Raw genomic sequence first — 230,686 nt, forward strand, 5'->3', positions numbered from 1 at the left:
AACTCGCACAGTTTCACATTTGCAGCCCGTTGAGCTGGGCGTGGACCCCGCCTTTCCACACTGTTGGTTGTTGATTTCCATCGCGACGAAGCCCCGCGTGCACGGACTCCGTCGCTTCCTGTTACTCTCCGGCGAATGTCTCCAACTGCCGAATAGCGCCGGAGACAATCAACAGGTCACCTGCGGAAATGCGGTCGTCGGCAAGCGCAGGGCGGAAGCGCTGACCGCGCTTTTGTACGGCGACAACCGTAATCGGTGCGCTCTGGTTAATCTCCGCCACCGTCTTATCCAGGCAGTGGATTGGCGGCGCGACCTTGCCTACTGCGTAATCGCGGTCGAACTCCAGGAAGTCCTGGACCTTGCCGCCGATGAGGTGCGCAATACGACGACCGGTGTCGGCCTCCGGGCGAATGACGTGGTGGACACCAATCTGGCCCAGGATTTTGGCGTGGGCCTGGTTGTCGGCCTTTGCCCAAATCATGGGCACGCCCATGTCTACCAGCGCGGATGCAGTTAGCAGCGATGCCTCGATGTCACTGCCGATGGCGATAACAACACGTTCGGCTTCATCGACACCGAGCTGCTTCAGTACCTCCGGCATGGTGGTGTCGGCGGTGACCACATGGTCGAAGGTCGAAGACAGCTCCTGGACTACCTTTTCGCGATGGTCTACGCAGAGAACCTCGATACCGCCAGCGACCAGCTCCTCGCCGAGTGCCTGTCCGAAACGTCCCATACCGAGGATGACAACAGGCGAAGAGCTGGCTTGGTTGGAGAAATGCTCCGCGAAACCTGCGAACGGATTGAATTTCGAGTTAGCCAATGAAGGGCCTTTCTTCCGGATATTCATAGACGCGCTGGCGTGGGCGGGCGGCCAAGGCCGTCGCCAAGGCGATTGGGCCAACACGACCGGTGAACATCAGCACGATGAAGATTGCCTGTGCCGCCACCGGCAGGTCAGCGGTGATACCTGTGGAAAGGCCCACCGTGGCGAAAGCACTGACTACTTCAAAAAGGATTTGGTCAGTAGAAAACTGTGGCGCTAGGAAACTGACGGCGATTACTGCCAGGAATACCTGGCCAATACCGAAGGCCAGGACGACGAGGGCCTGGCGCAGCACCTTTGGGTTGAGGCGCCGCCTAGCCACGGACACGGAGGTGTCACCGCGAATCTCCGCGAGAACAGCGGCGAGAATGACTGCCGACGTCGTGATTTTCACGCCACCTGCGGTACCACCGGTGCCGCCACCAATGAACATGAGGAAGTCAGTGCCCAGCAGTGTGGACGGGTGGAAATCCGCGTAATCGAGCGCGTTGAACCCCGCGGTACGCGGGCTCACACCAGCGAAGAATGAGTTGAGTATCTTCTCCCCCGTAGTGAATCCAGACATGGCATTGGACCACTCCCCAAAAGCCACCATAAGCGTACCCAAAGCAATCAGCAGAATCGTGCCTTTAATGGTGAAGCGAGTAGTCAGCGACCAGCGTTTAGGCAGCTGTCCTCGAGTGCAGACACTAAGCCACGCTTTGCCGTGCCGCCAGGCCTCGAGCAAAACAGGAAAACCCAGACCACCCACGATGAGGGCGAAGGCCAGTGGCAAAAGCACCCAGGCATCGCTATAGAACCCGATGACATTGTCGGTATACAGAGCGAAGCCGGCGTTGTTAAAGCCGGAGATGGCATGGAACAAGCCTTCCCACACAGCTCTTCCCCAGCTGTACTCATAACCGAAGTGGAACCGCAGCGTTAGTGCCACTGCGACCACAAACTCCACCAACAGAGTGAAGCTAACAGCAGCACGGACAACCCATGAGATTTCCCCCATGTCCATACCGCGGCCTTCAACGCGGGCACCGGCACGGCGGTTAAGGCCGAGCCTTCCTGCTACGAAGAGGCCGAAAAGTGAAGCCAAGGTCATGAACCCGAGACCACCCAGCTGAATCAACAACATGATGACGACCTTGCCGAAGGTTGACCAATGGGTGGCCGTATCTACGGTGATCAGGCCGGTCAGGCTTGTTGCTGAGGTGGCTGTGAACAGCGCATCAGACAGCGCCGTGGGCAAACACATATCCCCAGGGCTCGGGGCACACTGCCCCGTGGGATGGCTATTGGCCGCCGAAATCGGCAGCATTAACAAAACCGTGCCAGCGGTTATCAGGGCGACATAACACCACACCACCAACGTCGTGGGACGAACTCCCCGACGTGATTTAGTGGCGTGCCGCGACAGCGTAATCACCATCGGAACGTTAGTCCTCGTGGCCAGCGATGTCGAGGGGAATGCTGATATTCCGCCTCTGCATATGCCGGGACTTAGCGGGGAGCTGCTTTACGACCCCAGACACCGTTGCAATATCCCGTACACATTTCGCGCCCCATCCCCGCCCCCACACCCCACCCCGCTTTGGCTACTGCGGAAACCTTGAGTTATGGTCAGATTCATGATGACACCCCTGATGAACACACCCGCGCCGTGCGGCGCACAGTGGTGGTGGCTCGCTTAAGTCCGCGAGCAACGTCACGTCATCTCATTAATGTCGACGGCAAACCCGTCAAGTACGAGCTCGCAAGAAGATAAATCTGGCGGGCTCTTTTCTTTTATCGGTTCGGCGAAGAGAACCAGGGCCCGCTGAAATAAACAACAGCAACGAAAGGCTCTCTTCAATGACTGATTACAACCCCAGCGCGGATGCCATCGCCAAGGCTTCAGCACCGACTGCAACCAGGGTGCCGTCGGCAAGCGTTAACGGCGCGGGCGAGGTGCGCGAAACCCTCTTGCCTGCATTTTTCGGTCGCTTCGGTGGACAGGAAGTGCCGGAGTTCCTGCTGCCAGCACTCGATGAGCTGGAAGCGGCTTACATCGAGGCGATGAGCGATCCGGAGTTCCAGCGCGAGCTGGAAGAACTGCGCCACGATTTCCTCGGCCGCGCAACCCCGCTGTTCGAATGCCGACGTCTATCCACGCCGAACACGACGATTGTGCTCAAGCGCGAGGACTTGAACCACGGCGGCGCGCACAAGGGCAACAACGTGGTCGGCCAGGCGCTGCTGGCAAAGCGCATGGGAAAAACCCGTCTCATTGCTGAGACGGGTGCAGGCCAGCACGGCACGGCCACCGCGATGGCCGCAGCGCTGCTGGGACTTGAGTGCGAGATTTACATGGGCGCACACGATGTCGCCCGCCAGCACCCCAATGTCGAGCGCATGGAGCTCATGGGCGCGAAGGTCGTTCCCGTCACCACCGGCGAGGCCGGTTTGAAGGATGCTATTGACGAGGCACTGGTCGAGTGGAGCAAGACTCTCGACTCCACTTTCTACCTGCTAGGCACAGCCGCTGGCCCGCACCCATTCCCCACTATCGTGCGTGAATTCCAGCAGGTTATTTCAAAGGAATCGCGCAGTCAGATGGTCGAGCGTTACGGCAAGCTTCCCGACGCTGTCATCGCAGCCGTCGGTGGCGGCTCCAACGCCATTGGCGCATTTGCTAACTACATCGACGACTCCGATGTCGCCCTCATTGGCGTCGAGCCTGCAGGTGAGGGACTCGACACCGACCGCCATGGCGCGCCCATCAATGGGGGCAAGACTGGTGTCCTTCACGGCATGCGCTCATTTGTCATGCTTTCCGACGACGGCGAGGTGTTGCCATCGCACTCCATCTCGGCGGGCTTGGATTACCCGTCCGTTGGCCCGGAGCAAGGCATGCTGAAGGAGAATGGCCGCGCCAGCTATGTCGGAATTACCGACGAGGAGGCGCTGGAAGCGTTCCAGCTGCTCAGCCGCATGGAGGGCATTATTCCGGCGATGGAATCCTCGCATGCGCTGGCGCAGGCCATTAAGATTGCGCGGCTCCGTGAAACCAACCCTGCCGCTGGTAGCGAGCTCGGGCTGCCGGTTCACGAAGGCGATGAGCCTTTGCTGTTGCTCGTGAACCTGTCGGGTCGCGGTGATAAGGATATGGAGCAGGTCCGGGAGTTCCTAAACCAGTAGGGATTGCTTCCCCACTAGCTGCCTAGCAGGAATCGGACCAAAGCTAATTCTTGTTAGGCAGCACGGCGATCGTCGGCGGCGATGCCCTGCTTCGGGTTCGCCTCCACGATGGCTTCGGCAAGCAGCGATGCCAGCGCATCCTGCTTGGATTCCTTGCCGTCCTGGAAAATCGGGGACACAGTATCCATAATCTCGTTGAATGCGTTCATCAGAGGTCACCTCTCTTAAGATCTCTTTGATCTTTATTGTTGGACTTATCCAACCGATTCTTTGCGATTCCGCAGTTGAAACAATGTTTCATCGAACCGTTTGGAACTTATGACTTGCAACCGTAGACGACAACACAAGACCTGGCAAGCACTAAACTTTATTTTTAGTTAACCTTTTGTTAACTTTTGGACGCTTTTTAGCTCAGGCACTGAGCCACAAACAGCGCCCCCAACGCCACCCCATGCCTCGCTTTACCGCCGTTGATAACGGCTTCAAAATCACGCTTTTTACACAGCCGAAAGCCAGGCGCGAAAGTCTCTTTTGGTCGAACATAAACTATCCCCACTGAAAGCGCTTGTAGCCATCGTTGAATGTGGGTTACATACCGCACTCAATCGTCACCCCGCACACGAATAGCCACCAGCTTCCCAGGGGCCTACCCCAGCGTCCGTTAAAGAAAAAGAACCCCCTGCCAGCATAAATAGTCCACCGACAGAGCTGCCGACCGCCGAAACCACTACCGTGAAGGCCATCCCACCCCTCTATCAACTCACCCCTAGCCTCGCTGGATGTGACCGCAGCCACGAAGCCTTCAACCTGAGGCAGTTTTCCGCCTTTACAGCGAACGAGCAGTCAGGGAAACAGAGCCCCAACGCCTCCCTCCCAAAACTGCCCCAACATCAGCCCAGCAAGCGGTTACCGACACAGGATTTAAAGCAGCGATTCGTCCACCGAGCCCCTATCCCAACCGACCTCAAAAACACCCCTGAAAGGGTGAGGTAAATCACATCACAAACGTCGCTAACGGCCGCTTAACCACGACCAGTGAACACCCCAATACGCCGAATAGCCTCTTCCATCTCGGAAGTCTCACCGGCGAAGCAGAGGCGAACCCACTCATGGCCGTTCTCTGTGTCGAAGTCGATTCCAGGGGCAACGGCCACGCCCGTTGCAGCCAACAGTTCCCGAGCCCATGTCATGGAGTCGACGGAGTTCGGGTCGTCGTAAAGCCCTGCAATATTGGCATAGATATAGAAACCGCCGTCGGGCGGGGCGATATTACCGAGACCGACGCGGGGCAGCCCCTCGAGCAAAACGTCGCGGTTGCGCGCGTAACGCGTCACGTGCGAATTGAGCTCGGCAATGGACTCGGCGCTGAACGCCTCTACCGCGGCTTCCTGCGAAATTGCCGGTGGGCAGACAGTGAGGTTGGCTTCGAGACGATCCAGGGGCGCACGCAGCCACTCTGGAACGATGAGCCAGCCGACGCGCCAGCCGGTCATCGAGAAGTACTTACTGACACTGCCGACTACGACCGCCGCATCAGAAAACTCGCGTGCTGACGCACACTGTCGACCATAGGTAATGCCGTGATAAATCTCGTCGGAGATGAGCAGGCAATCGTGCTGCTCGCACCACTTCGCAATGGCTCGCAGCTCGTTGGCATCGATAATGGTGCCAGTGGGATTGTCCGGACTGGTGACGATCACGGCCTTGGGCACGCGCGGAAGTTCCTGCAGGTGCTGGGCGGTGAGCTGAAAGCGGGTCTCGGGACCACAGTCAATCTCGACAATGTTGGCGCCGAGCGCCTGCAGAGTATTGCGGTATGCGGGATAGCCCGGGCGCGCGAGCACAATATCGTCGCCGACGTCGAGCGCTGCGAGGAAAAGTGCCACGAAACCGCCGGAAGAACCGGTGGTGATGACAACATCAGCAGCCTCCGTGGCCGTGCCATAGTTTTCACGATGCCAGGCGGCGATGGTTTCGCGCAGCTCAGGCGTACCGACGGCCGCTGTGTAGCCCAGAACCTGATTTTCTAAATCAGCACGAGCACGGGCAATCGCGGCAGCCGGGGCCGCAGTCGCGGGCTGCCCCACACAGAGGAATAGAGCGTCACCGTGAGTACGCTGACGCTCCTGTGCGAGCGCGAGAACATCCATCACATGGAAGGGTGCGACTTCACTGCGGCGGGATGCTAGATCGCGCTCGGGCTGGGATGCCTGCAGAGGCCCCGAGGGGTTTAACGGCTGCGGTGACTGCGACGACTTTGGCGACTGCGGAGATTCGGCGTGCATACCTTCATCTTTGCAGCCACCGAGGCCACCCGGGAAATCCAGTTCAGTCCGGGTGGGTGCACCAGTGAGGTATCCGAGTGCAGCCTGACCGCCTCGAGCATTATTTAAATGGAAATGCGGCCCTCAACTGCAGGTAGTGCAATGTCGGTGCGGTAGTGCGAGCCCTCGAGCTTAATGGTCTTGATGGTCTCGTACGCCTTGTCGCGAGCCTCTTCCAGCGTGTCACCAACGCCGATCACGTTGAGCACACGGCCACCAGCGGAGACCAGCTCACCTGCAGCATTGCGGGCAGTACCTGCGTGGAGAATGCCATCTGCCTCGCGACCAGGCTCTGCACCTTCAATGACATCGCCCGTGCGCGTCGACACCGGGTAGCCTTCAGCTGCCAGCACAACAGTCAGAGCGTACCCATCACGCCAAGACAGCGGACCGAAGTCCGCCAATGTGCCGGTAGCAGCGGCGTTGAGCAGCTGCGCCACCGGGGACTCCAGCAGCGCCAGCACGGCCTGGGTCTCCGGGTCACCAAAACGGCAGTTGAACTCAATGACAGCCGGGCCGTCCTCGCCCCAGGCCAGCCCCGCGTACAACAGCCCCTGGAAAGGGCAGCCGCGAGCGGCCATCTCACGAGCGACCGGCTCGCAGACCTCGGTAACAATGCGCTCAGTTGCGCCTTCTGGCAGCCAGGACAGCGGGCTGTAAGCGCCCATGCCACCGGTGTTCGGCCCCTCGTCGTTATTACCGACGCGCTTGTGGTCCTGAGCCGGCAACAGCGGAACGACGGTTTCGCCGTCGACCAAGCAGAACAGGGAAACTTCCGGGCCATCCAGGAAGGACTCCAGCAGCACCGGGTTACCGGCTGCCAGCACCGCCTTTGCGTGTTCAAGAGCTTCAGCGCGGTCCTTAGTGACCACAACGCCCTTGCCAGCAGCCAGACCGTCATCCTTCACGACCCAGTTCGGGCCAAAGCGGTCAATGGTGGCCTCGATGTCTTCGTCGGAAGCCTCCGGCTGAATAGCCTCTGCCGAGGCGGTCTTTACTCCAGCCGCCTTCATGACGTCCTTAGCGAAAGCCTTCGACCCCTCAATCCGAGCCGCGTCCGCGTTCGGGCCGAAAACTGCAAAGCCAGCGTCGCGCAGCGCGTCTGCCACACCCGCGACCAGCGGAACCTCCGGGCCAATAACAACCAAATCGGCCCCGATTTCCTTGGCCAGCGCAACAGCGCCAGCGGGGTCATCCACGACCAGTGGATGCATGGTGGCAATTTCACTCATACCCGCATTACCAGGGGCTACGTGAAGATCAGTAGCCTGCGGGTCCTTACTCATTGCGTACAACAGGGCGTGCTCACGGGCACCGGAGCCAATTACGAGGATGCGCATAGCAATCATCTTACTAATCAGCCCGGATAACTCTCATCGCACCCAACCCCTCAATCCGCTATTCGGGTTACCCTTGGCACATGAGCACAGTATTTACCAAGATCATCAACGGTGAACTCCCCGGTCGTTTTGTCTACCGCGATGACAAGGTCGTCGCATTTTTGACCATCGAGCCAATCGCACCTGGTCACACTCTGGTTGTCCCTGTTGAAGAGGTGGACAAGTGGACAGACGCCTCGCCTGAGCTGTGGGCTCATCTCAATGAGGTTGCCCAGAAGGTTGGTCAGGCTGTTGTCTCCGCTTTTGACGCTCCACGTGCTGGCTACCTCATCGCCGGCTTCGAGGTTCCGCACACCCACATCCATATCTTCCCTGCCCACGACATGTCCGGCTACAACCTCCAGTCGGTCGATCGCAATCCTTCCGCAGAGTCCATGGATGAGGCCGCCGCTAAGCTACGGGAGGCGCTCGGGACTGACGAAGACGGAAAGTTGGTGCGCTAATCGCCGCTTCAAACGAGGATTTTCGGGAAGAACAACTTCCGGTAGTCCCTGCCCCTGAAGCGCAGGAACCGGAGGCGCAAAAACCGGCTGCAGCTGAAGGATCAGCATCGCTCCCCTATGCCATCTTCCGTCCGCTGCGCGGTGTTTTCGAAGATAACTGGGGAGCCAAAGTGTCCAAATCCCGGCCGTGGCCGGTCATCCTCCTGCATGGAACAGGCCAGGTCAAGGGCATTTGGGAGACCCTCGGCGGTCAGTTACGGGAGGATGGCTGGGCTGTCTTCGCGCCAGATTTTGGGCACCGTGCAACAGACCCCATCAATCAGTCCATCGACATGCTCGTGCCTTACATCAAGGCTGTCCTGCACGCCACTGACGCAAAGCACGCCGTTATCGTGGGGCACTCGCAAGGCGGCTTAATTGCCACCCTGCTTTCTCTGCGCATTTCCAAGGACATCAAGCATGTTGTCTGCCTTGCCGCGCCCAATCACGGCACCAATCTGGGCGGCATCGCTTCCGGCATCACTAAGATTCCCGGCACAAAGTCGCTGATGAGCAACTTTGTGCAGAGCTACTGGGGCGTTTCCGGTTTGGAACAGCTCACGGGTTCAAAGATGGTTTTGAACTCCAATTCCCACGATATCCTCGGTCCCGGTGTTACTTACACCTGCATTGCCACCAAGTATGACCAGCTCATTTCCCCGCCACAGTCCTGTTTCTTGGATGATGGTGACACAGGCATGGTCACCAATCTCTATGTGCAGGACACGTTCCCTCAAGCCATCGTTTTGCACGAGCAAATGGCGCACGATTGGCGTCCCCGCGCGCTTACTCGCGAGGCACTATTCAAGCTGGTAGGCGAGGATTTTGACCCAATCGAGCATGCGGAATAGACCGCTCCTAACGCGGATTTTCCCACCGACAGCCGCACATCCGTCCTCACCAAATCCGAGTCCAGCGTCGGGGGACCTCAGAGACCCCGTTCCGGTTATCGCACTACATGGCACGCTCGATAGTCCCGGCGCGTGGGCACCGCTTGCCGACGGACTCCGCTCCCGCGGCCGCCGAGTCTATGTACCGGCCTACGGAGACCGTGGCACTGCTGCCCTCGTAGATTCTGTCGCCGAAGTCGAGTCCTATATCAACGGAGTCTGCACTGAAACGAACTCGGACACGGTCGATATTGTGGCTCACTCGCAGGGTGGGCTACTGGCTTTCCTGCTGTTTACGCGTCTTGCAAACCATGAATGCGAGCGTTTTTCGTTTCGACGTGTCATCAGTGTGTCGGGCTCTGTCGGCGGTGTAAATCTGACTGAGATCTCCCGCATTTTGGGCTGGTGGAATGGGGCTCCTGCCCGCTGGCTAATGGGACCGGCTTTAGCCGATCAAATTGCGGTAGCGGCAGGACAATATGAACTTCCTGCAGCCAACACCGCCCCACACCTCCGAGGGCGCAAGGCAGCCACACCTGACTGGATTAATGTCATCAGCCACCATGACAACCTGGTCATTCCATGGTCCGATACCGCGCAGAGCTTCCTGCCGGACAGCCAAACTGTTTTGCTCGAAACCGAGCTGAAGGGCAGGTCTGTTGCGCATTGGAAGCAGCAAACAGACTCCGAGGTGATCGACCTAATCACTCGGCTATTGGCGTAGGGCTTCGACCTAGAACTTGGTCAGCGACTCGCGCGCGGTGACGACATCCGCAAGCAGCTGCTGCGCGGCTGGCGAGGGGTTATCGGAGGTGAGGGCCTCGATGACGACGTCGGGAAGCCCTGCGGCGCGGTAGTCGTCGACAGTGACATCGCCGTACTCGAGGACCCCGTGGAGCCATGCGACTGCACGCGACTCTGGCGAAATGCAGCGTCGTGCGGTGCGTTCCTGCTGGACGAGCACATCACGGTTTTCCACCCCGCGCATCCCCAGCCGCGCAAGAGTGCGAGCAGCAGAGATGAGGTTCTCACCGGCAACACGATCCTGCTGATTCGGATTGGCCGGCGGCTTCTTACGACCACGACGGCGCACGTAGAGCTCCTGCTGACCAATACCGACCAGGGAACCATCGCGGTTTCGGATTACAGAGGTGTATGGAACGACCGTCGAATAGCCACCTTCGGTTTCGGCCTTAAGCTTTTCGACCATCTCATCCGGCACCTCTACCTCAAGGTACGCACCATTCTTACCCGGCCGGATAAATTCAAACGACCCAGTTCGCGTCCACGCCTCGTACTTCTTGACATCCAGACGCTGCATAACCAGCGTGCCAAACAGCACATCCGTCATCGAAAACAGTGCACCGCCAAATGCCGCGCCATGCATATTCGCAGTCAGAGCGTTTAGGCGCAGCTCCAATCGCCCCTCAGACCAGTCATCCGCAATCTCGGTGATACGGATGCCGGTGCCAAACAGCGGCGGCCAAATGTTCAGCAAGAACTTTGCCTTAGCCGGGGACATCTCTTTCTCAGCAAGTTTGTACAGGGTGCGTCGCAGCGATGGACCAATAGACATAACTACTTACATTAGGTGTTGACCGGACGAACGCGGGCATTATTGTCAGAAAACAAAAGTGTGTCAGCTTCAACACATGCTTTACGACGGTTCCCGCGCCCCACCTTTTATTAAGACAGCGACTATTTCAGCGACTATTTAGGCAGCAAACCGTTCCGCCAGCGTATTGACGCGCAGAGTGAAGAAATCCCGCAATTCCGCGTAGCGGGAATAACCATAAATCCCGCGGTCAGCTGGGTCATCATATTCCCAGCGCTCAGTCTCTACATCTGGCGCGATGTAGTCCGAAACGTCGATTTTCCCCACAACAATGACCACATCCGCACTGTCTGCGAGAGACGGCGTGAGTTGATGAGGATCGCCATCGCACCGTGCCCCCACCTCACAGAGCGCACGCCGCGCGTCTTCATCCAGACCGCGGTCATCATCATCGATGCTGATACCTGCTGACAAAACTGTCAGGCCTGGGGCAGCTTGCCGCAGCAGCCCTTCTAGTACGCGTGAGAGTCCCATGTTTGAACTACTGACAAAGAGCACCTCTGACATGGCTCTATCGTAGAATATTTTTCTCGGAGAAATCACCCCAGCTTGTGGGGTTTTCTGGAAGGTTTTGCAGAAAAATGCCAAAAGCGCCCATAGCGCAGGCCCTTCCCCGAGACCAGCCCTATCGACGCTTATGACTTAAAAACAAAGTCCACTTTACATGCGCATGTAACCCCTGTGAAGCATGGGGCTAGAGTTGCAGATGTGAACGCTCCGTGGCCTGTGATTTTCCGGCTGTCGGCGTTGCGTTACCCTGCTGTCGGTGTTGCGCTGTCCTGCTGTCGGTGTTGCGCTGTCCTGCTGTCGGTGTTGCGCTGTTCTGCTGCCGGTGTTGAGTTGTCCTATCGATGCAATATTCACCTATCGATACGCAGCAGCGTGGCCATAAGTGAATAGCTCATCCATATGTTGACCGGGACTTCCGACAACGTGCGCATAAGTGACAGAAATTTCCCCGACACCCCGCCCCGCCCGACAGGCATTTGCCCTTTAATCCGCCTTCAAAAGAATCCTTTGCTCCCCGCCCGACCTCATTAAACCGGATAAAATTGGCGGGGCCGATCGCTCGCGAATAGGAGAATCACCGTGACCGACTCTCGCGATATTAAACCTTTTGCATCCAACCGCGGCCCCAAAGTGACCTCCATCGGTGCCATCATCGGCGCAGCAGCAGTGGGCGGCCTGCTTCTCGGAGGTGTCGGTGCGGGCACCTGCTTGGCGGTCTTTGATTCGCCCGAGCGCTCTGACTACGTCATGCAGCCCGCGCAGCGTGAGGTGCAGGCTGACATCATGGACTCAGACGATGTGCTCACCCCGGAGGAAGAACAGCGCATGCTTCGCGATGTCTCCCGGATCGCCGCCCCTGACGTGGTCCAAGGGCTGCACTACATGGTCTTTGCCGAGAACAAGGAAAACGTTAATGACTCCGTAGAGGAGTACCTGCGCGATAACCACCAGGAGCTCATCGGCAAGGATAAGTTTGCTGATGGCCAGGTCTTCGTCGGCGTGGGCCTTGATCCGCGCCAAGCCTTCGTCTTCGCGGGTGAGGACGTGGCTGCTCAAATGAAGCTACGCAAGAATGACAGCCATCTGAAACAGTCCATCGAAGCAATTAAGCCGGGCGTGCGGGATGACAACATTCCTGCTGGCCTCTTTGCTGGCGCAGCGGCTGCAATCGACGTAGACCGTGCTGCGGATACTCAGTACGAGGGCGCAAAAGAGGACCGGATGGCGGCGGCCGTTGGCCTCGGGGTGGCGGGCCTGAGCGTTGGCGGCGCTGGTGTCGGCCTCGCCGGCGGTGTACGCCGCAGCCGGCAGAAGAAGACACAGCAGGCACGCGAGGACTGGGACTACGTGTCGCAGACCTACACCGATGTGGCGCAACGGCTAAGGGAGATTGATATTCGAGCGCACTCGCTCCAATCAGGGCTGGTGGATGAGCGCCTGCGCCAGGACTGGGAGGGTTTGCGCGATGACTTCCTAGCAATCGATAGCCAGGTTGGTTCCCTCATGTCGATTCCGGCGGATGCGCCAGATGAGCAATTCCGCTCACACTCCGAGCTCATCGCCAACGCGCGCCAACTGTGCGAGCGCGTGGAAACCGCTGAGGCCAATATTGAAAAGCTGCACCGCATTGAGAACGCTGATGCGGATGCTCGCCGCTATGAACTCTACGAGCTGGAGAAGGATCTGGCACAGGCAGGCTACTTGGCCGCAAGCATCGACTCGGCGCTTGAGCGCCACGCGAAGGAGTTGGAAGATGCCGCCACTGAATTATCCAAGGAACCACACCATCCGCAGTTCATGGAGCGCTACCTAGAACTCTTGGATCGCTCCGCGCTCTTGTCGGAGCACGTGCAGTCCCAGCTACAGAAGCGCAATGAGGCCGACGAGCGCCCCGAGCGCACGCGCATCTACGACTCTGATTTCTTCGCTGGCTCTGGCTACCACGGCTACGTGCCCTTCTATGTCGTGAGCACCTGGGATAGCGATGCCACCACTGCCCGCGACAGCTCTTCCAGTAGCGGTGGCGTCAACAGCGGGTTTAGCTCGGGGTTTTCCGGTTCAGGCGGTTCTTCCAGCTTCTAAGCCGACTTACGGGACAGAAGGGATGCGGACGTTCTGTTAGACGATTTCACCCCTCACGCTACTTACCCCCTACATTTTCCCCTTTAAACCAAAGAACCCCAGGCCGGAAAACTTCCTGACCTGGGGTTTTGGAGCCGGAAACGGGACTCGAACCCGTAACCTACTGATTACAAATCAGTTGCGCTACCAATTGCGCCATCCCGGCAACTTTAAAGCGACCCGTTTGGCGTTAGCCGTCGCTGGCTCGAAAGAATCAGAGTCAACCTGAGAATCGAACTCAGCTGTGCCGCTGACAGGCGATTGTACAGGTTGGCAAGCAGAAGTTAAAAACGACACCACAGGAATACTGCAACCGTACTTCTTGAACACTTTTCTGCACACTAAAAGCCCCGCTCAGATAAGTAAATTCGCCGCCTCAAAAACGAATTGAGATTCTCGGTCGTTGACGGGGTAGTGTGACTATCGCTAAAGCACTGGGGCTATGTTTCTGCAACGTCTCCGCATCGCGTCTTTGCAGCATCACTGCAACGCACCCCAGGCAGTATCGGGGAAAGGAAGTGTCGACATGCCATTCGATGGTGGCAACAACTCCAACGCCGAAGAAAACTCCGCCGCGAAGGATGATGCCTACGATGCCGAAGCCACTATCGCTTACGACACTGAAGCCACTGTCGCTTACGACGACACTCCACAGACCCAGTTTCCTGCAATCGAAGATCAGTCCACCTTCAAGCAGCGCGTGATTGATTTCGTTTCCGGCCCAACGGCAACTGTCGACCTAGTGCACTCGACCACTACCCCACTGCCGCTGGCACCGATTGATTATTCCGACCCCAGCCAGGTCACGGCCGTACTCGATCTCGCTGCTCGCATCGGCGGGCTGCTGCTGGCATGTGGCTCGGGCAACCGCGACACCGAGCTGCAGATTAAGGCCGTGACCTCAGCCTATGGTCTCACCCAGATTCAGGTTGACATCACGTTGACCTCCGTGACCGTCTACCACCTCATCGGCGCACGCCGTACCCCTATCACGGCCATGCGCGTTGTCACCTCACCAGTGCCCGACTTCGAGCGCTTACGTCACACCGATCGTGTCATCCGCCGAATCCGCGCGGGCCATCTGAGCCTGGAGGAGGCTATTGAGGCTATCGACAAAGTCGAGCGTGAGCCCGCAAAATACCGCCTCCGCGTCATCTACGCTGGCTGGGCATTGCTGGCTTCATCTGTGACAGTGCTGCTCGGCTCGAGTTTCGAGGTTGCCCTTATCGCAGCTGCGGTCACACTGGCCATCGTCATCGTGATTGGCGAACTCGCCGCCCGCGAGTTGCCCACATTCTTCCAGAACGCAGTCGGTGGTCTCATCGCCACACTCTCCGCTGCTGTACTCAATGCGGCGCAGGCGTATCTCCCCTTTGAAATGCAGCCATCCAGGCTAATCGCTTCGGGAATTATCGTGATGCTCGCCGGCCTAACCCTCGTGCAAGCACTGCAAGACGGCATCACCGGCGCACCTGTGACTGGCTCGGCGCGCTTCTTCGACACCATGTTGTTGACCGGCGGCATCGTCGCTGGCATCGCAATGGGCATCGAGTTTTCCGGAATGCTGGGCATTCCGCTTCCCGACGTCATCGCGGGCTCCGACCTCAACCTTGCACAGGCAACAGTGCGGGTGATAGCGGGAACTACCGCCTCAATCGCATTTGCGTTGGCCTCGAATGCTGGGTTCACCGCGTTGGCAGTGTCCGGAACGGTCGCCCTGCTGGGGTCAATGACCTACTACTACGTGTTGACTCCACTGGGAATTCATCCGGTGACCAGCGCCGGCGCGGCAGCAACGCTGATTGGTCTCATCGGCGGCCTGCTGGCACGACGTTGGTCCATCCCACCGCTGATTACGGCAGTGGCAGGCGTCACCCCGCTGCTTCCGGGTATGACAATCTACCGCGGTATGCACGCACTGCTGCACGACCACCCGACCAAGGGGTTTACGGCGCTGGCCTCAGCGCTGGGCATTGCGACGGCACTAGCTGCGGGCATTGTCCTCGGTGAATGGATGGCGCGTAGGCTCCGTCGCCCTCGCGCACTGCGCGAAGACAGTGGCCTGACCCGTCCAATCCGAGCCGGTATGCGTCGCATCCGTCCTGTGAATCCGCGGAACAAGCCTCGCCGTCCACGCAACTACCGCTTCAAGGGCGGTATGAACCCGCGCCTGGACTAGTCGCTGCGTGAACTGGTCGCTTCCGGAACCAGGTTGTCCACACCGCGCGACCTATCAACAACGTGGTAGAATTAGGTTTTTGAATTGTAAGTAGCGCTTAAAGCCGAAACTGCGTCATCACAATCCCATTCCTTCTCCGCTGAACTCGGTTGAGCTCAGTGACGGGAGCATATGGCTAGATGGCTGGCAGAAGTAGGTGTATTGGGCGCAATTAAGGCCATGCTTGCCAGGAGGATTCGTGCCACCGAAGGTCACAGACACTCGCACTGCTCAGAACGAGGCTCTTCACAAGGTCGAAGAAAAGACCGCTGCTGGCGCACGGCGAATTGTGGCTACCTTCGCCGAGGACTTCTACGATGCCGTCACTCTGATGTGCATGCTCGGAGTGGAGAAGGAAGGCCTGAGCTTCAAGAAGGTTCACGAGGAGTACGAGAAGGAAAACGCTCCGAAGACCGCAAAGCGCACACGCAAGTCCACTAAGAAGACCGCAAAGAAGACTGCAAAGAAGCCGGCCAAGAAGGCAGCAAAGAAGACCACTCGTAAGACGGCGAAGAAGGCTACAAAGAAGGCCGCCAAGAAGACGACGAAGAAGGCTGCTAAGAAGAGCACCAAGAAGGCAGCTAACTAACGGGGTCACGCAGCATGGGGCGGAGCGGGAAAAAGGCGGTTGCCACAGTAGCTGTCGTTGCGGCGGTGTCCATGACGGCTACCGCATGCCAGGCAAAGCCGGCAGCGGAGATCGTCGGCAAGCAATGGCAGATAACCGCGATTTTTGATGACCCAAACCTGCCCCACGGTGTGCCGGACGGAACTCAGGCGCCAACTATTACGCTGGGGCAGACAACATATACTTTTGCTGATTCCTGTGGCAACGGCTCTGGTTCGCTGCAGTGGAAGGGCGAGGCGGTCGAATTCGGCACCCCGGAGCAGACTCGCAGTTTGGACTGCTCAGACCAGGCGCAGACCTATTCGGAGCGCTTCCACAAGATTGTTGCGGGCGAATTCGCCTACAAGCAGGACAACAACGGTCTGCGCATGCGAGAGATGAAAGACACCAAGCCAGGCGAGGATCGCCGTGGCTGGACTGCGACAACCTCGGGTTACACCGAGGGGCGCTGACGCCACTTTTGATCAACAGGCGCATCGATGCCGGGGTGAGAAACCCGTGCGTAAGAACCGCGGTGGTAAATGAGCGGATTGATTTCTTCACGCTTGCCGATGGCCACAATATCCGCCGTCACGATCCAGTGATCGCCGCCTTCGTAAACATCAACTACCGTGCAATCGATCCACACGGAGCAGCCGTGCAATAACGGATTTCCCAGCTCAGAGCGGGTCCACTTCCCCGTCTTGAACTTTTCGCCATTACTGCGACCGAAGGCTGCCGAGATATCCTCCTGATCCTCAGCCAACACATTGACGGAGAAACGTCCAGCGTTCCGTATGTGCGGCCACGACCGCGAGGTCTTCATGACAGTAAACAGAACCATCGGTGGAGTGAGGCTGAGAGAGGAAAAAGACTGGCAGGCAAAACCGTACGGCTCACCTTCGTCCTCGGTGGCGATAATGGTCACGCCAGTGGTGAACTCACTCATCGCGCCACGGATAGACATTTCATCTAATTCGACGGGGCCGCCAAGTTCGACATGGTCGTGGCCGGTGGCTTCCAGATTATTGAAAGCCGCGGCTGATCGGTCGGTGCTCGAATTTGTTGAATCTGTCATGTAATAGACCTTAATCTGAATCCGAACACAGTAAAGACGAGGTGGGGTTTACCACCCCAGGAACCTCCGATAGCGCCACGATGTTGTTACCTCGTCGGCCCGCTACCCGGCTGACAGTGCCGACGGCGCTGCAGTCGTCGCTCCAACGACAAACTCAGTCTCCAACAAGACGCGAGGAGCGCGACCGCCGTCCTCGTGTGCGACCTCAAGCTCCTCGGCCAGCGCGCGGCCGACGGCAATGCCCTTCTGCCTATTCGGCTGAATCACAGTGGTCAGCTTGTGGAAGAGGGCGCGCTCAATTCCATCAAAGCCGGTGATGGACAGATCCTCCGGAACACGAATTCCGTTCTCCTCGGCATATTCCAAGACCGCAATTGCCTGAGTATCGGTAGTGCAGACCACTGCCGTGAGATCCGGGTTATCGGTCAGCAGCTGGCGAGCCGCATCGCGGTTGTTCTCGCGGTCATTGAGGTGACGCTCGATGATAGGCACATCTGCCTGCTGAATACCGCCCTCAGCAAGCGCTTCCAGCGCACCTTCGACACGATTCTTCTGCACCTGGTGATGAGCTTCTGCCAGCCGCTTCTCCGTGACATATCCCGAGTTCGGGGTACGCGACAAGCGCACCGAAAGGATTCCCACCTTGCGATGCCCCAACTCAGTCAGGTGTCGCACCGCGGGCTTGATGGCCTCACGGTCGTCGATGCCCACAAACGGTAGAGCCGTCGCATCTGCAGGCTGGTCGCACACGACCGTCGGCAAGCCGCGAGCGCGCACCGCAGCGAGGAACGGATCGTTGTCCGCGACGGAGTAGACCACGAAGCCGTCGACCACCGCCTGCCGAATCAGATTGAGATCTACGTCCCCGCCCTCCTCGGAGGAAGCTGGGATGACCAACATGGAGTCGCCCATTTCGCCGAGCTCTTCTGCAAGGCCGGCGAGAAAATCCACCGACGCAGGGTCTTCAAAAGCGAATGGGAGGTGCTCGGTGAACAGCACGCCGATGGCGCCAACCCGGCGCATGCGCAGACCCCGAGCCATTGGGTCCGGCCCCGGATAGCCAAGCCGCTCCGCAGTTTCCAGGATGTGCTCGCGCAACTTCTCTGAGAGCTGGTCAGGGCGGTTGTAAGCATTGGACACAGTCGTGCGCGAGACCCCAAGTTCTGCTGCGATGGAAGCCAAGGTGCCACGACGACGCCGACTTTGCACGGAATACCGACCCTTCTTGAAAAACCAACAGTGACTGCCCGCTCAGCTATCTTCACTCAGCTATCTCAGGTAGAAAAACCTCAGTTTCATGGAAAAGAACTGCAACGAGCATTACACGCATCTAATCGCGGACAACTTTACCCAACGAATGTGCGCGACTGTCATTTCTGCCACTCCGGCAGCAATCCGCCTTGTGACTGGGTCTCCGCAGCCCCTACTATATTCTTTGAACTAAAAGACAACTGTTTTCAATAGCGGTTAATGCTCAGAAGCTGAATAGAGGAAATAATTCAGCTCGCAACAGGATTGGATACAAATATGAAGGCACGCTTTTCCACGCGCATCGCGGCGCTAGTCGCCAGCGCCGGCCTCGTCGCAGGTCTCGGCGCATGCTCCAGCAATGATGACAGCACCACGTCCGCGGGCAAGTCCGAAGACACCATCAAGGTGGTCACCTCCACCAAGGTCTGGGCGGACGTCGCCGACGCAGTCACCGACGACGAGAAGGTCGCCATCGACCCGATTATCGCGTCCAACGACATCGATCCTCACTCCTACGAACCGGCCGCAGCCGACATGGCAAAGGTAGAGGACGCCGATATTCTCGTCGCAGGTGGCGGGCATTACGACGCATGGCTGACCTCCTCTCTGCGTGACGCAAAGGATAAGGTCATCATCTCTGCGCTGCCGCAGGAAGAGGGCCACAACCACAATCACGATCACGAGGGCCATAACCATGATCACGAGGGCCACGATCACGATCACGAGGGCCATGACCACGACCATGGCGACCACGACGGCCACGAGCACCACCACCACGATGGCGAGGCCAACGAGCACGTCTGGTACAACACCGATGCGGTTGAAGAAACTGCAGAGCAGCTCGCCGAAGCTCTGACCAAGATGGGCGCCAAGGCCGACACCAAGGCTGTCGATAAGGAAATCAAGGACATCGAAGAGGCCAAGAGCAAGCTCAAGGCCGCTAAGGTTGCTCAGGTTCACCCGCTGGCCGATGACATCCTGAAAGACACGAAGGTTAAGGACATCACCCCGAAGGGGTACCGTCAGTCCACGCTGAATGAGTCCGAGCCGTCGGCAAGAGATGTCAATGAAATGCTGAAGCTGATCGAGTCCGGAGAGCTGGACTACCTCATCGACTCGCCGCAGACCCACGACCAGGTCTCGCAGCGACTCGTCGAGGCAGCCAAGGCAAAGGGCGTTAAAATCGTCGATGTTTTTGAGTCGCCGAGCGCTGACCAGTCGTTCTTTGACCTCTACAAGCAAACCCTTTCCGATATGGAGTCCGCATAACTTTGCCCTCACTGACTTTTACTGACGCAGCCGTCGAACCGCTGTGGTCCGGTCTGAATTTGGATATCGAGCCCGGCGAGTTCTTGGCCATCCTGGGTCCGAACGGCGTCGGCAAATCCACGCTGCTGACCACCGCCCTTGGCATGCGGCGGCTGACTCACGGTTCAGTAAAAGTCGACGGGAATCTGGGATACATTCCGCAGCAGCGGATGTTCGAGCCCTCGCTGCCCATTCGGGTTCGCGACCTCGTCGAGCTGGCAGCTGGCAAGAACCGCTCCGCCACCGACGAGATGCTGGAGTTTGTCGGCGCAACGGGTATTGCGGACCGTCGTGTCGGCACGCTCTCTGGCGGTCAGCAACAGCTTGTGCGTCAGGCGCAGGCGCTCGTTTCGGCACCGGATTTTTTGCTTTGCGACGAGCCTCTGCTCTCCCTCGACCCTGCGGCACAACGGACCACGGTCGAGCGCCTGGACCGGCATCGCCGGGAAAATGACACGGCAGTCGTCTTTGTCACCCACGACATCAATCCCATCCTGGGTGTCTGTGACCGGGTGCTCTACCTGACGCCGCATGGACATGCGGTCGGATCGGTCGAGGAAATCATCACCTCAGAGACGCTCTCGGAGCTCTACCAAACCAAAATTGTGGTTGCCCGTGTCGAGGGAAAGTTGGTTATCGCCTAATGACCCTACTGGCTCAGTATTTCTCCGACACCGCCGCTCTACTCCAGGTCGGCTTCGTCCACAATGCCCTCATTGCAGCGGCACTGCTTGGGCTGATTTCCGGCATCATCTCGCCACTAATCGTCATGCGGCAGATGAGCTTCACTGTCCACGGCACCAGTGAGCTGGCACTCATGGGCGCATCCGCGGCTCTACTACTTGGTGTCAGTGTCAGCAGCGGTGCCATTATCGGCTCGGTGCTCATCGCAATAGTCCTGGCGGCGCTGTCGCTTCGAGGGCGCCAAGATGCGGTTGTGGGCGTGGTTTTGAGCTTCGGCATGGGCTTATCGGTGCTATTTATCCACCTCTACCCTGGCCGGACAAGTACCGCGTTTTCACTTCTCACCGGCCAGATCATTGGTCTGACTGACACTTCTCTATGGACGATGGCCATCGTCGCGGTCATCGTCGTCGGCGGCGTTGCCTGGAAATGGCGGCCGCTGCTATTCGCCTCCGCTGACCCCATCATGGCCGCCGCCTGTGGTGTCAACGTCAAGGCGCTATCGATCTACTTCGCGATTCTCACCGGTCTCGTCGCCGCCCAAGGCGTGCAGATTGTCGGCTCCCTGCTCGTCATCGCCCTGATTATCACCCCGGGTGCCGCAGCCGCATTCGTTACTGCCTCGCCGGTGAAGGCCATCATCCTCTCGACCATCTTCGCTGAGGTCGCGGCTGTCGGCGGCATCGTTCTCTCGCTCGCACCGGGTATCCCGGTCAGCGTTCTAGTGACGACAATCGCGTTTGTCATCTACCTGATTTGCTACGCCATCGGAACGGTGCAGTCGCGTAAGGCAACGCGTGACGACGTTCAGGCTGCCAAGTGGAGAAAATAGACACATACGCTTTTCGGAGTAGCTGTTAAAACAACAAAAACATCGGGCAGCTCCTCGAGTGACGATCGCGGAGAAGGTGCGTCCACCTTCCCTCTCGCCACCGAGGGGCTGCCCGTATTTTTGCTGGATTCTCTAAAAGCAGACTCCAATACCCCCAGCTTTTTAAGACTGCGAGACTGCCGAAATAGGGTGACCCGGCAGACAGAAAAACTAACGCTGAGGATGTCGTGGTCTGACATCTCAGTGACCCAAAAGCTAGCTGTACAAGCCACCGCTAGGTCCGTGAGCATCCCTAAATTACGGCCAATTACGCCCCCATTTCTAGGAGCATGATGTGCCCGCCCTCCCCTTCAGGAAACTACGGATAATTTTCTGTTGGAAGTGATAATAACGCCGTTATTTCTGCAGCGCACGCCGGAAATAGAATTATCTTTAAAGCACTGAGCTACTGGGGGTAGCCATAAGTACCGGACGCCATTTAGAACGCAAAATACCCCACGTAAACGCCATTACTATAACGAATTGATAATGGCGCCTACGGGGGTATCAAATGCGCTACTGACTACTCTTTGCCCGGCGCTGGCGGGCAAACTCACTCAGAGTCACGCCGGCAGCAACGGAAGCGTTGAGCGACTCAACCCAACCGGTCATCGGAATGGACATGATGGTGTCACAGGTATCGCGCACCAGGCGCGAAAGCCCCTTGCCCTCAGAGCCGACAACCACCACCACCGGGGTGGTGCCGTCGTAAGTATCCAGAGTGTGGTCGCCACCGGCATCCAGTCCAACGACCTGGTAACCAGCCTTCTGGAACTGCTTGAGCGAGCGCACCATGTTGGTCGCCCGCGCAACCGGCAGACGCGCAGCAGTACCAGCAGAGGTACGCCAGGCGACGCCCGTAATGGCAGCCGAGCGACGCTCCGGAATCACCACACCGTGACCGCCAAAGGCCGCCACCGAGCGAATGACCGCGCCCAGATTACGGGGGTCGGTGATGTTATCCAGGCAGACGATAAGGCCCGGCTCCCCGGTCTTGGCCACCGAATCAATCAGATCTTCGACAGATGCGTACTTGTACGGCGGAATCTGCAGGCCGATACCCTGGTGCATAGTGTTGCCGGTCATGGTGTCCAACTCGTGGCGGGGCACCTCGCGAATCGGGATACCACGGGAGTTAGCGATACGCACTGACTCCTGCAGGCGCTCGTCATTGTCGGTACCCAGCGCCACAATCAGCGCTGCCGCTGGCACCTTTGCATGCAGGCACTCCACGACCGGGTTACGGCCAACTACCAGCTCGGTGCCATCCCCCTTGCGCTCATGACGCCCGGAGTCACGGCGGCGCTTCTCTTTCGCCCGCTTATGAGCTGCGTGATAAACGCGGTCCTCTGCTTTCGGGGTCGGCCCCTTGCCACGCAAGCCACGCTTTTGGCCACCGGAGCCGCCAACGTTCTTCTTGCTTGCCTTGCGCACTGCACCACGACGACCGTTGCCTGCCATAGCTACCTGCTTCCTGTTGTTAATAGTTTTCTTTAGCTTTAGTCAGCGACAGACCATGCCGGACCATCCGCGGTATCAGTTACCTCGATACCCGCTTCCTTCAGACGGTCGCGTACAGCATCAGCCGTAGCCCAGTCCTTCTCTGCACGAGCCCGGGTGCGCTCCTCCAACTGGTGCTCAACCAGCACACCGAGCGCATGCATTGCTGCATCAGAACCAGAATCGGAGGTTGCCCACTGCTCATTCAGCGGATCGAATCCAAGGACTGCGGCCATAGCGCGGACAGCACCGGCAATCTCCTTGGCCTTGGTCTCGTCGCCGTCGGCAAGCGCCTGATTGCCTCCACGGACAGCGTTGTGGATTTCCGCGAGCGCGCGTGGGACGGCGAGGTCGTCGTCGAGCGCTGCTTCGAACGCCGGCGTCCACTCACCGATTTCGATATCGCCGAGCTTATCGACGGCACGGTGCATAAACGCCTCGATACGACGGTAGCCCGCTGCCGCTTCCTGCAGAGCCTCCTCGGAGTACTCCAGCACGGAGCGGTAGTGCGCACTGCCGAGGTAGTAACGCAGCTCAACCGGACGAACCATGGTCAGGATATGCGGCACGGACAACACGTTGCCGAGCGACTTCGACATCTTTTCGCCGGCCATTGTGACCCAGTGATTGTGCATCCAGTAGCGAGCAAAGCCGTCGCCGGCTGCGTGCGACTGCGCAATCTCGTTTTCATGGTGCGGGAACTGCAGGTCGAGACCGCCACAGTGGATGTCGAACTCCGAGCCCAAGTAGTAGGTGGCCATGGCGGAGCACTCCAGGTGCCAGCCCGGACGGCCATTACCCCACGGCGTCGGCCACGAGGGCTCGCCCGGCTTGGCCGCCTTCCACAGCGCGAAATCGTGCGCACCGCGCTTGCCCGGAGTGTTGGTCTCGCCCTGCTCCATCTCGTCAACGCGGTTGCCGGACAGGCTACCGTAGTCGCTGCCTTCAGCCTTGGACCAGGCGTCCACGTCAAAATAGACGCTGCCATCGACAGCGTAGGCGAAGCCGTTATCCATCAGACGCTGCATATACTCCACCATCTGAGTGACATGTCCGGTGGCACGCGGCTCAACGCTCGGCGGAAGAACACCGAGCTGGTTGTAGGCCCAGGTAAATTCGCGCTCAAAGCGGGAGACCCACTCCCACCAAGGGCGGCCGTGCTCGGCGGCCTTATTCAAGATCTTGTCATCGATATCGGTGACGTTACGCACAAACGCGACGTCATACCCCTTGGCGATCAGCCAACGGCGCAAGATATCAAAGGCCACGCCAGAGCGAACATGGCCAATGTGCGGCTGAGCCTGCGGAGTCGCACCGCACAGGTAAATGGAGGCATGCCCCTCGCGGAGAGGCTCAAAATCCTTCAGTTGGCGGGTTGCGGTATCGAAGATTTGAAAAGTCACAGCCCCGAGCATAGCGGGGAAATAGATACGGGTGAAAAAGAGAAAACGGCTAGCGCACACGGACAATGTGTGTGCGCTAGCCGTTACCCGGAAAAGTGCAGAAAATCCCTACTGGAAGGAACCGGGGAAGGGAGACGACTTATGCGTCTGCGTCCAGGTCCACCGGCTTATCGTCGGCTTCATCCTTCTTCTCACCAGCGGCACCTTCCTGTGCCAGCGCGCGGTGACGCTCGATAGTGGCATCGACGCGGGCAAAAACTTCCTCGACCTTGGCCTCATCAACGCCGTCGGCAAGCGCGAGCTCACCGACGAGAACCTGGCGAGCCTTGCTCAACATACGCTTTTCGCCGGCGGACAGACCGCGGTCCTGATCGCGGCGCCACAGGTCACGAACTACCTCAGCGACCTTGTTAATGTCGCCCGAACCCAGGCGCTCCTGGTTGGCCTTGTAGCGACGAGACCAGTTGCCGGCCTCTTCCACGTCGGTCTCACGTAGCACGGAGAAGACCTTCAGCAGTCCCTCTTCACCGACAACATCGCGGACACCGACCAGCTCGGCATTCTTGGCGGGCACCTGGATATTCAGATCACTCTGCAGAATCTGCAGTACAAGGTACTGAACGGTCTCACCGTTAAGCTCTCGTTCAATGATGTTTTCGATTTTCGCAGCTCCGTGGTGCGGATAAACTACGGTATCGCCAATGCTGAATTCCATGTAATGCACACGCCCTTTCCAACGGCCTTCCACCCTATCATGTCCCCCCATGATTTTACGGGTAGTATGAGAACATCTTAGGAAGACACTAAGGTGTTCTTTAAATACTGAAAATCCTATCGCCCATCCTCAAGCTACTGGAGGAAATCTAGTCATGGCCTTCAAGTCCGTACTTCGCCGCAGCGCTCTCATCACCGTCTCCGCAGCATCTGCAGTTGCACTTGCTGCTTGTGGCGCCGGTCAGATTTCGCAGACCGCAAATCAGCACCCGGCTGTCGACGGTGCGATGAACGGCGGCGAAGATGCTGCCGGCAAGGGTGCTGAGAACACCAACTCGGCTCTTGGCTTCGTCAACATCCGCGACGCTCACATCCTGGTTGACCCGGAGGCTGGTACCGCTGGTCTGAAGTTCTCCGCCAGCAACCAGCAGCGCGCTACCGAGTCGGTCTACACGCTGAAGTCCGTCACCGTTGAAGGTATCGGCGAGGTTGAGCTGAAGAAGGTCGCTGAGACTCCTTCCTTCGCTAAGGCTGCCAAGGGCGAGAACTCCCTGCCGCGTGAGTGCCAGATTGTTGCCGGCCCGAAGTCCGTCATCGATCCGCTGGCTAAGACCGCTAAGGACAACACCGGCTGCATCGCGTACTACACCAATGAGCTGGACCCGAGCACCCTGGTTGGCGACAAGAGCAGCGCTGCCGGCCAGAACCGCGAGGCCACCTTCGAGTTCACTGACCCACAGGGCCAGACCAACACCTACGACCTGGACATCACCGTCTCCGCTGACATTCTGGAAGCTGGCGCACCGAACCGCGGTGCTGACGGCATGATTGAATCCAAGTAAGCGCAGCACGGCGCGGTTCCTGCGCTGTTCACGCGCAGCGCACTATTAGCGCTGGTACAGCGCAGTCCTGTCCCGCAAATAACGCGAGGAGCTTCATCGAGCGGGCATGGGCGATTGGTCGCTTGATACGGGCCACGGCGGTACAGTCAGTCCTTGACACATGTCATTGACTCTGCCCTGGCCCGTTCTCGCGTATCTGGGGCAATTTTTTTAGCGACATTTCCCGCACATCCCGCACCCAACGTTGTCGGGTCTGTCGCCCCCTCGTTTGAAGCAAAGGCGGTTGCACCGTGGCCAAGACCAAAGACGAAGCCTACGAATGCTCGGCATGCGGTTGGCAGGTGTCGAAATGGGTTGGTCAATGTCCCAACTGCAAAGAGTGGGGCACGCTGGAGAAGGTCACTATCCGCTCCAGCAGCGGGAAGTCCGGCTCCACCCTTGAGGACAAAATCGCCGCCCGGGCAGCCAAGCAACGTCGCCGGAGTACTGCCACAACGGAGCCCGGCACGCGAGGTGACCGTCGTAAAGCATCTTCCACTTCCGTCGCGGCTAAGAGCCAGCGTTTAGCACAGCGCGCGCTTGACGACGAGGCGGAGGAACGTTTCCTCGCCGAGACATCCGCAACAGATCGAATCCCCACTTCTTCTTCTGAACTGACGGCCATTACCGGGATTTCCGCCAAGGCTGCGCACGCGGTGCGCACGGGCATCGATGAGCTGGATCGGGTGCTCGGTTCGGGTATTGTGCCGGGTTCGTTGGTGCTCTTGGCCGGCGAGCCGGGGGTTGGTAAGTCGACGTTGCTGCTTGAAGTGGCCTATCGCTGCGCGGACGGCGATTTGGGGCCGACACTTTACGTCACAGGTGAGGAGTCGGTCGGTCAGGTGCGACTGCGTGCTGAGCGCACTGGCGCGCTGTCGGACTCGCTGTACCTGTCGGCGGTGTCGAATATCGAGGACGTCATCGATCTGACACTAGAGCTCTCCCCCGGTCTGCTCATTGTGGACTCCGTGCAGACGATGCGTGCCGACGTCGAAGGTGCTCGCGGTGGCGTTGCTCAGGCCCGCGCCGTAACCTCTGCCCTGGCGGCGTTGGCAAAGGAGACCGGGACTGCGATTTTCTTGGTAGGGCACGTGACCAAGGACGGCAATGTGGCCGGCCCGCGCACGATGGAGCACCTCGTTGATGTGGTGCTCAACTTCGAAGGCGATAGACACTCGGGGCTACGCTTCTTGCGGGGTCTGAAAAACCGCTTCGGCAGCACCGATGAGGTGGGCTGCTTCGAGCAGACCGCGGGCGGTATTGCGGAAGTTGAGGATCCCTCGGGGCTGTTTTTGCATCACCGAACGCCGACCTCGGGAACTGCAATTACCGTGGCCATGGATGGCCGCAGACCGCTGCTGGCGGAGGTGCAGGGCCTGGTAATCAACACCGAGGCACATAATCCACGACGCAATGTCTCTGGTCTCGACCCGAGGCGCGTGCCGATGGTCGCGGCCGTGCTGACTGAACACGGTAACTTCAAGCAGTTGGCCCGCATGGAGATGTACGTGTCCACCGTCGGCGGAATGACGCTGTCGGAGCCTGCCGCAGACCTGGCGATTGCGCTGGCACTGGCCTCATCCATGACTAAGCGGACCTTCCAGGACAAAACCATTGCACTCGGCGAACTGGGGTTGGCCGGCGAAGTGCGGCGAGTGACCGATTTGGAGTGGCGCCTTAAGGAAGCTCATCGAATGGGCTTCGACACGGCAATTGTGCCCAGAGGCGCAAAAGGCCCGGCAGGGATGCGGCTGCTGGAAGCAGGCACCGTTGCCGAGGCCATTGAGCTTGGGTTAGGAGCTAAGCGCTAGCGCATGTTGAACGTGTAGGCGTCAGAGTTGTTGTCACCAATCACGCCGTAGAAGATGTACGACCCGGAGGGAACTGGGACCCGGTCTTCCTCGGAGCACTTGTTCGGCGCCGAGGTCAGACGCGACCAGGTGGCGGCATAGTTGACTTCCTCGCCCGGTGCCAATACCAGTTCACCGTGGCCTTCGGAGTCATTGCAGTCCACATCCGACCAGACTCGCTCATACGTTGCCAGGTCGTACACCTCGAAGCGCAACTGCTGCTCATCAAGGTTCACGCGGCATTCGCCACCGGTGGGATTGTGGACGGTAATCGCCAGAGTCGGCTGCTCATCGCCGTAGTTCGGCTGATCCGAGGTGGCTGTCACCTGTAGATCTGCAAGGGTACAGTCCTTTTTGTTCGCAAGCGCCGCCTGAGCGTCATCCTTCGAGGAGTCTTCGCCTTCCTTGTCGCCCTTCTTGGCGTCCTTGTCAGACTTGTCAGACTTGTCGTTCTTCGAGTCCTTGTCAGACTTAGGCGCGTAAGGTTCCTTAGGCTGTTCCGGAGGGGTCACCTCTTTCCCGTCATCCCTGGTGACATTCACCGGTTCAGAATCCTCGCTGTCCCGGTTTACCAGTGCGGAAATACCCCAGCCCAGGAGAACGAGGATGATAACGAGCAACACCGCCGCGGCGATACGCCGACGCCGGTAGATTTCTGGAGGCAGCTTATTGGTCACACATTTAGGTTAGCGGGTTCTCGCTGACTCCATGGGTAACGACGGTCTCAGCGCGTCCGTCCTCCAAGCGGTACCGCATACCGACAACGCCTACCTCGCCGGTCTCCAGTCGTGACGAAATCTCCGGGGAGCGATCAATAATGTGATTAACAATCTCGCGCACGTGGCGACGCTCAAATTCGTCGATTTCAGTCTCACCATCCTTGCGAGCCGCCAGCAGCGACGGGGTGACCTTTTCAATCAGCACACGCTGGAAACCACCCGGCAGTTCGCCACCGTCCAGTGCATTCTTCGCCGCAGCCACAGCGCCGCAAGACTCGTGACCGAGAACAATCACCAGCGAAACTCCAAGACCATCAACTGCGAATTCCAGCGAAGCCAGCACCGACAAGTCGGTGATCTCACCGGCGGTACGGATCACAAATACATCGCCCAAGCCCTGATCGAAAATAATCTCCACCGGAGCGCGGGAATCCGAGCAAGCCAGCACAACGGCCTTCGGCTTCTGCCCCTGCGTCAGCTGCTTACGACGAACCAAGTCCTGGCGAGGATGTGCAGTCTTGCTCTCGCAGAAGCGGAGGTTTCCGCGCACCATCGATTGCCATACACTCTCAGGAGTCCTCTCAGAATTGCTCATAGCTATATTGTGCAACGACTCTGCTGTTTATGGGAAAGCGAGAATGTAGATTGACCTCTGCAATTAACCAATCCGACGACTTCGACGAACACGTCGATGCCGCCTTACGTGATTGGTATCGCACCAACATGCGGCCACTTCCCTGGCGCGAAGAAGGCACTTCACCATGGGCTGTGCTCGTCAGCGAAGTGATGAGTCAACAGACTCCCGTCGCCCGGGTGATCCCCTCGTGGCACGCCTGGCTGGAAAAATGGCCCACCCCAGCCGATTTGGCAGTCGCGCCCAAGGATGAAGTCCTGCGTATGTGGGGAAAACTCGGCTATCCCCGACGTGCACTCCGGCTGCGTGAATGCGCAGAAAAGATCGTCGAAAAGCACGACGGCGAAGTGCCTAGCGACGTGGACACACTGTTAGCCCTTCCGGGGGTAGGGGACTACACCGCTCGGGCGGTAGCGGCGTTTGCTTTTGGCGCGCGCACGCCGGTGGTGGACATCAACGTGCGCCGCGTACTCCGGCGACACCGTCAGGGCACGTACCTACCCGGCATCGCCAAACGCGCCGACATGGCGCTCGTCGAAGAGTTCCTACCACTCGACCCCACGACTGCGGCCGAGACTTCCGTCGCACTCATGGAACTCGGCGCTACTGTCTGTCGAACGACACCCGAGTGCGAGGTCTGCCCCATCGCCACCAGTTGCGCCTGGGTTGCCGCCGGTCGCCCCGAACCCGAAGACCACGAAATCGCCGCTGCTAAACGGCGTGTGCAGAAGTTCGAAGGCACCGACCGCCAAGTCCGGGGCTTGCTTCTCGACGTGCTCCGCGCCGCCAACTCCCCCGTCGAACAGGCCGCTCTCGATGCGGTTTGGGATGATGCGCATCAGCGTTCCCGCGCACTGTTTTCCCTGCTTGACGACGGCCTTGCGGAGCAAACTCCCGATGGCCGCTTCCAGTTGCCCCGTTAAAGCCGAGGCAATGCTCCGGTAAAGACCAGATTCGACCAAGTGCGTTGCCTAGAATTGGGAACATGAATGCCTCGTCCCATCGATTTCAGCGCCAGCGCTGTCTCTTTGGGGCTAGTAAGCGTGGAACCGGTAGCCACGGAACTCGTAGGCGTGCAATTCCACTGAGCGCGGTGCTTGGAGTTGCTCTTCTTGGTGTCAGCACGGGTGCGCTCGGCGGCTGCTCAGCAGTGGATGAATTAGATGCGATTGGCTTCGGTTCCTCGGACTCTGACTCTTCTACGGTGAAGCGGTTGCCTCCAGGACAGGTAATTACGCGGACGCCATTTCCGGTCAATGCGCCCGCACGAGCACAGCGGGTTGTGTTTTCCTCCACAGGTGCACGCGACCACCGCCAAACAGCGGTGTCCGGTACGATTTTGCAGCCCTATGCCCACTGGTCGGAGAAGTCCCCACGTCCCCTGGCGGTGATTGCGCCAGGAACTCTCGGGATGGCCGATAACTGTGCCAGTTCGGTTGCGCTGCGCTACGAGGCACCTCCGACACCCCCGGCACCGCAGCTGCTGGCACAGGGGTGGAATGTCGCCATTGTGGATTACCAGGGGCTCGGCACGCCTGGGGTACATCCGTATCTCAACCGTGAGATTGCCGGGAATAACACGCTCGATATGGCACGAGCGGCTATTGAAACTTTGCAACTACCTGTAGATACTCCCATTGCGCTCTTCGGCTACTCACAGGGTGGAGGTGCCACCGCTGCAGCGGCGGAGCTAGCTGCGGAATACTCCTCCGAGCTAAATATTCGCGCGGTCTACGCCGGCGCGATTCCCGCCGATCTCACCGACACCGCACTGCATATTCGCGGCTCGGCGCTGGCGGGGCTCGTCGGATACTTTACGAACGGATTAATTGCTGAGTACCCAGAGACCAAAGAACCAATCGAGCGCATGCTGAGCCCTCTGGGGCAGGACTTCCTGAAGCTCACCGCCGATGAATGCGTTGGCGCTACTGTCGAACGCTGGCCCCGCAATGACACTAAGGCATTTACAGCCAATGATTTAGGGATAGCGGAGAATCTGCGCTCGTCGGAGCTCTCCCCCGCCGTTCGCCGCCACGTGGACGAACAGGCCCTGGGGGCAAAGACGCCCAGTATGCCCGTATTCGTCACACATAACGCATTGGATGATGTGTTACCGGTGACGTCGGCACGCGAACTTGTGCAGAAATGGCAAAAGGCCGGCGCCGACATCACCTACGTGGAGGTCGATACTGACCTCGGTGATGGGACGCACGGCCTTGCCTACGTGCTCACCCACGAAGAGATGCTTGCGTGGGTGAATCAGAAAATGGGGTACTAGCGGCGACAACCGCCGCTTTCCTCCATCTAGCAAGTACAGCTACTTTTTCTTCCAGCGACCACGGAAGGTCAAGCCCTTGCCCAGTCGGACGGTGTAACCGCCACGGCTGTTAAAGGTCACCGGACCGATACGCTTAGAACCAGAGACTCCCGAACCCGAGTAGTTCAGCCACGTGTCCTTGTCCAGGTTCTGCTTCTTGCGAAATTGGATCCCCATTTAGTTCTCTCCCTCGGAGTTATCAGATTCGGACTCTGCCTCGGCAGTGGCCTGATCGACAGTAGCTTTGATGTCGCCAGATACAAACGCTCAGGATACCGTCAGCACTGCCGAGAACGCCCGTCATCTTCCTCAGAATCGGCCAAGGCACCGCCCATCGGCATCAACGTTACCGACCTTGCCCCATATTGGTGAAGGTAACTTCGCCTTGCAGATGCCCTTGAACTCGCCGTTCCTGCGCCATAGATTCCTCAATCCGTTATTTGTGACCGATTCTAATGAGCTCATGAAACCGGCCGCTGCCACGGCATCCCGAACAATGACGACAGCTAGTTAGTGCAGACCGCCCAAGGAGGAAAAGGGCTCCTCCACCTCGATGTCATGCAGGGGCACGCGTACCCAAGGCGAATCACTGTGTGCGAGCAACTCGGTGAGCCGTTGCGATTGATCCTTCATCGCAGCGGCGACGTCGGGCTCACCGTCACTTGCCCAGATCATTCGACCCCACCAGAAGCTTGCGGCTACGTCAGCCCACGACACGAAGTAGCGCTGCAACGCCGCCACGGCCTTATCGGAAATCTGAAGGAACTCTTCTGGAGAGATCCATCCCAGCTCCGTTGCCGGACCACCAACGCTGTGAATTCGGATTATGTCCCATGCGCGAGTAGTGGCGGGCAATGCCGGGGCTGCTGCTTTGGCAAAGTTTTCGGAGCGCAGCATCCGTACGAGGTAGCGGAACTTATGTTCCCCACGACGCGGATCCGCACCTTGGACAACAAAGAAGTCTTTGAGGAACTCGACCTTTTCCTCCACTTCCGCATCTAGCTCGCGCTCGGGGACGTCTTTCATGGCGTATGCGAGCGGTAAAATAAAGTCATTTTCCACGTGCTGGCTGCCTTCGAGCAAGACGTCAATAGCCTGGTGCGCTTCCTGTGCACCAGTGACCCCCCAGTTTTGCTCGAGAGATGTTTTGTAGTACTTGGCCGCCCTTGCGTTGATGTTCTCAACCCCTAGCGGGGTCGCAAACGCCTTATTGCTCTTGTACGTCATTCCCCACGAGTGGCGGCGCACTTCATCTTTGCTCGGCGCCGGTTCCGGCCACGGGAACTTGGCAAACCTGTAGAGCGAAGAGTCATCAAACTTTGCTGGGGTGAATGTAAGGCTCATATCCTCACAAAGTACCGAGGTTTCGGGGTTGAGTCAGTGTAACTTCACACACCACCCCACACCTGGGGTGAGTTATGTCATAGCACCGAACCTCAGGCGCGGTTTTAATTGTGTTGCTAGTCTCGTGTGCATGACAGGATCCCAGATTGCATTGACCGACCGGCCAGATCTCGGTGCCGCACTTGAACGTGCCGGTAATTCCGGGATTGTGCGCACTGCCGCCGTCGCTGTTGTAGAAGGTCTTGGTGTCGACGAGATTGTGCTCGAGGCCGCCGCTACAAAAACCAGTGGAGTCGATGGCGCAGCGTTCGTCACCAACCGAAGAATTCTCGTGACCGCCAACAAGAAAGATCCGTCTCAATTCGAGTTCCTTGAACTCGACAACCTCGCCAATGTAATCGTTCTGCCTTACAAGGGCGGCTGGGCCGTCGTGGCCCAGCTCTACAACACATATAAAGTGTGGAGCGGTTTCACAGAAAAAGCTGCGAAACGTGTGCAATTTGCTGCCCAGTGGGCCCTGACCGCAGGCCGAGAGGCACGAACGGAGGCCTCGCGTGCAGTGTCGTCGACGGAGCTTTTTGAGCGATGGAAAGAAAACAAGCACCGTCTCAATCGCAATAGTTTAGAAGAGCTTGCAGAGTCGATGCGCTCCCTGTATTCCGACATTGATTCACGGTGGTGGACTGAATAATGATTCGACTTGCATACCCGGGTTCGCCCGACCGCTTTAATGGGGCAGAAGACACATCACACATCGAGCAAAACCTGCCTATTGCGGAAAATGGCTATCGCCATTACATCAAGCATGGCTCATTACTAGAAACCGGAGCATCTCCGGCAAATACGACTGCTACCTCCAGGTCAAACTCCAGCGCGGGCACGACAGGTGCTCAGACCAGCGGCGCATCGAAAGGTCTCAGTGTAAAGAAGCAGCTATTACTCCTCCCCTTAGTGATAGCGGGCATCGTGGTGCTAGCGATTGCCTACGTTGCAGCTAAAGACGCGCTCTTTAGTGACAAGTCAGACGAGTCCGCTGCTCCCGCACAGTCCGCCGCTGAAGCACCTGCCAATCCCGGCGCTTCCAACGGTGGCGCTACCGGCGCCACTGGTGGGGATACCACCAGCGGCCTCACCCCTGCCGACCACGCACCTGAACCGATTGCTAACTTCGTGCGGGCCTGCACAGACTATGAAGTGGTGTTTAGCTACTATGGTCCGGATAGTGCCCCTGCCCCACAGGCAATGGGTACCAACTGTTCCGTGGATACTACGAAGGCACCCGACGTTGGTTACGTAGTCTTCACCGATGACCCTGCCGCCACCGCCGCCGTTCGTGACGGCAAGCCCGTCTTGGATGCCGTTGAGATTCCGGCAGAATCAACGCGCGGTTCCACATTCAAGGCGCAGCGAGTGGAGTCCCTCATCACAGTTGCGGAAATCCTCCCAGAGGACCAGGGAATCGTTGAGTACATGATCAAAAATGATGACCCTGAAGCAGCAAAGAAAGCATTGGTCGACCTCGGCGTGGCCAAGTAGAACTACAACTCTCCGCGCTTTTAGGAAAGACCGCATATAGACACACTGCCGCCCCAGTTCCTCCCATAATGGAGTCGGAACTGGGGCGGCAGTGTTCGTTGGTACTGCTAGCGGCTAAACCTCTTAGAGCGGCTGGCCAGCACCCGCACCAGCCGGTGGCGGGTTGTGGCCGTCGTCATCGGAGTCGGAACCGGACTCTAGGTCGGTTCCAGCGGCGGTGGAACCGCCGTCACCCGGTACATCCGGGGTGATGATATCGGACTCGCTGGTACCAGCGCTGCCGAGAATGTCCTTGTCTTCCTCAGACTCCCCCAGAGCACCGCCGTCGGCATCAACGTTACCGGCCTTGCCCTTGTTGGTGAAGGTGAACTTCGCCTTGTCGACGTCCTTGGACTCGCCATCCCAGCCTTCGACATCGATGAAGACGGTCTCGCCGAGACCAACCTCACCGTAGAGAATCTTCTCGGAGAGCTGATCCTCAATCTCGCGCTGGATGGTGCGACGCAGCGGACGGGCACCGAGCACCGGATCAAAGCCACGCTTGGCCAGCAGGTTCTTGGCGCGGTCGGAAATCTCCATGGTGATGCGCTTCTCGCCGAGCTGGTCGCTGACGCGGGCCAGCATGAGGTCGACCATCTGAACAATCTCGGCCTGGCTCAGCTGCTTGAAGACCACAATCTCGTCGATACGGTTCAGGAACTCCGGACGGAAGTGCTTCTTCAGCTCGTCGTGGACCTTGTCCTTCATCCGCTCGTACTTGCCGTCTTCATCGGCCTCGCCGACGCCCGAGAAGCCCATACCAACAGCCTTGGAAATGTCGCTGGTGCCCAGGTTCGAGGTGAAGATCAGAACCGTGTTCTTGAAGTCCACCACTCGCCCCTGCGAGTCAGTAAGACGACCGTCTTCCAGGACCTGCAGCAAGGTGTTGTAAATCTCCTTGTGGGCCTTCTCAATCTCGTCGAAAAGCACGACGGAGAACGGCTTGCGGCGCACCTTCTCGGTGAGCTGGCCGCCCTCTTCGTAGCCGACGTATCCGGGAGGAGCACCGAAGAGGCGCGAAGCGGTGAAGCGGTCGTGGAACTCACCCATGTCGATCTGAATGAGTGCGTCTTCCTCGCCAAAGAGGAACTCGGCCAGGGCCTTCGACAACTCGGTCTTACCAACACCGGACGGGCCGGCGAAGATAAACGAACCGGACGGACGCTTCGGGTCCTTCAGACCAGCGCGGGTACGACGAATAGCGCGGGAGACAGCACTGACGGCCTCTTCCTGACCGATGATGCGCTTGTGCAGCTCATCCTCCATGCGCAGCAGACGTGAGGACTCTTCCTCGGTGAGCTTGAACACCGGAATGCCAGTCCACGAAGCCAGGACCTCCGCAATCTGTTCCTCGCCAATCTCAGCGATGGTGTCGGACTCGCCCGCACGCCACTTCTTCTCGCGCTCGCGGCGCTCTTCGCCCAGCTTGCGCTCCTTGTCGCGCAGACCAGCTGCCTTCTCAAAGTCCTGCTCGTCGATGGCGGCTTCCTTCTGGCGACGCACATCGGCAATCTTGGAGTCAATCTCCTGCAGGTCGGCCGGGGCAGTCATGCGCTTGATGCGCATACGAGCACCGGCCTCATCGATCAGGTCAACAGCCTTATCCGGAAGGAAGCGGTCGTTGATGTAGCGATCCGAGAGGGTAGCTGCGGCAACCAGTGCCTTATCCGAGATGGAGACACGGTGGTGAGCCTCGTACTTATCTCGGACACCGCGCAGAATATCGATAGTGAGATCCACGCTCGGCTCCGGCACGTTCACCGGCTGGAAACGACGCTCAAGAGCGGCGTCCTTCTCGATGTGCTTACGGTACTCATCCAAAGTGGTAGCACCGATGGTCTGCAGCTCACCGCGAGCCAGCTTCGGCTTCAGAATCGAGGCCGCGTCAATTGCGCCCTCTGCAGCACCGGCACCGACCAGCGTGTGAATCTCGTCAATAAACAGGATGATGTCACCGCGCTGGTTAATCTCCTTGAGCACCTTCTTCAGACGCTCCTCGAAGTCACCGCGGTAACGGGAGCCCGCAACCAGCGAGCCCAGGTCGAGGGAGTAAAGCTGCTTATCCTTCAGCGTTTCCGGCACGCGGCCGTTGACAATGTCCAGAGCGAGACCCTCCACAACGGCGGTCTTACCGACACCCGGCTCACCAATCAGCACAGGGTTGTTCTTGGTACGGCGAGAAAGGACCTGCATAATGCGCTCGATTTCCTTCTCACGGCCAATAACCGGATCCAGCTTGCCCTCGCGTGCAGCCACGGTCAGGTTACGACCGAACTGATCGAGCACCAGCGAACCGGACTGGTGGTTGCCTTCCTGCACACGAGCGCCGGAGGTGGCGCCGACCGGGCGCTGCTCCGGAGAACCATCGGACTCATCGCCCTGGAAACCGCTGAGCAGCTGAATAACCTGCTGACGTACGCGCGGCAGGTCAGCGCCGAGCTTAACCAGGACCTGAGCAGCAACACCTTCGCCCTCACGAATCAGGCCGAGCAGCAGGTGCTCCGTACCGATGTACTTGTGACCCAGCTGCAGAGCCTCGCGCAGAGAGTACTCCAGCACCTTCTTTGCACGCGGGGTAAACGGCACGTGACCGCTCGGCGGCTGGGAGCCACGACCAATAATGTCGACCACCTCAGAGCGCACAGCGTCCAGGGAAATACCCATGGACTCCAGCGCCTTGGCAGCCACACCGTCGCCTTCACTAATCAGGCCGAGCAGGATGTGCTCCGTGCCGATGTAATTGTGATTGAGCTCGCGTGCCTCATCCTGTGCCAGGACGACAACGCGACGTGCTCGGTCCGTAAACCTCTCGAACATCACTGCCCTTTCAAGTGTCTATTTTTGCCGTAATTCAATAAAGGTTGTTTCACCTAGCTTAAACGCGACGCGACACAGATTAATCCCTATAGCCGTACGCCAGTAGCGAACAGCCTGGTCGAGAGAGGTACAACGGCAGTTTCATCCTGGAACGGACGCCTAGTTGTTCACGCAATCGTCGTGGCCATCATCCCGGTCGCCATCATCGCGATTGTCACGATCGTCATCCCATTCGTCGTCATCATCGTCGTCATCGTGGACGTCACGATCATCACCCCGGTCGTCATCATCGCGATCATTGCGATTGTCGTCCACGCTCTCGGTCGAAGTCACCGTAGTGGTCTCGACAGGTGCCGGATCGACGTCATCACTATCGCCACAAGCTGCAAGACCGAAGGCCGCACCGGTTGCGACTGCTCCGACTACGGCGACTCGGGTCGCCGAAATACGTAGGAAAGTTTGATGCTTGAGACTGGACTTCATGGGTTCCCCTAAGTCATATCGGATGGCCTCACCCTCCACTACTGCGACGAGAGCGCAGTTGGATTGGAACATCTTTCAAGAACTTTTCCTAGAGAAATTACCTCAAAACGGAGACCCTAAGTGCGGCGACAACATTTCTCGAGACAGAAAAAGCCCCGCACTTTTGAACGTACTCCCTGGTCACGCCTCAGGTCTTCACAACTATTCGTTTCTGATAAAAAAATTTTGCAAAAAGCTACACAAAAGTGACCTAGGACACTTATTCTTACTGTAAAAGAAACTAAATCGGCGGTCCTACCGATGAGGTTTCGCCTGATTAGGCCTCTCCGAAGACCGCAGGACATGAACCACGGAAGATGAGTGACTATGACATCTAATCCACAGACCTCGATTTTCAATAAGGTGCGCAAAGCTTCGCGAGCTACCTCGGACCTCGTTCTCGGACTCGCACCGGTGACGCAGGCTGGCGTCCTCGGCTCGATGGGACCTGGCGCTGCTGGAAAGGCATTGAATTCCATCTACCGTTGGGACTTCCTGCCAGCTGGTCTCCTCGGCATTGCAGCCGGCCGCGACCCGCACCACACCGCGATTATTGATGACGGCGGCTCGCTGACCTACGAAGAACTGCACGAGCGCTCCACTGCCCTGGCTCGAGCACTCCGCCACGGTGATATTCAGCAGCGCGACCGCATCGGCGTGCTGTCTCGCAACCACCGCGGTTTCATTATGGCGCTGTGTGCCCACGGTCGCCTCGGCACCGACCTGGTACTGCTCAACACCGGCGCCTCTGCCGAGCAGACTCTGGCCGTGATTCGTGAGCAGAAGATTGACTTCCTGTTCATTGATGAGGAATTCACTCACATGTTGCCGGAGGACTTCGATGAGTGCCCGGTCGCAGTGTCGTGGTTCGAAAACTACGGTGACACCTCCTGTGTTCGCGAGGGCTGGACCTCCATGCAGGAGATGCTGAAGACGGCACCGCCGGCAAAGTGGCCAACCGCCGAGCTGCCAAGCCGTCCACGCCGTGGCCGCGTTATTATTCTGACTTCCGGAACCACCGGCACGCCAAAGGGTGCCAAGCGTCCGGAGCCGCGCAGCTGGATGCCGGCATCGTCCATCATGAGCCGCATTCCGCTGCGCCAGCGTCGCCCGGCTTACCTTGCGGCTCCGCTGTTCCACACCTGGGGATTCGCAACTGCACAGCTGTGCATCGCACTGCGTTCCACCATGATCATGCGCCGCAAGTTCGATCCGGCCGACAGTCTCCGCATTATCGAGCAGCACTCTCCGCACACCATCTTCCTGGTGCCGACCATGCTGCAGCGCATGATTGAGATTCTCCCGGAGAACTACGACATCGGCGCGACATCGCTGAAGGTCATCGCATCCTGTGGCTCGGCCATTCCGGAGGGAATTGTCACTAAGACCCTCGAGCGTTTCGGGCCGGTTCTCTACAACCAGTACGGCTCCACCGAGGTCAGCTGGGCAACTATTGCTACCCCGGATGAGCTCAAGGCAAACCCGACCACGGCAGGTCGCGCACCGCTGGGCACTCGTGTCCAGATTCTCGACGAAGACGGCAACCGCGTTGCCGACGGCGAGACCGGTCGAATCTTCGTGGGCAACAACATGTTGTACGAGGGCTACACCCGCCCCGGCGCGGACAAGCAGGTCATTGACGGCATGGTCTGTACCGGTGACCTGGGTCGCATGGAAAATGGCCTGCTCTACATCTCCGGTCGCGAGGACGACATGATTGTCTCCGGTGGCGAGAACGTCTTCCCACGTCAGACCGAAGATGCACTCAGCCAGCTCGAGGGTGTCCGCGAGTGCGCAGTCGCAGGTGTTCCGGATGAGCGCTTCGGTCAGGCCCTGGTCGCCTGGGTTGTCCGCGACGACTCCCCTGAGGGCCGTGCCCTGACTAATGAGCAGATTCGCACATATGTCAAGCAGCACCTCAGCCGATTCGCCGTGCCGCGCGAGACCGTGTTCCTCGATGAACTGCCACGCAATGCAGTCGGCAAGGTGGTTCCTCGCCACCTGCCGAAACCGTGGGAGAATGCCGCCGAGGAGAAGGTGGCTTAGGGCGCAGGGACCGTCGTAAAGCGAACGGCAGACACGAAAAGGACGCGGTAAAAACTTCCATTGTGGAAGTTACCGCGTCCTTTTTGCGTGTCCTAGGAAGAACTAGAGCTGATTAGCCAGCGTTCAAAACACCGTAGTCCGTGACAGGCTCACGGAAAATCTCTTCGCCGTCCTGGGTCACGGTTACCGCATTCGGAGTGACGGTATACGTGTAGCCACCATTTTTCGCGACAGCACGGTTCCCGGAGAAACTATCTACTGTGTACGCATCCGGGGTATCCGAAATCTCACCGAAGTCACCAATGTAATGGCGCTGCTGGCGGTTATTGGAATTCTCACAAATCACGGCCTTACCCGAAGAAGTCTCCGCCAACACACGCGCGTAATACCCACCCGAGCAGCGGGCGGTACTGCCAACCCAACCTTTGGCATCGATATCATCGCGATTCATACCGAACGCGCGAAGACCAAAATTTCCCCGCTGCGTAGTGGTAGGAGCGCTGCTCTCCGGCTGCTTCGTCGTTTCCGGCTCGACGGTCTGGGTATAGGTTTCCGTGTACGTCTCCACCGGCGCCGGGGACGCAGTGCTTGACGACGAGTCCCCTGCCGCAACCGTATCGGGAGACTGCGGGGAATGATCGGAGGAATTATTCAGGTAGTACGCGCCACCGATACCGGCGACCGCTGCAAGTGCGACACCGACGATGCCCAAAACCACGTACAGACCGTTGTTGCTCTTCTGCTCAGGTACCGGAGCCTGCTGATAAGCCGGATATTGCTGGGGTGAACCTCCCTGGTTCGGCCCCTGCGACTGGTACTGGTACTGAGGCTGGTACTGGCCTTGAGCCCCACCCTGCGGCTGCTCCCAGGCAGATGTTGCATAACCGTCCTGCTCCCAATCCTGCGGGGAGGACGAACGCGGGTTGTACTGGTCGGTCATCGCTAAATTCCTTATTACTTCAGAGCCACACTTGTACTCGGCCAATAACGTGGCGGCTTGCGACTTCGCCCACAGCGGAACTTGCCACTACGTATTTTCCATTAACACTATGCGTTGCCCAGCGTACCCTGCTAGAAGCTAGCACTAGCTCAGAGCGGCACTTTGTTCTTGAAGAAATTGACGTAGTTCCGATCGGAGATCTTTCCCAGCATAAACTCTGGCTCCAACCCGAACATCGACCAACGAGTCTTCGTTGACCAGGCCAGCGACTGCGGTGTTGTGGTGCGGTGGTAGCTGATCTGGTAACCGTCAGTGTGGACTCGAATCTGCGTGTATCCACCCGGATAGCCAAGTGCAGCACCCCGCTCACAGAAGTCCGTATCCCCATAGTCAGCGATACCACGACGGCTGCGGTGCGTATGACCAGCGAACACACCTTTGGCACCCGGCGTGGCAGCCAGGATCTCCTGGAAAATCTTGGCCTGCTGAGCCTCGACCATGAATGCCTCACCACCGAAATGCGAACGCACCGCATCCTGAGTAAACGGGTGGTGCGCAAACAAAATTGTCGGACGCTCTGGATCCTCTGCTAGTTCAGCACGCAATGCACGCATCTGGCGCTCATTAATACGCCCACCTGCATAACCAAATTCGGCAGTATCAACACCGATGAGACGCACTTCGCCGACGCGAGTCGACCAGTGCTGCTGCGTCGGCACAAGACGCTGGCTGAAGTAATCTGGAACCGCGGTCTTGCCCTTGCGGATTCCGCGTCCCCGGAAACCATTGATATTGGGCAGTCCGGGCGGGTGCACATCGTGATTACCACGGGTGACAAACCAGTTTTTCCCAAACTCACCGAAAGTATCCAAAACCCTGATGAGCTCGTCATACTCCTCAGGACGGTTGCTATCCGTGCAATCGCCATTGACGACGAGAGTGTCTAACCCGGCAGCCTTTACCGTGTCCACCAGACCCTGCAATTGCATAGAGGCGAAAGGCTGCTCTCCCGGATCGGAGGAAAGACCGAGGTTGCCAATGCGAATGCCGTCATGATTGGGCTTACCAATGTGTGTGTCATTCGTCAGCGCGAACGTCGCCAAATGTGCACCCGCCAACGCTGGCAGAGTACTTACGACGCCTGTCTTCTCCGGCGCCGTCTTGCTCATGGTGATATTCAGCGACGGGACCGCGCGGCAGTTGTGGGACCAGCACTCAAAGCGGTATTCCCGTCCCGGCTCCAGCCCATCAATGACCACATGGTGGTAGCCCGACTCTGAGTACCCCTCGTGCACGAGCTCTAGCTGCGTTGAATCCGCTGGAGCAAGCAGCACCCGCTCATCCGAAGGAACGGTCGGCTTAATAAAGCCATACGCTGTCTGCACTCCCGGAGCATATGTTGCCCATGTAAATGCCACTGACGTATCTGTAACAGTAATGACCTCCAAGTCGCTAGCCAGTACCTGCCACGACTTGGAATCCGACTGGGTAAGCCCCAGCCCCGACGTGACGTACTCCAGGCCGTACGCTCCCGAGGTTTTCGCGACGGCCATTGAACTTGCAGCAAGAGTTGCAACAGAGAGGTAGGCCCGGCGGGAAATGCTCATGGCCAATAAGCCTAGAACCTAAAGATGAAAAATAGATGAACTCTTCCTCTAATCTCGGAAAAATAGGAGCACAACAACAAAAGACACACGACTAAAACAGCGCAAAAATAAAACACCGCCCTACCAGGTCATGGAAGGACGGTGTTTTAAGAAATGTGGCTTGAGCATCTAAGTGAACTTTTATCGGCTCACCAGTATGTAGATTGCTCTGAAGCTGTAATTACTTCAGTTCCTTGGAGGACAGCCCCAGGGTGCGGCGAGCAACAACTAGCTGCTGAATCTGCTGGGTGCCTTCGAAGATATCCAGGATCTTGACGTCGCGGGACCACTTCTCCAGCAGGTTACGCTCGGAGTAACCGAAGGTGCCTGCCAGCTGAACGGCACGCAAGCAGATCTCAGTGCCTGCGCGGCCGGCCTTGGCCTTACACTCAGAAGCCTCCAGGGTGTTCGGCTGCTTGTTGTCAGCCATCCACGCAGCGCGCAGAGCCAGGAGGTACGCAGCCTCCCAATCGGACTCCAGCTTCAGGTACTCAGCTGCAGCAGCGCTCTGGGTGTGTGCCGGTGCATCGTAGTCAATCTCGATGCCGGCCTCTTCCAGAATGCGACGCAGCTCTTCCAGCGAAGCACGGGAGACACCGATGGCCATACCGGCAACCAGCGGACGAGTGTTGTCGAAGGTCGCCATTGCGCCGGCGAAGGACTTCTTAACATCAATGTCCGGGGAACCCAGCAGATTCTCCTTCGGGACGCGGACGTTGTCCAGGCGGAGCACTGCAGTATCCGAGGAACGAATACCCAGCTTCTCTTCCAGGCGCTCCACGGTGAAGCCCGGGGTGCCCTTCTTCACCAGGAAGGACTTGATGGCAGCGCGGCCCTTGGACTTGTCCAGGGTCGCCCACACAACGACGGAATCGGAACGCTCACCAGCAGTAACGAAGATCTTCTCACCGTTGATGACGTACTCGTCACCATCGAGCTTGGCAGTGGTGGAAACAGCGGAGGAGTCAGAACCGAAGGACGGCTCGGTAATTGCCATGGAAGCCCAGGTCTTACCGAAAGCCTCCAGCTGCTCATCAGTAGCAACAGCTGCGATAGCTGCGTTACCCAGACCCTGGTACGGCAGGGACAGGGTCAGACCCACGTCACCCCAGCAGGTCTCAATAACGTTGAGCAGCGAAGCCATGTTGCCACCGTTTTTTACACCGGTACGCTTCTTTTTCTTGTCATCGCCACGTCCGCCGGAAGCACCGGAGAAGCCGCGGCCACCATCTGCCATGCCGTCCATCATGGAGGCAAGGGTGTCGAGTTCCTTCGGGTACTCGTGCTCAGCGAGATCGTACTTACGGGAAATCGGTCGGAAGATCTCAGCGGCGGCCTGATGCGACTGGGACGCGCCCGCCTTGAGGAACTTCGGCAGTTCGAGGTTAATCATTTTCTTTCCTCTTAATTCTTTTCGGCTGAAGTATCTAGCGGTTTACAGAACGACGATGCCTTCGGCGACACCAATTGCGCGGAGGTCACGGTACCAACGCTCAACCGGGTGCTCCTTGGTGAAGCCGTGTCCACCGAGCAGCTGCACACCGTCGGAACCAATCTTCATGCCCTTTTCCGTGGCGAAAGTCTTAGCCAGAGCTGCCTCGCGAGCGAAGCCGCGACCCTGGTCAGCGCGGGAAGCACCGCGGAGGGTGATCATACGGAGACCATCGAGCTCAATCTTGATGTCGGCGACCATGAATGCCACTGCCTGGCGGTGGGAAATCGGCTCGCCGAATGCCTGACGCTCGTTGACGTAAGGAATGACGTAGTCGAGAACTGCCTGAGAAGTACCCATTGCAAGCGCGGCCCAGCCGAGGCGGGAACGACGCAGAATGTCGAGGTATGCCTCTTCACGATTCTCAGCAGAGGTGCTAGCACCGCCGAGAATGTTCTCAGCCGGAACCTTGACATCCTTCAGAATGACACGGCCCATTGCGGCACCGCGCAGACCCATGGACGGATCAGCCTCAACGTGGAGGCCCTCAGTGTCGGACTCAACGATAACCAGAGCTGGCTTACCCTCGAGCTCAACACCGATGATGAACAGCTCAGCTGCGCCGGCGTTCGGAACAAAGGACTTCACACCGTTGAGTACCAGCGAATCGCCTTCGCGCTTCGCGGTGGTTTCAGGCTTGCGCGCGTCGAAAAGCGGACGCGGCTCTGCGAGAACAACAGCGGCAGCCGGGACGTTCTCGCCAGCGAATGCCGGCAGGTAGGTCTTCTGCTGCGAGTCAGAGCCGTGAGCGGTCAGGGTGGCAGCGACACCGGCCGGAGCCAGCACAGCCAGAGCCAGACCCATGTCTCCGTAGGACAGAGCCTCTGCGACCAGCGCGTTGGTGGTGACGTCCTCACCCGTAGCGATGCCCTCGAAAGCCTCCGGGACGTTGATCATGGTGACGCCCAGCTCAGAAGCCTCAGAGACGAGGTTCTCCGGCGGAGTTGCCTCGTGGTCGGACTTGTAAGCAGCCTCGCGCAGACGAGACTCAGCGAACTCCTTCACCGTCTCGACGATCATTTGCTGATCCTCGGTCGGGGTGAGGTCGAAGAGCTTCTTTGCCTTCTCCTCGGCTGCGGCCTCCTGTGCAGCCTGGGCTTCCTCAGCCGGACGCTCCGGCTTACCGGAACCGGAAATCTTCTTAAACTGACGATTCGCGGCACCAAGGGTCTTGAAACCGGACTTGGTGGACTGGTACACCACGCGGTCGATCTTTGGCTGAAGGTCGTACTTCTGGGCGAAGTCCGAACCAGTAATCGACGTGATGAACCGCATTGCCGCTCCGATAGCGTCGCGACCAGGGTTATTGCGGCCGACAGTCGAATCTTCGCGGTTCTTCTTCTCGCTCATGTGATCATGGCCTTTCGAGTCAGAACTATTACTGGCATAACAATAAATGAATCACGTGACCGTTGTCACAGGAATTGAAAAAACATTGCCAAGTAACAGAAAACTTTCAGGTTTCTAACTTGTCAGGCGATAACACGGTTAACAACGTAGTTGCGATCAGCGAGCTCACCAAGCAGCGCCTCAGGCTCGAAGCCGTACATCGCCCAACGGGCACGCGCAGTCCATGCAAGCGCATCTTCGCTGCTCAAACGATGGAAATTAACCTGGTAACCACCGGAATAGACATGCAGCAGCGTGTAGCCACCGGGGTATGCCTTGCACGCGCCGGTCTCCAAATAATCAACGCCGGCACCAGAATCACCGCGAGTACGCTTTGCACGGTGGGTGTGACCTGCTCCCGCGAAGAATACACCCGGAGCGTCGTTAAGCAGCTGCTGCAAACGTCGTGCATCAGCGCTATTGAGAATGAATATGGGGCCGGCAGCATTTGTCCAGCCAGCCTCGGAAGTAATTGGGTGATGAGCCAGCACAACCGTCGGCTTATTGGGGTCACGCTGCAATTCCCGCTCCAGTGCATCGAACTGTTCCGGACTAATTTCGCCGCCGGACTCATCCAACTTCGATGAATCCAGACCGATGACGCGGACCGGCCCCTGCTGAGTGACCCACAGTTCCTGTCGCGGACGCCCCAGTAGGACTCCGAAGGGATCGCGATGATCTTCGGTGCCCTCCAAAACCGGGAATTCGTCGTAGCCAGCAGACGGATCGGCATCTGGCTTATGCGGACGATCGTGATTTCCGCGGGTGACAAACCACTGCTGCCCCTGAGCGCCAAAAGTATTCATAATCTCGGCAAATCGACGTACCTCCGCCGGACGTGCTTCCGACGTGGCATCACCGTTGATAAAAACCTTTTCAATACCCATCCCCCGAAGCTCAGCGAGGGCAGCCGTCAACATGACCTCGGGGTACGGTGCGGCACCGGCTTCAGGGAAAATAGGCGCAGGCAAATTGCCGACAACAATACCGTGCCCGTTTTCGCCGATATGCGTGTCGTTGAGGATGGCAATCGTGGTCTGATACTCCCCTTCCGGAGCGAACAGCGTCGTGAACCGTCCAGTTTGTTCAGGCGTATTGGGGAGGTTTCGGGTAATCAATCCCGGCTCGGCGACCAGCCCATTCGATCGACATTCGAAACGGTACGTGGTTCCAGGCCGCAGCTTATCGACGGTCACAAAGTGGTAGCCAACCTGCGCCTCGTCCTTATGCACCACGGGCAGCTCGCCGCCCTCATCAGCGTCGACTGGCACGAGCGCAACTTCAGTGTCGGCCGGTGCCAGCGGGGCCAGCTTCCCCCACGCTGGATGTGGGCCTGCATACGTCGCCCACGAAAATGTCACCGACGTATCGGTCATAGTCACGACTTCCAGGTCCGTTACCACAAGACCGCTGGTCAAACCTGTGAATGGAAACGGCGCCTGGTTCGGAGCCGCCGATGCAACTGCTCGCGTCCCGACGCTATTGACGGCCACCTCTACGGCACCCGCACTCGCTACTGCTCCCGCTACTGCTCCCAAGCGCAATATGGATCGCCGATTAATTCTCTTATTTCCATTTACCGAAGTCATGGGTGAAGAAATTACGGGATAAAAATAATCCCGGTGATAACACCGGGATAACTACACATGAATTCGGCGGCCAGCCGTGGTTTTCCGGCTGGCCGCTGCAGACTACATGCTAAAAAGAAACGTCGCTTACGCTTCCGGCTTCACAATCGGGAACAGCACGGTTTCGCGAATACCGAGACCGGTCAAGGCCATCAGCAGGCGGTCAATGCCCATACCCACACCGGTCGTCGGCGGCATGCCCTGTTCCATTGCGTGCAGGAAGTCCTCATCCAAAACCATGGCCTCGTCGTCGCCACCGGCGGCCAAACGTGCCTGGTCCTCGAAGCGCTCACGCTGGACAACCGGGTCAACCAGCTCGGAGTAGCCGGTAGCCAGCTCGAAGCCACGGACGTAAAGATCCCACTTCTCGGTCACACCCGGCTTGGAGCGGTGCTGACGAGTCAGCGGAGAGGTCTCGACCGGGAAGTCGCGGACGAAAATAGGACCGTCGAGCTGATCTTCACAGAGCAGCTCCCAGATTTCCTCGACCAGCTTGCCGTGGCCCCAGCCGCCCTTCTCCGGAACCTCAAGTCCAATCACGTCGGCGATTGCTTTTAGCTCCTCGACGGTCGAATCGATGGTGACTTCCGGCTGACCAGGGAACTTGCGAGCAAGTGCCTCGTTCAGCGAAGGGTACATCTCAATCTGCTTCCACTCGCCGCCGAAGTCGAACTCCGTGCCGTCGGCAAGCGTAACGGTCGTCGAACCGAAGACCGCGACGCAGATTTCCTGAATGACCTCGCGGACGGTGCGGGCGGAGTCATCGTAGGTGCCGAAGGCCTCGTAGTACTCCAGCATCGCGAACTCCGGGCTGTGCGAGGAGTCGATGCCCTCGTTACGGAAGTTACGGTTGATCTCAAAGACTCGCTCCATACCGCCGACGACGCAGCGCTTGAGGAAAAGCTCCGGCGCGATGCGCAGGTAGAGATCGATGTCCAAAGCGTTGGAATGAGTCACGAATGGACGTGCAGCTGCACCGCCGTGCAGCGTCTGCAGCATCGGGGTTTCGACCTCGAGGAAACCGCGACGTTCAAGGGCGTGGCGCAGCTCGCGGATGACCTTGATGCGAGTCAGTGCGTTAGTACGAGCCTGCTCACGCATAATCAGGTCCGTGTAACGGTGACGCACACGGCTGTCCTCGGACAGATCAGCGAACGACACCGGCAATGGACGCAGAGCCTTCGAGGCCATCTGCCACTTGGTAGCCATTACGGACAACTCGCCGCGGCGCGAAGAAATTACGCGGCCAGTAATGAGGACGAAGTCGCCCATATCTACGTCCGACTTCCAAGCAGCCAGGGCGTCCTCGCCGACCTCAGCCTTGGAAAGCATGGCCTGCAGGGTCGTGCCGTCGCCCTCCTGCAGAGCGGCAAAGCAGAGCTTGCCGGTATTACGGATAAACATGACACGACCAATGACGGTCACGACATCCTGAGTCTCCTCGCCGGCCTCGAGGTGGCCCCACTCTTCGCGGACATCCTTGAGAGAGTGAGTACGGGGAACCTCGACCGGGTACGGCTGAATTCCAGCCTCGAGCAGGCGGTCACGCTTCTCGCGGCGAATGCGCAGCTGCTCAGGAACGGTGGCGGTGTTTTCAGGGGTCTTCTTCGCGTCAGTCACGGCTATAAAGGTTAGCCGACTACACCGCCGACCTGCTACTCGCCCGGCTCTTTGCGAAATACGCGGCGGGCTACTCCCCCGCCTGCCGCCAACCCCGACGAATATCCTCCACAATTTGAGGATGAGCGAGTGTCGACGGTTCCAATTGTTGCGGACCGTTATCAGCACCGAACACGGTTGCAGCCCGAGCCACGTCAGGAGTGAGGAATTTCAGCGGCGGGGCGCCGTCGTAAAGCTCGAGCGTAGGAGGCTCAGGCTCGGCCTGCGCGAGTACAAACCCCCAGTCCCCGAAGGTGGGAACATGCACATGGTACGGAGTGGTCGACCAGCCTGCGGCGCGAATCGAGCTATCGGTGCGCCAGAAGGCCTGCGGCGTCGAAAATGGCGAACCCGACTGCACCACCAGCTTCGCGCCCGGCGCGGCCACCGTGCGGATTAACCCGTAAAACTCCTGAGAGTAAAGCTTGGCTAGCACTGCGTTGTCGGGATCGGGAAGATCTGCGTAGATGACGTCGAATTTTTGCGTCTGGGTCTTGCCACGTACCTGATCGTGGAGCCATGCGAAAGCATCCGCAGTAACCTTCTCCACTCGGGGATTGTCCAGGCTACCGCGGTTGTCTTCCCGCAGCACAGTGCGGGCAACCTCGATGACCTCCGGATCCAGCTCAACCTGAACAATGCGCTCGATGTTGGGCATCCGCAGCAGCTCCCGGGCAGCCAGCCCATCTCCCCCGCCAAGAATCAACGCCGACTTCGTGTCTTTATCCACCGCCGGGTAGACCAGCGACTCGGTGTAGCGGTACTCGTCACGACTGGAGTACTGCAGTCCTCCGTCGAGATAAAGCCGCCGGTCCCCGCCAAATCGGGTGACGACAATGTCCTGGTACTTCGAGTGCTTGGCAAAAACAATGGGTTGGGCGTAGAGCGACTGCCGGGCGGTCGCCTCGATGTCCCGGATTCCGGCCAGCAACGCAACCAACCCAACCAGCGCCGCGACGAGGGCGGCGACAGCTGCGACAAGTGCCCGGCGGGACAACATCTGCTTCAGTAGCAGCGCGGCAATTACCAATGCCGCGGTGACGTTGATTAGTCCGGCGATGGCAGTGGCCTTCAGCATTCCCACTGTAGGCAGGAGCACAAACGGCCAGATTAAACCGCCGACCAAGGCTCCGAAGTAGTCCGCGGCGTTGAGATTCGCCAGCACGCGACCGGTGTCCTCTGCGGAGGACGTCCGACCGGTCTGCAGAAGTGTCATGAGTAACGGCACCTCGGCGCCAACCAGCGTTCCGATTATGAAAGTGGCAGCGACCAATGCTCCGAGGCTCTCACCTGTAACCGAAAACACCCAGTACAGGGCGGTTGCGGAAACACCACCGAGCAAACCCAAAGCGCACTCGATACCGAGGAAAGACACCGCGGCACGGCGCACAAACGGTTTCGCCGCGACGGCACCAAAACCCAGTGCTGCGACATAACCGGCCACAATCAGGGAATTCGCAACGACGTCACCGCGGCCAAGAGAAGCCGACAGCGCCAGTAGCGCCAGCTCATAGACCAGGCCGCAGGCAGCGCAGGCCGCCACAGAGCCCAGCAGGAGAGCCCGCCAGCGCCGGGAAGTCGTGGTGGTCTCCATCTATGACAGCGCCACCGCGTTAATCACACCGATAACGATGAAGGTGGTCGCCGCCAACGCCGCTCGGGGGCGTACTTTCGCGTCCATCACGACATCACGGAAGCGCCCCGGAATCAGGGCTTCCAGCACCAGCAGCGATGCTGCCTGCAGCACAATGCCGAGGGCACCGTAGACGAGGGTCTCCCCCAAGCCAATCATCAGGGCGTCGTCGGATGCGCGGATTACCGAAACGACAATGCAGGCCAGCGCAATCTGCTGCGAGCCCGCTATCATCGCGGCGCCCGCACGGTTTTCGAGAAACACCAGGTCGCGCAGTTTCCCAGGGGTAATCAGATCAAGGACAATGAATCCGACTACAAGCACTAGGGCACCCGCAAGGAAGTAACCGATGGCGGCCGGTACTCCGACGGCCAGATGCTCGCCCACTGTTGACTGCGCTGTCTCTGATGTCTCCGACTGCGCCGTGAGGATAGCCGTCCCGGTGGTGGCCATGTACGTTACTGGTCCCATGTTTATTTCGCTCCTCCGAATGATCCGGCCGATCCACCCGAACCGCCAGAGGGGGCGGAGGGACCGAAACCGGGGCCGAGATAGATGAAGTGCCCACCCGAATAGCGGCCACTAAGTGATTCTCTGGTTATCAGGCACGTGTCCTTCGACCCTGCCTCAGGGGTCTGACGCGAAACGATGAACAAGTGCTTCTTCGTCCTCAGGTACGCCGCCCCGCCATCTTCGTTGTAAGCCTGTGGCTTGATCTCTTCTTTCAGCTCACGCCCCACCTCAATGGGGTCGCGGTCGCCACAGGTCCAACGTCGATCAATTCCGCTGCTGACCTGCGTCGCAGATGCTGCGCCGGGCGCGGACTGATAGCGCTCGCTAATCCTCTCTTCCGCAGATTTCCCGCCGACGAAGAAACCGGCCAGCGTGACCATAATGCCGACAACGATCAGTGCGTAACCAATACTTCCGCGTCCCATAGACTCAGGAACCTCCCTTTACGCGGTCTGCCTCAGCCCCATGGTTACCAGCAACGGCAGTCCAAGTATTCGACGTCCACACGAGCTGCCCCGGCGGGTAGCCGTGCCACGTATCCCAGCGATACCCCTGCTCAATCGGCTCAGCAGACAACACAGTCAGCGCGCCGGGAGAACCGGGAAACTCTGCGACGACCGAATAGGGATGCCCCGCTCCGAACTCACGCCGTAAAGCATTTGCGCGCTGAGCGAAGGCTTCTGGCGAGAGGTTCTCCACACGAGCTTTCACCATCACGCCCGCCCCACTCAGGGGCACACCGTGTGTCGCAGTACAGGAAATCTCCTCGGTAAAGCACGGGTTCTCCCGCTTACCGACGAAAACCACATGCGACGCTCCGAGGACACCGAGCGTCAGCGGCGGTGTTTTGCCGTCGGGGTGTGAGATAACCGCCTCGCAGAGGGTGTCCGGGACTTGGCCGTCAAAAGCAACGCGGAGTTGCTCCGCAGCGGTGTCTTTGAACGGCACATCTAGAATTGCCAGCGACATAGCGACCGTCACTAGCGATTGTCCGTGTCCGGATTATGGTCCGGCGCTGCCATAACATCAATCTCACCGGGAAGAATCCTAATACCGGTGGATGCCTCCCACATCGAGTCACCGTAGCGTTCCAGTCCGAGCAAGCGACCGTCACCGGACTTGTAGTCGACGAAGTCCGTAGCCCCCTCGGGCGGCAGCCCAGTGGTGCCAATCGCGGTGTAGCGGGCGGCCCCCCGCTCTTCCTCCCAGTACTCCACACCGTCGACAACGATGGGATTAGCTGGTTCGAAGCTACCTGGAAGCTTGCGCCACCAGGTGAGGATGACTTCACCCTCATCTTCCTCAACGCCGAACCAAGAACCATCTGCCCCACCGTCGACGAGATGTTCCCACCAGCGGAACGGTCCCTGAGAGAGCTCAAGTGATCCGCGCACAACATGGGAGGCACCACCGTAGTTCAGGATTGCGCCCGGTGCGACAGAGGTTGGGCCGTACTTGCGGTACTCATCGGTCATCAGTGGATCGACGAAGCGCTCCCGATCAGACCCCGGAACCTGAGTATTCCGACGCGCTACAACAACGACGATGACTCCGATGACAACGAGGATGATGCCGATTATGACAATGCTGTTCACTAGGATTAATCCCATCGATAGTGTGGTGGCGCTGAGAAAACGCCCGATTACTAACTTTTTACCGAATACAGTCGCGGCGCGTCGTCGAACATTATTTTCGTTCGAGACGCGCCGCGATAGGTCTACGCGCTAATCCGCGCGTTTTTGCTTAGCTCCTTGCCAAGGGCAACCTACACACCAATCTTCTTGCCATCAGTGCGTACAACCTGAACGACTGCCGGGCGTGGCTGCTCCTTGCCACCGTCCGGCCAGTGCGAGGTCGGGTTGGTGGTCGGGTCCGGGTTGTCGCCGACCGGGTGCCCCTGATCCGTCTCGATTTCGCCCGGGTGCTGGACGTTGACCATAACGCGGTTGGAGAACACCTGCGGACCACAGGTCTCAGCAGCGACCGGAACAGTCAGGAAGCACTTGGTCTCACCACGACGCTCGCCTTCGACAGCAACGGCGAACAGGCCGTCGTTGGAGTCCAGGGCGTTGCCGTCTGTGGAAACCCACAGGTTGCCGTACTCGTCGAAGGTGACGTTGTCCGGGCAGGAAATTGGAGAGACCGATTCCTTGTCGAAGCCACCGAAGTAGGTGTAAGCCTCGTTCGGGTCACCGCAGACCAGCAGAAGGTTCCACTTGCCCTTGGTACCAGCATGGTCATCTTCCATCTCCAGAACAAGGCCATTCTTGTTCTCGGTGATTGGTGCAACCTCAGTCGCCCCCTCATAGGGGCGCCCTGCGCCATCAGTCTTCTTGGCGGCCTTGTTGTCCTGGGTCTTGCCAGAGCTATCCGGGCTCGCCTTGCCCCGGTACTTGTTGTTGGTCAGCGCCGCGTAGACCTTACCGGTCTTCGGGGACGGCTCGATATCCTCCGGGCGATCCATGCGAGTCGCACCGACCTTATCACCGGCGATGCGGGTGTAAATGCAGACCTCTTCGGCGGTCATGCCATCAACGTGGGACTCGTGCTTGCCGTCTGCCTTGGCGGTCATCAGCGGAAGCCACTCAATGTCACCGTCGAAACGGCCGTCCTTCGGCAGCTCACCGGAGCCATCAATCTCGGACTCGGAATTACCGTTGAACTTACCGACGTAGAGCGTGCCCTCGGACAGAATGCCCATGTTGTGCTTGAGGTCGCCTTCCTTAACCTTGCGGGAAGAGACGAACTTGTAGATGTACTCGAAACGCTCGTCGTCGCCGGAGTAGCACACAACCGTGCCGTCGTCGGTGACGTAAATCTGACCGGCTTCATGCTTGAAACGGCCCAGTGCGGTGTGCTTGACCGGGGTGGAGTTCGGGTCAGATGGGTCAATCTCTACCAGCCAGAAGAAGCGGTTCGGCTCATTCGGCTCCTTGGAGACATCGAAGCGGTCGTAGTACTTCTCCCACGCGCGATCGGACAGCTCTTCATTCTTGACCGAGTAGCGCTTGAGCTTCTTAACTGTGTCCTCGTCCTTGAGCTTGCCAACGTTGCCGAAGTACTGGTCGACGTTCTCCTCGCCGGACAGGTAGGTACCCCACGGAGTAACACCACCGGAGCAGTTGTTCAAAGTTCCCTCGACCTTCATACCGCTCGGGTCAGCCTTGGTCTTCAGCAGATCGTGACCAGCAGCCGGGCCGTCAACTGTGAACTCGGTGAAGCCAGTGATGCGACGGTTACGCTTGTCGCTCAGGATTGGCTTCAGGAATCCCTTGTCATCCTCTTCCACAGCAAGGATGGTCTGACCGTGGGCAGCCAGTCCGATGTCGACCTGCTCCTTAGTGGCATCTTCCTTCTTGTAGGCACGGAACATCATCGGCTCGGTGGTGTACTCGTGCGAGCAGACGTACAGCAGTGTGCCGTCTTCAGCCTTAATCAGGCCAGCGAAGTCATTGTTGAAGCCGAACTGCTTCAGCTGGTTTTCCGGAGTCTGCTTGTCAAAGTCGAACTCCGGGCCACCTTCGTGGATTGGGTCGCCCCAGCGAATCAGAACATTCTGCTCGTAGCCGTCCGGGATAACGACTGCGTCTTCCGTGTTCGGCTTAACGGCGTCGAAACGCATACCCTCCGGCGATTCGCCCTTGCTACCGTCACCGGCAGCAGTGGTACCGGAGGCATCGGAGCCACCTGCGGCACTGCCCGAATCATCAGAGGAGCAAGCGGCCAGCACGGCGCCACCGCCGACCGCAAGAGCACTAGCACCAGTGACCTTCAGTGCAGCACGACGGGAGAATGCGCGCTGGGAGAATGCCTGCTTCGCAACATCACCGAAGTACTGGTTGTCAGAGAACTCATTCGGAGCATCGTCAGCACAAGCATTACCACACTTGTAAGTGCAGGTCAGGGAGCTGCGAGAGGTAGCAAAAGGATTTGTCAGCAGATTCTTGCCAATACGAACCACGGGGGAGACCGCCTTTGTATAGCTTCGACTAGATGAGGAAATGGAAAACTAAAACTTTTAGATCCTCTAAGAAGCTAAGGACGTTGCGTTACCTTTCGGTTTCTAAAGATCAACTCGCCAATGAGCTTTAGCTGACGGTCTAATGGCTTACAATTTAACGCAAAGTAAACACCCTGGTGTCGCGGTTTTCCGGCTCGACTTTTCTCTCCACCCACGCAGTCGAAACCCAGCTCTGCGGGCTGCGTGGACTAGCCCTAGTTCTCCGGACTGCGCGGATTCTTCAAATCAGACCCCTCCGGAACATCCGCCGGGTCATTGCCACTTTCCAGGATCTTGTTGTCTTCATCGACGAAGATGACATTCGGCTTGTAAGTACGCGCCTCAGCGTCATCCATCATGCCGTAGCCGATGATAATAACCAGGTCACCCGGAGAAATCAGACGAGCGGCGGCACCATTGATAGAAATGATGCCCGAGCCGCGCTCTCCGGTAATGCAGTAAGTGGTAAGACGGTTGCCATTATTGATATCGACAATGTCGACGGCCTCGCCTTCAAGCAGGTCGGCCGCTTCCATCAAATCAGCGTCAATCGTGCACGATCCAACGTAGTGAAGATCAGCCTGAGTCACCGTGGCACGGTGAATCTTGGACTTCAACATAGTGCGAAACATGAAAAAGGTAGGTCCCTTCCTGGATTCGTCCCCTGGATGCTTGCCTACCGCGGCACCCCTTAGCGTGGCAGGTTGTCAGTCGGCACACTATAATACGACAACTTCCCAGCCACGAAAAACTACTTCGAAAAGCCGTCCTACTCGCTGTCCTGCTCAACGTCAAAGCCGGCGTTCTTCAGGTTTTCTTTGCTGGACTCATCTTTCAGGCGGGCATCTCGAGCAGCGCGGACCTTTTCCTGCAGCTCAGCCAACTCAGCGGCCTCTTGCTCAGTCAGCTCGCCGTCCAGCCCCGCAGCCGACAGAGCCGCTGACGCAATTTCGGCGTCCTTCTGCCCGAGCTGACCGAAACCGTTTGCCGAATCCGGGCGCGGCGCACCCAGAATCAAGCCAACATTATCAATGAGACGAGTAGTGCCGACCTTCGCAGCAACCAGTAGGCGAGCTTCGGTCTCCTGGCCGTCGCCGCGCAACGCCTCGTCGGAAAGCGGGGCGAGCGCAGCGTCACGCAGCTCCAAGTAATCCAACTCGACCTCAGGCTGGCTGGCGAGCACACCACGCGCGGTTTCCAGCACAGCATCCGCACCACGGTCCGCGACAAAAGCACCGGCAGTCAGCGCAGCGGACAGGGTTACTGCGAGATTGCGCTGCTCCTCGGACAGGTAGCGGTTGCGGGAGCTCATAGCCAGCCCATCGGCCTCGCGGATCACTGGCACACCGTGCAGCTGCACCGGCATATTCAGATCAGTGACCATCTGCTGCATCAGACACAGCTGCTGGTAGTCCTTCTCACCAAAAACGGCGTCAGTGCAGTTGGTAATGTTGAAAAGCTTGTTAACCACTGTCAACGCACCGGCAAAGTGCCCCGGGCGAGTAGCACCTTCGAGCTCCGAAGCCAGCGGCCCCGGCTGCACCGTCGTGCGGAAACCGTTGGGGTACATCTCCTTCGCGTTCGGCGCAAAGACCAGCTCAGCACCGACAGCGCGGAGCTTCTCCACGTCTTCATCCAGAGTCCGCGGGTAGGCGTCAAAGTCCTCCCCCTCACCGAACTGCAGCGGATTGACGAAAATCGACACCACCACAACAGCGCGCGGCAGTGTCTTCGCGGCCTGTACTAGTTCAAGGTGCCCCTGGTGTAGCGCACCCATCGTAGGTACGAGCACCACCGGCCGTCCGGTCTTCCGCAACGCACGGGTGACCTGCGCGATTCCCGCAATAGTCCTGTGAACAGTTGTCTCTCCGGCGGTATACCCCGTCATGTTTCCTCCGCGTTCAGATCTACCGGACCAAACTTTTCGTCCGACGGCAATACCTTACGCCACATCCCGGATGACCAGAACAACCAGTCCGCTCAGCTCATCGGCGTAGGTACCGCAAAACCTCGTTGGCACCGCGCAGCTCGGCGATACGCTCGGCAAGGGCCAGGTAGGCGGCTCCCATTTCCGGCGCCACCGCTTCAATTTCACGTTCGTGCTTGACGACGGTCCCAAGGTCGTCCCGCGTCACCGGGCCAGTCAGCCCCCGGGAACCCCACCTCAAGGCATTGTCCAATGAAGCTTCCAGTAGTGGGCGGAGCAGCTCGGCGGCCTGACCTCGACGCAGCTCAGCTAGGTCGGTGTCTTCGGCTGCCGCATCTCCGCCGATAGTGGTTGCCAACATTTCTACCGCATCGACCACGACGGCGCCGAGACCGTTTGAGCCGTGGGCCATAGCCGCGTGATAGAGGCCGCGGTGCCGTTCGTTGATGAACACCGGACGACCACCGAGTTCACCAATGAGCAGTTCACTGACTGTTTTCGCGAGCTCATCCCCGACCGTGATGCCCCATGGGCAACCGGTCAGGAGCTCGGAGTCGTCGTCAAGTCCTGCGAACGTCATTGCGGGATGGGCGGCGATGGTCAGCGCGCCGGTGAGCGCGACCGGATCGAGCACGGCACGCCCGAGGGGTCCTGAAGTATGCATGACGATACGTCCGGGGCCGACGTAGCGGGCAACTTCCTCGGCGACCTCTGCGATGGCGCGATCCGGCACAGCGATGACGATGAGCTCGCAGGTGGAAGCTGTGTCGGCAATGCTACTGACCTGGGCGTTCGGGAGGCGTAGATGCGCTCGTGTGACAGATTCCGGTGAGCGCGCGACCACGTGAGTGACACGATGCCCACAGCGCTCTAACGCCTGGCCGAGCGCGATCCCGACTTTTCCGGCAGAAATAATCCCCACCGTCAACCGCGGAGCGGTTGTCCGATGGGGATGGGAATCATGCTGGTTTTGCGTCATGACTGACTAGGTTAGACCAAACCAGCTATGTGCGGTGAGTAGGCCGCGCATACGCAGCCGGCGGCTAGGCTTCTTCGTCCTCGCGCTGCTCCCTCTTCTTGCGCATCTGCGCCATCAGCTCGGCAACCGTCAGGCTGCCCTTGTTGTCCTCAGCACGGCGCCGACCGTGGCTTGCAGGCTCCTGCGCAGGCTCTTGCGCCGTTTTTTGAGCTGACTCTTCTGCGAGGTCCTCATCGCGAATGGCCTGCAGCTGGCGAGTCGGAGAGTCCGAGGCGTCGTCCGATTCCGGTGCAGCGAATGGGTGGCGTGCACCGTGTGCCTCGTGAGCGCCGCCCTGAGATTCATCCTCTGCGGCATCCTCGGCCGGAGTTTCCTGCCAGTTGATGGCGCGGAAAGAGTTAGTGGAGAACTTCTCCTTGGAAACGGTTTCGTCATCCTTGGAATCGGCGACTTCGTGGACGTCAACCGGCTGGCCAGACGGCGAGAATGTACGGCGCATGTCGGTGGCCTCGGCATCTTCAACCGGCGAAGCGGAGGAAGTGGAGCCAGTGCCGCCGTGCTGAGTATGAGCGCCGACAGTGCCGTTAGCGGTCATCTCAGCGCGGTGAGAAGTCGCGCGTGGTGTCGGCCGGTCGTGGCCGGTTGGATTCTTCATCGGCGAGGCCTGCTGTGGCGAGTCGAGCTCACGCAGACGCTCGGCCTGGGCGCGAAGAGCAACTTGCTCGTCGTCGAAATCCTCCCCCATGAACTCAGCAAGCTGGGCGCGCAGTGCAAAGACCTCAGCGCGTAGCGCCGCAATGTTGTCATCATTGTTGCCCTCAAGCGAGTCCAGGTAGTTCTGCTCGAGAATCAGTTCCTGCTCGCGGTGAGTGGCCAGCTCGCGGTCAAGCTCTACCTTGTGCAGCTCCTCGATGGTCTCCAACCGCTTGCGCTCCAGCGCAATGGTCTTGCGGTATCGAGTCACCAGCACAGCCCCGATAACTGCCGACCACAACGCCAGCAGCACGGCAACCTTCATCCAGCCGGCAGAGCTGGCAAAGAGCATGACGATACTGGCAATCACCGCGAGCACCAGCAGCACAACCATGAGAATGACGGCGGTTTTCTCCGTCGTACCATCGGAAGAACTAAATTTCGTCACATCATTGCTCTGCTCATCTGCATATGCCACATCAGCCCCGAAGTTAGCCCCAGCGGAGTAGCTTTCGAAAGCTGAAGAAGGCGACGGGGACGGAGACTCAGCCATATCCGACGAAGTAGCTGCCGCGTCGCTCTGAAAATATGCGGCATCACCCGAGCGCTTCGGGTCATTACCGGCGTTGGAGAGGTCAGTCATAACTCCCACCCTACCGAGTTGGTTCCCATTTCCCCGCTAGGAGGCGAAGAATTTTCGCCATCAGTTGGCAATTGGCAAACTTTTTCCAGCCACAGCCCCGCCGCAGCGAGCAAAATGCTGGATACTGTGCCGACAATCATGATCGGCCCGTCGGCCTGTGCGGCCGCAAGCTCCGTCCACTTCGGCACAGCCCACAGCACGCCACCGGCGTACAGTCCTCCGAGAATCGCACCCAACCACGCGGATGCCGTACCGACCACCAACCATCGCGACAACGTTAACGGCTGCACCTGGCTGCGATCCTGCCCGACCTTCGCCTCTTTCAGTACCGACTTAATCCACCGCGCTGCCGCCACACAGACGGCTGTGAGCAGCCAGGGAAACCCCAGGTCCCACCAACTTCGCGGCCCGAGCGCACCGAAAAACTGTGCCAGGATCATCCATGACGCCAGCGCGAGAACCAGCGCAGATGCTGCCAACGTAATCGGTGAGGTCGGTTTCATCTCTAGGCCCCTTCTCCATCCGCGCTGTCTGCTAGGCGCACCGCGTTTACGTCTTCAGGTGCCAGCTTATCGACGAGTTCCGCGACCCGAACTCCCTCCAATTCGGCATCCGGGTCGGCGTCGAGCCATGGCACCAGCACAAAGGCACGCTCGGTTGCCCACGGGTGCGGCAGGGTCAGAGTCGAATCGTCAGAAATAATCTCCTCGCCGGATTCCTTGTCGATGACCTGCACAATGTCCACGTCGAGCGCCCGCGGCCCCCAGTGAATTTCACGCACTCGACCAGCGTCATTTTCCAGTTTCCAACCAGCTTCCAGTAGCTCCATTGGTGTCCGGCGCGTGTCAACAATGAGTACGGCGTTGAGGAAGTCGCCCTGCTCTACCCCACCCCAAGGCGGGGTGGCATAAATTTTTGAGGCTGCGACCAATTCATCGGCGAAGAAGTCCTGCACACCTGTTAGGTTTTCTCGCGCGCGATCCATGTTCGCGCCGATAGAAAGAACTGCGCGAATCATGCCAACCGCTTCTTCCGCGAACGGCGGGCTGTCACCGCAGCGTCATCGAAGTCGAGCGGAATGGGCGCATGTGGTTTGTGAATGGTCACTTCCACCGCATGCAACAGTGGGGACAATCCGCGTTCGGCGCGGGCGTCGTCGTCGGCAAGCACTGCTTCGGCGATCTCGGTCGCGACTGTTTCGATGAGGTTGCGAGGGGTGCCGGTTAAAACCCCATGCGCGGTGGCTGCGATGTCGGCGTAGTTGACCGTGTCGTCCAGCTCGTCGCTGGCAGCGGCACCGGAGAAATCCAGCCACAGGGTGACATCACAGATGAAGTCCTGACCATCGCGGCGCTCGAAGTCGAGACAACCGTGGTAGCCGTGGGCTTTCAGGCCTTTGAGTTCAATGCGATCAGCCACTGTGTTTACGCGTCTCCTTCCAGAGTCGACTCGGCTGGCGATTCCGCAGCCGACTCGTCGTGCTGCGCAGCGCGGTTAGACCCACCTTCCGGATAGTCGCCGGCCGCTGTGTAACCGGTCAGTGAACGTCCAAGGTTCCATGCCTGCGCCACACGCACTGCGTCGAGGTTGTCGGCCACATTGTGAACTCGAACCGCCCATGCGCCCGCCGCTGCGGACAGCGCGGAAATTGCGGTAGTCGCGGCATCAGCCTGCTTTGGTGCGCGTGCCTCACTGCCAACGGCGGCGACGAAACGCTTGCGGGAAGCACCGACCAACACGGGGAAACCGAGGTCAATAAGCTCCGGCAGGTCGTGGAGGAGCGCCCAATTGTCATTGGCGTTTTTGGCAAAGCCCAGGCCTGGGTCGAGGACAATATTTTCCTCGACGATTCCGGCGCCCATGGCACCGTCGACAAGCTGAAGCAGGTGCTCACGGACATCGGCGACAATGCCGTCCGGGTGAGTTTCGGCGCGCCCAGAAGCGGAGCCGAAGCGATCGGTCTTCCAGTGCATCAGACAGATGGGCACATCGGCATCGGCGCAGACTGCGTACATGTTGGGGTCTGCGAGACCGCCGGAGACATCGTTGATGAATACCGCACCCTCGGCGATTGCTGCCTCTGCGACACTTGCGCGCATTGTATCGACGCTGATCAGGTGCCCGTCTGCCGCGAGTTCGCGGACCACAGGCACGACCCGGGCAATTTCCTCATCCTCGGAAACGCGGTGTGCGCCGGGGCGAGTGGACTCGCCACCGATGTCGAGAATATGTGCGCCTTCAGCGAGCAGCTCGTGCGCATGGGCAATCGCCGCGTCGAAGGTCTTGTACAGGCCGCCATCGGAAAAGCTGTCCTCGGTGACGTTGACAATGCCCATCACCTTGCAGAGCTGATTCTCGACACCCATCTCCGCCTGCTGTCCTGCCTGCGCTTGCAAGGGGGATTCAGTCACCTTGTTGTCCAGCCTTTCCAATCGACCATTTAACTGTTGCGTTAGCTCTTGCGGATCAGCGCCATTGCCTCTGCGCGCGAACGGGCATCCGTCTTGAAGCCACCGCGAACGGCTGACGTCACCGTGCGCGCGCCCGGCTTGCGGATACCGCGCATGGCCATGCAGAGATGCTCCGCTTCAATAACGACAATCGCCGAGGCCGGATCCAGCCGCTCCACCAAGGCATCCGCAACCTGACTGGTCAGCCGCTCCTGCACCTGCGGGCGCTTCGCATAGCCATCGACCAGACGAGCGAGCTTGGACAGACCCGTCACACGACCGTCCTTGCCCGGAATGTAACCAATGTGGGCAACGCCGAAGAACGGCACCAAGTGATGCTCACAGGTGGAGTAAATCGGGATGTCCTTGACCAAAACGAGTTCCTGGTGATCCTCGTTGAAGGTCTTCGCCAGCACCTCAGACGGATCTTCAAACAGGCCCGCGAAAACCTCACGGTAGGCTCGCGCAACTCGCGCCGGCGTCTCCTTCAGACCTTCCCTGTCGGGATCCTCACCGACGGCAATCAACAGTTCACGAACCGCAGCCTCGGCTCGATCCTGATCGAATTCGCGCTCCATGATGTGTACTTATCGCTCCTCGTTGGTGTCCGGCTTGTCCTGCCAGGCGCTGTTGTCTTCGTTTCGCTTGACGACGCCGTCTTTATCCGAATCGTGCATCTGTGCACCCTTGTCATCGGAGTTGTCGGCGTTCTTCGCGTTTTCCGAACGCTCTGTGTGTTCCGGCTGCTCGTTATCCGGCAGGCGGAATCCGCGCAATTCCTGCTGCTGTCCCGCCGACGGCATCACCGTAGTCGGGGTGGCATCGCTGCCAGAGTTTTCCTGACGGTGACATCCCCCCTGCCTGTCCCACGGCATCTTCGGAGGGGCAGGGATATTCGCGGGGCCGTTGCCACCGTTGCTACCAATACCGGTTGCCTTCGAGCCGAAGTCCGGGGAGCCTGCCGGGTAGTTAGCAGTGCCCGGGTGCTGGCCACGCGCGTTGCCCTGGCCATCCTGCGAACCCGGCTGGCTCTGCCCCTCCGGGCGAGGAGCCGGCGCCGGAGCCGGTGCGGGAGCCGGTGCGGCAGCCGAACCGTGCGTGCTGCCGGTATCCTTCGGCGGCCAACCTGGTGCGGTCCAACCAGCCGGCGGTGGGGTGCCACCGTAAACCGGAACATTCGGTCGGTCCTGCTGGGCGCCCGGCAGACCCGGAGCACTAGCATTACCGGCACCAGCGGAGCCTGCTGGCCCCTGACCATTGCCGTTGTTGCCCGCGTCCTGGTTCTCCGGTTCGCGGCGACGCACCGGCACGAAGATGTTGACACGCTTCGGCGGTTCCTCACCGCGCTCGATTGCCAACTCAACCGGTGTCTTCACCGGCTCGCGGCCATCGGCCGGGTGTTTGGTGTCGCTATCGAAGAAGTTCAGACGCTCACGCGGAACGACATCGGTGAAGATAACTTCCAGATCCGGACGACGCAGGGTCTCCTTCTCCAGCAGTTTCTCAGCCAGAACATCGAGAGTGTCGCGGTTTTCCTTCAAGATGGCGTAGGCCTCGTCATGAGCCTTATTGATCAGCAAACGAACCTGCTGATCAATTTTCGCCGCCACATCTGGCGAGTAGTCCAGAGTGCCGCTGCCACCACGGCCTACGAACGGATCGCCCTGCTCCTCGCCGTACTTCACCGGGCCGAGCTCTGGCGACATGCCGTACTCGGTCACCATGGCGCGAGCAATTTTGGTGGCCTGTTCAATATCGGCAGAAGCACCGGTAGTCGGCAGCCCGAAGACCAGCTCCTCGGCAGCGCGACCGCCCATGGCGAAGACCAGGCGAGCGAAGAGCTCTGGCAAGTTGTACATGCCCTTGTCATCCTCGGGGACAGTCAGCGCATGACCGCCGGTGCGACCACGAGCGAGGATAGTGACCTTGTAAACACGCTCGATGTCCTTCAGCGCCCACGCAGCCAGGGTGTGGCCACCCTCGTGGTAGGCGGTGACCTTCTTCTCCTGCTCGGAAATCACCTTGGAGGTACGGCGCGGACCACCAATAACACGGTCGACCGCCTCTTCCAGCGCATCCGCAGTAATGATATTGCCGTTGACGCGAGCGGTCAGCAGCGCAGCTTCATTCAGCACGTTCTGCAGATCAGCACCGCTCATACCGGCGGTGCGCTTGGCCAGCGACGTCAGATCCGCATCCGGTCCCAGCGGCTTGTTCCGAGCGTGGACCTTCAGAATTGCCTCGCGGCCCTTCAGGTCTGGTGCACCCACCGGAATCTGTCGGTCAAAACGGCCCGGGCGCAGCAGCGCCGGGTCGAGAATATCCGGACGGTTGGTCGCAGCCATGATGATCACACCTTGACGATCACCAAAACCATCCATTTCCACCAGCAGCTGGTTCAGGGTTTGCTCACGCTCATCATGGCCGCCGCCCATACCGGCACCACGCTGGCGACCGACGGCGTCAATCTCATCGATGAAGATAATGCACGGGCTGTTTTCCTTGGCCTGATTAAACAAGTCACGGACACGGGAGGCACCGACACCGACGAACATTTCGACGAAGTCCGAACCCGAGATGGTGTAGAAAGGCACTCCTGCCTCACCAGCGACGGCGCGGGCCAGCAAGGTCTTACCGGTACCGGGAGGACCGTAGAGTAGAACACCACGCGGAATCTTCGCGCCGAGCTCCTCGTAGCGAGCTGGGTGCTGCAGGAAATCCCTAATCTCGTCGAGCTCCTGGACGGCCTCATCGGCACCAGCAACATCCTCGAACGTATTGGTCGGGGTCTCCTTGTTCAGCAGCTTGGCGCGATTGCCACCAAAGCCGAACATGCCGTTCTTGCCGCCTTGCATGCGGCTGAAGAAGTACATGATGACGAAGAAGAAGATCACCATCGGTAGCAGGAAGCCCAAGGTGGACATCAGGAAGGAATCCTGCGTGACCTTGGTATCGAACTTCTCCATGCCCTTGGCGGCAGCGACCTTGTCAAAGACCTGGTCGGTCGCACGCGCTGGATACTTGGTCATCACCTTCGTGACGTCCTCAGTACCCTCGACCTCCACGCCCTTCTTCAGGGTGAGGCGAATTCGCTGTTCGCGATCGTCAATCTGAGCTTCCGTGACATTGCTCTTATCCAATTGGGTCAGGGCAACGGACGTATCCACCTCGCGGTATTCCCGGGAATCATCCGCCAGCTGAGTAATAGCAAAGAGGATAATCAGGATGATGCCGGCAACGGTGGCAAACCGGAACACCTTTTTCTTGTCCATACAGTGGGTTCGCTTTTCGCTCTCTACATCTATTAGTTGCTTTTATTAATTGTACGCATCAACGAGTTCTTCTCGAAGACACATCAATGACACAACGTGGGGCCAGGGCTCATGGCACCTGACCCCACAGTAGGCATAACGCATCGCAACCGAAAAAAGTTTCCAACTCCTACTGTTCATAGCTAGAACACAGCTAGAACAGCGTGAGGGTGCGCGCGCAATGCCCGTCGTAAAGCATCGGCACTGTGCAATAAGCGCCGAAGACAGACCTAGCCCTGGTAAACGCGCGGGTGCAGCGTGCCGACATACGGCAGATCGCGGTAGCGCTCGGCGTAATCCAGGCCGTAACCGATGACGAACTCGTTCGGAATGTCGAAGCCAACATCCGCAACGTCTAGTTTGGTGCGCACAGCCTCCGGCTTACGCAGCAGCGTAATGACCTCCAGGGAGCGCGGATTACGGTTGCGCAGGTTCTTCATCAACCAGGACAGGGTCAGACCGGAGTCAATGATGTCCTCAACGATCACGACATCGCGTCCCTCAATATCGCGATCCAGATCCTTCAAAATACGCACCACGCCTGACGACGAGCTGGAGTTTCCGTAACTGGAAACCGCCATAAACTCCATCTGGCTGGGAATGCTGAGCTGACGGGCGAAGTCAGTCAGGAAGAACACCGCGCCCTTGAGCACTGCGACCAGAATCAGATCGCTGTCGGCATCCTTGTACTTCTCATTCACACGATGCGCCATCTCGGCAATGCGAGCATGCAGCTCCTCTTCGCCAATGAGAACTGCCTCTACCTCATCGCCGTAGGGGTTTGCGGGGACGTTGAAATCCTTCACATCATGCATCGCATTTCCTTTCCGCACTTCTATGGCGGCGTGTCGATGGAGCGTAACTGCCCCAGTGCAAGTTCAGGGTTAAGGCAACCGATAGTTCTCAGCCGCCGGAAGTTGGACTGCGGCACCTTTTCTTAAGACACCGCGGGACGATTCATTACCAATTGTAGAGTGCCATCTTTTCGCTCAACGACCAACCTGGCATTTCTGTCAGCACCATCGCGCCCGCGGGTCACTGGCACTTCCCCCTGGCCGTGATAGCGGTGCACGAGCGCCATAACCATGTCGATCTGTTTACTGCTGGGCTCGGCACCCGCTTGCCTCAACCAACGAGCGAGGACGCGCACCGCGATGGCGTCGTCAAGCTCAGCGACCCCTCGCACAGACAGGCTCCCGCTTGCCGACGCCACTTCCTCCCCCAGCAGCGAATCCAGAGCCGACTCGGCGTGAGCGTCCAAAAAGTCATTGTCGACTGCTGCAATCCCCGCAGTCTTAGCGAGATTTTCCGCAACTCCCGGACCCAGCTCCTGCTCCAGCAGCGGCAAAATCGTCTTTCGAACCCGAACGCGGGCGTAATGGTCGTCCTGGTTGTGTGGGTCATGCCAGACTTTTAGGCCCAGCTCTTCACAGCAGCGCTGAGTGTCGGTGCGTCGCACACCGAGCAGCGGACGCAGAATCCGAGTCCCGTCCGACCACGTGAGATTGTCTCGGATAGCGGACAGCGCCTGCGGGCCGCCCCCTCTGGCCAGTCGCAGCAAAACTGTTTCCGCCTGGTCGTCCAAGGTGTGGGCGAGCATCAGTGCCGCACCTCGAGATTGGGCAATCTGCCGTAGGACTCGGTGTCGAGCCAAACGCGCCTCGTATTCGGGACCGCGGTCGGAATCGTTATTGATATCGACCGCGATAACCTCGGCCGTAGCCCCCATCCCTCGAGCTATGTGGGCGGCGCGCTCAGCGACTTCTGCAGAGCCCTGCTGAAGCTGATGATCAACGACGACGGCGTGAACGTTGCGGCCGGCCAGTGCCCCCTTGGACCCGAAAGCTTCCGCACAGGCCCCGGCGGTCAGGGCGAGCGAATCCGCACCGCCGGAAAGCCCAATGACGATACCGCCGCCCAACTCCTGCCCCACCTGCGGCACTATCGCGCGGACAGCTTGCCGAATGATGAGGAAATGAGGGCTGCGGTCCGGCCAAAAAGGTCTAGCCAACGTGGAAGGTTTAGCCAACGCGTCCACCACTTGCGATGGTCTCCATCGCCGTGAGCAGAATTCGCTCCTGAGTCGGGCGCGCAATCAGCTGCACCGGCAATCCAGAAGTCGGCTCCACAACGATGCCGGCCGGGAATCCCAGGTAATTCCACGTCGAAACGTAAGGGGTGAAGCGCAGATTGGACAACAGGTTCACAATCCAGGGCATGCGATGCCATGCGCGGATCCGCGGTGGATTCTTGGCCAGAGCCGGAGTAATCAAGATGGTGTCACCCGGCAGCTCACGCTCGATGCGGGCGCCATCGCGTGCCACTTGGCGGCCATTGATTGTGAAACGCAGCAAGCGCCCAATGCCAGCGTGGACTCGGTTGCGCCACTCCAGGTGATCAGGGCGCGGCTCGTCGCGCAGCTGATCCGCCACCCCCGCAGTCCAGCGCGCGAGCATCGGCAGTGGGTTCAGCGGGTACGGCATGTTCTTTTCCGTGACGGCAAAGCCCTTGTCCGCGAATACTCTCGCCGCCTGTTGTGCCGCATCGACGTACTCCGGTGCACCCTTTAAACCGAATACGGGCGCAGTGGTGTCCACGCTGACGGCGAAGTTTTCAGGCAGGGTCTTCGCCGGATCCTCCGCATCCACCATGCCATTTGTGAGGATCTTCGTAATCAGGCGCAAGTCCTCGTTGTTGACTGTGAGCACCCCCTGGACAGACATTCCGTACCAGTCATTGCCGCCCACGCGCCCCGGCATTGTTCCCGGGGTCGCCTTCAGGGTCGAAAGCCCGCAGCACGCTGCAGGGATACGCAGTGACCCCATGCCGTCGTTGCCCTGCGCAAACGGAACCATCCCAGCGGCGACAGCCGCTGCGGATCCGCCGGAGGACCCACCCGGAGTGCGCCCCGGCAGAATCGGATTGTCGACGGCCAGCCCCGGCAGCGTCGTCGTCCCCCACGTACAGAACTGCGGATTCACCGTAGTTCCCACCGCGATTGCACCGGCGCTAGTCAACTGCTGGACAAACGGGTTCTCCAGAGCAGTGTTTTCCTTCAGCGCGAATGGCACACCTGCGAGCGGCAACTCCGAGAGGTTCTCGCTGTGCTCGAGTTCCCGCGCAGCCTGCAGAGCCCTATCCGCCCACACTTCACGGAAGGCATGAATCCCTCCATCCAATCTGGCGATAGCGTCGAGACTGCGCTGCACGCTGTCCACCGGGCTTAGCTTTCCCTCGCGAACCTGTGCGGCAATCTCGTGAACGGTGGGCAAGTTCCTAATCGCGGAAGTGTGAGAGGCCATTGCGGATTCATCTCCTCAAATTATTTTCAGTGGTAAATGAATCTCAGTTTAGATATCTGCCAGGGTGCTCGCTGCCTTATCGGACGCAGCTCTTGCCGGCAACAGGCTCGCCTCGTTGGAAATCAGTGCGAATGTCAGCACCTGTCCCGACTTCGTCACCACATACCCCGCCAACGCCGAGGCTTTATTCAGCGTGCCAGTCTTCGCACGGACGATGCCCGCCCCGGACTGGCCGGCAAAGCGCGTCGCCAGAGTGCCGGACACCGCCGCCACCGGCAGGCTATCCAACAGTGGGCGCAAGGACGTGCTTTCCGACGACTCCTGTGACTCCCCCAGTCCCCCCTGCTCGGCCGATTCCACCGGACCCGCGGCGGAATTGAGCACCTCGGAAAGATGCTGCGGAGAAATACGGTTATCCGTGCTCAGGCCGCTGGAGTCCGACAGCACCGCACCATCGAGAGGAAAACCGTGCTCCGCGAGAGTGTCACGCACGGCACGTGCGGCCCCCTCAAAGGTCGGCGGCAGACCGCGAGAGATAGCCACCTCACGGGCAATGGACTCGGCGAGCACGTTGTCGCTGTAGTTCATCATCTCGTGCACACGGGTAACTAGCGGAGCCGACTGCACGAGCGCAACAATGTCTGGGTCCAGAGGTAGTGACTGACCATCCTTGGCTGCATCCCTCAGGCTGCCTCCGTTTTCCGCACCAAGCGCCTTGGCCAGCGCATCAGCTGCATCCGCAGCGGGCGTGGCGCTGCGCTGCGATTCTTCATTCGTCGGATCGATACGACCGGCGTCCATCATCACCGACTCCACCGGTGCGATGTAGCCGTCCTCCAGCCCCGCACGCTCCCAGGTCTCGTGGAAACTCTCGGTGAATAGAGAGTTGTCGAGATAAACCTTGCCGACCCCCTCCGGAATGACCACGGAAATCTTTTTCGCCAACTCAGCGATTGAAGCCGAGTCCTGGAAGAACCCTTCCCCGTCCTTGCTTAAGGTAGGGTCGCCCCCGCCGTGCAAAACGATGTCATTAGTCCCCGTCACCCGGGAGACGCGAGTGGAAACCCGATGATCTTCACCTAAGTCCAACAGTGCGGCAGACGCGGTGAGAATCTTCATGCTGGACGCCGGCAAGGCCACCGCGGTGTCATTGATCCCCCACAGTTTCTGGCCGGTCGAAGCATCGCTGACAATTCCATGCAGCTCACCGAAGGCTGGATCAGCCGCAGCAGCGTCCATGATGGCGCTGACTTTTTGGGCCAGAGTGCCGTCGTCAAGCGAAGACTGCGCAGCCGTCACGGGAACAGAAGCATGACTGACGGCGGGCGGCGCATCGACCACAATCTGACGATTGTTATTGACGACAACCGCTACGCCGCTGCCCGCTGCGATAACGAGAACACCGGCGATGGCACCGCCGATTTTCAGTCCACGCGACTTCTTGGACTTGCCGGATTTTACGGAACTGGGCGATTTTTGCGTGCCCTTAGCGGCGGTTTTGGAGCTGTCAGAGTCGGTACTACCCACGGTCACAAACACCTTCTTCCTGGAAACAAAACCTCACTTAAGGTGCACAAATAAACGGTTTTGAGCGGGTTTCGCATAAGATAGCCGTCAGAGAAGTGTACACCGATTATAAGGAGTCATCGCCGTGAGCGTTGAGGTCACTATTGAGATCCCGAAGGGTCAGCGCAACAAGTACGAAGTCGACCACGAGACCGGCAAGGTCTACCTCGACCGCTACCTGTTCACCCCAATGGCCTACCCGGCCGACTACGGCTTCATCGATGAAACCCTCGGCGAGGATGGCGATCCGTTGGACGCTCTCGTGATTCTGCCGGAGCCGGTTTTCCCGGGCGTTATTGTCAAGGCTCGTCCGCTCGGCGTTTTCAAGATGACCGACGAGGCCGGCGGCGACGACAAGCTGCTGTGCGTCCTGGATGATGTCCGCTTCGACCACTACCAGGACATCGATGATGTCTCCCAGTTCACCAAGGACGAGATTGAGCACTTCTTCGTCCACTACAAGGACCTGGAGCCGGGCAAGGAAGTTTCCGGTTCGGGCTGGGGCGACAAGGCTGAGGCTGAGCGCATCCTGGCTGAGGCTATCGAACGCCACAAGTAAGAGCCGCAGTTAAGAATTGCGCTGACCAACCCCCTTCCTGGGGTTTCGCCCCTTTGACGCAGTTCCTGTGATTCAACGCTACGGCCGTCGGAGTTTTCCTCCGGCGGCCTTTGCGCTTCCGGCGATAAGGCCAGATTGCGTATAGTGCGCACTATGGAAACCGTAAACGTATCTGAAGTACCCGAAGACGCACAGATCATTGATGTCCGCTCACAGATGGAGTGGGATGACGGCCACGCCACCGGCGCCATTCACATCCCCATGGAAGAGATTCCGTCCCGCTACGGCGAGCTGGATCTGGATTCCGACATTTACCTGATGTGCCGCTCCGGTGGACGTGCCGCTCAGGTTTCTTCCTGGTTGGAGAAGAACGGTATCGACACCATCGTCATCACCGGTGGCATGATCGACTGGGAGCACTTCGGCCGCCCGATGGAGAAGGCCAACTAAATCAACTACAACTGCCCGGCCTACCTGCAGGGCAGTTTTTCATTTATTTACCCACCCCAAAGCACCGACCTTCTAACAATCCGCAGGCAAACAGGGGCATTATTAGTTGGCCATGTCCCATTATTGATGGTTCCCCAGATTGTTTAGTATGGGAAGTATGTCTGATTCATCCGTACTTTCCTCGGCGGACTCCGCCGACGCCAGCGGTGGTGTGGCAGCCGACGTAGGCGCGAAGGTGCCTGCTGTCGACGCACAGAGCGGCACCAAGACGAAGAAGGCTCGCAAGGGGGCGAAAGCCAAAAACAAGGCCAGTGCTAAGGCCAGAACTAAGTCCAAGTGCAAGCCCGGCTCCGCAAGCGAACCCGCCGTCGCACCGGCGGCCCTGCGCAAATCCGCGTCCTGGTGTCTAGCACAGCTCGACGCGGCTGTCCGTACCAGTGTCAACGCGGCTCTTGGCCGCACTCAGATTGAGTCGATTTCCATCCGCGGGTATTGGGTTCTGGAGGCCATCGCCGATGGCGGCGACATGGCTCAAACCGAGCTGAGCGCACTGCTCGGCATGGATCGCTCTGACATGGTTCGCCTAATCGACTCTCTGGAGTCGGCAAATCTAGTCGAGCGCACCCGGGACTCCAAAGATCGTCGCCGCCAGCTCATCGCGCTGACAGAAACGGGCAACACCACCCGCGCATCTCTGCGACGCTCACTCCGCAGAGCCGAGCGCGCCGCCGTCGCCGAATGCGCACCCGAGGTACGTGCGCTGCTCGCATCGCTTGCCGACGACTCCGCTGCAAGCCCCGAAACTGACTCCGGTACTCCGCTTTCTGACAATGCCGGCGCGAAGAATCCTGAGACCGCTACCCCAGGGGCCACGGCCACTGAGACAGACACCAAGGGCATGGCGGAGAATAAGACGCAGGCGACGTCGTCAAGCGATGCCCAGCGTCCTAAACGGAAGAAGTCGAAGAAGAAGAAAAAGCGCAAGAAGAATAAGAAGGGGGCTCTCAAGTGACAACCACTGAAGCGAAGTTCCTACGTGCTACGGAACAGCCGCTTGAGCGCACACTCATTGACATTGTCCGGGCGACCGCGCGAAGGTTCCCTGAGGCTGAGGCCATCGATGACGGCGAGGTTGTCGTCACGTATGCGGAATTGATCAACGAGATTGATTCCACAGCTACGTGGCTCTACGAACAGGGCATCCGTCGCGGCGACCGCATTGGTGTGCGGATGCCGTCGGGAAGCCGCGAGCTCTACCTGGCAATTTTGTCCATCATGGCTGCCGGTGCCGCCTACGTTCCGGTGGATGCGGACGACCCCGACGAGCGTGCCGAAATGGTCTTCGGCGAGGCCGGTATCGCCGGTTACTTCGATGCTGAAGGCCTACATTTGGCTGGCTCTACGGCGCGTAACCGCCCCCGCCCGCTGGACTCCGACGCCGACTCCGACGAGGAAGAGACGGAACCGACGCCGCCGAGCGCACGCGAGATCATCTCGCAGGAGCCCACTCCTGACGATGACTGCTGGATTATTTTCACCTCTGGCTCCACCGGTAAGCCCAAGGGCGTGGCGGTCACCCACCGCAGCGCCGCCGCTTTTGTCGATGCGGAGGCCCGCTGGTTCTTGGCCAACCATCCGGAAGGGCCGCTCGGCCCGGACGACCGCGTTCTCGCCGGCCTGTCCGTCGCCTTCGACGCCTCCTGTGAGGAAATGTGGCTGGCCTGGCGAAATGGCGCCTGCCTGGTGCCGGCCCCACGTTCGCTGGTGCGCTCCGGTGTAGACCTGGGCCCATGGCTGATTTCCCGCCACATCACGGCCGTTTCCACGGTCCCAACACTGGCCGGCCTGTGGCCCGCTGAAGCACTCGACAGCGTGCGCCTACTCATCGTCGGTGGCGAAGCCTGCCCGCAAGAGCTGGTCGAGCGCCTGTCCACCCCTGAGCGCGAGATGTGGAACACCTACGGCCCCACCGAGGCCACCGTCGTGGCCTCCGGCATCGAGCTGAAGCCTGGCAATCCCGTGACCATTGGTTTTCCTCTGGACGGCTGGGACCTCACCGTTATCGACGAGGAGGGCAACCCCGTCCCACCGGGCACGAAGGGTGAGCTAGTCATCGGCGGTGTGGGACTCGCGCGCTACTTGGATCCGGAGAAGGACGCCGAGAAGTACGCGCCGCTGCCAGCCCTGGGCTGGGAGCGCGCGTACCGCACCGGCGACCACGTCATCATGGATGAGGGCGGACTGTACTTCACCGGCCGCGTCGACGATCAGGTGAAAATCGGCGGGCGCCGTATTGAGCTCGGCGAGGTCGAGGCGCACCTGGCTGCCCTCCCCGGCGCTACTCAGGCGACTGTCGTGGTGCAGAAGACCGGTGCTGGCGACTCCATCCTGGTCGGCTACGTCGGCGCCGGTGGCGACGCCGCAGCCATGGACTACGACAAGTGCATGGACACCCTCCGCGATGCCATGCCAGCCGCGATGGTGCCACGCCTGCACATCATGGATGAGCTGCCGGTTCGTACCTCCGGCAAGGTCGACAAGGCGGCGTTGCCGTGGCCACTGCCTGCGCGTGCGGGTGAGGGCGACGTCGACAAGCTGAGCCCTGTGGAGAAGTGGCTGTCCGATATCTGGGCGGACGTGCTGTCCGTACCTGCGCCCGGCGCGGCCTCGGACTTCTTTGCCCTGGGCGGCACGTCCCTGGCGGCGGCGAGCGTCATCGCGCGCATTCGTCAGCGCGCCCCGCAAGTCGCCGTGCGTGACCTCTACGACCACCCGCGCCTGGGCAATCTCGCCGAAGAGCTAGTCGCGCGCGGTTTCATCAGCGACGACATGCTTGCCGACGACGCCAGCGACCCCACCGCCCACCTGGAAGAGGTGCCCGAGCCGACGCCTGTCTCCCGCAAGACCCGTTGGGCGCAGGTCGGCCTCATGGTGCCGCTGCAGTGGGCACGTGGTATGCGCTGGGTAACGTGGCTTGCGATTATCAACTGGGTTATCGGCGGGCCGCTGGCACTACCAGGCTGGTTGGTGGCTGTACTGGCCGTGTTGTTCCTGACCCCACTGGGGGTTATGCCCATCAACGCGGCGACGACACGCCTGCTCACGCGCAACATCACCCCGGGCGACTACCCGCGTGGCGGTTCGGTGCATCTGCGCCTATGGGCGGCTGAACGCCTGGCAGAGAGCTCCGGCGCCCACTCAGTGGCGGGCGCTCCGTTCGTGCTGTGGTACGCCCGCATGCTGGGTGCCCGCATTGGTAAGGGCGTGAATCTGCACGCGCTGCCGCCGGTGACGGGTCTGGTCAAACTGGATGATTACTGCTCGATCGAGCCGGAGGTAGACCTGTCCGGATACTGGGTCGATGGTGATGTCGTCCACGTCGGCGAGGTCACTATTGGCAAGCACGCCCGCATCGGTGCCCGTTCAACGCTGCTGCCCGGCGCGCGTATTGGCAATGACGCTCACATCGAGGCGGGTTCCACCGTCACCGGCGAAAAGAAGGTCAAGGCTGGTGCGCGCTGGTCGGGTTCCCCGGCTCGCAAGGTCGGCCGGTCCAAGCACCGCTTCCCGGAGGAAGTCCCGCCGGCGCGTCGCCACTGGGTGGCTATCTACGGTCTTACCGCTGTCTTGCTGACGCTGGTGCCGCTGTCCGCTGCGGTCGCGATGGCTGCTGTCATCGGTTGGGGCACGGGACTTATCGACGGCACCACCGAGCTAACCACCTCGAATCTCTGGCCAACGCTGGGCAGCGCCGTACTGTGGGCTATTCCCGCCACCTTCGTCGGTGTTGCGGTGTATGCCCTGCTGACGCTGATTCTCGTGCGCCTGTTCAGCATCGGCCTGAAACCGGGAGTGTTCCCGGTGCGTTCGCGCGTGGGTTGGCAGTCCTGGGCGACAATTCGCCTGATGGATGCTGCTCGTCACGATCTGTTCTTCATCTACGCTTCCATGCTGACCCCGCTGTGGCTGCGTGCGCTGGGTGCCCAGATTGGTCGCGACAGCGAGGTCTCCACCGCGATTGGTATTCCGAAGTTCTTGCACGTCAAGGACGAGTCCTTCTTGGCTGACGACACCATGGTCGGCAGCTACGAGCTCGGCGGCGGTTGGCTGCTGGTGGGCGACTCCCGCATCGGCAAGCGCGCCTTCCTGGGCAACTCCGGCATCACGCTTCCGGAACGCAAGCTGGCGAAGAACTCACTGGTGGCCGTGCTGTCCTCTACTCCGAAGAAGACCAAGTCCGGTTCCAACTGGTGGGGTTCGCCACCAGAGCGCATGCGCCGTGTGGGCACTGTCTCCAGCGATGAGTCGGCGCAGACCTACCGTCCGACTACGGGATTGAAGGTCGCCCGCGGCATCGTCGAGACACTGCGCGTCCTGGCACCGATGGTCTCTCTCATGCTGGCGACGATCACGCTGTTTAGCCTGCAGGGAATTGGTATGTTCACTGCGGAGTTGGTCACTGCAGGTGGCGTTGGCACTGCTCTGCTCGGCCTGGTGGTCGCGTGGCTGCTCTCCCCTGCCGTGCTACTGATTGTTGGTGTGCTGGGGCTGCTCATCACGGTCGTGGCCAAGTGGGTGTGCGTCGGCAAGCACAAGCCGGGTGACCACCCGCTGTGGAGTAAGTTCGTCTGGCTCAATGAGCTGCAGGATACGTTCGTCGAAATGGTCGCCGCGCCGTGGTACCTGAACCCGGCGATGGCCACCGGCGGTATCGCACGCGCGATGCGGCTGCTCGGCGCGAACGTTGGCCACGGCGTGTGGCTGGAGACGTACTGGCTGCCCGAGACCGACCTTGTCAAAATCGAGCGGGGCGCTTCTGTCGGCCGTGGTTGCGTCGTTCAGACGCACCTGTTCACCGACCGCGTGATGACGCTCGACACCGTCCACATCGGACACGGCTCCGTCCTAGGACCGCACTCAGTCGCACTGCCGGCATCTGTGCTTGACGACGGCTGCCGCGTCGAACCCGGTTCTCTCGTCATGCGCGGTGACCATGTTCCTGCGCACACCTCCTGGCGAGGTAACCCAATTGAGCCAGTGGTGGCCAAGAAGTAGCCCGGATTGAGCGGGGCTTAGGTAGGAGCCTGGTAGGCACAACGGGCTGCAAATGTGAAACTGTGAGAGTTTATGACACTTTCAAGCCATTTTTCGGACAATTTTTGCTATAAACGCGGTCAGTAACTCCATTGGCCCGCTGCCAGCCATAACCGAGGTCACTAACTCGCATTGGGGCTAAGTAGGGCTAAGTAGCAAAAGGTGCCCACCCGGCGACACGCCGAGCGGACACACTTTTTGCTACTTAACCCACTATTTATTTTGCGGCTATGCAGTTCGCGACTTACTCTGCTAGCTGCAACCGAGCCTGCTGAGCTGCGGCTACCAATACTTTCAGTGAAGCCGTAACCTCTTCCCAACCTCGGGTCTTTAGACCACAGTCCGGATTAATCCACAGCAGGTTGGGGTCAACGCTTTCAAGCGCATCTTCCACGAGCTGGTTGACTTCTCCGTCCGTCGGCACGCGAGGCGAGTGGATGTCCCAGACACCTGGACCAATCCCGCGAACGTATCCCTCATCTTTCAGCGCTGCGAGCACCTGCATACCGTTGCGAGCTGCTTCGATGGACGTGACATCGGCGTTGAGATCATCGACGGTGTCGATAAGCTCATTGAAGTCCGAGTAGCACATATGCGTGTGAATCTGAATGTCGTCAGCCACACCAGAGGTAGCCAGACGGAAGGAACCTACGGCCCACTTTAGGTAGGCGGGCTGGTCCGCTTCATTCAGGGGCAGCAACTCGCGAATGGCTGGCTCATCGACCTGCACGATTTGCGCTCCAGCGGCCACGAGATCTGCAATCTCATCGCGCAAAACCAGCGCAACGTTATCCGCAGTGTCACCGATGGGCTGGTCATCACGGACAAACGACCATGCCAACATGGTCACCGGCCCGGTGAGCATTCCCTTGACGGGAAGGTCAGTCATGTCTGCCGCTGCCTTGTACCACTGCACCGTCATCGGCTCTGGCCTGGTGATATCACCGTAGAGAATTGGCGGGCGCACACAGCGGGAACCATAGCTTTGGACCCAGCCATTGGTGGTGGCAAGGTAGCCGTCCAGCTGCTCCGAGAAGTATTGCACCATGTCGTTGCGCTCAGGTTCACCGTGAACCAGCACATCGAGCCCCAGTTCTTCCTGCTGTTCAATGGCAGATCGAATTTCAGCGAGCATTGCCGACTCGTAGTCAGCTGGGGTGAGCTCTCCCGTGCGCAGCTGCGCACGTGCACGACGAATGCTATTGGTCTGCGGGAAGGAACCGATTGTGGTGGTCGGCAGCGGAGGCAGATCGAGGGTCTCAGCCTGAGCCGCCTGGCGAGCCGCAAACGGGGAACGGTTACGGTCGCTATCCTCGATTGCCGCCAAAGCTTCACGAACTTCAGGCTTAACAATCCGCTTCGACTCTGCCCTCGATGCCAGTGCTGCCCGGGACTCCCTCAACACCTTCAAATCCGCGGCATCGAGTTGGCGGTCATTCAACTTGGCATCAAGCGCCCTCGCCAAAAGGGTCACCTCGGCAATTTTCTCATCGCCGAAGGCCAGCCACTGCAGCACCTCGGCATCTTCTTCGCTCGGGTTTTCCGAGGTCAGGGAGTACGGGACATGTAGCAGCGAACAGCTAGTCGACACCGCGATGGGGCCTCGGGCTGCCAGCTTCTCCAGCGTCGCCAGAGCTGCATCCAAGTCGGTGCGCCACACATTACGACCATCGACAATGCCCGCAACCAGCAGTTCCTTGCCGGTCCAACGCGGCAACTCGGAGCTACCTGCTACCAGGTCGCAACCAATGGCCTGCACGCCTGTGCCAGAAAGGGTTTCCAGCGCCTGATCACCATCACCAAAGTAGGTCTGCACCCACAACTTGGTATTCGCAGACTCCGCCACGCCGGCCAACTTCTCGTAGACCTGGCGAGTCCTAGCAAGAGTCACTTCATCGAGGTCAGTGACCAATACTGGCTCATCGAGCTGAATCCACTCAAAGCCCTTATCCCCCAGTTGAGCGATGATTTCCGCGTACGCATCGGTCAACTTTTCCAAAAGGCCAAGTGGGTTCGAATCATCGTCGGTACGCGACAGGCTCAAGTAGGTCACAGGACCAATCAAATGAGGGCGCAGCATGGTGGTGGCGCCATTGTTTAAGCTGCAGGAATCATCCAACCAGTCAGTGAGGTCAGAGGTAAATTCAGTATCGGCTGACAGCTCCGGAACAATGTAGTGGTAATTAGTGTCGAACCACTTGGTCATTGCGGATGCCGGTTGCGTCTTCGTACCGCGAGCGGCGGCGAAGTAGTGGTTGATCCATTCCGGTAGGTTGGAACCGTCCGTTTTCGGGACATTCTGGAAGCGGGCTGGAAGCACTCCGAGCAGCGCCGATGTATCCAGCATAGAGTCGTAGAACGAGCGCCCAATTGTCGGAACCGAGTCGATTCCTGCCTTCAGCGCTGCGCCAATGTAGCTATTGACAGTGTTGCGCGCCGTCGCGGCCAGCAGGCCGCCGGTCGCCGGGTCGCGCCAGTAGTTTTCCAGAGCTCTTTTGAGCTCACGATTACGCCCTATCCGCGGAATGCCCGCGAGGGTTGCGTGAATTGCCATGATCTCGTGATTTCCTCGTCAGTCGTGATCAGCATCGGATATGAAATTGCACAACCGGCAGGCATTCGGACTTGTCATCACTGCAAGATTGGTTATCAACGCGTCGGATAAACCAAAGCTCTGGCAGTGATGCTTACCGTTGCGGGACAGTTCCGGACTTGCACCGGGATTCCCCTGCATAACTCGAAGGCCTTATGCGCGCTAGGCTCAAAACACACCTTGCGCGGAAAACGTGCGATATGCAGCACTTTCCTTAATGAACACCTTCGAGGCGGCTGTGGATGTGAAGTATATCGCAATATACAAATATCTCATTCACTTAGCCCCCTCCCCGAGCCTTTGCTTTGATGCTCTCCTGCTGGGACCAAAGTGATTAAGCTCGTAGTCATAAAAGCTATTTATTCTACCTCTTTTCAAGGAGTGACCTCGAGTGACACAGGCTTCCGGACCTTCCCTGAGGGGCGCCAAGATTCCGTTCGATGGCCCGGTCCAGTCAGGCGTTGAACAGCCCGGCCAAGCACATCTCCGCCTCGTCGCATTCGATTTGAAGGACGGCATCGACGCAGCAGATCTGAAGGAACTGTTCTCCTCGCTTACCGACGTTGCCCGCCGCCTCACCCAAGGCCAGGACATCGAGGGGTATCTGGAACCGGAAATGGTCGCAGCCACTGCAAACCTGACTATCACAGCCGGTTTCGGTGAGCGCATCTTCGACGTCCTCGGCAAACCAGAGCGCAAGCCGGCTGGTCTGCACGATATCCCGTCATTCCAGCATGACATGCTCCGCCCTGAGTGGGGTCAGTCTGACTTCGCCCTGCAGTTGTGCGGTGATGACCTCGTCACCGTTACGGCCGCGTCCCGTCTACTGGAAAAGAAGGCGGCTCCGTGGGCTCGCGTGAAGTGGTTCCAGAAAGGCTTTTCCTACGCCTGGGGTTCGCAGCCTCACGGCGCTACCCCACGCAACCCGCTGGGTCAGCTCGACGGCACCGTCAACCCGTCCACTCCAGATGAATGGTCCGAACAGGTGTGGATCGACTCCAAGGACAAGGCGATTAACAACTCCTGCGTGATGGTTGTTCGCCGTATTGCGCTCGACTTGAACAATTGGGAGGAGCTCAGCACCGACGAACGCTCCATCGTTATCGGTCGTGACTTCCACACCGGCGCTCCTCTTTCCGGCGGCAACGACGAGTTCGATGAAGAGGACATGGACGCCGTCGATGACCAGGGCGAGTACCTCATCCACCGCCAGTCTCACTTGGCACTGTCCCGTGAGCAGGATGGCCAGCCTGACGACGCCCTGCGTCGCCGCGCCTATGCATACGAAGACCAGCCCGGTGAGCCAGCTTTCCCATTCGAAGGACCGAACGTTGGCCTGGTCTGGGTTGCATTCCAGAAGAACCCGGACAACCAGTTCAGCGCAATCCAGGCCCGTTTGGATCGCGGCGATTTGCTCAATGAGTGGAACCGCCATATCGGCTCCGCTGTGTACTGGATCGCCCCTGGCACCACCCCAGATTCCTACTGGGGTCAGGAGTTGATTGAGGGGTAAAGGCTGCAAGCTGGCAGGCTAAAGTCTGACGGACTAAAAAGCTGGCGGGCTGCAAATGTGAAACTGACCCAGTTTATGACACTTTCGAGCAAAATTTCTGGCCGTTTTTGTCATAAACTCAGTCACTAACTCGCGGTGGTCCCGGGTCCCCAGCCACAGGAGGATTGGCCCGCCGCCGCCCGCCATAAGAAAACGCCCGCCGAGTGCCTGAGCACTCATGCGGGCGTTACCTCTAGACAAGAATTTTGTCAGTTACGAGCCACCGAATTAGTCACCAATCTGGTCGCGGCCACGCTTAACAATCTTCGGATCCGGAGTACCGACCAGCTCGTGGTCCTTCTCCGTGTACTCAAACTTGCTCAGCACATAACGCATCGCGTTGATGCGGGCACGCTTCTTGTCGTTGGACTTAATGGTAATCCACGGGGACTCATCGGTATCCGTGTAACGGAACTGCTCTTCCTTCGCGCGGGTGTAGTCACCCCAACGGTCCAGCGATGCGAGGTCCATCGGAGAGAGCTTCCACTGACGTACCGGGTCGACCTGGCGAATAGCGAAGCGAGTGCGCTGCTCCTTCTGGGTCACCGAGAACCACAGCTTGGTCAGCGAAATACCGGAGCCCAGAATCATGTTCTCCAGCATCGGAACCTCACGCAGGAACTCTGCATGCTGAGACTCAGTACAGAAACCCATCACGCGCTCAACGCCCGAACGGTTGTACCAAGAACGGTCGAAGAAGACGATTTCGCCAGCGCACGGAAAATGCTCAATATAGCGCTGGAAGTACCACGAGGTGGACTCACGCGGCGACGGCTTTTCCAGAGCCACAGTTCGAGCACCACGCGGATTCAGGTGCTCGTTAAAGCGCTTAATGGTACCGCCCTTACCAGCGGCGTCACGGCCTTCGAAGAGGATGATGTGCTTCTGACCAGTTTCCTTGGTCCAGTTCTGCCACTTCAGAAGCTCAATCTGCAGCTTCCTCTTAATAGACTCGTATTCCTTGCGCGTCATGCGCTCCTCGTACGGGTAGCCATCGCGCCAGGTATCAACCCGCTCACCGTCTGGAGTGACCAGTACCGGATCGTCCTCATCAGAATCATCGACGACGTAACCTTCGGTCTTCGCCAAATCGACGATGTGGAATTCCTCTTCATTCTTGTCAGCCATACCCCTTATCCTACTGAATTTCTCTACCACACGTCCCCCATGCGGGTGCCCTTACCTGCAATTTCCCAGCAGTTAACGTTCCGTCTTACCGAAATTGAGGGGGTGGGACTGCACGCAGCGACCGTCGATAAGCACTGCGCGTACAATAAATGCCATGTTGTTATCCGAGGCTCTTGCCGCACGATCCGAAGTTTCCGACCGGCTGGCTGAGATTAATCGCCGTCTCGCGCTGGTGGCGCAGGTGCAGGAAGGCGATACGCCTGATGAAGATCCGCAAGCGCTTATTGCCGAAGCCGAGCGTCTGATGGCGCGCTTCGAATGGCTGGTGCGCTCGATTAACGCAACGAATTCCGCTACTGCCTTCGAGGACGGAACGCTTAGCGACGCACTTGCGAAGCGCGACCACCTGCTAACACGGCGGCGGTTCTACACCTCCGCAGCCGATCAGGGCTCGGGTCGGCGGGATCGATACTCAGCTTCGGAGATTCGCTATGTCGCCACTGTGGATATCCGGTCGCTGCGCCAGAAAGCCGACAAGGCGGCGAAGGAATACCGGGACTTGGATACCCGTATTCAGCAGGCGAACTGGTCAACCGAGCTTATCGAGGCCGCGAATAAGCCGGCCGAATAGCAAAGTGGCAGGGTTCGGTAGCGAAACCAGAAGAATTTCACATTTTGATAAGTCGGTAGTTGCATCCAGATTGTCGGCGAGCGCGACGGCCCGTCTCTGGCCTTAAAGGGACACCTAAAGATCTCACCTGTACTGAGGCAGCAGGATTAATAACAGACAGTCCTCGGCATTGCGTACATGGGTACAGATCATCGGTTATTTTTCACTACCAAGCGCTGAGGCGTCTGATGCAACGAGGGTGGGTTCGGGGACTTAAAACTTTCTCAAGTTACACAGCAAAAAGCGCCGCTGAGGATTTCCCTCAGCGGCGCTTTTTAGGCTAACTCAAGCAGTCGGGACCTCTTTTAGAAGCCCATGCCGCCCATCTCGTCGCCACCCGGCATTGCCGGCATAGCCGGTTCCGGCTTGTCAGCGACAACAGCCTCGGTGGTCAGGAACAGAGCCGCAATGGAAGCGGCATTCTGCAGTGCGGAGCGGGTAACCTTCACCGGGTCGTTGATGCCAGCTTCCATCAGGTCGATGTACTCGCCGGTAGCAGCGTTCAGGCCTTCACCCTGCGGCAGGGAAGCAACCTTCTCGGTAACGACGCCGGCCTCGAAACCAGCGTTCAGAGCAATCTGGCGCAGCGGAGCTGCGAGAGCCGCACGCACGATGCGGACACCGGTTGCCTCGTCGCCGGTCAGACCCAGCTCGTCGTCAAGCACGTGCGAGACCTGCAGCAGTGCGGAACCGCCACCTGCGACGATGCCCTCTTCCACAGCAGCCTTTGCGTTACGGACGGCATCCTCAATGCGGTGCTTGCGCTCCTTGAGCTCGACCTCAGTTGCGGCGCCAGCCTTGATAACTGCAACACCGCCGGCGAGCTTAGCCAGGCGCTCCTGCAGCTTCTCCTTGTCGTAGTCGGAGTCGGAGTTCTCGATCTCAGCGCGGATCTGGTTGACGCGGCCCTCGATAGCGGACTGCTCGCCAGCGCCCTCGACGATAGTGGTCTCGTCCTTGGTGACGACCACCTTGCGAGCGCGACCCAGCAGCGGCAGGTCAGCGGTCTCGAGCGACAGGCCGACCTCCTCGGAGATGACCTGGCCATCGGTCAGGATAGCCATGTCCTGCAGCATTGCCTTACGACGGTCGCCGAAGCCCGGAGCCTTGACAGCGACAGACTTGAAGGTACCGCGGATCTTGTTGACGACCAGGGTGGACAGAGCCTCGCCCTCGACGTCCTCAGCAATGATCAGCAGCGGCTTGCCGGACTGCATGACCTTCTCCAGCAGCGGCAGCAGGTCCTTGATGTTGGAAATCTTGCCGGAAACCAGGAGGATGTACGGATCCTCCAGAACGGCCTCCTGGCGCTCCATGTCAGTGGCGAAGTAACCGGAGATGTAGCCCTTGTCGAAGCGCATACCCTCGGTCAGCTCCAGGTCGAGACCAAAGGTGTTGGCCTCTTCCACGGTAATGACGCCTTCCTTGCCGACCTTGTCCATAGCGGTGGCAATCAGCTCACCGATAGCCGGGTCAGCAGCGGAGATACCAGCGGTAGCAGCAATCTGCTCCTTGGTCTCAATGTCCTTAGCGGACTCCAGGAGCTTCTCGGTAACAGCCGTGACAGCCTTCTCGATGCCGCGCTTGATGCCCATCGGGTTGGAGCCAGCAGCAACGTTGCGCAGACCCTCGGAAACCAGAGCCTGAGCCAGAACGGTAGCGGTAGTAGTACCGTCACCAGCGACATCGTCGGTCTTCTTGGCAACTTCCTTGACCAGCTCAGCGCCGATCTTCTCGTAAGGATCCTCAAGTTCGATTTCACGTGCAATGGAGACACCGTCGTTGGTGATCAGCGGTGCGCCCCACTTGCGCTCGAGGACTACGTTGCGACCCTTCGGGCCCAGCGTAACCTTGACAGCGTCTGCCAGGGTGTTCAGACCCGTTTCGAGACCGCGGCGGGCCTCCTCGTCAAATGCAATCATCTTAGCCATGAGGTTTGAAGAATCCTCCGTCTATTTATGTGGCACTTACATTGGAAGTTGACCCAGGCGCCCGCGACGGCATGTGATTCGAGGGAAGCGCCGCCCTCTCCATCACCGGAGTCAACACTGTACTTTTTAACGACTTTGCAACACTTGTTTCAGCCTGCGCTGCAGTATGTGCTGCAGTTTGCTGCAACTCGCATACAACGCACACATACACAAGGTGTGAAGTTGTTTTTATTAGCACTCAATTAGAGCAAGTGCTAATTCACTTTTTAGCACTCAACCCCATCGAGTGCAAGGTTAAGCGCCGCAACTCCCAACGCCAATACCACTCCCGACGTCACTCCCAACGCCATCATGCCTGTGCGCCTACACTGTCGCACATGAGCATTATTGATAAGGAACTCACGGGCACCCTGCGAGACCACATCTCCAGCCAACGCGAGACCATCCGCACTCAGCTGACCGAGCTGGTCGCTTTCCCATCCGTACACGGCACCGAAGAAACCAAGCAGGCCTGCATCGACGCAGCCCAGGCGGTTACTGACATGTACGCAGAGCTGGGTATCGAGCTAGAGGCGCATCACACCATCGACGGTTCGATTGCACTGTCGGGTTTCATCCCCGGGTCGTCGGAAAGCGCGAAGACCGTACTGCTCTACTCCCATTACGACGTCCAGCCGGCGGGCGACGAATCCGCTTGGACCGCGGATCCGTGGACGCTCGATGAGCGCGACGGTCGCTGGTACGGACGCGGTACTGCCGACTGCAAGGGCAACGTGGTCATGCACCTGGCTGCGCTGCGCGCGCTGCGCGACGACGCTCTTGCGGGCCACGTCGACATGCCAAACATCAAACTCATCGTGGAGGGCTCCGAGGAGCGCGGGTCGGCGGGCCTGAACAACCTCATCGCCACACAGCCAGAGCTTTTCGACGCCGACGTCATCCTCATTGCGGATGTCGGCAATGCCGAGGTTGGCCAGCCGACGCTCGTGACCACTCTGCGCGGCACCGCCGATGTGGAAGTACGCGTCGATGCGCTGGAGCAGCCGGTTCACTCGGGCATGTTCGGCGGCGCAGCCCCGGATGCGCTGGCGGCACTGATTCGCATGCTCGACAGCCTGCGCGATGAAAATGGCTTTACTTCTATTGATGGACTGGACTGCTCGCAGCGGTGGGAGGGCCTGGACTACTCGCCAGAGACTTTCCGCGCTGACGCCGGCGTGCTCAATGGAGTGGGCCTGATTAGCAACGAGGACACTTCCGTCTCCGATCTGACCTGGGCGCGCCCGTCGGTGATTGTGACCGGCATCGACTGCCCACCGGCAACCAATGCTGTCAACGCGATTTCGTCGACCGCCATGGCGCACATTAACTTCCGCATCCCAGGCGGCGTTGATCCGGCTGAGGCGCAGGACGCGCTGGAAAATCACCTGCGCGCACATGCTCCGTGGGGCGTGAAGGTGACGGTCGAACGCGACGAGCTGGCTAACCCGTTCCGGGCCAACGTTGAGGGCAAGGTTGTGCAACTGGTCGCTGACAGCCTGTCGGCCGCCTATGGCAAGGAGACCGCAAGCATGGGCGAGGGCGCCTCAATTCCGCTGTGCGCCACCCTGCTGGACGCCGTACCAGGTGCTGACATCGCGCTTTACGGCGTGGAGGAGCCACAGGCTCGCATCCACTCGGCTGATGAATCGGTCGACCCGAACGAGATTCGCGACATCGCTATTGGCGAGGCGGTTTTCCTGGCCTCTGTCAACGGAATTTAACGGGGACAGCAAAGAATCCACCAAAGATATTGATTGAATGACTTGTGTCACATCTTTTACCTGTAGTAAGGTTCCACCCATGCAGCAGAACATTCTTATTCGAGTAGCGAAGGCTACGAACCCCGGTGGAGGCCGACAGGACTGACCCCTCCACACGGGGTCTCTGGCCGCAACTTCTCAAAGCACTTGGTTGGTCCGCCACTCACAGCAAAAGCAACTAAGCAAAGGACCAGAAAAGAATGTTTCCCACTCGCACCCAGAAGAACATGTCCACTTCGACGACGTTCACGGGCAAGCGCCCTTCGTTGGAGCACCAGGACGACGGCAATGTGCGAACTTATTCCGACGATCCATTTAGGGCTCGATTCGGACATCGCCTGCCTCGAGGCTTAAGGCAAGAAGCTCGTGGCATGAACTGGCAGAAGTTCAAGGACACCTACTCCCCCACGAGCGGCCCGGTTCAGATCAAGAATTTCGAGGCAACCCGCGGCACCCTGGGGCGCTGGATTTTCAACGCTGACTTAACACTGACCGACAAGGACGACCACACCCACACCTTCACCCAGGAGATTACCGCTATGGGGCCGGTGTCGGCTTGCACTAATCTGCTGGCTGATGCAGGTTACCGCGTGGAAATCGTGGAATTCCACCAGTTCGAAATCTTCGAAGCTACCGCTACCTTTGTCTATGCAGGTCACAACAATGACCATGTGTGGACCATGGGCTTCGGCCAGACTCCGGAGGCTTCCGTGCTCTCCGCTTTGGTCTGCGCTGCTAACCGCCTGCATGGGTAGGACGCGGATGCTGCTCGTTTAGTAAACGGGGGGTGTCCCTATGTTTTTGTCAAGTGCCAGACCGATGTTGACGAGCACAGTCTTGGGAGTAGTTTCTTAGGCGTGCCTAGGAGCCGGCCAGCGTGTGCTGGTCGGCTTCGTCTTTGGGGCTTTATGCGGCGACGGGGCGTGGCGGGATTTCGCGGAAGAACTCCTTGTTTTTCAGCATCGCGTAGATGACATTGCATCGCCGTCGTGCCAGGCATATGACTGCTGCGTTGTGGCGTTTTCCTTCAGCGCGTTTGCGTTCGTAATACCGCCGTGACGGTTCGTGGCTGCGGATAACCGCGAATGCCGAGTAGAACAAGGCGTTTTTCAGTCGTTTATTGCCTGACCGTGCCGGGAACTCACCTCTGATCGACGAACCGGATCGTCTAGTCACGGGCGCTATTCCAGCATAAGCAGCTAAGTGGCCAGCACTATCGAAGTCGGAGCCATCACCGATCGCAAGAAGGATCTGCGCTGCGGTCTTGATGCCGACTCCGGGCATACTCATCAAGACCTCACAAAGAGGGAAATCAGCGAGCATCTCTTCAACCTGCTCAGCAATGGTGTTTCGTTGCTCTTTGAGGGCCTGGATGTTTGCAGCCAGTTGAGGAATTACTAACTCGGCGGCATCGCTTCCAGGCACGGTGACTGTTTGAGCTTTCAGCGCTGTAAAAATGTCGTCTACCAGCGGGGTGGGGTCTTTACGTGTGCGCTTGATCATCCAGTTCAACACTCGTTGGTATCCGGCTCTTTTTAGCCCCTGCGGTCCCTTGTAATGGATCAATAATTCCAGGATCGGCGTGCGAGTCAGGGTGCTACCAGCAAAAACTCGTTCCAGGCTGGGGTAGATCTGGGTGAGGACACTGCGAAGCCGATTGACAGTGCGAGTGCAATCGCGGGCGATGTCATCATCGAAGCCGGACAGCATCTTTAGGGCGGAGAGTACCTCATCATTGCGGTCGACGGCACGTAGCGTGTGGGGCATTGTGCGGGCGGTGTCGGCGATGATGAATGCGTCGCGTTTGTCTGTTTTTGCACGTCCCGGATAGAGATCTGCAGCTTTGCGCATCGCAAGACCTGGCAGGTATCCGACTTCGCAACCGCAGTCCCGGGCTACAGCAATCGGTAGTGCGCCGATGGTGTTGGGTTGGTCGACGATCACGAGCACGGTGCCAAGCTTCTGAAGCTGGTGAAAAACGCCTGCTAGTTCGGATTCGAGTTGAGGCAACGGTTTGTCGAAGACCTTGTTGCCATCACGGTCTAAGGCGCAGGCGTGGTGTTCAGATTTGCCGACGTCTAGACCAAGGAATATGTCGATGGAATGCTCCGGAGACATGATGAGCTCCTAGAAAACGAGATGGGTATGGCGTTGTTCCAGTCGCTGGTGTCATGACCTTCGTTGCAAGCACCCACGTTACAAAGAGACCTAGTTTAAAACTGGCCGTGTCCCTATCAGCTGTCATCGAAAGTCCTGGCACCCGGCGGCAACACCCCCCCCGGATTATGGAAACTACAGGGCAGGTAAGCCATACCGGGACCAGCGACTATCCCCATTATCGGGGACACTCACAAGGTAACGGGAATGCGACCGGGGAAGCCCAACGCATGTGGGCCTCGAGCATTCGCGTTTTAGCGCTTCAGCCCCGCGATCATGGTCTTCAAGTTGCTGCGCAGGAAATCCTCGTAGGTTCCCGCGACCGTGCCCGGCTTGCCGAGCTCATCGGAGTGCAGTGGCTCGTCGAAGATCGGAATCCCGGCCTCCTTCGAGACGGTCTTCATGGGGCGCGTATCCACGTTCGACTCCACGAACAGGTGCTTCGGGCGCTTGTCCTTCAGCTGGCGCACGAGGTGTCCGATCTGCGCGGGGGAGCCGTTTTCATCCGTGTCGATCTGCCAGATATACAGCTGCTCCATGCCGTAGGTGTCGACCATGTATTGGAAGGCATGTTCACTGGCCACGAGCACACGATCCTCCTTCGGCAGCGCACCGATCTGCTCGCGGTAGTCGGCGTCGATGCTCTCCAGCATGGCCTTGTACTCCGCCCCCTTCTCCTCGATGTGCTCGGCACGCTCGGGCAGGGCCTCGGCCAGCGCCGCGGTCACGTTCTCGGCCATCGCGATGCCGACGGTCGGGTCCAGGAAGGCGTGCGGGTTGATCTCCTGATTGCCCTTTTCGTCCTTGAGGTACTTCGGTTCCACGCCCTTGGTGGCCTCGACCATCTGGGAATCGTCCAGGCCCGCGGTGTTTTTCAGTTTCGCGAGCCAGCCGTGCTCACCGCCCTCGAGGTTCAGCCCGTTGTAGAACAGCAGGTCGGCGTCGCTCGTCGCATCCAGGTCCGCGGGCAGGGGGTCGTAGTCGTGCGGGTCCGTGCCGGTCGGCACGAGGTTATGGACGTCCACCGCCTCGCCGCCGATCTCCTCCACCAGGTCCGCCAGCAGCGTGAAGGTGGTGACGACGTTCAGCTGCTCACCGTCTGCCTTCTCCTCCGTCGAGAAGGTCACGGCCCCGAACACGAGGGCACCGCCCACCAGGAGGGCCAACAGCGCGGCCAGTGGCTTATTGCCCAGCGAGCGAGCAATCAGTCCCTTGCCTGGCGCGAAGAGGAAAGCCAGCAGGAACAGCGCGCTGGCGGTCAGCACGATCGTCACGCCGGAGGACACGTTGTAGCTATAGCTCAGGAACAGCCCCACTACGGAGCTGAGCGCCGAGATCGCCACTGAAAGCCCGATCATCACTCCCAGCCGGTTCGTCAGCAGGTACGCCGCCGACGCCGGAGTGATCAGCAGGGAGACCACCAGGATCACGCCCACCGTCTGCAGGGAAATGACCGTCACCAGCGTGAGCACCACCATCAGCCCGTAGTGGATTGCCCGCACGGGCACGCCAGCCGACTGCGCCATGACGGGGTCGAAGGTGCTGAGCTTGAGCTCCTTGTAAAAGACCAGCGTGAGAATCAGCACGGCAGCGGCAATACCGATCGAGAGGTTGCGGTCGGCGTCCTGAACGGTCAGGACGTTGCCGAAGAGGATCTCCGTCAGATCCGTCGCCGTCTGCGCTTTCGCCATGAGCAGCACGCCGATCGCGAAGAAGGTGGAAAAGACGATGCCGATCGCCGAATCGTTCTTCACAGTGGAGCGTTCGCTGATCAGCCCGATCGCCAGTGTGGCGAGTAGACCCGCGACCACCGCCCCGAGGAAGAGGTTCGTGCCGAGCAGGTAGGAGGCCGCGACCCCCGGTAGTACGGCGTGCGAGATGGCGTCGCCGATCAGGGCCATGCCGCGCAGCACGATGAAGCTGCCGACGATGCCGCAGGCCACGCCCACGATCACCGAGGTGATCAGCGCTTTTTGCAGGTAGCCGTGGCTGAGTAGTGAGTCGAGGAACTCCGCGATCATGCTGTCTCCTCCTGGAGGGCTGCCTGCCGTGGCGTGGGGTGGGCTGGTGCTGACGGCTCGCGGATGACGAGCGCGCCGAAGGCCTTCTGCAGCACGTCGGGGACGAAGACCTCCTCGGTGGGACCCGCCGCGACGAGCTCGCCGTTGAGGACGATGAGGTCGTTGTAGTAGCCGCGCACCGTGTTCATGTCGTGGTGCACGACGACGACGTGCTTGCCCGCGTCCGCCATCTGCCGCAGCAGGGTCACGATCGTCTTCTCGCTGGGGACGTCGATGCCGACGAAGGGCTCGTCCAGGAAGATGTACTCCGCGTCCTGGACGATGGCGCGGGCAAAGAGGACGCGCTGGAACTGTCCGCCCGAGAGTTCGCTGATGTGGCGGTGGCGAAAGTCCCACATGTCGACGTCCTTGAGAGCCTGGGTGGCTGCTTCGCGTTCGGCCTTGCCGGGGCGGTGGAAAAGACCCAGGCGCGGGTAAGTGCCCATCAGGACGGTGTCGAAGACGCTGGTGGGGAAGTTGCGGTCGAGGTCAGAGCGCTGCTCGATATAAGCGATTGCGCGGCGCTGCTCGGCGGGGGCCTTGCCGTCGAGGGTGACGGGGTAGCCGGCAGGGGCGCCGGTGGGGCCTGTGCCGTGGACGTTGTGTTTGTCCAGGATCTGGAGCATCGCCTTCATGAGGGTGGATTTGCCTGAGCCGTTGGGGCCGATGATGCCGTGCATGCCGGGGGAGTCGAGGGTGAAGCTGATGTTCCGAATCGCGGTGTTCGCGCCGTAGCTCACGCTCAAGTTCTGGACGCTAATACTCATGGCAGCCAAGAATAGTGGTCAGTTCAATGAATCACCAAGTTCAATGTATTGACCTTTGGGGTGGGGTGGTGTTGGGGGGGGCAGTAATGGCACTGATTTGGGGCTTGAGCAGTCAGCCGCTCAAGCCCCAAAAAATGCCCAACTTCCGCCCCCCCCACAACTCACCCCCAAATTTTCACTTTCCCAGAAACAATTGACCGTTTTCACACACTCGGTTAACACCGCTTCAAATGCTTAAGTCCCTAAAACGGGGTTGCATGAACTGGCGTGTTCCAATCATTATGGAATAGTGACTTCTCTCCTGTGCATCCTGTTCGTTACGGCAGCGCTTGCACCATGGACGATTAAGTGGCTCGGAACCCGCGGGTTCCTCGTACTCAGCCTCCCGCTGGCAGGCGGTGCCATCTACACCGGCACCCATCTCGTTCGCTTAGCTCTAGACAATGGCAACGGGGAAACTTCCGCAATCACGCAACCCGCCGTCACGCATTTTTCGTGGATGCCCATTATCCACTTGGATGTAAACCTGCGATTAGGCCCTATTGAATCGCTCTTCGGCACACTGGTTTTGACCATCGGCTTTCTCGTACTGGTGTATTGCTCCGGATACTTCGTCAATCCGCCGCCCGGAAAACGCCGTCGCATAGGCTCCTTCGCAGCCCAGATGGTTGCCTTCGCCGCGGCTATGTACGGCCTGGTCATCAGCGACAGCATCATGCTGATGTTTGTCTTCTGGGAAATTACCTCGGTTCTTTCCTTCCTCCTGGTGGGCTACTATGCCGAGCGAGCTTCCTCCCGTCGCGCAGCAGGCCAGGCACTCCTGGTCACGACACTTGGCGGGCTAATCATGCTGGTCGGTATCGTCCTAATGGGAGTGACCACAGGCTTCTGGAACTTCTCTGAACTCACCTCGCCTGGTGCTCTGACCGTGTCGCAGTTGAACTCCACGGCAGTCTCCACAGCCGCAATCCTGCTGGTCATTGGTGCACTGTCGAAGTCCGCTATCGCGCCCTTCCACTTCTGGCTGCCCGGCGCAATGGCCGCTCCAACTCCGGTTTCTTCCTTCCTGCATTCCGCAGCGATGGTCAAAGCCGGTGTGTTCCTGGTCGCCCGACTCGCGCCAACTTTCAATGCCACCAACGCCTGGCAACCAATCATCATCCCGCTCGGCCTCTTGACCATGATTATGGGTGGCTGGATGGCCCTGCGCCAGAAGGATCTCAAGCTAATCATGGCGTATGGCACCCTCAGCCAGTTGGGCTTCATTATCACGGTGGCGTCGATAGGCACCCATGCGACGATGCTGGCAGCCCTGGCGCTGACGCTCGGCCACGCCATGTTCAAGGCCACGCTGTTTATGGTCGCGGGCACAATTGACAGGCTGACTGGTACGCGCGATATCCGTGAGCTCTCTGGGCTCGGTAGAAAGTCGCCGCAGTTGCTGGTGATTTCGGTTCTCGCGGCCGCCTCGATGATGGGTGTGCCGCCGTTCTTCGGCTTTGTCGCGAAGGAAGCGGCGCTGGAGGCCACGCTCAATGCTGAGCCGCTGCACGGAATGCCGTCGGTGTTCACCACCATTGGCCTGGTCGTGGGATCGATTCTGACCGTGGCGTACTCTCTGTACCTGCTGCGTGCCGCTTTTGCGACCAAGTCCAGCACGCACGCCAGCGGTGGTGGCACTTCCCCTGCCGTGGCAGAGATGGATTCCCCGACATGGGATCAGATTGGCCCGGCTTGGCTGCTCGCGCTGGCAGGTTTGGTTTTCGGTCTGATTCCGCGCGTCCTCGACTCGATTATCTCGCCCTACCTCACCAGCGCATTCCCGAATACGGAAGCAGAAACGCACCTGGCTCTCTGGCACGGCTTCACCCTCCCCCTGGCGCTGACAGCCACGATTCTGGTCACAGGCGGCATCATGCACTGGCAGCGCAAACTGGTGCGTCAGCTGCAGTTTGATCAACCGGCTCTCGGTAGTGCCGATGCGCTTTACGACGGAATCCTGGACTTGGCCCGCCGTCTTTCTCTCCGTGTCACTGCTGCGACCCAGCGTGGTTCCCTCCCGTTAAATGAAGCGGTCATTTTGCTGACCCTCATCGTGCTGTCCATCGGTGCGTTGTTGCTCGGCGAGCGCGATGAGCTACGAATGGAACTGTGGGACTCAGCTCCGCAGGGTGCAGTTGCGCTCATCATGATTATCGCGGCGCTGGCCGCTACCCGGCAGAAGAACAGACTTTCCGGAGTCATCCTGGTAGGCGTGACCGGCTACGGCTTGGCCATTATCTTCGCCATGTTCGGCGCACCTGACTTGGCTCTGACGCAGCTGCTGGTTGAGACGGTCTCAATGATTATTTTCGTGTTGGTGTTGCGTACGCTCTCCCCGCGGGCACCGGCATCGAACCCGAGGTGGACACGACACCGTGCTTGGTTGGCCATTGCAGTCGGTGTCACGGTTCCCGTGTTGGCCGCCTACGCCATGGGCTCCCGTCGTACTGAGCCAATCTCGGGCGACATTCCGCCGCTGGCGCACGATATTGGACACGGCCAGAATGCAGTCAACGTACTGCTTGTCGACATCCGCGCCTGGGACACCTTCGGTGAAATCACCGTGCTGGTGATGGTGGCTCTGGGGATTACCTCACTGGTCTTCCGCACGCATACCATGCATATGCGTTCAAAGATTAAGCCGCAGCGGAATCGAGCTCGCCGCACCAACCGTTGGTTGAACACTCTCGATGAGTCCGGTGAAGCCGAGCGGTTGCGCTACCCGATCATGGTGCTGGTGGCATCGCGCGTGCTCTTCCCCGCCATGATGGTGGTTTCCTTCTATCTCTTTTTTGCCGGCCATAACGATGTCGGCGGTGGCTTCGCCGGTGGTCTCGTGGCTGCGCTGGCACTGACCATGCGTTATCTCATCGGTGGTCGTCGTGAGTTGGCGGCAACTCTGCCGATTCCTAACGAGATGCTTCTCGGCGGCGGTTTGCTGGTGTCGGCACTCAGCGCGTTGTGGCCACTGTTTGTGGGGTGGGCACCGCTAACTTCTACGTATGGCTCGCGGGAAATTCCGCTGCTCGGAGATGTCACTGTTGTCTCCCCCATGCTCTTTGATCTGGGTGTGTACATGATTGTGGTTAGCACGATTGTCTACATCCTGCGCAGTTTGGGCGGTGGCATCGATGCTCAGATAAACCTTCGCGCTGAGCGTGATCGTTCACGTCGTGTGAATCGAGCCGCACTCGGCCAGTCCCGCCAGCTGCGCAGCAAGTTGGCGGCGGCTAAGCCCGCAGGTGTTAAGTCCGCAGGCGCTAATCCCGCAAGCGTTAAACCTGCCGGCACTAAACCCGCAGACTCTGCCAACACAGCCACCTCAGAGGCTTCAGAACCGACAGCCCCAGCTAGGACCGAAGGAAAGGACACACACCCGTGATTCTCAATTTTGTTCTGCTAGCAACTGTCGGCACGCTGATTGCTACAGGGGTGTACCTGTTCCTCGATCGTTCGTTGACCAGGATGCTCATGGGACTGTTGCTGATGGGCAACGGTATCAACCTGCTCATCCTGCTTGGCTCTGGTTCGCCGGGACGGCCACCAATTTGGGATAGGGAATCGCTGGTCAGCGATGCTCAGGCAGACTCACTGCCCCAGGCCTTTATCCTCACCGCAATTGTTATTTCCATGGGCATGACCGCATTCCTGTTGGCTCTGCTCTATCGCCAGCACCGCTACCGCATCGGCGATCACGTGCAAGATGACCACGAGGACCGCAGCCTGGCAATGCGTCGGGCCAGCGACCCATCAGCTGCTCCGGACCACGACAAGTCCGACGATCCCACCACCGGTCGTCCCACAGAGGCCGGCGATAGCTTCGGTCCGGCCAGTTTCGAAAAGCCCGTGACCCCGCCATCAAACTCCCCAGGAGGTGACGACGATGACGACTGAGCAAATAATTCTGGCACTAATTCCGCTGCCTATCATCGTCCCCGCCGCCACCGCCGCAATTGCTCTGCTGCTGGCACGTTTTCCCAAAGCACAGCAGGCGATCGCGCTAATCTCGCTCGGCAGCCTGCTGGGAGTCGCCAGCGCCTTGGTGTATCTCATCTACGCGCACGGCGTCCACACGGTCCAGGTGGGCGGCTGGGACGCACCAATCGGCATCACGCTCGTAGCCGACAACCTCGCAGTGTTGATGATCACCGTCTCTCAGCTGGTCCTCTTTGCCGTGATGTGGTTCGGCATCGGCCAGGGTATTAGCGATGGTGACGAAGATGAGCCGATCTCCGTCTTCGTTCCGACGTACATGCTGCTCAACATGGGCGTCTCCATGGCCTTCCTGGCCGGCGATCTGTTCAACATGTACGTCGGCTTCGAGGTTCTGCTCGTAGCCTCCTACGTGTTGCTCACGCTGGGGGCATCGTCGTCACGCATTCGCGCAGGCGTGTCGTATGTGATGGTCAACATGTTGTCCTCGATGGTGTTCCTGCTGGCGATTGGCCTGGTTTATCAAGCGGTCGGCACGGTGAACTTCGCGCATATTTCTCTGCGTATGGAGGACATCCCCGATGGCACCCGCACCGCGATTTTCGCAGTGCTGCTCGTTGCCTTCGCAGTGAAGGCAGCAGTGTTCCCGCTGTCGGCGTGGTTGCCAGACTCCTACCCCACCGCACCGTCGATGGTTACCGCGGTCTTCGCAGGGCTGCTGACGAAGGTGGGTGTCTACGCGATCATCCGCACGCGCAGTGTCGTTTTCCCAGACGGCAGGCTTGACGACGTCCTGATGTGGGCCGGCCTAGCGACAATGCTCATGGGCATTCTCGGTGCCATGGCCCAAAATGACATCAAACGTCTCTTGTCATTTACGCTGGTATCCCACATCGGATACATGATCTTCGGCATTGCCGTCGGCAATACGCTGGGGCTCAGTGGCGCGATCTTCTACATCGTGCACCACATTCTGGTGCAGACGGCATTGTTCCTGGTGGTCGGGCTTATCGAGCGCCAGGCGGGCTCGTCCTCCCTGCGCAGCCTCGGTGGCCTGGCCAAGACGTCGCCGCTGCTGGCGCTGCTATACCTCGTGCCCGCGCTCAACCTCGGTGGTATCCCGCCGTTCTCAGGCTTCCTGGGCAAGGTCATGCTGATCGAGGCCGGTGCCCAAGACGGTTCCGCCACCGCGTGGATTCTGGTTGCGGGTTCGATTATCACCAGCCTGCTGACCCTCTACACCATGATTCTCGTCTGGTCGAAGGCCTTCTGGCGCGACCGTTCCGACGCCCCCGAGGGCGACACTGTGCTTGCGCAGCCAGCCGCGCTCCGGGAAAGGACTCAGATGGTTGCTATCGCAGAGCGTGACGACGTCGGCAAGATGCCACTCGGCATGGTGATGCCGACGGCTCTGCTGGTGATTGCTTCTGTGGGGGTTACCGTTCTGGCCGGGCCACTGTCCAATGTGGCTACCGAAGCGGCAAGCAACGTCGCGAATGTTGATGAGTACCGCGCAGCGGTCCTCGGTATCGACTCGGCCGATGACAAGGGCCTGGAGCAGCTGGAAAACCCAGGCCGCACCAAGAGCCCATGGAAGTCGGATTCGGCGACCGAACGTGCCACCAGCACGCTGGAAGGAGCAGGTGAAAGCTGATGAGTAAAGCGCGCGCCAAGGTGGCTGCAAAGCGACCACCACGTATTTCAATCCTGCTCTTCTTATTCACAGTGATTATTTGGGTCATGCTGTGGGGCGAGGTGACATTTGCCAATGTGCTCTCGGGAATCCTTGTAGCCACGTTGCTGAACCTCGCCATGCCTATCCCGCCAAACAGCGCGCTGGATATCAACTTCGGTGGCATGGTGCGACTGTTCGGTTCTTGGACAATCGACTTCGTGAAGGCCTCTATCAGTGTCGCCTGGCTGGCCATCCGACGAGATGATCCGCCACCGACTGCCATTATCAAGGTCCCCATGCGGACCAATGACGATATTTCGCTCACGACTGCAATGGCACTAATTAATCTGCAGCCGGGCGGCATCATCGTGGACATCGATAAGCGAAAAAAGACGCTGACCATGCATCTTCTCGACGCTTCGTCGACAGGCAAGGTAGCTGAACAAATCAACCAGTTGACCCGAATCGAGCGACGGGTGATTCGCGCGTTTGAGAACCGCGATGTCAACGAGCATCCTACCAAGTCGGACGCAAGTGACGACCAGGTGAGCAGCGAGAAGAGCAGCCGGAAAGGCGAAAATAGCAGCGAAAGGAGTAGCCGATGAACCCGGAAGTTTTTAACATTCTGCTCGGAGTGGCTGCCGCAGGCTATTTCATTGCGGTGATGATTACCCTCGGGCACATGATTGCAGGTCCAAACTCGCTGGACCGCCTGGTGGCGCTGGAGTCCATGACTGCAATGTTGCAGGGCATGCTCGCTGCGTTCATGGCCTGGAGCTTGGACACTTCGGTGGTCTACCCAATGCTCATCGTTGCGCTGCTCGGTTTCCTGTCTTCGCTGGCAGTCGCCAAGTTCCGTGTCCCAGACGAAGGAAAGAAACCCGCGAAGAGCGCTCGGAAGGGCACGGGGAAAGCTGCAAGCAAGGTCGCCACAAAGAAAACCGCACAGAAAGCAGCGCCTAAGGCAACACCGACAGCAGCTCCGAAAACAGTGAAGGGAGAGCCCAAATGATTCTCGTGGCAGACATTATCGCCATCGCACTCATTATCACCGGAATGCTACTGTGCGTTGCAGCGTCCGTGGGATTAATACGCTTCCGCGACACCATCAGTCGCATGCATGCATCCTCCAAGCCACAAACGCTGGGGCTAATTCTGACGCTGTCGGGTTCGCTTTTGCACGTCGCCACGCACGCGTCAGCTCACACAACTACTAGTAGTGACTTGGCTCTGTTGACCCTGATTATCCTGTTTGCTCTGGGTACATCGCCAATTGTTAGTAACCGCGTTGGCCACGAGGCGTTCAAAGAGAGGCTCGTCGACGAGGACAGCCTCGCCCGCGATGACAGCCGGGAATAACGAGAGGACACTCCCCGTCAAGATTGGACCCCGACCTGGAGCGGAACCGGGTTCGACCGGGGCCGCCCAGGGGGGCGCCTTTCTTCAGTTAGTGGCTAGGTTTATGCACCCCAAAAGTGCTATAGGCCTAGTCACTAATTTTTGTCTGGGCACACACCGCTTAACGACGGCTAGTCGTCTACTTGCTCGTGGAAATCTGCAGGCGCTATCGGATGCCCGGCGCGCAGTTCCTGCACCGCAAGATCCACGGCGGCACGCCACGGGGTGTGGCCAATGCGCTCTTCGTTCGCCCGTACGTCGTCCTCGGTAGCCATGGAAGGCAGCGCCCCGGCCGCATCCGCCACAGTGCGCTGCCGCTCGTATGCCGCGCCCATTTCCACGATGTTGTTGACGAATTCCAGTTCGGCTCGGCAACCCAGTTCGTCGGCAAGCGGGGCGAGTTGAACCACAAGTTCACGGAGTTCGTCGCGAACCCACCGCTCGTCGGTATCGCGATTGACGATGACCAGCGCGTCCATGCCGTAGCGGGCGGCGCGCCACTTGTTTTCGGCGATGTGCCAGGACTGCAGCGACGGTAGCTCCTCGCCAGCCTCCCACATGCGGTCGTAGTAAACCGTCAGACAGTGCGTCAATGCCACGATAGCGGCGAGTTCCTGCAGGTTAGAGGTAGCGTCAGCGACACGAATCTCAATGGTGCCGTACTTTGATGCCGGGCGAATGTCCAAGTGCATCGAGCCGGTGTGATTGATGACGCCGGAGCGGGACTGGTCGTGCATGTAGGACTCCCACTCGGGCCACGTGTAAATCGCCGGCGGCTGACCAGCGGTGGGAAGCTGCTGGTAGAGCAGGCTTCGGTTGGAAGCGTAACCCATGTCCTCACCGTTCCAGGCCGGTGAGGAGGCAGACAGCGCCAACATGTGCGGCAGCTTCGTTGCCAGGGCCTGAATGATCGGCCAAACGCGTTCGGAGTCCTTAATGCCAACATGGACGTGGACTCCCCAGATGATCATCTGGTTACCCCACCACTGAGTGCGGTTGATGATTTCGGAGTAGTGCCCCTTAGCGCTGACCTGCTGAGCAGTACCGCGGGCGAACGGATGCGAGCCCGATGACCACACATCCACCCCAACGCGATCAGCGGCCTCGAGAACCATGTCCAGCTGGCTTTGGAGCTCCGCTACGGCACCGGGCACGTTCGTGTGCACACCGGTGACGAGCTCTACGGTGTTGGCGAGGAACTCTCGCTGGAGCCCATGTCCGGGATGCTCCGCATCGATGATGTCGAGCACCTCGGCGGCAGCGGGGGCGGTGTCGCGCGTTCGTCGGTCAACGAACGCCACTTCCCATTCCACTCCCAGTGATGGCTGCGCCGATCCGGAAAATTGCTCAGTCATACCGCTATTTTTTCACACTAGGAGTCGTTTTCCTCAGTTGGCTCCGTCCAGGTGACGGTTTTTGCGCAGGAGGCAAGGTCACCGTTGGAATCGACAAGCGCAACTGTGGTGAAACTGTCTTCATCCACCTTGGACGGAACGTTCCAGACATCTGCATTCCGTTTGTCATCGACGTGCACTTCGCCGATGACACCCAACCCTTCGGTTGCGGGGCTGCCGATGCCACTGCAGCCAGATGCACCGCGCGCCTGCACTGTGTACTTGCCCTTATCCAAGGTAGTGAACTGACCTTTTTCGTCGGAAAGGCCCATCCATCCCTTGGCGCTCATGACCTGTACAGTTGCCAGCATTTTCATTGATCCGTCGTCGTTTGTTCGGATGAAGTTATAGGCGCTGACTCGCTCGGTCAGCTTCGGTGCAGCCGGATCTACGCTCACTGGCGCAGTGCTTGTCGACGCGCCTGCGTTCCCGTCCTTGTCGCTGCTGGATTCAACCCCCGAGCAGGACACCAACAGTGTTGCAGCACAACCCAACGCGGTGGCGACAGCAACACGACGACGCTTTACGGCGAACATAAAAACCTCACAGACCTCACTGGCTACTAGCAGAATACTAGTACCCCTTTTTCAGCCGTGATCTGTTTGAGACTGCAAAATATGCAAAAGCCCCGCGTAAGCCATGAAATGTGTGGCTTACGCGGGACTTGGAAAGCTATGGGGCTTCGCACCACGGCGGCAGGTTTTGACGCTTAGGCCGCAAACCTTAGTGAGAGACCAAAGCCTGGTGGGCCGGGAGTCTAGTGAGCCGGGTCAGTGGCGACCACGACGATTCCCGCCGGAGCGTCCCGGAGGCGGTCATCGCGAGGTGCGGCTTCCCAACCGTTGTCATGCGCGATCTGCTCAGCGGCGGCCTTTTCCTCTTCGTTCCTCGGGTCGAAGTAGACGGTGGTCTTCTCCCACACACCCATCTTCTCTTCAGGAGCATTGCCGGTCTCGCCGGCGCCCCAGCCCTGCTCGCCCATCTGCTTGGACAGGTCATCGGCGAGGCCCACGACCTCAGAGTTATTCAGGACACTGACCTTGACAGTCTTGCGGTCAATCTGGGGCGCTTCGTTGGCCTCATCCTGTGCCGGCGGATTCTCAGCGGGAGGAACCGGTTTGCCTGGCTCATTTGCCGGTGGCGGCGGCGGAACCTCGCCGTCACCATCTCCAACAGCACCATCCTTTGCCGGATCACTGCCGTTGGCCGAGTCAGCAGGCGCACCAGAGTCAACCGGAGCGGATGCCGAGGTGTCATTCTGGCCGGTGTTCTCGGCATCGTCGCCACGTGTGCTGAGTGCATAGGCACCGTAGGCGACCAGGCACACGCCGATAGCGAGCAGCACGATAGCGAGAACGCGCATGTAGCGGCCATCACCGGCACCGTCGCCGATGTCGCCGTCATCAACACCATCAGCAGCTGCGGAATTGCTAGCAGCCCCAGCGCTGGCACCGGTCGAGGCGGCGGTGGCACCAGCAGCAGCTGCACCAGCGGCGGGAGCCGCAGATTTTGGCGCTGTGTGTTGAGCATCCGACGGCTCGGAGTACGCATGGGCGCCGCCAGCGGCGGGAGCCTCCGCGTAATCGCTGTACTCATCGAAGTCGTCGAAGTCGTCATCGAGTCGATGACGGCCCGGACGCGGCGAATTCTGAGGGTTTAGTTGGTCAGACACATCCCACATCCTATATGTTCTGCTGCCGAACCGTGAAGTGAAACTTGAACCTTATGCGTCTTGGTTGTCTCGCACGGCGCGCAGCCGATGAACCAACACGGGTTCGGCCGCTTCGGCTGCCGGAGAATCGAGAAGTCGCGAAAGTACCTGGTGGTAACGGATTGTGTTGTTGCCGAAGTCCTCGGCAAAGCGACGCCGAATTGCCTCCTGCCGCGCACCGGCCATACGCGGCCCACGGCGGGCAACTTTCAGCCATTCCTTCTCAAAATCCAGCATTTTCTGCGCCAAAATGGGCTCAATGCCGCCGGTATCGCCCGCGAGTCCGGGATGCTCGGATGAGTCAGGCCGCAGCTCAGTCTCAGGTTCGTGGCTGCCGCCTATGGGCTTCTTGCTCATCATTTTCTGCACCCCGCTTTCCTTCTCATTCGCCCTGATTTTCTATTCTGCACGACACTGCTTATGCAGATACTTAGTGAAGATACATAGTAAGGCTCAGCCACCCAGCCCTACATACCACTTCCGACATCGCCCAACGTCTCCAAGACCCCTGACATCACCAGGCGATATAGAAAACATGGACGCCGAGTAGAATCAGCGACATGACTATCCGTCCCATTGTGATTGCCGGAGACCCCGTTCTCCACACTCCTACCCAGCCGGTAACCGAGGACATCTCCGAGCTGCGTGAGCTCATCGAGGACATGTACGAAACCATGGACCGCGCCCACGGTGTGGGGCTGGCTGCCAACCAGGTGGGCGTCGGCAAGCGTCTGTTCGTCTACAACTGCCCCGATGATGACGACGTCTGGCACCGCGGCTGCGTCATCAATCCGGTGCTGACCACCAGTGAAATCCCGAAGACCATGCCTAATGACGACGGTTCCGATGACGAAGGCTGCCTCTCTGTACCCGGCCTGTCCTTCCCCACCAACCGCGCGGAGAAGGCTGTCGTCACCGGCCTGGATGAAAACGGCGAAGAGGTCCGCATCGAGGCCACCGGTTTCCTCGCCCGATGCATGCAGCACGAGGTCGGCCATCTAGATGGGTTCCTCTATACCGATTGCCTCACCGGTCGTTGGAAGCGCATGGCCAAGAAGGAAATCAAGCGCGCCGGTTGGACCGAGGGCGGCCTGACCTGGATGCCGGGCGTGGATCCGGATCCGTTCGGCCACGAGGATTAGATCGTGGCGGATAGGCAATTGGAGTCGTCGGCAAGCGAAAATGCAGCACAGAAGCTACCGATTTCCCGCTGGGGCGTCGGTGAAGTGGCGGTGGGACGTCGTGTCATTGTGCGGCGCGCGCTGACCGATAAAGAAGCATTGGCCAGCGGCAAGAAGACTACGGACGTCATTGGGCATGTGCTCAGCATGGATCCGTTCGTCGTGCGTCCGCAGGTTCGTGCTGGCGTGCGTGCCGACGAATCCGTGGCAGCGGTGGACTTTAGCGATAAGCACATTTTGATTGTGAAGGCCCTGCCGGATCATCCGGTGCGCAATTCGGATATTCGCGCCGTGGAAACTGCGACAGCGAAGGCCTTCCCGGGTATCGCGCATGTGGTGGAGTCGGGCTGGCTGCTGCGAGCCGGCGATGGCATTACGGAGCGTTCCAACTCCGCGCTGCCGCTCGAACCCGGAGCCAGCACTCAGCCGGTGCCGTTGGAGAAGATTAAGTCGTTTTACGATTCCCACGATTTGCCGGTGCGGATTGCGATTCCGGATAGAATCGCCAAACCTGCACAGGCGCTGGTCGCGGGGCAGGAGTGGACGGTCGGGCCGGACATTGTGGTTATGACGCGCTCACTCGATGGGGATTTGCCGCCTGCTGAATTGGCAGCTGAATCGCACAGCGCCGTACAGGTGCTTGATGAGCACAGCGCCGAACAGGTGCTCGATGAGCACAGCGTCGAGCTTGCAGACGTGCAGGTGGATATCGCTGATCAACCTGACGACGACTGGCTGGGGCTCTACCATTTCCGCGGTACCACGCTGCCCGAGCATGCACTACAGCTTCTGCGCAATGAAATTGATGGCCGCATGTGCTTCGGACGCCTGCAAGTGCCTGACAACAATGCGCCTGAAGGCATACGCACGGTAGCCATTACGCGCGGCACGCTGACCGAATCGGACGACGGCCGTGTGTGGCTCGGGTTCTCCGCTGTGGAAGTCGCAGCCGATATGCGCCGCCGAGGACTTGGCACCCTACTGGGAATTCACATGATGCACTGGGGCGCACAACACGGGGCAGATTCTGCATATCTGCAGGTATTGGGCTCAAATGAGGCTGGCATTGCGCTATACCGGACACTCGGTTTTACCGAGCACCACCGGCACCGCTACGCGGAGCTGACAGGGGCTTAGGGGCCGGGGGTTACGTTTCGGCCCTGCGCTGCTCGCCCTGATCGCCCTACTTCCCGCGCTTAACCCTTTTAATCCGCTTCAGCTGCTTGCCCTGCTGCTCTTTGCTACCCATGCGATTGTCCATGCGGCGCTGCCCGCGCGGCAGCTCGCGCGTCTCCGGCTTTTCCACCACACGGGTGTGGACCGAGAGTTCATGACGACCTCTCCCCAGCGGATTGCGGGACGCACCCATCGCAATCCAGCCAGCCAGGCCCGCAGAGACAAACCAACCGGCGACCGGAATCATCGACGGCAGAATCCAGGCATTGCGCACAAAACCATCGCGGGCTGAGACTGGCATCCCGTGTGCACCTTCGATTTTCATGCCCATGGCGTGTTTACCCGGCGACCCGTCGAAGATGGAGTCCCCCGCCACGCGGTAGAGGTAAAAACCACCGGGACCGAGGAAGAGGCTGATCAGCATCACCATTACGCCGCTGTCCGATGTCCCCACGATGCTAGTGAGAACTGCAATGGAGGCAATCAATGCAGTGTAGATGACAGAATCCACCAACAGCGCACCACCACGACGTGCCACTGAGCCATTGGCCAGATTGGGGTCAAAGCCCAGGTGTACTGCCATTTGAGCGGTCAGCGGCGCGACTTTGGGATTAGCACTGAGCTCACCGAAGGAAGACACCCCATAGCTAGCGGGGTACCCGCTTTCATAGCCGACCGGAATGTTTGCTACCGGATATGGCACTTCCTGATACGGCATTGCCGCATCGTACGCCGCATATGCGTCGTGTTCCCGATAAGCGTTCCTGCCACTACTACCCAGGTAATCCGTCGGACTGTACTCGCCGCCGTAACGGCGATCGTCCCAGTTAGCCAACCTCGAAACTCCCTTTCCTACCGGGCTTCCGCCCACCTTATCCGTTTTTGTCCGCCTATTTTGTCACTGCTTTGTTCAACGCATGAGGCCGCCGTTTCGTTCCCCTTTTACAATCGTTGATATGCGAATCTGTGTCTGGAACGTCAATTCGGCTCGAACTCGCCTCGACCGAATGGTGGAAATGCTGCGCCGGAATGACATTGATGTCCTGGCCGTCCAGGAAACCAAGTGCAAGGACGACCAATTCCCCACCGCTGCTTTTGAAGAGCTGGGATACCAAGTCGCCCACCACGGCCTGAATCAGTGGAATGGCGTTGCCATCATCTCCCGCGTCGGCCTTGAGGACATCCAGGCAGAGTTCCCCGGTCAGCCCGGTTTCAACAAGGACCCCGACGCAACTCCCGCATTGGAGGCCCGCCATATCGCCGCTACCTGCGGTGGCGTGCGCGTCCATAGCCTCTACATCCCGAACGGCCGCGACATCACCGACCCGCACTTCGAGTACAAGCTCGAATTTCTGGAGCGGCTCCGTCAGCACATCATCGCCACGCTTGACGACGACCCGGAGGCCACCTTCATGATGGGCGGCGACTTCAACATTGCCCCGACCGACGGCGATGTCTGGTCAATGGCAGCCTTCGCAGGGAAAACACACGTCACACCGCCTGAACGCGCAGCTTTCTATGCGCTGGAGCAGGCGGGCATGAAGGAAGTAACTCGCCAATTCACCCCAAACCAGTGGACCTACTGGGATTACAAGGCTGGCCGCTTTTTCAAGGATGAGGGCATGCGCATCGACTTCCAGCTCGCCTCCCCCGCCCTCGCGGCAAAGGCGTCCGCCGGATTCATCGACATCGAAGAGCGTCAGGGCAAAGGCGCATCCGACCATGCTCCGGTGATTGTGGATTACGAAGTGTAGATAAACGGGCGGAAAAGCGCGTAGGCCTAGTTCCTACTAGGGGGTGTCGCTGGGGCCGTCGTAAAGCGGAGTCTTTGCTGCCAGCCCCTAAAATCAGGGGCAGAAATGGGCGATAAAGCACCCGCACAACACTTATGAGTCTAACTTTTTGTTCAATCTACAAATTTTCACCACAGAAAGTTATTTCGACGATATAAGGTGTTTATTCAGAACATCAATTCATTACGTCGGGAAGGAAGATCATGACTTCTGCACGCTCCCCTCAGCGCACCACTACCCCGGAGCCAGCGAGCGGCTTCCCCACCGCGGATGACTCGACTGAGTCCGATGAATCCCTGCGCGAAAGCGTGCAGAAGATTTCCATCGGCCTGTATGACTTCCTTGCATCGACTCGCCGCCTCGGTGAGCGCCCGAATGCCAGGATGGACATTTCCCAGTCGGAAATGGAAGTACTGCACTTTATTTCAACCCACCCGGGCTGCGGCGTATCCGACATTGCACGCCTGCGTTTCCTGCGCCCGTCCAACGTTTCGGCAACAGTTCGCCGTCTACTCGACAACGGACTGATTGAACGCGAGAACAATGCAAAGGATCGCCGTGCGCAGAACCTCTATGTCTCCAGCGATGGCGAGACGCTGCTGGAGCAACTTATCGACCACTGGGGTGCGCTGGTGTACGAAATTGTGCGGACAATGTCGCAAAAGGACGTTCGTGCGCTCATTAAGGCACTGCCCTCGCTACTGAAGCTGGCGGAGCACTCGGAAAGCTATGTTGAGGAGCACCAGCGCCGCCAGGAGCCGTTCTAAAAGCGTGCCGCCAAGCCCTTCTTACTAGGTACGATGATGCTTATGGCTATTACTTTGAAGAAGGCAAAAGACGTAAAGACCGCTCCGCTCGTGGCCACTGGCCTCATCGGCGGCTGGCTCACCGCTCGCGAAACAGGCATTCGCCCGCTCGGTGGCGTCATCTTGGGTGCCGCCGGCGCATACGCAGCACGCACCTGGAACGCAAAGACCGGCGCCCTGGGTGCCGCCGGCCTAGTGGCCGCCTACCTCGGCGCTTTCGGCCTCTCACACCCGCTGGCTAAGAAGATTGGCGCATGGCCGTCTGTCCTGACCGTCACCGCGCTGGCCGCTGGCGCGGCAGCAGTTGCCGACTCCAAGTAGTCGACGCAGAGAGCGCCGGTAGGTGCGAAGCCGACACCTAGTCAAGGGCCTCCAGCAGTTTCTCGAGGTGCGCGCGTACCCGGGGCCACGATTCCACAAAAGGCGGCAGCAGATCGAGGCTGTCGACGTCGTCAAGCGGAACCCAGCGCAACTCTAGGGACTCCTCGTTCGGATTCGTCTCCAGCTCTTCGGCAGCTAGTGCGTAGACCGTGTGGTATTTCCAGCCGCCGGCGAGCTCGGGGCGATCCGGATCGGCCGGGAAGGGACCGGTGGTGACCTGCGTGTCGAGGATGCGAAGCTGATGCTCCAGCAGCCCAGTTTCCTCAGCCGTTTCACGCAGCGCGGTCGCCTCAGGAGTCTCATGAGAATCACAAGCCCCACCAGGAACACCCCACGTTAGGGGGAACGATGTCCAGTCAGCTCGATACTGCATAAGCACAGTGCGCTGAGGGCTCACAATCAGCAGCCCTGCAGCTCCGAAGCGTCCCCAGCAGCGCGTACCGTTGGGGCCGGCTGCCCAACCATTTCCATCCTGAAGCATGTCTCCACCCTACGCCAGATACCCTTGTGTTTTCCGTCACAAGCCCGAGCGACTAAGATTTGCAAGGAACTAACGTTGCTCTGAGCGGAGAGATCGTCGCGGGCGACTTCGGTCACGTCGGAAGGACACGTGCACATGGGTGAAACCACTTCAAGTGCGCCTCATTCCCGTGCCCACGACAAAAACCGAAACCCATTCCACCGCAAGAATCGTGCTCCACGCCGAACTCGTTTCAGCGGTCGCACCACTCCTGGTGGCGAAAGCTTAGACACACACACTGCGGCTCAGGCGGCAAAGGAATCGAAAGATACTCCCGACACCACCCCGGCTACCGAGAGTGCGGCACCATCAACTGCTCTGGAAACTACAGAGTCCTCGGCTAATGCCCCAGCAACGGCCACAACCCCAACAGTCCTAACAGACTCTCCGCGTGATACCGACCTGCGCGTGGATGCCCTGGAAATTGGCCCGCGCAACCGGAGATTGACACGTTTTCTCGGTGAGCGTCTCTACGACAAGCTCGGCCCGTCGGCCACGTATGTGCGCCGGTCAGCGTCATTTTTGATGACGTCACCGGGCCGATTGACCACAGTCGCCCTCATCCTCATCGTCGCTATTCTGGCCGCCGGCCTATCCATGTGGCAAACAACCTCGCAACGCCAGCAGCAGCTCACCCGAATTTCGCAGCTGAGCGAGCCGATGGCCAATGCCTCGCAGAATCTCTATGCCTCGCTGACGATTGCCGATGCGTCGGCCAACACCGCCTTTTCCCGCGGCACACTCAACAGCAGCCAGGACTTGGTCAGCAACTTCGACGATGTCATCGCACAAGCATCCATGTCCGCTACCCGCGCAGCTACGGGCATTGAAAACGTCGATGCCCCAGAGATGAAGAATATCGCGACTGTACAGCGGCTGTTGCCGGTCTACACCGGCATGGTCGAGACAGCTCGCGCGAATGCGCGCCAGGGCAATCCCGTCAGTGTCGCGTACCTCGCCTCTGCCTCAAACTTGATGCAGGTCCAGATTCTGCCAGCTGCAAAATCGCTCTACGAACGCACCAGTACCACCACTAATGATGAGCAGCGCCAACTATCGAAGCCACCTCTTTTTCCGATGTCAGGCCTGGCAGCGGCAATTTTGATGCTGCTAGTCACGCAGTGGTGGCTGACTCGCCGCACCGGTCGACTATTCAACGTCGGCCTGTTTGGTGCAACCATGCTGATGGCCATCGCGCTTGTCGGTGTGGGAATTGCCACCACTCAGCCGTGGCAGTCCAACTCTCTCTTCGGAGAGCAGCGCCCGGATGTTCATGCCCTAACCGAAGTGCGCATTGATGCCCAGCAGCTACGCGCCAGCGAAACCCTCGGCTTAGTGCGCCGTCAGCCCGCGGATGCGGAGTCCTTCTCGCAGTCGGTGCGCACCCTGGTCGGCGAGCTGGAAAGAGTGGACGCCAATGCGCCGGACGACGATGTCAGAGCCGCCATCCACGGTATCTACAGCTGGGAGTCCGGTCACAACCTGATGATGGAGCACTTGAGTTCAGGCGACTACGCCGGTGCGGTTCGCATCGCGACCGATGTGGATAATGCCAGCTCGTCGGCGGCTGCGTTCAACCAGGTCGATGAGTCGCTACAGAATTCCATCGCCGAATCTCGCTTGACCGCCCGTGAGAACCTCGACCGATCCCGTCGCGCTATCGCGGCACTGTCCCTCGCCACGGTTACACTGACCGTCATCGCGGCAGTTCTGGTTGTTTTCGGCTTCCGACACCGGCTTCTGGAGTACCTATGATCGTTCCGTTCTCCCCATCGCTCCGCGGTCTCGCCGGCTGGCGGCGCAGAGCCATCCTTGGTGCACTCACCGTCGCGGGCCTCACCGTCAGTGCCTGCGCGACCGATTCGCTTGCCGACGATCCCTACTCGCGCACAATCCTGGAGGCCACCGGTGACTTTCCCCTGCCACCGGGCGCGTTCTACGACAAAGCCTCCTCGAGGAAGCCTGCGACAGAAGCCAACACGCCAGATCTGTCCACACTCGCTCCCGATGACCAAACGCCGGAAGAGCGAATCCCGGAGATTTACCAGCGCGGTCGCATCATCGTCGGTGTTGACCAATCATTGAACCTGCTCAGCTTCCGCGACTTCAGCACCGGAGAGCTTTCGGGGTTTGAGGTATCCCTGGCACAGGAGATTGCCCGGGACATCTTTGACAATCCCGATGCTGTCGAGTTTCGGTTCGTCGACAGCAACGAACGCACCGCCGCACTCGAAGACGGCACCGTCGATGTCGTGTTGCGCACTATGACGGTCACCGATGCCCGGCGCGAAAAGGTGCTGTTCTCCGCACCGTATTTGACAGCACGAGCTGGAGTTCTCGTCTCTTCACCGGGTGGCGATGCTTCCCCCGAGGACGTCGAGGACGGTCGCATCTGTGTCTCCCGGGGATCTACTACCGAGGATTTGATTCGACGGCTCTCGCCGAACAATACGCTGCTGTTGGTCGGCAACTGGTCGGATTGCCTCATTTCACTTCAAAACAGCCAGGCAGAGATTGTCGTTGCCGATGACACCATCCTCGCTGGTATCAACGACCAAGATCCGGCCACCGCCATTGTCCAGCGGGGCTTGAACGAGGAAAGCTACGCGGCCGGTGTATCCAAGGGGAACCCAGGCCTAGTTCGCCAAATCAACGCGACCCTGGAACGTATGGCAACCGATGGCACCTGGCAGTCCCTCTACGACACCTGGTTCGGCCCCTTCCTGCCAAGTGGTACACAGCCATCGCCACAGTACGGCGACGACGAAGACATACTTGGAATCTCCCCCACACCGGAAGCTGCTCCAGAAGGCGAGGTGGATAACCGATGAGCGACGAAAACCAGTACTCCGAGCAAGCCCAGCAAGCCCAGCATCCGCAGTACACGCCAGCGCCCCAGGAGGATGCTCACGCAGAGGCAGAGGCAGCTGCCACTCAGGCCGTCGCCTTCGACCCATTCGCCGATGAAGACGACGAACAAGCGCCCGGCACTGCCGCTGTCGCCTTCGACCCTTTTGCGGACGATGATGACGATGACGAAGAGTTCGATATCGCCGAATTGTTGGGGCGCGGAGGCTCGTCGTCAAGCGTGACGACCCAACCCGGCACCCAGGCACCAGATCCGTCGATGGCCTCGCACCGGAAAGCGTTGGAGGACTTTCGCCGGAAGCGATCGACTGCGCACCGTGGACGCACCGTCGCCGACGGCATGGTGCACCTGCCGTACATCACAACGCAGGATCCGCGCGATGCAGTAATGAGTGATGAGAAGATTCGCGCGACGAATAAGCCGGCGCCGAGCCTGAAAGCCGGCGATATCGTGGCGGATCAGTACGAAATTGTGGGCCCGATTGCCCACGGCGGTCTCGGCTGGATTTATCTGGCGATTGACCACAATGTCTCGGATCGCTGGGTCGTGCTCAAGGGCATGATGGCAGCGAAAAACGAGAAGGATTTCGCCGTAGTCCAGGCAGAACGCGAGTTCCTCGCGGAAATCTCGCATCCGGGAATTGTGAAGATCATCAACTTCATCGATGAGACGGACGCCAACAGCGCCACCGGCTTCATTGTGATGGAGTACGTCGGCGGCCCGTCGTTACGCAAACAGCGACGGAGCTACCCTGACGGCGTCATGCCCTGTGACCTGGCGATTGGCTACATCCTGGAGCTACTACCCGCGCTGGATTACCTGCACTCGCGCGGCGTTGTCTATAACGATTTGAAGCCGGACAACGTGCTGCTCAGCGAAGACCACGTCACGCTTATCGACGTTGGCGCGGTCACCGGCATCGGCGCCTACGGCCATATCTACGGCACGCCCGGATTCCAGGCGCCGGAGATTGCTACGACGGGACCGACGATTGCCAGTGATATCTACACTGTCGGTCGCACGCTGGCCTCGCTGATTCTGAAGTTGCCGGCGACCAACGGCGTCTACGATCCGGGACTGCCCTCACCTGTCGAAGAGCCTCTGTTCCGCCGTTTTTACTCGCTCTACCGCTTTCTACTGCGCGCTTGCCACGAAGATCCGGAGGCTCGCTTCGGTTCTGCCGAAGAGATGAGTGTGCAGCTCATCGGCGTATTGCGCGAGATTCTGGCGGTGCGCGACGGCGTGCAATTCCCACAGGCGGTGTCGAATTTCTCGCCGCAGCGTTCCACGTACGGCACTAAGCACCTGGTGTTCCGCACCGACCAGCTTGTCGACGGCATCACCCGCGGCGTGGAAATCACTCCGCAAGAAGTGACCTTCGCGCTGCCTGTGCCACTGATTAACCCGACAGATCCGGGTGCGCGCATCCTGAGCGCCTCGTCGTTTACGGAACCCAACGAACTAATCGAAACACTGACCAACGCGCTGTCCGAACCCGAGTATGGTTCTTCGGTGGAAATTCCGCTGGGCATCGTGCGTGCGAAACTGGACCTCGGATTAATTGATGAGGCCCGCGACAGCCTCTGCGACGTCTCTGAACGCTTGCAGCGCGATTGGCGTTACCACTGGTACGAGGGCGTGACTTATTTGCTTCTCGACCAATTCAACGATGCCCTCACCTCGTTCCACCACGTGCTGACAATGCTTCCCGGCGAGCCCGCCCCGAAGTTGGCGCTGGCAGCGACTCTCGAGTTGATTCAACAGCGCTTGGGCATCGCCAACGCATCTCTCCTCGAGCCCTCTGTCGCCCGCGCCGCCGCGAACTTGAGCAGCGCGCTGGATAATGTCGCTGCCGATACGCCCGAAATCTTCTCCCCCGCCTGGGCCAGCGAGTCCCTGTCGCCTCAGACGATTCGTTTCAACACCCTGCGTCTCTACGCCGTCGTGTGGGCGGCCAACCCGACGACGGTATCCTCCGCCTTCGGGCTAGCTCGTCAGCTGGCCTCTGAGCGCCAACACGAAATGGCTATCTCCCAGCTTGACCGCGTTCCCGGTAACTCCCGCCACCATCGCATGGCACGTTTGACGACGATTCTGATGCTCACCTCCGGGATGCCCTCCGAGTTGACCGAATCGAGAATTCGCCGTGCTGCGCGTCGCCTGGTGGAGCTACCAACAAATGAACCGCGCATGCCGCAGCTGCGCATCGCCGTGATGGCGTCCGCGCTGAACTGGTTGCGCAGCTCGAACCTCGACCATGCAGCTAGCTCCAATGGTCTTTTCGATGCGCCCTTTACCGTGGCTGGCCTGCGTGAAGGACTGGAAAAAGACTTACGGATGCTGGCGCGCTCTTCACAGTTTCCGCGACACCGCTACAACTTGGTGGATATCGCAAATCTCATTCGGCCACGAACTTGGCGTTAGCTCTGTACCAGCTCTTTACTGAACCTGGTCAAACATGCGGTTGTGGGCGTGAGCGCCACCCCAGAATTGGTGAATAAAGAGAGAATTGCCGTTCGTGGTTTAAGATATCCTCTATGTTTGCCTCTTCGAAATCCTCTCTCCGCAGCGCTAAGCGTGTCATTATCAGCGCTGCAGCCGTCACCACCGCCTTTGGTATTGGGGCCGGCACTGCCGTTGCCCTGCCGGTTTCCCCGGACCTGCAGTCGCTCAGCCAGAGTGTTCGGGACCTCAAGCTGCCGGAGATCTCGACTCTGAACCCGGGCGACCTTGCTCCTGAGCTCTCTGAGGTTCTGGATTCCTCTTCGGTGAAGCTGCCGGATTCGGTCGTCGCCCTAATCAATGAAAACTTCAGGTTCGCTGAAAACAACAAGCAGGTGGCGGACAAGGTCAAAACTCAGCTGCTGAACGCCATCGACAGCCTGCCGCTGCCAGCTGCGCAGAAGGCCGAAGCCACCCGCGTCGTCAACGAGATTTTCGGTTTGCTGGAGGGCCAAGACAAGCCGTCGCAGCCTGAGCCGGCACCTGCCCCTGCCCCTGCTCCACAGCCAGAGCAGAAGCCACGCCCTGAACCACGTCCAGAGCCAAACAACCCGTGCCCGCCGAGCGCCCGCGCATGCGTTGACCTGGCTAACCAGAAGACCTGGCTGCAGGAAAACGGCAACATCACCTACGGCCCGGTGCCCATGTCCTCCGGTATGCCAGGTTACGAAACCACCCGTGGACACTTGAGCGTTACCCGCAAGGTCCGCGATGAGTGGTCGGTTCCTTACAACGGTCCGATGCCGTTCTCTGTGTACTTCACCAACGACGGTGAGGCTTTCCACGAGGGTTCGGTCAATCAGATGTCCCACGGCTGCATTCATCTGAATCACGATGATGCTGTGATGTACTTCAACACTCTGCAGGTCGGCGACGGCGTCTACATCTGGTAGTTACCTGCGCTGATGCGTTGAAATAATGACCAGGTGACTGAGCCTATTGAGGCATAGGCGCAGTTTTCCCTGGCGGTGAAAATGAGCTCGCCCCACTAGATTCTTCCAGTTTGGAAGGCAGTGGGGGCGAGCTCATTTTTTGTTGAGCTTTTGTTGAGTTACAGTCGCGGATTCAACAGGTGAGGTACACGGCAGCCGTCGATTACGGGTTACCGGAACCCTGCCTACTCGTCAGGGTTCCGGTCCAAAGAACTAGTCCACGAAGCTCATTGCGTAGCGGGCAATGGCCAGTTCCTCATTGGTCGGTACCACGAAGACCTTGACCTTCGAGTCATCCGCCGAAATCAGACGTGGGCCGTCATTCGGCTGGGAGTTGAGCTCGTCATCAATTTTGATACCGAAGTTCTCAAGCTCAGCCATCGAATCACGGCGGATACCGACGTGGTTCTCACCGACACCGGCGGTGAAGGTGATGGCATCGAGGCGACCGAGAATCAGCATGTACGAGCCGATGTAGCGGCGCAGCTGGTGAACATACATCTGGTATGCAGCCCAAGCATCCGGGTCGTGGTCATCCATGCGCTCCTGCAGGACTCGGAAGTCATTGACACCAGAGACGCCCTTCAAACCGGACTGGCGGTTGCACAGATTGTCGATCTCATCGATGCTCATGCCGTTGCGGTAGAGGTGGAAGATGACGCCCGGGTCAATGTCACCGGTACGAGTGCCCATCATCAGACCAGCCAGCGGAGTCAGCCCCATCGAGGTATCCACCGCCTGGCCACCTCGGATAGCCGCACACGACGCACCGTTACCCAGGTGCAGCGTAATCTGGTTGATTTCCTCTGCCGGCTTATTCAGAAGGTCCGGCACCTGCTTGGAAACAAACTCATGCGAGGTGCCGTGGAAGCCGTAACGACGGATATCAAACTTCGATGCGACCTCTGCATTTAGCGGGTACAGAGCAGCAGCTGGCGGCATGGTGTGGAAGAAACCAGTGTCGAAGACGGCGACGTGCGGCACGTCGGGAAGCAGCTTGCGAGACTCTTCGATACCTACGATATTGGCCGGGTTGTGCAGCGGCGCCAGCGGAATAAGGTCGCGGATCATGCCGACGATCTCGTCGGTAATCAGCTCCGGTCCAGAGAACAGGCGACCACCGTGAACGACGCGGTGACCGACGGCGGCAATATCCACCGACTCCGGACCAACACCGTGCTCATCCATCAGTTCGAACGCGCGGTCAAGGCCACTGGCGTGGTCAGCGATAGGCTCGGTGATTTCAATCTTCTGTCCGGAGAACTTCAGATTAATAATGCCGTCTTCTTCACCAATGCGCTCCACCAAACCGGAGACATACGGCGGCTGCGTTGAGTCCTTCTCCGGATCTACCAGCTGAAACTTGATAGAGGAGGAACCGGAGTTCAAAACAAGTACGTGACGGGACATAATAATTAGTTTCCTCCAGCCTGAATAGCGGTAATTGCAACCGTGTTGATGATGTCCGGCACCGTGGCGCCACGGGAAAGGTCGTTGACCGGCTTGTTCAAGCCCTGCAGAATCGGGCCGATTGCCAATGCACCACCACAGCGCTGGGCAATCTTGTACCCGATGTTACCGGCGTCCAAATCCGGGAACACGAAAACAGTTGCCTTACCCGCAACGGAGGAATCCGGCATCTTCTTCGCAGCCACAGACGGGTCAATAGCGGCATCGAACTGCAGCGGACCATCGACGGCGAGGTCCGGAGCCAGCTCCTTGGCCTTGGCCAAACCCGCCTTCACACGGTCAACATCCTCACCTGTGCCGGATGCCCCAGTGGAGTAGCTCAGCATGGCGACGCGGGCGTCGATACCGAAGGAAGCTGCAGTCTCGGCGGATACTACCGCGATTTCACCCAGCTGTTCCGGAGCCGGCTTCGGCAGCACCGCACAGTCCGCAAAACCCCACAGCGAGTTGTCCATAACCATGAGGAACAGCGACGACACCGTGGAAGCCGACGGCTTGGTCTTAATGATTTGCAAGGACGGACGAATGGTGTGCGCAGTTGTGTGGGCTGCACCGGACACCATGCCGTCGACAAGCCCGTTGTGAATCATCATCGTCGCAAAGTAGGAGATGTCCTGCATCGTCTCACGGGCCTGCTCCAGCGTGACCCCCTTGGCCTTGCGCATCTCTGCGAACTGTTCCGCGAACTGCTCAACATATTCGGAGGTCTGTGGGTTCCAGAGATGGGCGGCGTCGATGTCAAAACCAAGTTCGGCGGCGCGCGCCTTCATAGCATCCGGGTCACCGAGGATAGTAAGCTCACAGATGTCCTCGCGCAGGAGGTAATCAGCGGCCTCAAGAATGCGGTCATCATCCCCCTCTGGCAGCACAATGTGGCGCTTATCAGTCTTGGCGCGCTGCAACAGCCACCACTGGAAACGCTGTGGAGTCATCACTGCGGTGACCTCGCGGCTTACGACCTTGCGAAGCCCCTCAGCATCGTCAACGGCAACAACGGGAACGTCGAGATCGAGAGTCTTAGCAGCCTCGACTGCTTCCTCCCCTGTGAGAACAACAGCGAGTACCTCGCTGTGACGCTGAGCTGCACTGCTGAGCGCCAAACGAACGCGAGCCTTTGCGGCCTCTGTGTGACAGCCCTCGCCACCAGCGACAACGATGACACCGGCACCGGCGACGGTGGCGATGCGGAAGTCAAAATCGAGGTTGCCGGAGCCGGTCAGAACAGCCGCCCCCTCGTTAGCAGCGCGGTCGTCCTCAACAGCACTGACGATGGTGTCAAGCGCGGATTCCGGATCCACAACAACCTGATCCACAGTGGCGCCGTGAGCCCCACCGACAGTGTGGAGGCAACGTGCCCCACCCAGTGCCTCAGACAATGCCGTAATGACATCCTGTAGATCGTCTGCGCGGTCCACTGAAGTAATCAGGACTGCGGAGTTGTTGGTGGACGCTTGGGCGTTCTTATCGCTCACCGACGTTCCTTTCTCGCACTGCGCTTAATCGTTGACTTATTTGAACGTTGACTTGGCTCGAGCCATTGGACTGCCGGAGGCTCAAGATCATGCTGAGCTTCCAATCCCGCTGAGTCCCAAATCATTATTTTCATCTTATTGTGAGTCACCTTACATCTCACGACGGACTCAAACCTCTTTGGTTACCCCTGGTAGCCACACTTTTCCCCACAGATTCCAACAATTTTCCCGCACAATCGCGCCTTTTATGCGGTTTTTCTAGTGAACTATCCCAAATTCCCACATTGGACGTGACTAAGGTCACATTTAGTTTTGTACGCCTTCAAAAGCATCTCACCGATGATGTGATGCTCGCCTCTCGATTTTTCGTAAGTTATCGCTACGATTGGGGGCGCTACCATTGGGAATGTCGAATAAACCGATAGCTCACCAATAACTCCTTTCCCCACGAGGTCACCGCTGGCAGCTACTTACGCCGCGGTCTCGTGGCCGTCGTAAAGCATTAGAGAAAGAAGGACACGCTTCATGAATCGCCCGCTCCGCGTTGCCGTAATTGGCTCTGGCCCGGCCGGTGTTTATGCTTCCGATGCACTGATGAAATCCAGTACTGACGTGGAAGTCGATCTGTTTGAAAAGATGCCGGCTCCATTCGGTCTAATCCGCTACGGCGTCGCCCCTGACCACCCACGTATCAAGGGCATCATTATGGCCTTACACCGTGTGATGGAAAAGCCGGAGCTGCGCCTGTTTTCCAACGTTGAGTTCGGCAAGGACATCACGCTCGACGAATTAAAGGAGCATTACGACGCCGTCATCTTCGCCACCGGTGCCGTCGGCGACCGCGCGCTGCCAACGCCGGGTGCGGATCTGCCGGAGCACTTTGGTGCTGGTGAATTCGTGGGCTTCTACGACGGCAATCCGCTCTTTGAGCGCACCTGGGACCTCTCGGCGGAGTCCGTGGCCGTCGTCGGTGTCGGTAACGTCGCGCTGGACGTCTCCCGAATCCTGGCGAAGACCGGCGAGGAACTGCACGTCACGGAGATTCCGGACAATGTCTACGAGGTTCTGAAGACCAATAAGGCCAAGGAAGTCCACGTCTTCGGTCGACGTGGCCCGGCACAGGCAAAGTTCACTCCGCTGGAGCTCAAGGAACTCGACTACTCACCAAACGTCGAGGTCGTTGTCGATCCGCGCGACATTGACTACGACTCCGCATCCGAGATTATGCGTCGCAACTCCAAGATTACTGACCAGGTCTGCACCATCTTGGAGAACTACGCCATCCGTGAACCGAAGAACGCACCTCACAAGCTCTACATTCACTTCTTCGAGTCGCCAGTGGAAATCCTCAGCGAGGAGGGTGCCGACGGCCAGCAGCATGTGGTCGGCTTGCGCACTCAGCGCATGGAATACGACGGTGCTGGCGGACTGCGGCCGACCGGCGAGACTACCGACTGGAAGGTCGGCGCTGTTTACTCCGCCGTGGGCTACCGCTCTGATGCACTGCCGGGTATCCCGTTCGACAACGTAAAGAATGTCATTTCCAACGTCGGTGGTCGAGTCATCGAATCCGACAACACCGAGGATGAAGCAGCCGAGGCCATCACTGGCCTCTACACCACCGGTTGGGTTCGCCGCGGGCCGGTCGGCTTGATTGGTAATACCAAGGGCGATGCCAACGAGGCTGTGGCCAATCTGCTGGCCGATGCCGCAGAGGGCAAGAAATTCACCCCGTCGAAGCCGGAGTTGTCCGCTGTCAACGAGCTGCTGGAGTCAAAGGGCATCGACTACCTGGACTGGGAGGGCTGGCACAAGCTCGATGCTGCCGAACGCACCGCCGGCGAGGCCGAGGGCCGCGAACGCAAGAAGTATGTCGAATGGGATGAGATGGTCACCCACTCCAAGGGCGAGTAACGAGGGCGGATAGAAAGCGTCGGCTACGCCACTACCTGCACATCCGTGTACGCAGCGCGCGAGTCCCAGCGGCAGCACACAATCGGCGCCAACAGCTCGGCCAATGGCTCACCAAAAGCCACCTGGCCACCAGCACCGGCGGCAGCGCCCGCATCGAGGACTCGATCCCACAGTAGGCCCGGCGCGGTAAACAGCGGCACCACTACGAGTCCGCGACCGCGCTTGGCCGCGCGCTCCTGTGCCACGGCCACAGCATCGGATCCCTTGATCTTCTCAGGACCGACCACGAATGCCGCACTCACATGCCCCGGCAGCATCCCGTCTAGGCGGGCCGCAAACTGATGCACAGCCGCATTGGCATCCTCATCGGATGAGCCGACCCCCATCACCAGCGCATCGACCGGCCAGGAAAAAGACGCATTCTCCGCCGCTTCAATGATTCGCTTCACGACGGCGCGCTTCGTGCCGTCGCCAAGCCCGAGTCCTTCAGCCACTGTGATGTCAACACCATGCCGATCGCAGAGCCGAACCTGCTCGGGCACGTCGACTCGCGAGTGGAACGCATCAGTGAACAGCAGCGGTACGGCCAGTGCGCGAGTCTCGCCGGCGGCGGCGAGGTCGGCACAGACGGCGTCCAGCGAAGGCTCGTCGAGGTCCAGCCAGGCGAGGCGAATCTGAGAGGGCGCATCCAGACGGGTGAGCGGCATCTTCTCGCGCACGAGTGCGACCACCTCTCCGAGCACCGGTTTGGTCTCTGGGTGCCGGGAACCGTGCGCAAGCAGAATCAGTGCGGTCATCGATGGTCTCCTCAGGCTCGCTAGCTGTGCTTTCTGGTTTCTCTATCTGGCAGCTCTACTGAGCTGCGCCGCGCACGAGGCCAGCGGTGAGGCTGTCACCGGTGCCCGGCTCAATAAGCAGGAAGGCACCGACACGACCACCGACGCGGTAGGCATCGACCGGGAGCGGCTGCGCGACCTCGATGGTCACCTCAGCGACATCATTGACCGCGAGCTGGTCGGCAACGCCGGTGGGCTCGCCGGTCTCGATGTCGATAAGGGCATCGACGGAAGCGATACGCCCACGCACCAGCGCGGCACCGTAGCGCACCTCAACGACACGGCCGACTGCCAGCGGCTTGTCCGCAAGATGGACAGCCACGGCGGAGAAGCGGCGGACGTCCTCCGGACGGGTGCCACTGATGAGATCACCACGGGCGAGGTCGAACTCGGCATCCAAGCTGATGGCAACCGACTGACCGGCCACGGCCTCAGTGACATCCTCGGCTGCCACGGTGATCTTCGTGACCGTAGCCTGACGGTTGGCGTCTACGGAGACAGTGTCACCCACACGCACACTGCCTGCGGCGATACGGCCAGCGTAACCGCGGTATTCAGTGGCGTGATCACGAATGACGTAGTCGATGGGCAGGCGTAGGTCGGCCTCGGCATCGGTTTCCAGGTCGGCACCGATGTTGAGGTTTTCCAGCAGTTCCAACACAGTCGGCCCCTCGTACCACGGGGTGTGCTCAGACGGATCGACAATGTTGTCGCCGACCAAAGCCGACACTGGAACAACGAAGGTGTTCTGAAGACCCAAACGCTCTGCCAGCACTGCTACATCCGACTCAATCTTGCGGAAGGCTTCTTCGCTGTAGTCCAGCAGGTCGATCTTGTTGACGGCAAAGATTACGTGGCGAACACCCAGCAGACCGGCCACCGTTGCGTGTCGCTTGGTCTGCGTCACGACGCCGTTGCGTGCGTCGATAAGCAAAACGACGGCCTCAGCGGTGGACATACCAGTGATGGTGTTTCGGGTGTACTGCTCGTGACCAGGGCAGTCGGCGAGGATGAACGAGCGGACGTCGGTGGCGAAGTAGCGGTAGGCAACGTCGATCGTGATGCCCTGCTCACGCTCGGCCCGCAGACCATCAACCAGCAACGAGAGGTCAGGATTTTCCTGACCGCGCGCCTGCGAGGAGGCGACGACGGCCTCGTACTGGTCAGCGAGGATGTTCTTCGTGTCGTGCAGCAAGCGCCCGACAAAGGTCGACTTACCGTCGTCGACGGAGCCAGCGGTGCACAGGCGAAGAGTGCGACGAGCGCGAGTGGCGCGGTCGGCGGTAATCAGGGTAGCTGGGGAATTTGGCTGGCTCATCAGAAGTAACCTTCCTTCTTGCGGTCTTCCATGGAGGATTCGGACAACTTGTCATCTGCGCGGGTAGCGCCGCGCTCGGTGAGCTTGGATGTGCGAAGTTCCTCCATGACCTCCGCAATAGTGGTGGCAGTCGATTCGACAGCGCCGGTACAGCTCATGTCACCGACAGTGCGGTAGCGGACAGTGCGAACCTCTAGGGTCTCACCGTCGCGGGGTCCACCCCACTCGCCCGGTGCCAACCACATGCCGCCGCGGTTGAACACCTCACGCTCATGGGCAAAGTAGATGGGTGGCAGCTCGATGTCACGGGCTTCGATGTAGGCCCAGACGTCGGCCTCGGTCCAGTTCGAGATTGGGAAAACGCGAACGTTCTCTCCAGCGGCGTGGCGACCGTTGTAGAGCCCCCACAGCTCGGGGCGCTGACGGCGTGGATCCCAACCGCCGAAGGAGTCGCGGACGGAGAACACGCGCTCCTTGGCGCGGGCCTTCTCCTCATCGCGGCGGGCGCCACCGAGAACGGCGTCGTAACCACGGTTGGCAATGGTCTCCACCAGTGGCACGGTCTGCAAGGGGTTGCGGGTGCCGTCGGCACGCTCGGTGAGCACACCGCTGTCAATCCAGTCTTGGACCTTGGCTACGTGCAGCTTAATGCCCGGCTGAGCGGCAATCTTGTCGCGGAATTCAATAACTTCGGGGAAGTTGTGGCCGGTGTCGACGTGGAGCAGCTCTAGCGGGATACCCGCCGGTGCGAAGGCGCGCTTGGCCAGCTCGAGCACGACGACGGAGTCCTTTCCGCCGGAGAAAAGTAGTGCCGGACGGTCGAACTGACCGGCGGTCTGGCGAATAATGTCGATGGCCTCGGCTTCCAGCTCGGCAAGCCGCGGGTCGAGGCGGTTTTGTACGGAAACGGTGGTTGAGCTAGTCATGGGGGTTCTTTCTGTTGGGGCTGTGTTGGCTGTTGTAACTGCGCTGTTTTAGCTGATATCGGTTATCGGCGGGCGGCTAGTGGCTGGCGGCAAGTAGCTGTCTGCTAGCCGCTCGAACTAGAGGTGCAATCCGCACTCAGTCTTCTCGGAGCCCGCCCAGCGACCCGAGCGCGGATCCGCGCCCTCTGCCACTCGCGCGGTGCATGTCGCGCAGCCAATCGACGGGAACCCCTGTTGTGTCAGCGGATGCACAATGAGGTCGTTGTCCTCGATGTACTGGGCAACGTCCTCATCCGTCCAGGTGGCCAGCGGGTTGAGCTTGATGCGACCGGTCTTATCGATTTCCAGTACCGGCGTGTGTGCGCGGGTCGGCGCGTCGACGCGCTTCAGACCTGTGACCCAGCCCTCGTAGGGGCGCTTCACAGCTGACAGCGGCTCGACCTTCCGCAGTGCGCAGCATCGCGTCGGGTCGGTCTTGTACAGATCTACGCCCTCTTCGGCATCCTGCTCGGCGCGGGTGCGCTTCGGCTCAATCGACAGCAGTCGGTTGTCGTAGCGCTGTGCGACCTGTTCTGCCACGTCGAGGGTCTCCGGGAAGTGGTAACCCGTATCCAGGAAAACCAGGTCGGCTTCCGGCGCGTGCCGAGCAGCCAGCTCCGCCAATACCGTGTCCTGCATCGACAGGGTCACAGCCAGTGGCGTGTGCAGGTGCTCCGCACCCCATTCCAGTACTTCCCCGGCAGTGGCAGTCTCCAGCTTGGAGCCCCACTCCAGTGCAAGCTCAATCAGACGGCGAGCAGTTTCCGGGTTGTCCAGCACATCCTCACGCGCGAGTGCCTCCTGAGTCTTAATGACTTCAGCGGTTTTCAGTCCCGTGCTCATGACGCCACCTTCCTATCAATATGACCATGCAGTTTCACTGTGAATACCCGGCAACATTCGCGGCATTGCCAGGCGTAATCGGTTTCCACATCGGGCCACAGATCATCACCGCCGCAGTAAGGGCAATGCATCACCGCACCCCGGTTCGGATTGGGGTGTGCGCTTCGGCCACCGATCCCAAGTCGCGCTGGCGCCTCGTCTTTTTCACTTGCCGACGGCCCCTGCGACCGAACCCCATTGGGAGATTCACTCACTTCAGGTCCTCCTCATCAGCGCGGACAATCCACTCGCGGAACTGTTCACCCTCGTGGCGCTGCTCCTTGAAGTGAGTGACGACGCGCTCGATGTAGTCACCCAGTTCTGCCGAGGTGACCTTGTGTCCGCGAACCTTGCGGCCGAAGTTGGCATCGAGCCCCAGCGAACCACCGAGGTGAACCTGGAAACCCTCGACACGGTTGCCCTCATCGTCGGTGACAATCTGACCCTTGAGTCCAATATCGGCAATCTGTGTGCGGGCACAGGCATTCGGGCAGCCGTTGAGCGCAATGGTGATTGGGACATCGAGGTCGCCGAGACGTTCCTCCAAGTCGCCCACCAGATCGATTGCGCGCTGGCGCGTGGTGACAAGTGCGAGTTTGCAGAACTCCAGGCCGGTGCAGGCCAGGATGCCCCGCCGGAATGCGGAAGGCTTGGCAGACAGGCCAATTTCGTCGAGCTCAGCGAGCAGGGAGTCGACCTGGTCGTCGGCGACGTCGAGGAGAATGAGCTCCTTCATGACAGTGGTACGGACGCGGGAAACACCGTGGCGCTCGGCGATGTCGGCGAGCTTGACCAGGTCAGAGCCCGGAACACGGCCAACAGCGGGCTTCACACCGACGTAGTTGAGACCGTCGGCCTGCTTATGCACGCCGATGTGGTCACGGTCGCCCTCGAAAGGCTCGGGCGCGGGGCCGTCGATAAGCTTGCGGTTGAGGTAGTCGTCTTCGAGTACCTGGCGGAACTTCTCCGCACCCCACTCGGCAACGAGGAACTTCAGACGCGCGCGATTGCGCAGGCGACGGTAGCCGTAGTCACGGAAGATGCGGCACACGCCCGCCCATACCTCGGGAACCTCGTCCTCTGGGATCCAGGCGCCGAGACGCTGCGCGAGCATTGGGTTGGTGGAGAGACCGCCACCGACCCAAACGTCGAAACCGGGGCCGTGCTCTGGGTGATTGACACCGACAAAGGCGACGTCCTGGACCTCGTGGGTGACATCGAGACGCGGGGAACCGGAAACTGCGGACTTAAACTTGCGCGGTAGGTTGGAGAACTCGTCGCCGGAGAGGTACTCCTCCTTGATGCGGCGAATAGCATTGGTGCCGTCGACGATTTCATCGGCAGCAACGCCGGCAACCGGACTGCCTAGGATAACGCGGGGAACGTCGCCGCAGCCAAAGTTGGTGTCGAGACCAACCTGCTCAAGGCGGTCCCAAATCTCCGGCATGTCCTCGACGCGGATCCAGTGCAGCTGGACGTTCTGACGGTCGGAGAAGTCCGCGGTGTCACGAGCGAAGTCGCGGGAAATCTCGCCGATGGTGCGAATACCCTCGGTGGTGGTCTGGCCACCATCGAGACGAACGCGGAGCATAAAGTACTTGTCCTGCAACTCGGCGTTAGTCTTCACACCGGTGTGCTCACCGCTAAGCCCCTGCTTGCGCTGGGTGTAGAGGCCAATCCACTTAAAGCGCGGAGCTAGGTCTTCCGCAGGGATAGAGTCAAACCCCTGCTTGGAGTAGATGTCGATAACACGCTGCTTAACGGCAAAGCCAGCATCTTCTTTCTTGATGCGCTCGTCGTCGTTAAGTGGCTCGCGGCCGTCGATAAGCCACTGCCCCTGTGGCTTCGGTGCACGCTTCTTACGTCGGGTAGCCGCTGCGGAAGCCGGACGCTCGGCGGTTTTCGTAGGAGAGCTCATGGGGAATCTACCGAATCACTTTCGTTTTTGTTCTCGTTGACCGAATCAGAGTTGTTTGGATCAGCCCTGAACGAATTAGTTGCTAATTTTTATAGACCGGACGGTCTATGCAGTATTGCAGGCAACATTAGACCGACCAGTCTGGCTAGTGCAAGCCGGGGCATGCTCGGATACTTAGCGAACCCCCGCTTCGCCCATGTGGACACCGTTTTCTGCGCCCACTTTGACGCCTCCAGAAGCATCCCCAGCCCCGACATCAACCGAAGCCGGTGATGGAGATCCAGAACTAGACACATCAGCCGAGGAAGACCGAGAAGCCGGCTCGAGCTGCACACGCTGACGCAGACCCGGAAGTGTGTCGTGCGAACGCGCCCACAGCACCAGCACCACGACAGCAAAAGCCCACACGAGCAGCACTGTCGCCAGCACACCGCCGGAAACCAGCGGCGAGAACAGAGTGCGAATATTCAGCCCCACCAACACGCCGCCGATCACAATTCCAAGCAGGCGCGGATTAATGCGCCCCACCAGGTACGCAGCCAAAGGCGCGGCAATTACACCGCCGCACAGCAAACCAATTACCGGTGCGGCATGCTGAGTGAATTCCTCCCGCAGCTTGGGCAAAAAGCCCAGCACAGCAGCTGAAGCGACAAGAAATTCCGCCGCAGAGACAGTGCCGATAATCTTCCGCGGCTGATCAGCTTCAGCACCGAGCAACGTAGAGGTCGTAACAGGCCCCCAACCGCCGCCACCAGTGGAATCGAGCAGACCACCAAAGAGCCCCAGCGGAGCGAGCTTCTTCGCTCCCCAGGTCTTTTTCTTGCGCTTAACATTAGCCAGGAAGGCGAAGCGAACAATCACCCACAGGCCGAGAAAAAGCAAGATTGTCGAGGTCACAGGCGTCGCGGCATCACCATCCAGATTGGACAAAAAGGTCGCACCAACAAAGGCACCGATAGCGCCCGGCACACCAAGGCTCAGTGCGCGCCGCCAGTCGACATTGCCGAATCGCCAGTGCGAAATACCAGAGGCTAGCGTCGTGCCCACCTCCGCTACGTGAACTACCGCCGACGCAGTGGCAGCACTACTACCAGCAACAATAAAAAGTGAAGTGGCAGTGACACCGAATGCCATACCCAGAGTGCCATCGACTAATTGCGCGCCAAGGCCGATTAGCACGAAGACTATGAGTTTTTCCATGACAAGCCCTTCCCCGCTTACCCAACCAGAGCCTGCCGTTGCCACGACGTCCGCACGACAAGCTCTTTTAGACCTCGTTCAGCAGAAGCAATACGCAGCAAAACCCTCTCAAGCCAAAGCAGTGATTCTTGCGGTGTTTTGTGTTTGCTTTTTGTAGACCAGTTTGTCTATATTCTGTTTCAGCAAGCATAGACCGATTGGTCTACGATAAGCAATCGCGACAAAGAAAACGTAGAAAAAGGATTCCACCCAATGACCAACGACCAGACTGCAGCCCAGAACGCGGCCGCTTCCTCACTGCCCGATCTCGCCAACTCCACCACCCCACTGCGTGTAGCCGTGGTCGGCTCGGGCCCGGCCGGTATCTACGCCTCCGACGCGCTGATGAAGTCCGGCCGCGACGTCGCCATCGACCTCTACGAGCGCCTTCCAGTGCCGTTCGGTCTCATCCGCTACGGCGTTGCGCCAGACCACCCGCGAATCAAGGGCATCATTAAGTCCCTCCACCGAGTGCTGGACAAGCCGCAGGTCCGACTTCTGGGCAACGTGGACGTCGGTAAGCAGGTCAGCGTCGATGAACTGCGCCAGTTCTACGACGCCATCATCTTCGCCACTGGCGCGACCGGCGACCGCGATCTGAATATCCCGGGCGCCGACCTTCCGGAGCACTACGGCGCGGGTGAGTTCGTAGGTTTCTACGACTCCCACCCGGAGTTCGCCCGCGATTGGGAACTCTCCGCTGAGTCCGTGGCCGTGGTCGGTGTCGGCAACGTGGGCCTCGACGTCGCCCGTATTCTCGCCAAGACTGCCGATGAGCTGCACGTCACCGAAATTGCCGACAACGTCTACGATGGCCTGGCAAAGAATGCCGCCCGCGAAATTCACGTCTTCGGCCGCCGCGGTCCGGCTCAGGCAAAGTTCACTCCACTGGAGCTGAAGGAACTGGACCACTCCGACACCATTGAGGTTGTCGTGAATCCGGAGGACATCCAGTACGATGCCGCCTCCGAAACGTCCCGTCGTGAGTCCAAGATCACCGATCAGGTCTGTACGATTCTGGAAAACTACGCCATCCGCGAGCCAAAGGGCGCCCCACACAAGCTCTTCATCCACTTCTTCGAGTCCCCGGTCGAAATCATCGGCGAGACCGGTGAGGATGGAGTACAGCACGTCAGCGCTATCCGCACCGAACGCACTGAACTCGACGGCGAGGGTGGCGTCCGTGGCACCGGCAAGTTCACCGAATGGCCGGTCGGTGCGGTCTACCGTGCAGTCGGCTACCGCTCCGACGCAGTCACCGGCGTACCGTTCGACACCGGCACCCACACCATCCCAGATGCCGGCGGACGCGTGCTTGACGACGTCGACGGCAACCACATCCAGGGTCTGTACACCACCGGCTGGATTCGCCGTGGCCCGGTCGGGCTAATCGGTAACACCAAGGGCGACGCCAACGAAACTGTCGGCAACCTCATCGCCGACTGGGAGGCAGGCCGCCTGGTCGCACCTGCAAAGCCCACGCATAACGACGTCGACGAGTTCCTGGCCAACAAGGGCCTCCAGGTCACCACCTGGGAGGGCTGGCACGCACTCGACGCCGCCGAACGTGCAGCGGGCGAAGCCGAAGGCCGCGAGCGCAAGAAGCTGGTCGAGTGGGCCGACATGGTTGCGGCCTCCACGGTCGTCGCAAAGCAGCCAGATGCCGATGACGTGGCCGAAGCTGTACACGAAGCGGTTGTGGAGACTGTCGCCAGCTAGCGCATCGGGTCTAACCGGGCAGTTGATTGTGCACGTCAGTCGGTCTTCGGATTAGAGTTAATACATGGCTTATCATGCAGACTCATCCAACCTGGACGTCAAGGAAGTTCTGACCTGGGAAGGCTTCGGCGTCGCCTCCCGTGAACTGGCACAGCAGATTGTCGATTCGGGCTACGAGCCGGAGATCATTATCGCCGTGGCCCGCGGTGGTCTTCTACCTGCAGGTGCACTCAGCTACACCATGGGCGTCAAGCTCTCTGACGCCATTAACGTCGAGTTCTACACCGACGTGGCGGAGACCCTGCCGGATCCGGTTCTGCTGGAGCCGCTGCTGGACATCGAATCGATTTCTGAGCGCCGTCTGCTGGTCGTTGACGATGTCGCAGACTCCGGTCGCACGCTGCACCTGGTGCTCGATTTGCTTAAGACCCACGGTGCGGAAGTACGCTCCGCTGTGCTCTACGGCAAGTCCCGCTCGGAGATTGCACCGGACTATGTCTGGAAGCACACCGATGACTGGATCGTCTTCCCCTGGTCGGCCGAGCCACCGGTACAGAAGTCCAAGTAGATCAAGTAGCTTACGCACCATAGCGGGCAAACAAAAAGTGCGCTGCGGGGCCGGTTACGGCCGTACCGCAGCGCACACTACGTCGTCGAACTAGCCCAGTTCGACGACCTTAATCTTTGATGCCGCCTCCGATGCACGCTCACGGGCAGCATCGACAGAATCCGCGGTTGAAACAGCAACGCCCATGCGGCGACGCGGGCCAGCGACCGGCTTACCAAAGATACGAATATCAGTCTCCGGAATAGCCATGGCCTCCGTCAGCCCGGTGTAGCCCGGCTGCTCGATGTCAGCACCGCCGTAGACCACAGCGGAGGCTCCCGGGGACACCAGCGTGACGTCGATAGGCAGACCCAACACTGCACGCGCGTGCAGCTCGAACTCAGAGAAACGCTGGGTGCCCATGGTGACCATGCCGGTGTCGTGCGGACGCGGGCTGACCTCGGAGAACCACACCTCATCGCCGCGAACAAACAGCTCGACGCCGAAGATACCGCGACCGCCCAGCGCGTTGGTGATGCGCGCGGCGACAGAGCGCGCATTGTCCAGGGCGTTTTCACTCATGGCAGCCGGCTGCCATGACTCAACGTAGTCGCCGTCCTGCTGACGGTGCCCAATGGGCTCACAGAACCACGTTGCCCCCTCGCCGGTCTCCGGATCAACGGAGCGCACGGTCAGCAGCGTGATCTCGTAGTCGAAATCGACGAAGCCCTCCACGATGACGCGGCCGGACTCGACGCGGCCGCCACTCATGGCGTAATCCCACGCGGCCTGGACATCCTCCGGCGAACGCAGCGTGGACTGCCCCTTGCCCGAGGAACTCATGACCGGCTTGACCACACACGGGAAGCCAATCTCATCAACAGCTGCGGTGAACTCATCAAAGCTGGAGGCGAAGTGATAGCGGGAAGTCGGCAGCCCAACCTCTTCCGCAGCCAGACGGCGAATACCCTCTCGGTTCATGGTCAGCTGAGTCGCCCGTGCGGTTGGAATAACGGTGACGTCCAGCGTCTCGTCTTCCTCAACCTCTTCCAGCACCTCGGTTGCCAGGGCCTCGATCTCGGGGACGATGAAGTGGGGCTTGACCTCGAGAATCAGGTCCCGCAGTGCACTGGGGTCCGACATATTCAAGACGTAGGCGTGGTGAGCTACCTGGTGTGCCGGTGCATGCTCGTAGCGATCGGCAGCGTGCACCTCAACGCCAAGACGTTGGAAAGCAATGGTCACCTCCTTGCCGAGCTCGCCAGAGCCGAGCAGCAGAACTCGCGTCGCTCCCGGCTGGTACGGGGTTCCGGTGACTTCAGGGGTGAACATCGAGATAAACTCGCTTTCGTCTACGGCACGTACGCTGCACAACCAGCAGCTGTGAAATTGATTGTCTCCAGCATACGACAGCGAGCGTATTCACCGCGGCGGGCACGGGCGGGAACCTAGCGCGGGAACACCCGCTCAAACTCGACCAGCGCCGCACTCCGGTCAGCAGCCAAGACAACGTTCGCCTCAGCACCGGCAGAGTCTGCCACCACTTGACCGCGGCGTCCTGGCTCATCTGCAAAGGTTCGCTTATCGACGCCCACGAGACGCATCTTCTCCACTTCCCCTGTCACCGCACCGACGGCCACCATCGCAGCAAAGAGGTCATGGACCTGCGCCTTGTAACCGACCCCCACACCCTGGTGGAACTCAAAGTAGAACTTCAGCGAACGGCGCAGAACACGCAGCAGCTCCGGGTTCATACCGGCATCGCGCCAGGACTCAATTTCAACATCGCTGATAGTGATGGTCTCGGTGACATTGAGTGGAATCAACGTCGGCACCGGCGCACCTGCGGCGGTGGCGATACTGCGCACGGCATCCTCCGGGCGCTCGACTGCCACAGCGCCCGCGGTGCCGAAGACCTCGGTGACCGCGGTGGGGTCGACCCAGAAGTTCCATTCCGCAAACTCGGTAACGTTACCGTGGTACTCCACAGCACCGCCCATAATGGTTACGCCGTCGAGCTCCCGCATGAGTTCTGGGTACTTCTTCAAAGCGGCCACGTAGGTAGTCATAGGGCCAGTGACCAGCAGGTGCACCTTCTCCCCCGTCGACCGCGCCTGCTCGATGACCTGGCGCCACAGCGCCAGCGGATCCGTCGCTCCTCCGCGCCCCGGCTCGTAGATGACGGCCGGTGGCGCCAGGTTGTAGCCCAGCCCGTACGGGCCATGAGTCTCAGGCGTGGTAGTCAGCTCACGGTCAGCGGGCCCCTCGAAACCGCTGACAACCGGGACCTCCGGACAACCGCAGAGATTCAACATGTATTTTGTGTTGCGAGCGGACCATGCCGCAGTGGTGTTACCACCTGCGCAGGTCACACCCACCAGCTCAATCTCGCCTGCGGTATGCAACCCCGCGAGGTAGACGAGAGCAAGACTGTCATCGATACCCGTGTCAACGTCGGCAAGCACTTTCAAACGCGTCATAAGGTCAAGTGTGACACGAAACACGCTCGGCTCGCAGAGCTAAACCCGGGCAAAACAGGAATACAGACAAGTTTTCGCGGGTGCTAGCCGGATTTACTAGTTCGTCGCCATCCCTGCATCACCCACCGGAGCGGACTCCGGCAGCGGCATAGCCAGCTCGGTCAAGACCTCGCGCAGACGCGTCGGGTAGTCGGTAATGATGCCATCGACACCAGCGGCAATCTGCTCGCGCATGGTCTCCTTTTCATTCACCGTCCACGGCACCACCTTCATGCCAGCCTCGTGTGCGCGGGAAATCAGCTCCGGCGTGGCGACCGGGTGGTAGTAAGAATCCGACGGTGTCTTGCCGTAAGGAATGCTGTGCGTCGGTGAGAGCACCTGCACGCCGAGCTGCTTGGCGGCCTCGATAATGTCGCCATCGACCTCGTCGTAATTGACATCGCCGATCCAAGGAGAATCCTTCTTCCAGGTGGTCTCGTCCCACAGCATGACCAGTGGAATCTCCGGGTTCCGTTCCGCGACCAGCGGCAGCGAGCGCCAATCGAAGGACTGAATCATCACTCGATCAGCCACACCCGCGCGGTCAATCTCGTCGAGAATCACATCGACGAACTCCTGTGGTTCTGCCGAGTCAGCGCGCTTTTCGCCCTCAATCTTGGTCTCAATGTTGAAGTGGATGTCCTGGTTGTCCTTAGTTAGCTCGAACAGCTCCGGCAGGGTCATCATCCTGTTGCCCTTGATTGGCTCCGCATCCGGGAAGTCCTCGAGCTTCTTGTCGCAGACCAGGGTTTGTACCTGCTCATAAGTGAGGTCATGCACGAGCTTGCCGACGTACGGGTACTGCGGATCCCCCTCCGTCACTGGCTCGGTGTCCGAGCACTTATCGTCTTGGATCTCCGGATCGTGCCAGACCATAGGCACGCCATCCTTCGTCAGAACGATGTCCAGCTCCAACGTCGTAACGCCCAGCTCCAGCGAGTTGGCCATCGCCTGCTTGGACTCCTCCGTCCACTCACCACGACCACCACGGTGCGACTGCAGATCAAAACCCTCCGGCAACTTAGCCATCGCAGCCGGCCGCACATTCGCGGACGCATTCAGCTCAGCGACCTGCTGCTTTTCAAAGGTCTTCTCTTCGCTCGCCGTAGTGCTAACCGCGCTTGTACTGCTTGACGACGACACCGCGTCGTTGTCCGCATCATTGCTGCAGGCTGCAATAGGAGAAATAGCAAACGCACCCATAGCAATGGCCGCAATTGCGCGGCGTGTGCCGTGAGCACGTGAGTTCTGTGGCTGCTCTCTCTGCTCGGTCCGTTCGTCAAGGATGGAGTCAGATGAGTTGTGAGAAGACATGGCCGGTGATTTTCCTCTTTGGGCTTAGTATTAGCGACTTATGTTAGCGACTTCATAGCGACGGCATAGTACCGACAACAAAGTGTCGACAAACTACCGTCGGAGATTTTACGGAACACAGAAATCTACGTGAAATCTGTGTGTTGCGCCACTACTTTAAAACGGCTTGCCAGCACTCGCATCTGGAGAGAGCACGGGTTAGAGATTAATTTCCCTCTGCCTTTGGAATCTCACCTTCTTGAGCAACTTCTACCCCATCCCAGGAGTACGTAACGGGAGCGTTGTACTGGTCTTTAAAGGCGAAGGCACCGCCGTCTTCAATCATTTTATTGACATCGAAGAAATTGACGGTCACAGTTTTGCCATCGCCTTCGACCGAGTTGATTGTCTGCGGCCCACCGGCGGTACCCACGTACTCGCCCTTATGAAACAGCAGCACTGCACCAGAGGTAGTTGAGTGGGTAATTTCATTCTGTACTGCTGAGGCAAAGGTCAACTCGCTGGTGGTATCCCAGTTCGTATTGTCCGTGACTGTCCAACCGCTGCCATTGCCACCTTCCATTGAGTTCAGGTCGGCAACCGCTTCTTCGAAAGACTCTTCCTGGATTGGCGCAGAAGAACCCCCATCGGTGTCGTTATCATCGACATCCGGATTGGGGGTATCTGCACTTTCACTGTCATCCTCGACAGTGGTGGTCGTAGTGATGGTGGTCGTTTCTTCATCTACCTGAGGAGCAGAGGTCGGTGCTGCAGTCTCATCAGTGGAGCAACCGGACAAAGCCACTACACCTGCGACCGCCGCGCTAACCAGCATCGACCCGCGACGAACTGAACGACCACTCATGGCTGGAACCTCTTCTGTTCTCTCAAGTTTTCTCAAGCACCTAGCTACGGCGGAGCATTACTTTTCTCATGTCCGACTCTGAATTGAGTTTACTTGGAAAAATTCAAGAGTCCCCGAGAGTGCCCAAGAATTCTCGAAAGCTCTCGAGAGTTCTCGGGAGCCGTTAGGAAGCGGGCTTCGCGCCGCCGGGAATCTTCCCCTCGTGGACGACGTGATCGCCGTTCCAGAAGAAGTGAACATTAGAGGTGAACTCCGCCGCATCAGCGTTCGGCGCACCTGCGGCCTCCTGGGCCTCCCAGTCGTGGTAGATGACTGAAATGTTCTTACCATCAGGGGTCGGCGTCACCTTGTTGATGTGCTGAGGCCGGTCAGAGTCCGTACCAATGAACTCACCCTTGTGGAACATCAACAACACAGTGGAGGACTGAGCGTTGCCCTGCTTGGCCTGATCTGCGAGAGCAAAGCTCAAATCGCTACACGGGCTGAAGTTGGAGGTGCCAGTGTACTTCCACCCATCATGGTTGTTCGGACGCTCCCTGTTGACCTTATCCAGGGCCGCCTGGATTTCAGGTGCAGCCGGGTTCGGGGTACAGCTATCCGCCTGCGCCGGAGCTGGAGCCGGTGCTGGTGCCGGAGCCGGTTTCGCCTGAGCCGCAGGAGCTGCAACTGCTCCACCTACTGCGGAGAAAACCATCGCGCCGGAAAGCACGGCGGAACTTGCCAGTCGTTGTACTCGGTGTCCTGTGTTTTGCATGAAAACCACACGCCTTCTGTCGTTTGGACTTCTGTCGTTGGACCACGCGGTGAGGCCTACGATACAAAAATGACTCTGAGATGCCAGGGTCAACTGACAATTCCCAGAGCCTTCTCGTGGTTAGCAAATGTTCTTTTTTACAGCAGCCAGCAGTTTCGGCACCGAAGATTTTTTATCTAACAGTTCGATAAAGCCGGGTCGAAAGCGGGACTATTTTCCGGTTAGTTCGCCACTGCCTCCAGATTAAGTGTCCAGCGCTAGTTGTCCAGCACGTCGTGAACAACGATGGTCTGGTCACGACCCGGGCCAACACCGATGTAAGAAATGCGAGCGCCGGAGAGCTCCTCCAGGCGGTTCAGGTAATCCTTGGCCTTGTCCGGCAGCTCATCGAAGGTGCGGCAGCCAGTGATGTCTTCGTCCCACGCAGGCATGGTCTCGTAAATCGGGACAGCGTGGTGGAACTCCGACTGGGTGAGTGGCATTTCGTCGTGGCGCACGCCATCAACGTCGTAAGCGACACAAATCGGAATCTCGCCGATACCGGTCAGGACGTCCAGCTTGGTGATGAACAGATCCGTGAAACCGTTGACGCGCGCGGCGTAGCGAGCCAGCACCGAGTCGTACCAACCACAGCGGCGCTTACGGCCGGTGTTGACCCCGACCTCACCGCCGGTGGTCTGCAGGTACTCGCCCCACTTGTCGAACAGCTCCGTCGGGAACGGGCCAGCACCGACGCGGGTGGTGTAGGCCTTCATGATGCCCAGCACCGAAGTGATCTTCGTCGGGCCGATACCGGTGCCCACGCAGGCACCACCAGCGGTTGGGTTCGAGGAGGTCACGAACGGGTAGGTGCCGTGGTCGACGTCGAGCATGGTGGCCTGGCCGCCCTCCATGAGGACGTGCTTGCCGGCATCCAAAGCCTGATTGAGCTCAAACTCCGAGTCGATAATCATCGGACGCAGGCGGTCGGCGAAGCCCATGAAGTAATCAAAGACCTCATCCGGATCGATGGCGCGACGGTTGTACAGCTTGACCAGAATCTGGTTCTTCTGAGCCAGCGAAGACTCAATCTTCTGGCGCAGAATCGACTCATCCAGAATGTCCTGGACACGCAAGCCCGTACGGCCGACCTTGTCGGCGTACGTCGGGCCAATACCGCGGCCAGTGGTGCCGATAGCGCGCTTACCCAGGAAACGCTCGGTCACCCGGTCCAGCGTCTGGTGGTACGGAGCAACCATGTGGGCATTGCCGGAAACGCGCAGGCGGGAGGCCTTTGCACCGCGAGCTTCAAGGCCATCAATCTCGTCGAAAAGCGCCTCGAGGTTGACCACACAGCCATTACCGATAATCGGCACAGCGTTTTCCGACAGCACACCCGCCGGAAGCAGCTTCAGCTCATACTTCTCACCGCCGACGACAACGGTGTGGCCGGCGTTGTTGCCACCGTTGGGCTTGACGACGTAGTCGACGCGGCCACCGAGAATATCGGTTGCTTTGCCCTTGCCCTCGTCGCCCCACTGGGCACCGACGATAATGATTGCGGCCATAGTCCTACTTCAACTCCTGGGATTGCAGACGACGCATTAGAGTGTAGTCCTATGCGTATTGTTGTGCTGCAGTGTGGCCCCGATGTACCCGCGTTTTCCCAATTGCTCAGCCAATCATGGTCTACATCAGCACCGTCCACACCATCAGCACCAGCTACTCCGGCACCACCCGCCTATGCGCTTCACGACGTCGCGATGATCCCCGCCCGCAAGGAGCTGGCTTTCATCGACGACCTGGCCAAGGACGTACTGCCTATCGATACAGCACCGACGCCGGAGGAAATCTCCAAGCAGAAAAAGGTCGACCACTTAGGCGCTCCGCAACCCGCTCCGCAAAAGCCGAGCGAGCCGTTGCGAATTGTGGTCGTTGGCACCGACGCGGCACTGGCTGCCGTGGCAACCTACCTGATGCGCAAGAACCTCCTGTGGATTGAACTGGCACATGTCCCCACCGCACCCTCGACCGCGGCCAAAAACTGGGGCATCGAAGGAGGAGAAGGGCTCGATGCGGCGGCCGCGCTCACACGCCCGACGATGCCAGTGCCACTGATCCGCGATGACACCGGGCACGCAATTGTTGGTTACGTCCTACTGACAGAGCCAGGAATTACCGGAGTGTCCTCGGAAAACGGGTTTACTGGCGAGGTCTATGTCGACGAGCATCAGATGTTCTCCGGCACATCCACCGGTCTGCAGATTCGCCCTACCCCCGACGCCCCGGGCATCGTTGCGGCCGAAGTTCCGGCGCCGGACGCGGAAGTCGGTAACGAGGATGGAGGCAACAAAGGCCTGCTGAGCCGACTCGGATTGGGTCGCGGTGGCCGTCGTAAAGCGAAAGAAGCCCCGTCCCGCGAGCTGCACCGCCCGATGACGGGTCGGGCAGTTCAAGTTGGTGGCCTGGGCTTTCGATACGTACGCGATGGCGTGGAGTCGCGAAAGCCGCGCGAGAAAACAACTCTGTACCGACACCTTCGCGACTTGCAGATTGTGCACTAACTGCGTCGGGGCAATAGCCACGGTCTGCCCGTGAGAAAGTGGCTTGCGCGAAAGTGGCCTGCGCGATAGCTCGAGTACAGATAACATTTGGGTGTTAAAGCCCCTGCCCGCCACTGCCTCGATAGGACAGCATCATGACTGACAACACCCCACGGCTACGCGCTGGCGACCAAGCCCGCCACACTGCGCTGGAACGCTTGGAATGGGCATTCCGCGATGGCCAGATTGACTTTGCGGAACTGCAGGAGCGCACCGAGAAAGCCCAAAAGGCAACGTACATTGATGAGTTGCCCACATTGACACAGGACTTGTCGCTGCCCGCGAACCTGGCCGAGCCGACTCCACATGCGCACCCAAACCCTAACCTGCGCCCGAACCTGCACAGCGTCCCGGACGAGCACCATTCAGTGGCACCGAATGCAGCCAACAATCATCAGCCAGCTCGGATTGATAGCTCCGCCGCGGCAACTGGTTCGAAGCTCTCCATCGGTATCTTCGGCGGCACCGACAAGAGAGGCCCTTGGACGTGCGCTCCCACGCACACCACGGTGGCGGCCTTCGGCGGGACTGGCTTGGATTTCCGTGAGGCCATCCTGACCGCGGAAACCACTGTCGTCAACATTGGCTGCGCCTTCGGTGGAGTCGACGTCATCGTCCCCGACCACTACCAGGTTGATGTCGACGTGCTCCCCATCTTTGGCGGCACGGATGTTACTGGAAAACCGGGACGCAACCTACCCGCTCCTGGCGCCGGACAGGCTCCGAAGATTATTGTGCGCGGCTTTGTCGCTTTCGGCGGCGTCGAGGTCAAGCGCGTACCGCAGTAGAGCAGGTTGCAGTAGCACGGGGCAGTAGAGCGTACCGCAGTAACCGACTGACGCCTAGCGAGCCGCTACTCGCCCACTCCTCACCGGCTACTCGTCCCATACCTCCGGCGGCATTGCTGGGAACGGCGTCGTCGGCGGCAGCGTTGCCACAGCTGAACGTCTGGACAGGCCACACACCTGCAACAGGTCCACCACCAATGAGCGGGACTGCGCAAACACGACCTGCTCCGATAGCGTTGCGTCCTCGATGACGCGCGGGTGCATTTTCGCTGCTAGACGACGCAAGTACCGAACCACGTCTTCAAGCTTGACCTCTCCGGATCCCTCGGAAAGCTGGGCGATAGCGATGTCGCCGGATTCGAAAGGCAACTCGCCCCACTCTGGGATTCGGCGCACGGCGGCTTCGTCGTCAAGCACATGACTGACCAGGCGCGTGCCTTCAGATACGCCGAGAACAAGCCCACACAGTTCGGGCGAAAAGTCGATGTGATCCTCGCGGGCTGTGATAGCGCGACGCGCAAGCACACGGATGTTGCGCATGGCGTTGTCGACAGGATGAACCATGCGTGACAGCGAGTGGATTCGATCCCGGGAGCGCCAAAGCAACGGGGAGATGCGGACCTGCTCGCCCGCGTCAGCAACGGTGCGGTCCATCAGTGAGACCTGCGCCTGCATGGAGCGCACCACGCTCAGTGCGGTGCGGATGCGATCGGTGTCGCCCTCTTTCATGCCGATGCCGATGTCATAAAGTACGTCTGCACCCATGTCGAGGACCTTGGCCACCTTGCGGCGAGCACCCGCCAGCGGGCTTCGCGGCAATACCATGAGCACAATAATGCCCACCACACCACCGACGAGAGCATCAATCATTCGGTAATAAGAACCAGCGGTGCCCGGCGGAATAATGGTGGCGATGAGCACGGCTGAAGATGCCGCTTGGTTCACCACAAGCGGGCCTCGACCGACAAACACGCCGATGATCATGGCGACAAACACACCGACGGTCAGCTGCCAAATACCCGAGCCGAGGATGGAGATAATCACATCACCAATGCCGACTCCCAGCGAGGCACCGAGCACCAACTCAACAGAGTGCTTCAGGCGAGGACCTGCGGTCATCACATTGAGGCTGATGAAAGCGGCCATCGGCGCGAAGAACGGGTTGGGGTGCCCCAGTACCTCAAGCGCGAACCAGTAGGCCAACCCGGCGGCTAGCGTGGCCTGGACAATAAGCATCCAGCGGGAGCGCACACGGGCAACGGCATGGAGGAAACGCGTGCGGGGCCTCACTTTCTGACGCAGCTTGTTTGCTGCGCGGGAGGCCGGATGTAGGTACGTATTGCGAAAATCTTGGAAATCCGGGCGCGGATTATCCTCGACGAATTGCGTTTCCTTAGCTTCGACGAGATCGCCGACATGCGCGGGAGCAATGTCCTCAAGATCCCTGGCAGCTGCGGCATCCTTATCTTCCCCACCAGCGATGCCAGCCATGCCGAAGTCACCATCCTCATGTGAAAAACTGTGCACTTTTTATGTACCCGATGTGCTGTTGTGCACTTTTATGCGCTCGCTGAATCTCTGTGCACGATTAAAGACCCAACTCTGGCAGCGCGGATTCATCACTGTCACGCAGCAACGCCATCATGCGACCGAATTCATCATCCTCGCCGATAGCCTTAGCAGCCTTAGCCAACGCCGCGAAGGCGCGGAGCACACCACGATTGGGCTCGTGCTCCCATGGAATCGCTCCGAACCCCTTCCAGCCGTTTCCGCGCAGCAGGTCCAGACCACGGTGGTAACCAGTGCGGGCGAAGGCATAGGCCTGAATCTCCTGACCTTCGGACAAGGCACTTTCAGCCAAGTCTGCCCACGCCTGGGAATCGCGCGGGCATGCGCGAACCACGGCCTCCGGGCTTGCGCCACCGTTGCGGGCAGCAACGGCCTCGTCAAGAACGGGGAGCTTCACGGGAGCAGGAGCCATCATGTCATTGAGTTTCATGCGTCCTATTGTGCCAGGCATGACGTGCCGATGGCAGGGTCGAGGCATGCGACTCTCTGTTGGCGAGACTGGCCACAGCTCGGTGGCGCGGGCGTCGGCAAGCACCAGATGGCGACCAACTACGGTCTCGCGGCTACTCAGGGCAGCTCGGCTTTGGCGATTCCAGCGACTGACCGTTTTCCAGCTTGGTCGCAACAAAATCGGCCACTCGGGCACACGCTTCCATCAGCATCCATCCCGACAGCTGGACAGAGAGGTCACGCTCCTTGATCGCCGAACCGCGAACCGCGCCACCGACTGATTGCGCAACCGAGCCGCCCTGTGGGAACTGAGCATTGTCGTTCCAATCTGCGGGGAAAAGCGGCAGGCCATCGACCTCGAGGCGGTGGTACCAGCACTTCTCCCCCGACGCCAGAACCAGTCGGCGGGCAATGCGGGCCGCCGCGCGATTCATGCGATTGTCTCCAGGCAAACGCACCGCCGCATCGGCGAGGTATCGCACGAGGATGCCGTTGAACAGACCACCATCGCCGCCACCGGCACCGGCGATGACATTGTCGGTGGTCGCCAAATCCTTTGCCACCGCGTGGATGAGGTTTTGCACGCGCGTGAAATACTTCGTCGCCTGTTCCCGCTGGCCGTGCGCCCGAAGCGCAAGTCCCACTTCGAGGCAAGCGCCAATCATGACACCCTGGTTGTACGTAAACATGCCCTTCTGCACCACGGCACCTGCCATGGACAAGCGAATGCCGTCGTAGAGCAGACCTGAGTCCGCCAAAAGGTTGGCGTAAACCCAGTCGATAAGTTCCTCTGCCTCCTTGATGCGACCAGCCCGGGCCAGAGCGATGGCTGCAGGACCGTTCGAGGGGACGTTGAAAAAGAGGTCCTGCTCACGCCACGGCAGCACACCCGTGGACTCCTGCCGACCATCGCCCAAGCATGAAATCAGCCGCGCTGTCGTCTTCTTGGGCACCGATGCGCCGAGGACAGCGTCGGCACGCCCGAGCGCCAGTGCCATCCACGCGCGATCGTCGTAGTACTTGTTCTTGGTCAGCAGCGTGAGGTTGCGAATGCGGATACCCCGAGTGGTCTGGCGGATAGCGCGGTACTTCTCCTTAGAGGGCACGCGCTTGGCTGCGTCTACCAGACAGTCGAGATACTGCGCCTGCCACCAGTAATGCCAGTTGATGAAGACCTTGTGTCGCAGCGGCGCGGGCCAGGAAGCCATTGCCAGATTCGTGCCCGGAAGACCCCACAGCTTCGCCGCATGACGGTTGCGAATCGCCTGCTCAGCCACGTCCGCGCGATAGGCCCACGTTTCGGCCTCCGGACGCGACATTTTTAGAACCACTGGCTCTCCTTAAAACGGCTGTGAAACAGCTCTAAAACAGCCTTTCGAAATAAAACACCTAAGCAGACAATTACCAGGCCGCGGTGATGTCTGCATGAGTACGAATCCAAGAGTGCATGGCAATACCCGCCGCTACCCCCGCATTTATCGAACGCGTCGATCCAAATTGGGCAATCGACACCGTCAGGTCCGCCGCCTGCTGTGCTTCTTCAGTCACTCCCGGCCCCTCCTGGCCGAAGAGCAAAAGACAACGCTCGGGCAACTCAACGGTTTCGATGGGTACGGAGCCCGGCACGTTGTCCACGGCCACCACAGCCAGGTCATGCTCGCGCGCCCAGCTAATGACCTCCGACACCGTCTCGTGGTGCAGCAAGTGCTGGTAGCGGTCAGTCACCATCGCGCCGCGACGATTCCAACGCTTGCGCCCCACGATGTGCACGGCCTCCACCAGGAAGGCATTTGCGGTGCGTACCACGGTGCCGATGTTGGAGTCATTCTCAAAATTCTCGATGGCGATGTGCAACGGATGACGACGCTTATCCAGCTCCGCGACGATAGCCTCCATCGTCCAGTAGCGGTAAGCATCGACGACGTTGCGTCGGTCGCCCTCATCCAAAAGCTGCTCATCGTATTCTGGGCCGGTCGGCCGAGGTTCGTTCGGGTGCTCCTGCTCCCACGGCCCCACCCCGACACGAGCCTCAAACCACTCCGTCGGCCCCTTCCCGGGCTCAGGCGCGGTCAAGAGCCAACAGCCCCTCGACCAGGAACAACTGCGCCACGGTGTAGGTGTCCATCACTGCCGCATTCAGAAGCTTGCCGACGACGCCCTCCTCCGCAAACATCTTTCGAGCCATCAGTAGCGTGTCGGAGATAAGGAACAGGTTGCCACCGTGACCTAGGCCGTAGGTGGCATCGGCAATCGGCAGGCCGGTCTGCTCATCAGTTCCGACAGCACCGGCCCCCTCCAGCAGTACCGGGTCATCGGCCAGTGCAGAAGTCACGGCCAGCAGCGGACCGTAGCCAACTGCAGCGGGCAGCGCCTCTGGCTTTACAGCACCGACCAGCGGTACCGAACCAGCCCACAGTGGGAAGCGAATGGCAGCACGCAGCGCGCTAATGCGAGCTCCGGCACGCCACAGCAGCACGTGGTAGGCAACCTGGTTAACTGCGAACGGCACAGAACCGCGGTTCAGGTTCGGCTTGTTCGGCATGAGAATCAAGTCGCCCAACCAACCGCCGGCGAGGCCGATGAGCAGGGTGGTCGTCGTAAAGCGAGACGTCTCGTGGCGACGGCGCCAAACATTGGCCGCCAACAGTGGCATGAGGACAGTCTTGGAAACTCGACGTGGAGTCTCCCAGCCGAAGGCGCTGGAGACAACGTTGACCGCACTGGCGGCAATGTAGCCGGCGCGTTCCGGGGCACGGCGGGTGTCGGAGCTCGCGCTGGCGATACCGACGAGTGCGCCGAGGCCCTCGCCCGTGCGACGCACAAACATGTCAGCGACGGTTTCCTTGGTGCCGGGAAGTTTGGTCGTAGTGAGCTTGGACAAGAGTCCTGCACGCTTGGTAGTCATGGGGATGTTCCTCTTTCGTGGGACTGCGTTGGGGCGGGTGAGCTGGGTGAGGCTCGGCGAGGCTCAGTGAGTTGAGTGAGGCTCGGTAAAAGCTCTAGCGCTCAGATTCTTAGGCCAGGCCCAAGTCATCCAAACCGAGCAGGTAACGGTACTCCAGGCCTTCACCCTTGATGACCTCGTCGGCGCCCGTCGCGCGGTCAACCACAGTGGCTACACCGACAACCTCGGCACCGGCCTCGCGTAGGGCAGCTACGGCGGTCAGCGGTGAGTTGCCCGTCGTGGTGGTGTCCTCAACGACCAGGACCTTCTTGCCCACAATGTCCGGCCCTTCAATGCGGCGCTGCATGCCGTGCTTCTTGGCTTCCTTGCGTACTACGAAGGCATCAATCGGACGTCCTTCGGCGTGCATGACAGAGGTGGCCACCGGGTCCGCGCCAAGCGTCAGACCACCGACGTGCGCGTAGTCCCAGTCGGAAGTGAGCTCTCGTAACAGGGAACCAATCAGGCGCGAGGCCTCATGATGTAGGGTGGCGCGGCGCAGGTCAACGTAGTAGTCAGCCTCACGTCCAGACGACAGCGTGACCTTGCCATGGACAACCGCCAGCTCCTTGACCAGCTCGGCCAAACGCTGCAGCTTCTCCTGATTGACATTGCTCGTGTGGGTGCTCATCTGAGGTTGTCTCCTAAATAAACGACTGTGTGCTCAAGGATATGTCTGGTTCTACTCGTCCGCGGAATCAGGGGTTGCGCCTTTGTCCTCGGATACAGATTCGGTGGGGTCGTCGCTGCTGTCGAGGTCTGGGGCGGCGTCGGTAAAAATACTGGCGGGCTTCACATTTGATCGCACTACACGTCCCCGGCTCGAGCGCATCCGGCTATGTTCGGGATCCTCGCCAAGCGCAGGAATCTGCTGGCCAGAATCCCCAATGTCCTCCGACTCACCAACATTTGCACCCATCTTTCGTGCCGTTGACCGCGAAGGCAGCGCCGTCGGATCAAGCGGTATATCCCGCGTAGGGCGCCACGACGAGCCGTCAATCGCCTGCACCACCGTGGGTTGTGCATTGCTTTGCGACGACCACTGCGAATCATCCGTGGTTGCATCCACGGTGGCAGCGGACGAGGACGAAGGAGAATCTGCGTAAACAATTTCCTCAACGTCCAGCGGCTCTTCGCCCTTGCTATTCTGCGCGCTGTGACTCTGGGCATGCCCGTTCTGTGAGCTGTGATTCTGCGATTCATGGTTAGCAGAACCGTTGCGACGCTGGTCTGGTACCGCGTGCAAGTGCCCACGCCCGGTTCCATCCGAGATCAAGGAACCAGAGTCAACGGACTGCTCGGTGAGCTGCAAACGAGTGGGATCCCACTGATTAGCGTCCGGAGCGACGGTTTCACCTTCCGCCGGTGGCAACCTGCGCGCAATGTCGGAGAAGTCCGACAGCGATGCCAGTGCACCGTCCCAGTCCTCTGGCACTGAATTATCAATCAACTGAGCCAAGGACCAGGAGTTTTCGGACCACATGCGGGTAATGGCCGGGTGCACGTCGGCAAGCATGCGGGTTGCACGGTCGTCGAAGATGCGATGAATGAGCTCTGGGTCGGTAGCTGCGACTACCAGGCCGGCTTCGGTGGCTACGTGAGGCAGCGTCGTGCCGCCGCTGCGGCGCAGCTCGAAAACCTCATCGCTGGATACAGAGCGGCGGATAGCGATGGTGGTGATGCCACCGACATCGGCGAGGTGCATTTCCCGGCCAAAGGCGAAACCGGAGACCACGGCCTTGGCATCGCCGTCCGGCGTGCGCTGCCAGTACGACGGCAGCTCATGGTCCACACGGTTGTAGACAGAATTACGTTCCTGCGCCCAGGCCTTCCGCAAGTGACGCACCCGGCGACCGCTGATACGTCGACGGACAGGAGCCACTGACTTCTGCTGGGCGCGCTGCGGTTGCGCGGGCTGGGTGGGCTCTGTGGGCTGGGCGGGTTGGGTGACCTGAGTGGCCTGGGCGTGCGCCGCAAAATCGGATGATTGCGGCACTTCGCCGGTCTCGGTATTTTCGACCGACGCAGCCTGGAATTCTGTACCGTCAACAGTTCCAGTGCGAGCGTCAGCAGCGGTGGTGCTGTTGGCCTCTGTGGCACTGGTGTCGCCCACTAAACCTGTCTCGGGCTCATCCACGGTATCAGTATCTTCAGCAGTCACTGACTCGGCTGGCTCCGCGCCAGCCCCTGTGCCAAACTCCGCGCCAGACTCCGCGTCACTTCGGAGAGTCCCGTCCGTTCCCGCATTCAGGTCAGCTGCTGGTCCCGATGTTTCGGAAGCTCCCGTGTTTTCTGTTGCTTCGGACATTTCAGCAGGGGCCGCCGGTTCGATTCCCGCGACAGATTCAGGCTCCGCCGGCATCATTTGCCCAGCTGAAGTACCCAGTTCTGTCGTCGAAAACTCAGTTTCAGGGTCAACTTCAGCGGCACCATCAGTCTCAGCGACAACCTCAGAGTCAGCGCCAGCTGCGACATTCGGTCTCACCACAGAAGCTGTCTCAGAGCTGCCCTGCTCTGAAGAATCCGGCTGTTCAGGCACAACATCTTCTGCCGCCACACCGGTTACTTCGCCGGTGGAGTCCGAAGGCTCGTCGTAAAGCGATGGCGACGAAGGAGACGCCACAGCAGTCTCACTTGTGCTGCGACGGCGGCGGTCGACAACGAACAGCGCGACTGCGGCGATGATGAGGATCGCTGCGAGGGTGAATACTAGGGGAATCATTAATCTCCTAGCTTAAGCCAGAAGCCGTTCTATTTGGTCAGCGACAATATGCCGTCCCCCGTCTGGCGCAATGCCAATGCCCGAGGCGAGAGCGTACAGGACTCTCTAGAACCGTAAGGGCGAGGGGAAATATCCACATGGACGACACATCAGGGGTTCCCTGGGGGCGGTCGCCCTGCCCCGGACACATGCGAGTCCGGCGCCGCTTAGAAACGGACGATAGGCAGGCTCGGATTGCCAGCCCACTGGGACCAGCCTCCGACATACAGCGAGGCGTCAGTAATGCCCGCTTCTTCCATGGCCTGAATGAACAGTGAGGAATGAAGACCGGAACCGGAGTAGACCGCTACATTACGACCGGCTTCGATACCGACGGAGGCAAAGCGCTCACGGAGCTGCTCAACAGGCAGGAAGGAGCCGTCGGCATTTTGCAGACTGCGAGCCGCCAGGTTCACGGCACCCGGGATGTGACCTGCCTGCAGATCGACGCGCTCACTGCGGCCTTCAAAGCGGCTGGACTCACGCGCATCCACCAAAATTCCACGTTCAGACCAGGTGCGTACGTCGTCGAGGCTGGCAACAGGCATATTGCCCTCGCTCACCGCAATCGTTCCAGGCTGCGGCAGATTGCCGGGACCGAAGGCAGTCTCGTTTCCATCTGCTTCCCAAGCAGCTAACCCGCCGGTGAGGACACGCACATTCTCCAGACCCGCCCAGCGCAGAATCCACCAAGCACGTGATGCGAACAGCCCATCGCCCGCGTCGTAGACGATCACCAGATGCTCCGAGCGGACTCCCCAACGACGGACGGCATCGCGCACACGCTCGATATCCGGCAGCGGGTTGCGACCAGCTTCTCGGCTGGGAACACCCGCTAGATCCAACTCGGGATCACAAAACACGGCCAGAGGGATGTGAGCCGTAGCGTAGGAGTCATATGGTTTTTTAGCGCGCGACCAGCGTGCGTCAACGACGACGATGCGACCGCCACCGGCAATCTTGTCACGAAGCTCTTGTACCGAGATGGATGTTGTCATAATCCCGGATTCTAAATCGATTGACTTGGTAGCGCGATATGTACGTTATTAAAACTAGGAGCTCGGGAAGATGTCTGAAGATGCTGCCCACCTGGCCGTTCTCATCTCAAACGCAGGCCATGGAATCGGCCGTGCCACCGCAGAAAAACTGCTTTCCCGCGGCTAAACCGTCGGAGTTGTTGACGTCTCTGCTCGAAAATGTCAGCACTGACGGCACCAAGCGCATGGGTATTCGCATCACACCAGCTGATGTCGCCAACACAATCGTCGACTGCATCGACCAGAAACAGGGCACGATTACTAAGGCTGACTTCCCCGTCAACCTGCCGACAAAATTGCTGCACTATGCCGCCAGCGTCGGTGCCCCTTTCCTCAACCGCTTCATTAACGCAAAGCTGACTACGAAACGGAAGATCAGCCTCTAAGCCAGGACCCCGCTCCCTACCCGACTACCCACCGGGATCCTGTCCCGTCTCACCATTGCCATCCGCTGTGTCCCCCGCCCGTTTCTCTCGCGCTTTACGACGCAACCAGCGCCCCGGGCTATCGAACGTATCGGGGTCCTCATTGGATTCCGCTTTTCGGTTTCCTTCCTTGCCTTTCGGGGCCACCCAGACCACACGATCAGTAGAGACCGGCTCGCACTCCCCACTAACCCCGTCCCCTTCGTCAGTTCCTAGAATCCCCGGCACCTCATCCGGCCGAAGCGTCCACCAAGCATTTTCATCACATCGAGCATCATCGATCTTTCGATGCGTACCCGGATCAACCAACGTGAGATTATCCAGATCAGTGCCACCACCGGAAGACCACGACTGCACATGGTGAACATCACACATAGCTCCCGGAGTGCCCATGCCCGGCGCGGAGGAACCTCCTTCCTCTCCAAGAAGGGCCAGATACTGTGGCAAAGTCCCCAGCCTGCGGGACCGACCAAAGTACAAGGTCTGCCCCTCATTCCCCAAGACTTGGAGGAACGAATTTCTATCAACCATCTGTTGCACGGCCTGACTAATGGAAATTCGCACTCCCGCATCAGAGACCGCTTTGCCCGATCCAGGAAGTACAAAATCTTTCCCATCAGGCAAGGAGACTCCAGCTAGCGCTGCCACATCTGCGATATGCGCGACGGTGACCACCGATGTCGTCCCCCGCGCCGGCTGAAGGTCACCGCCTGGTTGAAAGCCCCCATTCACCGCCGCTTCCACGGCATCATGAAAACGCTGCTCCGGATTCCGCTGGTCATCGGCACCTTCTTCGAGTAACCCGCCAGGGCGCGCATGATCCGCCTGCAGCCTTTTGAGCACCGCTGCAAACGAAGGCGTAACCACACCGCTCAACCGGCTCATGCCGTCCGGCCCCTGAGCACCGATTTTTAGGCTTCGTTTCCGAGCGCGGTCCTCATCCGTATACGGGTCATCAACCCCCAACATCGCCCGCAGGCGGTTCGGCAATTTATTGAGATCATCAACACGGATTTTGTCCACTAAATCTGCAATGTGCTTGTCCAGCAGCCTAGACAGCTGTGCATGCTCCGTTGCCGGCAGCTCACGAACGGCTTTGTCAATCTTCGAAACAGCATCCGCACCGACAACACCTTCCTCAACTTTCTGACGAAGGTTCGGCATTCGCACATCCTCATTCGCCGGAGCAAACGGATCAACATTCCTACTCAGGCGCCCGACGACGTTGATACGCTGCCTCGCTTCTACTCGCGAGATTCGCATCTCCTGCGCTAGCCACGCAATCTTTCGATGCTCCGCGCTGGGCATCCGCCCCTTCATGGTCTCCACATAAGTCGCATCAATTACTGCGAGTCGTTTTCGCGCTTTCTCAATCGACTTATATGCATCGTGCGCATGATCCGGTGAAAGTACTTCGAAGTTCTCCACGATGACTGTCGACAGAGCTTCAAACTGCGCAACCACATCTAAAACCTGAGATGTCGAAAGCGGTCCACTGCCGTTTGGCGCCGATGGTGTAGACATTTCTCCCACCCCCTTTTAAAACGCTAGCAATCCGAATCCCCAAATGGACTAACTAATTTCCCTCCCCCATATTATCGCACACCCATTCGGCACCCCACAACCCCCTAAGTCAACTTTTTCGAATCTTTTTCCGAAACACTGCCGTGCTTCCAGAGCTCGAATACCCCACCATCCGCCCTAAAAACCCGACCAACCCGCGCAGCCCCCCCCAAAAAAAACTGCACGCCGAAAGCCTAAAACCGCACCACCATCACATCGTGGTCCGGGAAGCTCGAGCGCCCCACTAGCTCAAACCCCGCCTTCACATAAGCTTTCGCCGCCCGCGGGTTGGCATCATGGACAGCCAGACTAACCCCCGGGTACCCCAGCTCACGCGCATACTCAAGAAGCCCCGCAATCATCGGCTGCGACAGCCTGCGTCCGACTACACCCGGACGCAGCGCAATCGCTACCTCAGGAATCCCATTTTCCACAAAACCGTACCCCGGATCGTCCTTCGTAAACGTACGCAGCCAGGCCGCCCCCACCGGCACTTCATAGCCCTCGCATTCTTCGCTTGACGACGAATCCCCGCGCTCCAACCATTCCGCCTTAATGGCGGCCGCACTGTAAGTAGCCTCGCGAGAAACCCTCGGTTCAAATGGGTCAGTGCGGGTCATGTCGCCACTGAGCGACTCGAGGTCAGCGTCGTCAAGCGAAGTGGCGAAAAGGATAACCCCGCCCTGACTCGCGTCCCACTGGTCGACGTATTGACGCCTCGTCACTACATAGTCTTCCGGCAGTGGCTGACTTTCATCTCCGAACGTTTCCGTTAGTTCGTCCATCCAGGCAATGAAGGGGCGGTCGGAGTCTGTCGCTGGTCGCCACTGAAAGTTAGTCATATTTGCGCACTATACCGGTGCACCCCAGGCCGACCGGAATGCAACAAGCCCACGCGATCGGCCGCAAGGAACATAAGCCCGGACAACAAAAGCACAAAAAAGGGGCAGTTCAGGAGAAAAATCTCCCAAACCGCCCCAACAAACGGACAGCCTGCTGAACAGGTATCGCCCTGAGGATTGGGCGCCCTAGACCCGGGCTACGCCGTCCTCGCCATAGCCGACAACCTTCAGCGACTCGCCATCGTCAGCAACCGTAACCTCTACACGGTCACCATCGCGAACATCGCCCGCGAGCAGTCGACGTGCCAGCTCATCGCCGATTGCCTTCTGCACCAGGCGACGCAGCGGACGGGCACCATAGGCCGGGTCGTAGCCGCGCTCCGACAGCCAATCCAGTGCCCCATCGGAGACATCCAGCACCAGACGACGTGCAGCCAGACGCTCCGCCAGGTTGCGAACCTGAATGTCCACAATGCCGCGCAGCTGCTCGGAGGTCAGCGGATCGAAGATCACTACATCGTCGAGACGGTTGATGAACTCCGGCTTGAAGGCCATCTTGACCGCATCCATGATCTGTTCATGCGTACCACCAGCGCCGAGGTTGGAGGTCAGAATCAGAATCGTGTTTCGGAAGTCCACGGTTCGACCCTGACCATCAGTCAGGCGCCCCTCATCGAGCACCTGCAGGAGCACATCGAACACGTCCGGGTGAGCCTTCTCCACCTCGTCGAAAAGCACGACGGTGTACGGACGGCGACGAACAGCCTCGGTGAGCTGACCGCCAGCGTCGTAGCCAACGTATCCGGGAGGGGCACCAATCAGACGAGCGACAGAGTGCTTCTCGCCGTACTCGGACATATCGATGCGAACCATCGCACGCTCATCGTCGAAGAGGAACTCCGCCAGCGCCTTGGCCAGCTCCGTCTTACCAACGCCAGTTGGACCGAGGAACAGGAAGGAACCAGTCGGACGGTTCGGATCGGCAACACCCGCACGCGAACGGCGGACAGCATCGGAGACAGCCTCCACAGCGGCATTCTGACCAACGACGCGACGGCCGAGGTTGAGCTCCATTTCCAGTAGCTTCTCGGTTTCGCCCTGCATCATCTTGCCAGCCGGGATACCCGTCCAGGCGGAGACAACCTCAGCGACTTCCTGAGGCGTGACCTCCTCCTTGAGCATGGAGTTTTCCTCTGCGTCAGCGACCGATTCCTCGGCGGCCTCCAGCTTCTTCTCCAACTCAGGAATGCGCCCGTAACGCAGCTCTGCGACGCGCCCGTAGTCACCTTCGCGCTCAGCCTTTTCGGACTCAGTGCGCAGGGCATCGAGCTCTTCGCGAACGGAGCGAACATCATCAATCGAGGACTTCTCGTTCTGCCAGCGAGTCTTCAGAGCGTTGAGCTTCTCGCGCTCATCTGCAAGTTCCTCACGGAGCTTGTCCAGACGCTCCTTCGACGCGATGTCAGTTTCCTTCTCCAGGGCCATTTCCTCGATTTCGAGGCGGCGCACAATACGTTCCGCGGAGTCGATTTCCTCCGGCGAGGAGTCAATCTCCATACGCAAACGCGATGCGGCCTCATCCACCAGGTCAATGGCCTTATCCGGCAGGAAGCGGGATGTGATGTAGCGATCCGACAGCGTTGCCGCAGCCACCAGCGCGGAATCCTGGATACGAACACCGTGGTGGACCTCGTAGCGTTCCTTCAGGCCACGCAGAATACCGATGGCGTCCTCAACGCTCGGCTCACCGACAAAGACCTGCTGGAAACGACGCTCCAGCGCAGCATCCTTCTCGATGTACTTGCGGTACTCATCCAAGGTCGTCGCACCGACCAGGCGGAGCTCACCACGAGCCAGCATCGGCTTAATCATGTTGCCCGCATCCATCGAGCCATCACCCGTGGCGCCAGCGCCAACGATGGTGTGAATCTCATCGATGAAGGTAATAATCTGACCGTCGGATTCCTTAATCTCGTCCAGAACCGCCTTCAGGCGCTCCTCGAACTCACCGCGGTACTTCGCACCGGCGACCATGGAGCCTAGATCCAGGCTCATCAGCGTCTTGCCCTTCAGAGATTCCGGCACATCACCCGCAACAATGCGTCGCGCCAGCCCCTCGACAATGGCCGTCTTACCAACGCCCGGCTCACCAATGAGCACAGGATTGTTCTTGGTGCGACGACTTAGGACCTGAACCACGCGACGAATCTCCGCATCGCGGCCGATAACAGGGTCAATCTTGCCCTCACGCGCCCGCGCGGTTAAGTCCGTCGCATACTTTTCCAGAGCCTGGTACTGCTCTTCTGGATTTTCCGTTGTAACCTTCCTCGATCCACGCACGCTAGTCAGCGCGCCCTTTAATGCCTCGGCAGTAGCGCCCGCCGACTGCAGCACAGTTGCCGCCTCCGACTGGCCAGTTGCTACACCGATAAGCAGAATTTCCGTGGAGACATACTCGTCTCCAAGCTCGCCCGCCAGCTCCTCGGCAGCGTTCAGTGCATTAACGGCATCCCTATTAAACTGCGGGTTCGCCATATTCGCCCCGCTTGCCGACGGGTACCCCGCGACCAGCTCCTTAGCGCGGGTCAAAACCCCGGAAGGATTAACACCCGCTGCCTCAAGCAGCGGAGCCGCAATACCCTCCTTTTGCTCCAGCAGCGCTACCAGAATGTGCCCAGGCCGAATATCCGGGTTACCCGCGCTGGTCGCGGCCTTCATAGCTTCCTGGAGAACTTCTCCAGTCTTAGTTGTTGGTGTAAAACTCATAACTTGCGCCCCTTTGACTCAACTTTGTCATTCACTACCCATAACGTATTCAGCCTTGAGTCTGTTCCACTCAACTTCAAATTTTACAATTTCATACTGTGATTCACGCCACATCCACAGCGAAAAGGATTGCGCTCGGCAGCGTCGTTAAGCGCAGTAGCGCACCGGAAAGCACTAGAAAACATTGGAGAGCTCCAGAAACCACGTGCGGACGCACTCCGACACACCGTCCGACGCCCTCACCAGCGCACTCCCGCCTGATTCGACTTCCCCCATGTGAGTGATGGGCGGGCAGCGCACTCATACTGTTTTGGTTACCCTGGTAGATGACATTCCTTCATTCTCACGAAAGGACTCGAATGAACATCGAGCAGGCACGTCAGATGACTGAGGGCAAGGGCTTCATCGCCGCTCTCGACCAGTCCGGTGGATCTACCCCGAAGGCTCTGCGCCTGTACGGCATCAACGAGGATCAGTACTCGAACGAAGATGAAATGTTCGACCTGGTTCACGAGATGCGTACCCGCATCATCACTTCCCCGTCCTTCAACTCTGAGCAGATTATTGGCGCGATTCTCTTCGAGCAGACCATGGATCGCGACATTGAGGGAATCCCGACCGCTCAGTACCTGTGGGAAAAGAAGGGCATCGTCCCGTTCCTGAAGACCGACAAGGGCCTGGCAGACAAGGAAAACGGCGTTCAGCTTATGAAGCCGTGCCCGGGCCTGGATGAGCTGCTGGAGCGTGGTGTCGCTAAGGGCATTTTCGGCACCAAGATGCGTTCCTTTATTGCTGAGGCAAACGAAGAGGGCATCAAGGCCAACATTGCTCAGCAGTTCGAGTTCGGCAAGCAGGTTCTGTCCCACGGTCTGGTTCCGATTCTGGAGCCGGAGGTCGACATCAACGCTGCCGACAAGGCAGAGGCTGAGGACATCGTCCTGCGCGAGCTGCTCGCCGGCCTGGATGACCTGGCTGATGACCAGAAGGTTATGATCAAGGTTTCCATCCCGACCAAGGACGACCTGTACAAGCCACTGATTGAGCACCCGAAGGTCATGCGCGTCGTTGCCCTGTCCGGTGGCTACGAGCGCGAGGACGCCAACGAGCGCCTGTCCCGCAACCACGGCATGATTGCTTCCTTCTCCCGTGCACTGTCTGAGGGCCTGTCCGCTCAGCAGTCCGATGAAGAGTTCAACGCAACCATGGCTGAGTCCGTCAAGGGCATCTACGAGGCTTCGATTTCCTAATCGTCCGCTGTGCATTTGCGCTTCGCTGTGCATCTGCGCTTGTGGGCGCCTCTAGGTAGCCGCTAGCGCAACTAAAAACTCCCGCACCAGGTTTTCTTGGTGCGGGAGTTTTTTTAATCGCGCCCCTGGTAGTCAAACACCGGCAGCGACCAGCCACGCCACAGCGCCGCTAGTCGAATGAACAGCGCCGACAGTACAGCGCAGATAATGTTGATGCTCTCGTGCAGGCCAACCATGTCGAGCACGTAGTAAAGCGTCGCCGCGACGACTGCGATGGAGGCATAGAGCTCCTTTTGGAACACCAGTGGGACGCGGTCACACATCAGGTCGCGGAGCACACCTCCAAACGCACCGGTAAGAACGGCGCCGACAATAGCGATGATGACACCATGCCCCATCTCCATGGCCACGCGGGCACCAATGATGGAAAACGCCGACAAACCGATCGCGTCAGCGACCAAGAACACGACTCGGAAGTGCTTCATCAGGAAGTCGGCCAACAGCACCGTGATCAGTGCCGCACCGACGATAACCAGCAAATATTGTGGGCTTGCAACCCACACCAACGGATAGTGGCCGAGAATGACATCGCGCAGGGTACCACCGCCGATAGCAGTCATGCACGCAATTGTTGAAACCCCAAAGAGATCCATGCGCATTCGACCGGCCGCTAGTGCGCCGGTGACGCCTTCGGCCGTAATTCCAATGACCCAGAGGATGTGGAGCAGCATGATAAGAAATATAAAGGACTTCGCCCGAATCGGTAGAACTATAGGCTAATATCCCGCAATCTTCGCTCCCCCACTCCTGCTTTCAGCTCGGCTCGGCCCTCTTCATTGCTTCCCAGCTAGCCCTGATCGCGAATCTCCAGCACCGGAATCGAGCGGCGAATCCGCTCCACCTCCGCTATATCAACATCGGCGACAAGCAACTGCGGGCTGTAGCCCGCCGAGGCAATAACCCCGCCGTCCGCATTGACCAGCATGGAGTGCCCCGCGCCAGTTGGCCCCTCATCCTTCCCCGCTGCCTTAGCCCCGCCAGGCCGGGCCGCATCAACTGCCGCAATCACACAAGTGCTATCCAGCGCACGCGCCGAGACCAGAGTCTGCCACTGCGTCACCTTGCCCGGACCATCATTCCACGATGCAGGCAGCGCGATGACCTCCGCGCCCAGGTTGGCCAGTTGAATGAATTGCTCCGGAAACCTGATGTCAAAGCATGTCGCAAGGCCGAGGGCGACCGACGATCCGTCGGCAAGCGGGACATCACACACCACGTGCGCGTTGCCCGGCGCGACGGTATCGGATTCGCGAAACCCGAAAGCGTCGAAGAGGTGGAGCTTGTCGTAGAACTCGACACCGGGGCCGTCCTCATCACGCCAAGCCAGGAGCAGCGAATTGAAGACGCGGTGCATCGTCTTACCGTCGCGCTCCACTTCATCTGCCGGGCGGAACATGCCGACTACCACGCTGATTCCGGCATCGTGAGCGGCCTGCGAGACCTCCGCTACGAACCTATCGCTGCTGGACTCCGCCACGGCATCCAGGCGACCGGAATTGAACGCCTTCATCGTGGCCTCGGGGAAGACCACCAAATCGGCGTTGTCCTGTGCTGCTCGCGCGATAGTCACCTTCACCGCGTCCAGATTCTCTTCAACCGATGCTGACAATTCCAACTGAGCCAGTGCAATACGCATGCCTAAATGTTACCGGCTCCCCCGGATTGACTGTCCTGAAGTTATCCACAGGACGTCGCCGTGCGTTGCTATCGCTCAGAGTTATCCACAGTTCGCTGAAGATGCTCTTCCGCTGCCTTTCGCCACCCAGCAGAATCAAAAACATGGCCGAACACATCACAGTCAATCCAGCTCAACTATCCGCCTTAAGCCGCTCTTACCAGCAGATCTCCACTCGTATTGATGGTCTTTCCACCATCGTCGCAGCTGCCCCGGGAAGTGCCGACCTCACCTCTGCCCTGCCCGGCTCACGGATTGTCCCCGCTGCCTCCACTACTTGTGGGAAGTGGTCGGAATCATTGCTTGCCGCGTGCACAAACATCGACGTTATTGCGCAGACTGCCGATGCCCTCGCGGTCAGCGCTCTCGCGCACGAGCATGACCAGTCCGCCGCCTTGGAAAAGCCGTCATGGTCACGGTAGGCGAAGCGCTGCTGTGGCGTGTGGATTCGCTGGAGATCCTCGCCCGGGCGCTGCGTTCCGGGGCGCGCGCCCTCACCGATTCCGCCGACAGTTCCCAGGGCGCACTCAACGCGCTTTCAGAGGATGACTTCGCCGGCGACAACCGCAGCGCCGCCGAGGCTTCTGTCACCCACAGCTCCACGCGTCTGCGCCGGAGCAGCGTAGCGCTCGAACGTCTCGCCGCCTGCTGCAGCGATACCGCCGCCATGCTTAACGACGTCATCCGCGAACTTACCGACGCGGTAAACCAGGCAACCAACCTGGGGTTTCAGGTGAATCTGGTTTCTGGTGCGGTGACTCCGCCGGAGGGCATGCTGTCTACGATTGCGCGCAGCCTCGTTCATCCCAAAATTCCTTCCGGGCCTTCCACCATGGCCGAATGGCGTGCAACCTCGCAGCTTCGGATTCAGTCGGCCTTGGCTGAACTCAACCGACTCGATGAGAAGGCGGCGGGCGCAATCTCAGCTCTTTCACCACTGGTGGCAAGCGGAGCTAGTGGCTCGGGTAGATTGCAGCCATCGCAGGCTGGTCGTAGTACTGGCACCACTAGCGACAAAGAGATTGACGGTGGTTGGGACTTGGAAGTTGGGAGCGGATGGGCTGGGGCGTATTCGAGTAGCCCGCTATCAGAGATAGATGCCGCCATGTCCGCTCGCGCCAGGGCTTTGGGGCTGCCTCCTGGACAACTATTGGAGTCCTCGCCTGGACATTCTGCGATTGCGTTCGGTGACGTTGAGCGAGCATCGACTGTGATCACTCTCGTCCCCGGTACCAGCTCTAGCGCGGAGGACGCTAGCAGGCAGTTCGAGCGTGTAGCCGCGACCTTCCACGCCGCCGGTGGAGATCCGGAGGATGTGGCGGTGGTGTTGTTTTCCTATGACGCGCCACCCAACCTCCGTGAGGCCATACGCACCGAGTATCACAATTTTGCTGCAGAGCGGCTGCAGCACTTGCAAGCCGGTTTGATTGAGCGTTCCGGTGGTGTCGATAGCGGTGACACTGCAGTTGCCGGTGGCGCTACCGCCCATGCCCAGTCTCCTACTCAGCGACACGTTGTCGCCGGCTATAGCTATGGGGCGACGGTGGTCTCGCAGGCCTCCCTTGGTAGTGGCCTCTACGCGGATAGGGTGCTGCTCATAGCTCCGCCAGGTGTTGGCCCTGGACTGGAGCGCGCAAACGACATGAAACTGCTCAAGCCGGACGGTACAGCCCGACCCGAATATGAAAATAGCCACCGTGTGGCGGTGGCGACGTCCCCGATGGACCCCATTCGTATTCCTGCCGAACTGGAGATTCATGGGAAAAACCCGGCGGATAAAGACTTCGGCGCGTACACACTCAACCTGAGTGAGCGTGGCCTGTCCATGCGAGACTTGGCCGAATTCATGGTCACTCCCGTGCAGGATATTCCTCAAAAGTATCGGCACGTTCAGGGCAACCCACACATCGAACACTACTTTGACGATGAAGTTTTCACTCGCGAGACCAACCGGTGGCTAACTGATAGCTGACCGGCGTCTCAGATCAACAGTTGCTTATCCGCGGCCCAAATTAACAAGCCAAGAGAAAACGGACTAACCAGCCGACGCTGCTTAGTCCGTTCAATCACCCGTGTGGGTTATCCTCCCCAACACGATCACCTCTGCGCCCGCGCCGCGTGCGCGGCTCCCACATCACCACGGCCGTAGAGCGTGGGACGTGAACCAGTTCGCCACGCGAGCGGCGAGCCTGTGCCTTTGCTTGATAGAGCTGCTCTCTCAGTTCTGCATTTTCCTGCTCAAGCGAATCCACCCGCTCAGTCAGATCGATGATGGCCTTAATACCGGCCAAGTTGACGCCGTCTTCCTGACTCAGACGCTGAATCTCACGCAGCAGCGCAACATCGCGTTTGGTGTAGCGCCGACCTCCGCCGGAAGTGCGCTGTGGAGTTACTAACCCGAGTCGGTCATAATTACGCAGCGTCTGCGCATGCATGCCGGCGAGATTCGCGGCTACGGATATGACATAGACCTCAGTGTTGTCGGACATTATTTCGCACCTGCCCACCCCTCACGAGGATTGAACCCGCTAGCACGCTCCGCTTCGACGTAGGAGCGCAATGCCGAAGTGGCATTGTCATCCAAATTGGTCGGTACCTTCACGCGCACGGTCACTAGCAGATCACCCGGAGTGCCATTGCGCTTTGGGATACCCCGACCGCGCACACGCAGTGTTCGGCCATCGGCTGTGCCAGCCGGCACACGCACACGAATCTTGTCACCCAACGTCGGCACAGTAATGGTGCCGCCGAGTGCGAGTTCGCCGAAGCTCACCGGTACCGTGACCTCAAGGTCATTGCCGCTGCGGGTGAAGACTTCATCCGGGCGAACATGAACGGTGACAAAGAGGTCACCGGCCGGACGCCCTCGCAGTCCCGCTTCACCTTGGCCAGCAAGACGAACCTTCTGGCCGTCCACCACACCTGCGGGGACGCGAACGGTGATGGTACGACGACGGGTGGTCACACCGGTGCCGTTACACTGCGAGCAGGGATTCTCAATGCGAGTTCCCTGGCCACCACAGTCCGCACACGGGCTGGAGAAGCCGAAGGCCCCCTTTTGCTCCTTGACATACCCCGAACCGTGGCAGGTGGTACACGTCATCGGCGAGGTTCCCGGCGCTGCACCCGAACCATTGCAGTTCGTGCATGGCGACGGGTTGGTGAGCTGCAGCGGGATAGTGACACCTTGGGCGGCCTCGCGGAAATCGAGCGTAATCTCTGTCTCCACATCCGCACCACGGCGGGCCTTCTGCCGGCCGGCAGCACCAGCGCCACCATTGCGGTTTACGAAGCCGCCCAGGAAATCACCTAGGCCACCTGCACCACCAGCATTGCCACCGAATCCGGCACCTCCTCCGAAGAGATCCGACACGTCGAAGTCGAATCCACGTCCACCGGCAGCACCGGCTCCGCCGGCACCTGCGGCACCGGGGAATCGGAAACCACCTGCGAGCGCTGCACGCAGCTCATCGTATTCGCGGCGCTTGTCCTCGTCACCGACCACCGAGTATGCCTCGGAGATTCGCTTGAACTTATCTTCAGCAGCCTTGTTGCCCGGGTTCTTATCCGGGTGGTTCTCCCGGGCTAACTTGCGGTAGGCCTTTTTAATCTCGTCGAGTGACGCAGACTTAGAGACGCCCAAGTCAGCGTAATAGTCCTTATCTGCCCATTCCCGTTGAGTCATGGTGCATCTCCTCCTTTCAAAAAACTAATTCAAAGAAATCTGCGTCACTTGTGTCTCCGCTACTGCGGATCGCCGATGATTACCATCGCCGTACGGATGACACGGTCATTAATGCGGTAGCCCTTGCGCAGCACATTGGCTAGAACCTTGTCATCCCCTTCGGAGAGATCCTGGACAGCCTCGTGGATGTCCGGGTCGAATTCCTCTCCTGCAGCACCAAACTCCTCAACCCCCTGTGCGGTCAGCACACCGCGGAACTTATCCGCGAAAGCCTTCAGCGGGGTGCCGTCTGCCAAGTCGCCGTGCTCTTCAGCCCGGTCGAGGTCATCAGCCAAAACCAGCAGTTCTCCAGCCAGCTTTGCCTTTGCCTGTACGCGCTCGGCCTCACGGTCTCGGTCAACTCGACGACGGTAGTTTGCGAACTCCGCCGACAGGCGCTGCAGGTCCTCCGTACGCTCATCCAACTCACGCTGGATGGCTGCAACTGGGTCTGCAGCTTCCTCCGCGGCGGTGTCGCCGGCGGCATTTTCGGTCGCCGGCTCCACGTCGTCGTCAAGCTTGGCCTGCTCGAAGACCTCGTTGACCTGATCGGCCAGGTTGGCCGGCTCCTCCGGGGTGGGCTGGTTTCCCTGATCCTGGTCAGTCATTCTTACTTGTCCTTCTCATCCTCGTCGACGACCTCAGCGTCAACGACGTTGTCGTCAGCGTCAGCGGCCTCAGCACCCTCGGCTGCGGTTGCACCCTCAGCTGCCTGAGCCTCGTAGATAGCCTTACCCATCTCCTGGCTCTCAGTGGACAGCTTCTCGACGGCGGACTTGATGGCCTCGATGTCGGAGCCCTTCAGAGCCTCGTCGACTTCCTTGGCAGCCTCTTCAACGCGGTCGCGGATGTCCTGGGAGACCTTGTCCTCGTTCTCCGATGCGAACTTGCGGGTCTGGTAAGCCATGGACTCAGCCGAGTTGCGGACTTCCTGCTCCTCGCGGCGCTTCTTGTCCTCGTCAGCGTGCTTCTCAGCGTCCTTGATCATCTGGTCGATCTCCTCCTTGGAGAGGCCGGAGCCGTCCTGGATGGTGATCGTGTTTTCCTTACCAGTGCCCTTGTCCTTAGCGGTGACGTGGACAATGCCGTTGGCGTCGATGTCGAAGGTGACCTCAATCTGCGGGACACCACGCGGCGCCGGAGCGATACCGCCCAGCTCGAAAGAGCCCAGCAGCTTGTTGGCAGCAGCCATCTCACGCTCACCCTGGAAGACCTGAATCTGAACGCTCGGCTGGTTGTCTTCAGCAGTGGTGAAGGTCTCCGAACGCTTGGTCGGGATAGTGGTGTTGCGCTCAATCAGCTTGGTCATGACACCGCCCTTGGTCTCAATACCCAGCGACAGCGGGGTGACGTCGAGCAGCAGCACGTCCTTGACCTCACCGCGCAGAACGCCGGCCTGCAGAGCAGCACCAACTGCGACAACCTCGTCCGGGTTAACACCCTTGTTCGGCTCACGACCACCGGTCAGTTCCTTGACCAGCTCAGAGACTGCCGGCATACGGGTGGAACCACCGACCAGCACGACGTGGTCAATGTCGGAAACCGGAACATCAGCGTCAGCAATGACCTGCTGGAACGGCTTACGAGTGCGATCAAGCAAATCGGAGGTGATGCGCTGGAACTCAGTACGGGACAGGGTCTCGTCCAGGAACAGCGGGTTCTTGTCAGCATCAACGGTGATGTACGGCAGGTTGATAGATGCCTGCTGCGAGGAGGACAGCTCAATCTTGGCCTTCTCTGCAGCCTCACGCAGACGCTGCAGAGCCATCTTGTCCTTGGTCAGGTCAATGCCGTTGCTGGACTGGAATTTCTCAACCAACCAGTCAACGATGCGCTGATCCCAGTCATCGCCACCGAGCTTGTTGTCACCAGCAGTTGCGCGAACCTCAACAACACCATCGCCAATCTCCAGCAGCGAGACGTCGAAGGTACCGCCACCGAGGTCGAAGACCAGAATGGTCTGCTCCTTGTCGGACTTCTCCAGGCCGTAAGCAAGTGCAGCAGCAGTCGGCTCATTAACAATGCGCAGGACGTTCAGACCAGCAATCTGACCTGCTTCCTTGGTTGCCTGACGCTCGGCGTCGTTGAAGTAAGCCGGAACGGTAATAACCGCATCAGTGACGTCGTCGCCCAGGTAAGACTCAGCGTCGCGCTTCAGCTTCATCAGCGTACGAGCGGAAATCTCCTGCGGAGTGTACTTCTTGTCATCGATCTCGATGCTCCAGTCAGTACCCATGTGGCGCTTGACCGAACGAATAGTGCGATCAACGTTGGTGACAGCCTGGTTCTTAGCGGACTGGCCAACCAGGACCTCACCATTCTTTGCAAATGCAACCACCGACGGAGTGGTGCGCGAACCCTCAGCGTTCGCAATCACCTGAGCCTCGCCGCCCTCGAGGACGGAGACACAGGAGTTCGTCGTACCCAAGTCAATACCAACAGCGCGTCCCATGATGAATACCTTTCTAGAAGAGTAAAAGAATTGCCCTTAAGTCTTACGCGCTCAAGTCTGCATTGCCGTAGAAAATCTGTCAAGCAAACTTGAGTGTGTCCGACTCAATGTTTGTCATGCTGTGCAACGGACTATGGGGCAAAGTTATTCCCACCCGACTCAACTTTTCTAGAAGATTTACCATCAACGCAGGTCAACGCAATAAAAGACTTTTTTTAAAACTATATTCTAAAGCCACTCACGGTAGCCGACAGCGCAATTTTCTATACAAAATTCTGTCTTTGTCCTCCAGGGGGAAATTTCTTAGCACTAGCCCTGGGAACTTTCCTGCAAAGCGAACCGACTAATCCCCTGACGTGTTTTGCAGCCACCGGCTCATCAACAGGCCATGTCCTTGTTAACCCCATGGCCTGACACCAAATCAGCTCTGGCGGCTCCACTAATACATGTCTAACTTCTCCCCCACTTACGGGGCGATTGAGCCAAGAATTCATCCCACTTATTCAGGAGTTTTTCGTGCCTCAGAATGCACAGCGACACCATTTCCCCTTTTTCCGTGGGCTCGCAGTAGCGTCGGCAAGCGCCGCACTAACCCTCACCTTCCCCGCCATTGCATCCGCACATGTGCATGCAACCCCGTCGTCTGCGCCAATTGGCGGTTACGCCGATCTGGCTTTCGGTGTCGGCCATGGCTGCGACGGTTCGCCAACGGCGAAGGTAGAGTTCACCATCCCGGAGGAGTTCGAAAAGGTCACGCCAAACGTGAATGCGAACTGGGATGTCACAAAGGAGTCGACTGGCTCCGGTGAAAATGAAAAAGTACAGAAGGTCATCTACACCGCAAAGGCGCCACTGCCGTCAGACCTGAAGGACTCTCTGACGCTCAGCGTGAAGGTGGCTGATGACGCGAAGCCGTCGACGGTTAAGGTGCCGACACTGCAGACCTGTGAAAAAGGGTCGATGAACTGGGCTGAAAAGGACCACGATAGCGATTACCCGGCCCCAACCGTGGACCTGGTTGAGAAGTCGGAGGACGATGAACATAGCCACGGTCACGACCACAGTCACAGTCATGACCACGGCAATAATCACGGCACCGACGAGACAGAGCACAGCGATAACCACTCGGATGACATCGAGCATTCCGCAGCTGCCACCAGCGAGGATTCCAGCAGCACGCTTGGCGGCTGAGGCCTGGGACTCGGCCTCGTGGGCGCGCTCACCGGTATTGCCGCATTGGTAGTTTCACTGCGCAAGCGAGGCTAAATCGCTTTGACGTTCCTTGAAGAGCTTTCCTGCTTTCACCGACACGGACGAACCATTGAATTTTTGAAACGGTTTTTCTAAGCGAATAAGGATTCAAGGGTCTGGTTTCCGATAGTTAATTGGAACCAGGCCCTTTCATCATTCCGCGACCAAACACCCTCTGCTAGAAAGCTACCGGCCCTCCGGTCCAACCCATGAGGAGCAGCTCAACCTAGCGGGCGAGTCACTGGAGAATGGTCAAATTAAACTGCTTAATCAACGGAGATAGAGCTGCGGCACCATTTGAAATTGCGTCATGAGGGAAGCCGTAACTTGTCATCCCCACTGCATAAATCCGGTTTGGGTCTTCTGGATCCACAGCCCAAACTGCCCCGCCAGAATCGCCATGGTCCGAAATATTTCCGAAGCCGAACATGTAGCTCCCCACAGTCTCTTTGTAGGGGCCGCATGAAAGCCCACTACGGTACCCAAGACGGCAAACGCGAGGTTGTTCTTGCTCAAGCCATTGAGGACTTGCCCAGCCAGCTAACTCCGCACCCTTGAGCATGGGAGTGCCGTGAACATACTTAGGGTCAACAGTCAACTCAATCAATGCATGATCTGTCGGATTGTTCTTAGCCTCCAGATCGAGCGAACTCCAGACAAATTGTCCGACTTTATAGAACTTCCCTTTTTCATCCTCTACGTATACGTTGTCTCCCTTGTTCCCGCAGTGCCCAGCACTTGTAATGTAGTGTCGCCGGGGTTCATCCTTGTTGTACACCCACCACGCAAAAGAACAAGATGAAGTCGAATCATCAGCACCCTTCACAAGAAAGCGAGCTCCCGGCGCAATAAGCGCTGAGTTTTCGAGGAACTCCCATCCTTGACTATTGCGGTAGATTTTCTCATTCTCTGGATTACTAGGCTCCAGCTTGGTCGAACCATCACCCATCCCCTCAACATCGGTGCCCGATTCCGCTGTACCGGTGTCTGATTTATCGGCACTATCACCGGGTTTTTCCATCCCCGAACTGGGCGCACTAGTCGAAGATTGGCTGTCATCGCCCTGAGACTGCTCTGCATTTTCTCCCTGCGAAGTTGATGTTGCAGAGCTTTCTCCGACCCCCATAGCGTTTTTCAAAGAATCTGCATCACATGCAGTCAGCCCCACTGCCAGCAAAGCCGCAATTGTTGAAGCCCAAACTCGTTGCTTGAATGACTTGACCCTCTTACCGTTTCCCTCGGTAACCAAACCGACACTCGATGATGTAAGCGAGCGTGTCCCCATTTCCGGATTCATATCAATACTCCTGTGGCGCTTAGTCATTTCACTCGATGGACCCCACATATGCCCGCGGATGCAAACTTTTGCGTAGGTTTTCGGTCATCTGATGAGCTTTTGTCGCGATTGGACTGTTAGCTTCGTCGTAAGTATAAGAAGAAACCTTCCATTTGGCATCAAAAGGTGAATAAGTTTTCAGCACTCTCTTATAACGTCGTTAGCCCAGCTCCGGCCGCAAGACTCCACAAAACAAATTCCCGACCGCGCTGACCTACCCTGCCGCCGCTTTCCCATCCAGGAAAACACCGATGTAATCGCCGTAATGCCCCACCCGAATCTGGTCTCACGGGTAACCTCGCTTACAACCTGATTTCTATTACCGCTTTGGAGACACGAATATGTCCGATTACGAAAACATCCTTACCGAAACCCGAGGTCGCGTCGGCATTATCACCCTGAACCGCCCGAAGGCGCTGAACGCCCTGAACCACAAGACCATGGAAGAGATCGGCGCAGCAGCCACCGCTTTCGACAACGATGCGGGCATCGGTGCGATTATCATCACCGGCTCGGAGAAGGCGTTTGCCGCAGGTGCGGACATTAAGGAGATGGCGGACAAGTCCGGCACCGAGATGTACGTCTCTGACTGGTTCGCACGTTGGGATGTTCTGACTTCCGTCCGCACTCCAGTTATCGCCGCCGTCAACGGCTACGCACTGGGCGGTGGCTGCGAGGTCGCCATGATGGCGGACTTCATCATCGCTGGCGCTAAAGCCAAGTTCGGTCAGCCTGAGGTTAACCTCGGCATCTCTCCGGGCATGGGCGGCTCGCAGCGTCTCACCCGCGCAATTGGCAAGGCTAAGGCCATGGAGATGTGCCTCACCGGCCGTATGATGGGCGCCGAAGAAGCTGAGTGTGCAGGTCTGGTCGCCCGCGTCGTCGAGCCGGAGGCGCTTCTCGACGAGGCCCTGAAGGTCGCCGACACCATTGCGTCGAAGTCGCTGGTTGCCACTACCCAGATTAAGGAACAGATCAACCAGGCCTACGAAATGACGCTGTCGCAGGGACTGCTCTTTGAGCGTCGCACCTTCCACTCCCTATTCTCCTCCAATGACCAGAAGGAAGGCATGGCCGCTTTCACCGAAAAGCGTGAGGCGAACTTCACTAATTCCTAAGAGTGCGCGGGGGCGCGGGGGCGCAGGCGTGTGCGTGCAGGAGGTGCGGGGTGCGGGACGTGTGCGCGGTAAATGTCGGCGCGAACGCCCACCAGCGCACCACACGCACGTTTTTGCCAGCTTTTTGTAGGAAGTAGCGCCGAATTCGCGGTTACTTCCTACAAAAAGCTGGCAAAAACATTTCAGGGGGGGGAGGCAAGGCCGCACCGGGGCCAAGACCGCCCAGGGAGGGGCCGACGCTGACCGCCGACCTCCCGCCTACCGCCCTACCCCTTCAGACCGGGGAAGTCAGTGTCCGCGTACTCGGTCGAGGCCTTGGACTCGCCGCCATCACTGGCGTGGATCTCACCTTCGCGTTTACGCAGGTCAACACGGCGAATTTTGCCGGACACCGTCTTCGGCAGTTCGTAGAACTCAAGGCGGCGAATCCTCTTGTACGGTGCCAGATTGTCGTGGCAGTACTTGAGGATCGACTCCGCCACCTCAGCGGACGGCTCGGCGGACGCCACCAACCCCTGGGAGGCCACCGGAACCAACTCCGCAGAGTCCGTAACAACGGCGGACCTCGCCAAGCGATTCCCAGGGGCCCACATCGCCAAGACGCTAAACCACGTCTCCTATGAAGAACTGATTAGCGACTACCGAACCCCGGAAGAGATCGCCGAGGGCGCACCGCGCCGAGCAATCGCGGTCATGTCGACTGACCCGGCGGCCCTCGAGGCCGCACGAGCAACAGTCGAAGCCTTCGGATTTGAACCCGTGCCCGTTGACGTGAGCGTCGGCAAGCGATTTAGGCCCGACGGCGACCTTTTCGGAGTGTGGCTATCTGCAGATCAGATGAGGCAGGCGGTCGAGGAATAGAAGCGCCAACTAACTCCTGGGGCTAGTAGCGAATGGCCATGCGACCATCGATCTTGCCCTGGCGCATCAGCTCGAAGACGTCATTAATCTCATGCAGCGAGCACTCCTTAACGGTCGGCTTGACCAGCCCGCGGGCGTAGAAGTCGAGAGCCTCGGCCATATCCTGGCGCGTGCCGACAAGTGAACCACGAATAGTGAGATTGCGGAAGACAATGTCGAACACACTCGCCGGGAACTCCCCCGGCGGAAGGCCATTGAAGACAATGGTTCCATCGCGGCGCGCCATACCAAGAGCCTGGCCGAACGCATCCCTATGGACAGCAGTGACCAGAATGCCGTGAGCTCCACCATCGGTATAGGCCTGAACCGCCTGGACCGGATCCTCATCCTTGGCGTTTACCACGAACTCGGCACCCCACTCCTTTGCGTGGTCGAGTTTGTCTTCCGCGATATCCACGGCGATTACACGCATACCCATCGCCTTGGCGTACTGGATCGCCAAATGCCCCAATCCACCGACGCCGGAGACCACCATAAACTGACCCGGCTTCGTTTCGGAAACCTTGAGGCCCTTATATACAGTCACGCCGGCGCAGAGAATCGGCGCAGCCTCCAGGTAGTCCACGCCCTCCGGTATGCGAGCGGCATACCGCGTGTCGACCAGCATGTACTCGCCAAAGGAACCTTCCTGGGTATAGCCGCCATACTCGGCGTCGTTGCACTGAGTCTCACGACCGGTCCGGCAGTACTCACAGTCGCCACACGCGGACCACAGCCATGCATTGCCGACAATGTCACCCACGCTGACCGAATGCTTTCCAGGACCGAGCTCGATCACCTCACCGATTCCCTCATGCCCCGGAATGAAGGGCGGCTCCGGCTTCACCGGCCAGTCCCCCTCTGTCGCATGCAAGTCAGTGTGGCAGACGCCGGAGGCAATCAATTTCACGAGCGCCTGATTCAGCCCCGGCTTTGGCAGATCGACGTCGCGAACATTGAGGTTTGGCCCGAATTCATCAACAACTGCGGCAGTGAACTGGGAGGACTGCCCAGAACGGACACGGTCTGGCTGCACGGAGGTCATAATCAATCAACTCCTTGACTGGTCGGAAAACAACTGACGTGCAACCCCACGCTTTTTAAAAACGGTTTGCACTAGTATATTTCGTTTCGTTTGTAAAACTGTGGGGCGCAAAAGTCAGCATACAGTGACGCACGCCACACTGTAAACCCTTATTTTTCTAATGAAACATATTTAGAGCATGACCAGCGGACGGAATTAAGAAACCCATTCGTTGCGAAAATCGCCGAAAACGCGCAGGTTACACCGCATAGCCATGATTTCAGCACTAATTACGGCGTTAGTTATGTACACGTCCTTGGCTCGTGATACAACTCACAAGAGAACTATTTTCACTCAGCCATCACCCTGGCTGAGCCAGCCTAGAAGGAACATTATGAGCGTGCTCAACCTCGCCGCAGCGACGGCTGACACGGCGATTCCGGAATCTACCGGATTCACCGTCGCAGTCGGCGTTATTGGCGTCCTGTTGTCCCTGCCCTGCTGGTTCATCTTTATCAAGGGATTCACCCATATGGTGAAGACCATCATGGTGGGCCAAAAGACATACGGTCACACCGGTGAATGGGGAACCCGTATTTGGACCATGATCCGAGAGATCGTCGGTCACACCAAGATGGCCAAGAAGCCCGGCGTTGCTGTGGCTCACTGGTTCGTCATGGTGGGCTTCCTCCTCGGCTCCCTGGTGTGGTTCGAGGCTTACATTCAGACCTTTTGGCCAGCCGGTGGTTGGCCAATCCTCAGGAATCTGACAGCCTGGCACTTCATCGACGAACTGCTCGGCCTGGGCACCACCCTGGGTATCCTGGCACTGATTCTCGTCCGCCAGACCAACCTGGGCAAGGAACGCCTGAGCCGCTTCTACGGCTCCAATGCCAAGGCTGCCTACTTCGTTGAGGCTGTCGTCCTCATCGAGGGCCTGGGCATGATGTTCGTCAAGGCCGCCAAGCTGGCTACCTACGGCGACCACGGTCACACTGGCGCCGAGGTCTGGACCTGGGCGAACTTCGTCACCGGTGGTATCGCACAGGTTCTACCGGCCTCCGAAGTCATGGTGTCCATCTTCGCGCTGATTAAGCTGCTGTCCGGTATGGTCTGGCTCTTCGTTGTTGGCCGCAACCTGACTTGGGGTGTCGCATGGCACCGCTTCCTGGCATTCGCCAACATCCTGCTCAAGCGCAACGCTGATGGCTACAACGCTCTCGCTAGTGCTAAGCCGATGACCTCTAACGGCGAGATTTTGAACCTGGAAGAGGCTGACCCAGAAGTTGACTCCATGGGTACCGGTGTGGTCACCGACCACTCCTGGAAGGCTCTGCTGGACTTCACCTCTTGTACTGAGTGTGGTCGCTGCCAGGAGCAGTGCCCGGCATGGAACACGTCCAAGCCACTGTCCCCGAAGCTGCTGGTTAACCAGCTGCGTGACCACGCTTACGCTTCTGCCCCGTACCTGCTGGCTGGCGAGACCATCGAAACCGCTCGCGAGGGCGAAGGCGCTGGCGCAGCACTCCTGACCAAGCCGCTGGTTGGCGACGGTGACGAAGGCGTCATCGATCAGGATGTCCTGTGGTCTTGCACCAACTGTGGTGCCTGTGTCGAGCAGTGCCCGGTTGATATTGAGCACATCGACCACATCGTCGATATGCGCCGCTACCAGGTTCTGGTTGAGTCGGACTTCCCGACTGAGCTGGCTGGCCTGTTCAAGAACCTCGAGACCAAGGGCAACCCGTGGGGTCAGAACGCTTCCACTCGTGCCGACTGGATTAACGAGGTCCGCAAGGAAGGCGTCGTCGTCCCGATTTGGGGCGAAGATGTCGAGAGCTTCGACGACACCGAATACCTGTTCTGGGTCGGTTGCGCCGGTGCTTACGACGACAATGCGAAGAAGACCACCAAGGCTGTTGCAGAAATGCTTTACACCGCCGGTGTGAAGTACGCTGTACTCTCCCAGGCTGAGGGTTGTACTGGTGATTCCGCTCGCCGCGCTGGTAACGAGTTCCTCTTCCAGATGCTGGCAGAGCAGAACATCGAGCAGCTCGACGAGGTCTTCGACGGTGTGCCGCCGAAGCAGCGCAAAATTGTTGTTACCTGTGCACACTGCTTCAACACCTTCAAGAACGAGTACCCAGAGCTGGGCGGACAGTACGAGGTTGTCCACCACACCCAGCTGCTGAACAAGCTGGTTCGCGCTAACCGACTGCAGCCGGTTGCTTCCGGCCAGGGCCGCCAGGTCACCTACCACGACCCATGCTTCCTGGGCCGTCACAACAAGGTCTTCGAGGCTCCGCGCGAGCTGATTGGCGCGTCCGGCGCTAACCTCGTCGAAATGCCGCGCAACAAGAACACCGGCTTCTGCTGTGGTGCTGGTGGCGCGCGTATGTGGATGGAAGAAACCATCGGTCAGCGCATCAACGTCAACCGCACCGAAGAGGCTGTCGGCACTGGCGCTGAGGCAATTGCCATCGGCTGCCCGTTCTGTAAGACGATGATGAATGACGGCGTCAACAACGTCATCGAGGACGACGAGAAGAAGCCGGAAGTCCTGGACATCGCCCAGATGCTCCGCGACTCTGTGAAGGTCGACGGCGAGCTGCCACAGGCACGTGAGCCGGAGTGGATTGAGCAGCCAGAGCGTGGCTGGGTCGATCCGAAGAAGGCTGAAGAGGAAGAGCGTCAGCGCCTCGAGGCAGAGGAAGCTAAGCGCAAGAAGGCCGAGGCTGCCGAGAAGAAGAAGGCAGAAAAGGCTGCTGCTGCCGGCGCTGGTGCCGCAGCTGCTGGTGCTGCTGCAGGCGCTGCCGCCAAGGGCGGCGCTCCGACCCCAGGTGGCGCTCCAAAGCCTGGCGGCGCTAAGAGCGGCGCACCGACTCCGGGTGGTGCCAAGAAGGGTGCTCCAGCTCCGGGTGGCGCTCCAAAGCCTGGCGGCGCTAAGGCCGGCGCACCGACCCCAGGTGGCGCCAAGAAGGGCGCTCCAGCCCCAGGTGGCGCACTGAAGCCAGGCGGAGCAAAGGCCGGCGCACCGACCCCAGGTGGCGCCAAGAAGGGCGCTCCAGCCCCAGGTGGCGCTCCAAAGCCTGGCGGCGCTAAGGCCGGCGCACCGACCCCAGGTGGCGCCAAGAAGGGCGCTCCAGCCCCAGGTGGCGCACTGAAGCCAGGCGGAGCAAAGGCCGGCGCACCGGTTCCAGGTGGTGCCAAGAAGGGCGCTCCAGTTCCGGGTGGCGTCAAGGCTGCTAAGCCGGCCGCGCAGGCAGAGCCAGCAGCTGCGGAAACCGAGGCTCCGGCTGAGGCTCCGAAGGCAACCAAGGGCGCACCGATTCCGGGTGGCGCACGCAAGGGCGCCCCTGTCCCAGGTGGCGCTAAGAAGGCAGCTCCAGCCGCCAAGCCGAAGGCCGAGGAAGCTACTCCTGCCGAGGACACCGCTGCTGAGGTTACGGCCACCGAGTCCGAGCAGCCAGCAGCTGAGCAGCCGAAGACCGCATCCGGTGCTCCGATTCCAGGTGGCGCACGCAAGGCCAAGCCAGTCGCTAGCGCCCCTGCCCCGGCAGTCGAGGAAACCGAAGTTCAGGAGGCTCCGGCGCAGCCAGAGGCAGAGGAGGCTCCTGCTCAGCCAGAGGTTACCGAACAGCAGTCGGCGGAAGGTGCTACTTCCACCGAGCAGGCCGCTGATGCTCCTGCCGAGGAGACGCAGGCACCGTCGGCAAGCGCTAAGAACCTTCCGCGCAACCAGCACGGAGTTCCGCTGCCAGGATCGGCGCGACGTAAGTAACGCTCGCTAAGTAAGCCAGAATCCGCCCGAGAGGTTATTCTTCCCGGGCGGATTTTTTGTGCTTTACGACGACCCCTGCGCCACGGCATTAATCATGCAAATGGCACTCTCAACCGCACTGACAATATATTGATTACTGCATCCCGTTAGAGATGACCGCGTTGTGGTGTGGAAAGAGGTCTTGGCGTAGTGATTAAGAAATCGCTGTCACAGATAAGAGACTTTCTGAGGACTCCGGGGTCAGTGGAGATGGTCATTGCGCTGATCCTCACTGCTCTCGATGCGCTAATTCTCCGCGAGAGCAACTCTGATCTATTGTTGCCAACCATTATCGGTGGCCTTCAGGTCATTCTTGTTGCAGTGGCGACGTATTTGCCGCTCTTTGCCATGGTGGTTGTCCCAGCGAATTTCTTGGCGTTGACTTTCCTTCCTACAGAGCAGGCTCCAATGCAGATTTTCTGCGCGCTTCTCATCGTGGAAGTGATGCGTGCTAACAACAACAAGATGCCGGCGAGAATCACTGCGTTGCTCTTGTTGGTAATTTCAAACTACGACGTAAACACAAATACGTTCGCGCGCGACCACGTCGCGACCTTTGTGACAACGCTGCTTTTTGTAATTGCCTACGCCATCGGCATGATGCGCAGTCGCTACAAAGAGCAACGCCGGCAGGCAACGATTGAATCTAACCGCGCCCTGGAAGAACAACGCCTTGAGTTGGCGACCGTACTGCATGACTCCACCGCCAAGTCCTTTACTCGCGTAACCATGTTGGCGCAGGCGCTCGCCATCGAGCGAGAAGGGACAGATGAAAAGCTTGAAGAGTCCCTGGAGGACATCGCAGAAACCTCCCGAGAAGGTCTGCTACAGCTTCGCCAGTTGCTTTCACTGCTGAAATCCGCTGACGAAGAAAGCTCTTTGACCTCGGCTATTGGCCAAGATGAGCGAGTTCCTAGCATGAACAGGGTGCTCCAACAGGCCAAGGATGAACTGCAGGAAGCTGGGTTTAACGTTTCACTGGCCACGAGGATTGAAACCGAGCCCTCTTTGACGCAGATTTCAGAAGTTATCTCGCCGGCGCTGTCGGAGTTCTGCACGAATATTCAGAAGTACGGCGAGCCGCAAACGAACGTCCACATTCTGGCGCTGGGCAATGAGGAGGATGGCTTCACGCTCGACATCAGCAATCAGATATCGAAGGTGCTACCGCATTTTCTGCCGCGGGCGATGCTCTCGAGCGGTTTGGGGCTTTCCTCACTGCATCGGCGAGTGCGACCGTGGGACGGTTCCATCACATCAGAACGAGAAGGAAATGTGTGGAATACCAAACTCCACATGCCACCTACCAATCAGTAAGTTACGCTAGCGTAAGATTGGTGTAGTAACCGCCTGTGACGAAGATATCTCTCGAAACGTCCTGGTTAGCGTAGTAATATCGCACAATGACAGATATTGTTCGGTTTTTATAAATTCTATGAAAGGTTCGCGGATGTCTGACATCAAGGTTCTCATTGTCGATGACGACCCACTCGTACTCTCGACGCTGCGAACTTACTTCAAGAAGGCACCGCACATTACCGTGGTCGATGAAGCCAGCGATGGCCACGAGGCCCTCAATATCATTGCCCGCGGTGGCATTGACGTAGTTTTGACCGATATTCATATGCCCAACATGGACGGCGTTGAGCTGCTCGAGCGCATTAAGAAGGTGGAGAATCCACCGAAATTCATCGCTATCACCTCATTCGATACCGATGAAACAATGCTGAAAATCTTGAGCCTCGGCGGAAACGGCTACATTCTCAAAACCGCCCGCCCCGAATCCGTCATTGGCACCGTTGAAGATGTCTTCCAGGGCGGCACCGTCATCTCCCCGATTTCTGCGACTCGGCTGATTAAAACGCTGCCGTCCCGCAACATTTCCTCGTACAAGATCACTCATGCCGAGCGAGAGGTTCTCGGCCTAATCTGTCGCGGTAAGTCGAACCACGACATCGCCAAGGAACTCGGCAAGTCGCCCGGCACCATCAAGAAGCACCTCTCCAGCATGTTCAATAAGTTCGGGGCTACCTCACGCCTGGACTTGGCTCTGAAAGCAATAGACGCAGGCTTCCAGCCTCCGGCATCCGCTGCCGCGCAGTAGCAAAAAGACGGAGTAGCAAAACACCGGAGTAGCAAAAAAGGGGCCTATTCACTTTCGTGAATAGGCCCCTTTTTTACCCGTGCTGAGTGTGGAGAGAGAACTGTGTAACTACTGAATGGTCACCTCGACATGTCGCTCACGCGGAGCCACGCCGAAGTAGCTGCGCCCAATGGGCTGCCACGTCTTCGAGTTGGCGTTGCAGCGGACTGTCTGCCCGGCGAACTCGTCAACCAGGAATCCCCAGCTCAGACGACCAGTTTCGCCCTTGCGTACTTCGTATGGTCCGATCTTCTGCCCGAGGCTCCAAACCATCTCTCGGGAGTATTCCCAGGAGTACTTGCGGTTGAGCTCCTTGCTGACCTTCACGCTGACAGAGATATTGGTCCACCACTTCTTGGTCTTGGACTCCTTAATGGTCTGCGTCAGCGGAATCGGCTCATCACCGATGTCATTCTTCGTAGAAACAACGCCCTCAACGTCGTAGCGAGAGCCGGTGATTTCCACAAACTCAGCCACCGAACCCGGAGCTTCACAAGTGGTTCCCGGTGCCGGACCGCGGTCAACTGCCGCTGGCTTGGGCACTGGTACCCACTCCTCCGGCGCGAACGGTTCACCAGCTCCTGGATTCGGGGCGGCCACTGCTGTCGGAGCGCCGAGTCCGAGCGCAAAGACCGTCGTCAAGCACATGGCGACAACACGCTTTTTCATAACTGCTCCTAGTCGTTAATCGTGGCGGATGCCGGGCCGCCGTCACCGGAGTTGCCGCTGACAGGCGCCCACTGCTGACGGTGCTCGCCCTCCTTGGTGGTCTTGTGCCAGACCACGAAGCGAGTCGACGGCCCCTTGCCGTTGTACTCACCGAAGTAGGGCTCACCGCGCCACAGGCCGGTCTTCTGATCGCAGGTGCGGACACGGCCAATAAAGGATTTCATGTGCACGCCGTAGTCTGCGCGAACGGTCTCACCAGGGTTGACGGTCACCGGGCCCAGCTTGTCGCCAACCGACCACTGACTGACCTCGACGATGCCGTACTTGTTCTTCACCCCGTGGAGGAACACGTCCCACATATTTCCGGAGCTCATGGCCTTCACGGACTCGTTGACCCCCTCTGTCACCTCGAGGGTGTACTGAATCGGGCGGTCAGTGCGGTTGGTGAATGAGTTAGTGCCGTTGTAGCGGTCCCATTCGTCGGTAATCCACTGTTCCCAGGGGTGACGCTTGGCATCCTTGACCGGGTCACATTTATCCGTATTGGTGAAACCGGTGTGGTGCTCATCCTGGTCGGGGGTCTGGGTCAGCGGGGTCGCCGCGACCTGTCCGACGATGCCTGGTGCAAGAAGACTTGCACCCATCACCGCGCAGGCCAGGGCCTTCTTTTTCAGGCTCAACATGGAGAAACTTCCTTCTACTTCGAGGTCTTAAAGAGGCTCAGCCCGTCTTAGACGGCGTACTCCTTGACCTGCGGAGCAGCACCGTCCACGGAGCGATCAGCTTCGTTGGCGCGCATGGAAACGCGAATGTGACGCTCCTTCGGGATGGTGCCCCAGTACGGACGACCTGCGTCAATCCACTTTCCACCCTTGCAGGTCAGGTGAGTGCCTTCGAAGGACTGGTTCAGGAAGCCATACTCCAGAACACCGGTGTAGCCCGGCTTGACCGGGTACGGGCCGAGGGTCTGGCCAACTTCCCAGGTCTGAGTGGACTGGTAGCCGGCGCTGAAGGTGACATGGAAGAGCTTGAGCAGGTCGAAGTCGACCGAACCGCCGACGTTCCAGGACTTGGTCTTGCCTTCCTTGAGGGTCTGGGTCAGCGGCAGGTCGGTATCGCCGTAGTTAGCGACGGTGGCGGTACCTTCGACCTCGAACTTCGAGCCGGTGATCTTCAGAGACTGGCCGGACTGGCCTTCAACGGAGCAAGTGCCACCGACGGTGCCCGGGGTGGGGGCTGGGGCAGCTTCGGCCATCGGGGCGACAGCCAGCGAGGACATGGTAACCAGGGCTGCAATGGAGCCGGAGAGCAGGGTCTTCTTCACGGCGAAATCCTTTCAGGGTGTGACGAGCAACTCGTAAGGAAATACTTGAACTAACACCTGCTAAGGTAAGTCGAAATTCAGCCTTTTGTAATGGAAAATTTTCGACTCGCTTTACGACGGCCACAGCGATTATCCACATAGTAAAAATGGAATCCCACCGATTTCTACCTTGCGAAAATACGGTATATAACAGCGTTTGACCAGTGATTATGAGCGCCACAATAAGATTTCAGCGATTAATTTAATCGCATTAGAACTACGCCTTTTGAACCAATTCAAAAATGCCTTGGTCGACCACTTGGTATTGGGCAATCAACATTTCGGCCACTACCCCACCTACATAAAGACACCATAGAGTAGCCGAATGGCCACCCCCGGGAGCGGGCAGACGAAGGGCCCCTCACGCTTCACACTCTTGATTAAATAGTTATGATTTCTTTATTAATCACTGGCGAAGTCCGGCAGTCCACAAAGCCCTGACACTTTGCCGAGGCAGATATCTTTCGGAGTACTACCTAATGTTTCGACGCACTTCTGTTCTTGCTACCACCATTGCATCCGCAGCACTTTCCCTAGGCGCGCTGACCGGCACCCCGGCCGCTGCCGCTACCGCTGCACCGACAACCGCAACCAGCAGCGATGAACTACAGGTCAAGGAATACGCTCTTTCCGATACCTTCTCTTGCGACTACTACAACCTTCCGTGGTGCCGCTAAACAGCGGACGCATCGCATACTCCAGCACCAATGAATGCCGCGCTGTGCCAGCCGTCGCAGCAATAATGACCGGCATGGAGGTCAGCGCATCCTTATCCAGGGCGTCGAAAAACATCTTGAAAAGCCCCCGAGTAGGATGCCGCGAACACTGGGGTCGCGGCAATCAACCCATCAGCACAGCTGACAGTATCGAGGGCGGTGCGCAATTTTTCGTCGTAAAGCCCTGTGGACATCACAGTGCCGAGACTGACAGCGAGTTCGCGCAGCTCAATGTACTCGATCTCGAGACCTTCGCCGCGCTTGGAGACCTGCACGTCAACAGCTTCCGCGATGCGATTCGCGAGGATGCGCGTGGTCGATGGGTCGGAAACGCCAGCGCTTACTACGACAAGCTTTCTCACTGCTGATTCCTTTCCGCCGGGCGGACCAGCAGGTGCGGGGAATCTGCGCCTTCGGCGACGAGCGAGGCGTGCGTCGGCGGGTCGGAGGGCACGTGTGCCGGACGGCGGCGCTCGAACTCTTCACGCAGGACCGGAACGATTTCGGTTCCCAGGATCTCAACCTGCTCCAACGCCATCTCCAGCGGCAGGCCGGCGTGATCGATGAGGAAAAGCTGGCGCTGGTAGTCACCAACGGCATCTGCATAGCCCAGGTAACGTTCGATGATTTGCTCAGGCGTGCCGACGGTCAGTGGAGTGATGTTCTCGAATTCTTCCAACGATGGCCCATGTCCATAGACCGGGGCATTGTCGAAGTAGGGGCGGAAAATTTCCTTGGCTTTCTTCTCCGTCTCAGCAGCGAAGACCTGCCCACCAAGTCCGACAATTGCCTGATCAGCAGCACCATGACCGTAGTGCTCAAAGCGCTGGCGGTAGAGATTGACCATGGCTGTGGTGTGCTCGATATTCCAGAAAATGTGGTTATGGAAGAAGCCGTCCCCATAGAAGGCGGCCTGCTCAGCAATCTCGGTGGACCGAATTGAGCCATGCCACACGAAAGGCGCTACCCCGTCGAGCGGACGCGGAGTGGACGTAAAGGACTGCAGCGGAGTGCGGAATTGACCTTGCCAATCCACATTTTCCTCACGCCAAAGGGTGCGCAATAGGTGGTAATTCTCAATGGCCAGCGGAATCCCCTTGCGGATATCCTTGCCAAACCACGGATAAACCGGCCCCGTGTTGCCGCGGCCCATCATGAGATCCATGCGGCCTTCGGAAAGGTGCTGGAGGTAGGCGTAATCCTCGGCGATGCGCACGGGGTCGGTGGTGGTAATCAGCGTTGTCGAGGTCGACAGAATCAGATTTTCGGTCTGCGCTGCGAGGTTCGCTAGCAGAATCGGCGGGTTCGCCGGGGCCACAAACGGTGGATTGTGGTGCTGGCCGGTAGCAAATACATCAAGGCCGACCTCTTCGGCCTTCTTCGCTAGCGCGACAGTTGCCTTAATTCGCTCATGTTCAGTAGGGATTTGTCCGGTCGTGGGATCTTTTGTGACGTCGCCAATTGTAAAAACTCCGAATTGCATGGCTCCATATTAAGACCTTTTTGTTGACACGTCATCTCTCCCTGGCTTATAGTTGATACGTCAACACCGGAAGTTGGTTCCGGCGGACAAAAATACTTCGAAACATTCGAGATACTTTTAACTTTTAGGAGATTCACCATGGCTCTTCAGTCTGGTAACTACGTTCTTGATGCACAGCACTCCACCGTTGGATTCACCGTTCGTCACGCTATGATCACTAAGGTCCACGGTCAGTTCACTGAGTTTGAGTCCGTTATTAATTTTGACGCCGACAAGCCGGAGAATTCCACGGCAAAGGCGACCATTCAGGCGAACTCCATCAACACCAACAATGAAGAGCGCGACAACCACCTGCGCTCGAAGGACTTCTTCGGCACCGACGAAAACCCGACCTTCGAGTTCGTTTCCACCGCTATCGAGCTCCAGAGCGAAGAAAAGGCCACCGTTACCGGCGACCTGACCATCAACGGCATTACCAAGCCGATCACCCTGGATGTCGATATTTTCGGCTCCGCTGAAGACCCATGGGGTCAGACTCGCGTTGGTTTCGAGGCAGCCACCAAGATTGACCGGACCGATTTCGGTATCGATTACAACGCTCCTATTAAGACTGGCGGCCTGCTCCTTGGCAATGAGATTTCCCTGCAGATCGACGGCTCCGCAGTCAAGCAGTAACTAGCAGCCGGAACCCAGCAGCCAGAACCCCAGAAAAGCGTCCTGCATCCTCATGCAGGGCGCTTTTGCGCAATCAATGTGCAATTAATCTGCCCCCGCTATGAGAAAAGCATGGTGCGGGAGCAAAAAAGTGGCATGCTTAGACAGGTGAGTTCCAGTAAAGACACTTCCCAGGGCACCGAAACCACCAACGAGACAACGCAGGACGCTCAGACTGCGCAGGCCGCTCAGGCCGAGCAGTCCCGCGCCGCCCGCGTTGCCGCCCGTCGTGGAAACATCAAGGCACCTCGCCGCACTCCGCTGAAGACACTGGACCAATCCTCCAAGCTGCAGAACGTCCTCTACGACATTCGCGGTCCGGTGACTACTCTCGCCGAGCAGATGGAGGCCGACGGCCACCGCATCATGATGCTCAACACTGGCAATCCGGCGAAGTTCGGCTTTGATGCACCTGACACCATCGTGCAGGACATGGTCCGGGCCCTCCCCCACGCACAGGGCTACTCCGAGTCCAAGGGTATTTACTCCGCACGCCGTGCCGTCGTCACGCGCTATGAGATGGACCCGGATTTCCCCCGTTTCGACGTCAACGACGTCTGGCTGGGCAACGGCGTCTCCGAGCTGATTTCCATCACCACGCAGGCGCTGCTCAACGAGGGCGATGAGGTCCTCATTCCAGCTCCGGATTACCCGCTCTGGACGGCAGCAACCACCCTCGCCGGCGGTAAGGCCGTCCACTACACGTGTGATGAGGAGAATAACTGGGCTCCGGATGTCGAAGACATTCGCTCGAAGGTGACGGATCGCACGAAGGCGATTGTCATCATCAACCCGAACAATCCGACCGGCGCGGTCTACACACGCCAGACACTCGAAGCCATCGTCGATATCGCTCGTGAGCACTCACTCCTGCTGCTTTCCGACGAAATCTACGACCGCATCCTCTACGACGATGCAGAGCACATTTCCACTGCCTCCTTGGCCCCGGATTTGCTCTGTATCACCTTCAACGGCCTGTCCAAAACCTACCGCGTGGCCGGCTACCGCGCGGGCTGGATGGTACTGACTGGTCCGAAGCGCCACGCAGAGGGCTTTATCGAGGGAATCAACCTGCTGGCCAGCACCCGTCTGTGCCCGAATGCCCCTGCTCAACACGGCATTCAGGTGGCACTTGGCGGTTACCAGTCCATCGAGGACCTGATTTTGCCAGGCGGTCGCCTCCTGGAGCAGCGCAATGTCGCCTACGAGGGACTGACCTCAATTCCGGGCGTGAGCTGCGTGAAGCCGATGGGAGCAATGTACGCATTCCCGAAGCTGGATCCGAACGTCTACGAAATTCACGATGACGAAAAGCTGATGCTCGACATCCTGCGTGAAGAGAAGATCCTGATGGTCGGCGGCTCTGGCTTCAACTACCCGACGCCGGATCACTTCCGAATTGTCACCCTGCCGTGGGCGCGCGACCTGAAGGAAGCCATCGAGCGCCTGGGCAACTTCCTGGTCAGCTACAAGCAGTAGCAGGGATTAGGCTGTTAACGGTGGGCAGGCACTCAAAAGGTTCAGTGGATTCCGGGAATCAGCAGGCTTTTCGCGTTGCTGCGAGTTCTACCCCTCTCACATATCGATGCGCTATTCACTTATAGACACGCTGGAGCGCATCGATAAGTGAGTATTGCTTCGAAAAGTGGGCACAGTGTTGATGACCACGGCTCGGCGCGCCGGAATGGCGGTGCGCCTTCCGGAGCTGGTACAGCGATTAGGTTATTAAGGGTGGGCAGGCATTCAAAAGATTCAATGAACTCTAGTAACCAGCAACCTTTTCGCGTTGCTCCGGGTTCCGACATAGGTGCGCATCTCGACGCACTGAAGAACTCGAACAGCGGCTCCCCTACCGGCCGGTTCCGGGCTGTCAACGCCGCGAATCAACCCAACTCTGAAACCTCGGCTGCCGCAGCACGACATGCAGAACCAGCGCAGCCGACAGCAACTGCGCAGCCGACAGCACCGGCACCGCAAACCGCACCTGCACAAGCCAAACCAAAACCGACAAAACCGCGGCACAACCCCACAAGAGCACGTCGCTTGCTGGCCACAGTTCTTACAGTTGCTGGCATTGCGACTTTCCTTGCAGTGATTGGGCTCTGGCCATCGGGCGAGGCTCCGAGTCCGGGGCCGGGATTCCTGCAGTCACAGACATCAGCTGCAGAGACGGTCAAGGGAACCGTCGTAAAGCACAGCGTCGGCGCGTGCAATTCGCCTGACAACGGACGTGTCTTCGACGACCAGCCGCGGCCAGGGCTGACGGCTTCGCTCAACGACCCCGCGGTGCCGAAGTGCCAGCTCTCGGTCATTGAACTGACCTCGGGCCCAGACGAGGGCAAGAAGACTCTTCTGGAGGCATCCGGCCTGCCCGGCGAGATTGAGCTGGCGGAGGGCGACAAGGTCGTCCTGGCAATTCACCGTCCAAACGCTGCCGGTACCGGAGCTGTCGACAATGGTGCCGTGCCGGATCCGGGGTTGATGACACCAGCTCCTGGCGTTGTCCCCGCGCCTGCCCCTGAGGGAGCAGAGGGGGAGCCTGCTCCTGATGCTGAGGCTCCGGCACCGACTCCGGCACCGGAGCAGGAACCAGCACCTGAATCCGGCGCAGAAGCTCCTGCTGCTCCTGCTCCACCCGCACCACCTGCCCCCGAGGCTCCCGCGGCCGACACTAACGTCGTCGATCTCGCACCTCATCAGGTTGTCGACACCGTTAGCATCGGGAACACCTACACCTTCCTGGACATGGATCGCACCACGACAATCTGGTTGTGGCTCGGCGCGGCAGTACTTCTCATCATCCTCGTCGGCATGACTCGCGGGGTCTTGAGCCTCATTGGTCTTGGCATCACGTTGGCCGCAGTGATGGGATTTCTGGTTCCGGCACTGCTACGCGGCGGCGATCCTGTGGCCTTAGCCATCACGGCGGGCGCGGCGATTCTCTTCCCAGTGCTCTTCCTCGTTCATGGCATCAACTGGAAGTCAGCTTCCGCACTGGCGGGAACACTCACCACGATGGTGCTGGCGGCGGGCCTGGCCAACCTCGCAATCTCCACGTCGCAGCTACGTGGTCTCGGCAACGAGGACAACCTACTTATTCAGCTTTACCTGCCTGACGTCTCCGTCACAGGTCTGCTTCTGGCGGGATTCATCATCGGCGCGTTGGGTGTGCTTAACGACGTCACCATCGCCCAGGCCTCTACCGTCCAGGAGCTCTACGAAGCAGCTCCGCGGTCGCGGCCTATGGAGGTCTTCCGCTCGGCAATGCGCGTCGGTCGCGACCACATCGCGTCGATGGTCTACACACTAGTACTGGCGTACCTCGGCACCGCACTGCCGCTATCGATTTTGTTAAGCGTCTCCGACCGGCCGCTGATGCAGTCGTTGACCTCCGACGTCGTGGCCACAGAACTGCTGCGTTCCACCATCGGTGCGGTCGCTTTGGTACTTGCGGTGCCGATTACCACCCTCATCGCCGCCTATACCGTGGCTCCGGAGGGTATGAAGTTTCCGAAGCGCTCGAGAGCGGCCAGTATTTAGCCGCGGCCGAGGCAGGTGACATCCCAGCCTGCGGCACGCCACTGATCGGTTGGCAGGCAGTTGCGGCCGTCAAGCACCGCTGCGCGCTTGACCAGTTTCTTCGCAACCACCGGGTCGATATCGCGGAACTGCTGCCACTCGGTGGCGACGACAACCATCTCCGAGCCTTCCAGAGCTGCTTCGATGCTCGGTGCGTACTCCAAGGTCGGGAAATTCTTCTTGGCGTTCTCCATGGCCTGTGGGTCGTAAACGCTCACCGAAGCGCCTGCCAACGACAGCGAACCGGCAATCGACAGCGCCGGGGAGTCACGCACATCGTCAGAGTTCGGCTTGAAAGCCGCACCCAGCACAGTCACGGTGTGACCGAGCAACGAGCCACCAAAGCTGCCGCGTACCAGGTCAACGGTCTTTTCACGGCGACGCATGTTGATTGCATCGACCTCGCGCAGGAAAGTCAGCGCCTGGTCAACGCCCAGCTCACCAGCGCGGGCCATGAATGCGCGGATATCCTTCGGCAGGCAACCGCCGCCGAAGCCCAGCCCCGCATTGAGGAAGCGGCGGCCAATTCGAGCGTCCATACCGATGGCGTCGGCAAGCGTGGTGATATCCGCACCTGTGACCTCACAGATTTCGGAGACCGCGTTGATGAAGGAAATCTTGGTGGCGAGGAATGCATTCGCCGACACCTTCACCAGCTCTGCGGTGGCGGTGTCCGCGACGATAAACGGCGTCTCACGCTCAAAGATAGGGCCGAAGCACTCGCGCAGGCTTTCCTCAGCGATCGACTCGACTTCCTGACCTGCACCATTGAGGATCATGCCCGGCTTCTGGGCGCCCAGCACCACACGGTCCGGCTCGAGAGTGTCCTTTACCGCGAAGCCCTCGCGCAGGAACTCCGGGTTCCAGGCAATCTCGAGACTGGTGTTCTTCAACTCATCATCGCCGGATGCGGCGCGCTCACTGATCATCTCCGCAGCCAGCTCCTGCAAGCGCGGTGCGGTACCGACGGGCACAGTGGACTTACCAAACACCAAATGCTTGCCGACGACGCGCTTGGCCAATTCGGCAATAGCTGCGTCCACATAGCGAACATCGGCTGCGTACGAGCCCTTGACCTGCGGAGTTCCGACACCTACGAAGTGGACGTTCGCAAATTCAACAGCCTCGTCGTAGTTAGTGGTGAAACGTAGTCGCCCCGACTCAACGTGCTTCTTTAGCAGTTCGGGCAAGCCGGGCTCAAAGAAAGGAACTTGGCCTGCGGACAATGCCTCAATCTTGGCGGGATCAACATCTACGCCGAGAACCTCGTGGCCCAACTCCGCCATCGCCGCGGCATGAGTGGCGCCAAGGTAACCCGTACCAATAACCGTAATACGCATAAGGGCTATTATTTATCGAAAGATAAAAGGCCCTCAAGCCGATTTAACCCTTAAATGGTGTGAACTAAAGGCCCATATTTAGGCTTTTCACCTGCGGAAACTCTTTATTGAACAATTGTTTCCATTTCTTCACCGAGAATTCACTCGGGGCTATTCACAATTCATTTATATTCCGAGTTCATATCCCGAGTTTCAGGTGCCTTATTCCTCATCGCGGAAGTTGAGGTATGCACGCGAAGGCGTCGGGCCTCGCTGCCCTTGATACTTCGAACCGAGCTTGCCAGAACCGTAAGGCACCTCTGCCGGCGAGGACATCTTGAACAGTGCCAGCTGACCGACCTTCATATTCGGCCACAATGCGATGGGCAAATTCGCCACATTGGATAGCTCCAGCGTGATGTGGCCTGAAAAGCCTGGGTCAATAAAGCCGGCGGTTGAGTGCGTTGCCAGGCCCAGACGCCCCAGTGAAGACTTACCTTCCAGACGGCCTGCCAAGTTTGGCGGAATAGTGAAGTATTCCAAAGTCGATGCCAGGACGAACTCACCCGGGTGAAGAATGAAGGGCTGCCCTTCCGGAACCTCGTGCGGGGATGTCAGCTCTTCCTGCGGCAACTTCGGATCGATATGCGTGTACTGCGAGTTATTAAAAACTCGGAAAAACTTATCCAGACGCACGTCGATAGACGAAGGCTGAATCATCTTCGGGTCGAAAGGATCAATGCCGAGGTGGTCGGAGCCTTCGGCATCGATAGCGGCACGAATATCACGATCTGAGAGCAACACATAGACCAGCTTAACCGCTCTGTAATGCACAGCGTGTGTCGGTTGCAGGATAAACCCCACTAAATTCAGTGGAACGGCTGCCAACCAATTTTTTCGACGCGAATCGAGAGTGCTACATTGAAGTTACAGAGGGCGACTGATTGCCTGCATGTCACATCTACTGTGCCAATCTCGTGGCGTGCTTTTAATCATTCCGCCTACTGTGTGCCGATGTAGTTCAATGGTAGAACTCCTGCTTCCCAAGCAGGCGGCGCGGGTTCGATTCCCGTCATCGGCTCCACTATGACGTCGAAAATGATAAGTAGGCGTTTGCGTTAGCAGGCGTTGATTTGGTCGAGGCGGACGCTATGGTCGGCGACCTCGGTAACGAGTTCAGCGTCGTGGGTGATGACAATGACGACGGCACCAGTGTCAGCGAGTTTACGCATTACCCGGGAAATCGCGACAAGGTGCTTGTAGCCAACACCGGACGTGGGCTCGTCGAAGATGTAAACTTTCTTGTTCGCAGCAAGCGCTGTAGCAATAACCAGGCGTTGGCGTTGCCCGCCAGAGAGTGCTTGGGGATGATCAGCCTCGTGGTCGGCAAGGTCGAGTTCTTCAAGGATCGCGTGGGCATCGATGCGTTGCTTTTCGGCTTTGGTCGTGCCGAGCGTGACTTCGTCAATGACTGTGTCCGAGAACAACTGTCGGGTAGGGTCTTGCATCACAAGGTAGGAGTCACGGCTGGTGAATTTCTGTCCATTGAGTGTGATGGATGTATGCTTGGCCTTTTCAAGTCCGCAGACGATCCGTGCCAGTGTTGATTTGCCCGACCCGCACGGGCCCAACAGTGCAGTGATTTTCCCTTCCGGGAAGAGCACATGGTCGATGTTGAGGACTGTGTTTCCGTGGCGGTAGGCGAAGGTGAGGTTGTCGATCGTGAGCCCATCTCCTGCCGGTTGCGGTAGCTGCGGCATGGGCACGGGCACAAGGGATCGCAGTCCAAGCTGTTTGCGCTCCTCATCCGAGGTAGCGTAGAACTCTTCGCCGGTTGCGGTGAGGGCGATATTGCCTTTGTCGAAGCAGTAGACGCGGTCGACAATCCCGGCGAGGAAACTCAGCCGGTGTTCAGCGATGATGATGGTGTGCCCGTCTTTTTTGAGCCGGGCGATGAGCGTGGCGAGTTGGTCGATAACGTCAGCGGACAAGTTCGCGGTCGGCTCGTCAAAGACGATCAGCGACGTGTTGTTGCACATGGCGACGGCGCAGGCCACGCGTTGCATCTGCCCACCCGACAGTTGTGTGACGCGGGATTCCAACTGGTCGGCGATACCTAACTCGGCGGCAACCTCGTCAATGCGGGCACTAATCTCCTGCGGGTCGCGGCCGAGATTTTCTGGGCCGAAGGCGAGTTCTTGGCGCACGTGAGTGGTGTAGAACTGGGTGCGCGGGTTTTGAAACACTGTCGAACAGTGGTGGGCAAGCTCTGATAGATCTACTCGTGCCACGTCAATGTCGTCGACTGTGACGCTTCCGGTAAGGTCGCCGTCGTGGAAGTGCGGGATCAGCCCGTTAAACAGCCGTAGCGCGGTAGTTTTCCCTGACCCAGACGCGCCGCACAGCAAGGTGACGGTTCCAGGTGTGATGGTGATGGTTGCGTCTGTGATTGAGGGGTGGTCTGCTCCCCGATAGGTGAAGGTGACGCCGGTGGCTTGGGCTGTTGTCATAGGGTGATTCTCCATATCGCGAAGCCGATAACGATGAGCAGAATGACCGCGTCGACCACCCGGAATTTCACGACCGTGACTGAGGTAGGCTTTGCGGTTCCGCCCAGTCCGCGTACAAGGGCAGCAGATGCCAGTTCGTCCCCGCTTCGCACCACGGTCGATAGCAGCGGGATCGTGAAGTACTGGGCCGCGCGCAGGGAAAGCGCGGACATCCCGCGAAGCTTCATCGCATCTGAGATCGCTTTAACCTCGTGGCCGATCACGGGCAGCACCCGTAACGCGACTGAGATAGGGATCGTCAAACAAGTCGGGATTCGTGAGCTGGCTAGTGCTTTTTGCAAGGTGGCAGGTCGGATTACACCGATCGCGTATGCGCCCATGCCTGCGCTGACGCTGAATCGCCACATCCACTGCAGAAACAGCACGAGGAATGCGCTGGCTGTTGATTTCCAGACCAGGGGTATCACATAAACGAGCCCACCGAGGACCGCAAACGTGGCCAGGTAGACGGCCACCCAGCTCGGGCGCACGAGCGTGTTGGGGTTGATCGAGGCGCTCGCCAGCATCACGGCAGCGAATCCGCCCAGAGCACACACGAACCACGGCGAGTAGGAACTGTAGATCGTGGTGGAGACGATGACGAGCGCTACGATAATCGTGCGCGGGTCGGGAAGTTTAGACAAGACCGGCCCGTTCAAAGTGTTTGCGCGCGACCCTGGTTCCCAACAGACCAGCAAGCCAGCCAACGATGAGCATCACGACGAAGAAGCCCAACAGAATCGGGATAGTGACAACCTGGGCCATCTTCGCGGCATACTCGGCGCCCATTTGTTCGGCGATCTGCGACATATATGCCTCTTGGTTCATAAATAGCGGCATCCACGGTGACACGTAGATCGGCAGAATAAACAGTGCGTATGCCAGCGGAACGCGAACCTTCACGCTCTTCGGCCCCTTGGTGATGACTAGGTCGGCGAGCAGGCCGAATACAGCGGCGATCGCGATGCCACCCACCCAGTGGCCGGTCACGAAGAAGAGGATTTCGATGAGGATCAGCATGATGGTCAATGCCCCCATCTTCGGAGTGCGTGCTGTGAACAGCGCAAAGACGATGCCGTTAACGAGGATAGAAAGCAAGAAGCCGGCATACATGGCGACGGGGATGAACCCGAGCATTCCGAATGCAAACACGATGACGAACATCAAGGCAGTGAAGACGCCGATGTTGATGAAGTCGCGCGTGTTGAGGCGCGAGGATGTGCGTGTGGACATAGTTTTTCCTTTTATGTGCTGATATGCGCTGTGTTTAGACGAGTTGCCATCCGCCTGCGTTGATGCGCTCTTGCCAGAAATCGCGGTATTGACCCGGCTGGTTGACCAGCTCGTCGTGAGGCCCGCGCTGGGCGATACGCCCACCGTGGGAGAGCACAATAATTTGGTCAGCTTGGCGAATGGTTTCCAGTTTGTGGGCGATCACGATCAGCGTGGAGTGCTTGCGTAGCTCGTTCATCGCCGCAACAATGTTGGCTTCATTTTCCGCGTCCAATGCGCTGGTGGCCTCATCGAACAGCACGATCGGGGCCTTCTTCACCAAGGCGCGAGCGATGGACACTCGTTGGCGTTCCCCACCTGACAGTGCACGCCCGCCAGCGCCCGCCAATGAATTCCAGCCATCTGGGAGGCGGTTGACGATTTCCGTCACGCCCGACAGGTCAGCGGCCCACCTGATTTCTTCATCGGTAGCTTCTGGGTTGCCAAGGCGAATGTTGGCCTCAAGCGTGTCATTGAATAAGTAGACGTCTTGGAAGACCAGGGATATCTGGCGCATCAAATCTTCGGTGGTCTGCTCACGCACATCAACCCCGCCAACGCGCACGCTGCCGGACTGCACATCCCAGAAACGTGCAACCAACCGGGCGATCGTCGTCTTCCCGCACCCAGATGGACCAACCAGGGCACACATGCCGCCTTGCGGGACATGGAAGGAAAAATCACGGAGAACCGGGGTGTCCGGATCGTAGCCGAAGGTCACATCATCGAAGCGAACATCACCAGGAGCGCTCACCGGTGTGGAGGTGACAGGTTCGGACAGTTCGGGAGCGTCCATGACCTTGTCGACGTGGTTCATCTGCTGGCGGCGTTCTTCCAGCCCAGATATATTTCCGCCAATGTCTTGGAGCATGGTGGTGAACCGCAGGCACATGCCGATTGTCACCAAGGCGTTCAGCGCATTCATCTGCCCGCCGAGGGTGAGTTGGGCGGTGAGCCAGATCATCACCACAATGAGCGCTTGGACGAACATCCCATTAATCAGGTTCGCTAGTGTTTCGAACCACAATGCTTTGCGGCCCTTGCGGTCAGCCTGGTCGAAAGCCTGATCAAGGGCCGGGTAGTCGTCGGCGACGTGACAGGAACGCAATGCACCTTGGCAGGTGGCGAATTCGACCATGCGAGCCGCCAACTCTGACTCGGCTGGTTCGGAAACCTTCTTGCCCTTATCGAGAAGCACACGGGAGATATGGAGGAAGGCAAGCATGATCGGGAACGCGATCGTCAAGGTCAGTCCCAGCCGCCAATCCCAGAACCAGGTTCCCACAGTGACTACGAGCACGGCTGAGAGTTTTTGGACGAGGGAGAAAATGAAATGTGCCGCCGACTCGCCCAAGTCCATCATTTCCTTGGTGACCATGCGCGACAGTCGGCCAGAGCTACCCGAATCGAACACTCCCAGTGGTAGGCGGGCTACTTTGTTACCTACTGCCTGGTGGACGTCGTGAATGAATCCAAGCGCGCCGATATAGCCGGTGCGCATGCCATAAAACTCCGTGCCCACGCCCAGCACCGCGAACACCGCCAAGGCGATGAGCCAGCCCCAAAACGACAGCCCCCACACCGGCATTCCGGTCGCCAAGGCGCTTGCTGCAGGGAGTAGCGCGAGCAGGGCAAAGCCGTGACACAGTCCTGAGACCGCACCCCACGCTTGACCGACCGAGAGGTCTCGCCACGAGGTGGGTTCCATCAAACGCTTAAAGCGTGGCAGCAATAGTTGATTCATCGTTTCATCTCCTCGCATGCACCTTGGGCAAGAAGTGCCTGATAGTGCGCATTACCCAACAGCTCGTCGTGTTTACCGACCACAGCAATGCCCCCGCGTTCCATGACGACAATTTGGTCTGCCCCTCTGATCGAGGCCAGTCGGTGGGCGATCACAATCACGGTTCTGCCTTTGGCAAGAGTCGAGAGAGCTTGTTGGATTTTCGATTCCGATTCCGGGTCCGCCATCGCCGTCGCCTCGTCCAGCACCAACACTGGGGCATCAACCATGAGCGCCCGGGCGATCGCGATACGGGCTGCCTGCCCGCCCGAAACGTGGGTGTCCTCCCCCAACACAGTGTCGTAACCATCGGGCAGGCTCATGATGAACTCGTCGATCTGCGCTGCTCTCGCTGCCTGCCGCACCTGCTCCAAGGTTGCGTCTCGCGCGCCCAGGGCAATGTTGTTGTGGATGGTGTCGCGAATAAGCTGTGCATCTTGCAGGACGAATGCGACCGTCGAATACAACACATCCTGGGAAATGCTCTTTAGATCAACCCCGCCGATGGTGATCGTGCCAGCGTCCGGGTCATCGAAGCGGGCAATTAAACTCGCCAACGTCGACTTCCCCGCACCCGACGGGCCAACCAGCGCGGTCACCGTGCCTGCCGGAATGCTCAGGCTCACCTCGTCTAATGCCTGGGTGTCGTCATAGGCATACGACACACCCCGAATCTCGATATCATGACCGTGTGGTGTCTGTGGCGCATCGGGCTGACTCAACGCCGGTAGCTCCATGACATTCACCAGCCGTACTGCCGCTGAACCTGCGAGCTGATAAGACCAGGCGATGGTTGCGACTGCCATCAACGCTCCCGGCAGCACCAAGGCGATCAACGTCGTCGTTATCACCTCGTAGATGCTCACCCAACCGGCGTTCATCATCAACGCGCCACCGCCAAGGTTCACGATCAACAGCACCGGGATCGACACCCACGAAAATGAGGCGACCGACATCGACACCAGCGGCATACACCACGCCCGGTAGAACTTAGAAAACTCGTTAGCTGCATCTAAATAGGCTTTATGTGCTTGGCCGACCTTGCCGAACGCTTTCACCACTGAGATACCGGCAACGAACTCGGCCATCGTTGCCGAAACCTGAGCGAGCTTGGTGTCCATTTCCGCGGTCTTCTCATTCATCCCTCGCATCGACATGCCATACATGCCCACATAAACCGGAATCGTTGCAATCGACAGCAGAGCGAGCCGCCAATCCACCACGAACGCATAGGCCAACAAGGCGAGCGGGGAGACGATTGCGTTCAGTTTCTCGATCGGCCCGTGTGCGATCACTGTGTGCACCGTGGCCGTATCATCCTGAATGGTCTTGCGGATCTTCCCTTCGCCCTCGCGGGTAAACCACGACAGCGGAGCAGTCGACATTCGGGCGGCAATTTGCCGACGCATCTGATTACGCAACGACAGGTCAATAAAATGCGTCACGCCCAACGCAACAAAATACAAAGTCAACCGCGCCATGTAAGCAGAAACAAGGAGCATCACGATCCAGTTCACCCGCGCCGGGTCCACCCGGTCTTGCATCAGCGCAGCTCCCAGCTCCACCAAAGCCACATAGGGTGCGATAGCCAACACCCCAGAGGCGAACGTTAAGGCCTGCGCGATAAACAGTTTGCCTTTCACCGGCTGCGATAGCTGACGGATCGCGTTCTGGCCAGCGACTGATTTTTCCTTCGCCGACCCATACTCGCCTTCAACAACCTGATCCGTTGCACTTTCGTTCACGTAAGCACCATCCTTCTTAGGCATGCCTAACCTTACTATATTTCTGGGAGGTGTGTCTACTGTGCACGTCAACTGATACGAACATCACCCTTTCAGGGCAATCCTCACCTGTTCACCGGTGCGGAACACGAACCGGATCGCGTCCTCGGTGACAATGGCGTGGTCGATAAGTGCGCTCCATTGTGCGGGGTGAAACTCGCTCACAGGTTCCCCTGTCAGATCATTCAGGGTTGTGGTGATGGCGGCGTGCTTGGCGGTGTTCGCTGCGATATCTTTTTCCAGGCTTGTTCTACGTGCGAGCGTCTTACGGTAGGTAGTATCGAGTTCGGCGTACGCGGATTGGCAGGCGTCCTGGTCGAGCGCACACCGCTGGTTTTCCGCAATCAGCGCTTCGATCTGCTCGTCTTTCACCGTCGCGCTGCTGCAGGGATGTTCGTCTGTGTATTTATGGTTGCATTGCCAAACTGCGTCTTTGCATTTCGTGTTCGACGCCCACGTTTTACGCCCATACCACGCCCCACACCGAGCACATTCCAGCCGGGTGGAGAACAACCCGACTTTCGCTGACTATATGTTGTCATGCCTGGTGGCGAGTTCGTATTGCATCTGATCCCAGATACGCGGTTCGGTAATCGGCTCATGATTACCTGATACATAGTATTGGGGTACTTCGCCTTCGTTGACCTTCATCTTCTTAGTAAGGAAATCGGTGGTGAACGTCTTTTGCAGCAGGGCGTCGTCCTTGTATTTTTCGTTGGACAGGATGGAGCACACTGTCGAGGTTGACCACACTTCTTTCCCGCGCGGGGTGAGAATCTTGCGGGCAGCGAGCTCGGTTTTAATCTCACTGATCGCTATCCCATCAAGGAACAGCTGGTAGATCAACCGCACGGTCGGAGCCTGCGTCTCGTCGATGACGAGGCTTCCACCCTCGCCTTTCTTATATCCGAGTAGCACCAATTACCCATAATCCCCACGCCGACTCCCGTTTCGGAGGAGTTGGCGTGGGGCTTTTACGTGGTCGCGGTTTACGAGGATGGCGACGGCGCGGTGTACCTCAGCCACCGCAACACGGCTTTGACACGACGGTTTGTATCTTCCGGCTGAAAGCCGAGCTTCAAGAACACATTCGCCACATGCTTACTCACAGCACCTGCGGTTAGTACCAGGCGTTTTTCTATTTCCTTATTACTGAGCCCCTGCGCCATTAGGTCGAGCACTTCGCGCTCACGTGGAGTCAGCGCGGCGATGCCGTCCTGCTTTGCGGCCAGTAGCGTCGCAACCACTTCAGGGTCGACCACGGTACCGCCACCGCGTACCTCTTCCAGCGCCGCAATGAAGTGCTCGACATCGGAGACGCGTTCTTTCAACAAGTACCCAAAGCCACCATGCTGCAGCAGGCGATCTAAGTAACTGGCCGCCACGTATTGGCTGAGCACGACAACCGGCTGGTCAGGGTTGCTCTGGCGAAGTTTGGTGACAGCGAGCAATCCGTCGTCACGCATGTTCGGTGGCATCCGGACATCGCTGACGATGACATCGAACGTCTGCCCTTCGGCAGTGTCGAGCAGCTGATCCGCATCACCGACGGCGACGACCTCGTGTCCCAGCGCCCGCAGCAGGCCGGTCAGCCCCTCGCGCAGGAGTACGGAGTCCTCGGCCAGCAGTACTTTCATCGCGTCCTTCCTTGGCGAACAGGCAGTTCCAGCCGCAATTCAGCACCACCGTCGGCGTTGGTGAGCGTCACGGTTCCGCCGAGCGCTGCCGCCCGTTCGCGCAGGCCCGCAATGCCGGTTCCCGTGCCATGCTTTACGACATCTACAGCGTCCGCCCCCGATGGTTCCATCAGACCTTCACCGTTGTCGCGCACAGTGACCGTAAGCGTACCCGGATGAGACACGAGCGCCCTCTTCGGAGTCTGAACCGCGAGAGTGATATCAGCTCGATCGGCATGGCCATGCTTGGTGGCGTTGGTCAGCCCCTCCGCTGCGCTGTGGTAAGCGAGTAACGCTGAGGTTTCGTCAATCGGGCCGAAGTCGGAAACACCATTTTCACGGACGGACACCTGCATTCCGGAGTGCGCTGCCAGCTCCCTCACGGCAGCGACCAGTCCGTTTTCAAACAGTACCGGCGGGGCAATGCCAAGCACCACGGAGCGCAGCTGTGCAAGAGCCTGCGTTGCATTGCGGTCGGCGGCGGAGAGTGCCTCGGCTACATCTTCTTCAGTCTTACCCATGCGAGCAGCGGCAATGTTGAGTTTCAAGGCGGTCAGGTGTTGCTGCGGACCGTCGTGAAGCTCGCGCTCAATGCGACGGCGCTCGCCTGAGAAGGAGTCAATGAGCACGTCGCGGGATTGGGTAACTTCTTCGCTGGATGGTGCGAGGATGACGCGGGAGAGCCAAATGGACAGCAGGCCGGCACCGAGGTTGATGGCGATGGTCAGCACCAAAAAGAGGATGGCGAAAACCCAGGCAACAGCGATTTTCTGTGTTGGGTCCGTCAGAGTCCAGCTGAAAAACTGCACTTCATCAACCAGGAAAGGTGCAGCGAAGAGCACTCCGACAGTAAAACCACCGCCGACCCACGCTGTAAAGGTGACGAACCCAATGACCAGTTGGACGAGCAGGTTGACGAAGTTGCGGATGTCGAACCAACGGTTGGTCACGCGGTTGGCAATCGGGGTGCCGGACCACGATGCCACCCAGCGAGAGAGCCAATCGGCACCTCGGCCGATGAGCGGAATCCACGGCAGAAGCACAACAGAGGCAATCAAACCCGGAATGAACAGCAGGCCGAGAATAAAACTCCAGGCCAGCGCGATTAAATTCTTTTTCTTTGTCATAGGTTCAAAGCTAAGTTGACCCGGGTTCAAATACAGTGGAGCTAACTCCCCTAAATTCAGTCGAGCTGAATACGTCCCGGCTTCTTTTCGCCGATACCTCGGTCGGCCAGTTCGTCATCAATGTACGTTGGCCGACCGACAGCCAGCCCAAGCACTGCAAGCACGACCGTAGTACCAAGCAGTACGACCAGAATAGGTGTCCACGTTTCCGTCGTTCCAGCGGCCACACCTACCAGGAATGGCCCGACTGCGGAGAAAATGTAGCCGATTGGCTGCACGAAGCCGGACAGCCGCGCGGTCAGCTCATGGCTGCGCGTGCGGCCCGGAATCAGCGCGATAGCCATGGGGAAACAAAAACCACCCACGCCCAGCAGGAACGCAGCCCCAATCGCGTATCCAACACCAGTTTCCGCCGCTCCCCGCTGGTCGATCAGAATCATCAACGCGTACCCGAGGAAGAAAAGGCAGCCGAGACCAAAAGCGACGTAGGACATGGTGCGGAGCCGTGCAATCAGCGGTGGCATCAGCAGACCGCCGATGATGCCCAGCCCTTGAACAATCATGGATGCCGCGGTAGCTACGCTGACGCTGATGCCTGCGTCGATAAGCATTTTCGGCATCCAGCCCATCAACACGTAAGCGTTCATCGACTGCACGCCGAAGAAAACTGCCAGCGCAATGGCTGTCGGAGACTTCCAGATTGGCGTGTTTGCCGAGGAGCTGACCGAGGCCTTCGGATAGTCGAATCCGATGCGCGCACGCAGCGGCAACCACACGACAAGCTGAACAAAGGCGGTAATCGCCCATACGGCAATCGCCCAGCGCCACATATCGACGCCGCCTGTGGACGCTTCGGGTGAATCGCTAATCAAAAACGCCGTCGCCGGCCCCAGTCCGCCCCCGAGGGCGAGCATGCTGGAGTACAACATCATCAGCACGACGGCATGACGGCCGCCATGCACCTTGATCCACGCAGGTAGCAGTACATTTCCCAGCGCAATACCCGCAACCGACAACGCCGTAAACAGAAGGAATAGCCAGATGCTGCTCACCCACGGGCGCACCGCAAGGCCGACGAATAGCAACGTCGCAGACAGTGTGAGTGCACCGCTTAAGCCCATTCGCTTGCCGACGGAAACCGCGGACAACCCAATCGCGAAAAATGCGAGCCCCGGAATCGCCGTAATCAAACCACCAAAGGCGGAGGAAGCGCCAAGGTCGGATAGGAGCTGATCGAGCACCGGACCAATTGACGCGATACTCGGGCGCAAATTCAGCGCCGCGACGATTACGGCGATAACAAGAACGGGAGCGCTGAGCGCGATGGCATTCTTCGAGGAACCAGCAGCCTTTGGCTGTGGTTGCCCTGGTTTTTCTTCTATCGCCATAACAATGGACGTTACCGCTTCCTGCTAAGGACTCTCTAGCCGACCCAAGCCGGCTGGTTCGGGGAAGCTTAAAAACTAGCGTGCTGAATGTCGCTGTTGTCCTATCCTGGACTACAACGACATCTCTTTTCTTTATCTATTGACAGTCTTTCGGCTATCTCTGACGTAAGGATTGAACTCAAAAATGGTTGAACCGATTTCTGATTCCATGCTCATTGCCTACGACGGCTCCGACGAAGCCAAGCGGGCGCTGGCCTATGCCGGAAAACTGCTGCGCGTTAAGAAGGCCTACATTCTGACTGCCTGGGAACCCCTGCAGCGCGCTGCAGCTCGCACTGCTGGCGCCTCTGGCATGATGCAGCCCGACTGGGATGCCACGACTGAAGACGGCGATCCGGCTCACGACGAGGCCGTCCGTATTTGCCGTGAGGGTGTACAGATTGCCGCTGAGGCTGGCTTCGTCGCGGAGCCCTACTTGGTAGAGACTGAAACTACTATCTGGTCGGCCATCGTCGATGCAGCTCACGACCTCGATGCGGGCGTGATTATCTCCGGCACTCGTGGTGTGACTGGTTTGCGTGGTCTGTTCACCGCCTCGACCTCTGACGCGTTGCTGAAGAATGCTGGCCGCCCGGTCCTCGTCGTTCCGGGGGAAAAGGAATAATTTCTAGAAAATTTTTAAAAACTTACTTAGCTGATAGAAAATGGGTTAATCTCTCAACTAAGAAAACTCAATGACCGCTGAAACCGCTCAAAATTCAAGGCGGGGAGAGAATCCCAGCTGTTCCACTGGTTTACAGAAGTCACAGAGTGTAGTTTTATAAACAGTATTGACTTAATGCACACGAGGAGTCCTCAACATGGCATACGAAACTGATTCCGAGCAGCGTCGTAGCGTTGGCCCTGCCCTGGCCTCGGCGCTCATTGGCGCCCTTCTCGGTGGTGCCGCTATCTTCGGCATCGGCCAGGCTCTGACCGAAGACCGAATTCCGGAAGCACAGGCTGTTTCCACCGATGACGCTCTGCTTGGCGGTGTCGAGTACGGTCAGCGTTAAGTTTTTAACGCTAACCCTCCTTTAAAGCTATGCCCACCTTTGTTCGAGCGCGTAAGCGCGTGCTTGTACCTTGGTGGGCTTTGCTGTGCCTGCTGGCATTCATCCAGTCCCCCGGCAAGACTGTCGCTGACACAAAGCACGACCTGACAGAAGACCCCATCGGGTTTTTGTCCGCCTCGCTCAACATGTGGTCAGACACCATGCCGCTGGGACAGCTCCAAAACCAGGCATATGGCTATCTCTTTCCACATGGCGCATTCTTCGCGCTGTTTAGTTTGCTGCCCGATGTCCTAGCGCCTGGCTGGCTGATTCAGGCGCTGTGGTGGAGCCTTACTCTCTGCGTGGCTTTTACCGGCGCATATCGCGTGGCCGAAGCTATAAACGTCGGCACGCATACCTCTCGCGTATTGGCGGCATTGTTGTACGCGTTGTCGCCGCGTGTGATTACGACGTTGGGCGCGATTTCGTCCGAGACCTGGCCCGTCGCGCTGGCACCGTGGATTCTGCTTCCGCTCCTGCGGGTCGCAGCCCGACGCGAGGAACTGCCCTGGCGTGCGACCGCCCGTGCCGTATTGCTGTCCGGTCTAGCGGTACTGTGCACTGGCGCGGTCAATGCGGTCAGTACAGCGGCGGCTTGTATCCCCGCAGGTCTGATGCTGCTCTTCTTCGCTTTTGCGGGGCCTCGTCGCGGGCGTGCGTGGGCGATGCTCGGCGGTTGGCTGGCTGCGTGTGCAGCGGTCAGCATGTGGTGGATTGTGCCGCTACTGCTGCTGGGCAAGTACTCACCACCGTTTACGGACTACATTGAGTCCTCCGGCGTGACCACTCGTTGGTTGAGTCTCGGCGAGACGCTCCGCGGTTCCACCTCGTGGACACCGTTTGTCTCTTTCGAGCGAGTCGGCGGAAATGCGCTGGTCGCGGAGCCCATTCTCATTTACGCCACCCTGGCTGTAGCGGCAATTGGCCTACTTGGCTTGGTCATGCGCTCGCTGCCGCTGCGTCGAATGTGGCTGATGATGCTGCTCCTCGGGCTTGTCATCATGGCGGCCTGGACGGAGCCGTTCGGACTGGCGTGGGAATCGGCTCGAGAGGTGCTCGATTCCACGCTCGCAGCAGTGCGCAACCTGCACAAATTTGACACTATTGTGCGTCTGCCACTTGTTATCGGCTTCGCTCATGCGACAGCCCAGCTGCCATGGCCGTGGCGAGAGCCGGCGAACGAGCACACGAACGAGACGGCGAGCGATTCAGCGACCACTGGCTGGCAGCAGTGGCTACACCCGGAGAAGCACCCGCGCGCTATCGCATCGATGCTGGTTCTGGTGGTTATCGCCAGTGCCACCGCCCCTGCGTGGAGCGCACGCCTCGCTCCGACAGGTGGTTTTTCCGAGGTTCCGGGCTACTGGCACGAAGCGGCTGACTGGCTGAATAAGCAGGGCGAGGACACCCGCACGCTGGTGGTGCCGTCATCGCCGTTTGCTGATCAGACATGGGGCAATACTCGCGACGAACCGCTCCAGCCGCTTGCCGACGTGCCCTGGGCCGTCCGCGATACGGTGCCGCTAGTGCCCCCAGAGGCGATTCGCGGCCTCGATGGTCTGCGCAATTCACTGACTCGGGGCCGTGAGGTACCGGCACTGGATGCCACCCTGCGCAACAACGGTATCGGCTACGTGCTGGTCCGCCATGACTTGAGAGTTACCTCGAGGGGCGATTCGCTGCGCGCCATCACTTCCACGCTGCAGGACTCCCCGACCATGGAAAAGGTGGCGGAGTTCGCGGACGAGGACGGCCATACCGCTATCCAGATTTGGGGTGCGGGCCCGAAGGAGCTGCGCAATCACGCACTTTCACCGCGGTTGGTGGACACTACCCAGGTGCCGCTGGTCGCCGGCGGCCCCGAAGTGCTCCCGCGGCTTGACGAAGTCGATTCCGATGCTCCGGTGCGCATCCTGTCTGGCAAGGATGCCGGCACTGTCACCGACACACCCGCCCGCCGCGGCCGCAACTATGGTGAAGTCGTCGGTGCGGAGTCAGCAATCCTGGCCGAAGATGAGGACTCATATGTCCGCAACCTCGTTCCGGACTACCCCGTCGTGGGACTGCCACTGACGCAGACAGCAACGGGTCGCGCCGCAATTGAGGTTTCGTCGTCGGCCTCTGAGCCATACAACGTCGGTGGTGCATCGGCTGACCACTCGGTCAACGCAATGCTCGACGGCGACACCTCCACCTGGTGGGAACCCTTGGCGGGCAAGAGCCAGGCTGAGTGGGTCAAACTGTCGTGGAAGGAACCGACCGATAACGCAGTGCTCAGCCTGACCGGTGCTCGCGTTCCAGTGCAACTGCGCATCCAGACTGATACGGCTTCGAGCTCCGTACAGTTGGTCCCGGGTGAGACGACTCGTATTCCGCTGCCCGGCGGCAAGACCACATCTGTGCTCATCACAGCGAAGATTGCTCCTGTAGGCTTTGCTATCTCCGAGCTAGGCCTGGTGATTCCAAAGCGGGACACTGGCTTCGACGCATTCGAATCCAGCAGCCCCGATTCCGATGAAGATACAGAGTTTTCCACCGAGGATATAGCGGAGGACCTCACGCCGGTTCGTGTCCCGGTGGTGCCGAATTCCTCGTCGCTGGCTCAGCGTTGGGTCTTCGGCCAGGAGATTCATGAGGGCACGCTGGTGCGCCTGTTCACCGTTCCAAAGCCGGTAAACGTAAAGGTCGATGCTGATACCTGTCGCAGCAGCATCGGAGCCCCGTGGGCCAGCCTCCAGCGCGGTGACGGCTCTGATCACCGCGAGCTGACCTGTGGTGAAGAGATTGAGCTCTCACCGGGGCCATGGCGCATCGATGCCAAGTCCGATTGGGTGTCGCTCACCTCGACTGACTACTTCGCGCCGTCAGCTGAGCAGCAGAAAGTGACGCCAATCAATCTGAACAATCCCATTGACGCTGCCGACCACGATCGCATCGTGTGGTTGCCAATCTCTGTCAATGCTGGCCATGAGCTCCGTGTCGGAGGCGCCGCCATGAAGCCGGTAACGGTCTCTGGTTGGCAGCAGGGTTGGACGATTCCGGCCGGTATTGGTGGTGCGGTCGAGCTGACCTACCCACCGCAGCAGACCTGGCGTACTAGCATCCTGGCAGGCGGCGCACTCGCAACCGTGTACGCACTGGTCACTGTGGGGCTGGCTTTCGCTTGGCGACGCTTCGCTCTCACCTCCCCGATTCCCGCATCTTCGCTGAGCAATGACTTGCCGCGGACGGCTATTGGCATTGCGGCTGCCGCGACAGTGACACTGGTATCCAGCTGGCCTGGCGTGGTCGTTGCCCTCGTGGTGGTTGCCGCTACCCTTGGTGCGGTTTTCTGGGCACGGAAGCGTGGGGACGTCGTCAAGCCATGGCTGAACGTGCGAAACGCCCTTATTGTGACACTTGCTGCGACGATGTCGATTGCGGGCTTGGTGCTGGCGGCGAACCCGTGGCCGAAGGATGACTACGCCGGTGCCGACTGGCCGCTTCAGTTACTGCTGACGGCGGCGCTGACGATCGTGGCGTGCTGCTCGATGCTTTCCGATGGCGGTGCTGATGACGACACCGACAGCGACGTCGACGACACCGACAACACCGCTGATTAAGAGCTGTTAGCGGTTGACCCAGACGCGTGCGAAGAAGCGGCGGGCAGGTTCCTCGACGAGCGCGTAGGAGGCGGCGGCCACTGGAATCGACAGTGCGACCGTAACAATGGTGACACTGAGCAGATGGCCGGTAAATAGCTTCACACCAAGCAGCGGGAATGCGATGGAGAGCATCGCCACGTGCCAGAGGAAGATGCCGTACGACCAGCGCCCCAGCGCCTGTATGATGGGGTGTTCGAGGAAGCGCGACTCCGGCGCCATCGTCCAGGGGCCGATGATGGCGGCACCGAAGACCAGCCCACACAGCAGGCGGCGGGTGAATTCCCAGTTGGTGAGCTCGACTAGCCCTTCGGGCCCCAGGTAGGAAGCCAGGACCAGCGCACCAACGGCGATCGCCAGCCACAGTGGGCGGCGGCGAGCCCAGCGCTGCATGGTTTCCACCCTCGCGCGGGCAGCATCGGTATCGACGCCCTGGAGCGATTCCAGCTCGGCGAGAATCATGCCAGCTGCAAACCAGGAAAAGTATGCAATCGGCTGGATATGCGGGTTCACGCCGTCCGAGTACGGCAGTGGCAGGTAGGGCCAGCCGAAGCTCAAGATTGCGAGCAGGGAAATTGCCACTATGCGGCGCCCCTGCTGGCGATGCGGGTCCAACCGGCTAAGCCCGATGGCAAACAGCGGCAGCGCGATGTAGAACGCGACCTCCACCGACAATGACCACAGGTGCGTCAACCCACCGTGCAGAGAGCCGGAGAAATACACCTGTGTCAGCGTCAGGTTTGTCAGCCAAATCTTGAGATCCGCGCCACGCCCCACCGGCAGTGCGATGAGCACAATAAGCACCAGCACCCAGTACGCAGGCATAATGCGCGCAACGCGCTTCTTGTAGTACTTCGCCCAGCTCTTCTTCCGTCCGCCGTCGGCATCGGCCAATGCTTTACGACGGGGGATTCCGCCATAACCCGAGCGGTGAGAACGCCACAACAGGAATCCGGACAGCACGAAGAAAACAGCCACGAAGAAGTCGAAGCGGCCGAGGACGCGTTCCCACAGGGCTCCCACATCATGCCCGGTCTGGAATGCGACGTGCGTGCCGATGATACCCATCGAAGCCACAGCACGAAGGCCCTCCAGCGAGGGCAGGAAGCCCGGACGGAAGGTGGTGGCCGAGCTTGACGACGAGCCTGACCCGGTGTGCGAGCTGGTGCTCGGCGCGGAGTTCGGCGCTACATTTGTCGCGGAGGCTAGCTCGACGTTCGGCGCTGCCTCAGATGCCTTGGACGTCATAGTACTTTCTTACACGGAGACCGGAATGAGTAAAATCACTTGTATTTTATTATGAAATAAGTCCTGTTCAGGCCGGTTTTTCCAAAATTCTTTTGTTTTCCTGACAAGTTATTTTTAAAAAACACACCACAACGCTCCTAACTTCCTGCTAGGTTTTGCAGCAGAAAGTTACGTACAGTTAAAGGACTATCCGCTGATGAAGAGAACTCTCGGACATGCACTGATTATCATCGGTGCTGCATTGATTGTCATTGCCGTCCTTCTGCCAACCTTCCTGGTGCCGCGCCTCCGGGTCATCCCGCTTGACACTGTGAGCGATACCATCACGGAGGTGCGCGACGGCACTCTGTTGGACTCCGGCCAGCTGGGCAAGAATGAGCCAACACCAAACCGCAAGAATGACCCGCGCTGTGAGGCAGAAACGGACGAAGAGAAGCGCGACCTCCCGATCCACTGCTTCATCAACGACAAGACTCCTATGCAGTCGAAGCGCCACGTAGAGATTGAGGAGCCGGCTGACGACAAGATCGCAACCCTCCAGGTCGGTACCACTCTGCTGCGCGATGACCGCGAAGAGCCGAAGAACCTCATCAATGCGACCCTTGACCGCATCACTGTCGACCGCAGCACTGCGTACCCGGTAGATGACCCGATTTCCAGCGTTGCTATTAACGCACCGCAGGGCGGTTCGGACACCAAGCCGCCGACGTTCACCCGTCCGGGCATCCAGTACCAGTTCCCGTTTGGCGCTGAGAAGAAGTCCTACCCGTACTACGACGTCCAGGCGATGCGTAACTTCGAGATCGACTTCGTCGGTGAGGAAACTCAGGACGGCGTCAAGGTCTACAAGTACTCCATGACGATTCCGCCGCAGAACCTCTACGAGTCCCTGACCGAGCACTTCACTCGTGACGGCCGCAAACTCACCGAGGCCGACAAGTCCTCGCTGGCTTCCATGCGCCTGAGCTTCCCGGCTCACAAGTGGGGCCTGGAGGGTGACGACGATGTCGAGATGGATCGTTACTACACCAACGTCCGTACTGTTCGCGTCGAGCCGACTTCTGGCGTGATTGTAAACGGTACTGAAGAGATGTTCATGTTCTACGCCAAGGATCAGAAGGAAGCCGAAGAGATTGCTTCTAAGGCTGGCCGTGAGAAGGAGGCCAAGGAGCAAAACCGTACCGCAATGAAGTACACCGCTCAGTGGGACGAAGACTCCAAGGGTCGCCAGATGGACCGCGCGAAGGACGCACGTAAGTCGCTGACTATCGGTGGCACTGTCGCACCGTGGATTCTCGGCATCCTCGGCCTGGTCCTGATCGTGATTGGCTTCCGTATTCGCAGCAAGTCTGCCTAAGAGGCCAAGCTACGGCACCGCTAGGATTCCTCAGACACTCGCTTACACCGAGTTTCACTGAGGGAATCTAAAAATAATTTAATATAGGGCACGTGACGCAACGTTTCCGCACTACTTTGCCCCAGTCGGCTCGCTCTCACTCGGAGCGAGTCGCCTGGGTTTTTGTGTTGTCGTGGATTCTTATGCTGACCACTGCCGTGTGCTGGCCGCTCTTTATCCCGCACAAGGCACCGGATGAGGGTCGCTTTGGGGCACCGATGTTTCTGCTGCGCGACATGGTCATCCCCAATCACCCACCGCTTACCGACGCAGCCCTGGGGCTCGGCCCCGCTGCGGCACGAGCAGTTCCGCAGGACACTGCCCTGTGGGCGCTGGGCTACTTTGTGGATGCCAGCCATTGGGTGCGCTTTGCCATGGTTGGCGCCTGCTTAATCGGCGGCCTTGCAGCTGCTGAGCTCGCCCGCAGGCTCACACTCGACAGCGCTGGCGCCGGCGCCAGTGCCACACCTGGTTCGGGGCTTGTTCGAATGACTCCGAGCTTGGTCAGCCAACTGATTGCACCGACGATGCTGCTCTGGAACCCGTTCGTGGTCGAGCGCTTACTGCAGGGGCAGTGGTCACTGGTCATCGCTGTATTGCTACTTCCAGCAGTTGTTCTGGCAACGCAGATGGGCAGTGCTTTGTGGCGCACCAGTGTCATTGCCGCAGCGGGTCTCACACCGACCGGTGCTCTTTTGGCTGGTATCACCGGCCTTGTCGCCGCCCGCAATAACCGCGATCGCGCCTGGATCGCGACCACAACAGTAGCGGTCAGCTCGCCGTGGTTGATCGCATCTTTGCTGAACCCCAGTGCGGCGGGGCCCTCCGATGCGGCTGGCGCTGCCGCATTTGCGGCCAGAGCAGAGGCTCACGTCGGCACGCTCGGCAGCCTGTTGGGGCTGGGTGGCATCTGGAATAAGCAGGCTGTGCCGCTAACTCGCGAGGCCGGTTTTTCAGCGATTATGGTGCTGGTGCTCTTGGTACTCATGGGTCTGGGGTTCCGTCGTGTCTGGGATTCGCGGGAGCGCTGGCGGGGTCTGATGATTGCCGGCGCCGTGAGCATTGTGCTCGTCGCTCTCGCCGCGACAACGCCGGGCATTCTGGTGATGGGCTGGGCGCTGGAGCATATCCCGGGTGCGGGTCTACTTCGCGATGCCCAGAAGTGGATCGCACTCGCCGTCCCCGCCTATGTCATTCTCGCCGCTAGTGGTGCGGAGTACCTGGCGCGCCGCGCGCGTGGCGCCACTGCCGATGTTGGTCAGTGGCTGGCTGCTGGGGTCAGCGCGCTCATCATCATCGCGGCTGTCCCCACGCTACCCGCCGATGTCGCTCCACTGCGCCCCATTCCGTCGTGGGAGGGGTGGTCTGCGGTTTCCGGTGTCGTCGCGCTTGACGACGATAGCGTTGCGGTTCTTCCTGCCGGTTCTTATCGCATCATTAATGGGCGTCCTGTGCTCGATCCGGCTACGAAGATTTTGCCCGCGCCGGTGGTGAGCTCTGGCGAGCTGATCGTCTCGGGGCAATCAGTATCCGGCGAGGGAGCCACAACTGTTGAACGAACGCTACTCGGCGGTGCGACGTCGCCGGCTGAGGTTGATTTAGCCCTCCAGAGTCTTCGAGACCAGGGCATTGGCTGGGTCCTTGTGGAGAATTCGCCCGGCAATTTCGGTGACTCCGCTGACATTGTGGCAGCTTTGGATCCGGTTTATACCACCGCTGACCTGCAGCTATATCATGTTCCCGGCGTTATCAAGCCGACCACGCGACCGAGCCAGGGTGCCTACGCGGCTGCGTGGTTGACCTTTGGAATCTGGGCGCTTTGCCTGCTCGCTGGGCTACTCGCAGCACTGCTGGAAGCGCTACTGCCCCGCCGCAGGTAGCAGCTTGTCCAGAGTTGGGTTCTCCAAGACTTTCAGGACCGCCTCTCCAGTTTTATCCCAGCCAAATTCCGCAGCACGCGCGACACAGGCCTTGGACATTGCGCAATGCAGTTCACCGTCATCGAGAATCTGGCGCGTCTTGGCAATCAGGTCCGCTTCATCGCTGGCCAGCAGACCAGTTTCACCGTCGTTGACCGAATCGCGCAAGCCCGCCGAGGAACGGTAACCGACCGTCGGCACGCCGTGCTGCGCCGATTCAATGACAGCGAGCCCCCAACCCTCCTTGCGAGACGGCATCAGGTGCAGGCACGCCCGGGAGAGGATGCGGTGTTTATCCGCCTCGGTGAGCTGCCCGTGGAAGACGACGTGGTCAGATACGCCCTTGTCACGGGCATATTCCACGAGATTGTCGTGCCACCAGCCCGAGCCAATGACATCGAGAATCGCACCTGGGCGATCCTGAACGAGATCCGCGAGCACGTCGATGGCGTGCTCGATCTGCTTATGCGGAACCAGCCGCGACAGCGTCACCAGATGGGGTGCTGGGCCGTCGCACTCGGACAGGTCAGCCATGATTTCGGTTGACTGCACCTCTTGCGGAATCGGGTCCACTCCATTGCGAATCACCGCAATTCGCCCCGGAGACACTCCGAGTTCTTCCAGCTCAGCGGCACTTGGCTCGGAAACAGTGATGTAGCGGCAGCGACGGTGAATCATCGGCGACAACCGCGACTCAATAAACCACCCAAGCTTGCTGATAATCGGGCCCGCCACTGGCCACTGCTCGCGGTGGCAGTGATGTGTCAGCAACACCGTCGGCGCGCCGGAGAAAATCCGAGCGAAAAAGGGGACGCCATTTTGGGTATCAACCACGACATCGGGCTTGCCACCAAGCACCTTGGCAATTGGCCCGACGCCAAATCTAGCCCCCAGCATCGCGGTCCAAGAGCGCACGTAGACGGAAAAATCTCCACCGGCGCGGGAGAACGTCACTCCGTCACGACGCGACAGTGCCGGTGCGCCTGGGTAGCTGGCCGTGCGGAACACCACGGTGTGGCCTTGGCTGGCAAGGTAACCCGCAACGCGTTCCAAATAGCGCTCACTGCCTCCACCTTCGGGGTGGCCAGTGTCACGCCAACACAACAGTAAGATTTTCATAACAATATGAGCTTAACGCTCGGTGGCGCTTTCTTTGCCGCTTTAGCTCAAATCCATGTTCCACAGCCCATCTAGTCCATTAGATTGATTGACGTGACCAGCTTTCGCTTCCCCGATTTTATTGTTCCACCTGCTCTAAGGGAGCTGCGCAGCTTCGCCACGCTGTCGCGCTCATTCGGGCTGCTCAACGACTTCAAATACGAGCAAACCGATCCCGACATCTTCTACGGACACCTGGCCGAGGACACCATCGGCCTCCTAGAAGGCATCGCGGCTGGCGCGGATGGTGCAGCGGGGTCGACGGGCGCAGGGGGGCCGGCGGGCACGTCGTCAAGCGTTACGACGAACACCGCACTGCGTGGCAAGCGCATCCTTGATGTCGGCGGCGGCCCTGGGTACTTTGGCCGCGCGTTTGCCCAGCGTGGCGTGGAGTATTACACCTGTGAGCCCGATGTGGGCGAGATGGCGGCGGCGGGTATCAAGCTGGAGTCGTCGGTACGCGGATCGGGACTGGAGCTGCCGTTTCGCGATGACGCTTTTGACCTGACGTACTCGTCGAACGTTGCCGAGCACGTACCCGAGCCATGGACGATGGGCGAGGAAATGCTACGCGTGACCAAGCCGGGCGGACTGGTCGTGTACTCGTACACCATTTGGTACGGCCCGTTCGGCGGCCACGAGATGGGGATGACACATTACCTGGGTGGCGACCGCGCGCGGCGCATGTATGAGAAGAAGCACGGCAAGCGGCCGAAAAACTACTTTGGCGAGTCGCTGTTCAAGGTCGGTTGCGGTGAAGGTTTGAAGTGGGCGCGCGCTGCGGCGGAGGCCGGCGACTGCGAACTGCTGGCCGCTTTCCCGCGCTACCACCCGTGGTGGGCCTGGTGGATGGTGCACGTGCCGGGGCTGCGCGAGTTCGCGGTGTCGAACCTGGTGCTGGTGCTGCGGAAGCGGTAGGGGGTCAGTTTCTCTCGGAGCGTGCTCCCCTGACTTCGTATCGTCTGCCACTAGACTGGGAGCTCAAGCATTTTTACTGATTGAGCGGGGATTTTCACTATGAGTGACGCAGACCGGGCACAGCTGCACAGGACTATTTGGAACATCGCCAACGACTTGCGTGGCAGCGTGGATGGTTGGGATTTTAAGTCTTATGTGCTCGGCATGATGTTCTACCGCTTTATCTCGGAGAAGCTCTCCGAGTACATCGATGACGGCGAACGCGCCGCTGGAAATAAGGACGCGGATTACGCTTCCCTTTCTGACAAGGATGCTGAGTGGGGACGCACCAGTATCGTCGAGGAAAAGGGCTACTTCATTTTGCCCTCTGAGTTGTTTACCAACGTCTGCAAACAGGCAGCTGACGAACACTACCGCGAGAACCTCAATGAGCGACTGCAGCAGGTATTCAAAAATATCGAAGCATCCGCAAAAGGCACCGCTAGCGAAAGCGATCTTCAAGGGCTTTTCGACGACATCAACCTGGACAGCAACAAGCTTGGCAACTCGGTCATCGAACGCAATAACAAGATCTACGATCTGATGAAGCATATCGGCAATATGCCTCTCACGGTTAAAGCCGATGACAACTCCATCGACCTATTCGGTGATGCCTACGAATACTTGATGGGCATGTACGCCTCTCAGGCAGGCAAGTCCGGTGGCGAGTACTACACGCCGCAGGAAGTCTCTGAGCTGCTGACTCGAATCACTGTGGTGGGCAAGAAGAGTGTGAACAGGGTGTATGACCCGGCTGTTGGCTCCGGTTCACTGCTGTTGAAGTTCAAGAAGGTGCTGGGCGTGGGCGGTGTCCGCGAGGGCTACTACGGCCAGGAAATCAACCTGACCACGTATAACCTTGCGCGCATCAACATGTTTTTGCACGATGTGAACTTCGACAATTTCGACATTGCGCTGGGCAATACACTCACTGAACCTGCACACTGGGATAACCAGCCGTTTGAGGCAATCGTGTCCAACCCGCCCTACTCCATCAAGTGGGAGGGCGATAACAATCCTCTGCTGATTAACGATCCGCGCTACGCACCGGCAGGCGTCCTTGCGCCGAAGTCAAAGGCTGACTTGGCTTTCACGATGCATATTCTCTCGTGGCTTGCGACGAATGGCACAGCCGCAATTGTTGAGTTCCCCGGTGTGCTTTACCGCGGCGGCGCGGAGAAGAAGATTCGCAAGTACCTGGTGGATAACAACTATGTCGATACGGTTATTCAGTTGCCGCCGGATCTTTTCTTCGGCACCACCATCGCGACCTGCATCATCGTGTTGAAGAAGTCGAAGAAGGACAATTCGGTCCTCTTCATTGACGCCTCCGCAGAGTTTGAGCGCAGTGGTAACAAGAACCGACTGAATGACAAGAACCAGAAGAAGATTCTGGATGCCTTCACTACCCGCGAGGATGTGGAGTATTTCACCAAGCTGGTGCCCGCTGAGGAGATTGCAGAAAACGACTACAACATCGCAGTTTCCTCCTACGTCGAACCCGAGGACACCCGCGAGGTCATTGACATCGTAGAGCTGAATAAGCAGATCGTTGGCATTGTGGAGCGCCAGCGCCAGCTGCGCGAGGCAATCGATGAGATTGTGGCAGATCTTGAGGGAACCCGCACTGATGTCTGACATGAACGGCGACATGAGCATGGCGTCTGCGGGCGAGCTGGTGATGTTCCGCACGGACGACGGCGCTACTCGCATTGAGGTACGGCTTGTCGACGAAACCGTCTGGCTCACCCAGGCCCAGATGGTGGAGCTGTTTCAGTCGTCGAAGGCGAACGTCTCCGAGCACATTAGGAATGTGTTTGCGGAAGGTGAGCTTCCCAGGTCAGAGGCAACTGTTCGGAAATTCCGAACAGTTCAACTCGAAGGCTCAAGGGAAGTTTCGCGCGAGCGGGAGCACTACAACCTCGACGTGATTATCTCCGTGGGTTACCGAGTGAGGTCCTTGCGGGGTACTCAGTTCCGGCAGTGGGCACTAGGCGTTTTGCGCGAATACCTGATTAAGGGCTTCGCCATGGATGATGAGCGGCTGAAAGAGGGCGGTGGCGGAACGTATTGGCGTGAATTGCTGGAGCGCATCCGCGATATTCGCTCTAGTGAGAAGGTCATTCATCGCCAGGTTCTAGATTTGTACGCCACCAGCGTGGATTACGATCCGCGGGCCGCTGTGAGTAAGCAGTTCTTTGCGACGGTCCAGAATAAACTTCATTTTGGTGCTCACGGCCACACGGCAACCGAAGTGGTTTACGAGCGTTCGGATGCCACAAAGCCAAACATGGGGTTGACCAATTGGAAGGGCGAACGCATCACCAAGGCCGAGGTGGAGATTGCCAAGAATTTCCTTGCCGAGGACGAGCTAAAACGCCTAAATACCTTGGTTTCTGCCTACTTCGATGCGGCAGAATTCCGTGCGCAGATGCACCAGCCGACGTACATGGCGGACTGGATGGATCATCTCACCACAATGATTGCGGCCATGGGTGGCAAGTCCTTGGAGGGAGCAGGAACGGTTTCCCACCGCCAAGCGGTACAGAAGGCCCATGAGGAATACGAGAAGTACAAAACTGTGATGGATGCCCAACCGAGTGGTGTGGAACGGGACTATCTCAAGGAAATCACTGCAGTTCAGAAGCAGATCCAGCAACCACCGAAGGAGCAGAAGTGAACCAGATCGAAAAACTCATCGAGGAACTCTGCCCGGATGGTGTGGAGTACAAACCGCTGGGCGAGGTTGGCACTTTCAGTCGTGGGGGTGGGGTCCAGAAGAAAGATTTCACCGAAAGCGGTATCGGCTGTATCCACTACGGACAGATTTATACCCACTACGGAATCTCGGCTACGGAAACTAAGTCATTTGTTTCCTCGTTAACATTCTCTAAAGCAAAGAAAGCTCAACCAGGCGACATTATCATCGCAGATACCAGTGAAAATGATGAAGATTTGTGCAAAGCAGTTGCTTGGCTAGGTGAAGATTCAGTCGCAGTTAGTAACCACACATTGATCTTTACAACTGAATTAAATCCTAAGTTTGTTTCATACTTTCTACGCTCACTACCTTTCCAGAAACAAAAACGAAAGTTTGTTTTCGGCACAAAGGTCCGCTCCATCTCGGGCACGAATATGGGGAAAATCCTCTTGCCATGCCCTCCTTTGGAAATCCAACAAGAAATCGTAAAAATTCTCGATACCTTCCAATCGCTGGAAGCGGAGCTGGAAGCGGAGCTGGAAGCGAGGAAAAAGCAAATTGGATTCTACCGCGACACACTAATCCACACTGACTCGCACCCCTTAATAAAATTTGAGGATATTGCAGAATTCAGGTACGGCCTAACTGCCACTGCCCAAGAAACAGGAAGTTACAGGTTTCTTCGAATTACAGATATTGATGGTAACGGAAAAATCAGAAACCAAGAACGCAAGTTTCTTGATCGCCAAGTAGTTGAGCAAAAATATGTTCTTTCTCCTGGGGATCTATTAATAGCCCGGACAGGAGCATCTTATGGCAAGTGTGCAATCACTGAAGGTGAAGAGCAGGCTGTTTATGCTTCGTTTCTGATTCGAATGAAAGTCGACGAAGAGATTGCAAATCCTCGTTTTGTTTGGCACTTCATGCAAAGCAATCATTACTGGCAGCAGGCTAATTTTTTGGTCAGCAAAGCAGGACAACCCCAATTCAATGCTAATGCGATTAAACGAGTGACTATCCCCGTCCCTCCCCTCGAAGAACAGCAGCGCATCGTCAATATTCTCGATAAGTTCGATGCACTTGTGAACGACCTCACCTCCGGCCTACCTGCCGAGATTGAAGCTCGCCGGAAGCAATACGAGTTCTACCGGGATCAACTACTCACGTTTAAGGAGCTTTCGGCATAAACCAGGGAGGCGTCGGCGAGTTCCAGCGGGACGCCGGACTTCCCTCGCTCCATCAGGTCAGCGATACTTCCGCATTCATCGCCCACCTCCGGATTGTCAGATTAGGCAGTGCCTAATCTGACAATGATTTCGGTTTCTACAGGGACCTTGACGGATTAGTGAGCCGATACCTGCGCGATCGGCCGTTGCCAATGGCAGTGACAATGCCGGTTTCTACCATGACGTCGATACAGGCCTTCACTGTGCCGCGGGAGCTTCCAGACAGAACCATGAGGTCACTTGTAGCGATATCCCCAACCTCACACAGCCACAACATCGTTGCTTTCTGGAGTTCATCCTGATCGGTGGTGAGGTACCGCGCAGGCAAGAATGGCGTCGGTTCAGCTTTGCGCAAGATTGCTCGGCATGTTTCGCCAAGCACCCACACTCCAGCATGGGGGACAATCAGCGGTTCACCCAGTACCGTCGTTTGTCGGGCTGCATCCAGGGCATTGTGAGCCGATTCAGGCCCGGCTTGCAGTCCACGCGCTACCTCCGCAACCGTGACAAATGGGCGCTGAAAAAGTAGATACAACACGATTGCAATGCGGTAATCTTCCTGCCGTGCTTGCGGGATTATCCTTGACATCAGCTCAAGAACTGGCAGCACGGGACTGCCACCCACCAAAGTCGTTTCCACAAACGGGCCCGCTACTTCTTCAATGGTGGGCGGCCGATGCCCCAGGGCAATCATCGATTGGTACATGCGATCCACCCCAACACCCTGCTTGTCTACGAGCCCAATTGCGCGATACACATCAGCCAGAGCGGGGTAACGAGCAGAACGGTTACTTAACACATTGTTTTCGGTGATTGCTCCTGGAAAACCACCGGGGCTTCGCACAATCAAGGTGCTGTCGAGCTCAATCCATCGCACATCAATGGCTTCGCTTCGATTCCAATCGCGGTGAATCATGGCATTTAGCATCGCCTCACGCACTGCACCGCGTGGAATCTCTGGTACCGGCTTATGTACGAACCCCTCCACCACAGTGTTGTTTTTATTCACCACATTCAGAGCCTGCTCTATGTACGCAAGCTGCTCAAGACACGACTTCTCAGGTTCCGGCACCACTCTGTTAAGCACCTGACCACCGTGAACATCAAAAATGCTGAGCTCAATAACCATACGCCCTGCCGAAGTAAATAGCTGCTTTCCTGCCATTGATAGGAATCCATTGGCATCAAGAGCACCAATACCGTGCAGCACTTCTTGGTCGGTAAGCTCGGCAAACACTGGGTCCCATTTCCTGGCCAACGCCAGGGCACCGGGACGGACATCGGAAAGTGTTGCGGCACTAACCTGCGCCATTGAATCAAAGCCGTCCTGTGCACGCCGATACTCCCACCATTCCGACCGGTCCACCGGCTTGCACGAATCACCAACACGCCAACGCAGCCTGTTCCCAGTATCTTCAACGGGTTCAGAGGCTGCCGCAACATAGATGACAAGCACTCGCTGGCCCTGCACACGCTTTTCGACAACATCAGGCGCAATATCAATCCGGCTATAGATAGCCTGCCGCAACCAATCTATGTCCAGTTCGGTACCGATAATCCGCCCTGTTTTATCCTCGATTCCAACAATCAAGGCACCGCCACCAGGAGTATTGGCCATGCAGGCCACTTCGTCGGCAAGTTTGTCGGCAGCTGTCGGATTCTCCGACTTACCAGGTTCAATCTGGGAACCTCTACGTCGGCCAGCTTCCTCTTTGAAATCAATCGACTGGGGCTCTTTGGTTTTACGCACACAATCGTCGATTGCCGACTCCAAAATAGCGTCAACTTGAGCTATCAGCTGCTCCCGGCGAACTTCCATTCCCGGCAAAGTCGGAGCCACAGCGAACCACCACCTGGGGATTGTTAGATTAGAGCCCCCTTATTCTAACAGCGGTTGTGGTTTTTGTGGGAACCTTGGTGGATTAGCTGCACCACCCCGTGCTACCCCGGACTCTCTAAGATAGAGACTCATAAAAGTAACGCTTCAAATTAACACTATGGAAAAGGTGCTGGCAGCATGAACCAGGACGGCGTCGGCAAGCGACGAGTAACCAAGTACGACCCGATCGCTGTCGGTGAGCAGAGCACCGTCGTCGCGGAGTACCAGGCCGAGGAGCGCACCTCGGAGGACTACCAAACCGAGGCGCAACTGGAGCAAGAACTCATCGACATCCTCCAGTCACAGGCCTACGACTACCTGCCTATCCACAGCGAAGCAGATCTCGTTGCCAACCTTCGCCGCCAACTAGAAATCCTCAACCACGTCACCTTCAGCGACGCGGAATGGGAACGGTTCTATCGCACCTGCATCACCAGCGCCAACGACGGAATCAAGGAAAAGACCCGTCGCATCCACGAAGACCACATTCAGGTTCTTACGCGTGACGACGGCACAAGCAAAAACATCCGACTGCTGGATAAAGCAAATATCCATAACAACCGGCTGCAGGTCATTAACCAGTACGAGGTGGAAAAGGGCGAAGGTGGTGCGAAACACTCCAATCGTTACGACGTCACCATCCTGGTCAATGGCCTTCCCATGGTGCATATCGAACTCAAGCGTCGTGGCGTAGAGCTGCGTGAAGCCTTTAACCAGATCAGGCGCTACCAGCGCGACTCTTTCTGGTCTGGTGACGGTTTGTTCGATTATGTGCAGCTGTTTGTCATCAGTAACGGCACTCTGACCAAGTACTACTCCAACACCACCCGTGAACTGCACATCAAGGAAACGGGAGGAAAAGGCCGCCCAGCACGCGGTGCTAAGAGCTTTGAATTCACATCGTGGTGGGCTGACGCAAACAACCAACCCATCCGGGATCTTGTTGGCTTCACTAAGACATTCCTGTCCAAGCACTCGCTTCTCAATATTCTGACTAAGTTCTGCGTCTTCACCGCTGCGGAAGAACTACTGGTGATGCGCCCGTACCAGATCGTCGCCGCTGAGAAGATTCTGCAACGAATTGAGATTTCCAATAACTATCGTGAACGCCTGGGCACCACGGAGGCCGGCGGCTACATCTGGCACACGACCGGTTCGGGGAAAACCCTCACCTCATTCAAAGCCGCACAGCTGGCTAGCAAACTTTCGCATGTCGATAAGGTCCTTTTTGTCGTCGACCGCAAGGACCTCGACTACCAAACCATGCGTGAGTACGACCGCTTCCAAAAGGGTGCTGCCAACTCCAACACCTCGACCGCCGTGCTGAAGAAGCAGCTGGAAGACGACGATGCGGCCATCATCATCACCACAATTCAGAAGCTGTCGAACTTCATCGCAGGCAACAAGCACCACGATGTCTACAGCAAGCACGTAGTCATCATCTTCGACGAATGCCACCGCTCCCAATTTGGCGACATGCACACTGCCATCACTAAGGCATTCAAGAAGTACAACCTCTTCGGATTCACCGGGACACCCATCTTCGCTGACAACTCCACCAGCGGCACCAAGGCCAACCTCAAAACCACCGAGCAGGCTTTCGGCAAACGACTCCACGCCTACACCATCGTTGACGCCATCACCGATAAAAATGTCCTGCCCTTCCGGATCGACTACGTCAACACCATCTCGGTTGGAAACGTTAAGGACAAGGAAGTCACAGGCATCGATACTGAAGGCGCACTCCTGGCCGAGCCACGCCTAAAAAACGTCGTCGACTACACGCTCGAACACTTCGCGCAGAAAACGAAGCGGGAAACCTTCTACGAACACCGCGTTGTCGAGAACGTATCCGCCTCAGCAAAGGCCCGGCACCGCGGTCGAATTAAGGAAATAAAGAAAAATCAACGAGTTCGTGGCTTCAATGCTATCTTCGCCACCGCTTCTGTTGAGGCTGCCTACACCTACTACAGCCTCTTCAAAGAAGCGCAAGCGTCACTGCCGGAAGCAGAGCGGCTGAAAATTGCCATGATTTACTCATTCGCGCCAAATGAGGCCGAAAAGGATGAGTCACCGACGATTCCGTCGTCAAGCGAAAAGAAAAGCGCTGCGGCAGCTACTGCCGTGGCCGACGAGACAGGCTTGCTCCTTGAAGAAGACATGGAGCCCGAGCAGCTACCCAAGGTTGCGCGCGATTACCTGGAAGCGGCGATTGCCGACTACAACGGGTATTTCAAAACCAACTACGACACCTCCGCCGAAAAATTTCAGAACTACTACAAAGACCTCTCCCTGCGAATGAAAAACAGGGAAGTCGATATGACCATCGTGGTCAACATGTTCCTCACCGGATTCGACGCCACCACCTTGAACACCCTGTTCGTGGACAAAAACCTGAAGTACCACGGGTTGATTCAGGCATTCTCGCGTACCAACCGAATCCTCAACTCAGTCAAGACGTACGGCAACATTGTCTGCTTCCGAGACCTCGAAGACGCCACGAATGAGGCGCTGCGGCTCTTCGGCGACACCGATGCGCAAAGCGTAGTGCTGCTCAAGCCCTACGCGGATTACTTTGCGGAATACGCCAAGTTGGTGAATCAGCTGCTCCAGGAATATCCACTGAACAAGGTCATTGTTGGCGAGAAGGCGAAAAAGGAGTTCATCAAGCTTTTCGGCGCGATTCTGCGTGTCCAAAACATCCTGACCTCCTTCGACCAATTCGCCGATGACGCGCTGCTGACGCCTCGCCAGGAGCAGGACTACCGCAGTATCTACCTCGACCTGTTCGCGGAATTCCGTACTGAAAGCGACGGGGAACGGGAGTCCATCAACGAAGATGTGGTCTTCGAGATGGAGCTGATTAAGCAGGTAGAGATCAATGTCGACTACATTCTCATGCTCGTCGAGCAATACCGTGAAACTCACGGTAGCGACGAGAGAGAAGAAATTCGTGCCCAGATTTCTCGTGCTGCAAACTCCAGCCCATCGCTGCGGAACAAGCGCGACCTGATTGAAGAGTTCGTCAACACCGTGAGCCTGACCCAGCCCGTTGACGAGCAATGGGAAGAATTCATCAGGACCAAACGCACGGAAGAACTCAATGCGATCATCACTGAAGAAAAGCTGCGGATGCCCACTGCGCAATCTTTCATTGAAGAGGCGCTGACCACCGGCATTGTCAGCACGCTTGGCACCGGAATTGTTCGAGTTCTTCCGCCAATGTCGCGGTTTACTCCGGGTAATGAGCGCGAGAAGGTCAAGACGCGGGTGCTGCAGCGCATCCAGGCCTTTGTCGAGCGCTATCGGAACTTGGGGTTCGCGCAGGATGATGGAGAGGCGGCTTGATGGTTGCGGACGGGCGTAACGATTGGGCCTTCACATGGCAGACCGTTACCGCCTCGCTTCCGCGAAGCTGTGTTTAAAAATACTTATGTAATTACCCCCGGTTTCTCCCATAACCGCAGGTGAAATGGTGCGGTTGGCCGCTTTTCCCTACAACACCCCTCAAACCCCCCCCGCCAGTCCGCCTTTCGTTATAGAGTGACGCACGACACTTTACGACGAATCTGTGAGGTAAAAACACATGACTTCCGCCACCATTCAGCCGGGCGGCGAAGCCTTCATCTACGAGGCAATTCGCACCCCGCGCGGCAAGGGCAAGAAGGACGGCTCCCTCCACGAGGTACGCCCGGTATCGCTTCTCGTCGGCCTCATCGACGAAATCCGCAATCGTTTCCCTGACCTGGACGAAGAGCGCATCAGCGACCTCATCGTGGGCTGCGTCAGCCCAGTCGGCGACCAGGGTGCGGATATTGCCCGTACCGCAGCACTCACCGCAGGTCTGCCGTACCGCACTGGCGGTGTCCAGATCAACCGCTTCTGCGCTTCCGGCCTCTCCGCCATCAACCTGGCTGCTCAGAAGGTCCGCTCCGGCATGGACGAGCTCGTTCTCGCCGGTGGCGTGGAGTCCATGTCCCGCGTGCCAATGATGTCCGACGGTGGCGCAATGGCAATGGACGCACAGGTCTCGTTCGCGACCGACTTCGTCCCGCAGGGTATCTCCGCTGACCTGATCGCATCGCTCGACGGCTTTGACCGCGAGTCCCTCGACGAGATGGCAGCACTCTCCCACGCTCGTGCTGCAAAGGCATGGTCTGAGGGTCGCTTCGACCGCTCGGTCGTCCCAGTCAAGGACGCTAACGGTCTGACCATCCTCGACCGCGATGAAACCATTCGCGAAGGCGTCTCCGCAGAGTCCCTCTCCGGCCTGCGCGCAGCCTTCACCATGATGGGCGAGCAGGGCGGCTTCGACGCAGTTGCTCTGAAGAAGTACCCGCAGCTCGAGCAGATCAACCACGTCCACCACGCAGGTAACTCCTCCGGCATCGTCGACGGCGCTGCACTGACCCTGGTTGGTTCTGAGAAGGCCGGCGCTGACATGGGGCTCACCCCACGCGCACGCGTTGTCGCCACCGCAGTCAATGGTGTCGAGCCGACCATCATGCTGACCGGCATCGAGCCGGCTGTCCGCGAGGCTCTGGCCAAGGCAAACCTGACCGTCGACGATATCGACGTGTGGGAAATCAACGAGGCGTTTGCCGCCGTCGTCAAGCACGCTCAGCAGAACCTGGGCATCGACTACGACAAGCTCAACATCAACGGTGGCGCAATGGCCATGGGTCACCCGCTGGGTGCAACCGGTGCCATGATCACCGGCGCCGCAATCGACGAGCTGCACCGCACCGGTGGCCGCTACGCCCTCATCTCGCTCTGCGTGGCTGGCGGCATGGGTGTTGCAACCATCATCGAGCGCGTCTAAAGCAAACCGGAACGAAACTCACAGCGACAATTACCGCGGTCACACCGCGATAACCACAAAGGACTGACTGATTTATGAGCACAGATAACATGTTCCGGTGGGATCAGGACGACGCCGGAATCGTCACCCTCACCATGGATGACCCGAATGCACCGGTCAACACCATGAACCAGACCTTCCAGGACGACATCCGCGCCACCGTGGCGCGCCTGGAAAACGAAATTGGCGACGGCTCTGAGACCTCCATCAAGGGCATTATCATCACCTCTGCGAAGAAGACTTTCTTCGCAGGTGGCGACATCAAGCAGATGTCCAAGGCCACTGAGGACGATGCAGCTGACATGTTCAACATGGTCGAGGACATGAAGGCTTCCCTGCGTCGCCTGGAGAAGCTCCCGGTGCCGATTGTTGCTGCCATCAACGGCGCAGCACTGGGCGGCGGCCTCGAGGTCGCACTGGCTGCTAACCACCGCGTTGCTGCCGATGCCCGCGGTTCCAAGATTGGCCTGCCGGAGGTCACCCTCGGCCTGCTGCCGGGTGGCGGCGGCGTCTCCCGCGTCGTTCGCATGCTGGGCATTCAGGACGCGCTGATGAAGGTCATTCTGACCGGCGCGCAGATGAACCCGGGCAAGGCTCTCGCAGCTGGCCTCGTTGACGAGGTTGTTGCTCCGGAGCAGCTCATCGACACTGCTCGTGCATGGCTGACCAGCGAAGATGCCAAGGCAGCACAGCCGTGGGACGAGAAGGGCTTCAAGATCCCGGGTGGCGACCCGAAGACTCCTAAGTTCGCAATGAACCTGCCGTCCTTCCCGGCAAACCTGACCAAGCAGCTCAAGGGCTCCCCGATGAAGGCTCCGCGCCTTGCTATGCAGGCTGCCATCGAGGGCTCTCAGGTCGACATCGACACCGCACTGCGTATCGAGTCCCGCTACTTCACCGAGCTGGTCACCGGTACCCAGTCGAAGAACATGATGCAGGCGTTCTTCTTCGACCTCAACCACGCTCAGGGCGGCGGCTCCCGTCCGCTGCAAGCTGACGGCACCCCGTACCCGAAGCGCGAGTTCAAGAAGGTTGCCGTTGTCGGCGCCGGCATGATGGGCGCAGGTATTGCATACGTGTGTGCAAAGGCTGGCATGGAAGTTGTCCTGAAGGACATTTCCCTGGAGAACGCCGAGCGCGGCAAGGCCTACTCCGAGGGTCTGGAGGCCAAGGCTCTCAAGCGCGGTCGCACCACTGAGGAGAAGTCCGCAGCACTGCTGAACCGCATCAAGCCGACCGAATCCTACGATGACCTGTCCGACGTCGACCTGGTCATCGAGGCCGTCTTCGAGAACACCGACCTCAAGCACAAGGTTCACGCCGAGATCGAGGCCGCAGTTCCGGAGACCTGCATCCTGGGCTCCAACACCTCCACCCTGCCGATTACCGAGCTGGCTTCCCACGTCAAGCGTGAGAAGGACTTCATCGGTCTGCACTTCTTCTCCCCGGTGGACAAGATGCAGCTGATCGAGATCATCTCCGGCGACAACACCGACCCAGCTATCCTCGCCGCTTCGCTGGACTTCGCTGTTGCGATCCGCAAGATTCCGATTGTCGTCACCGACTCTCGCGGTTTCTACACTTCCCGCGTCATCGGCACCGTCATCAACGAGGCTCTGCGCATGGTTGCCGAGGGCTATGACCCGGCCATCATCGAGGCCGCTGGCCGCCAGGCTGGTTACCCGGCACCGCAGCTCCAGCTTGCCGACGAGCTGAACCTCAAGCTCATGGAGAAGATCGCTGGCGAGACCCGCGCTGCCGCCGAGGCTGCAGGTCAGCCCCTGGACGAGGGCGGCGTGCCGGCTCTGGTCGAGGCCATGCTGCACAAGTTCGAGCGCCCGGGCAAGCTCGAGGGCAAGGGCTTCTACGAGTACGTCGACGGCAAGCGCTCCGGTCTCTGGCCGGGCCTGTTCAATGAGCTCCGTGAGGAGCTGAACATCGCCCCGATCGCTCCGGAGGACACCGACCTGCAGGAGCTGGTCGACCGCATGCTCTTCATCGAGGCCATCGAGACTCAGAAGTGCGTCGACGAGGGCGTTCTGCTTCACGACGCCGACGGCAACATCGGCTCCATCTTCGGTATCGGCTACCCGGCCTGGACCGGTGGTACTCGCCAGTTCATTAAGAACTACGACGGCGCCACTGTTGTCGACCCGGCCGCAGCTCACCCGGAGCGCCGCGGCGTCGCGGGCTTCGTCGAGCGCGCCGAAGAGCTGGCCGCTAAGCACGGTGAGCGCTTCAACGCTCCGGAGTCCCTGAAGAAGTAGGACTACCCCGAGCGCACCCCGGTTGCTGGAATTGTTCCAGTAACCGGGGTTTTTCGCCTTCGAGGCCACGTCAACGGACGTAGCACCGCTGAACGCACCAGCGCGCCAACCCCAATTCGGCCTACCCGTTAAACTGCGCACATGGCTAGAAACGTCGCTGATCTGCCCACCGCACTGCCTGAACTCGCTATCGACCAGCAGGGGTTTGATGCCCCATCGCCGCAGTTGGTCATGCTTAACGACGAGCTCGCAACCCAACTCGGCCTCTCCCCGCAGTGGCTTCGCTCGGAGGCTGGCCTGAAGTTCCTCACTGGCCACGGCGCCGATCACGGAGTCGGCCAGGAAACCGATACCCCACTCGGCGCATACACAACCCCGATTGCCACGGCCTATGCCGGCCACCAGTTCGGCAACTTCGCAGGCCTACTCGGTGATGGTCGCGCACTCTTGCTTGCCACAGTTGAAGCTGAACCGGGGCTGACTGGGCTGCACTGTCCGCCTAACCAGCCCGACTGCCCCAAAGAGACAACCCACAGCGACAACACCCAGGCCTACGAGATTCAGGCGAAAGGCACCGGCCCCACGCCCTTCTCCCGTGGCGGTGACGGCAAAGCCACGCTGACCTCCGCCCTGCGGGAGTACCTCATCAGCGAAGCCATGTATGCACTCGGCATCCCCACCACCCGCGCGCTGGCGGTCATCAAAACTGGCGAAGAGATTTACCGCGGCTCGCAAACCCCATTCGACAACACCGACCCCACCACCGAACTTCAACCGGGCGGCATCGTCGTGCGCGTAGCATCCAGCCACCTGCGAGTTGGCACGTTCGAGCTGGTCGCATGCTCCGGAGCGGACACCGGAGTCATGGATCGGCTCATCGAGTTCGCCGCGCAGCGGCATGGCTACGAGGGTTCGGCGGAGTCGGTTCTCCGGGACGTCGTCAAGCGGCAAGCCAATCTCGTTGCGGCGTGGCTGGCCTGTGGATTTGTCCACGGCGTGATGAACACCGACAATGCCAGCATCGCGGGCGAGACCATCGACTTCGGGCCGTGTGCGTTTCTGGATGCGCACGACCCCCGGGCGGTGTTTAGCAGCATTGATCGAGGCGGTCGATACGCGTTCGGCGCGCAGCCGACGATTGCCGGGTGGAACATGTCGAAGCTTGCGGAGACTTTGCTACCGCATTTCGCAGGCACCCCGGAGGAAGCCCTCGCACGCGCCCGCGACCTCCTGGGCGAATTCGCCGACGAGTTCACCGATGCGCTCAGCCGCAGGTGGCTGCCCAAGTTGGGGATTCTCCCCTCGCTTTACGACGACCCGCTGGCCATCCCCCTGGTGCAGCAGTGGCAGGCGTTGCTGGCGAAGTTTGGGCTCGACCATACGAATGCTCATCGGGCGCTGATTGAGGTTCTGGCCGATGGTGATGGGGATACAGTTGCTGCGTTGGCTGCGCTGACCAGGCTGACCGCTGATCCTGCGTTCCCCGCCGCCGCGGCTGAGTGGGGGCAGTTGTGGAAGCAGACGCGGGAAGAGCTGGGAATCGACCAGACGACGGCCCTGACACTTATGGAGGAAACGAATCCGCTGTATATTCCGCGAAACTACCTGGTCACGGAAGCGTTAGCGGCGGCAGGGGCGACAGGAGAAGCAGGGGCGGGGGATTTGGCCGCCTACCGGCACCTGCTGGAGGCGGTAACCAACCCCTTTGAGTTGCAAGACGTCCCAGCGGGGTTCACTGAGCCGGCACCGCGGGAGTTGGGGGCTTTCCACTCGTACTGCGGGACTTAATGCGCTGGCTTGGCGGCGCTCCGGCGCCCCTCTACCAAGCCCCAAAGCCCACTTCACGACACGGGTGTCACCTCGTGCCAACTGTGGAGGTGGCATGAGGTGACATAGCTGTCGTGAAGTCGCGGATGGGACCCGCGGATGGGACCCGCGGATGGGGCCCGACGCGGGTGGCCAAAACGCGGATGGGGCCTGGCTGAGCGCCAGCATCGCGGAGCACCAGAGGACAACCCCTGCGGGGGTGCCAGGATGTTACAACGTTTCACCACTGCACAGGATTAACTCCCCAATCGAGGGTAAAAGACACCGTCAAATAAGGGATGGTTCGCCTGATCAATACTCATATGTTTTTTGGACTTGTAAGGTTAGACACTGTATTGAACGGTCGTATCCAAACCTTAGAGTCCACCACACCCAAGGTTTCACCACCGCCATTGCTAAGCAGCTGGGAGGTGGGTATCTAAGTCGTTTGGAGTGAGCCGATCACCAAATTCATATCGCCTAGCTGGCAGAATCTAGAAAGGCTCGCGATGCATAGACCCGTTGCCTCCGGCCCCTTCCACACCCGGCAGAAACTCCGGCGGAAGCTCCGACAGCGAGAGAAGTTCCGTGCCACAAAACTGCACGCAACAACGCTCAGCGAAAAAGGAAAGTTCACGCTGCATGTCCGCCAAATTCTGGCGGCTTTGCTGGTAATCGCCTTGCCAGGAAGCGCACTTGCTGCCTGCAGCACTGACCAGCAACAGGTCGGCGCCGGGTTCATTGTGGTTCAGAACTCCGAACCGCAGTCGCCGCTGTACACCACTGACACCAATGAAACCGGTGGTGGCGATATCCTCCGCATGCTCTACTCAGGTCTGGTGCGCTACGACACCGACGGCTCGATGATCCTGGACCATGCGGCAGAAATTAAGCCCAACGAGGACTCGACTCATTTCGACATCACGCTGAAACCGGGCTGGACCTTCCACAACGGCGAACCAGTCACCGCGCAGAGCTACATCGATGCCTGGAATTACGCTGCCTACGGCCCGAACCTGCAGAAGCAGCAGTCCTTCTTCGCAAACGTGCAGGGCTTTGATGCTGTCTCGGGAGAAAAGGCCACGGAGAAAACACTCTCCGGTCTGAAAAAGGTCGACGATCTGAAGTTCACCGTAGATCTGACCACCCCAGATTCCTCCTTCCCGCTCAGCCTCGGCTATGTCGCGTTTATGCCACTGCCGAAGGCAGCGTTCGAAGACAAGAAGGCTTTCGGTGAACACCCAATCGGCAATGGCCCGTACAAGATGGCCGAAGGCCGCGCTTGGCTGCACAACAACCAGCTAACCGTGGTCCGCAATGATGACTTCGCCGGTGAGCACAAGGCCCGTAACAACGGCCTGGTATACCGATTCTACTCGGACGTGGACACCGCATACGCAGACCTCCAGGCAGGCCGCCTGGACACGCTGCCACGCACAATTCCACCAACGGCGCTGGCCAGCTTCGAAACCGATTTCCCCGACTCCAGCGCAAACGTCCCGACCTCCTCTTCGCAGTACTTCGCAATTCCGCGAAATCTGCCAGGTTTTTCGGGTGAAGAGGGCAAGCTTCGTCGTCAAGCGATTTCCATGGCGATTGACCGGAAACTAATCACCGAGAAGATTTTCTTCGATACCCGCACCCCGGCGCGCGAGTTCAGCTCGTTGACGCTCGGCGACCTTGACCCGAACGTACCTGGCCAAGAGGTGCTGGAATACAACCCGAAGAAGGCTCGCCAACTGTGGGCCGAGGCCAACAAAATTGCGCCGTTTACTGGCTCGTTCGACATTGCCTACAACGCCGACGGCGGACACCAGCAGTGGGTCGAAGCGGTGACCAACATGATTGGCGAGACCCTCGGCATCGATTCCCACGGTAAGGCCTACCCGACGTTCAAGCAGCTGCGCGATGAAATCTCCAACGAGACCATCACCAGCGGCTACCGCACTGGTTGGGCAGCGGACTACCCATCTGTGGCCAACTACATGCTTCCGCAGTTCGTCACTGGTGGCTCCTCGAATGACAACCACTACTCCAATCCGGAGTTCGACAAGCTAATTCAGGAGGCTGCCTCGGCAAAGAGCGCAGACGATGCCAAGCCAATTTATGTCAAGGCTCAATCTGTGCTGATGGAGGACCTGCCAGCGATTCCGCTGTGGTACCCCAATGCTTCAGTGGCGTGGAACCCGAAGCTGCGCAATGCCGTAGTGATGTGGGACGGCATCTTGGACTACCCAATGATTGAGAAGGACTAGCACCATGGGTTGGTATATCGGAAAGAGACTCCTGCAGATGGTGCCGGTATTCTTCGGTGCCACACTGCTGATTTATGCAATGGTCTTCGCCATGCCAGGCGACCCCATTGCCGCACTGGCTGGCGATAAGCAGCTGCCACCGGAGCAGGTTGCAGCGCTACGCGCCCACTACCACCTGGATGAGCCTTTCCTCGTCCAGTACTGGGAGTACCTCAAGGGCCTGTTCACCCTGGATATGGGCGAGACCTTCTCCGGCCGCTCGGTCGGCGAGGAAATCGCGCTGGCTTTCCCTATTACGATTCGCCTGGCGCTGATGGCCGTTGCCATTGAGGCCATTTTCGGTATTGGCCTCGGCGTTATTGCCGGTATGCGCAAGGGCGGCTTCTTCGACTCCACCGTTCTGGTGATGTCCCTGCTGGTTATCGCAACTCCGACCTTCGTGCTCGGCTTCGTGGCCCGCTACCTCTTCGGTGTGCGCTGGGAGATCGTCTCCCCCACCGTTGGTAGCGATGCCTCCTTTACCTCCCTACTACTTCCGGCATTCGTGCTGGGTCTCGTCTCGGTTGCTTATGTTCTGCGACTGACGCGCTCGGAGGTTTCGTCGGCACGCCATGCTGACTTCGTGCGCACCGCCCGCGCCAAGGGCTTGCCAACCTCTGAAGTCACCCGCCGCCACATCTTGCGTAACTCGCTGATTCCCGTTGTGACCTTCATCGGCGCTGATCTCGCTGCTCTGATGGGTGGCGCAATCGTCACCGAGGGCATCTTCAACGTGCCCGGTATCGGTGGCCTGATCTTCCACGCCGTCCAGATTGGTGAAGCTCCCACCGTGGTCAGCATCGTGACCATCCTGGTGGTTATTTACATGTTCGCCAACTTGCTCATCGACTTGCTCTACGCAGTCCTGGATCCGAGGATTCGTTATGCCTAAGCCAGATTCGACGCAGTTAGATTCGACTCAGCCAGAAAAGCAGGCCAACGCCGTGCAGTCCGGCACCGCACAGGCCAACACCGCGCAGGCACCAAATCCGGCGACGAACCCCGCCCACAAGCAGTTACCGGATACCCCGCCACTGGGGCTCTGGGGTTCGGCCTGGCAGAACCTGCGTTACCGCCCACTGTTCTGGGTTTCCGCATTCATCATTTTGCTCTCCATCGCAGTGGCCGCGTTCCCGTCGCTGTTCACCTCTGTGGACCCGACGGCGGCAAACCTGCGTGACTCGCTGGCCCCAGCCCGCGACGGCCACCCGATGGGTTTCACGCAGCAGGGCTACGACGTCTACGCCCGTGTCATCTACGGTGCCCGTGCCTCGGTCATCGTCGGTATCGGCGTCACCCTGGCCGTGACCGTGGTGGGCATCACCCTCGGCGCCATCGCTGGCTATCTGGGCGGTTGGGTCGATGCGGTGCTCTCTCGCATCACGGATATGTTCTTTGCTATTCCACTGATTCTGGCCGGCATCGTGCTGATGCAGCTGTTTACCGAACGCACCATCTGGTCCGTGGTCTTCGTGCTCGCTGCTTTCGGCTGGCCGCAGATGGCGCGCGTGGTGCGCTCCTCGGTGATTTCGGTGAAGAACGAGGAATACGTCACCGCTTCCAAGGCGCTCGGTCTGTCCAACACTGGCATTCTCTTCCGCCATGTGCTGCCGAACTGCCTCGCCCCTGTCATCGTTATGGCCACGACCTCACTGGGTATTTACATCGTCGCCGAAGCCACGCTGTCCTACTTGGGCATTGGCCTTCCGACGACCACCGTTTCCTGGGGCAACGACATCTCTGTCGCACAGCAGGTGCTCCGCCAGGCCCCGTCCAACCTGTTCTGGCCAGCACTCGCCCTGGCGATTACCGTTCTCGGCTTCATCCTCATGGGTGACGCTTTGAAGGATTCTCTCGACCCGAAGGAGCGTCGTCGATGAGCACCGACACCAATACTTCCGCAGCGCCCATTCTCACCTTGAAGAATGTCTGCATTGGCTTTCCGACGACCACAGCGTCCGGCCGCCGCAGTAAATCGTTGACCGATGTGGTGCATGACGTCGACCTGGAGGTTTTCCCCGGTGAGACGGTCGCCATCGTCGGTGAGTCCGGCTCGGGTAAGTCCACCACTGTCCATGCCGCACTGGGGCTGTTGCCCGGTGATGGTGAAGTCACCGGTGGCATCATCACCTTCGATGGCCGTGACATCACGCACCTGACAGACCGCGAGTTTGTTAGCATCCGCGGCAACGGCATCGGCCTGGTCCCCCAGGATCCGATGACCAACCTCAATCCGGTGTGGACTATCGGTTCCCAGATTAAGGAGGCGCTGCGCGCCAATAACATCGCCACTGGCTCTGAAGCCCACAAAAAGGCGATTGAGCTGCTGGAACAGGCCGGTCTGCCGAATGCTAAAAAGCGCATCGACCAATACCCGCACGAGTTCTCCGGTGGTATGCGCCAGCGCGCACTTATCGCGATGGGCTTGGCCGCGCACCCAAAGCTACTGATTGCCGATGAGCCCACTTCCGCGCTCGACGTGACCGTGGCGAAGAAGATCCTCGACCACCTCGATAAGCTCACTAGCGAACTTGGCACGTCCGTGGTGCTTATTACTCATGACCTCGGTTTGGCTGCCGAGCGCGCTGACCGACTCGTCGTTATGCAAGCAGGACGTGTCGTGGAGACCGGCCCTGCCCTGGAAGTCCTCACTCGCCCGCAGCATCCATACACCAAGCAGCTGATTGCGGCCGCGCCGTCGCTGGCTGCCCGCCGCGGTGATCGCGTGGTGGCGGCGCCGACGACATCGGATGCGGATCAGAAGGAGATTCTGGTCGCGAAGAACTTGGTGCGCGACTTCGCCATCCCGGGCAATCGTCCGTGGCGTAAGGACTCCTTCCGCGCCGTCGACGACATCAGCTTCACGCTGCGTCGCGGTCGCACCATCGGTATCGTGGGCGAGTCCGGTTCCGGCAAGTCCACCGTGGCCAACATGGCGCTGGGGCTACTCGATCCCACCGAGGGCGAAGTGCTTTTCGACGGCAAACGCGTCCAGGGCCGGAATCGTAAAGAAGAGCTGGAACTGCGGCGTCGCATTCAGCCGATTTTCCAGAACCCGTATGCGACGCTGGACCCGATGCGTACAGTGCACTCCTCCATTGAGGAGCCGCTGCGGATTCACAAGATTGGTACCAAGAAGGAACGTGAACAGCGCGTATTCGAGCTGCTCGACCGCGTCGCGCTGCCCGCGGAGATGGGTCGCCGCTTCCCCGGTGAACTGTCGGGTGGTCAGCGACAGCGCGTGGCCGTCGCGCGTGCACTGGCGCTAAACCCTGAAGTTGTGGTCTGTGATGAGGCCGTGTCCGCCCTGGACGTAGTGGTCCAAGCGCAGGTGCTCGAATTGCTCGCTGAGCTGCAGGAAGAGATGGATTTGGCCTACCTCTTTATTACGCATGACCTCGCTGTGGTGCGGCAGGTGGCTGATGAGGTCATCGTGATGGAGCACGGCAAGATGGTTGAGCACCGTCCTACCGACGATCTCTTCGACCACCCGGAGAAAGAGTACACCCAGCGGCTGCTGGACGCTATCCCGGGCGCTTCGCTGGATTTGGATCTGTAGCTGGGCGGTGCCGCGCCCCACTCCCCCCCCCACACAGCACTTCACTCCACCCTCTGGGCTGGGGCAAATCGCACTTCACGACACCTATGTCACCTCGTGCCAGCTGTGGAGGTGGCATGAGGTGACACCTGTGTCGTGAAGTCGCGGGAGAGGCAGGCAGGAGAGCGGGAAGGCGGGAAGAGGAAAGCGCCCGGACGGTACCGCCCGGGCTCAGCAAGTCGTTTGGGAATACGAAAACCGGGCAGCGCACCGGTATGTGCGCGACACCCGGTTTTTGACCGATGGAGAGAAATCGCAGTGACCAGCCTAGAAGTAGCCGACTGATCAAACCGACTACTAGTTAGTCCTCCGGTGCGAGCTCGCTCTCCGTGACCCACTTGTGGTTCTTCATGGTCATGCCATCTTCGTCGATATCAACCATGTAGACCGGCTCCTGGGTGGAGTAATCAACAGTGCCCTTGGCACCCTTCATGCCCGCCATGTGCTCGGCGTTGATGGTGATCTCGGAGCCGTCGGCAAGCGGAGCCTCGCCTGGGTTCTCCAGCTCCTCGTGGACAACCCAACGGTGGTCCTTCACCGGTTCACTGCCATCGGTCGGAGTGTAGGACACGGAGTACGTGGTGGTGTTGAAAACACCAACAACCTTGCCTTCTGCACCCTTCATGCCCGGCATGTGATCAGCCAGAACCTTCACTTCACTGCCGACCGGGAACTTCGCGTTGTCAGCCGGAACCATTCCCTCAGGAGCCGGGCCGCCATCGGCCGGGTGATTATGGCCTGCCATTGCATCGTCATCATGATTGCCGTGCTCACCGTGGTCATCGGCATCGTCCATGTCATCCATGTCGTCCGTGTCCTCAGAGCTGGTTGCCGTTGCCGACGAGCTGGTCTCGCTAACAGTGCTGCTTGCTTCGGTATTAGTCGAATCATCGGATGAGCAACCGGCCAGCGCAAGCACGCTGGCGGCACCTGCGGCTACAAGCGCATTAAGTGGTCGGATATTCTTTGCCATGGTCAAGCTCCTTTGTTGTTGATGTCAATCAATCTATGCCCTCACCCTACCGACGCTCCCCTAGCGCCACCAGGACTTATCGCCCTCGGCGGACGGAAATCGTCCAGCCGGCCTCACCGGTCTGCTCGAAGTTGGTGACCTCGTGTCCATCCTTCGCAGCCCAGCGCGGAATCGCATCCGTGGCCTGGGTGCAGTCGAATGGAATCACCAGCTCCTCGCCGACCTCAATCTTGTTGATTGCATCCTTGGCCTCGATCAGCGGGAATGGGCACACCGCGCCGACGGTGTCGAGCTCATAACGCCCGCCGCCCAGTGGCTTGAGCTTGCCGTCTTCCTGCTTGACGACGCTCCGGTCGAGCAACGCCACCGGAGCGACAGCAAAGGAACCGGCCAGCGGAGAGGCCTCGGTGCCAGCGGCACCGGCACCGGCACCGGCACTGTCGCTACCCGGCAGGGACACAGGAGAAGTAGCAGCCGAAGCGACCGGAGCAGTTGCCGATACCGCCGTGTCGTTGGTGGTGGAAGGGGTGCTCGGGACGTCGTTAAGCGAAGGTGCGGACGGCTTCAGCCAGAGCTTTGCGGCGATAGCGACACCTGCGGCGATGGACGCCAGCGCAAGCCAACCCTGGTAGCTGAACAGCGAGGTCTGGACCATGCCGTTACCGACGGTGCAGCCGCCGGCCCACGCAGCGCCGACACCCATGAAGATGCCGCCGACGACCGAGCGAGCGCCCTGGGTGGCGTCCGGGACGCGGAGGCGGAATTCACCGGAGGCCTTGGCCGCGATGAAGGAGCCGACGAGGATGCCGAGGACGAGGAGGACGCCCCAGTCGAAACGCTCGGTGTCACCAGTGACAACGTAGTTAGCGAGGTTGGAGGACGGAGTCGTGATGCCGAGGCCATCGTTGCGGCCGGTAGCTGCGGACAGCGGCCATGCGATAACGCCAAGTACACCGACGATGGCGGCGGTGGCGTACACGTGCCAGGGCTTCTCAGCCAGGATGTGCGCGAGACCGGACTTACGCGGTGCCAGAGTTACCGGGCGCGGGCCGGAGAATTCTTCGCGCAGGAAGCGGACAGCGAAGTATGCCGTGACGGAGCTCAGCGCGATGACCAGTGGCCAAATGCTAATGCCGAGAGAGGCATGAATGCTGGTCAGGCCGACGGTGCGGTCCTTCAGGGAATTCTGCAGGCCGCCCAGGAAGCCCGTCTTCATAGCAGCAGCGGATAGGGCGTAAAAGACCAGTGCGATCCAAGAGCCGATCAGGCCCTCACCGGAGCGGTACCAGGTACCCGAGGCACAGCCACCGGCCAGGACGATACCCAGCCCGAAGATAACGCCACCGACGATAACGGCCACCGGTGCCAGTTCGTTGTATTCGGGAGTAATCACGCCGGCGCTGGTCAGTGCGGCCAGGCCGATGGCGTGGACGGAAATAACAATCAGCAAGGCGACGAAGCCGCGCCAGCTGCGCTGAGTGAAGATATCGCGCAGGAAACCGGTGACGCAGAAACGTCCTCGCTGCATAACAAAGCCGAGCACGGCGCCCAGCGCTAGTCCTGAGATGAGCATGAAAGTAGTTCTCCTAAGTTTTGTGGACAAGCCCGCCATTTAAACCTTTATGAACAGACCTGTCTATTCGTGGGTTAGAAACTACTTCAATCACCGAAGAAAGTCCAACTTATCGGTATTTTCGCAGAGCAGAGCACTTATCAATAGATAGACCGAACCGTATAGTTGCTGGTGATAAACGCAAGTTGTGGCAAGCTAAACACTATGAGCGCACAGAATTCAGCCCTGGCTGGGCACCAGCGGCTCCTTGCGATGCGCTCGATACTCGACCTGCCTTTTGCGCACGCTTTCGCCCTTGATCCACAGCTGGCCATCGACATCTCCGGCGTCGCCCGTCTCAGCGAGCTCAACGCCAAAAATGTCGCAATAGTCGACAGCTTGCGTTCACTCGCCCACACCAACGCGCAGGACTTTTATGCCATCGATGACGCGGCAGAAGCTCTGGGTACCGCCTTGCGAATGGCGATTTCCTCCCGACAGCTACTCTGGTTAAGCTCACTGCCCCACAGCGACGTGGAGAGGGTACGAAACATCCTCGGCGGCGACATCGTTCATGTGGTGGGTCCGGAACTGACCGTCGATAAGCTCGATGAAAGCATCCTGGAGCTTCCCGATGCCATGAAGCAACGCGGAGAACCACTGGTGCCCATCGCCATTTCGCCGACCGAGCTGGTGCAGACCTGGGCCCACGGTACGCGCGAGCAGCAAAAACTGCTGGCATACCTGCTGGAGGGGACAAATACGCTGGTCATGCAGCAAGAGAATCTGCATGCCCTGCGCAAAGTCGGGACCAAACTCATAGAGCGCAACCCCGTGTCGCGCCTGCTCTATAACCCGAAAGTGCTCGCCTACCTGGTGGTGATGGTTTACTCTTCACTCCGCGCGCTACCCGTGGTTTTTGTCCCCGGATTCCACGGCAATGTCTGGGTGCTGTGGGGCATCGACATCATTACCGCTATCCCCTACACCTGGGGAATTGTCGAGATGATCACCGGCCGCTCATTCGGCCGAAGAATGCTGGGGCTCCTGATCACCCTAGTGACTTTCGTCTCGCCCTACGTCTACTTCTGGGCCAACGGGCGCGATTATCCGGTGTGGGTCACCATCTTTGTCATCGCGTTAATTGTCGCAGCCTGCGCCGTCGAATACGTCCGCTGGCTGCGCGACCGCGCCATCTCCGCAATCCTGCGCCAACCACCCACCATCTGCCGCTAGCGACCGCTGAGCGAGCGCCGCACACCCCCGACAATCAGCCAGGCACCGGCGGCGACATTGACAGCCACAAGCTCGTGGATAGACGTCTTGCTTAACGACGCTGCCATCGTCTCACTTGCGATGAGCATGCCGGTCGAGAGAATCCAGATGAACGTTGCGGCAATGTTGGCAATCCGGCCGCGTTCCACGCGGAATGGATGCGTGTAGTGCAGCGGCACCAACGTCATTGCGCTGAAGATGAAAATGGCAGCGATGCACACCGCCATGGGCGCGTTCCATACCCACAGCAAGACCGCCACGATGTTCCACGCGGCAGGGAAACCAACGAAGTAGTAGTCGCCGGACTTGGCGGCTTCGTTGGCATAGCAGAACATCGACGACACCAGGACCAGAATCATCAGGGCGATCGCCAACGGACGTGGCCCCAGCGGCAGATACATGACCATAAAAGCGGCGGGTATGGCTGTCCAGGTGAGATAGTCGACGATGTTGTCCACCACTGCGCCGTTAAACCACGGGACGACTTCCTTGATGCGATGTTTACGCGCCATATTGCCGTCGACACCATCGACGACAAGGGCAATGCCCAACCAGAGCCACATCCAGTGCGGGCGACCCTCCAGCAGTGCGACCACAGCCAGCGTCGCCCACACCAAACCTGTCAGTGTGAAGGCATGCACCGCCCAAGCGATGCCATGCTGACGCCGGGTGAAGCGGGTGACGGTCGCGGCAGTGCTGGCAGTAGTGGTCCTGGCAGTAGTGGTGCTGGCAGTATCTAGCCCACTGGCGGCACTGGAACTGGCATTGTCGGAGCGGATAGTAGCGTTCACGGCAGATGTCCTTTAGAGAACAAAATGCGCACAACTGCAAACCTTTATCGCAGTTGTGCGCAGAGTCGATTTTTTCAATCGGTGAGTATAACGGCCGATGGACCGTTTTCCCGTATTTTTACTCGGGCTTGTGCCGAGTTATTTAACGACGATCCTCGAACCAACCGGTAACAGCCGGTGCCGTGTTCTCGTAGACCAGCTTGGCTTCCGTGTACTCCTCCAGGCCGGTCGGGCCCAGCTCGCGGCCAATACCGGACTGACCAAAGCCACCCCACTCGGCCTGTGGCAGGTAGGGGCCAAAGTCGTTGATCCAGACGGTACCGTGACGCAGCTCGCGGGAAACGCGCTCAGAAACCTCGCGGTTGGATGTCCACACCGCACCGGCCAGGCCATATTCGGTGTCGTTGCCAATCTCGATGGCCTCGTCAACCGTGGTGAAGGTCTCCACCGTCACCACCGGGCCAAAGGCTTCGTCGTGAACGCAGTCCATTTCGCGGGTGACCTGGTCAATCACGGTTGGGAGGTAGAAGTAGCCGTCGGCAAGCGAGGCGGAACCGTCAGCGGTGGCGCCGGTGGCAATCTCGCCGCCAACGCGCACGCGAGCGCCCTGCTCACGCGCCCGATCGACGTATGCCGCGACCTTATCCAGGTGCTGCTTCGAAATCAGCGCACCGGTCTCGGCCTTCTCATCGAGTGGACCGCCGAGCTGGATGTGCCCGGCGCGCTCAACCAGATCGTCGACGAACTTCTCGGCGATGGACTCCTCCACAATCAAGCGAGCGCCCGCCGAGCAGACCTGACCGGAGTGCAGGAACGCAGCATTGAGGGCATTGTCCAAAGCGGCTTCGTAGTCAGCGTCGGCGAAGATGATGTTCGGGTTCTTGCCGCCGAGCTCAAGCGCAACCTTCTTCACGGACTTGGCTGCTTCACCAGCAATAATCTTGCCAGTGGCAAGACCACCGGTGAAGGAGACCATGTCCACCTTCGGATGCGAGGACAACGGTGCGCCCGCTTCGGCGCCAGCGCCGGTAATGAGGTTGGCAACGCCTGCCGGAACACCCAGATCATCGATGACGTGCATGAGCAGAATTGCTGTGTGCGGAGTCAGCTCCGCCGGCTTCAACACAAAGGTATTGCCCGTGGCCAGGCACGGTGCGACCTTCCATGCGGTCTGCAGCAGTGGGTAGTTCCACGGCGTGATCAGGCCACAGACACCGACGGGTTCACGCACAATGCGCGCGACGACGGTCGGGTCATCCGCGTCCACGAGACGACCGGCATCATTGCCCGCGAGCTTCCCGAAGTACTCGAAGCAGGCGATGATGTCATCCATATCGGCTGCCGCCTCAGGCAGGCGCTTGCCGGTGTCCATTGCCTCTGCCCAGGCAAATTCGTCCTTGCGCTGCCTGATGGCAGCACCGATGTCGAGTACCAACTTGCTGCGCTCAGCTGTACTCCAGGATGCCCAGGAACCTTCCCCGGTACGTCGGAACGCAGCGTCGGCGGCGGCGATGGCGCGCTCGGTGTCGGTCGCATCTGCTTCCGCAACTTCGGCGATGAAAGAGCCATCGGCCGGGCACTCGATAGTGCGAGTGTTGCCAGCGGCTGCAGCGGACCAGGTGCCGTCGATAAACAGCGTGGCCGCGCCTTCGTGGGATTTGGCGGTCTCGGGTGCGAGGGCCTTATCAGTAGTTGAAGGCTTAAAGGTCATTTAGGAATCCTCCTTGGCGTAGTCATCAGACCATTCGCGGACAGGTTCGGCATTATCGGACAGATCTGAGGTGCCCGGGAGATCAGACTGCATGTGCAAAAACTCCAAGTGCCGTTCGTAGAGGTCGAGGACGTCGGAAATCAGCTGCTCTTGGGTGTAGCCATAGACGTCGTAGCCGAGCGAACCGGTAAGCGTGAAGACCTCGAG

General features: G+C 59.0%; 190 protein-coding genes, 2 tRNA genes, 3 pseudogenes and 1 riboswitch (1 of these 196 cut by a window edge). Of the genes and pseudogenes, 79 read left to right on the forward strand and 116 right to left on the reverse strand.

Translation table 11 applies throughout. From position 1 onward, the window contains the following. Nucleotides 1-121: 121 nt before the first annotated feature. Together HMPREF3042_RS03380 and HMPREF3042_RS03385 are read right to left on the reverse strand one after the other, a co-directional pair. Complete coding sequence (locus tag HMPREF3042_RS03380; RefSeq protein ID WP_070833248.1) at nt 122-823, reverse strand: potassium channel family protein; 702 nt, start codon at nt 821-823, stop codon at nt 122-124. Continuing rightward, a complete protein-coding gene (locus HMPREF3042_RS03385) occupies nt 816-2,246 on the reverse strand; it encodes a TrkH family potassium uptake protein (RefSeq protein WP_070856070.1) in 1,431 nt (476 codons plus the stop codon). The genes HMPREF3042_RS03380 and HMPREF3042_RS03385 overlap by 8 nt, the downstream gene beginning before the upstream one ends. A 422-nt stretch (nt 2,247-2,668) precedes the next feature. Between HMPREF3042_RS03385 and trpB the strand changes: the two genes are divergently transcribed. Beyond that, the gene (trpB, locus tag HMPREF3042_RS03390) at nt 2,669-3,994 is read left to right on the forward strand and encodes a tryptophan synthase subunit beta (protein ID WP_070856071.1); all 1,326 of its coding nucleotides are present in this window, start codon (nt 2,669-2,671) and stop codon (nt 3,992-3,994) included. A gap of 53 nt (nt 3,995-4,047) precedes the next feature. Here the strand turns inward: trpB and HMPREF3042_RS10835 are convergent, their stop codons facing one another. From HMPREF3042_RS10835 to purD, 3 genes are all read right to left on the reverse strand, one after another. Then, a complete protein-coding gene (locus tag HMPREF3042_RS10835) occupies nt 4,048-4,203 on the reverse strand; it encodes a hypothetical protein (protein WP_162837147.1) in 156 nt (51 codons plus the stop codon). Between the two features lie 813 nt (nt 4,204-5,016). Next, on the reverse strand, nt 5,017-6,144 hold the full coding sequence (locus HMPREF3042_RS03395; RefSeq protein WP_070856217.1) for a pyridoxal phosphate-dependent aminotransferase: 1,128 nt from the start codon (nt 6,142-6,144) through the stop codon (nt 5,017-5,019). Between the two features lie 239 nt (nt 6,145-6,383). Further along, the gene (purD, locus tag HMPREF3042_RS03400; RefSeq protein WP_070856218.1) at nt 6,384-7,658 is read right to left on the reverse strand and encodes a phosphoribosylamine--glycine ligase; all 1,275 of its coding nucleotides are present in this window, start codon (nt 7,656-7,658) and stop codon (nt 6,384-6,386) included. 80 nt (nt 7,659-7,738) lie between these two features. Between purD and HMPREF3042_RS03405 the strand changes: the two genes are divergently transcribed. From HMPREF3042_RS03405 to HMPREF3042_RS03415, 3 genes are all read left to right on the forward strand, one after another. Continuing rightward, nucleotides 7,739-8,161, forward strand: a complete 423-nt coding sequence (locus HMPREF3042_RS03405; RefSeq protein WP_005511554.1) for an HIT family protein — start codon at nt 7,739-7,741, stop codon at nt 8,159-8,161. A 170-nt stretch (nt 8,162-8,331) separates the two neighbouring features. Continuing rightward, entirely contained in the window at nt 8,332-9,051 is a 720-nt protein-coding gene (locus HMPREF3042_RS03410; RefSeq protein ID WP_070856072.1) for an esterase/lipase family protein, read from the forward strand. Further along, complete coding sequence (locus tag HMPREF3042_RS03415; protein ID WP_070856073.1) at nt 9,041-9,814, forward strand: esterase/lipase family protein; 774 nt, start codon at nt 9,041-9,043, stop codon at nt 9,812-9,814. Before HMPREF3042_RS03410 ends, HMPREF3042_RS03415 begins: the two co-directional genes overlap by 11 nt. A gap of 9 nt (nt 9,815-9,823) precedes the next feature. On the opposite strand, the gene HMPREF3042_RS03420 is transcribed toward HMPREF3042_RS03415, so the two are convergent. Together HMPREF3042_RS03420 and HMPREF3042_RS03425 are read right to left on the reverse strand one after the other, a co-directional pair. Beyond that, nucleotides 9,824-10,666, reverse strand: coding sequence for a PaaI family thioesterase (locus HMPREF3042_RS03420; protein ID WP_038626554.1), 843 nt, complete (start codon nt 10,664-10,666; stop codon nt 9,824-9,826). A 138-nt stretch (nt 10,667-10,804) separates the two neighbouring features. Beyond that, on the reverse strand, nt 10,805-11,179 hold the full coding sequence (locus HMPREF3042_RS03425; protein WP_016421434.1) for a hypothetical protein: 375 nt from the start codon (nt 11,177-11,179) through the stop codon (nt 10,805-10,807). A gap of 615 nt (nt 11,180-11,794) precedes the next feature. Here HMPREF3042_RS03425 and HMPREF3042_RS03430 point away from each other — a divergent pair. Continuing rightward, nucleotides 11,795-13,297, forward strand: coding sequence for a hypothetical protein (locus HMPREF3042_RS03430; protein ID WP_070856074.1), 1,503 nt, complete (start codon nt 11,795-11,797; stop codon nt 13,295-13,297). A gap of 129 nt (nt 13,298-13,426) precedes the next feature. Here the strand turns inward: HMPREF3042_RS03430 and HMPREF3042_RS03435 are convergent. After that, nucleotides 13,427-13,502 (reverse strand) — tRNA-Thr (locus HMPREF3042_RS03435). A 360-nt stretch (nt 13,503-13,862) separates the two neighbouring features. Between HMPREF3042_RS03435 and HMPREF3042_RS03440 the strand changes: the two genes are divergently transcribed. The 3 genes from HMPREF3042_RS03440 (at nt 13,863) to HMPREF3042_RS03450 (ending at nt 16,634) form a co-directional block, all read left to right on the forward strand. After that, nucleotides 13,863-15,515, forward strand: coding sequence for a threonine/serine exporter ThrE (locus tag HMPREF3042_RS03440; RefSeq protein ID WP_070856075.1), 1,653 nt, complete (start codon nt 13,863-13,865; stop codon nt 15,513-15,515). Nucleotides 15,516-15,753: 238 nt separating this feature from the next. Beyond that, nucleotides 15,754-16,143 carry a hypothetical protein gene (locus HMPREF3042_RS03445; RefSeq protein WP_070856076.1) on the forward strand — a complete coding sequence of 130 codons (390 nt, stop codon included), beginning with the start codon at nt 15,754-15,756 and terminating at the stop codon, nt 16,141-16,143. Nucleotides 16,144-16,214: 71 nt separating this feature from the next. Further along, nucleotides 16,215-16,634 (forward strand): META domain-containing protein, encoded by a 420-nt coding sequence (locus HMPREF3042_RS03450; RefSeq protein ID WP_246822303.1) that lies wholly within the window; start codon nt 16,215-16,217, stop codon nt 16,632-16,634. On the opposite strand, the gene HMPREF3042_RS03455 is transcribed toward HMPREF3042_RS03450, so the two are convergent. Together HMPREF3042_RS03455 and HMPREF3042_RS03460 are read right to left on the reverse strand one after the other, a co-directional pair. After that, nucleotides 16,616-17,239: a flavin reductase family protein gene (locus HMPREF3042_RS03455; protein ID WP_070549860.1), complete on the reverse strand. Its 624-nt coding sequence runs from the start codon at nt 17,237-17,239 to the stop codon at nt 16,616-16,618. The two genes, HMPREF3042_RS03450 and HMPREF3042_RS03455, sit on opposite strands and share 19 nt — an antisense overlap. 102 nt (nt 17,240-17,341) lie before the next feature. Then, complete coding sequence (locus tag HMPREF3042_RS03460) at nt 17,342-18,448, reverse strand: LacI family DNA-binding transcriptional regulator (protein ID WP_070856077.1); 1,107 nt, start codon at nt 18,446-18,448, stop codon at nt 17,342-17,344. 318 nt (nt 18,449-18,766) lie between these two features. Between HMPREF3042_RS03460 and HMPREF3042_RS03465 the strand changes: the two genes are divergently transcribed. From HMPREF3042_RS03465 to HMPREF3042_RS03475, 3 genes are read left to right on the forward strand one after another with little or no spacing between them, the layout of a single operon-like run. Continuing rightward, complete coding sequence (locus HMPREF3042_RS03465; RefSeq protein WP_070856078.1) at nt 18,767-19,759, forward strand: metal ABC transporter solute-binding protein, Zn/Mn family; 993 nt, start codon at nt 18,767-18,769, stop codon at nt 19,757-19,759. 2 nt (nt 19,760-19,761) lie between these two features. Continuing rightward, the gene (locus HMPREF3042_RS03470) at nt 19,762-20,442 is read left to right on the forward strand and encodes a metal ABC transporter ATP-binding protein (protein WP_070856079.1); all 681 of its coding nucleotides are present in this window, start codon (nt 19,762-19,764) and stop codon (nt 20,440-20,442) included. Then, entirely contained in the window at nt 20,442-21,314 is an 873-nt protein-coding gene (locus tag HMPREF3042_RS03475; RefSeq protein WP_070856080.1) for a metal ABC transporter permease, read from the forward strand. Before HMPREF3042_RS03470 ends, HMPREF3042_RS03475 begins: the two co-directional genes overlap by 1 nt. Nucleotides 21,315-21,869: 555 nt before the next feature. On the opposite strand, the gene rlmB is transcribed toward HMPREF3042_RS03475, so the two are convergent. From rlmB to HMPREF3042_RS03490, 3 genes are all read right to left on the reverse strand, one after another. Next, nucleotides 21,870-22,814: a 23S rRNA (guanosine(2251)-2'-O)-methyltransferase RlmB gene (gene rlmB / locus HMPREF3042_RS03480; protein WP_038626584.1), complete on the reverse strand. Its 945-nt coding sequence runs from the start codon at nt 22,812-22,814 to the stop codon at nt 21,870-21,872. Nucleotides 22,815-22,852: 38 nt separating this feature from the next. Next, on the reverse strand, nt 22,853-24,256 hold the full coding sequence (gene cysS, locus HMPREF3042_RS03485; protein ID WP_042388940.1) for a cysteine--tRNA ligase: 1,404 nt from the start codon (nt 24,254-24,256) through the stop codon (nt 22,853-22,855). A gap of 139 nt (nt 24,257-24,395) precedes the next feature. Next, nucleotides 24,396-24,971 (reverse strand): CarD family transcriptional regulator, encoded by a 576-nt coding sequence (locus HMPREF3042_RS03490; RefSeq protein ID WP_005510159.1) that lies wholly within the window; start codon nt 24,969-24,971, stop codon nt 24,396-24,398. Nucleotides 24,972-25,125: 154 nt separating this feature from the next. On the opposite strand from HMPREF3042_RS03490, the gene HMPREF3042_RS03495 reads away from it, so the two are divergent. Together HMPREF3042_RS03495 and radA are read left to right on the forward strand one after the other, a co-directional pair. Beyond that, complete coding sequence (locus HMPREF3042_RS03495; RefSeq protein ID WP_070851866.1) at nt 25,126-25,812, forward strand: hypothetical protein; 687 nt, start codon at nt 25,126-25,128, stop codon at nt 25,810-25,812. Nucleotides 25,813-26,102: 290 nt separating this feature from the next. Continuing rightward, on the forward strand, nt 26,103-27,662 hold the full coding sequence (gene radA, locus HMPREF3042_RS03500) for a DNA repair protein RadA (RefSeq protein WP_070856081.1): 1,560 nt from the start codon (nt 26,103-26,105) through the stop codon (nt 27,660-27,662). Here the strand turns inward: radA and HMPREF3042_RS03505 are convergent. Next, on the reverse strand, nt 27,659-28,378 hold the full coding sequence (locus tag HMPREF3042_RS03505) for a hypothetical protein (RefSeq protein WP_070851864.1): 720 nt from the start codon (nt 28,376-28,378) through the stop codon (nt 27,659-27,661). The two genes, radA and HMPREF3042_RS03505, sit on opposite strands and share 4 nt — an antisense overlap. Nucleotides 28,379-28,382: 4 nt before the next feature. After that, nucleotides 28,383-29,015: a carbonic anhydrase gene (locus HMPREF3042_RS03510; RefSeq protein WP_070601110.1), complete on the reverse strand. Its 633-nt coding sequence runs from the start codon at nt 29,013-29,015 to the stop codon at nt 28,383-28,385. 29 nt (nt 29,016-29,044) lie between these two features. On the opposite strand from HMPREF3042_RS03510, the gene HMPREF3042_RS03515 reads away from it, so the two are divergent. Together HMPREF3042_RS03515 and HMPREF3042_RS03520 are read left to right on the forward strand one after the other, a co-directional pair. Continuing rightward, complete coding sequence (locus HMPREF3042_RS03515) at nt 29,045-29,977, forward strand: HhH-GPD family protein (RefSeq protein WP_070856082.1); 933 nt, start codon at nt 29,045-29,047, stop codon at nt 29,975-29,977. Nucleotides 29,978-30,039: 62 nt separating this feature from the next. Further along, complete coding sequence (locus HMPREF3042_RS03520; protein ID WP_246822304.1) at nt 30,040-31,332, forward strand: lipase family protein; 1,293 nt, start codon at nt 30,040-30,042, stop codon at nt 31,330-31,332. Nucleotides 31,333-31,371: 39 nt separating this feature from the next. Here the strand turns inward: HMPREF3042_RS03520 and HMPREF3042_RS10840 are convergent, their stop codons facing one another. Beyond that, complete coding sequence (locus tag HMPREF3042_RS10840; RefSeq protein WP_168168123.1) at nt 31,372-31,548, reverse strand: hypothetical protein; 177 nt, start codon at nt 31,546-31,548, stop codon at nt 31,372-31,374. Between the two features lie 333 nt (nt 31,549-31,881). Continuing rightward, nucleotides 31,882-32,715 carry a DUF1266 domain-containing protein gene (locus tag HMPREF3042_RS03525; protein ID WP_070856084.1) on the reverse strand — a complete coding sequence of 278 codons (834 nt, stop codon included), beginning with the start codon at nt 32,713-32,715 and terminating at the stop codon, nt 31,882-31,884. Nucleotides 32,716-32,845: 130 nt separating this feature from the next. On the opposite strand from HMPREF3042_RS03525, the gene HMPREF3042_RS03530 reads away from it, so the two are divergent. Further along, a complete protein-coding gene (locus HMPREF3042_RS03530) occupies nt 32,846-33,406 on the forward strand; it encodes a hypothetical protein (RefSeq protein WP_070833320.1) in 561 nt (186 codons plus the stop codon). After that, a complete protein-coding gene (locus HMPREF3042_RS03535) occupies nt 33,406-34,251 on the forward strand; it encodes a hypothetical protein (protein ID WP_070856085.1) in 846 nt (281 codons plus the stop codon). The genes HMPREF3042_RS03530 and HMPREF3042_RS03535 overlap by 1 nt, the downstream gene beginning before the upstream one ends. Nucleotides 34,252-34,374: 123 nt before the next feature. On the opposite strand, the gene HMPREF3042_RS03540 is transcribed toward HMPREF3042_RS03535, so the two are convergent. Both HMPREF3042_RS03540 and HMPREF3042_RS10845 read right to left on the reverse strand, forming a co-directional pair. Further along, entirely contained in the window at nt 34,375-37,107 is a 2,733-nt protein-coding gene (locus HMPREF3042_RS03540; RefSeq protein WP_070856086.1) for an ATP-dependent Clp protease ATP-binding subunit, read from the reverse strand. A gap of 159 nt (nt 37,108-37,266) precedes the next feature. Next, nucleotides 37,267-37,590, reverse strand: coding sequence for a hypothetical protein (locus HMPREF3042_RS10845; protein WP_168168124.1), 324 nt, complete (start codon nt 37,588-37,590; stop codon nt 37,267-37,269). Between the two features lie 366 nt (nt 37,591-37,956). Here HMPREF3042_RS10845 and HMPREF3042_RS03550 point away from each other — a divergent pair, with 366 nt between their 5' ends. Further along, nucleotides 37,957-39,675: an AMP-binding protein gene (locus HMPREF3042_RS03550; RefSeq protein WP_070856088.1), complete on the forward strand. Its 1,719-nt coding sequence runs from the start codon at nt 37,957-37,959 to the stop codon at nt 39,673-39,675. A gap of 112 nt (nt 39,676-39,787) precedes the next feature. Here HMPREF3042_RS03550 and HMPREF3042_RS03555 read toward each other — a convergent pair whose 3' ends face one another. The 26 genes and pseudogenes from HMPREF3042_RS03555 to dacB form a co-directional block, all read right to left on the reverse strand. After that, the gene (locus HMPREF3042_RS03555; protein ID WP_070439715.1) at nt 39,788-40,615 is read right to left on the reverse strand and encodes a hypothetical protein; all 828 of its coding nucleotides are present in this window, start codon (nt 40,613-40,615) and stop codon (nt 39,788-39,790) included. 149 nt (nt 40,616-40,764) lie between these two features. Further along, on the reverse strand, nt 40,765-42,222 hold the full coding sequence (locus tag HMPREF3042_RS03560; protein WP_070856089.1) for a purple acid phosphatase family protein: 1,458 nt from the start codon (nt 42,220-42,222) through the stop codon (nt 40,765-40,767). Between the two features lie 220 nt (nt 42,223-42,442). Continuing rightward, the gene (locus HMPREF3042_RS03565; RefSeq protein WP_038626631.1) at nt 42,443-43,654 is read right to left on the reverse strand and encodes an acyl-CoA dehydrogenase family protein; all 1,212 of its coding nucleotides are present in this window, start codon (nt 43,652-43,654) and stop codon (nt 42,443-42,445) included. Nucleotides 43,655-43,696: 42 nt separating this feature from the next. Next, entirely contained in the window at nt 43,697-45,103 is a 1,407-nt protein-coding gene (locus HMPREF3042_RS03570; RefSeq protein WP_070767243.1) for an acyl-CoA dehydrogenase family protein, read from the reverse strand. Between the two features lie 122 nt (nt 45,104-45,225). Next, a complete protein-coding gene (locus tag HMPREF3042_RS03575) occupies nt 45,226-46,731 on the reverse strand; it encodes a purple acid phosphatase family protein (protein ID WP_070856090.1) in 1,506 nt (501 codons plus the stop codon). A 126-nt stretch (nt 46,732-46,857) separates the two neighbouring features. Beyond that, a complete protein-coding gene (lysS, locus tag HMPREF3042_RS03580; protein ID WP_038626637.1) occupies nt 46,858-48,390 on the reverse strand; it encodes a lysine--tRNA ligase in 1,533 nt (510 codons plus the stop codon). A gap of 70 nt (nt 48,391-48,460) precedes the next feature. Beyond that, a complete protein-coding gene (locus HMPREF3042_RS03585) occupies nt 48,461-50,023 on the reverse strand; it encodes a polyamine aminopropyltransferase (RefSeq protein WP_070601085.1) in 1,563 nt (520 codons plus the stop codon). Further along, complete coding sequence (locus tag HMPREF3042_RS03590; protein WP_083327416.1) at nt 50,024-50,533, reverse strand: DUF350 domain-containing protein; 510 nt, start codon at nt 50,531-50,533, stop codon at nt 50,024-50,026. Nucleotides 50,534-50,535: 2 nt separating this feature from the next. Next, the gene (locus HMPREF3042_RS03595) at nt 50,536-51,000 is read right to left on the reverse strand and encodes a DUF4247 domain-containing protein (protein ID WP_049181136.1); all 465 of its coding nucleotides are present in this window, start codon (nt 50,998-51,000) and stop codon (nt 50,536-50,538) included. 4 nt (nt 51,001-51,004) lie between these two features. Then, entirely contained in the window at nt 51,005-51,544 is a 540-nt protein-coding gene (locus HMPREF3042_RS03600) for a DUF2617 family protein (protein ID WP_141750503.1), read from the reverse strand. Nucleotides 51,545-51,555: 11 nt separating this feature from the next. Beyond that, nucleotides 51,556-52,170: a DUF4178 domain-containing protein gene (locus HMPREF3042_RS03605; protein WP_168163875.1), complete on the reverse strand. Its 615-nt coding sequence runs from the start codon at nt 52,168-52,170 to the stop codon at nt 51,556-51,558. A gap of 170 nt (nt 52,171-52,340) precedes the next feature. Next, nucleotides 52,341-54,536 carry a PhoX family protein gene (locus HMPREF3042_RS03610; protein WP_070601078.1) on the reverse strand — a complete coding sequence of 732 codons (2,196 nt, stop codon included), beginning with the start codon at nt 54,534-54,536 and terminating at the stop codon, nt 52,341-52,343. 254 nt (nt 54,537-54,790) lie between these two features. Beyond that, nucleotides 54,791-55,207, reverse strand: coding sequence for an aspartate 1-decarboxylase (panD, locus tag HMPREF3042_RS03615; RefSeq protein ID WP_070601076.1), 417 nt, complete (start codon nt 55,205-55,207; stop codon nt 54,791-54,793). 314 nt (nt 55,208-55,521) lie between these two features. Continuing rightward, nucleotides 55,522-56,463, reverse strand: a pseudogene (gene panC, locus HMPREF3042_RS03620) (pantoate--beta-alanine ligase); the annotation flags it as partial. Nucleotides 56,464-56,560: 97 nt separating this feature from the next. After that, on the reverse strand, nt 56,561-57,481 hold the full coding sequence (locus HMPREF3042_RS03625; protein ID WP_070856092.1) for a Rossmann-like and DUF2520 domain-containing protein: 921 nt from the start codon (nt 57,479-57,481) through the stop codon (nt 56,561-56,563). Nucleotides 57,482-57,545: 64 nt separating this feature from the next. Continuing rightward, nucleotides 57,546-58,817, reverse strand: coding sequence for a DUF6779 domain-containing protein (locus HMPREF3042_RS03630; RefSeq protein WP_070856093.1), 1,272 nt, complete (start codon nt 58,815-58,817; stop codon nt 57,546-57,548). Continuing rightward, nucleotides 58,814-59,320 carry a DUF3180 domain-containing protein gene (locus HMPREF3042_RS03635; protein ID WP_049194055.1) on the reverse strand — a complete coding sequence of 169 codons (507 nt, stop codon included), beginning with the start codon at nt 59,318-59,320 and terminating at the stop codon, nt 58,814-58,816. Before HMPREF3042_RS03635 ends, HMPREF3042_RS03630 begins: the two co-directional genes overlap by 4 nt. A gap of 2 nt (nt 59,321-59,322) precedes the next feature. After that, entirely contained in the window at nt 59,323-59,835 is a 513-nt protein-coding gene (gene folK, locus HMPREF3042_RS03640; protein ID WP_070437807.1) for a 2-amino-4-hydroxy-6-hydroxymethyldihydropteridine diphosphokinase, read from the reverse strand. Next, nucleotides 59,832-60,236, reverse strand: a complete 405-nt coding sequence (gene folB, locus HMPREF3042_RS03645; RefSeq protein ID WP_049194057.1) for a dihydroneopterin aldolase — start codon at nt 60,234-60,236, stop codon at nt 59,832-59,834. Before folB ends, folK begins: the two co-directional genes overlap by 4 nt. 5 nt (nt 60,237-60,241) lie before the next feature. Then, a complete protein-coding gene (gene folP, locus HMPREF3042_RS03650; RefSeq protein ID WP_070856221.1) occupies nt 60,242-61,183 on the reverse strand; it encodes a dihydropteroate synthase in 942 nt (313 codons plus the stop codon). Nucleotides 61,184-61,269: 86 nt separating this feature from the next. Next, entirely contained in the window at nt 61,270-61,845 is a 576-nt protein-coding gene (gene folE, locus HMPREF3042_RS03655) for a GTP cyclohydrolase I FolE (protein WP_070856094.1), read from the reverse strand. A 9-nt stretch (nt 61,846-61,854) separates the two neighbouring features. Further along, a complete protein-coding gene (ftsH, locus tag HMPREF3042_RS03660; RefSeq protein ID WP_070856095.1) occupies nt 61,855-64,539 on the reverse strand; it encodes an ATP-dependent zinc metalloprotease FtsH in 2,685 nt (894 codons plus the stop codon). 269 nt (nt 64,540-64,808) lie between these two features. Continuing rightward, the gene (hpt, locus tag HMPREF3042_RS03665) at nt 64,809-65,393 is read right to left on the reverse strand and encodes a hypoxanthine phosphoribosyltransferase (RefSeq protein WP_070566002.1); all 585 of its coding nucleotides are present in this window, start codon (nt 65,391-65,393) and stop codon (nt 64,809-64,811) included. Between the two features lie 122 nt (nt 65,394-65,515). Further along, on the reverse strand, nt 65,516-66,589 hold the full coding sequence (tilS, locus tag HMPREF3042_RS03670) for a tRNA lysidine(34) synthetase TilS (protein WP_246822306.1): 1,074 nt from the start codon (nt 66,587-66,589) through the stop codon (nt 65,516-65,518). A gap of 10 nt (nt 66,590-66,599) precedes the next feature. Beyond that, a complete protein-coding gene (locus HMPREF3042_RS03675; protein ID WP_070566003.1) occupies nt 66,600-67,880 on the reverse strand; it encodes an amidase family protein in 1,281 nt (426 codons plus the stop codon). A 48-nt stretch (nt 67,881-67,928) separates the two neighbouring features. Further along, nucleotides 67,929-69,407: a D-alanyl-D-alanine carboxypeptidase/D-alanyl-D-alanine endopeptidase gene (gene dacB / locus HMPREF3042_RS03680; RefSeq protein WP_246816241.1), complete on the reverse strand. Its 1,479-nt coding sequence runs from the start codon at nt 69,405-69,407 to the stop codon at nt 67,929-67,931. Nucleotides 69,408-69,531: 124 nt separating this feature from the next. Here dacB and HMPREF3042_RS03685 point away from each other — a divergent pair, with 124 nt between their 5' ends. The 4 genes from HMPREF3042_RS03685 to HMPREF3042_RS03700 all read left to right on the forward strand — a co-directional run bounded on the left by HMPREF3042_RS03685 (nt 69,532) and on the right by HMPREF3042_RS03700 (nt 75,510). Continuing rightward, the gene (locus HMPREF3042_RS03685; RefSeq protein WP_005510088.1) at nt 69,532-70,005 is read left to right on the forward strand and encodes an inorganic diphosphatase; all 474 of its coding nucleotides are present in this window, start codon (nt 69,532-69,534) and stop codon (nt 70,003-70,005) included. Nucleotides 70,006-70,158: 153 nt separating this feature from the next. After that, complete coding sequence (locus HMPREF3042_RS03690; protein ID WP_049171913.1) at nt 70,159-70,455, forward strand: rhodanese-like domain-containing protein; 297 nt, start codon at nt 70,159-70,161, stop codon at nt 70,453-70,455. A 157-nt stretch (nt 70,456-70,612) separates the two neighbouring features. Next, on the forward strand, nt 70,613-71,467 hold the full coding sequence (locus HMPREF3042_RS03695; protein WP_070856096.1) for a MarR family winged helix-turn-helix transcriptional regulator: 855 nt from the start codon (nt 70,613-70,615) through the stop codon (nt 71,465-71,467). After that, the gene (locus HMPREF3042_RS03700; RefSeq protein WP_070856097.1) at nt 71,464-75,510 is read left to right on the forward strand and encodes a Pls/PosA family non-ribosomal peptide synthetase; all 4,047 of its coding nucleotides are present in this window, start codon (nt 71,464-71,466) and stop codon (nt 75,508-75,510) included. Before HMPREF3042_RS03695 ends, HMPREF3042_RS03700 begins: the two co-directional genes overlap by 4 nt. A gap of 283 nt (nt 75,511-75,793) precedes the next feature. Here the strand turns inward: HMPREF3042_RS03700 and metE are convergent, their stop codons facing one another. Continuing rightward, nucleotides 75,794-78,103, reverse strand: coding sequence for a 5-methyltetrahydropteroyltriglutamate--homocysteine S-methyltransferase (gene metE, locus HMPREF3042_RS03705; protein ID WP_070856098.1), 2,310 nt, complete (start codon nt 78,101-78,103; stop codon nt 75,794-75,796). A gap of 38 nt (nt 78,104-78,141) precedes the next feature. Continuing rightward, a riboswitch (cobalamin riboswitch) is annotated at nt 78,142-78,324 on the reverse strand. Between the two features lie 209 nt (nt 78,325-78,533). Between metE and HMPREF3042_RS03710 the strand changes: the two genes are divergently transcribed. Continuing rightward, nucleotides 78,534-79,655 (forward strand): Dyp-type peroxidase, encoded by a 1,122-nt coding sequence (locus HMPREF3042_RS03710; RefSeq protein ID WP_070852091.1) that lies wholly within the window; start codon nt 78,534-78,536, stop codon nt 79,653-79,655. 267 nt (nt 79,656-79,922) lie between these two features. On the opposite strand, the gene ppk2 is transcribed toward HMPREF3042_RS03710, so the two are convergent. Continuing rightward, nucleotides 79,923-80,822 (reverse strand): polyphosphate kinase 2, encoded by a 900-nt coding sequence (ppk2, locus tag HMPREF3042_RS03715; protein ID WP_005510168.1) that lies wholly within the window; start codon nt 80,820-80,822, stop codon nt 79,923-79,925. 154 nt (nt 80,823-80,976) lie between these two features. Between ppk2 and HMPREF3042_RS03720 the strand changes: the two genes are divergently transcribed. Continuing rightward, the gene (locus HMPREF3042_RS03720; protein ID WP_049190643.1) at nt 80,977-81,453 is read left to right on the forward strand and encodes a DIP1984 family protein; all 477 of its coding nucleotides are present in this window, start codon (nt 80,977-80,979) and stop codon (nt 81,451-81,453) included. A gap of 344 nt (nt 81,454-81,797) precedes the next feature. On the opposite strand, the gene groL is transcribed toward HMPREF3042_RS03720, so the two are convergent. After that, nucleotides 81,798-83,423 carry a chaperonin GroEL gene (gene groL / locus HMPREF3042_RS03725; protein WP_038626677.1) on the reverse strand — a complete coding sequence of 542 codons (1,626 nt, stop codon included), beginning with the start codon at nt 83,421-83,423 and terminating at the stop codon, nt 81,798-81,800. A gap of 377 nt (nt 83,424-83,800) precedes the next feature. Between groL and HMPREF3042_RS03730 the strand changes: the two genes are divergently transcribed. Together HMPREF3042_RS03730 and HMPREF3042_RS03735 are read left to right on the forward strand one after the other, a co-directional pair. Beyond that, entirely contained in the window at nt 83,801-85,186 is a 1,386-nt protein-coding gene (locus HMPREF3042_RS03730) for a dipeptidase (RefSeq protein ID WP_070601052.1), read from the forward strand. A gap of 239 nt (nt 85,187-85,425) precedes the next feature. Continuing rightward, complete coding sequence (locus HMPREF3042_RS03735; RefSeq protein ID WP_070856099.1) at nt 85,426-85,980, forward strand: 2-isopropylmalate synthase; 555 nt, start codon at nt 85,426-85,428, stop codon at nt 85,978-85,980. Nucleotides 85,981-86,131: 151 nt separating this feature from the next. Here the strand turns inward: HMPREF3042_RS03735 and HMPREF3042_RS03740 are convergent, their stop codons facing one another. From HMPREF3042_RS03740 to HMPREF3042_RS03750, 3 genes are all read right to left on the reverse strand, one after another. Beyond that, entirely contained in the window at nt 86,132-87,343 is a 1,212-nt protein-coding gene (locus HMPREF3042_RS03740) for an IS110 family RNA-guided transposase (RefSeq protein ID WP_070856100.1), read from the reverse strand. Nucleotides 87,344-87,636: 293 nt separating this feature from the next. Continuing rightward, nucleotides 87,637-89,403: a metal ABC transporter solute-binding protein, Zn/Mn family gene (locus HMPREF3042_RS03745; protein WP_222865187.1), complete on the reverse strand. Its 1,767-nt coding sequence runs from the start codon at nt 89,401-89,403 to the stop codon at nt 87,637-87,639. Then, entirely contained in the window at nt 89,400-90,209 is an 810-nt protein-coding gene (locus HMPREF3042_RS03750; protein ID WP_035006260.1) for a metal ABC transporter ATP-binding protein, read from the reverse strand. The genes HMPREF3042_RS03745 and HMPREF3042_RS03750 overlap by 4 nt, the downstream gene beginning before the upstream one ends. A gap of 286 nt (nt 90,210-90,495) precedes the next feature. Here HMPREF3042_RS03750 and HMPREF3042_RS03755 point away from each other — a divergent pair, with 286 nt between their 5' ends. The 6 genes from HMPREF3042_RS03755 to HMPREF3042_RS03780 are packed head-to-tail and all read left to right on the forward strand — an operon-like array spanning nt 90,496 to nt 97,218. Continuing rightward, nucleotides 90,496-93,633, forward strand: coding sequence for a Na+/H+ antiporter subunit A (locus tag HMPREF3042_RS03755; RefSeq protein ID WP_083327421.1), 3,138 nt, complete (start codon nt 90,496-90,498; stop codon nt 93,631-93,633). Beyond that, entirely contained in the window at nt 93,630-94,145 is a 516-nt protein-coding gene (locus tag HMPREF3042_RS03760) for a Na(+)/H(+) antiporter subunit C (RefSeq protein WP_048760372.1), read from the forward strand. Before HMPREF3042_RS03755 ends, HMPREF3042_RS03760 begins: the two co-directional genes overlap by 4 nt. Further along, a complete protein-coding gene (locus HMPREF3042_RS03765) occupies nt 94,135-95,838 on the forward strand; it encodes a Na+/H+ antiporter subunit D (RefSeq protein ID WP_070856102.1) in 1,704 nt (567 codons plus the stop codon). The genes HMPREF3042_RS03760 and HMPREF3042_RS03765 overlap by 11 nt, the downstream gene beginning before the upstream one ends. After that, nucleotides 95,838-96,464: a Na+/H+ antiporter subunit E gene (locus HMPREF3042_RS03770; RefSeq protein ID WP_070856103.1), complete on the forward strand. Its 627-nt coding sequence runs from the start codon at nt 95,838-95,840 to the stop codon at nt 96,462-96,464. Before HMPREF3042_RS03765 ends, HMPREF3042_RS03770 begins: the two co-directional genes overlap by 1 nt. Further along, nucleotides 96,461-96,871 (forward strand): monovalent cation/H+ antiporter complex subunit F, encoded by a 411-nt coding sequence (locus HMPREF3042_RS03775; RefSeq protein WP_070840970.1) that lies wholly within the window; start codon nt 96,461-96,463, stop codon nt 96,869-96,871. Before HMPREF3042_RS03770 ends, HMPREF3042_RS03775 begins: the two co-directional genes overlap by 4 nt. Beyond that, nucleotides 96,868-97,218, forward strand: a complete 351-nt coding sequence (locus HMPREF3042_RS03780) for a monovalent cation/H(+) antiporter subunit G (RefSeq protein ID WP_038626688.1) — start codon at nt 96,868-96,870, stop codon at nt 97,216-97,218. The genes HMPREF3042_RS03775 and HMPREF3042_RS03780 overlap by 4 nt, the downstream gene beginning before the upstream one ends. Before the next feature lie 170 nt (nt 97,219-97,388). On the opposite strand, the gene HMPREF3042_RS03785 is transcribed toward HMPREF3042_RS03780, so the two are convergent. The 4 genes from HMPREF3042_RS03785 to HMPREF3042_RS03800 form a co-directional block, all read right to left on the reverse strand. Further along, entirely contained in the window at nt 97,389-98,612 is a 1,224-nt protein-coding gene (locus HMPREF3042_RS03785; RefSeq protein WP_049193794.1) for a glutamate--cysteine ligase, read from the reverse strand. A gap of 17 nt (nt 98,613-98,629) precedes the next feature. Beyond that, entirely contained in the window at nt 98,630-99,187 is a 558-nt protein-coding gene (locus HMPREF3042_RS03790; protein WP_049169906.1) for a hypothetical protein, read from the reverse strand. A 221-nt stretch (nt 99,188-99,408) separates the two neighbouring features. Next, nucleotides 99,409-100,323, reverse strand: a complete 915-nt coding sequence (locus HMPREF3042_RS03795; RefSeq protein ID WP_049169916.1) for a LytR C-terminal domain-containing protein — start codon at nt 100,321-100,323, stop codon at nt 99,409-99,411. 51 nt (nt 100,324-100,374) lie between these two features. Next, on the reverse strand, nt 100,375-100,722 hold the full coding sequence (locus HMPREF3042_RS03800) for a DUF3263 domain-containing protein (RefSeq protein WP_070856104.1): 348 nt from the start codon (nt 100,720-100,722) through the stop codon (nt 100,375-100,377). Nucleotides 100,723-100,922: 200 nt separating this feature from the next. Between HMPREF3042_RS03800 and HMPREF3042_RS03805 the strand changes: the two genes are divergently transcribed. Both HMPREF3042_RS03805 and HMPREF3042_RS03810 read left to right on the forward strand, forming a co-directional pair. Beyond that, the gene (locus HMPREF3042_RS03805; RefSeq protein ID WP_049169904.1) at nt 100,923-101,504 is read left to right on the forward strand and encodes a peptide deformylase; all 582 of its coding nucleotides are present in this window, start codon (nt 100,923-100,925) and stop codon (nt 101,502-101,504) included. A 3-nt stretch (nt 101,505-101,507) separates the two neighbouring features. After that, the gene (locus tag HMPREF3042_RS03810; protein ID WP_083327417.1) at nt 101,508-102,680 is read left to right on the forward strand and encodes an N-acetylglutamate synthase, CG3035 family; all 1,173 of its coding nucleotides are present in this window, start codon (nt 101,508-101,510) and stop codon (nt 102,678-102,680) included. A gap of 46 nt (nt 102,681-102,726) precedes the next feature. On the opposite strand, the gene HMPREF3042_RS03815 is transcribed toward HMPREF3042_RS03810, so the two are convergent. Then, a complete protein-coding gene (locus HMPREF3042_RS03815) occupies nt 102,727-103,554 on the reverse strand; it encodes an RDD family protein (RefSeq protein WP_246822308.1) in 828 nt (275 codons plus the stop codon). A gap of 121 nt (nt 103,555-103,675) precedes the next feature. Here HMPREF3042_RS03815 and HMPREF3042_RS03820 point away from each other — a divergent pair, with 121 nt between their 5' ends. The 3 genes from HMPREF3042_RS03820 (at nt 103,676) to HMPREF3042_RS03830 (ending at nt 105,639) form a co-directional block, all read left to right on the forward strand. Then, nucleotides 103,676-104,473 (forward strand): exodeoxyribonuclease III, encoded by a 798-nt coding sequence (locus HMPREF3042_RS03820; protein WP_070856106.1) that lies wholly within the window; start codon nt 103,676-103,678, stop codon nt 104,471-104,473. Nucleotides 104,474-104,715: 242 nt separating this feature from the next. Then, complete coding sequence (locus tag HMPREF3042_RS03825) at nt 104,716-105,279, forward strand: MarR family winged helix-turn-helix transcriptional regulator (RefSeq protein WP_016421518.1); 564 nt, start codon at nt 104,716-104,718, stop codon at nt 105,277-105,279. A gap of 42 nt (nt 105,280-105,321) precedes the next feature. Further along, nucleotides 105,322-105,639 carry a hypothetical protein gene (locus tag HMPREF3042_RS03830; protein WP_172954624.1) on the forward strand — a complete coding sequence of 106 codons (318 nt, stop codon included), beginning with the start codon at nt 105,322-105,324 and terminating at the stop codon, nt 105,637-105,639. Between the two features lie 37 nt (nt 105,640-105,676). Here the strand turns inward: HMPREF3042_RS03830 and HMPREF3042_RS03835 are convergent, their stop codons facing one another. After that, the gene (locus HMPREF3042_RS03835) at nt 105,677-106,180 is read right to left on the reverse strand and encodes an NUDIX domain-containing protein (RefSeq protein WP_070851399.1); all 504 of its coding nucleotides are present in this window, start codon (nt 106,178-106,180) and stop codon (nt 105,677-105,679) included. 135 nt (nt 106,181-106,315) lie between these two features. Here HMPREF3042_RS03835 and HMPREF3042_RS03840 point away from each other — a divergent pair, with 135 nt between their 5' ends. From HMPREF3042_RS03840 to HMPREF3042_RS03855, 4 genes are all read left to right on the forward strand, one after another. Then, nucleotides 106,316-107,974 carry a hypothetical protein gene (locus HMPREF3042_RS03840; protein WP_070856107.1) on the forward strand — a complete coding sequence of 553 codons (1,659 nt, stop codon included), beginning with the start codon at nt 106,316-106,318 and terminating at the stop codon, nt 107,972-107,974. Next, nucleotides 107,971-109,050 (forward strand): glutamate ABC transporter substrate-binding protein, encoded by a 1,080-nt coding sequence (locus HMPREF3042_RS03845; protein ID WP_070851401.1) that lies wholly within the window; start codon nt 107,971-107,973, stop codon nt 109,048-109,050. Before HMPREF3042_RS03840 ends, HMPREF3042_RS03845 begins: the two co-directional genes overlap by 4 nt. Further along, entirely contained in the window at nt 109,047-111,512 is a 2,466-nt protein-coding gene (locus HMPREF3042_RS03850) for a serine/threonine protein kinase (protein ID WP_070851402.1), read from the forward strand. Before HMPREF3042_RS03845 ends, HMPREF3042_RS03850 begins: the two co-directional genes overlap by 4 nt. A 113-nt stretch (nt 111,513-111,625) precedes the next feature. After that, complete coding sequence (locus HMPREF3042_RS03855) at nt 111,626-112,483, forward strand: L,D-transpeptidase (protein ID WP_070856108.1); 858 nt, start codon at nt 111,626-111,628, stop codon at nt 112,481-112,483. A gap of 252 nt (nt 112,484-112,735) precedes the next feature. On the opposite strand, the gene HMPREF3042_RS03860 is transcribed toward HMPREF3042_RS03855, so the two are convergent. Then, a complete protein-coding gene (locus HMPREF3042_RS03860; RefSeq protein ID WP_049193781.1) occupies nt 112,736-113,932 on the reverse strand; it encodes an acetate kinase in 1,197 nt (398 codons plus the stop codon). A 5-nt stretch (nt 113,933-113,937) separates the two neighbouring features. Then, entirely contained in the window at nt 113,938-115,263 is a 1,326-nt protein-coding gene (pta, locus tag HMPREF3042_RS03865; RefSeq protein WP_224783755.1) for a phosphate acetyltransferase, read from the reverse strand. A 726-nt stretch (nt 115,264-115,989) separates the two neighbouring features. On the opposite strand from pta, the gene HMPREF3042_RS03870 reads away from it, so the two are divergent. After that, entirely contained in the window at nt 115,990-117,378 is a 1,389-nt protein-coding gene (locus HMPREF3042_RS03870; protein ID WP_038626724.1) for an FAD-dependent oxidoreductase, read from the forward strand. 23 nt (nt 117,379-117,401) lie between these two features. Here the strand turns inward: HMPREF3042_RS03870 and HMPREF3042_RS03875 are convergent, their stop codons facing one another. The 6 genes from HMPREF3042_RS03875 to HMPREF3042_RS03900 all read right to left on the reverse strand — a co-directional run bounded on the left by HMPREF3042_RS03875 (nt 117,402) and on the right by HMPREF3042_RS03900 (nt 124,497). Next, nucleotides 117,402-118,175: a sirohydrochlorin chelatase gene (locus HMPREF3042_RS03875; protein ID WP_070856109.1), complete on the reverse strand. Its 774-nt coding sequence runs from the start codon at nt 118,173-118,175 to the stop codon at nt 117,402-117,404. A gap of 55 nt (nt 118,176-118,230) precedes the next feature. Then, entirely contained in the window at nt 118,231-119,532 is a 1,302-nt protein-coding gene (locus tag HMPREF3042_RS03880; RefSeq protein WP_070432058.1) for a sulfate adenylyltransferase subunit 1, read from the reverse strand. Beyond that, nucleotides 119,532-120,458, reverse strand: coding sequence for a sulfate adenylyltransferase subunit CysD (gene cysD / locus HMPREF3042_RS03885; protein ID WP_038626730.1), 927 nt, complete (start codon nt 120,456-120,458; stop codon nt 119,532-119,534). The genes HMPREF3042_RS03880 and cysD overlap by 1 nt, the downstream gene beginning before the upstream one ends. A gap of 117 nt (nt 120,459-120,575) precedes the next feature. After that, on the reverse strand, nt 120,576-121,340 hold the full coding sequence (locus HMPREF3042_RS03890; RefSeq protein WP_070856110.1) for a phosphoadenylyl-sulfate reductase: 765 nt from the start codon (nt 121,338-121,340) through the stop codon (nt 120,576-120,578). A gap of 250 nt (nt 121,341-121,590) precedes the next feature. After that, the gene (locus HMPREF3042_RS03895) at nt 121,591-123,297 is read right to left on the reverse strand and encodes a nitrite/sulfite reductase (RefSeq protein WP_070856111.1); all 1,707 of its coding nucleotides are present in this window, start codon (nt 123,295-123,297) and stop codon (nt 121,591-121,593) included. A gap of 174 nt (nt 123,298-123,471) precedes the next feature. Next, nucleotides 123,472-124,497 (reverse strand): sulfite exporter TauE/SafE family protein, encoded by a 1,026-nt coding sequence (locus HMPREF3042_RS03900; protein WP_070856112.1) that lies wholly within the window; start codon nt 124,495-124,497, stop codon nt 123,472-123,474. Nucleotides 124,498-124,749: 252 nt separating this feature from the next. On the opposite strand from HMPREF3042_RS03900, the gene HMPREF3042_RS03905 reads away from it, so the two are divergent. Both HMPREF3042_RS03905 and HMPREF3042_RS03910 read left to right on the forward strand, forming a co-directional pair. Further along, on the forward strand, nt 124,750-126,255 hold the full coding sequence (locus tag HMPREF3042_RS03905) for an FAD-dependent oxidoreductase (protein WP_070856113.1): 1,506 nt from the start codon (nt 124,750-124,752) through the stop codon (nt 126,253-126,255). Nucleotides 126,256-126,319: 64 nt separating this feature from the next. Then, complete coding sequence (locus HMPREF3042_RS03910) at nt 126,320-126,823, forward strand: phosphoribosyltransferase (RefSeq protein WP_038626740.1); 504 nt, start codon at nt 126,320-126,322, stop codon at nt 126,821-126,823. A gap of 90 nt (nt 126,824-126,913) precedes the next feature. Here the strand turns inward: HMPREF3042_RS03910 and purT are convergent, their stop codons facing one another. The 6 genes from purT to HMPREF3042_RS03940 all read right to left on the reverse strand — a co-directional run bounded on the left by purT (nt 126,914) and on the right by HMPREF3042_RS03940 (nt 133,780). Continuing rightward, entirely contained in the window at nt 126,914-128,134 is a 1,221-nt protein-coding gene (gene purT / locus HMPREF3042_RS03915) for a formate-dependent phosphoribosylglycinamide formyltransferase (protein ID WP_049181106.1), read from the reverse strand. Between the two features lie 116 nt (nt 128,135-128,250). Then, on the reverse strand, nt 128,251-129,282 hold the full coding sequence (locus tag HMPREF3042_RS03920; protein ID WP_049181105.1) for a nucleoside hydrolase: 1,032 nt from the start codon (nt 129,280-129,282) through the stop codon (nt 128,251-128,253). A 96-nt stretch (nt 129,283-129,378) separates the two neighbouring features. Then, nucleotides 129,379-130,635, reverse strand: coding sequence for a glycerophosphodiester phosphodiesterase family protein (locus HMPREF3042_RS03925; RefSeq protein ID WP_070856114.1), 1,257 nt, complete (start codon nt 130,633-130,635; stop codon nt 129,379-129,381). A 205-nt stretch (nt 130,636-130,840) separates the two neighbouring features. After that, complete coding sequence (locus tag HMPREF3042_RS03930; protein ID WP_049181104.1) at nt 130,841-131,479, reverse strand: LppP/LprE family lipoprotein; 639 nt, start codon at nt 131,477-131,479, stop codon at nt 130,841-130,843. Between the two features lie 163 nt (nt 131,480-131,642). After that, complete coding sequence (locus HMPREF3042_RS03935; RefSeq protein WP_038626750.1) at nt 131,643-132,233, reverse strand: LppP/LprE family lipoprotein; 591 nt, start codon at nt 132,231-132,233, stop codon at nt 131,643-131,645. A 257-nt stretch (nt 132,234-132,490) separates the two neighbouring features. Beyond that, nucleotides 132,491-133,780, reverse strand: a complete 1,290-nt coding sequence (locus tag HMPREF3042_RS03940) for an adenylosuccinate synthase (RefSeq protein WP_016421542.1) — start codon at nt 133,778-133,780, stop codon at nt 132,491-132,493. A gap of 51 nt (nt 133,781-133,831) precedes the next feature. On the opposite strand from HMPREF3042_RS03940, the gene HMPREF3042_RS03945 reads away from it, so the two are divergent. Together HMPREF3042_RS03945 and HMPREF3042_RS03950 are read left to right on the forward strand one after the other, a co-directional pair. After that, nucleotides 133,832-134,776 (forward strand): hypothetical protein, encoded by a 945-nt coding sequence (locus tag HMPREF3042_RS03945; RefSeq protein WP_246820029.1) that lies wholly within the window; start codon nt 133,832-133,834, stop codon nt 134,774-134,776. 134 nt (nt 134,777-134,910) lie between these two features. Further along, on the forward strand, nt 134,911-135,603 hold the full coding sequence (locus HMPREF3042_RS03950; protein ID WP_070856115.1) for a DUF1707 SHOCT-like domain-containing protein: 693 nt from the start codon (nt 134,911-134,913) through the stop codon (nt 135,601-135,603). Between the two features lie 87 nt (nt 135,604-135,690). Here HMPREF3042_RS03950 and HMPREF3042_RS03955 read toward each other — a convergent pair whose 3' ends face one another. From HMPREF3042_RS03955 to HMPREF3042_RS03990, 8 genes are all read right to left on the reverse strand, one after another. Further along, nucleotides 135,691-137,094 carry an FUSC family protein gene (locus HMPREF3042_RS03955; protein WP_070628505.1) on the reverse strand — a complete coding sequence of 468 codons (1,404 nt, stop codon included), beginning with the start codon at nt 137,092-137,094 and terminating at the stop codon, nt 135,691-135,693. A 97-nt stretch (nt 137,095-137,191) separates the two neighbouring features. Beyond that, nucleotides 137,192-137,602 (reverse strand): DUF3151 domain-containing protein, encoded by a 411-nt coding sequence (locus HMPREF3042_RS03960; protein ID WP_038626757.1) that lies wholly within the window; start codon nt 137,600-137,602, stop codon nt 137,192-137,194. 133 nt (nt 137,603-137,735) lie between these two features. Continuing rightward, the gene (locus tag HMPREF3042_RS03965) at nt 137,736-138,953 is read right to left on the reverse strand and encodes a glycoside hydrolase family 76 protein (protein ID WP_070851415.1); all 1,218 of its coding nucleotides are present in this window, start codon (nt 138,951-138,953) and stop codon (nt 137,736-137,738) included. A gap of 70 nt (nt 138,954-139,023) precedes the next feature. Continuing rightward, complete coding sequence (locus HMPREF3042_RS03970; RefSeq protein ID WP_038626765.1) at nt 139,024-139,695, reverse strand: TrmH family RNA methyltransferase; 672 nt, start codon at nt 139,693-139,695, stop codon at nt 139,024-139,026. After that, a complete protein-coding gene (locus HMPREF3042_RS03975) occupies nt 139,682-140,527 on the reverse strand; it encodes a lysoplasmalogenase family protein (protein WP_070628460.1) in 846 nt (281 codons plus the stop codon). The genes HMPREF3042_RS03970 and HMPREF3042_RS03975 overlap by 14 nt, the downstream gene beginning before the upstream one ends. A 109-nt stretch (nt 140,528-140,636) precedes the next feature. Continuing rightward, entirely contained in the window at nt 140,637-141,197 is a 561-nt protein-coding gene (pyrE, locus tag HMPREF3042_RS03980; RefSeq protein WP_070628459.1) for an orotate phosphoribosyltransferase, read from the reverse strand. A 51-nt stretch (nt 141,198-141,248) separates the two neighbouring features. Next, nucleotides 141,249-143,288 carry a type III secretion system chaperone family protein gene (locus HMPREF3042_RS03985; protein WP_070856116.1) on the reverse strand — a complete coding sequence of 680 codons (2,040 nt, stop codon included), beginning with the start codon at nt 143,286-143,288 and terminating at the stop codon, nt 141,249-141,251. A gap of 206 nt (nt 143,289-143,494) precedes the next feature. Further along, nucleotides 143,495-144,325 (reverse strand): sulfurtransferase, encoded by an 831-nt coding sequence (locus HMPREF3042_RS03990; protein WP_070628457.1) that lies wholly within the window; start codon nt 144,323-144,325, stop codon nt 143,495-143,497. A gap of 179 nt (nt 144,326-144,504) precedes the next feature. Between HMPREF3042_RS03990 and HMPREF3042_RS03995 the strand changes: the two genes are divergently transcribed. After that, a complete protein-coding gene (locus HMPREF3042_RS03995; protein WP_187269930.1) occupies nt 144,505-144,750 on the forward strand; it encodes an SDR family oxidoreductase in 246 nt (81 codons plus the stop codon). A gap of 24 nt (nt 144,751-144,774) precedes the next feature. Here HMPREF3042_RS03995 and HMPREF3042_RS04000 read toward each other — a convergent pair whose 3' ends face one another. The 3 genes from HMPREF3042_RS04000 to clpB form a co-directional block, all read right to left on the reverse strand. After that, nucleotides 144,775-146,313, reverse strand: coding sequence for an HNH endonuclease signature motif containing protein (locus HMPREF3042_RS04000; RefSeq protein ID WP_070856117.1), 1,539 nt, complete (start codon nt 146,311-146,313; stop codon nt 144,775-144,777). Nucleotides 146,314-146,546: 233 nt separating this feature from the next. Continuing rightward, complete coding sequence (locus HMPREF3042_RS04005) at nt 146,547-147,194, reverse strand: GNAT family N-acetyltransferase (protein WP_070429392.1); 648 nt, start codon at nt 147,192-147,194, stop codon at nt 146,547-146,549. Between the two features lie 186 nt (nt 147,195-147,380). After that, nucleotides 147,381-149,960 (reverse strand): ATP-dependent chaperone ClpB, encoded by a 2,580-nt coding sequence (gene clpB / locus HMPREF3042_RS04010; RefSeq protein WP_070429393.1) that lies wholly within the window; start codon nt 149,958-149,960, stop codon nt 147,381-147,383. Nucleotides 149,961-150,319: 359 nt separating this feature from the next. Between clpB and HMPREF3042_RS04015 the strand changes: the two genes are divergently transcribed. Beyond that, a complete protein-coding gene (locus HMPREF3042_RS04015) occupies nt 150,320-151,207 on the forward strand; it encodes a fructose bisphosphate aldolase (RefSeq protein WP_070429394.1) in 888 nt (295 codons plus the stop codon). A gap of 113 nt (nt 151,208-151,320) precedes the next feature. Here HMPREF3042_RS04015 and HMPREF3042_RS04020 read toward each other — a convergent pair whose 3' ends face one another. Then, entirely contained in the window at nt 151,321-151,938 is a 618-nt protein-coding gene (locus HMPREF3042_RS04020) for a trimeric intracellular cation channel family protein (RefSeq protein WP_038626783.1), read from the reverse strand. A gap of 116 nt (nt 151,939-152,054) precedes the next feature. Next, complete coding sequence (locus HMPREF3042_RS04025) at nt 152,055-152,903, reverse strand: nitrilase-related carbon-nitrogen hydrolase (protein WP_070607431.1); 849 nt, start codon at nt 152,901-152,903, stop codon at nt 152,055-152,057. Nucleotides 152,904-153,046: 143 nt separating this feature from the next. Between HMPREF3042_RS04025 and HMPREF3042_RS04030 the strand changes: the two genes are divergently transcribed. Together HMPREF3042_RS04030 and HMPREF3042_RS04035 are read left to right on the forward strand one after the other, a co-directional pair. After that, entirely contained in the window at nt 153,047-153,364 is a 318-nt protein-coding gene (locus HMPREF3042_RS04030) for a hypothetical protein (protein WP_070607428.1), read from the forward strand. Next, complete coding sequence (locus HMPREF3042_RS04035) at nt 153,352-154,914, forward strand: alpha/beta hydrolase (RefSeq protein ID WP_070856118.1); 1,563 nt, start codon at nt 153,352-153,354, stop codon at nt 154,912-154,914. Before HMPREF3042_RS04030 ends, HMPREF3042_RS04035 begins: the two co-directional genes overlap by 13 nt. Before the next feature lie 94 nt (nt 154,915-155,008). On the opposite strand, the gene HMPREF3042_RS04040 is transcribed toward HMPREF3042_RS04035, so the two are convergent. The 4 genes from HMPREF3042_RS04040 to dnaK are packed head-to-tail and all read right to left on the reverse strand — an operon-like array spanning nt 155,009 to nt 159,118. After that, on the reverse strand, nt 155,009-155,431 hold the full coding sequence (locus HMPREF3042_RS04040) for a heat shock protein transcriptional repressor HspR (protein ID WP_038626791.1): 423 nt from the start codon (nt 155,429-155,431) through the stop codon (nt 155,009-155,011). Further along, entirely contained in the window at nt 155,431-156,627 is a 1,197-nt protein-coding gene (gene dnaJ / locus HMPREF3042_RS04045) for a molecular chaperone DnaJ (RefSeq protein ID WP_070856119.1), read from the reverse strand. The genes HMPREF3042_RS04040 and dnaJ overlap by 1 nt, the downstream gene beginning before the upstream one ends. A 59-nt stretch (nt 156,628-156,686) precedes the next feature. After that, nucleotides 156,687-157,274 (reverse strand): nucleotide exchange factor GrpE, encoded by a 588-nt coding sequence (gene grpE / locus HMPREF3042_RS04050; protein WP_038626795.1) that lies wholly within the window; start codon nt 157,272-157,274, stop codon nt 156,687-156,689. Between the two features lie 2 nt (nt 157,275-157,276). After that, complete coding sequence (dnaK, locus tag HMPREF3042_RS04055) at nt 157,277-159,118, reverse strand: molecular chaperone DnaK (RefSeq protein WP_016421564.1); 1,842 nt, start codon at nt 159,116-159,118, stop codon at nt 157,277-157,279. 516 nt (nt 159,119-159,634) lie between these two features. Here dnaK and HMPREF3042_RS04060 point away from each other — a divergent pair. Then, nucleotides 159,635-160,309 carry a YcnI family protein gene (locus HMPREF3042_RS04060; RefSeq protein ID WP_246822310.1) on the forward strand — a complete coding sequence of 225 codons (675 nt, stop codon included), beginning with the start codon at nt 159,635-159,637 and terminating at the stop codon, nt 160,307-160,309. A gap of 298 nt (nt 160,310-160,607) precedes the next feature. On the opposite strand, the gene HMPREF3042_RS04065 is transcribed toward HMPREF3042_RS04060, so the two are convergent. After that, on the reverse strand, nt 160,608-161,666 hold the full coding sequence (locus HMPREF3042_RS04065) for a chymotrypsin family serine protease (protein ID WP_070856120.1): 1,059 nt from the start codon (nt 161,664-161,666) through the stop codon (nt 160,608-160,610). Nucleotides 161,667-162,046: 380 nt separating this feature from the next. On the opposite strand from HMPREF3042_RS04065, the gene HMPREF3042_RS04070 reads away from it, so the two are divergent. Further along, entirely contained in the window at nt 162,047-162,823 is a 777-nt protein-coding gene (locus HMPREF3042_RS04070; protein WP_070833503.1) for an enoyl-CoA hydratase, read from the forward strand. A gap of 266 nt (nt 162,824-163,089) precedes the next feature. Here HMPREF3042_RS04070 and HMPREF3042_RS04075 read toward each other — a convergent pair. After that, nucleotides 163,090-163,320, reverse strand: a pseudogene (locus HMPREF3042_RS04075) (AMP-dependent synthetase); the annotation flags it as partial. Here HMPREF3042_RS04075 and HMPREF3042_RS10775 point away from each other — a divergent pair. Continuing rightward, nucleotides 163,286-163,684 (forward strand): NAD(P)-binding domain-containing protein, encoded by a 399-nt coding sequence (locus HMPREF3042_RS10775; protein WP_141764778.1) that lies wholly within the window; start codon nt 163,286-163,288, stop codon nt 163,682-163,684. The pseudogene HMPREF3042_RS04075 and the gene HMPREF3042_RS10775 sit on opposite strands and share 35 nt — an antisense overlap. A gap of 22 nt (nt 163,685-163,706) precedes the next feature. Here the strand turns inward: HMPREF3042_RS10775 and adhP are convergent, their stop codons facing one another. After that, nucleotides 163,707-164,768 (reverse strand): alcohol dehydrogenase AdhP, encoded by a 1,062-nt coding sequence (gene adhP, locus HMPREF3042_RS04080; protein WP_070856122.1) that lies wholly within the window; start codon nt 164,766-164,768, stop codon nt 163,707-163,709. Between the two features lie 373 nt (nt 164,769-165,141). Here adhP and HMPREF3042_RS04085 point away from each other — a divergent pair, with 373 nt between their 5' ends. From HMPREF3042_RS04085 to HMPREF3042_RS04095, 3 genes are all read left to right on the forward strand, one after another. Continuing rightward, entirely contained in the window at nt 165,142-168,528 is a 3,387-nt protein-coding gene (locus tag HMPREF3042_RS04085; protein ID WP_070856123.1) for a (Fe-S)-binding protein, read from the forward strand. A gap of 249 nt (nt 168,529-168,777) precedes the next feature. After that, the gene (locus tag HMPREF3042_RS04090; protein ID WP_246815107.1) at nt 168,778-169,884 is read left to right on the forward strand and encodes a histidine kinase; all 1,107 of its coding nucleotides are present in this window, start codon (nt 168,778-168,780) and stop codon (nt 169,882-169,884) included. Between the two features lie 133 nt (nt 169,885-170,017). Beyond that, nucleotides 170,018-170,671 carry a response regulator transcription factor gene (locus tag HMPREF3042_RS04095; RefSeq protein WP_070429401.1) on the forward strand — a complete coding sequence of 218 codons (654 nt, stop codon included), beginning with the start codon at nt 170,018-170,020 and terminating at the stop codon, nt 170,669-170,671. Nucleotides 170,672-170,779: 108 nt separating this feature from the next. Here HMPREF3042_RS04095 and HMPREF3042_RS04100 read toward each other — a convergent pair whose 3' ends face one another. The 3 genes from HMPREF3042_RS04100 to HMPREF3042_RS04110 are packed head-to-tail and all read right to left on the reverse strand — an operon-like array spanning nt 170,780 to nt 172,703. Continuing rightward, nucleotides 170,780-171,379, reverse strand: a complete 600-nt coding sequence (locus tag HMPREF3042_RS04100) for a hypothetical protein (protein ID WP_038626812.1) — start codon at nt 171,377-171,379, stop codon at nt 170,780-170,782. Nucleotides 171,380-171,387: 8 nt separating this feature from the next. After that, on the reverse strand, nt 171,388-172,062 hold the full coding sequence (locus tag HMPREF3042_RS04105; RefSeq protein ID WP_016421573.1) for a hypothetical protein: 675 nt from the start codon (nt 172,060-172,062) through the stop codon (nt 171,388-171,390). A gap of 47 nt (nt 172,063-172,109) precedes the next feature. Next, the gene (locus tag HMPREF3042_RS04110; RefSeq protein ID WP_016421574.1) at nt 172,110-172,703 is read right to left on the reverse strand and encodes a hypothetical protein; all 594 of its coding nucleotides are present in this window, start codon (nt 172,701-172,703) and stop codon (nt 172,110-172,112) included. A 518-nt stretch (nt 172,704-173,221) separates the two neighbouring features. Here HMPREF3042_RS04110 and HMPREF3042_RS04115 point away from each other — a divergent pair. Further along, a complete protein-coding gene (locus HMPREF3042_RS04115; protein WP_070856124.1) occupies nt 173,222-173,419 on the forward strand; it encodes a hypothetical protein in 198 nt (65 codons plus the stop codon). Here the strand turns inward: HMPREF3042_RS04115 and HMPREF3042_RS04120 are convergent. Together HMPREF3042_RS04120 and HMPREF3042_RS04125 are read right to left on the reverse strand one after the other, a co-directional pair. Next, nucleotides 173,415-173,820 (reverse strand): annotated as a pseudogene (locus tag HMPREF3042_RS04120) (CE1759 family FMN reductase); the annotation flags it as partial. The gene HMPREF3042_RS04115 and the pseudogene HMPREF3042_RS04120 sit on opposite strands and share 5 nt — an antisense overlap. Further along, nucleotides 173,817-174,941 carry a CE1758 family FMN-dependent luciferase-like monooxygenase gene (locus tag HMPREF3042_RS04125; RefSeq protein WP_070856125.1) on the reverse strand — a complete coding sequence of 375 codons (1,125 nt, stop codon included), beginning with the start codon at nt 174,939-174,941 and terminating at the stop codon, nt 173,817-173,819. The gene HMPREF3042_RS04125 and the pseudogene HMPREF3042_RS04120, both read right to left, overlap by 4 nt. A 138-nt stretch (nt 174,942-175,079) precedes the next feature. On the opposite strand from HMPREF3042_RS04125, the gene HMPREF3042_RS04130 reads away from it, so the two are divergent. The 3 genes from HMPREF3042_RS04130 to HMPREF3042_RS04140 all read left to right on the forward strand — a co-directional run bounded on the left by HMPREF3042_RS04130 (nt 175,080) and on the right by HMPREF3042_RS04140 (nt 179,195). Next, nucleotides 175,080-175,616 (forward strand): YceI family protein, encoded by a 537-nt coding sequence (locus tag HMPREF3042_RS04130; RefSeq protein ID WP_070856126.1) that lies wholly within the window; start codon nt 175,080-175,082, stop codon nt 175,614-175,616. Nucleotides 175,617-175,751: 135 nt separating this feature from the next. Continuing rightward, a complete protein-coding gene (locus tag HMPREF3042_RS04135; protein WP_371440718.1) occupies nt 175,752-177,134 on the forward strand; it encodes a pyridoxal phosphate-dependent aminotransferase in 1,383 nt (460 codons plus the stop codon). 564 nt (nt 177,135-177,698) lie between these two features. Then, complete coding sequence (locus HMPREF3042_RS04140; protein ID WP_070856127.1) at nt 177,699-179,195, forward strand: YibE/F family protein; 1,497 nt, start codon at nt 177,699-177,701, stop codon at nt 179,193-179,195. Here HMPREF3042_RS04140 and HMPREF3042_RS04145 read toward each other — a convergent pair. Beyond that, a complete protein-coding gene (locus tag HMPREF3042_RS04145) occupies nt 179,192-180,574 on the reverse strand; it encodes a UDP-glucose dehydrogenase family protein (RefSeq protein ID WP_070856128.1) in 1,383 nt (460 codons plus the stop codon). The genes HMPREF3042_RS04140 and HMPREF3042_RS04145 overlap by 4 nt on opposite strands. Before the next feature lie 201 nt (nt 180,575-180,775). Next, on the reverse strand, nt 180,776-181,357 hold the full coding sequence (gene dcd, locus HMPREF3042_RS04150; RefSeq protein ID WP_042388964.1) for a dCTP deaminase: 582 nt from the start codon (nt 181,355-181,357) through the stop codon (nt 180,776-180,778). Nucleotides 181,358-181,563: 206 nt separating this feature from the next. On the opposite strand from dcd, the gene HMPREF3042_RS04155 reads away from it, so the two are divergent. Continuing rightward, nucleotides 181,564-181,637 (forward strand) — tRNA-Gly (locus HMPREF3042_RS04155). A gap of 34 nt (nt 181,638-181,671) precedes the next feature. Here HMPREF3042_RS04155 and HMPREF3042_RS04160 read toward each other — a convergent pair. The 10 genes from HMPREF3042_RS04160 to HMPREF3042_RS04205 form a co-directional block, all read right to left on the reverse strand. Further along, the gene (locus HMPREF3042_RS04160; RefSeq protein ID WP_016421583.1) at nt 181,672-183,063 is read right to left on the reverse strand and encodes an ABC transporter ATP-binding protein; all 1,392 of its coding nucleotides are present in this window, start codon (nt 183,061-183,063) and stop codon (nt 181,672-181,674) included. Beyond that, a complete protein-coding gene (locus HMPREF3042_RS04165; RefSeq protein ID WP_070429406.1) occupies nt 183,060-183,746 on the reverse strand; it encodes an energy-coupling factor transporter transmembrane component T family protein in 687 nt (228 codons plus the stop codon). The genes HMPREF3042_RS04160 and HMPREF3042_RS04165 overlap by 4 nt, the downstream gene beginning before the upstream one ends. Next, on the reverse strand, nt 183,739-184,335 hold the full coding sequence (locus HMPREF3042_RS04170; RefSeq protein WP_016421585.1) for an MptD family putative ECF transporter S component: 597 nt from the start codon (nt 184,333-184,335) through the stop codon (nt 183,739-183,741). The genes HMPREF3042_RS04165 and HMPREF3042_RS04170 overlap by 8 nt, the downstream gene beginning before the upstream one ends. A gap of 34 nt (nt 184,336-184,369) precedes the next feature. After that, the gene (locus HMPREF3042_RS04175; RefSeq protein ID WP_016421586.1) at nt 184,370-186,118 is read right to left on the reverse strand and encodes an ABC transporter ATP-binding protein; all 1,749 of its coding nucleotides are present in this window, start codon (nt 186,116-186,118) and stop codon (nt 184,370-184,372) included. Beyond that, nucleotides 186,115-187,902, reverse strand: coding sequence for an ABC transporter ATP-binding protein (locus tag HMPREF3042_RS04180; RefSeq protein ID WP_070429427.1), 1,788 nt, complete (start codon nt 187,900-187,902; stop codon nt 186,115-186,117). The genes HMPREF3042_RS04175 and HMPREF3042_RS04180 overlap by 4 nt, the downstream gene beginning before the upstream one ends. An 84-nt stretch (nt 187,903-187,986) precedes the next feature. Then, nucleotides 187,987-188,454 carry a recombinase zinc ribbon domain-containing protein gene (locus HMPREF3042_RS10960; RefSeq protein WP_224433374.1) on the reverse strand — a complete coding sequence of 156 codons (468 nt, stop codon included), beginning with the start codon at nt 188,452-188,454 and terminating at the stop codon, nt 187,987-187,989. Nucleotides 188,455-188,469: 15 nt separating this feature from the next. Beyond that, nucleotides 188,470-188,859, reverse strand: coding sequence for a recombinase family protein (locus HMPREF3042_RS10970; protein ID WP_070856129.1), 390 nt, complete (start codon nt 188,857-188,859; stop codon nt 188,470-188,472). 71 nt (nt 188,860-188,930) lie between these two features. Beyond that, a complete protein-coding gene (locus HMPREF3042_RS04195; protein ID WP_070856131.1) occupies nt 188,931-189,578 on the reverse strand; it encodes a response regulator transcription factor in 648 nt (215 codons plus the stop codon). Continuing rightward, nucleotides 189,575-190,744: a sensor histidine kinase gene (locus HMPREF3042_RS04200; RefSeq protein ID WP_070856133.1), complete on the reverse strand. Its 1,170-nt coding sequence runs from the start codon at nt 190,742-190,744 to the stop codon at nt 189,575-189,577. Before HMPREF3042_RS04200 ends, HMPREF3042_RS04195 begins: the two co-directional genes overlap by 4 nt. Nucleotides 190,745-190,800: 56 nt before the next feature. After that, nucleotides 190,801-192,132: an MFS transporter gene (locus tag HMPREF3042_RS04205; RefSeq protein WP_083327418.1), complete on the reverse strand. Its 1,332-nt coding sequence runs from the start codon at nt 192,130-192,132 to the stop codon at nt 190,801-190,803. 184 nt (nt 192,133-192,316) lie between these two features. Here HMPREF3042_RS04205 and HMPREF3042_RS04210 point away from each other — a divergent pair, with 184 nt between their 5' ends. The 3 genes from HMPREF3042_RS04210 (at nt 192,317) to HMPREF3042_RS04220 (ending at nt 196,828) form a co-directional block, all read left to right on the forward strand. Beyond that, nucleotides 192,317-192,796 carry a universal stress protein gene (locus HMPREF3042_RS04210; protein WP_005510532.1) on the forward strand — a complete coding sequence of 160 codons (480 nt, stop codon included), beginning with the start codon at nt 192,317-192,319 and terminating at the stop codon, nt 192,794-192,796. A 196-nt stretch (nt 192,797-192,992) separates the two neighbouring features. Continuing rightward, nucleotides 192,993-193,187 (forward strand): DUF2613 domain-containing protein, encoded by a 195-nt coding sequence (locus HMPREF3042_RS04215; protein ID WP_005510537.1) that lies wholly within the window; start codon nt 192,993-192,995, stop codon nt 193,185-193,187. 29 nt (nt 193,188-193,216) lie between these two features. Then, entirely contained in the window at nt 193,217-196,828 is a 3,612-nt protein-coding gene (locus tag HMPREF3042_RS04220) for an alpha-(1->3)-arabinofuranosyltransferase domain-containing protein (protein ID WP_070856134.1), read from the forward strand. 6 nt (nt 196,829-196,834) lie between these two features. Here the strand turns inward: HMPREF3042_RS04220 and HMPREF3042_RS04225 are convergent, their stop codons facing one another. Next, nucleotides 196,835-198,115, reverse strand: coding sequence for an acyltransferase family protein (locus HMPREF3042_RS04225; RefSeq protein ID WP_070856136.1), 1,281 nt, complete (start codon nt 198,113-198,115; stop codon nt 196,835-196,837). Between the two features lie 196 nt (nt 198,116-198,311). On the opposite strand from HMPREF3042_RS04225, the gene HMPREF3042_RS04230 reads away from it, so the two are divergent. Together HMPREF3042_RS04230 and HMPREF3042_RS04235 are read left to right on the forward strand one after the other, a co-directional pair. Next, a complete protein-coding gene (locus HMPREF3042_RS04230; protein WP_016421597.1) occupies nt 198,312-199,472 on the forward strand; it encodes a cell envelope lipid trafficking protein PgfA in 1,161 nt (386 codons plus the stop codon). 92 nt (nt 199,473-199,564) lie between these two features. Beyond that, entirely contained in the window at nt 199,565-201,391 is a 1,827-nt protein-coding gene (locus HMPREF3042_RS04235; protein ID WP_070856138.1) for an MmpA family trehalose lipid delivery protein, read from the forward strand. On the opposite strand, the gene HMPREF3042_RS04240 is transcribed toward HMPREF3042_RS04235, so the two are convergent. Then, nucleotides 201,371-202,549, reverse strand: coding sequence for a glycosyltransferase family 4 protein (locus HMPREF3042_RS04240; RefSeq protein ID WP_070856140.1), 1,179 nt, complete (start codon nt 202,547-202,549; stop codon nt 201,371-201,373). The two genes, HMPREF3042_RS04235 and HMPREF3042_RS04240, sit on opposite strands and share 21 nt — an antisense overlap. A 93-nt stretch (nt 202,550-202,642) precedes the next feature. Here HMPREF3042_RS04240 and HMPREF3042_RS04245 point away from each other — a divergent pair, with 93 nt between their 5' ends. The 4 genes from HMPREF3042_RS04245 (at nt 202,643) to HMPREF3042_RS04260 (ending at nt 207,433) form a co-directional block, all read left to right on the forward strand. Further along, on the forward strand, nt 202,643-203,506 hold the full coding sequence (locus tag HMPREF3042_RS04245) for a class I SAM-dependent methyltransferase (RefSeq protein ID WP_224786624.1): 864 nt from the start codon (nt 202,643-202,645) through the stop codon (nt 203,504-203,506). Nucleotides 203,507-203,605: 99 nt separating this feature from the next. Further along, nucleotides 203,606-205,183, forward strand: a complete 1,578-nt coding sequence (locus tag HMPREF3042_RS04250) for a type I restriction-modification system subunit M (protein WP_070856142.1) — start codon at nt 203,606-203,608, stop codon at nt 205,181-205,183. After that, nucleotides 205,176-206,225, forward strand: a complete 1,050-nt coding sequence (locus HMPREF3042_RS04255; protein ID WP_070856144.1) for a virulence RhuM family protein — start codon at nt 205,176-205,178, stop codon at nt 206,223-206,225. The genes HMPREF3042_RS04250 and HMPREF3042_RS04255 overlap by 8 nt, the downstream gene beginning before the upstream one ends. Further along, entirely contained in the window at nt 206,222-207,433 is a 1,212-nt protein-coding gene (locus HMPREF3042_RS04260; protein ID WP_070601000.1) for a restriction endonuclease subunit S, read from the forward strand. The genes HMPREF3042_RS04255 and HMPREF3042_RS04260 overlap by 4 nt, the downstream gene beginning before the upstream one ends. Nucleotides 207,434-207,569: 136 nt before the next feature. Here the strand turns inward: HMPREF3042_RS04260 and HMPREF3042_RS04265 are convergent, their stop codons facing one another. Then, nucleotides 207,570-209,291, reverse strand: a complete 1,722-nt coding sequence (locus HMPREF3042_RS04265) for a DUF5635 domain-containing protein (RefSeq protein ID WP_070856232.1) — start codon at nt 209,289-209,291, stop codon at nt 207,570-207,572. 198 nt (nt 209,292-209,489) lie between these two features. On the opposite strand from HMPREF3042_RS04265, the gene HMPREF3042_RS04270 reads away from it, so the two are divergent. The 8 genes from HMPREF3042_RS04270 to HMPREF3042_RS04305 all read left to right on the forward strand — a co-directional run bounded on the left by HMPREF3042_RS04270 (nt 209,490) and on the right by HMPREF3042_RS04305 (nt 224,138). Then, nucleotides 209,490-212,699: a type I restriction endonuclease subunit R gene (locus HMPREF3042_RS04270; protein WP_070856146.1), complete on the forward strand. Its 3,210-nt coding sequence runs from the start codon at nt 209,490-209,492 to the stop codon at nt 212,697-212,699. 238 nt (nt 212,700-212,937) lie between these two features. Next, nucleotides 212,938-214,173: an acetyl-CoA C-acetyltransferase gene (locus HMPREF3042_RS04275; protein ID WP_070856148.1), complete on the forward strand. Its 1,236-nt coding sequence runs from the start codon at nt 212,938-212,940 to the stop codon at nt 214,171-214,173. 74 nt (nt 214,174-214,247) lie between these two features. Then, on the forward strand, nt 214,248-216,479 hold the full coding sequence (locus HMPREF3042_RS04280) for a 3-hydroxyacyl-CoA dehydrogenase NAD-binding domain-containing protein (protein WP_070856150.1): 2,232 nt from the start codon (nt 214,248-214,250) through the stop codon (nt 216,477-216,479). 141 nt (nt 216,480-216,620) lie between these two features. After that, entirely contained in the window at nt 216,621-218,267 is a 1,647-nt protein-coding gene (locus HMPREF3042_RS04285) for a protein adenylyltransferase SelO family protein (protein ID WP_070856152.1), read from the forward strand. Between the two features lie 527 nt (nt 218,268-218,794). Further along, nucleotides 218,795-220,540, forward strand: coding sequence for a peptide ABC transporter substrate-binding protein (locus HMPREF3042_RS04290; protein ID WP_070856154.1), 1,746 nt, complete (start codon nt 218,795-218,797; stop codon nt 220,538-220,540). Between the two features lie 4 nt (nt 220,541-220,544). Then, nucleotides 220,545-221,471, forward strand: a complete 927-nt coding sequence (locus HMPREF3042_RS04295; RefSeq protein WP_016421610.1) for an ABC transporter permease — start codon at nt 220,545-220,547, stop codon at nt 221,469-221,471. Continuing rightward, nucleotides 221,464-222,459 carry an ABC transporter permease gene (locus HMPREF3042_RS04300; RefSeq protein ID WP_070856157.1) on the forward strand — a complete coding sequence of 332 codons (996 nt, stop codon included), beginning with the start codon at nt 221,464-221,466 and terminating at the stop codon, nt 222,457-222,459. The genes HMPREF3042_RS04295 and HMPREF3042_RS04300 overlap by 8 nt, the downstream gene beginning before the upstream one ends. Continuing rightward, on the forward strand, nt 222,456-224,138 hold the full coding sequence (locus HMPREF3042_RS04305) for a dipeptide ABC transporter ATP-binding protein (protein WP_070600992.1): 1,683 nt from the start codon (nt 222,456-222,458) through the stop codon (nt 224,136-224,138). Before HMPREF3042_RS04300 ends, HMPREF3042_RS04305 begins: the two co-directional genes overlap by 4 nt. 340 nt (nt 224,139-224,478) lie before the next feature. Here HMPREF3042_RS04305 and HMPREF3042_RS04310 read toward each other — a convergent pair whose 3' ends face one another. Together HMPREF3042_RS04310 and HMPREF3042_RS04315 are read right to left on the reverse strand one after the other, a co-directional pair. Further along, nucleotides 224,479-225,150 carry a YdhK family protein gene (locus HMPREF3042_RS04310; protein ID WP_083327419.1) on the reverse strand — a complete coding sequence of 224 codons (672 nt, stop codon included), beginning with the start codon at nt 225,148-225,150 and terminating at the stop codon, nt 224,479-224,481. Between the two features lie 76 nt (nt 225,151-225,226). After that, the gene (locus tag HMPREF3042_RS04315; RefSeq protein WP_070856159.1) at nt 225,227-226,723 is read right to left on the reverse strand and encodes a YeeE/YedE thiosulfate transporter family protein; all 1,497 of its coding nucleotides are present in this window, start codon (nt 226,721-226,723) and stop codon (nt 225,227-225,229) included. A 204-nt stretch (nt 226,724-226,927) separates the two neighbouring features. Between HMPREF3042_RS04315 and HMPREF3042_RS04320 the strand changes: the two genes are divergently transcribed. Beyond that, nucleotides 226,928-227,938, forward strand: coding sequence for a hypothetical protein (locus HMPREF3042_RS04320; RefSeq protein WP_070856161.1), 1,011 nt, complete (start codon nt 226,928-226,930; stop codon nt 227,936-227,938). Here HMPREF3042_RS04320 and HMPREF3042_RS04325 read toward each other — a convergent pair. The 3 genes from HMPREF3042_RS04325 to betT all read right to left on the reverse strand — a co-directional run. Next, nucleotides 227,935-228,768: a CDP-alcohol phosphatidyltransferase family protein gene (locus HMPREF3042_RS04325; RefSeq protein ID WP_083327420.1), complete on the reverse strand. Its 834-nt coding sequence runs from the start codon at nt 228,766-228,768 to the stop codon at nt 227,935-227,937. The genes HMPREF3042_RS04320 and HMPREF3042_RS04325 overlap by 4 nt on opposite strands. 142 nt (nt 228,769-228,910) lie before the next feature. Beyond that, nucleotides 228,911-230,479 carry an aldehyde dehydrogenase family protein gene (locus HMPREF3042_RS04330; RefSeq protein ID WP_070856163.1) on the reverse strand — a complete coding sequence of 523 codons (1,569 nt, stop codon included), beginning with the start codon at nt 230,477-230,479 and terminating at the stop codon, nt 228,911-228,913. Further along, on the reverse strand, nt 230,480-230,686 hold the 3' portion of the coding sequence (betT, locus tag HMPREF3042_RS04335) for a choline BCCT transporter BetT (protein ID WP_070437253.1). 1,974 nt of this gene lie beyond the right edge of the window; 207 of the gene's 2,181 nt are visible here — the last part of the coding sequence; its start codon lies beyond the right edge, outside the window; its stop codon occupies nt 230,480-230,482.

Source organism: Corynebacterium sp. HMSC074C05 (genome assembly GCF_001838325.1).
GTDB classification, from domain to species: domain Bacteria; phylum Actinomycetota; class Actinomycetes; order Mycobacteriales; family Mycobacteriaceae; genus Corynebacterium; species Corynebacterium amycolatum.

Coding starts and splice junctions, on each gene's coding strand:
- folP (WP_070856221.1), bottom strand. CDS start 61,183: ATGGGTGTCGAGAATCAGCTCTGCAAGGTGATGGGCATTGTCAACGTC.
- HMPREF3042_RS03590 (WP_083327416.1), bottom strand. CDS start 50,533: ATGGGACCAGTAACGTACATGGCCACCACCGGGACGGCTATCCTCACG.
- HMPREF3042_RS04130 (WP_070856126.1), top strand. CDS start 175,080: ATGGCTCTTCAGTCTGGTAACTACGTTCTTGATGCACAGCACTCCACC.
- HMPREF3042_RS03455 (WP_070549860.1), bottom strand. CDS start 17,239: ATGACAGATTCAACAAATTCGAGCACCGACCGATCAGCCGCGGCTTTC.
- HMPREF3042_RS04200 (WP_070856133.1), bottom strand. CDS start 190,744: ATGACAAAGAAAAAGAATTTAATCGCGCTGGCCTGGAGTTTTATTCTC.
- HMPREF3042_RS03450 (WP_246822303.1), top strand. CDS start 16,215: ATGACGGCTACCGCATGCCAGGCAAAGCCGGCAGCGGAGATCGTCGGC.
- HMPREF3042_RS10835 (WP_162837147.1), bottom strand. CDS start 4,203: ATGAACGCATTCAACGAGATTATGGATACTGTGTCCCCGATTTTCCAG.
- HMPREF3042_RS03495 (WP_070851866.1), top strand. CDS start 25,126: ATGGCCTTCAAGTCCGTACTTCGCCGCAGCGCTCTCATCACCGTCTCC.
- HMPREF3042_RS04205 (WP_083327418.1), bottom strand. CDS start 192,132: ATGGCGATAGAAGAAAAACCAGGGCAACCACAGCCAAAGGCTGCTGGT.
- HMPREF3042_RS03550 (WP_070856088.1), top strand. CDS start 37,957: ATGACATCTAATCCACAGACCTCGATTTTCAATAAGGTGCGCAAAGCT.
- adhP (WP_070856122.1), bottom strand. CDS start 164,768: ATGACCTCCGTGCAGCCAGACCGTGTCCGTTCTGGGCAGTCCTCCCAG.
- HMPREF3042_RS04145 (WP_070856128.1), bottom strand. CDS start 180,574: ATGCGTATTACGGTTATTGGTACGGGTTACCTTGGCGCCACTCATGCC.
- pyrE (WP_070628459.1), bottom strand. CDS start 141,197: ATGAGCACCCACACGAGCAATGTCAATCAGGAGAAGCTGCAGCGTTTG.
- HMPREF3042_RS03690 (WP_049171913.1), top strand. CDS start 70,159: ATGGAAACCGTAAACGTATCTGAAGTACCCGAAGACGCACAGATCATT.
- HMPREF3042_RS04070 (WP_070833503.1), top strand. CDS start 162,047: ATGTCCGATTACGAAAACATCCTTACCGAAACCCGAGGTCGCGTCGGC.
- HMPREF3042_RS04160 (WP_016421583.1), bottom strand. CDS start 183,063: ATGACAACAGCCCAAGCCACCGGCGTCACCTTCACCTATCGGGGAGCA.
- HMPREF3042_RS03600 (WP_141750503.1), bottom strand. CDS start 51,544: ATGTCGCTGGCAATTCTAGATGTGCCGTTCAAAGACACCGCTGCGGAG.
- HMPREF3042_RS04125 (WP_070856125.1), bottom strand. CDS start 174,941: ATGCAATTCGGAGTTTTTACAATTGGCGACGTCACAAAAGATCCCACG.
- folE (WP_070856094.1), bottom strand. CDS start 61,845: ATGGAGCGCGAATTCGATCAGGATCGAGCCGAGGCTGCGGTTCGTGAA.
- HMPREF3042_RS04195 (WP_070856131.1), bottom strand. CDS start 189,578: ATGAAAGTACTGCTGGCCGAGGACTCCGTACTCCTGCGCGAGGGGCTG.
- HMPREF3042_RS03945 (WP_246820029.1), top strand. CDS start 133,832: ATGCGTATTGTTGTGCTGCAGTGTGGCCCCGATGTACCCGCGTTTTCC.
- HMPREF3042_RS03475 (WP_070856080.1), top strand. CDS start 20,442: ATGACCCTACTGGCTCAGTATTTCTCCGACACCGCCGCTCTACTCCAG.
- HMPREF3042_RS04065 (WP_070856120.1), bottom strand. CDS start 161,666: ATGAATCCGGAAATGGGGACACGCTCGCTTACATCATCGAGTGTCGGT.
- HMPREF3042_RS03465 (WP_070856078.1), top strand. CDS start 18,767: ATGAAGGCACGCTTTTCCACGCGCATCGCGGCGCTAGTCGCCAGCGCC.
- HMPREF3042_RS03750 (WP_035006260.1), bottom strand. CDS start 90,209: ATGAGTATTAGCGTCCAGAACTTGAGCGTGAGCTACGGCGCGAACACC.
- HMPREF3042_RS04265 (WP_070856232.1), bottom strand. CDS start 209,291: ATGGAAGTTCGCCGGGAGCAGCTGATAGCTCAAGTTGACGCTATTTTG.
- HMPREF3042_RS03440 (WP_070856075.1), top strand. CDS start 13,863: ATGCCATTCGATGGTGGCAACAACTCCAACGCCGAAGAAAACTCCGCC.
- HMPREF3042_RS04280 (WP_070856150.1), top strand. CDS start 214,248: ATGAGCACAGATAACATGTTCCGGTGGGATCAGGACGACGCCGGAATC.
- HMPREF3042_RS03840 (WP_070856107.1), top strand. CDS start 106,316: ATGGGTGAAACCACTTCAAGTGCGCCTCATTCCCGTGCCCACGACAAA.
- metE (WP_070856098.1), bottom strand. CDS start 78,103: ATGGCAATTCACGCAACCCTCGCGGGCATTCCGCGGATAGGGCGTAAT.
- HMPREF3042_RS03955 (WP_070628505.1), bottom strand. CDS start 137,094: ATGGCTGGCATCGCTGGTGGGGAAGATAAGGATGCCGCAGCTGCCAGG.
- HMPREF3042_RS03990 (WP_070628457.1), bottom strand. CDS start 144,325: ATGACAACATCCATCTCGGTACAAGAGCTTCGTGACAAGATTGCCGGT.
- HMPREF3042_RS03595 (WP_049181136.1), bottom strand. CDS start 51,000: ATGGGACGCGGAAGTATTGGTTACGCACTGATCGTTGTCGGCATTATG.
- HMPREF3042_RS03740 (WP_070856100.1), bottom strand. CDS start 87,343: ATGTCTCCGGAGCATTCCATCGACATATTCCTTGGTCTAGACGTCGGC.
- HMPREF3042_RS03775 (WP_070840970.1), top strand. CDS start 96,461: ATGAACCCGGAAGTTTTTAACATTCTGCTCGGAGTGGCTGCCGCAGGC.
- HMPREF3042_RS03555 (WP_070439715.1), bottom strand. CDS start 40,615: ATGACCGACCAGTACAACCCGCGTTCGTCCTCCCCGCAGGATTGGGAG.
- HMPREF3042_RS03960 (WP_038626757.1), bottom strand. CDS start 137,602: ATGAAACTCAATGACATGATGGCTCCTGCTCCCGTGAAGCTCCCCGTT.
- HMPREF3042_RS03490 (WP_005510159.1), bottom strand. CDS start 24,971: ATGGAATTCAGCATTGGCGATACCGTAGTTTATCCGCACCACGGAGCT.
- HMPREF3042_RS03695 (WP_070856096.1), top strand. CDS start 70,613: ATGTCTGATTCATCCGTACTTTCCTCGGCGGACTCCGCCGACGCCAGC.
- HMPREF3042_RS03910 (WP_038626740.1), top strand. CDS start 126,320: ATGGCTTATCATGCAGACTCATCCAACCTGGACGTCAAGGAAGTTCTG.
- HMPREF3042_RS03510 (WP_070601110.1), bottom strand. CDS start 29,015: ATGAGCAATTCTGAGAGGACTCCTGAGAGTGTATGGCAATCGATGGTG.
- HMPREF3042_RS04315 (WP_070856159.1), bottom strand. CDS start 226,723: ATGCTCATCTCAGGACTAGCGCTGGGCGCCGTGCTCGGCTTTGTTATG.
- HMPREF3042_RS04210 (WP_005510532.1), top strand. CDS start 192,317: ATGGTTGAACCGATTTCTGATTCCATGCTCATTGCCTACGACGGCTCC.
- HMPREF3042_RS03925 (WP_070856114.1), bottom strand. CDS start 130,635: ATGTCTTCTCACAACTCATCTGACTCCATCCTTGACGAACGGACCGAG.
- HMPREF3042_RS03850 (WP_070851402.1), top strand. CDS start 109,047: ATGAGCGACGAAAACCAGTACTCCGAGCAAGCCCAGCAAGCCCAGCAT.
- HMPREF3042_RS04250 (WP_070856142.1), top strand. CDS start 203,606: ATGAGTGACGCAGACCGGGCACAGCTGCACAGGACTATTTGGAACATC.
- HMPREF3042_RS04135 (WP_371440718.1), top strand. CDS start 175,752: ATGCTTAGACAGGTGAGTTCCAGTAAAGACACTTCCCAGGGCACCGAA.
- HMPREF3042_RS04000 (WP_070856117.1), bottom strand. CDS start 146,313: ATGTCTACACCATCGGCGCCAAACGGCAGTGGACCGCTTTCGACATCT.
- HMPREF3042_RS04100 (WP_038626812.1), bottom strand. CDS start 171,379: ATGAAAAAGCGTGTTGTCGCCATGTGCTTGACGACGGTCTTTGCGCTC.
- HMPREF3042_RS03405 (WP_005511554.1), top strand. CDS start 7,739: ATGAGCACAGTATTTACCAAGATCATCAACGGTGAACTCCCCGGTCGT.
- HMPREF3042_RS03745 (WP_222865187.1), bottom strand. CDS start 89,403: ATGATCGCGGAGTTCCTCGACTCACTACTCAGCCACGGCTACCTGCAA.
- HMPREF3042_RS03585 (WP_070601085.1), bottom strand. CDS start 50,023: ATGGAGACCACCACGACTTCCCGGCGCTGGCGGGCTCTCCTGCTGGGC.
- HMPREF3042_RS03825 (WP_016421518.1), top strand. CDS start 104,716: ATGACTTCTGCACGCTCCCCTCAGCGCACCACTACCCCGGAGCCAGCG.
- HMPREF3042_RS03935 (WP_038626750.1), bottom strand. CDS start 132,233: ATGCAAAACACAGGACACCGAGTACAACGACTGGCAAGTTCCGCCGTG.
- HMPREF3042_RS03735 (WP_070856099.1), top strand. CDS start 85,426: ATGTTTCCCACTCGCACCCAGAAGAACATGTCCACTTCGACGACGTTC.
- ppk2 (WP_005510168.1), bottom strand. CDS start 80,822: ATGGCTGACAAGAATGAAGAGGAATTCCACATCGTCGATTTGGCGAAG.
- HMPREF3042_RS04295 (WP_016421610.1), top strand. CDS start 220,545: ATGGGTTGGTATATCGGAAAGAGACTCCTGCAGATGGTGCCGGTATTC.
- HMPREF3042_RS03855 (WP_070856108.1), top strand. CDS start 111,626: ATGTTTGCCTCTTCGAAATCCTCTCTCCGCAGCGCTAAGCGTGTCATT.
- HMPREF3042_RS03425 (WP_016421434.1), bottom strand. CDS start 11,179: ATGGGACTCTCACGCGTACTAGAAGGGCTGCTGCGGCAAGCTGCCCCA.
- purD (WP_070856218.1), bottom strand. CDS start 7,658: ATGCGCATCCTCGTAATTGGCTCCGGTGCCCGTGAGCACGCCCTGTTG.
- HMPREF3042_RS03835 (WP_070851399.1), bottom strand. CDS start 106,180: ATGCTTCAGGATGGAAATGGTTGGGCAGCCGGCCCCAACGGTACGCGC.
- HMPREF3042_RS04310 (WP_083327419.1), bottom strand. CDS start 225,150: ATGGCAAAGAATATCCGACCACTTAATGCGCTTGTAGCCGCAGGTGCC.
- HMPREF3042_RS03805 (WP_049169904.1), top strand. CDS start 100,923: ATGACTATCCGTCCCATTGTGATTGCCGGAGACCCCGTTCTCCACACT.
- HMPREF3042_RS04220 (WP_070856134.1), top strand. CDS start 193,217: ATGCCCACCTTTGTTCGAGCGCGTAAGCGCGTGCTTGTACCTTGGTGG.
- HMPREF3042_RS03860 (WP_049193781.1), bottom strand. CDS start 113,932: ATGTCCCGTCACGTACTTGTTTTGAACTCCGGTTCCTCCTCTATCAAG.
- rlmB (WP_038626584.1), bottom strand. CDS start 22,814: ATGGCAGGCAACGGTCGTCGTGGTGCAGTGCGCAAGGCAAGCAAGAAG.
- HMPREF3042_RS03930 (WP_049181104.1), bottom strand. CDS start 131,479: ATGAGTGGTCGTTCAGTTCGTCGCGGGTCGATGCTGGTTAGCGCGGCG.
- dnaJ (WP_070856119.1), bottom strand. CDS start 156,627: ATGACTCAACGGGAATGGGCAGATAAGGACTATTACGCTGACTTGGGC.
- HMPREF3042_RS04085 (WP_070856123.1), top strand. CDS start 165,142: ATGAGCGTGCTCAACCTCGCCGCAGCGACGGCTGACACGGCGATTCCG.
- HMPREF3042_RS03905 (WP_070856113.1), top strand. CDS start 124,750: ATGACCAACGACCAGACTGCAGCCCAGAACGCGGCCGCTTCCTCACTG.
- HMPREF3042_RS03790 (WP_049169906.1), bottom strand. CDS start 99,187: ATGTTCGCCGTAAAGCGTCGTCGTGTTGCTGTCGCCACCGCGTTGGGT.
- HMPREF3042_RS04300 (WP_070856157.1), top strand. CDS start 221,464: ATGCCTAAGCCAGATTCGACGCAGTTAGATTCGACTCAGCCAGAAAAG.
- HMPREF3042_RS04015 (WP_070429394.1), top strand. CDS start 150,320: ATGAACATCGAGCAGGCACGTCAGATGACTGAGGGCAAGGGCTTCATC.
- HMPREF3042_RS03900 (WP_070856112.1), bottom strand. CDS start 124,497: ATGGAAAAACTCATAGTCTTCGTGCTAATCGGCCTTGGCGCGCAATTA.
- HMPREF3042_RS03895 (WP_070856111.1), bottom strand. CDS start 123,297: ATGAGCTCTCCTACGAAAACCGCCGAGCGTCCGGCTTCCGCAGCGGCT.
- HMPREF3042_RS04030 (WP_070607428.1), top strand. CDS start 153,047: ATGGCCGAACACATCACAGTCAATCCAGCTCAACTATCCGCCTTAAGC.
- trpB (WP_070856071.1), top strand. CDS start 2,669: ATGACTGATTACAACCCCAGCGCGGATGCCATCGCCAAGGCTTCAGCA.
- HMPREF3042_RS03530 (WP_070833320.1), top strand. CDS start 32,846: ATGACAGGATCCCAGATTGCATTGACCGACCGGCCAGATCTCGGTGCC.
- HMPREF3042_RS03870 (WP_038626724.1), top strand. CDS start 115,990: ATGAATCGCCCGCTCCGCGTTGCCGTAATTGGCTCTGGCCCGGCCGGT.
- HMPREF3042_RS03800 (WP_070856104.1), bottom strand. CDS start 100,722: ATGATGAGCAAGAAGCCCATAGGCGGCAGCCACGAACCTGAGACTGAG.
- HMPREF3042_RS04320 (WP_070856161.1), top strand. CDS start 226,928: ATGAGCGCACAGAATTCAGCCCTGGCTGGGCACCAGCGGCTCCTTGCG.
- HMPREF3042_RS03560 (WP_070856089.1), bottom strand. CDS start 42,222: ATGAGCATTTCCCGCCGGGCCTACCTCTCTGTTGCAACTCTTGCTGCA.
- HMPREF3042_RS03730 (WP_070601052.1), top strand. CDS start 83,801: ATGAGCATTATTGATAAGGAACTCACGGGCACCCTGCGAGACCACATC.
- HMPREF3042_RS03575 (WP_070856090.1), bottom strand. CDS start 46,731: ATGACTTCGGTAAATGGAAATAAGAGAATTAATCGGCGATCCATATTG.
- HMPREF3042_RS04215 (WP_005510537.1), top strand. CDS start 192,993: ATGGCATACGAAACTGATTCCGAGCAGCGTCGTAGCGTTGGCCCTGCC.
- HMPREF3042_RS03820 (WP_070856106.1), top strand. CDS start 103,676: ATGCGAATCTGTGTCTGGAACGTCAATTCGGCTCGAACTCGCCTCGAC.
- HMPREF3042_RS04270 (WP_070856146.1), top strand. CDS start 209,490: ATGAACCAGGACGGCGTCGGCAAGCGACGAGTAACCAAGTACGACCCG.
- ftsH (WP_070856095.1), bottom strand. CDS start 64,539: ATGGACAAGAAAAAGGTGTTCCGGTTTGCCACCGTTGCCGGCATCATC.
- HMPREF3042_RS03940 (WP_016421542.1), bottom strand. CDS start 133,780: ATGGCCGCAATCATTATCGTCGGTGCCCAGTGGGGCGACGAGGGCAAG.
- HMPREF3042_RS03985 (WP_070856116.1), bottom strand. CDS start 143,288: ATGATTCCCCTAGTATTCACCCTCGCAGCGATCCTCATCATCGCCGCA.
- HMPREF3042_RS04290 (WP_070856154.1), top strand. CDS start 218,795: ATGCATAGACCCGTTGCCTCCGGCCCCTTCCACACCCGGCAGAAACTC.
- HMPREF3042_RS03565 (WP_038626631.1), bottom strand. CDS start 43,654: ATGATTAACCTCGAACTGCCGAAGTTCCTCAAGGCGGGCGCGTCCCAG.
- purT (WP_049181106.1), bottom strand. CDS start 128,134: ATGTTCACCCCTGAAGTCACCGGAACCCCGTACCAGCCGGGAGCGACG.
- HMPREF3042_RS03420 (WP_038626554.1), bottom strand. CDS start 10,666: ATGTCTATTGGTCCATCGCTGCGACGCACCCTGTACAAACTTGCTGAG.
- cysD (WP_038626730.1), bottom strand. CDS start 120,458: ATGACTAGCTCAACCACCGTTTCCGTACAAAACCGCCTCGACCCGCGG.
- HMPREF3042_RS03920 (WP_049181105.1), bottom strand. CDS start 129,282: ATGACGCGTTTGAAAGTGCTTGCCGACGTTGACACGGGTATCGATGAC.
- HMPREF3042_RS03635 (WP_049194055.1), bottom strand. CDS start 59,320: ATGAAACCGACCTCACCGATTACGTTGGCAGCATCTGCGCTGGTTCTC.
- HMPREF3042_RS04305 (WP_070600992.1), top strand. CDS start 222,456: ATGAGCACCGACACCAATACTTCCGCAGCGCCCATTCTCACCTTGAAG.
- HMPREF3042_RS10845 (WP_168168124.1), bottom strand. CDS start 37,590: ATGAAGTCCAGTCTCAAGCATCAAACTTTCCTACGTATTTCGGCGACC.
- HMPREF3042_RS04020 (WP_038626783.1), bottom strand. CDS start 151,938: ATGCTGCTCCACATCCTCTGGGTCATTGGAATTACGGCCGAAGGCGTC.
- HMPREF3042_RS03570 (WP_070767243.1), bottom strand. CDS start 45,103: ATGAGCGAGAAGAAGAACCGCGAAGATTCGACTGTCGGCCGCAATAAC.
- HMPREF3042_RS04240 (WP_070856140.1), bottom strand. CDS start 202,549: ATGAAAATCTTACTGTTGTGTTGGCGTGACACTGGCCACCCCGAAGGT.
- HMPREF3042_RS03950 (WP_070856115.1), top strand. CDS start 134,911: ATGACTGACAACACCCCACGGCTACGCGCTGGCGACCAAGCCCGCCAC.
- HMPREF3042_RS03395 (WP_070856217.1), bottom strand. CDS start 6,144: ATGGATGTTCTCGCGCTCGCACAGGAGCGTCAGCGTACTCACGGTGAC.
- panD (WP_070601076.1), bottom strand. CDS start 55,207: ATGTTTCGCACTATGTTGAAGTCCAAGATTCACCGTGCCACGGTGACT.
- HMPREF3042_RS03830 (WP_172954624.1), top strand. CDS start 105,322: ATGGCTATTACTTTGAAGAAGGCAAAAGACGTAAAGACCGCTCCGCTC.
- HMPREF3042_RS04225 (WP_070856136.1), bottom strand. CDS start 198,115: ATGACGTCCAAGGCATCTGAGGCAGCGCCGAACGTCGAGCTAGCCTCC.
- HMPREF3042_RS10840 (WP_168168123.1), bottom strand. CDS start 31,548: ATGGGGATCCAATTTCGCAAGAAGCAGAACCTGGACAAGGACACGTGG.
- HMPREF3042_RS03845 (WP_070851401.1), top strand. CDS start 107,971: ATGATCGTTCCGTTCTCCCCATCGCTCCGCGGTCTCGCCGGCTGGCGG.
- HMPREF3042_RS04255 (WP_070856144.1), top strand. CDS start 205,176: ATGTCTGACATGAACGGCGACATGAGCATGGCGTCTGCGGGCGAGCTG.
- HMPREF3042_RS04090 (WP_246815107.1), top strand. CDS start 168,778: ATGGTCATTGCGCTGATCCTCACTGCTCTCGATGCGCTAATTCTCCGC.
- HMPREF3042_RS03540 (WP_070856086.1), bottom strand. CDS start 37,107: ATGTTCGAGAGGTTTACGGACCGAGCACGTCGCGTTGTCGTCCTGGCA.
- clpB (WP_070429393.1), bottom strand. CDS start 149,960: ATGAGTTTTACACCAACAACTAAGACTGGAGAAGTTCTCCAGGAAGCT.
- dnaK (WP_016421564.1), bottom strand. CDS start 159,118: ATGGGACGCGCTGTTGGTATTGACTTGGGTACGACGAACTCCTGTGTC.
- HMPREF3042_RS04115 (WP_070856124.1), top strand. CDS start 173,222: ATGTTTCGACGCACTTCTGTTCTTGCTACCACCATTGCATCCGCAGCA.
- HMPREF3042_RS03975 (WP_070628460.1), bottom strand. CDS start 140,527: ATGACTACCAAGCGTGCAGGACTCTTGTCCAAGCTCACTACGACCAAA.
- HMPREF3042_RS03675 (WP_070566003.1), bottom strand. CDS start 67,880: ATGGCCTCTCACACTTCCGCGATTAGGAACTTGCCCACCGTTCACGAG.
- HMPREF3042_RS03520 (WP_246822304.1), top strand. CDS start 30,040: ATGAATGCCTCGTCCCATCGATTTCAGCGCCAGCGCTGTCTCTTTGGG.
- HMPREF3042_RS04040 (WP_038626791.1), bottom strand. CDS start 155,431: ATGTCCGACAACACTGAGGTCTATGTCATATCCGTAGCCGCGAATCTC.
- HMPREF3042_RS03625 (WP_070856092.1), bottom strand. CDS start 57,481: ATGACGCAAAACCAGCATGATTCCCATCCCCATCGGACAACCGCTCCG.
- groL (WP_038626677.1), bottom strand. CDS start 83,423: ATGGCTAAGATGATTGCATTTGACGAGGAGGCCCGCCGCGGTCTCGAA.
- HMPREF3042_RS03880 (WP_070432058.1), bottom strand. CDS start 119,532: ATGAGCCAGCCAAATTCCCCAGCTACCCTGATTACCGCCGACCGCGCC.
- HMPREF3042_RS03780 (WP_038626688.1), top strand. CDS start 96,868: ATGATTCTCGTGGCAGACATTATCGCCATCGCACTCATTATCACCGGA.
- hpt (WP_070566002.1), bottom strand. CDS start 65,393: ATGCATGATGTGAAGGATTTCAACGTCCCCGCAAACCCCTACGGCGAT.
- HMPREF3042_RS04095 (WP_070429401.1), top strand. CDS start 170,018: ATGTCTGACATCAAGGTTCTCATTGTCGATGACGACCCACTCGTACTC.
- HMPREF3042_RS03535 (WP_070856085.1), top strand. CDS start 33,406: ATGATTCGACTTGCATACCCGGGTTCGCCCGACCGCTTTAATGGGGCA.
- HMPREF3042_RS04005 (WP_070429392.1), bottom strand. CDS start 147,194: ATGACTAACTTTCAGTGGCGACCAGCGACAGACTCCGACCGCCCCTTC.
- HMPREF3042_RS04035 (WP_070856118.1), top strand. CDS start 153,352: ATGGTCACGGTAGGCGAAGCGCTGCTGTGGCGTGTGGATTCGCTGGAG.
- HMPREF3042_RS03630 (WP_070856093.1), bottom strand. CDS start 58,817: ATGACTGACCTCTCCAACGCCGGTAATGACCCGAAGCGCTCGGGTGAT.
- folK (WP_070437807.1), bottom strand. CDS start 59,835: ATGATTCGCGCAGTTCTTTCTATCGGCGCGAACATGGATCGCGCGCGA.
- HMPREF3042_RS04285 (WP_070856152.1), top strand. CDS start 216,621: ATGGCTAGAAACGTCGCTGATCTGCCCACCGCACTGCCTGAACTCGCT.
- HMPREF3042_RS04330 (WP_070856163.1), bottom strand. CDS start 230,479: ATGACCTTTAAGCCTTCAACTACTGATAAGGCCCTCGCACCCGAGACC.
- HMPREF3042_RS03770 (WP_070856103.1), top strand. CDS start 95,838: ATGAGTAAAGCGCGCGCCAAGGTGGCTGCAAAGCGACCACCACGTATT.
- grpE (WP_038626795.1), bottom strand. CDS start 157,274: ATGACTGACCAGGATCAGGGAAACCAGCCCACCCCGGAGGAGCCGGCC.
- HMPREF3042_RS03415 (WP_070856073.1), top strand. CDS start 9,041: ATGCGGAATAGACCGCTCCTAACGCGGATTTTCCCACCGACAGCCGCA.
- HMPREF3042_RS03890 (WP_070856110.1), bottom strand. CDS start 121,340: ATGAGCACGGGACTGAAAACCGCTGAAGTCATTAAGACTCAGGAGGCA.
- HMPREF3042_RS04025 (WP_070607431.1), bottom strand. CDS start 152,903: ATGCGTATTGCACTGGCTCAGTTGGAATTGTCAGCATCGGTTGAAGAG.
- HMPREF3042_RS04170 (WP_016421585.1), bottom strand. CDS start 184,335: ATGTCCACACGCACATCCTCGCGCCTCAACACGCGCGACTTCATCAAC.
- HMPREF3042_RS04105 (WP_016421573.1), bottom strand. CDS start 172,062: ATGTTGAGCCTGAAAAAGAAGGCCCTGGCCTGCGCGGTGATGGGTGCA.
- HMPREF3042_RS03720 (WP_049190643.1), top strand. CDS start 80,977: ATGTTGTTATCCGAGGCTCTTGCCGCACGATCCGAAGTTTCCGACCGG.
- HMPREF3042_RS03515 (WP_070856082.1), top strand. CDS start 29,045: ATGGGAAAGCGAGAATGTAGATTGACCTCTGCAATTAACCAATCCGAC.
- HMPREF3042_RS03765 (WP_070856102.1), top strand. CDS start 94,135: ATGACGACTGAGCAAATAATTCTGGCACTAATTCCGCTGCCTATCATC.
- HMPREF3042_RS04275 (WP_070856148.1), top strand. CDS start 212,938: ATGACTTCCGCCACCATTCAGCCGGGCGGCGAAGCCTTCATCTACGAG.
- HMPREF3042_RS03385 (WP_070856070.1), bottom strand. CDS start 2,246: ATGGTGATTACGCTGTCGCGGCACGCCACTAAATCACGTCGGGGAGTT.
- HMPREF3042_RS03875 (WP_070856109.1), bottom strand. CDS start 118,175: ATGACCGCACTGATTCTGCTTGCGCACGGTTCCCGGCACCCAGAGACC.
- HMPREF3042_RS04230 (WP_016421597.1), top strand. CDS start 198,312: ATGAAGAGAACTCTCGGACATGCACTGATTATCATCGGTGCTGCATTG.
- HMPREF3042_RS03785 (WP_049193794.1), bottom strand. CDS start 98,612: ATGACTGAGCAATTTTCCGGATCGGCGCAGCCATCACTGGGAGTGGAA.
- HMPREF3042_RS04175 (WP_016421586.1), bottom strand. CDS start 186,118: ATGAATCAACTATTGCTGCCACGCTTTAAGCGTTTGATGGAACCCACC.
- HMPREF3042_RS03525 (WP_070856084.1), bottom strand. CDS start 32,715: ATGAGCCTTACATTCACCCCAGCAAAGTTTGATGACTCTTCGCTCTAC.